This is a genomic window from Paenibacillus amylolyticus (assembly GCF_051136285.1).
Taxonomy (GTDB): Bacteria; Bacillota; Bacilli; order Paenibacillales; family Paenibacillaceae; genus Paenibacillus; species Paenibacillus amylolyticus_F.
In genome coordinates this window covers 5,533,640-5,764,325 of record NZ_CP194938.1, presented here as the reverse complement: position 1 = coordinate 5,764,325, position 230,686 = coordinate 5,533,640, and the positions used below count along the sequence as shown (strand labels likewise).

Genomic DNA, 230,686 nt, shown 5'->3' with positions numbered 1-230,686 from the left:
GATGTTGATTGTACTTATTCTTATCGTTTTATTTGTGTTTGGTTCCACAGATATCGATACGCTTAGCGGTACACCTACAAAAGTCTGAGATTGCCTTTCTTCTGACATTAAAAACGCCAGTCCATAAAGATGGGCTGGCGTTTGTGTGAACTACAGAAATAAAGGTGAGAAAGCAAACCAAGCCAAAATCAGTGTTAGTATAACACAGACATTTTCCACAACTGCCCCATGCTTGGTTCCGGTACTCATCAGGTTCGCCCGGATGCGCAGCTTTAACGGCGGCAAAGGCCGTATACCCCGATTGGTCAACGAATCAGCAATCAAATGCAGAGCATAAGCGGAACCTCCAGCTACCCAAATCTCTGGGCCTTGCTGCTGTGTTGTACTATACAACAAACCTGTCCAGATGGCCGTTCCATACAAGGTATGCGTCAGCCCCCTGTGTGTCAGTGTTGTACATAACATAAGCAAACTACCTGCAATCAGATTCCACGGAGCAAAAGCCTGACCATAAAAAACCAAGCCTAATCCAATGCCAAACATCAGCACTTTACGTAGCGAGCGTGACGGCAGGAACGACACAAGCCCGATCAGTATGGCGAGCAACAAATTCCAAGGTTTTGCCTGAACATAAAAATACACAAATACAGCCGCAGGCAAAAGAATCGTCTGCAACAGCCGAATGAGGCTGCTCGGCAGTGCTTTGGATACCAGCAATGAATTCGGCTCATCAATGTCTGGCAACAATGAGCCAATCAGGGCTACCGTTACTGCGGGAGCTGTAACCTGCAATCCCATCAGCTGTAATACTGAAAGCGAAACGCCTGTACCGATAATCAGGTGGGATCTTCCCATCATGATGCAAAAACGTCCTTTCGAGAAAATAGGGAATGTAGCCAAGCCCACTACGATCATACCTCGATCCAAAAACAAGAACAATAGTTCGTATTTCTCATTTCTAAAAATATTTTTAGTTTCGTGACGGTCATCACACTTATTTTCATATGAATGATCTATCGTAATTAGTGAAATAAATCACATTTTAGTCTGGAAACGCATGGTATACTTTTTAATATAAAATATAAGAATTTAAAAATTTCGGTATTATCGTGGTATTTATCCAAGGGAGGGCTACACATATGAACGGAAATAAAGAGAAATTAGTCGTGATCGGTAATGGTATGGCCGGAATTAGCACCGTGGAACAAATTCTAAAATTAACTTCACGTTTTGATATTACGGTTTTTGGTACAGAACCTTATCCTAACTACAATCGAATTATGTTGTCCTATGTACTGGAAGGTAGCAAAACGCTGGATGACATTGTCCTTAATGATCTCCACTGGTACAAGGACTATGGCATTACGCTACACACAGGCACAACGGTTGCCCGCATTGATGCCGAGACTCGTGAAGTAGTAACCGAAGATGGACACCGCTCTCCGTATGACAAAATTATCATTGCAACGGGTTCGAGTTCTTTCATCCTCCCTGTACCCGGACATGACAAGCAGGGTGTCGTTGGTTTCCGTGATATCGCCGACTGCAATATCATGCTGGAAGCTGCAAAAGAATACAAAAAGGCAGCTGTCATCGGGGGCGGACTGCTAGGTCTGGAAGCAGCCAAAGGACTGGTACAACTCGGTATGGACGTTACCGTTGTGCATCTCATGGATGATCTGATGGAACGACAGCTGGATCCTCAGGCTTCTGCCATGTTGAAAGCTGAACTGGAACGTCAGGGAATCAAGTTCAAAATGGGCGCCCAAACTTCCGAACTGCTGGGTGGTGACCGGGTTGAAGGCATACGTTTTGCCGACGAATCTGTGCTGAATGTTGATTTTGTGGTCATGGCGGTTGGTATTAAACCTAATACAGCTGTGGCCCGCGAGAGCGGTATCGAAGTCAACCGGGGCATCATCGTGGATGACTACATGCAGACTTCACTAAAAGACGTTTACTCTGTCGGAGAATGTAATGAACATCGCGGTGTATGTTACGGGCTTGTGGCGCCATTGTTTGAACAAGGGATGATTCTTGCAAAACATATCTGCGGGGTCGAAACTGCTCCGTATGAAGGCTCGGTTGTATCCACCAAATTGAAAATTTCGGGTGTAGACGTCTTCTCTACTGGTGAATTCATTGACAGCCCGGAACATATCGTGATTTCGCAAAAGGACGACTGGAAACGAACGTACAAAAAAATTCTGCTTCGTGACAACAAAATGGTAGGTGCCGTACTCTTCGGAGACATTACCGATTCTGCCGAACTGCAGAAACTAATCAAAAACCAAACGGAAATGACGGATGAATTGTACAGTTCCCTTATGGGTACAGGTTGCGGCGGTCACAAAAAAACAACTTCTGTTGAGACCATGCCTGAAGACGAAATCGTCTGTGGATGTAATGGCGTGACCAAAGGTGCCATCGTGGATGTTATTACCAATCAGGGTCTTACTACGATTGATGAGATTAAAGCCTGCACCGGTGCAACCCGCTCTTGCGGAGGATGTAAACCGGTGGTGGAACAGATTTTACAATATGTGCTTGGAGATAGCTTCACTGCCGGGGGCAAACAGGGAATCTGCAGCTGCACATCCCTCGGACGGGATGAGATTGTTGCTGAGATCCGGGAAAAAGGCTTGCAAACGAGCAAGGAAGTCATGAACGTGCTTGGCTGGAGCCAGCCTGAGGGCTGCTCGAAATGTCGTCCGGCCATCAACTACTATCTTGGCATGATCTATCCGGACACACATGAGGATGAGAAAGAATCCCGTTTTGTCAACGAACGTATGAACGCCAACATTCAAAAAGACGGAACATACACCGTCGTACCTCGGATGTATGGCGGGGTAACAACACCAGCGGATCTAAAACGAATCGCTGACGTTTCAGTCAAATATGATATTAAGGCCGTTAAAGTTACAGGCGGTCAGCGTCTGGATCTAATTGGTGTCAAAAAAGAAGATCTGACTAAAGTATGGGCTGAACTGGATATGCCTTCAGGTTACGCCTACGCCAAATCACTTCGTACCGTTAAAACGTGTGTCGGTTCCCAATTCTGCCGCTTCGGTACACAAGATTCCATGGCAATGGGTGAAAGAATCGAACGTAAATTCGAACGTCTGGATCTGCCAGCCAAATTCAAATATGCCGTAAACGGGTGTCCTCGGAACTGTGCAGAAGCATGCACGAAGGATATCGGGATCGTTGGTAATGACGGTGGATGGGAAATCTTTATCGGTGGTAATGGCGGGATCAAAGCAAGACTTGCTGACTCGCTATGCAAAGTGAAAACCGATGATGAACTGATTGAATTGTGCGGAGCCATCATGCAATATTACCGCGAGACAGGTAATTATCTGGAACGTACTTCCGAATGGGTAGAACGTATGGGTCTGGAGCATATCCGCTCGGTTGTTGTGGATAACGTTGAGGAACGTAAAGCACTGATGGAACGGATCGAGTTTGCCCTTGAACAGGTGGAAGAACCATGGCAAAAAGCGATTCGTGATGAAGAAGGCCAAAGCAAAATGTTCCATAGCATTGAAGTTACGGCTCGTCCATAAAGAAAATCAGATTATATTGGATTCAATTAGAGAAACAAATTGATACCAAAGGAGTGGTTTACGATGACAACCAAACAAACAGGCACGTATTTCCCGGCTGGAGCTATAGATGAATTTCTTCCACGCATTGGCAGAGTTGTCGAGATCGAAGATCTTCAGCTTGCGGTATTCCGTGCTTCGGATGGCACCATCTTTGCTGCTGACAACCATAACCCCCACCCTAAGGGTGGGCCGCTGGCGGAAGGCATAGTCTCTGGACACTATCTCTATGATCCACTGTATGATTGGAAAATTGATTTGACAACAGGTCAGGTGCAAGCACCAGACAACGGTCAAGTGCAGATGTATCCGGTCAAGGTGGAGAACGACCAGGTCTGGATTGCTGTATAACCTCTGCTCTACTGTAACATTGGGGATTAAGATTGATGTTGACTAATGGGGGAAACCAAGATGTATACACCAAGTGTTGAAGGAATTATTGAAGCAGCCGTTAAAAAAAGAGACCAGATGAATGCAAGTTTGCCACGTTACATGGTTGCTGCCCTAATGGCAGGTGCATATGTGGGTCTGGGCATTATCCTGATCTTTAGTATCGGAGCTCCGTTGCTGGCAGCACATTCACCGCTGCAAACGATGCTGATGGGCATGTCCTTCGGACTCGCCTTGACGCTGGTTATCTTTGCCGGGTCGGAACTGTTCACAGGCAACAACATGTTTTTTACGATGAGCACACTTGCAGGGCGAACCACAGTAAATGAAACGCTGAAAAACTGGGGACTTGTCTTTCTCGGCAACCTGATCGGTGCCGTCCTGCTCAGCCTGCTGATTGTTGGAAGCGGCCTCTTCAAAACAGCCACCCCGGAGCATCTGCTGTTCGTTGTGTCTGCCAAAAAGATGGCTGCCCCAGTGACTGAACTCTTCTTCCGCGGCATTCTCTGTAACTGGCTCGTATGTCTGGCCATCTGGATGTCTGCCCGCTCCAAAGAAGATATTGCCAAGCTGGTTCTCATCTGGTGGTGTCTGTACGCCTTTATCGCAAGCGGATATGAGCACAGTGTAGCCAATATGACACTCCTGTCCCTGGCTTGGCTGTTGCCTAACCACCCGGATACGATTTCTCTCGCTGGCTGGTTCCATAACATGATTCCAGTCACACTTGGTAACATTATCGGTGGCGCCCTGTTTGTTGGCATGGCTTACTGGTACACTTCACCGGTACGTAAAAAAGCGTAATATTCTGATCGTTCCTATGTTTCTATCGTTTCTACTAAACATAGATTTCTAAAATGAAGAAATTTCACTGGTAATCGATCTAATCTTTATCTCACAGCCACGGGGATGCTGAATCTGATTCAGCACTCCGTGGCTTTTTGATCTTCCCTTTACAAATTTACAAATGGTGTATACATCCTTAATCTCCGGTTAACATAACAGCAGTATAGTCGATGTATTGACTACTCAAACTAGCAAAGGATGATCACTTCTATGGGAATCCATACGTACTTTCGATCGCTGAACGATCTCGAACGCATCATTCGCACCCCTGGCAAATTCAAGTTTGAAGAGCACTGTGTTTCAGCCCATTCCTGGAAAGTCGTGCAGTATGCTAAAACACTCGCCGATATCGAGGAACAGCAAGGTGTAAGTATTGATTGGAAAAAGTTGTATGAGATAACCAGCAGCCATGATTATGGTGAAATTTTCATTGGTGATATCAAAACCCCGGTCAAACATTATTCACTGGAGCTTCGTTCCATGCTGCAGCAGGTGGAAGAAGGCATGGTATCCCATTTTATTAATGAGAATATCCCGCCAGAGTTCCAAGACATTTTCCGCAGACAACTTCGCGAAGGCAAAGATAACTCCGTTGAAGGTCTTATTCTTGAAGTGGCTGACAAGATGGATCAGGTCTATGAAGCATTTGCAGAACTACAGCGCGGCAATACGGAAAAAGAATTCATTGTCATGTACCGCTACGCATTAATCAAGATCAAAAATATCGACCTCCACTGTGTCCGTTATTTCCTGAATCACATCCTGCCAGACATCATCGAAGAAGGTATTCGCTCCCCGTTTGATATCCGCCAAATAACTGAAGAAGCGTTGTCGCAATAAAAAGCTCTGCCCACCGGATGGCCTAGATCCATGGACAAAGCTTTTTTTGTTGTTTTATTGCTTTGATATGCTGGCTTTACTCTATTCTGGCGATATGTGCATTAATGATGTCATATATGAACACAAAAATCCCTCGTCTGGGCCACATGTGCATCGTTCGATAACAGAACGGTTCACAAGGGGAGACAAGGGATTTTTGCCTACTGTTGCAAAGATAACCTTTTAATCATTTAACTCTTAATCATGTGCAAGTCCGCCCACATCGGGAGGTGATGTAATATCACTACTTTGCTCCAGTGACTTGATCATTTTCAGACGTGACGTCACGATCGCGATCAGAATGACGAATATACCTGCAATGATGAACAACAAAGCGATGCCTCTACCTGGCCCTGTTCCGATAATCTGACCTACGGATGATGCCAGTGCTCCGCCCTCCATCATAAGTGGATTAAACACATGGTCTGCCAAAAATCCAGCTAAACTGTAGGCGACAATGAATCCAAGTTGGGACAAGATACCGATAATCCCCCACACTCTGCCCTGCTTTTCATTCGCTATATTATTACGCACCAACACATCTGCGCTCATATTAACAAACGGCAATGAGGAGAGGAACAAAAATCCGGCAAAGATGATAAAGTAAATATTTGTTGAAACGCCCAGCAGTGAGAAGGCCAGACCACACATGACTAATCCTGCAACCAGCACACTTGCATATTTCTTGGTCATGGTGAAAATACCGATGCACAGGCTGCTGATCAGCATACCGATTGCACTAACGGACTGAAACGTTCCCAGGGTCTTGGCATCGGTAAACGACAGCAGCATAGGACCGATAAGTGTCTCCAGAAACCCGAGATAGAAGGTAACCAACGAAATGATAATAACGAGCAGCAGTACTCCTTTATTCGTTACAACCTCTCTCCAGCCTTCCTTAATATCAGTCAACCAGTTGTGATCTTCTTTGTCTTCCCGCTCCACCTTCATGCTCTTGCGAATAACCAGCACGGCCAGAATGGCAACAAGGAACGTCGCAATGTTAATGACCATAATAACTTCAATCGTTGTGACACTAAGCAGAATACCTGCGATAATGGGTGAAAATAAAAACTTGGAGGATTCCGCAAGCTGCACAAGCCCGCTGCCTTTGGCGAACTGATCCTTATCCAGCAGGTCCGTTGCTGAGGCTTTATATGCCGGACTTTGCAGCGCCGAGAATACAGAACTGAATGCCACACCTACGTAGATATGCCATAACTGAATATCCCCCGTGAGCATAATAGACAGTATAAACACCAGTCCGGCTGCTGAGCCAAGGTCACCAATAATCATCATCGTACGACGGTCAAATCGATCGGCCAACACACCGCCAATAGGACGAAGCAGAATGTTGGGCAAAAATGTGAATAAGGTAATTAGCGCAACGCTGGTTGCTGTGTTTGTTTTTTCGAAGGCATACACCCCCAGAGAGAACGCGGTAAGTCCGATACCAATCATCGAGATCAACTGACCAAACCAGACAATTAGAAATTTACCAAACGATTTGTGAGCAGTTTGTTCCATATTTACGACTCCTTTACTTGTTAAGCTTGATGTGGAAAATACAATTCAGTTACATAGGCGAAGCTTTCATTTTCGGCACCCAGCACCCGTTCCATGATCTGGCTGAATGCTCTCACCTTCTTCTGAAACTCTCCTTCATCCCAATGAAAAATCCCCTGATCCAGCAAAAACTGCGAGGAAACCAGTAAAAACTCAATGCTCTCTTGAGGATCCGGGGTACGAAATACCCCTTCCTGAATGCCCTGTTCCACCACTTCTGCCAGGATGGGGCTTAGACGAAGTACGGTTTCGACCAAACTTTTTTGATGCATCTCCACATTTTGCACACTGTGCAGTTGCTCGATTACTCCAAGCTTTCGATCGTCGGGCTGATTCTGGGCCATAATAATGCGGAAAATTTTATCATGTGCACTGAGTTTGGGATCTGCGACCACACGTCTCGCCGCAGCTTCGCCGCTCATAATAAAACGCATAACGATGGCATGCATGACCTCCTCTTTAGACTGGAAGTAATAATAAAATGTGCCTTTGGCAATGTCACAGGCTTGGAGGATATCCATAATCGTTGCTTTGGTGTACCCTTTGGTCACGAACAGAATTTCGGCCGCATTCAAAATTTCATTTCTGCGTTCCTCCGGATTTTTCATCAATCTCATATTCTGTCCTCCATTACCTCTCGACCGACTGTCGGTCTATTTTAGTCATGAAGCTCTAAGTTTAGAACCCCATTTCCGTTAACCATTGGGCCAATCGACTCTCTCTCGACTTCAGATCCTGTTTATCCTTGTCATACTTTCCGATGTTTTTATCCGCAACCAGATTGCCGTCCATCATAAACAGCACTCGTTCCGAGCGGGCGGCAACTTTAACATCGTGCGTTACGAGTAGAACCGTAGTTCCTGCTGCATTAATATCACCGAGAATATCCATAATCTCGTGTGTAGATTTGGAATTCAATGCTCCCGTCGGCTCATCTCCGAACAGAATGTCCGGATTATTGATCAGTGCCCGGCAGATCGCGATCCGTTGCAGTTGTCCACCCGAAGCTTGGGTAATGTTGTGCTGAGCCAGCTCGTCGATCCCCATTTTTTTCATTAATGACATTGCACGGTTGTTGATGGTGTCCCGGTTGCTGTTATTGGCCAAATAAGCGGAAAGAATAATATTGTCCAGCAGATTTAAATTTTTGAGCAGATGGATATTTTGAAAAATAAAACCCATTTTGGTCAAGCGCAGACTCGCCAGCTCTTTCTCTGGAAACGCTGATATTTGCTTGCCATTAAAGAAAACACTGCCTGTGCTGATCTGATCCATGCCGCTGATGTTATAGAGCAAGGTCGATTTGCCCGAACCGGACGGGCCCATGATGGAAACAAACTCTCCTTTTTTTAGCTGGAGATTGATATCTTTCAGAATACGCTGTTCTTCATTCTCGCCAATTGCTACCGATTTATTCACATCTTTTGCTTCAAGTATCGTTGTCATGGTTATGCCTCCCTATTCCACAATCATTTTCGAAATGCTAGTTTCCCGAATCGACTGAATGCTAATCCACGCTGTAATAATAATCGTTCCTGCCAGCAGCAATGGACAGAGCACATACGCCTGCATCGGATCAACCACAAACACGATATCCGAAGCGCCAAACGAGGACATTATAGCGCTAACCAGCTTCGGCCCAAGTGTGTTCGACAGGATTGTACCTGCTGCCACACCCACAATAAGGATGGCGAGTGACATCACAACATACTTCAGCTTGATCTTGGATAAAGCAAAACCGAGACTTCGTAATACAGCAATATCATTGTTATCTTTGGCAACCATCATCTGCAGGAACAGTGAAGTGATCAGAATTGATATGAATACACCAATTGTCAGTGCAAGTGTAGTCACCAGTTTCAATTGCTGAATCGTGCCACCAAGCGTTTGACTTAAGTATCCTTGGAGATCGGTTACGCGCGCTGGCGAGAAGTCTTTCTCATACGATGCAATTTTGGCAGCCATTACACCACGGTCTTTCAGATCCAAACTGACTACATACCACAGCACACTTTCTTTGTTGTAAGGTAACAGCGCCTTCGCTGTTTTTCCGCCATTCGTAACATCCTGATAGATGCCGCTGACGGTCATCCCCTGATCTTTACCACTCACCTGTAAGGTCAGCTGATCCCCTGTTTTCAGTTTGAGTTCACCACTGTTTGCATCCGAGAGAGCAATCTCGCGATCAGTCGCCGGGGCTTTTCCACTCAGATAAGATAAAGGAAAGATGCTGAAATCTCCGCTCTCTACGCTAAGATTATCGTAACTGCCTTCTGCATTACGGATCTTGAACTGGCTCGTTACGAGAGGTGAATACTTTTGAACTTCTGGATCGTTTTTAATCTGGGTAACCAGATTAGCATAACGCTGCTCTACATCATCGCTATGCCTAAGATCGATTCGAATATCACTTTGCCCTACACCCATATAAGATATGAAGCTTGGAGCCTGTAGTGTGTTTAAAAAGTTAAGTGGCACAATCATAATAAATGAGCTGACAATGAACACAAATAATAACAAACGGAACATTTTGACACGCTGCAACACTTCCTTGAGCCCGAGAAAAACAGGGACGGAAGACCATCGATTACGTGACAGACTTAACCGATTCCGAATGATCTGTGTATCGCCCAGACTGCCGGTACGAAGGGCTTCCACAGCAGAGATGGAACGAAAACGTCGCAGCACCGTCCGGCAAAACAGGACAACCATCGCGAAGATTAAGCCTGCTGCGAGCAAAGGAATGGCGAAATGCAGCAATGTTGCCGGGGCTTTTCCCATATAAAGCATAATGTTGGATACAAAAAGTTGGTTCACTCCGAGGGAAGCCACGTATCCAAGTATGGAGGCCACCCCTGCCATAAACACATATTTGGCAAGATAGAGCTGCTTGATATCTTTCTCCGCGATCCCGATAGCTTTCATTACACTAATCTCGCGGTAATCTTCCTCGATGGTCGCGAGCATGGTAAAACGAATACACAGCATCGCAATGAGAATCAGCACCAGGCTGACCAAAATAATGACAGCCGCGATAATTCCATCTGTCATCGCATTAAGCAATTGGAACAAACCATATGTCACCACCGGGCCAGCGTTAGGAAGCCCTGCATTTTGATAAGCTTGCGTAAATTCGCTGGTTTTGGAAGGATCATGCAGACGAAATTCGATCAGATACTCCATCTCGCCTACGCCCTGCTTTAATTGCTGCAAATCACTTGGACTTACGATAAATCGCTTGGAGTGAACTACGGACGGATTCATCTGCGCATCACGCACAAAATCAACAATGGTGTACGAACGCTCAAAAGCCCCATTATTGATCCGAACCTGATCACCGATATTTAATTTGTTTCGCTGCAAATAGTACACAGGCACAGCAATTTCACCATCACGAACCTGGATAATCTCACTGTTCAGATTAAGCAGATAGTCGAATTCCTGATTTTGTGTAACAAGGTCAATATCCATGACCGTGTTTTTTTCCGACTCCGCCCCGATGTAAAGGTTGGCTCCATTGATGTTAACCATCTCGACAATCTGATGCTGCTCAACCATTGCATTACCTTCGGCCCATGTGTTCACTTTGGCCTGATCTAGTTCTCCAGAGTGCATTTGCACAAAATGCGGTGTCTTTGATTCAGAGAACAGGTATTGAATGGAACTTGTCAGTTCCATGATCATTCGAGAACCGGAAGATACCAGCAATGCGGCAAGCATTACAAAGATAAACAGCGCAGCCGTAATTCCTTTTTTCCTCATTAAGTCGTTTCTCAGCATTCTCAGCAGCATAAACAAACATGGCTCCTCTCATCTACTCTACTATGTTTAGTCGTTCTAATTCTGGAGTCATAAAGCTTGTCAGGTAATGCGCCACCGTTGAAGGTAGATGCATGATAAACATGTGTGTACCTTCTCTAATGGTCTGAAGCTTCATCGGTACATTGAAATATCGTTCCCACTTTAACGCCGACTGCAGGGGAACGGCAGTGTCCCGTTCTCCCCACAGATACAGCACTGGCAGTGAAAGAGGCTGACATTCAAGTGTTGCTGCGGATTCAAGCATTCGAAAATCCGCCCGAATTACAGGCATGAAATACTGCAAAAGTTCTTTTTCGTGGATGAGATCTCTGGGTAGACCGTCATAGGAAAAGAGGTGATCGATCAGATGCTCATCAGACATCTGGTCGTAACGGTTCATTCCACATTCGGCAGGCGTGTTGCAGGCGGATAACACAAGCCGCAATGTCTTCGCTACATCTGGAAGTTCCTGTTGTAACCGCTGGGCAACATAATAAGCTGTAATTCCTCCCAGACTATGCCCAAACAACATTGCGCCAGGTTGGATGACAGGCAGCAGTTCGTTCGTGTAGAGGTCTACAAGCAGCCGCATATGTTGCAGAGGCTTTTCAGCGTTCATCCCGTGACCGGGAGGTGTGAATGCCCATATTTCCGTATCTGGAAAGTGAGATACTAAAGGATAAAAATTCTGGGCATACCCACCCAGATAAGGAAAACAGATCACCTGCCTGTTCCCCCTGCCCTTTTGCAGTCGTTCAAGATAAGTCTGTGCCATCACTCCATCACCACCGTTAATTGCTATTTCGTGTCCAGAACATATGCAGGAAAAGTCTGGAGCGTTGTGTCTACTTTTTTACGCTTAAAGATAATATGAATAATAATTGCCGATGTTACGAAGAAGAAAAACTGCATGATCTGTACTTGCGGATTAAAGTAATACAGATCGATTTGACTTCCAGTAGCCACAAGCCAAAATGCCAAAAGGTAAAATAACAGCGTGCCTTTGGTAGCATTGAAGATGTAACTCTGAAATACGATAAATGCCATAAGTTGCACCACGTAGTATATGTATGTGGTTGAGGTGCCGAAAGATGAAATCAGATAACCCGGAAGCACCCATAGTCCAAACAGGAGTCCTGTAATCAGACCACTTGTTACATTGTTTTTTAACTTGCCTTGCAGGAACGGAAGTAAAAATCCAATCCATCCAAACAACCCGCCGATGAGTCCGGTCTCTTTGAACAAGTTCAAAATGCCGAGCCAGATCATTTCCGGTACACTATATGTCAGATCAGGGACCGGTATGCCGAACAGCAGAGAACCAAAATGCATCGATGAAGCAAATACGACGGAAATCCCGATAATCACAGGGATCCAGAACAGATCCTTTTTGCGTGGAACCAGCTTCAGGAACATGCCTTTCAGCGCGTCTTTTCCTCCCATTAAATAACATGTAATTAATCCGGCAATGGAAGGAGAGTACAAAGCAACCATAGCTAGTGGATGCATCAGGTGCAGCTCACCTGTGATTGGCACAATGAAATCAGGAAAGAACATGAACAAGCTGGCAATACCGTAGCAAGTACCGAAGGACATCGCCAGGAACAGATACATATACTTATTGGAAGGACTGGCTGCCGGGCTCGCGATCGGACGCACCGATGGCTGATTTGCTGAAATCATCGTGCCACCTCCTTCGCAGCAAGCTTTCTCTCAATGAGATCATGCAACCGGTTAATCGTACTGAAATTAGCCAAGTCCAGATCGTCATTTCCGATCTCAATCTGGAATCTGCGCTCTACAAAATCCACCAAACGCATGGCAAAGAGTGAATTGACAAATCTCATTTCAAAATAGTTATCGTTGTCACTAATTTGAGCATCCTCATGTTCCATGGTGAGGTTGTTTCCAATAAACTCTCGAATTTCCTGACGATAATCCAATTTCCTTCCCCCTTGTTATTGATGTTGTCTTTCAGGCACACAAACTTCAATATAGTCTGGAAACTCCACAACCTGCTTCAAATCATGCGAAAAGACGATCTTTCCATCAGGTTCTGCAGACAGTTGTGTAAAACCAGCAAAACGATAGCTGATGTTCATCATCCGGTTTCTGCCGGTGTCTCTGAAATCAGCAAGCATCTTCTTGCCCTGTTGCTGTGCTTCACGCATGATATAAGTAAGCAGTACACTTCCTGCTCCTCTTGACATGACTCGGCACGACATCAGTAACATGTTCAGTCTCCATATATCCGGCTGCTTATGAATAAGCGCAAGCCCGATCTTTCCATATGTTCCGTACTTGTCTTCAAGTTCACACACCAATAGCAAGTGATCCTGCGAAGTCATCAACTGATGTAACTCCTCATAACTGTAGGTGATCCCTGTAGCATTCAACTGATTCGTTCGAACCGTTAGTTCTTCAGCTCGCTGAAGATCATCCTCTGTCGCTTCATAGATGGTAAACTTCATACCAAGTGAAGCCAGAAACTTCTCCGAAGGACCTTCATACTGCTCTTCAGCCTGCTTTCGAAGTGTATCTGCCTGATACATCTGCCTTCTGCGGGAAGAGTCTGCTGTAATAAATCGAGGCATCAGTCTCGGATCATCCAGCATCGTCTCATATTGATCTGCATGAAGAACATGGATGTCGGCATGTACACTCTTCACTTCCTCCAGTTCAAAAGGTTGGTCGTCTACAAACAAGATGGCATCCATTCCGATATTGATGTTTTGCTGAATACGCCCAACGGATATGGACTTCGCATCCCAATGGATCTCGGGGTATAAAAAATACTCGGCAATGCCCAATTCGGTAAGTTTGGCCCAGGCCAGTTCTGCATCATTTTTACTGGCGATGGAGTGCAGTATGCCACGGCGGTCTAATTGTTCAATCACCTCCTTCATGCGCGCCTTCAGCTGCACATCCCCCGATTCAAGCAAAACTCCATCCCAGATCGTGTGATCTAGATCCCATACGATACATTTGATATCTTTTATCTGCTCCACGGACATGCCTCCCTTTGGTTAATAGGCATAGAACCCTTGACCTGTCTTGCGTCCCCAGTGTCCAGCATCCACCATTTTCTGCAATAGCGGACAACAGCGGAATTTAGGATCCTGATAACTTTCGTACAATACTTTAAGCGAGTGCACGACGGTATCCAGGCCGATCAAATCTGCTGTTTCCAGCGGACCCATCTGATAACTAAACCCCTTCTTCATAATGGCATCGATCTGCTCAGCTGTAGCAATACCATCCTGGACAATAAAGGCCGCTTCATTCATTAACAAATGAGAGAGCCGGTTCGATACAAAGCCTGGCAGATCCTCGATGACAACCGGATTTTTGCCAAGAGACTCCAGAAAGGTTACCATTCCCTGCTCTGTCTCAGGTGTTGTATGATGTCCTTTGATCACCTCCACCATGGATTTAACCGGAACCGGATTCATCAGATGCACGCCAATTGCACGGCTCGGGTCAGGTAAAAAGGACGCCAGTTTAGTGACTGAAATACAGCTTGTGTTCAACGCATAAAGAGCATCAGGACGAGCCTTTTGACTTAAGCGCGCGTAGACTTCCTTTTTGGACTCTATATGTTCTGTCACATTTTCAATAATGATACTGGCCTCTTCCACACCTTCGTCCTGTATCTGGAAAGAGATTCGATCCATAATGAAATCAAGCGGAACCTCACCGTATCCTCTTTTCAAGAAGCAGGCCGAGCGGTATTCACGTCGTATGATATCTGGAGCCTGGGCAATGGCAGACTCCGAATGATCCTGCAAAATGACCTTATACCCGGCTCTGGCAACATCCAGTGCCGTAGCACATCCCATAACACCTGCGCCAATGATTGCGATGAGCTGATTATGCATACCTAACCTCTCTCCCTGTTGATCTGGCATTAAACAAGTTCATCGTAAATCTCTTTCATCTCTGCAATAGCCGCTGGTACATGCTCGCTGAACCAGGCCACATCCTTCATATCCAGCATAATGTTGGGATACATACGGGAGAGCGTAGATACGAGAATACCGTGCTCCGCAAGCTTGCTATTTAACAAAATATCAAAGGACATCAATTCAAACGTATAATCGGCTGTACTGCTAAGCTCTTCGGAGCAGCAATGATAGGACGCGCAACCCGCCGGGCCTTGAACAACAAGTGGCAGCCCCGCCTTCGCCGCTTCCCTTGTGAGGATGTCATGAATCATCTCGGCGTGGTGATTCATACGATTCATGGCTTCTCCCCCGTTGCGACCCAACATTTCGAGCGTTGCTTTCACTGCGGCTGTGCCCAACGGATAACCATTAAATGTCCCTGCATGAATCACTTTTTTGTCCACTAGCAGCTTCATGATATCGGCTCGGCCAACCAGAGCAGACACGGGCACACCTCCGCCCGCGATGGCTTTTCCGAGCGTGGTCAAGTCAGGCGTAACGCCAAACATCTGCTGAGCTCCGCCCAGTCCCATACGAAACCCTGTAATGATCTCATCAAAAATAAGGACAACCTGATGATGATCACATAGCTGTCTGACCTTTTGCAGATATCCTGGGGATGGCATGACCCCGCCTCCGTTCACACATACCGGCTCCATAATTACCGCTGCAATGTCATCACCATGTTCAACAAACAGTTCCTCTAAACGCACAGCATCGTTCCAAGGCAGTAGATAGGATTGGGATTCCATAATATCCCTTGCCCTTCCCTGCGTTCCCTTCATGTCGCCAGGATAGTCCGAAGGTACGGGCAAGCCTGTCCGAGGCATTTTACCTCCCATAATGTTGTCCGAATTGCCATGATAATGGCCTTCAAAACGAACAAAACGGTTCTTGCCAGTCCATGCGCGGGCAAGACGTAGTGCATTTTGCACAATTTCCGTACCGGACAATCCAAACCGGATCATCTCTGCTGAAGGCACATATTGATGAATTAATTCCAATGCCTCAGCATCTAGATCACAATGGCTTACTGAAAGAACACGGTCGATCGTATCCTTCAGACACTCGTTATACTCCTCGTTACCGTGGCCTACAATAAGCGCACCAAAGCGGGCGTAGAGATCCAAATATTCACGGCCATTCATGTCCGTTACCCTGCTTCGAGAAGCATGGGTGAAGTGCAGCGGCGTCTCTTCCCAAGGAAGATGGAAATTGTAATGCACACCGCCAGGAAGATGCTGTTTCACCCGCTGGTTATACTCCGTCATATTTGTAGTAATCATCGAGCTTCGCCTCCCCGGTATGTTAGAATCTGCGCCTTACAGATCTCCAGCAGTTTTGAATGATCCTGTGGATCGTCCAATGAATAGGCTGTGATTGAGGTGTCATACTCAGCAAGCATATTTCTTACACTTTGGCTTGGACCGACATCTATCCATGTTGTTGCACCCATACGCTGAACTTGTGCTAAAGCCTGAATCCAGTGAATCGGCTGCAGAAGCTGATCCGTCAGCAACCTTGAGATATCTTCCGTTTCACGAATGAACTTCCCGTTTACTGTAGAACATATCGAAAATTCAGGTGCAGAGAAGGAAAGTCTGGATACCATTGCTTCCATTTCAGGCTGAATAAACTGCATCAGTTCGCTATGATATGGCGCATCTGCTTTCATAGGCATCATGCGGAAGGGAATGAATTCCCCTCCGGCTTGATCCACAATGTCATCCAGCAAACGCAAACCTTGCACCTCTCCTGCAACAACAAATTGGTTAGGTGAGTTATACCCCGAGATAGTCACATAATGAGTCTCACGAATATTTGCAGCGATACTTTCGAGTTCCGCTTGACCCATATCAACCACAATGCCTGCTCTGCCCTTCTGCTCCTGTATCGCACGATGCATCAATGCCCCCCGTGCAGCTGTAAAGCGGACTGCATCTGCGAACTTTAATGCACCAGCAGCTACCAAGGCAGCAATTTCTCCCAAGCTATGACCAATCGCATAATCTGGCGTAATTCCTGTCCGGCGAACGAAGGAATCAAACCGTGCATAACTCGCAGTAAGCACAGCAGGCTGAGCATATTCAGACTGGGTCAGTTGCTCCAGTGAACCTGCCAGAATCAACGTTCTCAGATCAAATCCGACAGCTTCGCTCGCTTCAGCAAAAATTAACCTGGCTTCCGGTTCGTTATTTAAGAGATCACTGCACATTCCGATATATTGGCTTCCTTGACCTGGAAACAATGCGCAGATTGTCATAGCCCACCGCCACGCTTGTAATAGGTTTTCAACCCGTAGTGTGAGATCATCTCCTGTTGCATCTGGGAGGAGCCTTCAATAATCTCCAGGATCTTAGCCTCCTTGTACAGTCTGGACACCGGGTACTCACTGCTGATTCCATTGGCTCCATGAACCTGAAGTGCATCGTTTGCCACTTCTACAGCAATTTTGGATGTAAAATATTTGGCAATGGTTGTTTCCATAGTGGCCTGCGGATCCTTCGCTTCTCTAAGCTCGGCAGCTCGCAAGCATAATGCTCTGGCTGCATGAACTTTCGTTACGGCATCACCAATCATGCCGCGGATCAGTTGGAAATGACTGAGCTTCTGGTCAAACTGCTTTCGCTTCCGAGAATAGGTCACCATGGAATCAAGAGCTTCCTGTGCTATGGCCAATCCTGCCCAAGCGATGCTATATCTTCCCTGATCAAGTGCACCACTTACGATGTACTCAAAACCTTCATGCATACGTCCAATGAGATGGCTTTTAGGTAGACGAACCTCATGAAGATCAATTTCAGCAATTCCCGTCTCGCCGCCAACCATTACACCCTCGATAGCTTGCGTCTGAACACCTTCAAACTGCCGTTCAACCCAGAATGCTGTACTTCTTCCCTCTTGGGAGGCAACTATAATGAATACATCCGCTACGTCTCCAAAGGTAATCCACTTTTTCTTTCCGTTCAGTACATAACAGTCCGCTTCTTCCCGCCAAGTGGTCTTCACGTTCTTTGCATCCGATCCAACCTCAGGCTCAGTCAGGCCAAACGCTCCGATCCATTCCCCGCGGACTAACTTAGGCAGCCAGGACGCCTTTTGTTCGGGCGATCCGAAACGCACCAAAGTTTCACTCACCAGTGAAGTATGTACCGTCAACAAACTTCGAATCGCCGGAAGTGCTTTGCCAAACACTTCAGTTAACAGTCCATACGCTTTCGGGCCAAGGCCCATCCCCCCATACTCATGTGGAATTGAGGCAGCTAGATAACCTCTTTCAGCCATGGCATGAATCAGTGATTTGGGAATGAATTGCTGCTCCTGAATTTGACGGGCATAAGGACGAATCTCACGGGCAGCAAACAGCTCGGCTTCATGAAGAATCTCTTGCTCCTGTTTCAAATCCAGTTCAATCATTCGACTGCCTCCCCTTGAAGAAGGGATTCATGGAGATACGAAGCGAACTCTGCAATCGTTTTGTATTCAAACAACGCAACAGGACTGATATCCACCTGCAGATGTTTACGTGTACGATTAATAATCTTGAGCGCCTGAACGGAAGAAACACCTATTTTCAGAAAATTCGTCTCTTCATCAATCTCATCAGGATCCTGTTTCAGTGCCGCAGCAATTTCGCCTTTGATAAACCCTTCAATCTCTTCTCTTGTCATATCAAGACCTCCGTTCCCTGATTCACATCTACCCAATGGACATGTGGCTCGAAAGGATGCGCTGGCAGATGTACGATCTGACCAGATCCATCCGGGTGTAACTGTTCCCAATCCAATGAAGCACCTCGCACGTAGAGTTGCCCCAGCAATAGGGCTAATTGTTTTTCCACAACACGTGATGTCGCTGCAGGGAGATGGATATAACTCTCTTTGCCTGTGCTTCCCGCCGGTTTCATCACTTCACCTGTAGCCAGCGTTACAACAATGTCTGCATTTCCCATCGCGCAGCTCGTGTCCTGAATATCTCCGAATGTTATTTTTTTGCTCAGAAGGAATGCCTGCTTATCCGAAGTCGGGATAGAATCGGCCTGATCCTTCTGCTTAAACTGCGACAACATTGGTTCTCCGCCATCAATGCCACGAATCTCCTGGATGGAAGGTACAGCGCGCACGAGCGATTCAAGCAGATTCAACCAGTATTCCTGATCAGCCAGATCCCACTTGTTTCCTCCCATAATGATGTTGACACGGGCCGCTCGGCTTCTTGCTTTGAAGCCAAATTGCATCTTTTCCTGGCTCCAATCTCCGGTGCCACTTACGGTTACAGCAGCACGGTGACGATAATGCTTTCTATACCTGTTCCGCGTAAAGCACAGATCTGTCAGGCGCAGATCAGGATGCTCTTGCACGTAGTGTTTTGTGTTATGAATCAACTTCTGCAATGCCTGCTCTGACTTGGCAGAGAAGGTTAACAATTGATCACGCGCCGAGTCCTCTCCCCAAACTGCGGGTGCGTTCCATTCCTCCAACACAATATGGGCATTCGTGCCACCAAGACCAAAGGAACTAATGCCAGCTTTACGTGTTTTCCCCTCGGTTACCGTCCAGTCTTTGTGTTCATTGACGATATAAAAAGGAGACTTCTCCAGCCGAAGAGCTGGATTAGGATGATCCATATGTAGACTCGGAACAAGTTCCTTGTGCTGCATACTAAGCAGAACTTTTGCCATACTAGCTCCACTGGATGCTGCAAATAAATGTCCGATATTGGTTTTGACCGAGCCTAGACCAATAGAGGTATCTTCGCCGTATCCCTTCTCCTGAAACAATCGGAGTAAAGCATTCACTTCGATGGGATCTCCGATTCTTGTTCCTGACCCGTGCGCCTCAATATACGAAATTTCTTTTGGATTCAGATTGGCATCGTTATATGCAGCACGCAGCACTTCATATTGTCCCTGAGGATTAGGTGCCATAATGCCTAATGAATACCCATCGTTATTCACCGCTGTGCCACGGATCAAGCCATAGATATGTTTGTTCGCGCGAACTGCCTCTGTTAGCGGCTCAAGGTACACAACCACCGCACCCTCCCCAATAACCGAACCATCCGCACTCTGATCAAACACCTTCGTATGCTGTGTGGAAGAACATATCCCCGCATTACGCGACAGCTGGTGTACATGAGGTGTTGCCAGAATGCTCGCTCCACCTACGACTGCACCGGAGATACGCTTGTCCTGAATCGCTGCCACCGCTTGTGTCAAGGCCACGAGAAAGGAAGAGCAGGCTGTGTCGATGGCAAGCGCCGGGCCCGTGAAATTGTACAGGTGTGAGATGGATGCTGCTGCGATATTGGACATATTGCCAACCATCGCGTGCGAGTGCACCTCAAATTCCTTGCTACGATTCATGTAAGCTACAACGAGATCAAAGTACGAGCTGGGGTTAATTCCCACGTATACACCAACATCACGTTTCTCTTCCCGATCCACGATCATACCCGCATCCTCAAGTGCCTCATAAGCAACCTCCAGCAGTTTACGGTGTTGTGGATCCATAAATGCAGCTTGTGCCGATGGAATCTCAAAAAACTCATGGTCAAAGGTGTCCGGGTGTTTTAATTCACCAATCCAATCATCCCAATCCGGACGCTTGGAACGAGTAGCGCGTTCCAGACTCACCCGATCCACACTGTCCAAACCTTGAACGAGATTGCCCCAGAATTCCTCTTGCGTATCTGCATCAGGCAAACGAAGGGACAACCCGGTTATTGCAATCGCTCGATGTACATTCAGCTGATTATCCGAGCGGATTTCCTTTTCGAGTGGCCTCTTCTCTTCGGGAAGTTCCTGAAGATATTCCACCATCTCCTGTATCGTTCTGCCAAAAACGAGTACTTCCTGTCCAAGTTCACGCCCCATGTGTGCTGACAACTTATCAAGTAATTGGTAGGCAAGAATGGAGTTTCCCCCTAAAGCCAGAAACGGAGTATTGACTGCGGCCTTCTCCACAGGTATTTGTAGAACTTCAGCCCAGGCGGCCCGTACCACTTGCTCCAAAGATACCGGATGAACCGCCTCCGCAATGGACTTCGGTTTGTTTTGAAGAAGCATGTCTTCAATAGCCTCGATATCCTTGTTAAATGTGCCACCTTCATACTCGTTTCTCAGCATGAAGCGCTGAACTTTGCCGCTGGTCGTCTTGGGGATGACCTTGATCGGAAGAACATGAGTGATCTCAATTCCCAGACCGGCTCTCATCCGATCCATCAAGTCCTGCCTGATTTCCAGGAACTGCGGCGTGCTCGATTTATACTTCACAAATACAAGCAGTTCTTCCGTTTGAGAAACGCTATTGAAATGTCCCACGACCGTCAGATTTCCTCTTGGAATGCTGGAATTGTGATATAAAATCTCTTCGAGATCGTGCGCGTAATGATTTTGTCCACGGATAAATACGATATCCTTGATTCGTCCGCTTACTACCAGAGAGCCTTCCGCCATAAAACCAAGATCACCCGTCTTAAGCCATCCGTCCACGAACAACTCCTGATTCACTTCTGGCAGATTATAATATCCGGAAGTCACCGATTCCCCGCGAATCTGGATTTCACCCACTGTGCGCTCGTCTACCACTTCGCCCTGCTCATTGGCAATTCGAATCTGGATTCCCGTCATGGGATAACCTTCATGCACAAACTCAATCAGATCTGCCGGGTCATGAACAGCAGCATCAACCGGGACCGCCTTTCCCTGCTGCACAAGCACTTTACGGGATATTTGTTCGATGCGCGGCTCCTCTCCCAGCCTCCAGGTACACACACCCACCGTTGCCTCAGCCATACCGTAAGCAGGGAACATCATATTCGTGCGGTAACCGCTGGAACTGAACTTTTGACCGAATCGCTCAATGACTTTGGTTGATATCGGCTCGGCACCGTTTAAGGCCATACGAAGCGAAGACAGATCAAGCGTCGCCAGTTTGGAATCCGGAATCTTTTGAACCATCCATTCAAAGCCAAAATTTGTGCAGCAAAACCACTTTCCTTGATGTTCCGTAATTTTGCGCAGGAACAAGTACGGTGATCGTACAAAGGTATATGGAGACATGACCATCATATTAGCAGCGCTTAGTACAGTTGTTAGATGTTGCCCAAACATTCCCATATCGTGTGTATGAGGTAGCCAGGTAAATACGTTATCTCCTTCTTCAGCACCAAGGAACGTTTTGCATGCAATACTGTTCGCTATAATATTGCGATTTGTTAACTGTACTCCCTTAGGGATACCTGTACTTCCTGACGAAAACTGCAGAAATACAACCTCTTCAGGAGCAGTCAGACTTATTTCAGCAAGTGTATGACTTGACTGAAGCTTGCTGACGCTAATGCAGTTCAATCCCTCAAAAATTGGACTCTCAGCAAGCTGTTCGTATTTTGGCAAAAATGCTTCTTCTACCACTACAACAGGCTTTCCGAGGATTCCCCAGATTTTTGTAAATTTCTCCAGACCAACTGACCCCGGCTCCCATGAGGCAGGAGGACTGACCGGGGCGACAATAATGCCGCCCAGGATGCAAGCCCAAAATGTACGATAAAACTGCTGTGAATGATCAATTTCCAATATAACAACTTGTCCCTTAGCTAACCCACTCTCAAGCAAGCCTTGGAGATACAAACGTCCCTGCTTCAGCAGTTCAGGGTACGATTCAAAGTGTTCTTCTCCGGATGAACTGATATAAGTGATGCCCTTATCCGGATGTTTATCAGCGATATACATAAGAAGTTCAGCAACTGTTGCATAATGCTCCGGCACAATCAACTCCGGCCCTCGTTGTATGGATTTAATGGACATGCTGCACCTCCACTGCCTCATTATGAACTTTTACTTTTACATTCCCCTCACTGCCGATCTGCTGCTCAATCTGCTGCTTCAACCGCTCGATATCCAGTCCTGCATGACAAGCCAGATGCACGTAAACACAGTTTTCATCGTATCGAATGACCCATTCCATGAATGCGAGGCTCAGCTCAGAATCTGTGTTATCTGCCTGCTCCAGCTCTGGAATGGTCTCCTCACTGGAGATAAAACCCTGGAAGTTGAACAAAATCAGCTTTCTTGGCTCCTGACCCTTCTGTTTATAGGACGCAGCCAGTTGTTTTTGAACTTTTGAATACGGAGAAGACATCGCCGATTTATTCGTCAGTGCCATAAAATTAATGCTGTGTTGTTTGGCAAAGTCCAAGCGCTGCAGCAGATCCTCCTGGGCAAAGTCACCATGTACAAGAATCGGAATCAGGTCGAGGAATTCGCCTACATGATCGTAATACGATTCTTGACCATACTCTCGGCCATAATGCACCAGGGCAATGGGCAATTCACTTATGTCAAGATATGATGCAAGAATGCTGGCAAAAGATTTAAAATGGGTCCACCAAGCATCTTCAATCTCTTGACCTGTGATATCTGTCCGTGGTAGTTCAACAGTCAGCGCTGACGGCGATGAATGGTCTGCTGTAGTGAGCAATTGATCCATAACATTGCTATTAGCATGCTGCCAGGCCAGAATGGAATACTGCTCTTCCAGTTCATGCTCCGTAAGGCCGACAGGCCCCCGAGACAACATGTTTACATAATCCTCGTATTTCCGTATCTCCTTCAACGAACCAGCTGTATCGATCATCTTGGCTTGCTGGTTACCGGCAATTGCCGACTCAAGTTGCTGCTTGATGATCTCGGCGCTCATGCCATCAAAGGCAAGGTGATCAAAACTCCAGATCAGTTTGTGCTCTCTATCCCCTGTTCGCAGAATACACAGACGCCATGGCAATCCATCCAGTGTATACGACCTGTGTAAAAGAGACTGAATTAGTTTGGACTCCATTTGTTCCAGCGTAGCAGAGGCATAGTGACGCACATCGAGGTACGGAATGAGCTGTTGCAACATATCTGCTGCTTCAGACAAATCACACTGATGCCACTGTAACGTTTCTTCCTCATATATAATGCTATGCAGTAACTGATGATGGGCAATGACCCCGAGAATCAGTCGTTTCACAGTAAATTCATTCAAATGGCCCTCCAACATCGTTGTAAAACCACTTGCTCGTGCAGTTGTAGAAGCATGTGCTTGTTGAATTGGAGATAAGGGGAAACGACCGACAATAGCTGTTCCCGTCATAAAACTTGAAACCTGATTACAATTATTCAAGACATGTAATACCAGGCTGTCCAGTTGTTTCTCATGAAGTATAATGTCTTGGGGAATGACAATGGGGGACTGAATTTGCAGGCTTTCTTCCAGTAAAATCGTTGATGAGTTCATTCCTTTTAAGGAGCGTGCCAAGGCTCTAGCTGTATTATATTGGAATAATTCGCTCACGCTGATGGCAATTCCTTCTTTTGACAAAATTTGCGCAAATGCGATAGCTTTAAGCGAATGTCCTCCGTTCTGAAAGAAATGATCGGTTACGCCAAAGTCAGGGTTGTTCAGCACTTGTCTCATGGCAGCAAGGATGATTCGTTCTGTATCCGTCAGAGCAGAATCTGTCCCGACCTGCACTGACTTTACTTCTGTCATTTCGGACAAAGCCTTCCGATCCACCTTGCCGTTAGCGTTGATTGGCAGATGATCCATTCGCCAGATTTGTGCAGGTACCATGTATTCAGGCAGCGCTTTATGCAGCTCTGACCGAACATCCTCAACCGTTCGTTCAGTATAGGATTCACACGTATAAAATGCAGTAATATACAAACTTCCAGATGCATCCGTAGCTGTCATCACAAAAGCATCCCGAATTCCTGGAAGTTGCTCCAGGCAATTGTTGATCTCTGATAACTCAATTCGAAATCCCCTGATTTTCACTTGAAAATCCGAGCGTTCAATAAACATCAAACTGCCATCGAGTAAACGCTTGACAATATCACCCGTCCGGTACATCCGTTTCCCTTGGCGGAAAGGATCATCTACAAAATGTTTTAAAGTAAGTTCTTCACGGTTCAGATATCCGATACCTACGGCATCTCCGCTGATATACAATTCGCCCGGAACATTGGCAGGTACAGGATACATATCCTCATCCAGAACATATAAGGCCGTGTTGGACAGTGGATAACCTATAGGCAGCGAGTCGGTATACGGCTCCGTCTGCTCCAGCAAGTGATAGGAGGCAAAAAATGTAGCTTCAGTTGGTCCATAGCCATTTAACAGTTTACCTGGCCCTACACATGCAAGTGCTTTATTCGCGTGGCTTACAGATGCAGCTTCGCCCCCAAACATCACTCTGCGAACGTTTTTCAGACATTCAACATCCCAATCAACCAGCATATTAAACAACGAAGTTGTGATAAAAAATACGGATATCTGCTGCTGACGAATCACTGCCGCCAGACGAGCCATATCAAGAATGATCTCTTTGGGAATGAGTACCAGGGTAGCCCCATTTATTAATGAAGCAAAAATATCAAATATCGAACCGTCAAACGCGTAATTGGAAACCTGTAAAACCCGATCCTCCGGTACTACCGTCACAAAGTTGCTTGTCTTCATGACTTTAATAACGTTGCGGTGACTCATGACCGTACCTTTTGGCATTCCGGTTGATCCTGATGTATAGATGATATACGCCGGGTCCGTAGCAGCAGCTTTTACCTGCACTACCGGCTCTACAACCTCTCCTGAAACAACCGAGGCCAGTTCTTCGGACGGTATCATGACACAAGGAACAACAGAGTTCCATGTTGAGGCATAAGAGGCTTCGGTCAAGAGAACAGGCGTATTGCAGTCTTGTAAAATATATTCAATTCGTGCCGGCGGTGAAGCCGGATCAATCGGCACATAGTGACAACCTGCTGTTAGTGTAGCAAGGATACTGATCATCTGGATCGGTCCGCGGTCCAGGATCAAAGCAATACTTGAGCCTGATTGCACCTCTTGTTCGAGTATTCTGGATGCGAGCCTCTGAACAAGTACATGCACATCAGCATAACTCCATTCCTCGTCTCCCCATATCAATGCGATCTTCTGTCCATGTAATCGAACTTGTTCCTCAAACAACTGTGGAATCGTCGCCTCTCGTGGATAATGCAATTGGTTATCGTTGACGCCGAACAAAAGCCATTCATCCTCTTCCGGCACAGTAAGCTTGATCTGACGAAGCTGCTCAACCTCCCCTGTGACCATCTGAGTCAAGACATACCGGAACTTATTCATCATGAGTTCCATGGATTGGGCATTGAACAAATCAGAACGATATTCCAGCTCAAGTGTATACTGATGTTGATGTTCAACGATCGTCCAGGTCTGATCAAACTTGGCATCCACCTTGCCATCCATCCAGGATTCAACTTGTAATGTTCCCGCTTCAAGATCATCCGTACCCATGTTGATGTAATTCAGGACGATATCAAAAAGCGGATTACGACTCAAATCACCAAACAGATCAAGTTGTTCAACCAACGCTTCATATGGATATTGTTGATGTTCATAGCAGGCTAACAACTTGCTTCGAACCTCATTCAAATACAGTTCAATAGACTGATTCTTGTCTAACGTATTTCGAACGGCGAGCATGTTTACAAACATACCCATGACGTTATTCAGTTCTGGCTTCTCTCTTCCGGCTACAGCTGTACCCACAACCAGATCATGCTGTCCCGTATATTTCAAGATCAACACATTCAGAGCTGCCATGAACAACATGTATGGAGTGAGCCCTTGTCTTGTACAAAAATCGTTAATTTGCGTGCTTAACATCTCTCCAAGCTCACTGCTAATCCGATCTCCCTGGGTAGATAACACGCCACGTCTCGGGTAATCCGTAAGCAATTCAACCGGTGCAGGCACATCCTTGAACTCCTGTAGCCAGAATGCCTCATCTGCAGCAGAATGCCCGTTTGATGCGGATTGATCAAGCCATTCGGCATAATCCTTGTAATGAATCGTTAAAGGCTCCAAGGATTCTCCATTGTACAACCGAGCAAATTCTTGCAAAAGAATCGCAATGGAACTCTGATCCGAGATGATATGATGCATGTCTATGAACAGAATATGCTCCTCGTCTGAAAGGCGGGCAAGCTTTACACGAACCAACGGTGCACGGGTCAGATCAAATGGCTCCAGCCATGTCAACAACTGCTGCTCTGACTCTTCTTTTTCAAGCTCCAGCAACTCCACCACACTTGCAACCTGATCCTCAACGACTTGATACAGTTCACCATCCACCATCTCAAATCGAGTACGGAATGCCTCATGTCGGTGCACGAGAGCGTCCATCACCGCTATAAATTGTGCGGGTTCCAGCTCTCCCCGCAGCTTGTAAGAACTTGCGAGATTGTACGCTGTGCTTTCGCCCTTCATCCATTCATGCACTACAAACATTCTTCGCTGCGCAGAAGTGGTCTTGTATCGGTCTTTGAGTGTTGCTGGTACAATGTTGTTTTCTGCCCCCGAATGGTTCATGCCAACATTCTGTTGTTGATCAATCCACGCGACCATGCGGGCAAGTTCCGAATGATCAAAAACATCTTCCAATCCCATAGAGACACCGAATGTTTCCTTGATTCGGGATGCCAGAGTGATCGCCTTTAAGGAATGCCCGCCAAGCTGGAAGAAATCATCTTCCGGGGTCACCGCTTCACACCCAAGTAACTCCTGCCAGAGTTGTGCCGTTGCGTCATATATTTCATCTACATTTAACCGGGTTCCTGCCTTACCTTCTACCGCCTTTACAGATGAAGAGATCTCTGAAGCCTCGGCCTGTGGCATACCTGCAAGCAGGTATAACGGAACATCATGTTTATGAACAATTCGATCGAAAGAATAGGTTGGAAGAGATATCTTTTGCCCAGCCCCCTGTCCGTTGATCTGCTCCCAATTCAGTTCAATACCCCTGCACCAGCAATATCCCAACGTTTTCATGAAATAAATATCGGCTTCAAGCGGACTGGAACGATCTCCAGTAAGTGAAACAACATGTGCATCTTTCAAAATAATGTCGTCTGCAAACTCCGCGTTCTGCAGTGGAACTGCTGTAATGCAAAGTGTATTTTCCGCAGATTGTGAAAGACTTGTTGATGTGCCTAATGTGTTCAAGGCATCATACAAGGCACCTTCATTGGCTGGCCAATCATCGCGGCTATATAACAGGCGTACTGCTTGAGCTGGCTCAAGCGTATGACTAATCACTTGTCCAACTAACTCACCGACACCTTGTCCACATATCACATCCGGTTTGACACCTGACTCCATCACGGTTGTGAAAAGAGCATACTGGACTGCAAAACAGTACATACGTTCCAGACGTGAATCCCGACTCGGCCTGCCTATACTCTGACGAAGTGCATACTGTTCCTTGGATTCAAAAAGGTTCAGCACCTCTTCAAAGTGTTGCTTGAACCGTTCAGACACCTGACTACGATACCTGGAAGCATAAAGTTCCCGAATCGAGCGCAATTCCCAGCAAGCTCTCCCATGGATGTAAAACATCACTTTAGGCTTACCACTCTGTATCACATTCGCTTGTGCTTCATACTCTTCCACCTGATCCTGCGAAGGGATATAACCATCCACTACGACAAGAGCTTTGCGGTGAGTAAATCGGCTTCTGCCCTCCTGCAGAGTCCAGGCAGCGTTCGACATTTGTTCCGGCATATTCTCAAGTACTTGCAAAATCGAATGATACGTGTGATCTAAGGCGGATTCACTTTTGGCCGAGAATGGAAGCAAGTGTAAAGGCTGATATACGGATTGGCTCTCCTTTACAGGTGGCTGCTCCAAAATAACATGCGCATTCGTGCCACCAATTCCGAAGGAACTTACCGCTGCGCGTAGAACTTGCTCCTGACTTTTGAAGTACTGCGGCTCCTGGTTGATGTAAAAGGGACTGCGTTCCAGTTCCAACATAGGATTACTTCTTTCCATATAGATCTGCGGCGGAACCGTCCGGTGATGCAACGTCAGAACCGTTTTGATAAACCCGGCAACACCAGCTGCTGCGTCAAGATGACCGATATTGGCCTTGACCGAACCGAGGGCGCAAAAATTAAGTTTATCCGTTCCCCAGGACTGTCTAAGCGCTTCGATCTCGATGGGATCACCCAGTTTGGTGCCTGTCCCGTGTGCCTCCAAATAATTAATTTCTTGCGGAGACACTCCCGAACGCTCCAGTGCCGTTTGAATCACCTTCACCTGTCCGGTAACACTTGGTGCGGTATATCCGATTTTATCCAATCCATCATTGTTAATCGCCGAGCCTTTGATCACGGCAAAAACCTGATCCCCATCTCGCAACGCTTCCCGCAGTGGCTTCAGAACAACCATGCCGCACCCGTTACCAGAGACGGTACCTGACGCCTCTTCATCGAACGCTCTGCAATGCCCATCCTTGGAATAGATCATGCCTTCATGCCAGTGATACCCTTCTTTGAGCGGATAAGAGATGGACACTCCCCCTGCGAGAGCCACGTCGCATTCTCCCCGGATCAGAGATTCTGCCGCCTGATGAATAGCGACGAGCGAGGTGGAGCATGCCGTCTGCACGGCCATACTTGGCCCTCTCAGATTCAGCTTATGGGATATCCGTGTAGTAATATAATCCTTCTCATTCAGCGTCATCGCTTCAAAAGCTTGCAGCAGGTCACCTGAACGGCCGAGGAATTGAACCATCCAAGGCAAACTTAGTCCGCTTCCTGCAAATAAACCGATGGAACCTGAGTACCGATATGGATCACAGCCCGCATGTTCGAGGGCCTCCCAGGAGCACTGATGGAGCAGTCGAATCTGCGGATCCATCATATCGGACTCCTGATACGGGTATTCAAAAAATCCGGAGTCAAAAAATTCGGTATCTTGTAAAACGCCTTTTGCCCGAACATATTCAGGATGTTTATACTCTTCCGGTCGCACCCCTGCTGCAACTAAATCTTCTTCCGTCAGTCGGGTAATGCCGTCTTTACCTGCCATCAGATTTTCCCAGAATTCCTCGATATTCTTCGATCCCGGGAAACGTCCAGCCATACCTATAACCGCAATATCCGATGGGGAAGTACTTCTGTTCCTGCTGTTTACATCGGGATATGCTTTGATGTTCATTGTCTGTTCTTGCTGCTTACTCTGCTCCGCTATCGAATCATCATGACCGCTATCCATAATAACTCTTTCTTGCGTTATGGAAGGATCAGGCGCAACCCCAACGTTTGCGGCGACTTCCCTGGCTATATGCTTTGGCGTTGTCTGAACAGACACATCCACAGAAGTTAACATCTGTTCCGAGATCAGATGATCAACCAAAGAAGCAATGGAAGAATGTTCAAACAACTGCACAAGCGGAACATTTTTGCCCAGATAAGCATTTAACCGGTTATTAATCAAGATCAGGCCCAGCGAGTTTCCACCAATATCAAAAAAGTGCTCTTGTACTCCAACATGATCCCGGTTCAACATCTCTTTCCACGCTTCAATCAACATCTGTTCCAGCTCTTTGCGAGCTTGCTCTCTCCCCATTGAGGAAGAGGAACTCGAAGTCGCCAACGATTCTGACTTCTGGATCACTTCAAAATCAGTCCATTGAAGGGCGTTCCGATCCAGTTTTCCATTCGGCAGCACCGGCAGCTTGTCCCGACGAATGATGCGGGAAGGCATCATATAATGTGGCAGCCTTTGATTAAGCCAGGCACGAAGCAATGTGTCATGTTCAGCCATAACGGATAGACTTACGTCAGGCTTCAAGCTGTAGTAGAGAACCAGTTGCAACTGCTCAGGCTGATTTCCTTCTGCCTTCACAACGGCTTCTCTCACACCTTCATAGCTCAAGGCCGCTTGCTCAATTTCATTTAATTCAATCCGGTATCCTCTGACTTTCACTTGTTGATCCAAACGCCCTGCCAGCTCAACCTCTCCATTGGCCAACACACGGGCCAGGTCACCCGTCCGGTACAACCGTCCGCCCAAGACATGGGCATGATTAATGAATTTAGCACTAGTCTCGGCCATATTGTTGAGGTAACCACGAGACAATCCACGTCCTGCGATGCAGAGTTCCCCGTAATTTCCGGGAGGTAATAATTCACCCTGTTCATCCACAATATATAGCTCTGTATTAGCAATAGGTTTGCCAATCGTAATGAGCCCTGGTTCCTGTAACTCTTTGGTCGTTGACCAAATCGTCGTTTCGGTAGGGCCATACATATTAAAGACACGAGCGGACGAATATTTTTTAATATCCGTTAGAAGTCCTGCTGGAACACTTTCTCCTCCGGTAAGCACACACCGAAGATGAGGCAATGCCTTCGCAAATTCCGAATTCTCAACAAAGGCTTTAATACGAGATACCGTGCTGAGAATATGAGTAACGCCCTGTTGCTCTATTCTTCGTGCTGCAAGAACCGGATCAAGCTGCTCCAGCTCATCCGCCAGATATAAAGAGTACCCCGTACACAATGGAGCCCACACTTCGAATCCGAAAATATCAAAGGAAACCGTCGTTACACTGATCATTCGGTCTGTTTCTTGGGCAAAAATGTTTCGATGCCTGATGTCTTCCACAAAATTGACCATCGCTTCATGTGCAATCATCACCCCTTTGGGCCTTCCGGTTGATCCCGAGGTGAATATTACACAACACAAGTCGGAAGACAGGACGTCCACATTGGGATTGATAACAGAATGTTGGTCAGCAGACTCATCATGCTCATAAATCAAGCGATCTCCTTCAAAAGCTACAACATTCGCCTCATCAGAAGTGCACAGCAACAATTTCATACCGCTGTCTTGCATCATGTTCAGAATGCGCTGCGGCGGAAAAGCTGGATCTATAGGCAGATAGGCTGCACCTGCTTTGAGCACTGCGATTAACATAATAATTAATGCTTCATTCCGGCTGGATAATATGCCCACTGGCTCATCTTTGCGTATACCTCGATCCATCAGCTTCCAAGCCAGCGCATTCGCTCGCTCATTCAGTTCTCGATAAGTTAGTACCGTTCCCGAAGATACAATAAGTGCTGTCTTCTCTGGTGTACGTTCTGCCTGTAGCTCAAACAAACGATGCAAGCTCAGCTTGCGATCATAATGCAGAACTGGCCCTGCCAACTGGTGAAACTCCGTTTCGGAAGAATACCGTGCTCGTTCATACAGTTCCCCCAGAGATACATCCGGCTGCTGCACAACCTGCTCACATAGCTCAATGAACTCCTGAATCATACTCTCAACCGTTTCACCCCGGAACAAATCCAATGAATATTCAATGTAGCCTTCGATGACCTGCTGTTCCCTGTTCTCCTGACACGTCAATAACAAGTCATAGGTTGAGATTCCCGTCTCCACAGGGAAAGAACTGAACTGTAAGCCATGAAGCTCAAGATCATGCAGTTCCATATTCTGATAATCGAAACACACATCAAAAATGGCATTGCGGTTCAGTTCCCGCTTGATTCCAAGCTGCGTTACAAGCTCGTTGAATGGATAATCCTGATATGCAAAAGCATCGAGAGTATGCTGTTTGAGTTCACGCAAAAATGTAGTGTATCCCCGATCAGATGCCGGAAAATTCCGCATCGCAATCATATTGACAAACATGCCGACCGTTTCTTTCCACTCTTCCTGTAATCTGCCGGCTACAGGTGTTCCGACTACGATGTCCTGCTGACCCGTTCGACTCGCTAACAGAAGATTCCACACACTCAACATCACCATGTACATGGAAACTTCCGCTGACGAAGCCAGCTTATGCAGACGCTCTGTTAACGAGTGACTCAACGTGAATTGCACACGTTCACCTTGCATCGACCGCTGCAATGGACGATCATGATCAAGCGGAAGCTGCAGTACAGGTAGTGTTGGACCCAGACGTTCCAGCCAGTATGTCTGATGAGGCTGATACGCCTGTGAGGCAAGACGCTCCTGCTGCCAGAAGGCGTAATCTTTGTAATGTAAACGGACGGTTCGTTCCTCGCCAAAATACAATGCATTGAAGTCTCGCGTGATCAATTCCACCGAAGTACCGTCCGCAATAATATGATGGATATCAAAGAACAACAGATGTTTGCGCTCCCCTGTTTTAATCAGGTTCACTCGCATAAGTGGAGCTTGATGAAGCTCAAAAGGTTGAATCAGTGTCTGGATTAAAGAAGACATCTTGCGTTCATCAGCCAAGTGCTGCTCCGTAAAACTTAACTGTAAAGGTACCGATGGATGAATGACCTGTACCACTTGGTCTCCACGTATTTCAAACGTCGTTCGAAGTGCCTCATGGCACTGCACCAGCTTCTCCAGTGCAGTCTTCACTCTGGCATGATCCAAATCTCCCTCGATCAGGGTGGCCGACGGCAAATTATATGCTGTGCTGCTCGGATCAAGCATGGATTGGGTAAACATCCGCATCTGCGCGGACGAGATCGGGTAAGCATCCATAACCGGTGCAGCCTCAATCATGTTCTGTTGTTGTGCTTGCGGTTTAACCATCTCCAAGAGATGTTCCGCCAGTTGAGCCGGTGTAGCATGGTTGAACACATCCGCTACCTCTGCCTGAATGCCGATGGAAGACCGGATTGATGCAGACAAACTGACTGCTTTGAGCGAGTCTCCGCCAACGCCGAAGAAATTCACATGTTCTTCCAGATCGTTGATGCCAAAAATGGACTCATATGCCTCCAGAACAACCCGCTTCATGTCATCCAGGTTGCCCGCATAACCTCCCCCGCCGGATAGTGGCGTGTTGCTGTATTCCGCTCTCGACTGCTGCTGACGTTGACCAGCACTCGTCCCTTCCACTGCTGATCCACCGGTAAGCGATTGACCAATCGGATAATGTTGCTTGTCGAAGTGATATGTTGGCAGAGAGCATTTTCGGCGCACATTCTGTCCCTTGAACGCCTTCCACTCCGGCTCAATGCCCTCGCACCATAACTCAGCTATTCTACGGTTCGTATACAGGATGTCATGTTCGGTTTCTCTGACGTGACGCAGCATATTCAACACGGTATGTGTTTCCTTGGACTCCATGTGCTGTCTCACAAACGAACTTAATGTTCGTCCTGCACCAACCTCAATAAATACCGCTTGTTCCTCTTTTAACATCTCGTCCAGATTTGCTTCAAACAACACCGGCTCCAAAATATGCTTTGCCCAGTAGTTTGGACTCTTAATTTCATCTGGTAAAGCCCACGTTCCGCTTGTATTCGAAAGCAATGGAATTTGCGGGCTTTGAAGCGAATAAACAGACAGACTGCGTTCAAATTCCACCGCTGCGTCCTTCATCATTGGCGTATGGAACGCATGAGAGGTTTTCACACGAACACATTTCCAGCCGAGTCTTCCAGCCTTTTCTTCCATTCGATCAATCGCCTCTGCTGTCCCGCCAATGACGCTGGAACCTGTCGTATTGACCAGAGCCAGCCACATCTCTTCGTCCAATTGGGACTTCACCAGCTGTGAATCCTCCATAATGGCAAGCATGACACCCGGCTGCTGCTGCTGCATCAAACGCCCGCGCAGTCTTACAATCCGCACAGCGTCTCGCAGATCGAATACACCGGCGACCACAGCCGCGGTCAGCTCCCCAATACTATGTCCGATCATGCCATCTGGCTGGATACCCAGTTCCATCAAGGATTGAGCCACAGCATAGCTGGTCATGAATAGCGCAAATTGACTATACTCCGTCTGGTTAATTTGTTCTGGCTGCTGGTCCCCGTAGACAACAGACAGTATCTCTTCGCGTTCTACTTCAGGGAGCAGATCCAAAATCTGCTGTACATGTTTCTTGAACAGAGGTGCAATACCTGACTGCTCTGTTGATCTGTACAATGCTGCCCCCATGCCCTGATACTGACTGCCCTGCCCAGGGAACATAAAGTATACCGGGCGCCGCCCTTGCGGCGAATAAGAGATTTTAGCCTTTTCCAGCTGACGCGTGAATTGCTCGGGATCATCTTTCCAGCTCTTATCCAGAACCAGTGCTTTACGATATGCAAAACCTGTTCGGCCTGTCTGCAATGTCCACGCTGCGTCTGAAACTGATAGTTGCGGATGCTGCACCAAATGCTCCATGATTTGTTCAGCGGTGCGGTTTAGTGAGTACTCTGTTTTGGCTGAAAAAAGCAATACGTTGACATCATCATCCGGACTACATTGATCCATCTTTGGAGCCTCCTCCAATACCATGTGAGCATTCGTGCCTCCCACACCAAATGAATTAATACCTGCACGCAGAACACCAGCTTCACCTGGTTTCCAGTCAACTCCTTGCGGGTTAACCATGAAGGGGGTTTTTGCAAAATTAATCTTCGGATTCGGCTGTTCATAATTCGCGGTACCCGGGATATATCCTTGATCGAGGCTAAGTGCAACCTTAATCAAACCAACTACACCAGCCGCTGTATCCATATGTCCAACATTGCCCTTCACCGAGCCGAGATAACAAAACTGCTTCTTCTCGGAGGCAAAAGCACGTGTCAACGATTCGACTTCAATCGGATCACCCAGAAGCGTGCCTGTTCCATGGGCCTCAATGTAACTGACCGTTTCGGGATCAATTCCCGCTGCCTGATATGCATCCTGAATGACCTCCGCCTGACCGCTCACACTTGGGGCAAGGAAGCTGAGTTTCTCCTGTCCATCATTGTTAATGGCCGAACCTTTGATAACTCCATAAATATGATCTGTATCTCGCAAAGCATCCGTTAATCGCTTCAACACCACGATCCCCATCCCGTTGGAGAACACCGTGCCACTCGCTGCTGCATCAAATGGGCGGCAATGACCGTCCGAGGAGAACATCATGCCATCCTCGTACACGTAGCCGCCTTCGTTCGGCAATTCCACGGTAATTCCACCAGCCACAGCCACATCACATTCTCCAACCATTAAGGACTGGCATGCCAGATGCGGTGTTACCAATGAGGTTGAACATCCCGTAAGAGCTGTATAAGCAGGACCTCTGAGATTCAACTTATAAGCCATTCGTGTAGCTAAAAAATGATTCGTGCTGAGTGTAAATGCTTCATATTTACTGCTGTACCCTGCATCCCCAAACAACACTTGGCGATACCACTCAAAGTCATCCGATCCACCGAGGAACACACCCACTTTGCCTGCTTCATCAGGTCTGCACCCCGCGTCCTCGAGCGCTTCCCAAATCCCCTGATACATCAGTCTGAACTGGGGGGACATCATTTTGGCTTCGCCAGGTGTGTAATCAAAAAAGCCAGCATCGAACTCTTCAATCCCACCGACCCGTCCTTTGGCCTTCACATAACGAGGAGAACGCAGCAATGCTTCGTCTACACCAAGTGTCCTCAGTTCATCATCACTGTAAAAATGAATGCTCTCCTCCTGTGCCACCAAATTACGCCAGAATTCATGTATATCCTCTGCTCCGGGTACATTGACAGACATCCCTACAATGGCAATATCCTCACGCAAAATGCCCGCTTTCCGCCCAAAACGTTCCTCTCGCAAGTCCGGTATCCGAACGACTTCCCGTGTCTGACCTAGCGCTGCGAACTGTCGCAGTGTGGGGCACTCGAAAAAGCGGGGCACAGGGAAGTCAACATTCGTCCGGTGCTTCAATCGGTTATGAGCCTGAATAACGGAAAATGAATTGCCACCTAGTTCGAAGAAATGATCATCCCTTCCGACTCTTTCCACACCCAGCACTTCTGCCCATACGGCAGCTATCTCCCGCTCCAATTCCGTAGTAGGAGCAACATACACCGTACTTGAAGTGTGAACATGTGTTGTGTCTGCGATAAGGGCATTTCGATCAATTTTTCCGCTGCTATTGAGTGGAAACTCCGATTTATGTACAAAAACAGATGGAATCATATAGGCAGGTAAGGATTGTGATAGATGCTCCCTTAGATCAGCCACGGGCAATTCTTGTTCCGACAGGTAGTAGGCATACAATACACCGGATTGCCCCTCGGATGATTTCATGACAACAACGGTTTGAATGACTCCAGGATAGGATGAAAGGGTATTTTCTATCTCTCCTGTCTCCAACCTGGCCCCCTGAATTTTAACCTGAAAATCAATGCGCCCCAGGTATTCAATCGTTCCACTTGGCAGTGACCGAACCATATCTCCTGTACGGTACATCCATCTGAAATACTCAGGATCTTTATTTTCATCAAAGAAAGGATTAAGAACGAATTTCTCTCTTGTCATTTGTTCCAGATTCAAATATCCTCGTGCAAGCCCCACGCCACTAAGACATAGCTCGCCCGGAATACCCAAAGGCTGCAATTTATCCCCACTTCCAACGACATACCATCTGGACTCGTTTAGCGGGGAACCAATCGGTATATTTCCATGCCCCTCATATGTACTCAATGGATAATGGGAAACCCATATTGTACATTCCGTAGGACCGTAGACATTATCGAGGCTGGCCCGAATGTTCAGTTTGTTATATTTTTTAATAATATCGGGTGTAACAGCCTCTCCGCCTACACACACCCATTTCAGGGAGTCCAATCCCGAGAGATCAGAGCGAAGTTCCATTGTTTCCAGAAAAAGGCGGAATAAAGTCGGCACAAAGTTAATATGAGTTACCTGATGTTCAGCTACTGTAGTCAATATCTGATCAGGGTTCTTCTCCTCGCCTGGCGGCAGAATACTTAATGCTCCCTCACCCATAAACCAACCAAACAATTCTGTACAGGATACATCGAAGGTATACGCTGTTTTTAACATATACACATCACTCGCTTGTACTGGAAAACGACGTTCCAGATCCAGCAGTGTATTCACAACGCTATGATTTTCAATCATGACCCCTTTGGGTTTGCCCGTTGATCCTGACGTGTACATAATGTAGGCCAGACTTTGAGGATTCAAAGGCTCTTCGGGATTGGAGCTGTTCCCGGTATAAACCGTCCCGTCCTCCGTGTAAATATAGTGGGCAGTCAGAGAATTATCCTCTGCTTCCGGACGGATTGCGATGACTGTGGATATATTCGCATCGGATAAAATATAGGTTTTTCTGGATACCGGATAGGAAGGATCTAGGGGAACAAAAGTACATCCAGCCTTCAGAACAGCCAGCAAGGCGATGACCAGATCGGAAGAACGTGGCATTTGTACGCCGACTGCCTCATTTTCGATCTTTTTCCGTGCGATGATCTGTTTTGCCAATTGATTAGCCTTTGCATTAACTTGTGCGTAGGTTTGTTTTTCTTTTCCTTCCAGTAGAGCGACTCGTTCTGGGTGATTTGTTACTTTTGTATGAAAAACATCGATGATATGCTGCGGAGTGTAGGGAAAATATGAAGTTTGGTTAAATTGATGCAGCAATTGCTCCTGCTCTTCCTGCATCAGCAGGCTGTATTCACCAATGCTCTTCTCTGGTTCAGTTACCAGCTGTTGCATGAGGTATAAGAAGCGCTGACCCATTCGTTCAATGGAGTCTTCTCGAAACACATTCGGTTTATATTGCAGTTTCAGCTGTGTACCTTGAGGGGTGCCGTTCAATACAACCATCAGATCGCCTGGGAAAGTAACCTTATCCTGTTCCACAAGCTGGCTTCCTGACAGATCCTCCTCATATGAGTCATACACAAAGGATACATCGAATACCGAAGGCGAGCCTGGCTGTACCTGCAACATGCTGTCTCTGATAATCAGATTATTGGGATACCCAATGTGTTTATACGTATCAATCCAGGCGGCAGTAACTTGCTCAAGCAATGATCCAAATTTGGTTTCGAGGTCAATCTGGAACCGCATGGGCAACATATGTACAAAACAGCCAATCGTTTCTTCCAATTCGAAACCCGGACGATGGGAAAACGGGGAAGCAAAAGTGATATCCTCTTTACCCGCATATTTATTCAATAGAATGCTGAATGCACCCATGAAAAACATAAATACAGTAACCTCATGTTCCTTGGACATCTGTGTAATGTCCGCCATTAAAGCTTCGGGTATATCAAATCGCAATTCCTGTCCCACGCCGGTCTGCGAACCGCCAGTTGGATAGTCATGCTGCAGAGCCAGTGGTTCTGCGCCATTCATTTTGGATAACCAGAACTCGCGCTCCCGGTTATACTTGTCCTCTTGTAACTTCATATTCTCTGTTTCAATATAAGAGATAAAACCTTGATCCTGTTTTACCTCCAAAGACAGATCCTGCATTATGCAAGTGTATGAATGGAGAAGTTTATTTTTGAACAGTTCCAGTGACATACCGTCACAGATTAAATGATGGATACATAAAGTAAGAACATGCTTGTCCTCATCCATTTGTACAAGCTGGATTCGGAACAAGGGGCCTTGCTCTAACATGAAGGGGGCCTGAATACATTCTTCTATGAATGCCTCCAGCTGGTGTTCCTTCTCATCCTGATGTTCATGACTCAGATCCCGCAAAATCAGTGAGTATTCCATGTCATCGTGGATAGATAGGACAGGTCTATCCTGTTGTATCTCAATATGTGTGCGCAGCACGACTTGTTCATGCATAAGCAATTCAATGGAACGTCGAAAGGCTTCAAGTTGAAGCCTTTCTAATTGTATCGAAGCTGAGATGTTATAAGAAGAAGGATCATTCACTTGACAATCAAAATAGATTCCCTTTTGTGTCTCGGAGAGTTCCACGGTTTTACGTACCATCACGACCACACCTCATTCATTAATTGAAGTTCAAGCTGTGTTGTCATAAATCCAGTCCCTGTTTAGCTCATTACCCAGATACCGCCAGCCAATATGGAAAGAACCGTGATAAACGTTTGATAGACGACGTCCATAATCAGATTACCAATACTATCTCCATCTGCCTTGCGATTTTTAATCATGACATAAGTATGTGACCATAGACCACTTAAACCATATATGTACATCGTAACCAACACACCAACCCAAAAATTCCCTTGAAACCAGATTGCCATAATCCCCATAACACCAAGCCCGACTTGCGAAAATCCGTATTTCACCTGAAACGGTCCGCCTGGCCAACCCAACATCTTGGCTGTTTGATCTGCTCTGGCAATGTTAACCACGTAACCAATAACACCTACAAGTCCAAATGTAACCACAAACTGATGAAGCAATAACACTCTGCTAATCTCGCTCATTTCTCCAGGGAAACCGAGCATCCACAGATGAATTGCCCCTGAAATAAGCCCAAATAACCATAGAACCAAAAACCACATTGCTGTCTCACTCCTGCCCATTCGTTATTTTGGAATCATTTGTAACTAAATGAATTAATTTGTAGATATCCACATTATATAATCGCTTTTATATTTGTCAATTCGTACATATTTTTCTATTTTGTCGAAGCTTTTTACATTTTTCTTCTCTTATACGCAATTGTATAATTTAAGTAGTTCCAATTAACTTGAATAAAATGGTACTTATATACCATTTTTACACTTATTCATACAAAAAATGTTTCTTTTTTAACACTCCTTAAGAACCATCACTCATTTATTGGACAATTAAAAAAAACTAAATAACCAACGGTCGATTCGTTTTATACATATATTCGGATCATCTTAATCAACTTAATTGAAAACAGAAAATTGACAACATTTCTTTTTGTAACTATTATAGTTACAAGGATATGGATTTTCGTTACACATCCACCTAACGAGGCGAATGTTGCAAACTACATTATAGGAGGAAACAAAAATGAAATTGTTAGTTACAGGTGCTACAGGTAAACTCGGGTCACTGGTTGTTGAGGCGCTATTGAAGACGGATGCTGCAACAAACTTGGCTGTTAGTGTGCGTTCACCAGAAAAAGCAGAAGCATTGCGCTCCCAAGGCGTAGACGTTCGACAAGGGGATTTCGATCAGCCGGAAACGCTGGAGAAAGCCTTCGCTGGAGTAGATCGGTTACTACTGATCTCCACAGACGGGGATAATGAGACACGTATTCGTCAGCATCAGACTGCCGTTCAAGCCGCCAAAAAAGCTGGCGTTGGTTATATCGCTTATACAAGTGTTGTGAATGCGGAACATAATCCACTCTCCCTCGCTGAGGTACACCGCAAGACAGAACAAGCGATCCGTGATTCCGGCATCCCTTACACATTCCTACGTAATAACTGGTACCTTGAAAATGAGGCTGGCAGTGTACAAGCCGTTACACACGGTGCTCCTTGGGTACATGCTACGAATGACAGCCGGGTTGGCTGGGCTACCCGCCGTGATTATGCCGAAGCTGCTGCTACTGTACTTGCAGGCGAAGGACACGAGAACAAGGTTTATGAATTGTCCGGCAAACTGCGTACACAGGCTGAGCTTGCTGCCATTGCAGGTGAAGTACTCGGACAGGAAATCAACGTACAGAATGTCGACGATGCGGCTTACGCGGACATCATGAAAGGTGCAGGTTTACCTGAATTTGTTGTATTTATGCTGGTTGAAATGCAGAATTCAATCCGCCAAGGTGCACTGGCTGTTGAGAGCGACACACTGGAAACTTTGCTTGGTCGTCCGGCTCAACCGTTAAGTGAAGGTTTTAAAGCCATTTTGGGTAAATAATCAGTCATGCTGTAATTTTCGCTAGATAATAACAGGAATACAACAAAAGGGTTGTTCCATACGTCAACTGATGACGAGGAACAGCCCTTTTTTTTGCTTGTTTTTGATATGCTTCAAACGAAGCTTGCACACGCGTCCATCTAACTACCCACTGGATCTTCTTGATCAATATAACGTGCAGGAATAACATCAGCCAGCCATATATTTTCATTGCCGTGGTAAAAGAGAATGCCATCACGTTCGGCCTGCCCAGCCTGAACACGCAAAATGACAGGATGATCATCCCGTCTTAGACCAACCTGGCGTGCCGTGTTCCTATCAGCCGACAAATGTACATACTGCCGCTGCCGAGGCTGCAGACCGTGCTCCATAATAGAGGCAACGGCATGTCCGGGTGTACCGTGGTACAACCATTCCGGAGGCTGAGTAGCTATTTTAGATATTTTCTGCGGAGTGGAATGACCATAAAGGGCGCGAATTCGGCCAGCATTGATCTCGTGCCGCTTTTTCTCCGAACCCGCAATCATCTGTTCCAAATCCTCTTCTGTAACCTCACGCCACTTCGGGCTTTCGTGCAGAGCAATGAGCAATTGCGGAATATCTACCCATCCCTCTTCATCCAGCTCAAGCTCGTATTCCCAAGGGGCATGTCGCAATGCATAGGAAAGCTCTTTGCTCAATTTCATGTAGTCCATCATGCTCATCTCCTTTACCTAGCTTTGCTGCTGAACTGCCGCCAAAATTTCCTGTATAGTATGTGCCAGCGCCTCGTGATCCTCCTGCGCAAATTGAACATGTCCGTTAATACCGCGATGGATAATTGTATTCATCACCGGATGTGTCTCTTCATTGGAAGCAACGCGAATCAAATCATCGGCAAAATCAACCGCTTGCTGTTCGCTATAGTTAAACGGCTTCATCAACATCCGGATACTCAGCGCATGAGCCTGCGGCTCCGCCAAGCGATCACGGTGAGTAATACTATATACTGCGCCAAAACCAAAAGCCGCAAGCACCTGACGCTGCAGTTCTGTTGTCTCTTCAAGTGGTGTGCCAATCAATTCGCCGATCTGATTCACCATCTGCTCCAGTTCGTGGGCTGCAGCACTCAAAATGACATCATTTTTATCTTCAGTATTCATAAAATTATTCATATCCACATTCTCCGTTCTATACTTTATTCCAGTTCGGGGACAGCAGATGTTTGAAAGCTTCCTGATTTAGTAAAAAAACCAAATCTTCTCGATATAGAGTCGATTTGGTTTACATTTTAGACGAGTAGCGTTCCTCAGCTCACATTTTCACAAAAAACACACTCATGCCGTCTCATGCTGCTGCTTTGGCTCCGGCTCATAGACCTGAGTATGCTCGTTCTCTTCAAGCATCCACTCTACTGTACCTGGCTTGCGTACCTTCCACACCAAAGCTTGAACACGCAGCGATCTTCTCACCCAGGACAGTGAGGTGCAACGCTTCTCCGAACGAACCATAAGCCCCCATTGAATGACTCGTGCAAGCCATGGATTTACATATTCATTGTGTTTGCGAACCGATGGCAGTTCATCCTGAAACAGGCGCTGCTTCACATCCATAGGTGGCTGTCCACAGGTCCAATAATGAAGCAAGGCAGACAAACTATAGATATCCGACATCGGCCCCTGAACCGACTTCTCAGAGTAGAACTCAAGCGGTGAATACCCTTTAGAAGTAAAAATAGCTTGCTTGGTTCCAGTCTGCATCGGCCAGCGCATTGCTGAACCGAAGTCAATCAATTTGGGTGTGCCATCCTCCATCACCATCACATTGGAAGGTTTGACATCCCGGTGAAGAATACCTTGTTTATGAATATAATCGAGCGTATCCACCAGCGGCAGTAACGTACCGGTGATAAAATCGGCCTGCAGTGCGTGGTTACGCTCTTGTAAATAATCTGTCAGAATCAAGCCGGTACAATATTCCGTGACCAGATATCCGGTATCATTGGCCTCAAAGTGATCCACATACGAAATAATGTGAGGATGATTAAGGGAAGACAACAGCTCGCCCTCCTGTAGAAATGCAGACAGCAATTCGTGAAATTGTCCGCCATATCCTCGGGATGCACAGAATACACTGCGCTTGTTGGTCTGGCGTGCAGCAATTCGATGAGGGAAAAATTCCTTAATTGCCACTTTAGCCCCTGTATGCCGATTTCGTCCAACATATACAATAGCCAATTCACTGCTGGTCAGAACCTGTCTTACCTGATATGTATCGTTCAAAATGACATTACGTTGCAATGCCATATTCCAGTTATCTTTTCCCATACCAAACCTCTTTTCAACCTTGTCGATCGGAAGACTTGCCGCATGACGGTGTGATTGATCCTTAAGCTCATCCGAGATGAGTCCAACCAGATAGCAGTTCATCGTTAATCAACTATATAAACCAAACCACATCGTTTGAAACATCCTTTTCGCGGAAAGTGCTTTATTGGTTCAAGCTCCCGTTATCTATACATAGATGTGTACGCACTCTTCTATACATAGTATCGACAGAAGAGGCAGTTTCGTTAATCCATTTGTAAAAATACGAACTGCCCCAAATGTCCAACCATTTGTGAAGTTGTGTTGCCTTCATTCACTTTGCTTTCAAAATGCTATTGCTTTTAATAATGTTTACTTAAAAAGTGCTGAATCTCCTCATTCATCTTACTTAACACATCCTGAGAAGGAAAATGCCCTGTATCATATTTAATTGCCTCTACATTGGGAATAATCTTCTGAGCACGGTCAATACATTTATCCCCTGGGAAAAAGACGTCCTTCTCCCCCACCAAAAGTAATGTAGGCGATTTATAATTTTCAAGCTCTTCCCGCTCTGCAAGTTTGGGCAAATCCTGCTCCATACTGACATATTTGAATATTTTACCGATCAGGTTTTTATCTGTTTCCTTCATACAATGGCATGACAGGTTATCCGTGATCTTTTGCAAAGAAGCTGGTGAAGAAGTCATACGGTACTTGACGAGCGGAAGTGTAATGTCATGAGCGGTTTTCATTCTGGAATTGACAGCAAGACCTGCTGGAGCCACCAGTACCGAGCACGCTATGCGTTCCGGGATATAGGTAGCCAGTCTGAGAATGATACCCCCGCCAAAAGAAGGACCGATGAACGCACTTTGTTCAATTCCGTAGTGGTCGAGCAGATCGGATACCCACAAGGCCAAGCTGTCAAAACGTGCCGAAATGCTGGTTTCCTCGCTGTACCCCGGATGACCAATCGTATCCGGCGCAATGATCCGATAGGATTGAAATAACGAAGAGAACCAGGACAGTGTCATTGGATTCACACAATTGCCGCCCTGAAGAATAAATAACGGCTTGCCGTCTTCCGGCCCAGTTAACAACACATGTGTTTTCCCAAAACGTGTCTCTACATACTCTCTTGTGAATCCTTCACCTAGCTCACTCAAATAAATTTCGTACTCTTCCAGAATACTACTCTTTCCTTCTTCACTTCTATAAATGGAACTCATGTCTGCCTCCTGCAATGTATACTCATCTCACCTGATTCAGTGATCAAAACCCGGGTATTCCCGGCCCAAAAATATATAAGGAGGGCCTGTTGGATGCAGGCTCCTCCATATGTGCGACTTATCATATGCTGATGATTATAGAATGGAAAATGGAAATTGTAAATATCGATTCTAATAGACAAGCTCAAGACTTTAATTTTGGAGTTACAATAAATCACTTTCGGCCATAATCCGCCTTGATCTCGCCCCACTGTTTCGTTTGCCATTTCAGCACTTTATTGGTGTACGTATTCGTGCGAAGCCACTGCTCAGCCCGATCAATCATCAGCCAGATTTCTTCGGTGGAATGGTCACGCGGCAGGGTTGTAGCAACCTTTTTTTGCTTCAGCCACTTCATCGCATTCACCGAATCGGTATAGACCGTTTTGTTGCTGCCTTCTTTTTGGAGATAAGCCAGAGCATGTACGATGGCGAGAAATTCACCCAGATTGTTCGTGCCTTTTGAGATCGGCCCAACGGAAAAAATCACCTCGCCTGTGCGTGTGTCGACTCCTTTATACTCCACTGGCCCCGGATTGCCGCGTGTTCCCACATCTACAGAGATGCTGTCATAATCAATTTCCTCCGATGTTTCCATTCCGGCGCTTCTACTTGTTTTGGACTTGGGAGCTCCACCAGCACTTGATCCCCAGTTCCCTTTCCATCCAGCACGGTATGCTGCTTCGGCGGCTTCCTTGGATTCATACGATTTATATTTGGCTCCGGTATATTGATCTGTTTGTGCTTTGCACGCCGTCCAAGTGTTATATACGCCTGGTTGCTTTCCTTCCCATACCACGTAATATTTTTGTTTTGCCATGTGTAACCGCTCCTTTGTTCACTGCATCAATACCCTATTGTAAACGATGAGACGTTTAAAATGAAAGTTTGTTATTTCTTGATTATGAGAACACAGGGATAACCAGAACGGATGAATTTGGTATATTCCCCCCCCCATATCAGAACAGTCTAATAGCTAGAGTACATACCGGAACGGAAAGGATGTTAACTATGGACTGGATCTGGAAATCCGTCTTGCTTGTTCTTATTGGCATGATCCTGCTTAGAATTGCTGGCCGCAAGTCGATCTCACAGATGAGTGTTGCAACAACCGTAATTATGATCTCCATCGGAACCACCATTGTACAACCGATTGCCAACCATGAACTGGGGAAAGCGATTGGCTCTGCATCGGTGTTTATTGCAACATTGCTCGTTGTAGAGCAATTACAAATCAAATTCAACATGTTTGAACGTCTAATGAGTGGCCGCTCCAAAGTAGTTGTAGAGAATGGGAAAGTTATCATCCCGAATCTGAAACGAATGCGTTATACGATGGATCAGCTGGAGATGCATTTAAGGCAGGAGGGCATCCAAAGTATAGACGATTTGCAAACAGCCACGGTCGAACCCAACGGACAGCTTGGTTATATCCTGAAACGTCACGCCCGTCCCGTGACTATTGGCGATCTGGAAGAGATTTTGCGTAGCTACACCCTAACAAGCACACCTGCCGTTAATCAGCAACAAGAGTACAATAACAGCCAAACCTCAAGCGCCAGTGCGAATTCTACAGACATTTTTGAAGAAGTCAGCAAAGGTCAACATTCCCACGCCATTAATCCCAAACTTCAATAGGTGTAATCACAACCGTAAATAAAATGAATCATAGACCATTCCAGTGAGCCATTCTTTTGCTCGAAATAGGGAGGTCTTTTTCCATTCAAATCTTGACATTAGTTTGATATCAAATTATATTACAAGTATGAAAACAAGAGATGCAGTTTCACTTATATCCAAAATCAAAGAAAAAACCAGTCGTTTTATTTTGAACGAAATGGCAGCAGAGGGGATCAACGATCTCGCTACTTCTCATGGAGATATCATCTACGCGCTTTATAACCATCAGCGGTTGACCATGGCAGAGATTGCGAAGAACATTCGCAAAGATAAATCCACAGTAACTGCGCTTATAGACAAATTGGTGCGAACAGGATATGTGGTGAAAGAACGAGATGTAACCGACTCTCGTATCGTTCATGTGGCGTTGACTGCCAAAGGCGAAGCGTTAGAACCAGTGTTCGAGGATATTTCACAACGATTGCTGGATACTTTTTATGCGAATATTACTGATGATGAGAAAAAAGAACTACTTCGTATTTTGATCAAAATTTACGACAACTTTTAAATTTTTTTAGCACAATAGTTTGATATCAAACTAATTACAAAGGAGATTTATGATGACGGATTATACTCAATACTTACCTGAACATGAGATACAGAAGATTGGGAAACATGCACTGCACGTAGAAATTCACAGGGGAAATCAGGGATCTGGGGCAGCACAGGTAAGCACATGTCCTCCCCTTCTATTGGTTCACGGGGCATACACAGGCAGCTGGATGTGGAGCAAGTACATCCCTCATTTTGTGGAACACGGCTGGACATGTTATGCGATGAATCTGAGAAGTCATTACAAAAGCCGGGTGATGGACATGACTCAAATAACGGTTGACCATTATATCGAAGATATCCGCGAGGTACTGTCTCTAATCGCTGAACCTCCTGTATTAATTGGCTTCAGTATGGGCGGCATCCTCAGTCAAAAGATTGCAGAGACTGCCGAGTTGGCAGGTTTAATTGTGATTGACACAAGCATCAGCAAAGAAGTTCATGATGCTCTCCCCTATCCCGTAACGGATCAGATTAAACCAGGAATGATCATGCCAGCACCTGTACGTGAGGAAACGGAGACCATGGATGAAACCGCAGAGGATATCGCTTTTCAACGTCTGTATCTACAGATGGAGTCGGCCAAAGCCTTCCGTACTTTCTCCGTCCTCTGCGGGGCTGAAGGCATATCCATTGATGGAAGTTTGGTCACTTGTCCCAGCCTGGTAATTAAAGCTGTGTCGTCCGAGGATGAGGATCTGAGAGGCCAATTGACCGCAAAGCAACTAGGAGCCTGTTATGCCGGACTTGGGGATACTACACATACAGGTCTGCTTGTAGGTCAGCGGTATAAGGAAGCCGTAGACATCATCCTTGATTGGTTTAACTCAATTCATCTGGAATAAAGTGTTTGCTCTTTTCCTCTTTTCGTATCTCCAGCTTTCTTCCTTACTGCTTCACGTAAAAGGAGTGCTTTCGGTTACATCTTCGCTCTTTTTTTCACCATATAAATAACGGATAAGATCAGGAACCAGACCGGTGTAACAAACAACGCCACTCTTGTATCTTCTGCCAGCGCCAATACAATGACCACAAAGGCCAAGAATACCAAAATTAACACATTGGAAAAAGGATAGAGCGGCAATCTGAACCGACTTTGACGTGCTAAGTCAGGCTGGGTGCGCTTGTACTGCATATGGCAGATCACCATGATCGCCCATACGAATATAAAACATACTGTGGATACACTCGTAATGAGAGTAAATACACCTTCCGGCATAATGTAGTTCAGCACAATCGCAATAAAGATGACAATGGTAGAAAAAAATAGCGCATTAGCTGGAACTTTTCTATTGTTAACACGTGCAAACGATTCGGGTGCATTTTGGTCTTTGGCCATGGAATATACCATACGGCTTGTACTGAAAATAGCGCTATTACATGCCGATGCCGCAGACGTCAGCACTACAAAATTCACCACTCCGGCTGCCGCCGCAATCCCCACCGCTGCAAACACCTGCACAAACGGGCTTTCGGTTGGCACGATTGCACTCCACGGATAGATGCTCATAATAATCAGCAAAGCGCCCACATAGAACAGCAGAACCCGGATAGGGATCTGATTAATGGCTTTGGGAATGACCTTTTCCGGATTCTCCGTCTCCCCTGCGGTCAGCCCTACCAGTTCCATGCCAACAAAAGCAAACACAACCATCTGGAATGAGATGATAAATCCATGCAATCCATTAGGAAACCAGCCTCCGTGGCTCCACAGATTGGCGAAACTTGCAGCACCCTGGTTCGTTGTAAAACCTGTAAAAATCATATACAATCCAACCACGATCAGAGCCAATATAGCGATTACTTTAATGAGGGCAAACCAGAACTCCATCTCCCCAAACAACTTAACTGTAGCCAAATTCATCACCAGCAAAATAACCAGAGCAATCAATCCCGGCATCCATTGAGGAACGTTCGGGAACCAGAACTGCGTATATAACCCCACCGCCGTAATGTCAGCCATCGCAATGGAAATCCAGCAGAACCAGTAGGTCCAGCCCGTAATAAATGCCGTCATATTTCCCAGGTAATCACGAACGAAATCCACAAACGAATGATACTGCAAATTGCTCAGTAGCAACTCCCCAAGTGCCCGCATGATGAGGAATAATATGATGCCTGTAATGATGTACGCCAGCAGAATCGAAGGGCCTGTTAGTTGAATTGTTTTGCCCGCTCCGAGAAATAGTCCTGTTCCGATCGCTCCTCCAATCGCCATTAGCTGTACATGTCTGTTCTTTAATCCTCTTGTTAACGTTTCTTCCTGCATGGTACACCACCACTCTCTTTCTGCGTATGCTCTCTGTGATGCAAAAATAATATACCATTTAATATATAATATTCTGCAGTCGATACCTATACTTCTTTAGATATATTTATGGAATTAATCCTAAGACAATCCCAAAAAAACATACATAAATATGAATAATTTCTATTATAACTTTTTATTTACAATTAAAAAAACTAATCGAAATGGCAAACAATGTCGATATATTTAAGATGAATTTTTGATTTTGGAGGTCTATAATGAAAAAACGACATAATAAGAGAAATATAAGAAAAAAAACAACAGCTGCCATATCTTTAGCAATGATATTAACATCTCAAGTATCACCATTTGTTCAAATCATAAGAGCTTCCCCTCATCCGGAACCCAAGGAAAATTTGCATTCGATCTCTAACAATAAAGTAGAACTTAAGATGGATCACAGTAACAACTACATAGTTTCTCATAACAATAGTGATAACGATAACATAATTAAAGTTTCAACTGAATCCGGGAACTCTTTAAGTTTAGAACCTTTAAAAAAAGGAAGCCCATTCTTTAATTTAATCGTTTCTAATATAGATAATACTTTCGTTCAATCCTTTATAGTCAATAACTTAAATACCGGAAATGATGGGATTTTGGATATAGGGGATATTGTAAATTTCCTAAACCTCTCCCCATCTTCTGCTGTCGCAAGTGATGTTAAAAATATGTTAATGGGGATCAACTCTCGTGCTTTCTCCAATCCGAGTAACCCTGATTCAAACCTTGCGCCTCTGATTGTCAGCTCACCTGTGCTGACCTTTGATCCGAATGAAAATAGGTTCTATCCGAATGTTTGGAACATCGCAGACTTTTTCCAAGATCCCAACCAGGATTCGCTTTCGTATGCGATTGTCCAACAGCCGGATGATCTGAGCGGGCTCAGTCTCAGCTTGAACTGGGGACAGGAACTGGCTTTTGGCGGCGTGCCAACCCTACCGACCTCCTTTACTGTACGGGCAACCGATCCGGGGGGATTGTACGCGGATCTCACCAGCACACTCCAGTTTGTCCCTGAACCTGTCTCTCATACGGTGGTGGATGCGACGGGTACACGGACTCAGGTGGATCTTAATACCTTTTTCCGAGATCGGGACAATGATCCGTTAACGTTTGAACTGTCTGGCACCAGCTATGCGGCGAATGCGTTCATCGAGGGGGGCCTGCTGACGTATAGTGGCACCATCCTTGCACCGGTTCGCATGGGAGTCACTGCTACCGATCCTCAAGGATGGTCTGCCTATAATGTAATAGAAATCCAAGGAGAAAATCTGGCACCTCTGACCGTCAGTTCACCTGTGCTGACCTTTGATCCGAATGAAAATAGGTTCTATCCGAGTTTCTGGAACATCTCAAACTTTTTCCAAGATCCCAACCAGGATTCGCTTTCGTATGCGATTGTCCAACAGCCGGATGATCTGAGCGGGCTCAGTCTCAGCTTGAACTGGGGACAGGAACTGGCTTTTGGCGGCGTGCCAACCCTACCGACCTCCTTTACTGTACGGGCGACCGATCCGGGGGGATTGTACGCGGATCTGACCAGCACACTCCAGTTTGTCCCTGAACCTGTCTCTCATACGGTGGTGGATGCGACGGGTACACGGACTCAGGTGGATCTTAATGCCTTTTTCCGAGATCGGGACAATGATCCGTTAACGTTTGAACTGTCTGGCACCAGCTATGCGGCGAATGCGTTCATTGAGGGGGGCCTGCTGACGTATAGTGGCACCATCCTTGCACCGGTTCGCATGGGAGTCACTGCTACCGATCCTCAAGGGTGGTCTGCTTATAATGTAATAGACATCCAAGGAGAAAATCTGGCACCTCTGACCGTCAGCTCACCTGTGCTGACCTTTGATCCGAATGAAAATAGGTTCTATCCGAATGTTTGGAACATCGCAGACTTTTTCCAAGATCCCAACCAGGATTCGCTTTCGTATGCGATTGTCCAACAGCCGGATGATCTGAGCGGGCTCAGTCTCAGCTTGAACTGGGGACAGGAACTGGCTTTTGGCGGCGTGCCAACCCTACCGACCTCCTTTACTGTACGGGCGACCGATCCGGGGGGATTGTACGCGGATCTGACCAGCACACTCCAGTTTGTCCCTGAACCTGTCTCTCATACGGTGGTGGATGCGACGGGTACACGGACTCAGGTGGATCTTAATGCCTTTTTCCGAGATCGGGACAATGATCCGTTAACGTTTGTTATTGATAGTATTATCAGTAGTGGTTCAATTAGCGCCTGGGTAGATGGCAACCTCCTTTCTGTATCAGGCATCATTAATTCCTCAGTAAGATTAAATATTAGAGCTACTGACAGTCATCATTCTAAGGTTAACAACACTGTGCACATTGAACTGAAAAGCAATTAAAATAGACAAACTTTAGACGGAAGGAATAGTTATGGATCCCAGACACAATCACATATCAGACCTAATATTAAAACATTTACATCATTCAGCTGAACTAGCAGCTAAAAAACACGTTCAGGAATTCCCATTAGATGGTCAGGGCTGGCTTTTACTTGGAGAATCACTTATGAAACAAGGTAAAGGAAGAACAGCTCAACTCCTGTTTGATCGTGCCTTGTTTCTTGATCCTAAAAGTCAGTGGATGCCATTCATGCGGAAAGAGTTACAAAAAGTACCCTGCAATGAAATTGTGAGTGACGAAATTAAATTACTTTTAAGTACACCAAAAGTCTCTGTTTCAGCTGCTCTTATTGTAAAGGATGAAGAACGAAGCATAGAACGGTGCATTCAAAGCATTCTGAACGCGGTTGATGAGGTCATTGTTATAGATTCTGGTTCAACCGATCAAACCTTATCGATTCTGCAAAAATATCCGCAAGTCCAAGTGTATCATGTGCAATGGAACGACAGCTTTGCGGAATTACGTAATGAAGCATTAAACCATGTTCGTTCAGAATGGGTGCTCTGGCTGGATGCAGATGAGTGGCTACATGAGGAAGATCGTGAACTCATTCGACTGGCAGCAGGAATTTATAGTTCTATGAAAACCTATGTTCCAGCACTCCAGCCCGCCATTATGAATTATGTAGGAAATAAATGTTTATCAGAGTACTCCGTTCCACGCCTTTTTCAAACCAATAAAGGTATTCATTTTAGTGGCAGGATTCATGAGCAGATCGCTACAGAAAAGGAAGGAATTTTCACCTCCAACATTCTGCATAAACCTGTCGGAATTCGCCTACATCATGATGGCTATGAACCCGAGATTAAATCTAAAAAAAACAAAATAGCACGTAATATCGAGCTATTAAGAAAAATGACAAAGGAAGAGCCGAGCAACCCAGGTTGGTGGTACTTCCTTGGACGTGAAACAATGAACACGAATGATAAACAATCTTCATTATTTTATTTCACAAAGGCCATTGAATTAGGGCAATTGAATTCACATTTTGGAAGAATTGCAGAAATTCAAGTGTTAATGGGTAAAATCTATACTGCTCAAGACAATCTTGAAGCTGCTGAAAAATGTTATTCTCAAGCCCTTTCAATACACCCAGATTATCCTGATGCACATTTCTTATTAGCAAATATAGCTGTCTCCAAAGCTCAAAAATTGCTAGAAGGAGCCTACTCACATGTGAATAGGGCTAACAATGGCTTTCACTCTTATCGCGGAACCATTGCTCCTGATCAAGACATTTATTTGTGGAGATCCGAGTTACTCCGCTCCGATATCCTTGTTTTGAATGGACATTTTGGCGAAGCAGTGACTATATTACAAGCTTTAAAGGAGAAATTCCCCAATATAGAGGTTGTAGAAAGAAAATTAACATTCATTAATGAACAGGTTCAACTTTTATCAAACAAATCTTAAGGATGATCAAATTAAAGAAAGAGTGATGTTACTTTGTTTAAACGGATTGGAACTTTAACGCTCTTGCTCGCCTTATTGACTTTTATATTAAGCTCTTTGATTGTTTCGGCAGCAACGCGAGACATCGAAAGTGCGCTTATCACAACGGTTCAAGGAGAAGTAACGGTAACGCGAGCTGGAGGCCTAAAACAAATACCTGCTTTTTCAAATATGAAACTCTATCAAGGTGATCGATTAATCACTGGAAATACTGGCGCAGTAACGTTTAGGGTAAGCAATCCAGAGTCAGAAAGATCTTTAGGGAAAAACTCTAACGCTGTCATCTCTAAATTAAAACACAACACTTTAGGAAATGAGTTTTCCATTAAATTATGGACAGGTTCAATTTGGAGTTCCGTATCCCACTTGGCCGATTCCGATACGGATTACGTTGAAACCCCTGGTTCCAAATTCCGTGTACGCGGAACCAACTTTCACGTTATGGTTCAATCAGATGGTACATTAACGGTATTCGTTGCCTCTGGCCTTGTTGCTGGGTCTGCAAGTGATATCAATGCTTCCAATGCTTCCTTTCTGGTTGCACCCGCGCAGCAGATCAGCTTTAATTCTGTTGCTCCACCGAAAAATATGCAGGATGCTATAACTGTAGCTGACGTTGCAAAGCTAACCCAACAAGTGGATCCTTTCATTCTAAAAGCGATGCTATTCAGTACCCCTGCTATCATCACAGAGAATAAAAAGCTTGAGAAGCAGCTTAACGATGATATGAATAAAAATATCTCTCCCTTGATTCAACGAGATGGAATTCAATCTGACATAACAATCAATAACAAAAAAGATCTCTCTAATTACTTAGATAATATGAATAGACTAATATCAAATATCGCTTCTGAATCTGTTCAACTTAACAAGATGAATGATAATCAAATGAACGTAATTCTTAATACGGTCAACCAACAGATTATAGATATTGAAAGAAAAGTAAGCTTACAGAACGTCAAGCCTCTTCATGCAATGGGAGGGATCAATCCAGAAGATTTTCAAAATAAGGAGACAGAAAGATTACGATTAGAATCATTACAAAAAGAAATTAAAAAGCTGCAACAGGTCTTAAAAGAAGAAGCCAAGGCTAGATTAGATTCTTCTTTGGAAACCCTTTTAGATAACAAACAAAAGATGGATTCAGTAAATAAATCGGTCTTAGCTCAGCTTCAAGGACGTGCTGAAAAAATCTACACGGCTCAATTATCGCCAGAGGAACTTAAAACCTTTGAAAAAAACAAACAGCAATTAGGAGTAAATCATTCAGAATCTGATCCTGCACCCGTTGTAACAGTTCCTGATTCTCCTGGCAATCCAGCTGGGAGACCTAGTACACCCAAAGTCACTTTGGTGCAGACCAAAACAGCACAAGGATTCGAATTATCTATTCGTTTAAAGGATTTCACGGGTTCCAATGCTATCTTTGGCACCGAGTTTCACTTTATTAGCGATACTGGCGTAGATGTGACTAATCCAGCGAACCGTTTTTTGAATAATTCCTATTTCAACTCTTCAAATAGTGTAGACATTATCAAAACATATGTTGGAAATATAGATAACACCTTAATTCAAAAAAAAGAAACGATATACGCTGCAACCCAATTTGGCTCCACATCAAACATTGCGATTTCGGACGGGATCTTAGCTACTATTCCTTTCTCCGTAAGTGGGGATGGAACATTTAAGCTATTCTATGTTAAGCTCGTGGACCATACAGGCAGGACTATTTTAGAATTGAATGATCCAAATACTGATTTGCCTCCTGCTTTTCATTTTACTAAATAAGAGGCAGTTCTTGCTAAACCCAAAATGGAGCACAAGGAGTTTTTATGACACTACTACACAAAATATTTCTCTCGCTCAATGCTATAATCATTATCTTTAGCTCGAGTATCGGTTCAGCTGCCAATGCTGCCCCATTATATAATGATAAAGGGAATATGATTGCAACCGTCTCAAGAATTGCTGGTAACGGGATGTATGGAGAACAGGAAGGGCCCGCCTTACATTCTTCCTTCAGACAACCGACAGGATTAGCTATTGGGGAAAAAGATCTGCTTTTTGTTTCAGACACGGGGAACCACAAAATCTTTAAACTCAGCAATGGTAATATCAATACTTACGCAGGCCCTTCATCTTCTTTACTCGTTGATACGGGAGGCCAGCCTATTGGAACCCTTCGTAACGGGAATAAATTAAACGCCATGTTCCAATCTCCTGCAGCTCTAGCTTACAGCACAGACAAGAGCTTGTATGTTGCAGATACCGCAAACAATGCAATCCGGAAAATATCTTTTACGGGTGAGGTTACTACAGTTGCAGGTAATGGCCGAATTGGTGCTACAGACGGAAAGGGAAAAGATGCCTTATTTAATCACCCTCAGGGGATTGCAGTTACCAAAGGCGGCATACTCTATGTATCTGATACGTTGAACCATATTATCCGTAAAATCATGCCAGACGGCACCACTACTACCATAACTGCGGCATCAAACCGGGTTGTCGAAATCCACCCTGGATTTGTATCACCAGCCGGTGATTACAGAAATAGTTCAATACAACAAGCTTTATTTAACGAACCCACCGGCCTTGCTTTAGACGAGAAAGAAAATCTATATGTCAGTGACTCTGGTAACCAACTCATTCGTTACATAGATTTTTCGACTAATGAAGTCACAACTGTAGCCGGGACGTTATATCTAAAGAGTAATTCAATCTATGAAAAACAGAAGTTATACGCAGCTGGTGGTTATACGGATGGAGCAGCACAAACGGCCGCCTTTCATGCTCCCAGAGGAATTGCCTTAGACAAGACGGGAGGTCTTCTTGTTGCTGATTCTCTAAATAATGTAATACGATATATTAAAAATGGGAAAGTGACTACAGTAGCAGGCAGCCAAACAGGTGAATCGGGTAACCAAAATGGTCCTGATCGAGTAGCACGGTTTAATTCCCCACAAGATGTAGCCGTTACATCTGAAGGAATCATCTACGTCGCAGATACAGGAAATAATATCATTAAAAGGATTTCACCCTATACACTACCCATCAATATGAATAAAACCAACCCTGGGATTAAAATTATTTTAGAGGATAAGCAGATCAAGTTCGATACTTCCCCTGAGATAAAATCAGGAAGAATTATGGTTCCTCTTCGTCAAATTGCGGAGGCTCTGCGCTTTAATACAACGTTCTCTTCAGACGGTACATCTATTCATTTAGAGAAAGGCAACCGTTCCGTACAACTTTTTCTCAATTCGAAGAAAGTCGTAACGAGTGAGGCAAACAAGGCATTACAAAACAAAGAACTTGATGCAGCACCCTATATGAAGAATAGTAGAACATACGTTTCTCTTCGGTTTATAGCAGAAGAACTCGGAATAGATGTCCAGTGGGTTCCAACTGCTGGAACTGCTATACTTCGGAACAATATAACTAATTAACACTAAATGACATAAGACTCCAAAGAGATCAAAAGTAAGCTTTTCTTAATCCCTTAGGAGTCTGTTATTTTATCTCTATTTCAGTTTGTTTTTTTCATTACTTTTGCTTATAAAACTCATGATATAGTTTCATCAACGCCCGCTTCTCAATTCGTGAAACGTAACTGCGTGAAATGCCAAGCTCCTTGGCAATCTCGCGCTGCGTGCGCTCTTCTCCGCCAGCTTCCAGGCCAAAGCGGCCAATAACCACTTCTTTTTCCCGATCATCCAAAATGTCGAGATTGCGATAAATTTTGCTTTTTTCAATTTTAAGCTGCACACGGTCTACCACATCATCGGCTTCGGTGCCGAGGATATCAATAAGTGTTATTTCATTTCCTTCTTTATCCGTACCAATGGGGTCATGCAGGGATACGTCTTTGCGTGTTTTTTTCAGGGAACGCAGATGCATTAAGATTTCGTTTTCAATACATCTCGCGGCAAATGTAGCCAGCTTTGTGCCTTTGCCTTGCTGAAAGCTTTCAATGGCTTTGATCAAACCAATCGTCCCAATGGAAATCAGGTCCTCCTGATCTTCGCCGGTATTATCAAACTTCTTGACGATATGCGCCACAAGACGCAGATTGTGTTCAATAAGCAGATTGCGCGAGTGGGCGTTGCCTTCAGCCATGAGACGCAGATGTTTGGCTTCGTCATCCTCAGCGAGCGGCTGAGGAAACGCATTATTTTTGACATACGAAACGAGTAACGTTAATTCTTTAATGAACAGAGCTATTGCGGTAAACAATCCGGGCACAGATGACACCTCCTGCAGTTTTACAACGATCTGGCCTGAGCACGTAAGGGAACAGGGTCGATCTATTGTATGTAGGCAGAGGCCTATAAGTGCAAGTACATGTAAATCTGCATCAAAATAAACGCTTCACACACTCACCGTAACGATCGAACCAACTCGTTCCAATAACAAAAACTCTTTTTCCACACTTTCAATAAAATATGTTCTTTCCCCAAACAGAACCACATCATGCTGCTCCAGCGGAACCTCGCTCTTGAAATAGATGACGTTATCCGTTTCCCGAAATGCTCCTTTATAATAAAACACCGTAATCGGTTCCTCCTTTTTCACGAAACTACCTATGTACATTTCATCTAATACTATACTATTTACCCTTCAGATCCCAATCTGCTTCACCGAAAAATACATAAAGCCTCAGGCGCTGTATAATACAAGCCTGAGGCTGATGCTCATCCGAACGCTCCCCCTTAACGCTACACTCCTATTAAAGAATAGTGGGATGGAACTTTCAGATGATTACTTTTGGATGGAAGCTGATGTACTATTTAAAAATGCGTTGCGCGAACTGATAAAGGCCACTGTTCCAAACCTTTGGCTCATGTCCACCTACATCCTGATACCAAGTATGTGGAACATTCATACTGCTGAGGCCATTTTTAAAGTTCTGGCTCACCCACAGCAGGCCATCACTTCCTCCACAGGAAATCCAGAGCAACTTCAGTTTGCTGGCTGCCTGTCCAGGATTTGTGATCAATTGGTTGACAGGCTTCGTATTCGGAGCTGCCGAGAAGGCACCTACATAAGCAAACGTATCCAAATTCTTCAACCCAAAGTTGAGAGATTGTCCGCCGCCCATGGACAGACCAGCAAGTGCACGATTGTTCTTATCCTTATACACGGGATAGGTTCTCTCAATGTGAGGAATGAGATCCTTGAGCAAATCTTGTTCGAACCGTTCAAACGCAGCCACCTTATCCGGTGCATAAATATCACCTACCGGGCGGTCATCCTTCATCGCACGGCCATTCGGCATAACCACGATCATCTGGGACAGTTTGCCTTCGGAATACAGGTTGTCCAGAATGTTCTTCGGTTTCATCGCATTAGCCCACTCGTACTCATCCCCGCCAATACCATGCAGGAGGTACAGAACGCTATACTTTTTATTAGGTGAATATCCAGGCGGCGTGTACACCATCGCTTTCCGGGCATTGCCAACCGTCGTCGAATTATAAGTAATGAGGTTCATATTACCATGCGGAATGTTATTGCGATAGCCATCATACCCGGGTGGTGCTGGTACAACCGGTGTTGCATTTAGAGTATTATTCGCCCCATTATTGGAAGCATTGGTAGATTCATATGCAGTATTCTGAGCAGAAAGTTCGCTGGATTCCGTAGCCAATGCCATCGTTGGAGCGATCATAGCAACAACCATAGAAAGACTTAAAAGAATAGAAATACGTTTCTTCATTCACTTTTCTCCTCTCAATTGGGTTAATGCAAGCAACACCTCTGTCACGAAAGCCCTTACAAATAAATCCACCACCTCCCTTCCGTCATAAATCACTACCGTTTACAACACATTCAAAATTGTAAATCCAACTCTACTTCTTTTTGACGTATTACTTATATAGTATATTTAAACTTATTTATCCATTTTTTGCAACTATATTCGACACTTCGAATCTACGAAATCCATCTTTATCTAACAGCAAAGAATTCAAGCTTCTATTTTCCTAACAAAATCACATCGAAAAAATGTAAATTACTGTTGTTAAATTGAATATTTTACCTTATTATAATCTCAAACAAGGAGGTGTCTATACTAAATCACAACATTTTCTCGCTTTTTTTCTTCTAGGCATTCATTTCATCAGGTCAGGCGGCATGATTTATCGTATTTCAAACTATCTATTTCTTGGGAGGGAAATGATTGTGAACAAACTTCGCTCGTCTATTCAAAAGACCTGGGCCTCATTTTTGGTTTTCACGTTATTACTGCCTTTGCTTGTCGGTCTATGGCCTACCAATGCCTACTCTGCTTCTAACAACGAGGGAAAACTATATATAACTGCCGACAATGAATTTTCACTTTTTGTAAACGGTAAACAGGCAGGTAAAGGGGATGACTGGACCAAGGCTTATACATTCCCGGTTCCTATTCAACCAGGCACCAATGTCATCGCGGTTCATGCAAAAGATCTGGGTTCGTATGCCGGACTTCTGGCAGATCTCAGTTATGCAGATGAGAATCTGGTTACCGACTTCAACTGGAAAGTATCTGAACGATACGTTGAGGGCTGGGAACAGTTAAGGTTTGATGACACATCTTGGGCACGTGCTTCAGACTTTGGGCGATATGGAATTGATCCGTGGAAACAAATCGAAGGGATGCCGGAGGATACCAGTGCACGGTGGATCTGGGCAGGTAAAACAAACGTCAATGCTCCGATCACGGAAGCCTATTTCCGCATTACCTTTACGATTTCGGAAGACGGTCTGGGTGTCAGTAATCCCATTACATCCTCCGGCCAGTTTGAACAGGTGGATTATCAATTAAAGCCAACACAACCTATGCCTTCTTCCATAGGGAAGAAACTGCCTTTAGTGAATTCCGTCTTCGAGACAGTGGAAGATAAAGGATCTATTGAGCTGACTTCCCGGGAAGCTGCGCAGCTCGGCAGCCAGCTTTCACCTGGTCAGATTTTTCTGGATGAGTCCTCTGCCCGGGCAATCAAAGTCGCGAGCACCGGCAAAAGTAAAGATGGTATAGTGGTGGATTACACCACGCCTGGTGTGGATGAACTGTTCAATTATTATGATATCCCTGAGCAGGAAGTTTCTCTGGAAGAACGAAATATTGTCATGCCTGATCTGGACATGGTACTCGAAAGCAACGAACGCCCTGGAGCATCCTCTCTATCAGATGAGCAGACAAATCCGGATCAAGAGATCAAACATTTCAACATTGACAACACAATTCAGCAAGACGATGCACGCGCAAATTCAGATCTTCTTGCCGATGAAGCCTTCACAGCCATCGATCCTATCGGTCTGAGTGACGTAACATTCGATCAGAATGGCGAAACTACGATCAATCAGGTTGACGAAACTTCGATTCATCAAAGTGACGAGGCCTCCACAGGCTTGAATAAAGCGGATTCCGCAGATATCACTGAGGCAAAAGCCTTAGATATGAATGAGCTCATTCGCACCGCTGGAGCAGGTGATTTTGCCACTTGTAAAAAATCCGGTAACGAGTTTGTGTGTGATTTCAAAAAAGTACTTGTAAATCAACAAAATGCAAACGGTAACAAGGTTTTTGTTGAAGCAGGCGGTAAACTTACATTGATCGCACCCAAAGTAACGGGAAAATACGGTTTCTGGGGAAAATACGATCTGAAATTTACAGCAGGTGAGAAAGCAAACGTCTACATTAAAGGCGACGCCAAATTCAAAAAAGAAGTTAAAGTACCTATCGTGGGCTTTAACATCGGTGCAGGCAGTCTGGGTTCCGTATCCGTTGGTGTTTTCCTGGTCATCGGTATTGATGGCAATGTCACATTTGAATTCCAGGTGGATCAGGGGTATACCGTTACTCTGGGTGTCAAAGGTAAAACACGTGCCTATATTCCTGTAAAAATTCAGCCTTACAGCAGTGTGAATCGTTATCTTACCGTCACTCATAAAATTGAAGGGCAAATTACGGCTTGGGCAGGAGCCAAAGCCGAAGTAAGTTTGAAAATTGCAGGCAAAAAAATACTAGAGGTCAGTGTGTTTGCAGGCATTGAGGCCACAGGGAAATGGACAAGCAGCAACAGTGTGCCGAGTGCTATGTCCCTGACCATCGATGCTCTCGTGAAAGGAGAAGGAGCTGTATTTAATAAATCCTTCAAGCTCTTCGAGCTACGCTGGAATCTCGTAAGGCTCGTGAAAAACCCTACGAATCCGGGAACTGGACAGAACCTGGCGAGAAATGCCACCGTAACCGCATCCTCTACCTATCCAGGGTACTCAACAGCCCGAATCAATGACGGCGACCGAAACACGGCACTCGGGGACAGCTATAGCTGGGCAAATAATCGTAATTCCTCATTGCCGCAATATGTCGTCCTTGATCTGCCTGCATCCAGTTCCATCCAGCGGATCGATCTCTATACAACCAATGGTTATGTACTGGCCAACTACGACCTGCAATACTGGAATGGTTCAAACTGGGTAAACCTGGTTCAAGTCACAGGCAATCAGGAGACAACACGATCACATACCTTTACAGCGGTAAACACCTCCAAGGTACGTGTCGTTGCAAGTCGAGGACCTTCTCATCAGCCAACCTATGTTCGAATTAACGAGCTTGAAATCTACTAAAATGCAGAGCAAAAAAACCTCAGTTTCTTGTTTTTAACAAGAGGCTGAGATTTTTGCTTTTGCTAATTTACAAACCACTTACAATTTAGTGCACGGATACGGGATGGATGACATCAGGTGCACCTTCGGGCGAAGTCTTATCGTGCATGAACAAGCTGAGTAACAGTCCTAGCAACCCAAGCGCAGCAATCACTGCGGCATAGATCGGCACCGAGATCAATCCCGTATGCGTAATGGCAAATCCGCCAAGATATGCTCCGGCCGCATTCCCCAGATTAAACGCAGAGTGACTGGATGTCGTCGCCAGCAGAGGAGCTTCACGCGTCATATTCATAATACGTAGCTGAAGTCCCGGCATAATGCCAAAGGCTGCAACTCCCCAGAAGAATATCGTAATTACCGCCAAAACCGGATTGTGCAGCGTCAGTGTTAATGCAGCAATCAATACTGCAAGAACGCCAAAGTTCACAATAAGCGAAGGCATGAGCTTCCAGTCCGCCAGACGTCCGCCTAACATATTGCCGAGTGTAACACCGAAGCCAAACAGTACCAGAATCCAGGTTACACTTTTCTCTGCAAAACCACTAATATCCACCAACATGGGTGTAATGTAGGTAAAAACAGCGAATAGACTACCGCATCCCATCGCTCCGATGAGCAGCACCAGCAATACCTGTGGGCGGATCAAATTGCGGAACTGTTGTCCCAAGTTAGCTGGTGTGCCTTGCGGAATGACCGGGATAAAACGAATAATACCGAGCAGAGAAATAATACCCAAAATAGTAATCGCGCCAAAAGAGGAACGCCAACCGAGCTGCTGACCGATAAACGTACCAAACGGTACACCGATAATATTGGCAATAGTCAGTCCCGCCAGCACGACCGACACTGCGCCAGCCCTTCGATCTGGTGTGACAAGCTTGGTAGCCATGATTGAACCTACACCGAGGAACGTGCCATGAGCAAATGCCGTCAGAATACGTGCCGAGATGAGTAGCCCGTACGTAGGCGCAATGACAGACAACGCGTTACCCATGATGAAGATGCACATCAATAGTACCAAAAGTTTTTTCTGCGGAATCTTGTGCGTAAATACGGTTAGGATTGGTGCCCCTACGGCTACACCCAGCGCATATCCCGTAATTAATTGTCCCGCCTGTGGAATGCTCACATTCAAGTCCGTTGCCACATTAGGCAACAAACCCATAATAATGAATTCAGTCATGCCAATGGCAAATGCCCCAATCGTCAAACATAACAACGATATAGGAAATGGTTTTCTTTTCCCGGACGCCGAGGTCTGTGACATACTCCTCGATTGTGCAGATTCCCCCCGTTCATCTGTTGAACGGTCTAGTGAATGTTCTGTCTTACTCATGATGTTTTCTCTTCTCCTGTCCTTCATATGTCTGTTGTTTTACGCTAAGTCTCATCTCTAGCTTTAAGACTGAGAAAACTCCCTAGTTCTTCTGCGCAGTATTCCCCTCCGCTTTCACCCATAACGCCTCATTTAATCGGTCAAAAGTATCTCTCATCGCCAGCTTGTCCTGCCAATGGGAAGGAATACCACTTCGTCCGTAATACGCACCCGCAATCTGTCCATAGATCGCACCGGTTGTATCCGCATCATCTCCCAGATTAACCGCCAGCAGCGCCCCTTCCTGGAAACTGGATGATTTGGTGAATGCCCATAGCGCAGCTTCAATTGATCGAACTACATAACCACTGCCTTGAATCTCAGGCGGCTCTTTACGCTGATATGACCCCATAACCACTTCTTCGATCGCAGGTGAAAAAGGGATTCCTTTCTCCGTCCGCCAGCGCTTTAACGTATCTGGAGATAACATCGTAGCCTTGTCCGCTCCGTGGAATCCTGCCACAAGAACGGCTGCCAGCACTTCGCAAGCCTCTACACTTTCCGTCGCTGCATGTGTTGTCCGTGAACTAAGCCCTGCGTAACGAACGGCTGCCTCCGGTTGAGATGCATAAGCCATGGCAACTGGAGCGAGTCTCATAATGGAGCCATTGCCTGCTGTCATGGGGTCAGTTGATCCACTGTAGGCTTCACCGGTTCGCGCAAATCGTTCCAATGCACTTCGCGTAGCCCCCCCAATATCAAAACAGTTCCCCGTACTGCTCATGTAACCTACTCTGTACCAGTTCGTATACCTGCGCATCTGATCATCCGGATCAAAACTTGGCTGACGCACCAGACTCTCTGCCAGACAGAGCGCCATGGATGTATCGTCTGTCCATTCTCCTGCTTTTAATCCAAACACACCCCCGCCTACCATATCCGTAACAGGCTCAAAGGTGCCGGGACTGCTGAATTCAACCGTTGTTCCCAGCGCATCACCCACTGCAAGCCCCATCAAAGAACCCTCAAAACGATCTCTTTGCAGCATGTTCATTGAACCTCCTCCTCTACTCGTCATTCTCGCAGACTCATTCTTTCATTTTCCCACATGCACTAATCCGGCGTAAAGGGAATTCAATAAAATCAATCCATACACTCCCTCCATGATAAACATGTCAAAAGCTGTTGAATGGTCAAATCCGATTCATTTTCATAAACATATTTTATTTTTTTCATGCTGAAAAAACAGTTTATCCAGTACACCGCTTACATGCAAAGTGCTTAAGGGTTTGTAAGGTTCTTTTTTTCTGAAAACAAGTCAATTTTATGAAAATTTTCAATGTAAATAAACGTAACATACTTGACCCTATTCTTCGTCCTGTGGTACGGTTTTATTAGATTAACGCATATTTTTTCCCAATTTAATATTCATTCTACATCAATCGCGTTAGATAATATTCCGCGAGTTAATGAATATAACGGGATATTGATTTGCAGAAAATTTGCGAAAGAGATGTTTTTTTCACAAACCTAAAACAAATTCTGAAAAAACAGGAGGAACAACTGTATGATTAAAGCACTGATTTTTGATTTTGATGGAACAATTATTGATACGGAGACAGCATGGTATATTGCCTTTCGTGATGCGTACAAAAAACATGGTGTTGATCTGACACTTGAAATGTATTCCAAGTGCATTGGCACCAGTCTCAAAACCTTCAATCCGTACGAGTACCTCATCACAGATTTGAATCTTCCGATTGATCGGGATGTGTTCAGGGAATCGGTTCAATTGCAGCATGCGGCATTGATGAACAAAGAAAAGGTTCGCCCAGGAATACAGGAATACCTGGAACAAGCGAGGAAAGCTGATATAAAGCTTGCTGTAGCTTCCAGCTCCAAACGTGAATGGGTAGAACAGCACCTGGAGCAGCTTAAATTAAAAGACTACTTCGAAGTGATCCGCACAGCAGATGATGTTGCGAATGTGAAGCCCGATCCCGAACTATACACTCAAGCACTGGAAGCCCTTGGAGTAACTGCAGACGAAGCCGTAGCCATTGAGGATTCACCTAACGGCGCGCGTGCAGCTGCTGCTGCTGGTATGCATTGCGTTGTCATCTCGAATACCATCACGGGAACATTGGAATTCGATATGCCACACCAAAGGTTATCCTGTCTGACCGACCTCGAATTTAACGATTTGATCTCGAAGCCACTCGTCACTACCACCTAAGGTCTGAACGAATTTCGTCATCCAATCTTAAAGGGGGAGTTCACATATGAAAGCTGTACATTTTGGTGCGGGCAACATAGGTCGCGGGTTTATCGGTCATATGTTGTCCGCTTCCGACTATGACGTCTGCTTTGTCGCGCGTAACCCAAAGAAAATATTGATGCTTCAACAAAGACAAGAATATCCGATTACCCTCGCCAATAACGCAAAAGACACAACCATCGTAAACAACGTAACCGCAATTAACGTAAATGAGCAGCAGCGTGTCGCAGAAGAGATTGCATCCGCTGATCTCATCACAACGGCGGTAGGTGTATCTGCCCTTGGGGATATCGCCGAGCCGATTGCAAAAGGCATCTACCTGCGTATGAAAGCTAATAATCATACCCCTCTGCACATTATCGCTTGTGAAAATGCGATTGGCGGTAGTACCCGGCTGAAAAAGCGTATCTATCCTTTTCTCGATGAGTCCACCCGTGCCAAAGCTGAACGTTATGTTTCATTCCCCAATGCAGCTGTGGACCGGATTGTTCCGGCCCAAAACCACGAAGACCCGCTGCAGGTCACCGTTGAACCTTTTTATGAATGGGTCGTTCATCGTCCCGCCTTGCTGGATGGGTTTAAAGAAATCGAAGGCGTACACTACGTTGATTCACTAGAACCATATATCGAGCGCAAAATGTTTACGGTTAACACAGGTCACTGTGTCGCCGCATACTTCGGTTATCTCGCAGGCTTCAAGACGATTCGGCAGGTCATGAGCAACACGGCTCTTCGTGCCAAGGTTCGTCACGTTATGGAAGAGACGGGAGCCATGCTGATCCGTAAACACGGCTTTAATGCCGATAAACACCAGAAATACATTGGTACGATATTAGAACGGTTCGCCAACCCAAATCTGACAGATCAGGTTACCCGGGTTGCACGTTCCCCGCTTCGCAAGCTTTCGCCCCATGACCGGCTTGTTCGCCCAGCGATGCAGGCCAGTGAATTCGGAATTGCTATTCCTCATTTAACCTCTGCGATGGCGGCCGCGATGCTGTTTGATGACAAACGCGATGAGGAAGCCATGAAGCTGCAACATATGATTCGTGAAGATGGCCCCTCTGCTTTTATTCGCGAACGCATGGGCATTCCCGAAGACCATCCCGCTCATCAGCACGTGATTACCCGTTATCAAGAACTCCAAGGGCACAAGGTACCGAGCGTACTTACCTGAACTCGCCGTTCAGGCTGTGGATCAACTATCTTAATAGACCCATAATATCATGACCACGGCGAAGACGCCGGAAGGAACCTGTGTACGCCTTGTTCCTTCCGGCTCTTTTCTGTATTTCACCCTGCTCCCCCAAAACAAAACAGCGCATCCCCTCTTGTCAGGAAACACGCTGCTTACAGTGACTTCTCTATTCATTCATGATGGAGTTCACTGATGCATACACCATAGGTAGAAAACCTTCGGAAGGTTCACCAATCGGTGCATTAATGTGGAAAATAAATCCATTGCCGTCCAGTTCTTTGACGATAAAATATTGCGTTTTCTTGTCATTCTGAGACATCATGAACAACCTTGCATCTTTCATCGGCCCATTGCTGAGTTGCTCAGCCATTAATTCTTTGACCTCTCCGGTCTTCGACAACTCTTCCTTGGCGTCCATCTTCAAATAATCCAAATTAAAGTCCGAAGGCAGCTTCTCAATCTCTGCCTTATACGCAGGATCAATTTTCATCGTTAGCTCATGGTCTTCTGCATCAAACTCCATTGGCGCAAAGATATACAGGGAATATCCTTTCGCCTGTGCCAGATTTACTGGCCGCTTCTCGGTGATTCCTTCCACCGTCACTTCCAGCTCTGACGTTTTTGGACGGTCAGATGTAATGGTATCTCCCGCCCCAGAACCCGTTTTATCGTCATCCGCCGATGCGATTTTGGCAATCTCGGTAAGTATCCACTGTTTGGTCGATATATCAACCGTTTTTTCTACATATTTGAAACGAACCGAATCCTCGTCATCGATATCGTCCAGTGACTTCTGCATCTCCTCGCTCACCTGGAAGGACATCGCTTTGTCATTCACACGAATCTCTACGGTATGTGGGTCAGCCCAGCCCGTCAGAATCCCCTCTGCTTCAATGACATTACTTTCCTCCGGCTTCTGTTCCGGAGCGGGCGACGTTTCCTTTGTATTGTTCACAGATGGTTGAAGTACAGGTGCACTGCTCCCGCAAGCTACAAGTGAGAATCCCATAAGAAGAACCACTAATGTGGTACTGACCTTTGCCCTATTCCTTTTTCGCATATGAACACCTCCGTTAGCTTATACGCAATGCTGCTTCGCTTCCTATAATATTTATTTACACGGGACCCAAGCAGCTCAATCACGTAAAAACGGTATTCGTCACTCTGCGCTCCAACTTAGCCCTGCTGATCCAGTTTGACCAACTGCGCATGTGCAGCGTTGAATGCTTGCGTCTGCAGGTTGAATTGTTTCCGTACATCCGCAAGCTTTGCGTACTCTTCATTGCGTGTGCGGATGGCGCGTTTAATTTTCACAAGATTCGGCTTGGCACTTTCTCTCATGAGTCCGTAAAGTTCAGCCTCAGCGTCCAGACTATGCTCATAGGAGACAACAAACAGCTCAAATGTTTTGGCTCTTGCCTCATATTGATCCAGCACTTTCCCTGCGTGAATAAGAGTCTCTTCCTTCTCAATGGTAAGTTCTTTCAGGGAATGACGCAGCGCTTCGGTTTTCTCTCCTGCCTCTTGCATGACCTTACGCGTCTGCTCAAGCAACACTCGTCGTTCCTGAATATGAGCATCGGCTTGATCGAGCATTGCCTCGATATTGCTGTTCTTTTTCTTCCCTTTGCTCAAAATAGTCTTGTATAAGTCCATATCCTCTTCTTCATAACGTGTCAAGGACTTCAAACTTTTATCGATTTCCTGACCGCCCTGCACCAACCGATTAACCTGGTTGGCCGCAGGCTCCTGCGGCTCTCCACACCCGCTAAGTAGAAGCATCAGCAATATGCTGCATGCTGCAAGGGTCATTTTTTTACTCGTGATTAACATGTGTTCTCCCTCTCTTGCCATAACCCTCTACGGTTCTATCGTAATATTACAGACGGACATCTCCGCTGAAATTGACAACCCAATGTGCATTCGGATCATATACCTCGAACTCATAACCCCGTTCTTCCAGGAGTTTCATGATACGCGGTAGCGCCTGCACGGTCTGTTCCCGTTCATGCATCAAAATAACTTCCTTATCCTTGTGTACACTGTTACTCACTCGGGCTAGAATTTTATCCGGCTGACCTGGAAGATTCCAGTCCAGTGAATCCGTTGTCCAATCCCACATTTTGAAACCTGCCGCAGCAATATCACCTCTGAACGCTTCACCAATCTGCGGACTGCTTCCGTATGGGGCACGGATGAGATGCGGTGTGTATCCGATCAGTTTCTCGACCATTTTTTGCTCTTTTTTGAACTCGTTCACAAAATTGGCTGAGCTCCCGCTCTTGTACAGCTTCTTATAATTATGTGTCATGCTGTGCAGCCCAGGGTAACTGCCTTCTTTTACCAAACGTTTCACCGCATCCGGGTATTCATGCAACTGACGTCCAACCATGAAAAAGGTCGCCTTCGCCTCATGTTGTTTTAAAATATCCAGCAACTGATCCGTATATTTACTTGGTCCGTCGTCAAAAGTTATGTACGCCACTTTACGAACTTGACCCAGAAACCGCGCCGGTTCTTCCTTCGCCTCAGGTGTGACCTGAATCATACCCAGCTTGGCGGGCTGTTCAATCACGGCAATTGGCGGTGGGGCCACCGCCGTTTTAATCCAATGAGTCATGCCGATAAATACATATGTCAATCCCGCAACCAACAGGAGCATGAGCATAATAGCTACGCTTAACCTGCCGTAGCGAATTTTTCTTCTTCTATGGGTTTGTTTCCGACTTGCACTGCGAATGGCATTTCCATACTCTCGCGTTGTTTCTTGTTGTACTCTCACGACCTGGCCACTTCCTAACTCTCATTTTTTCCCGATGAATGGAATATTATATCGATTCATGTCTCTATATAAAAGATTAATAGAAAACCTCGCGCTGTGAATGACAGAATAGTTACAAGCCCGGTTACAATCTGCTTATCTCTTTTCCATGTTTCTCTAGCTCGTGACAAACAGCTAAACTTATTCGTTGTTAAAGGTAAATTGGACTGCGATATTTGTTGCCGTTTTTTAGGTGTATTCTTCTTTTATGCATGGCACAGCGTTAGCTGAAATGTTACCTATCTATTCCTCGAATCTATCTTCCCTCAGTGATTTTCTCCAGTATAACGTGGTGATTGTTAGCTTATTTTCAAGGAGGACCTACACACATGACAAACATGAACCGTGCTGACAGATCCACTTATTTGTTTTTTATTGTCGGCATAATCGCCATTTCATTCTCTTCTATTTTTGTACGCTGGTCTGACGCAGATGTTGCGGTCATTTCCATATATCGCCTGTTTGACCAATCTGCTCATGCTTCCATTCGTCTGGCGACATACCATAAGGATTATTCAGCTGAATGATTAGGGGGTGCCCTGTCAACCTAAACACTAAAAGATCGTGCCCACAACAAGTATCACACTGACTGGAGTAGCACACCAAATACCAACCAAAAATCATATCAGGGTTCATTAAATCCAAATAAGGGACTGGGCATTATCCATTCATTTGTTGCATATTTTCTGATCCAAACTCACATTCTAATAGATGGTTGAATGATTTTACTTAAATACAAAAACGGATATCTAGTGCTCATTAAAGGAGAATCTTTCATGAAGGCTGCAGTTGTCACAAAGGACAAAAGGGTTAGTGTAGAGGAAAAACAGCTACGTCCCCTGAAACATGGCGAAGCTCTCGTTCAAATTGAATATTGCGGGGTTTGCCACACAGATTTACATGTAAAAAATGCAGATTTCGGCGACGTTACAGGCAGGGTTCTCGGTCATGAAGGCATCGGAAAAGTCATTCAGCTAGCTGAAGGAGTAACCAGCCTTAGCATTGGAGATCGAGTCAGCATTGCCTGGATGTTCGAAAGCTGCGGACGTTGCGAGTATTGCTTGACTGGGCGAGAAACGCTGTGCCGTGAGGTCAAGAATGCAGGTTATACGGTAGATGGTGCAATGGCAGAGCAATGCATCATTACAGCCGACTATACGGTAAAGGTACCGGATAATCTCGATCCTGCGGCTGCAACCAGCGTAACTTGTGCCGGGGTTACTACCTATAAAGCGGTAAAAGTAAGCCATATCAAACCAGGGCAGTGGATCGGAATTTTCGGCATAGGCGGCCTGGGTAATCTGGCGGTGCAATATGCAAAACATGTGTTCAATGCCAAAGTCATCGCCTTTGACATCAGTGATGAGAAACTTGAACTGGCGCTAAAGGTTGGTGCCGATCATGTCGTTAACAGCTTGAAGGAAAATCCGGTCTCCAGAGCCAAAGCGTTAACGAACGGGTATGGACTGGATGCAACCGTAGTCACTGCTGTTGCAAAAACACCTTTTAATCAAGCTATTGATGTTGTAAAAGCAGGCGCGCGAGTCGTGGCGGTAGGACTACCAACGGACAAGATGGATCTTGATATTCCACGTCTGGTTCTCGACGGCATTCAAGTCATCGGCTCCCTGGTAGGCACGCGGGAAGACTTGAAGGAAGCTTTCCAGTTTGCCGCAGATGGCCAAGTCGTTCCTATTGTTGCCAAGCGTCCGCTAGAAGACATTAACCACATCTTTAAGGAAATGGAACAAGGTAAAATCCAAGGCCGCATGGTCATTGATTTTACGAACTAATCAATCCAGAATGTAAGACTTTACAGGGGATCATTTCCAGCAATCAGTCGGTTCAATTGTTTAAGTGCACATGACGTAGACACTCGTACAGCGCAAGGGGAGTCAACATTTCCCTCTCTGTACGAGTTTTTGTTTTAACTGCACATTGCATGATCATCCTTCCACTAATGCGCTAGTACATTAACGGGTGTCCGCAGTTAGTTATCTCAACATGTATTGCTGTTTTTCCTGTGATTGGATGACGGTTATCACGTACATGCGTTTCACTTGCTGATCTTCCCTGCATTGATCTTCTCCTGTATAATGAGGTGATTTAGGTTATCTAGTTACAAGAAGGAGCTACACCTATGACAAGCATGAACCGTGCCGGCAGATCCATCTATATGTTATTTGTCGTCGGCATTATTGCCATTTCTTTCTCTTCTATTTTTGTACGCTGGTCTGACGCAGATGTTGCGGTCATTGCCATGTATCGCCTGTTTTTAACCAATCTGCTCATGCTGCCTTTCGTTTGGCCGCACAGACATGAGATGTTACGATTGAATTTCCGTCAGTGGGTCTTGTTACTGGCTTCCGGTGTGATGCTTGCGCTGCACTTCCTGCTCTGGATGGGATCATTGAGGTTAACCAGTGTCGCCAGTTCCACCGTCATCCTTGCTCTGGAGCCGATTCTGATCCTGGCCGGTTCGGTATGGCTGTTCAAAGCCAAGATCAATCGCATGATGCTCATCGGTATGGGCATCGCTCTATTCGGGTCGATTATTATTGGTGCAGGAGATTTTCAGGTGGCGGGTACTGCGCTGCAGGGAGATATTCTATCGTTACTTGGCACGATGGCAGTGGCTGTGCATATGTTGCTGGGTCAATTTTTGCGAACAGGTCTCAGTGCATTCTCGTATAATTTCTGGGTGTTTCTTGTCGCTGCCTGTACGTTCGCAGTGTACAATCTATTCATGGGGCATCCGTTCGGCGGGTATGCGGCTTCAGAATGGGGAATCTTCCTGTTGCTGGCCATCGTACCAACGATCTTTGGACACTATCTCTTCAACTGGTTGCTGCAATATATGAATGCTACTACGGTATCCATGGGTGTTCTCGGAGAGCCTGTATTCTCATCTTTGCTAGCCTGGGTGTTGCTGGGTGAAGCACTGAGCACACTTCAAATGTCTGCAGGTGTTGTTATCCTGTTCGGGGTGTGGATCTTCATTCGGTATGGCAAAACCAAACCACAGCCTATCCCGGCTGATGCCCCCATCGCTGCTCCGGTTCCTGTTGAACCGAAGACGGTATAAAAAACTCATTACATATTAAAGGCGGTGTGTTGTTATGAAAAATGTGGTATCCATGCGCTGGCTGCTCGCCAGAATATACGAACCCGATGTCGCCATCGTAGATTGTCGCTTCCTGCTGGGACAACCCGATGCCGGGCGTGAAACCTATGAAGCCGGACATATTCCGGGGGCTGTCTACCTTGATCTTGAAAAGGATCTTTCCGCTCCGGTATCCGAGCATGGCGGACGCCATCCGCTCCCTGATCCGTCTGTTCTGGCAAACCGCCTCGCCAAAGCAGGCATCGGCTCCAATAGCCGCATCATTGCTTATGATGATCAAGGCGGCATGAACGCCTCTCGCCTGTGGTGGTTACTTCGCTACTTGGGACATGAGCAAGTCTATGTCATGGATGAGAGTTTCTCCGCTTGGCAGAACGCCAAGTTCCCTGTTACGACGGATATCCCGGTACAGATTCCGTCTTCGTTTGACGTGAACTTACAGCCGCAAATGCTGGCAAGTGTTACGGATGTGCAACACGCATCCGCCAGCGGCAGCGCCGTGCTGATTGACTCACGCGATGACCGCCGTTATGCGGGGCTGGAGGAACCGATCGATGCCAAGGCCGGACATATTCCGGGGGCGGTGAACTATTTTTGGAAAGAAGTATTGGATGCGGATGGTCGCTGGTCTGGTGTTGACGCGCTTGAGGAGCGGTTCGCGAAGCTAAGGAAAGATGGTGCGATTATCGTGTACTGCGGCTCCGGCGTATCCGCCTGCCCGAACGTGATTGCACTGGAGGAAGCGGGATTCTCGAATGTGAAGCTGTATTCAGGAAGCTGGAGCGACTGGATTAGTTATGAGGGGAACGCCGTGGCGACGGAGGAAGATAGAAAACCGAAAGATAAGTAACAGTCTATAGAGTTTGGATACATCACCATGCAGCTTTAATTCCTTGGTGATGTATTTTTTTGGCCTAAAAGTCAACATGAAGTCAACTAGAAATGAATAAAGGCAACTTAAATCAGATGATAGATTATGCTTTGAATATATCCAGAAATCTTTGCACTCATTCACGCAGATGTTCACTTGATTGCTTCCCTGTAGATGTGTTTGACAAATGTTAACTACCTGTAAAAGCAAGAAATAAAACCCCAAAAAAATACTTTTTTGTCGTATGATTATTCAATATAGCAAAGGAGGATTATTCTTTTTGTATTCCTTACCAGTAATACATCATCGCAGAGTCTATATTGGAGTAAGGAGGAGACAGAGTGCTCACTTTAAGAAAGCATGAACTTAAAGGACATGATGTTTTTGAATTTATGCAAGGGGAACTACTTGATGATCACTGGCTTGATAACTCGATTTACTTAACAGAGGAAGTCCTAAATGAAACTCAATTAATAGAAGAATTTAACAATTCTTCAGTAAACTTCAATTACTATGGTCCAACAGTAGTCAACAAAGAAACTTGGGAGTGCATCAAACAAGAGGTTCTCACTTCCAAATCAATTAAAACGCAAAAACTCCTTCTAGAAATTGATACATGGGCAAATATCTGCTTTAAAAATCATCATTGTTTTACAATCTGCGGAATATAATATAAAGGAGAATTCTTTCAAATAAAAAAAATTTTCAGTTCTATTCTGGCATTTCTCACACTACTTTCTATTAGCACATCTGCATTTGCAGATGTCGAAAGTTCAAAAACAACCGACCCTTATGCTCCAACAATTACATAGGTGAAGCACTTGTAAATAACTTGTATAACTATTTGTTAGCTGCTAGGACTTTGAGAGATGATATAATAAACAACCCTTCAAATTATACAAAAAAATGTAAATTCAGATTCTATTCCTGCACACAAATATAAACAAAAAACAAATGGAAGATACGCAATAATTACTGATTCTGGTAATGAAATTTTGAGTTTCGGTAGATAATTCCTTACTCACCTTTCAATTTATCAAGTGTTGATCAGAGGAATTTACAAACCAAAGCCCGTAATTATTCACGGGCTTTTTTGACGTTTTATTGGATAAGGGTAAACGTAATGTTTTCTAAGTTTTAATTTACTCGAAAACCAAATTGGAGTGAGCATGAGGATAAGAAAGTAATCTGCAGGTGGCCTGATAAGAAGCCGACTTCAAGGAAAGAATCAACAATTCACCGTGGATCAACAAAAATTCAACGACTAGACATTGTTCTTTTTAAATAGGAATTCTTCAAGAACACTATCTAGATGCGTATTTCGTTTTAGTCCCATTATATTCAATCAATCACTGCTTTTCCTTCCGTACGTTCTAGATCTAGAGAGATTCTCGAACGAATGATTTTCCTTTGTTGTTTAAGAAAGCTTGGTATCGTATGTCCCTACCTTTTTTGCTGATCATGGCCATATTCATGAGTGGTTGTAACCAAAACGAGGCAATAGAGCAGCAGAAACAGTAAACACCGCACCTAAGACAAGAACACTCTCAACAATGATGGGAGATATCACGGTACCCCTCACCCCGGAGCGAGTTGTCGTCGACTGGAATATAGGACATGTTCTGGCTGTCGGCGTAACACCTGTTGGTGTGCCGGGCAGCCTGCTAGATTATGGTATGTTCCTGCGCGACAAACTTGTGGATAGCGCGGATTTGGGTAATCATAGCGAGGTTTCACTTGAGAAAATGGTAGAGTTGGAACCGGATCTGATTATCACATGGGACCAGGAGAAATTTCAGACCTATTCCAAAATCGCTCCGACTGTTGTATTCGTACCCGAGCAGTACGATTCCATGGAAGCCGAGGTGACCGCCATGGGCGACATTCTAAATCGTGAAGCAGAAGCCATCGCGTGGAACAAATCGTTTAAACAACTTATTGCAGCGGCTAAGGCCAAAATCCAAGGTGTAATTCCGGACGATGCCACCTTCACCGTTGCCGATTTTAACTTTTTGAAGAACCCAGCCATTATCGGCAACAGTGCCAATCGTGGTGGAAGAGCAGCCTATGAATTGCTAGGACTGACGCTGGCATCCAAGGTTAAGTCCGATATTCTGGACCAAGGTAAAGAAAACATGGAAGCTAGCGCAGAGGTATTTGGAGAATACGTGGGTGATTATCTGCTGATGATGGTTACAGAAGGCACAAAGGATCATTCTCTGTTGCCTAATGTCTGGGACAACCTGCCTGCGGTGCAGAACAACCATATCTTCAAACTGGATATCCATAAATATTTCACCGCTGATCCCTACACCTCGCTGAAAGATAACTAGCCCGATGTAAATTTCAATCTATCTAACCGACGAATTGTGCTCCAGCAATCGGACCATTTCATCAAGTTGGCCATCGACTGCCAGCGGTGTATACATCCACCATTTGTCGTAGGATACCGTATGTAGGTTTTTATTTCGAACTGCCTTCAAACTGTTCCATATTTCGGAGCGGCAGAGACGCTGGAAAGCGGCTTCCGCATTCGGATTTTGCCCATTAACCATGATAAACAATCGATCTGCATCATAATAAGGAAGTTCTTCAAATGGAAGTTTGTTCGAAAAGACGTTATACCCATTGTAGTCGTTAATGAATTGCTGCACGAGCGGGTGAGGAGTCAACCGGAGAGATCGATGCAGCACATGTCCCATATTTCGATTGCCTGCTACGCGAAAACCTGTATCTTCTATCACTAGCGCTGCATACGTTTCCTGCAATCCAATCACGGAACGAAGACACTCCTTAGTGTGGTCAACTTTAATCCGATGTTGCTCCATCCATTCAATGCTTTTCATGCGCTTGTTAACAACGGCACCAACACTATCCAGCTGCTGGTATACGTCCTGAGATTGCCAAGGAATACGCACCACCTCGGCAATTGCGGAGAACTGTTCATATTCCCCCGTTGTCATATGCTCATATCCCAAAATAAGATCAGGCTTCATTGTACGAATCTGCTCGAGATCACATGGTCCCCATGCAAATGGCTCCATCTCAGGCAAATAGGGACGAATATACTCGTTGCGAAACACATGATAATCCGGTACGCCAATTGGCGTTATGCCAAGGGCCAGCAAATGGGAGGTAAACAGAAGACCGATCACACGAGGCTCACTTTTTTTCATATAAGCACTAGGAGACACCCCTTCTTGCTGTTTGAACCTGCGACTGAAATAAAACTCATCTTTGAATCCGACCTGTTTGGCAACAGACAGCATGTCCCCACTTGATGAGCGCAGCAAACGTTTGGCCTGATCCATTCGAACGCCATGCAAATAATCCATCGGACTTGTTCCTGTAATCTGTCTGAAAATGTGGCTATACTGCCTCAGGCTCACACTAGCCATGGCTGCCAAATCTCCTACTTTCCAATTACGCTGATAATTTGCCTCCATATGAGTGATCGTTCGGAGCACGGCCTCCTTGGTCGTTGCTGGCTGATTGGCACAAGCCTTCAGCGCAAATTGATAAATTGCTTCCTGCAACAGAATCTCCCGCTTAAAACGAGCCAACCCGATATTCGTCTTTTTTAGCTCAACCATCTGCTCGAGCAGTTCCATCAACTCCGCCACAGGCTGGACCGATACCAAGCGATTAGCAATCATAATCAATGGGTGCTCTGTAGCTTCTTCCTCCCAATTGGCCTCAAATTCAAGTTTGTATGCATGCACGATTTGTCTTGGCTGATGCACCCACTCGATGACTGTTCCAGGGAGAATCATGATGCTGCTGCCTGGAACAATGGGAAGTTGTTGTCCGTCCACAACGGCAACGCCTTCTCCCTCATTGATCATCCACAGTGTAACATGATTGGATGCAAACATCGCATGTTCTATATCCGAATGAAACGTGTATACCTCAAGCCCAATCCAACGCAAACGCACGTTATCCATAGATACATCAAAGGTCTGCCAATCCACCATAAGTCCCCCACTTCTAATTGAAAACAATTCTCATCTATAACTATTGTACGGGAATTCCAATACGCAGAAAAGCCCCCTTTTTTAGTGGAGGCTTTAATTTTTGATGCTTCATTTTTGAGAATTCATTTATGATGTTTTAGTTTTGATTATGTTTTTTGAACAATTCCACTGCTTCATCCAGCAGCGCGTCAGTAGAGAATAACGTGTAAGACCACCATTTATCATGCGGTACAATAAAAACATTTCCGTTTTGAACCGCAGGGAGGTTTTTCCACAAACTCGATTCTTTCATTTTCTCGAAAAATGCCAACGAACCTGGTTGAGTATCATTGACCTTAATGATCAAGTAATCTGCAGTTAAAACAGGCAATTTCTCCAGTGACTGAGGCTCGGTGTACACAACAAACCCACTGTTTTTATCAATCTCTTCCTCAACCCATTCCATACGCTTTAATCCAAGCAGATCATGCAGTACAAACCCCATGTTTCGGTTGCCCGCGACCTGGAATGTGTCTTTGAAAATTTCAACGGCTGCCACCGTCTGATCTGCTGTCACAATTTTGCTCATTTCGGCTTTATGTTCCACCGCCTTGGTTTCATGCTTTGTAATCCACTCTTCTGCTTCCGCTTTCTTGCCAACGATGTCGCCTATGTATCTCAGCTGATCGTATAGATTATCTTCCCATGGATAGACCACGGTAGGTGCGATTTTCTGCAATTGTTCTAACACATCCGCTTCGACAAAAGAGGAGGCAATAATCAGATCCGGTTGAAGTGCCGTTACTGCTTCCAGATTAGGCGGATAGTCTCCTGCGATTTGAACGTCTTTGGCTGCATCCTTCAAATAATAATCTTGATTGATCTCATATTGCAACCCACCAATCGGCGTAATGCCGAGAGCAAGCAACTGTGTTGTGGCACTGATCGAAAAAATGCGCTGCGGTTTGACAGGAATTTCTTGTGTTCCGTTTGCATCGGTGAAAGACTTTGTTTGTGAAGCACTGTCTGCTACTTCCTCTTCCTGACTCCCTGTTGCTGATTCCGTTGATGACGAAGCTGGAAGGCCGCCGATGGATGAACCACGTTCAGTCTCAGTGCCACATCCTGTCATCATCAAAATGAACAACAGTACCATTACTGCAAAGATGACGCTATTCTTAGGTGCTTGTTTCATCGAATGAATCTCCTCGCTATGTTGTATTCAATAATGAGAATCAATCTCACTTAAAATAGAATACCGGACAGTGCTTCCCTTTGCACATGGAGAATACGGTGATATTTTTTAGAAGATTAGGAGGAGACGGATCATATGATTTCAAGAAGGTTAGCGTGATCCTCCCAGATGACAGGATTATTAATCACCTGACTCTCCCCACGCATAATGGAATCGTAACTATCCTTTCCAGATGTATACCAGTCTACAATAATTAACTTGCCCTTCATATCTTGTATCAAAAATTCAGTAGACTCCGCATATTCACCTACATCCTTAGTAATACGTGCATTCAGTTTTAGATAGTAAAAACTTTGCTCCCCTTCAATATAATCCACTTTTTCAGCATCCATCTTGACCTCTTTCACTTGGTTATAGGTTAGGTTGTTCTTCCGAAACAGATTATATTGTGATTTGATCTTTTTTTCCGTATATTGTTTGAGATTCGGGTTGTCCATATACCTGCTAACATCAAATTTCAGACCGTTCCAGATAGCTTTGTAATATTCAGATAGAGCCTCTGCACAAAGTTCATAAGCCTTCTCAGAATCCAAAGTAGATAAACTTAGATTGTTGATCGTGCCCGTCCCTGTCTGAGTAGTAGAAACCCCATGTTCCTCTTTGTTCATACTACGATCAGACTGTTCACATGCACTAGTGAGCCACATCGTTACGAACAATAAAACAAGGTAGGTCTGCTTCATAGTATTCCTCCAAGGCTCAATTTTCGATTAATCAATATTTTGTTAGAATTTTATATAATTAACATAATTATTTACATTTTTACCTTCGAAGGATATACTCTAATATGAATGAATATCTTAATTATTCCTATATTAGGAGGGTATGTATGATGAAACGTTGGCTATCTTTATCTCTAAGTTTTTGCCTGGTTTTTCTGATGACAGCTCCACTTGCAGAAGGGAAAACGAATCAGGTTGGCTCTAGCGGGCTCTATGAAGTAAGTACAGGGGTTGCCTTGTATGCGGATATTCAAGGAGTGCAAACGTCTCTTCCCACCGTTGTTTTCATTAGCGGATATGGTGACGATTCATCCGTCTGGTCTGGTATCCAGTCCGAGATATCCAAAAAAACGTTAACTGTTTCTTATGATCGAGCTGGGCTCGGCCTTAGTGACGATACTACCAAAGATAAAACAACAAAACAACAGGTGAAAGAACTACATAAGCTGCTTCGGAAAGCTAATATTCCAGGTCCATATGTACTGGTAGGACACAGCATTGGCGGATTAAATGTGCGGGGATTTGCTGATCGTTATACCAATGAAGTTGCAGGAGTTGTGCTGATTGATGCCTCTCATGAAAAGCAAGAGGAAGCTGTTCTGGCAACCTTGCCTCCAGAATTTATTGAGATGTATCAGTCACAGTTTACTGCGGAGGGGGATTATGCAGAAGTAACCAAGAGCTTTAAATATATCGAAAAGTTGCGTGCCAAGGATGCAATGCGGAATATACCATTAACTGTAATCTCTGCGACAGAACACGGTATGGGGCCAGAAATGGAAATCAAATGGGCTGAAATGCAACAAGATTTAGCATCATTGTCTAATCAGGCTACTCATGTCACTGTGCAAGGCTCAGGACACTATGTATATCTTGAACAACCTGCACTAGTTCAGCAAGAAATTATCTCTATACTAGAATAATAGTATATGCATCAGGTCTACTATAGATAAATCAGTTTATCTTAAAGATAGCGTTGATTCATGTTTAAAGACCCCATTCCATCTTTCCTATAAAAACCTTGAAGCTCGCGATAAGCGGGCTTTTTGACTTCCCTCTAAACTATCTGCTTCGATCAGACGTGCCTGAGGAAGAATGATATTTCGTTTAGATAACAACAGAAAGAAATATTATTTTGCTATCGGACCGTAATCCTAATTCGGCATTTCATAGTTACACACCATGCTTACCTACTGTAGGACATACGTCTCTTTTTCTACGAAAACGATTAAAAAAACTTTATAATCCACTCCAAATGATCGATATACAACAAATGAACATCCGCTTATCCCATGATTGCAACCTGAAATCGATCTCAGGAATGCGGCACAGGAGAACAGAACCATACATATAACAGGTTGTTAAGAAAAAGAGAAAGAGAAAGTTCTGTCTGACCGAGAGGCAAGAGCTAACAAAGGAGAAGAAGATATGAAGGGACAAACAAGTCACAAACGAAACAAACGCAGCATCTGCGTGAACTTGCTGTTATCCATGCTATTGTTAATTAGCAGTGTGCCGCTATGGCCAAGCAAAACAGCAAACGCTGCAGTAGAAGGGTCATATCTCTTATCCCTGAACAGACCGGTGTATAGTTCCTCATCCCTTGGCGGGAATACAGCCGATCATGCCGTGGATGGTAACAAAAATACCCGATGGGAAAGTGTATGGCAGCAAGACCCTCAGTGGATCTACGTTGACCTCGGCGCAGTTGCTTCCATCTCGGATATCTCGATTGAATGGGAAAATGCCTATGCATCTGCCTTCGACCTTGAAGTGTCGGATGACGAGATGAACTGGAAACAAGTATACTCCACAACGAGGGGTCAAGGCGGTCTAACCGAAGTGGAAGTTTCCGCGAAGGCACGTTATGTGCGTTTATTCAGCCATGAACGGGTACAACAAGCCTACGGTGTATCTCTGTACGCGTTCAATGTGTATGGAACAGGCGGGGCAAATCCACCTCCAAAACCGGTTGCCACCAATCTAGCCCTTGGTAAATCGGTCATGGCGTCATCGGAAGAGATTGACGAACCTAGCCGCTCCGCCGAAGACAAGGCCAGAATGGAGAAGCGCAATTATGAAGCGCGCAATGTGACAGATGGTGACTCAGGTACACGCTGGTCTTCCATATACAAGGATCAGGAATGGATTGTTGTGGACCTTGGTCAACGTCATGAGATCGGACATGTTTCTCTGCAATGGGAAAATGCGTTTGGACGTGCTTACGACATTCAGGTATCCAATGATGCAAAGCAATGGACTACGTTGGTTCGGGAGTTACACAGCAACGGTGGACGGGATGACATACCTGTTTACGCAGAAGCCAGATATGTAAAGTTCGCAGGGCTTGGCCGAGGTACAACTAACGGATATTCGCTCTATGCCTTTGATGTGTACGAGTATATTACAGGTGATGAGAAACCGGTCTACACCATTCCGGATATCCCAGAGATGGGCTCAGTACAGGTTGGGGCTGGCAGTTATGCCATGAATGACATCACGATGCTGCAACCGAAAAACCCCAAAAATCGCACAGCCGACATCACCGCCCCGATTCCATCTAATGACTGGTGGCAATCGATTCTTGTTTCGGACTTAGGGGATGGAAACAGTCTGGTTACACTCCCGTTCAAAAATCGATATACCAAACAGGGGCTTCATATTTTGAATCCTGGTGCGGGATACCTCTCTGCAGACGGCAACTCGATGGATGCAGATGGTGAAGCAGACCTTATCCTGACAACAAGCAGTATGAACCCCGCCAAGGTGAATACCAAGGTAGCCGGATACGGGGATTACTCCGCAAACATCATTATGAGTGATGATGACACGGCGAAGGTCAATACAACCTTTGTCAAAGGCTCCCCTTTCCTGTACAACACGTTCGAGAACCCGGACACTATCCTGCTCCGTTCACCGAACATCACACGTCTCTTTGATGGTCAAAACCGTGAGATTGTACTGCAGGACGGCGAAGCATGGACAGGCGATCATATCGGTGTTGAAGTCACCAATCAGGACAGAGCACCTTCACCGCAAACCTTTACAAGAAACTACGGCCTTTATGCACCAGAAGGAACCACACTTATTAAGCTTGGCAATACACTTAAAATTAAGCTGGGATCGAGCGAAAATTATTTATCGCTGGCCACTCTGCCATCTGCATCAGAATTAGCAACCTATTACCAGCATGCCTACGCTTTTGTGACGGATACGAAGGTTGATTACAACTATAACGAGAGCACTTCTCAAGTTACAACGACCTTCAACTCCGTTACACAAACAAAGCGTACCAACTTTTCCACCAGCACATTAATGGCTTTGTTCCCTCACCAGTGGAAAATTGCAACAACTCCACTCACGGAGCTCACTTATCCTTCCATTCGTGGAATGATGAAAGTAAGCGAAGGCAACAGCTTTACGACACAGGATCGTTTCTATGGCATTATTCCGCAATTTGTAGAGCCGGACGATCCGACATACTCACGCGCACAATTAATCAGCTATCTGGATCAGCTTGATGCAGATACGTCAGGCAATTTAATGAGCGAAGATCCCTACTGGCAGGGGAAAAAGCTTCATCCGCTTGCGCTGGGTGTGCTCATTAGCGATCAGCTTGGGGATCACGAACGTCGGGACCACTACCTGTCCCTGTTAAGAAACATTTTGACGGACTGGTACACCTACTCACCGGATGAACGTCTGCACTCCTATTATTTTTATTACTCGGAGCAATGGGGAACGATCTTCCCTTACGGAAGCGGGTTCGGCGTCAATACCGGGCTGACGGATCATCATTTTACGTATGGCTATTACGTCTTTGCATCTGCGGTGCTGGCTACGTATGATCCAACGTTTATACAGGATTATGGTGATATGGTTGAACTGCTGATCCGGGATTATGCCAATCCTTCGCGCACAGACAATCAATTTCCATGGATGCGTAATTTCGATCCTTATTCAGGTCATTCCTGGGCGGGCGGTTATGCGGACAATCGCAGTGGAAACAATCAGGAAGCTGCAGGCGAAGCTCTGTTCAGTTGGGTCGGGCAATATATGTGGGGCGAAGTAACGGGGAATAAAGCTTATCGCGATACAGGGATCTGGGGCTTTGTCACCGAAGAAAAAGCGGCTGAGCAATATTGGTTTAACTACGATGGAGACAACTGGCTGGAAGGATACAAACACGCTACCATAGGGCATGTATACGGCAGCGCTTATCTGTATGGCACGTACTTCTCCAACGACGCAGAGCATATTTACGGCATTCACTGGCTGCCGCCGGCGGAGTGGATGACCTATTATGGCCGTGATCCGAAGAATACCGCGGCACTTTACAACGGTCTGATCAAGGATCTTGGTGGGCAGCAGGAACGCACATGGCAACACATCATCTGGCCTTTCCAATCCATCGGAGACCCGCAGGCTGCTCTTGCAAAGTGGAATACGAAAGACATGCAGCAAAATGAAGTCTTTAATGCATACTGGTTCATGCACAGTATGGCATCCACAGGAACACGGACAATGGATATTTGGGCTGATTCTCCCGCAGCAACCGTCTACGAAAAGGACGGCGTTTACACGGCGCAAATCTGGAATCCATCCGACACCACCAAAACGGTTCGCTTTTATAATGCGAGTGGAGTTTTGGGTTCAGCTACCGTCTATGCAAAGGCTCAAGTGAAGGTCAATCCATTGGAGCATACGGTAGTCAAACAGCCAGATGATTCACAAGGCGTCACCTATCTGGATCGCAGCAAATGGACGATTACCGCCTCCTCCAGTTCGGAAGCAGTGGAACGCTTGATTGACGGAGATTTAGCTACCCGTTGGTCATCTGGACAAACGCAACAGCCTGGAGATTGGCTTCATATTGATCTGGGCAATGAACAGATCATGGATACACTTTTCATGAACTCCGGCAACAACGGGGGAGATTATGCTCACGGGTATGAAGTTTACGTTTCGAAAGACGATGAAAACTGGAGCAAGCCGGTTGCACAAGGAACAGGGACATCACCGAGCCTGTCCGTCGATTTGGGAATGCAGACTGCACGTTATATCAAAATTGGTTTAACTGCTCCCGCAGATAGTTGGTGGTCCATCTCGGAACTCAAGCTTGCCCGATTTGGAAAATTGGCTCAAACACCTGAACATCCAAAACCAGCCCCGTTGCCCGATCGGTCAACCTGGATCGTGACGGCTTCATCCACACAAGGAACGGATGTCACAGCTCACATGCTGGATGGAAAACAAGAGACGTTATGGACGAACGGTCGAAAGCAAACGGACGGACAGTGGATCACGATTGATCTTGGACAATTGAGTGTTTTTGACGCGATAGAGTTAGACCCAGGGAACGCGAAGAATGACTATCCGCGGCAATATCGTATCTTCGTTTCCGATGACGGGCAAAACTGGGGAACATCTATTGCTGGCGGCGAAGGCGTATCAGGACGTCTCTCCATCACCTTCCCTGAGCAGCAGGCCCGTTATGTGAAGATCGTACAGACGGGTGAATCCGACCAATGGTGGTCGGTCTCTGAGTTGTTCGTTCATCACTATGGAACAGGAAAACAAAAACGTTTGCTTCCAGATGTATGGTCCGTCACAGCTTCTTCCGGTGAGAACGTTGCATCGGTACTGGACGGCTCGGACCAAACACGCTGGAGTTCTGGCCAGACTCAAACAGGCGGTGAGTGGCTTCAGCTGGATCTGGGCGATTTGCAGACGGTGAACCGGATTGTACTGGATAGTGCTCATAGCAGTGAGGATTATGCTCGTGGTTATGAAATCTACACCTCTCTGGATGGCATGGATTGGGGTAAAGCAGTGGTAACGGGTGAAGGGAAAAATGCCGTGCTCTCTATTGCTTTCGCTCCCCATGAGGCGCGCTATATCAAAATAGTTCAGACTGGAACGGATTCTCACTGGTGGTCTGTAGCTGAAATCGCGGTTTATACCGCCGATCAGACACCATGGAAACCCGGGGAACTGGATGAGCTGCTACCTACCGAACTGGATCGGACATCATGGACAGTTACAGCTTCCACGTCTGAAGACGTTAGCGCACTGCTGGATGATGATCTGAACTCACGCTGGACCACTGCATCTGGACAACAAACAGACCAGTGGATTCAGATCGATCTGGGAAGCATCCAGAATTTCAGCCGGTTAACTATGGACTCAGGCAGCAGTACCAATGACTATGCCCGCAGTTTTAAAATCGTCACTTCAACGGATGGCGAACAATGGAATTCAGTTTCAGATGCTGCGGGAACCGATCCTGTAATCTCCGTGATGTTCACGAACCAGCAGGCACGATATGTCAAAATTGCTTTGACTGCGGGTACTGCCGAGTGGTGGTGGTCTATTGCCGAATTGAAACTGTACCGTTGATTTATTTACTGGAAACCAGCTTGAATTCGTCGTGACAAGTCTAACAAACTAGACGTAAAACTCAGAATACTCTGTCTGTGAATTTAACCTTCTGATCGAATGACAATATGTCCGTTAATATACTTACACATAAGCAGGGACCTCAAGCCATAATCGGCAAGAGATCCCTGTTCCCATTTGTGGTATATGACAAACTGTCACATCTTTATTATAAATCCAACCATACTAAGTCCAGCTGTTTCACTGAAATAAGCCATAAGCGAAGTAATTGTTTTAGCAAACGATGACGAGAAAGCAAAGTTAAGCACGATTTCTAGGACATCTCAAAGATTAATTTATTCTATTATTTGCGGCTAATATTTATTTTTTTTACTGTGCCATCGTACCCCACCTTATACACGATTCCTTTAGAACTGGATTTGAATACAAACTCCTTCCCCACTTTACCCGAAAAGAAATCATAAAAAGGTAAATATAGTAGCTTATTTTTTTTACCTGTATATCCATCAAATACGTATATAACTTGTCCAGTATCACCCCAAGTTAAATAATACAACCGATTATTATCATATCCTAGAGGTTGAATACCATTAATAGTGTTAAATGTTTTTCTCTTCTGACTATTCAAATCTACTAATATACCTTTGGAATTATTTGGCCCATCCTCCTCAAAAAACAGCATGTTATTAAAAATCTCATAGCTATCTATCTTTTGCGAGGAAATAACCTTAGTCCCTGTACCGTCTAACTTCATACGATATAATTTTCCATTATTACGGTCAACATAATATACGTGTCCTTTATAAATCTTAAAAGGCGCTCCGACTACATTAAAAGTAGAATTAGGCCGAATAATCTTTTCATCTGTTCCATCCATTTTCATTGAGCCAAAGGACATAGGCGCATCAACATCCATACCTTTTTTCCTTTTCAAAAAATAAATCGTATCTCCTGCAATCTGAAAATGGAGATAATCTGCATCCTTACTTACATAAGTGAACGCTGAGCCATCCTTTTTGATTTTAACAATGTGAGCAAATGACTCGGAAGTCCCGTCCAATAGCAAAAAGTACACCCACTCCCCCACCAATTTCGAAGTTCGAATTTCCGTTGGAGAATTAAATATTACTTTGCTTTCGCTGCTTGTAGATGTTGTAAAAAAAATTTCACTCCCTGAGGTATTGGGAATATAACCCTCCCATACTAGAGATTGAGATTCTCCTGAATCTTCCGCACCGTATGCAGGCACAACGCCAAACAACATGGTTACACTTAACAACGCAATCAACCATTTCCTTCTCATTTTCGTCTCCCTAAAATATGTATTTTTCCTACATTTTCTATTGTAAATTGGATTCATAAATAGAACAATCATTTCACTCTACATCTGGCACACTCTCCGTTATCACTTGTCCTTCAAATCAACCTCCCGCACTCCTTCGGAAATCTCCGTCACAAAATAACTACAGACCCATATGTAAATGAAGTGAGCATAAGCATAAGTCACTTTAGATAAAAGAACCTCTCGCCAACATGGCAAGAGGTTCTTTTCTGTGTTTTGAAATTGATATATTATTAAATTCCACTAAGTGATGGTAAGACCACCACTTGCATATCCTGCAATGGTTGAAGCCACATCAATTCCAGCCGTCACTGATGCGGAGAAGACCATAAGCAGACGGTCACCAGCGGCTACTGGAATACTCAGACCTGTGGTCAACCCACTAGAGATTGTGCCTAATGACAAAACGCCAGTCAATGGAGGAGATAAGGTTACCACTGCACCCGGTACAGCTGTAAAGGTGTTATTAGGTGTAGCAGAACGAAATAATTGTGCGGTTATGGTTACTGTAGATCCGACCAAGCTAAGTCCAGCTGTCGTACTGAAATAAGCTGCCAGCGAAGTAATCGTCCCTGCACGAGATGCCGAGAAAGCAAAGTTAAGCAACGTGCCTGCAGCACCTGTGAGATCAATAATTCCTCCGTTAACCGTTACTCCTGTTGCACTGTTGCCAAAACCGACCAAGCTGGAGGTATTCAAAAGTCCACCTAAAACGGTAGTTAATGATGCTGGAAGGCCTGATGCATAAGGGACGATTGCTCCAGAACCTGTTGCCCCGGTTGTTCCCGCCACTCCGGTTGCTCCAGTCACGCCGGTTGCTCCGGCCACTCCGGTTGCTCCAGTCACGCCGGTTGTTCCCGCCACGCCCGTTGCTCCAGTCACGCCCGTTGTTCCCGCCACGCCCGTTGCTCCAGTCACGCCCGTTGTTCCCGCCACGCCGGTTGCTCCAGTCACGCCCGTTGTTCCCGCCACGCCCGTTGCTCCAGTCACGCCCGTTGCTCCAGTCACGCCCGTTGTTCCCGCCACGCCGGTTGCTCCAGTCACGCCCGTTGCTCCAGTCACGCCCGTTGTTCCCGCCACGCCCGTTGCTCCAGTCACGCCCGTTGTTCCAGTCACGCCCGTTGTTCCCGCCACGCCGGTTGCTCCAGTCGCACCCGTTGTTCCCGCCACGCCGGTTGCTCCAGTCACGCCCGTTGTTCCAGCTACTCCGGTTGCTCCAGTCGCACCCGTTGTTCCCGCCACGCCGGTTGCTCCGGTCACGCCCGTTGTTCCCGCCACGCCGGTTGCTCCAGTCGCACCCGTTGTTCCCGCCACGCCGGTTGCTCCGGTCACGCCCGTTGTTCCCGCCACGCCGGTTGCTCCAGTCGCACCCGTTGTTCCCGCCACGCCGGTTGCTCCGGCCACGCCCGTTGTTCCCGCCACGCCGGTTGCTCCAGTCGCACCCGTTGTTCCCGCCACGCCGGTTGCTCCGGTCGCACCCGTTGTTCCTGTTGTCCCACCTGTTGCTCCTGCAGGACCTGTTGCGCCTGTTGCGCCTGTAGCTCCAGTGATACTCGGGATCTCACCCAGCAATTCAGAAGAAACTAAACGATGTGCTGTTACCAGAGAGCCTGTGCTACTTTTCCCCCATACAGACACTTGAACAGGATCATTAATCGTCTCTGATGTAGTGAAAATAAACTCGAACGCATCCAAATTGGCAAAGTAGTTGTTAGTGATCACTTGATTGGGTGCAATGTCGAAAGATTCACTAACATACAGAACTCTCAACCCAGCACTCATGTAATAGCCTTGTATTTGTACAGTTGAGACGGTAACATCACTGCGATTATCAATTTTGACTGTTAAAGTTTGCGTCGGTCTTACACCACTAACTGCATTATTTTCAATCGGCCCTGTCGATAAAAAGCTCATCGCTATATTCCCTTCTTTCGAAAAAAGTCTTATTTGTTAGATGTTCTTAACTGTTTTTTCGTGCTCCACTACCCGGTGTGCATCTACCAATTGTCCTGACGCCTGTTTGCCCCACACTGAAATCCCGACTTCTCCCACACTTTCCTCACTTGTTTCAAAAACAAACTCAAAAGCATCCAAATTGGCAAAATAATTACGGGTCACTTCTTCATTAGGTGCGATACTAATCAGTTCACTCACATACAGCGTTCTTGTTGTACTTAGGACATATCCCTGAATAGATACCGTTACCGCATCCACAGAAGCTCGACTTACCAATCTAATCGTCACCTGTTGCGTTGCTCTAACACCGGAAACGGCATTATTCTCGATAGGCCCAGTTGATAATATAGCCATTTATCCCATCCCACCTTTTTGTGAACCTCTCACTCTAGCAATATTTGGTTTCCTGCATCACATAATAGTAATATTCGGCTACTCATCCAGAGGTGTGGACATAAGACAGGGGACAGTTCACCATTATCGATCAACAACTACCATCTGCGCTTAGAGTTTCAGCCAAAAAGCCTTGAAAATAGGTTTAACCTGAAGCAAAGACAAAATGACCGTTCCTCTATCAATGAAGAGGACACGGCCATCACTTGGAACATCTTATTTCTTATCAACTTGATCGTTCTTACCTCGGAATATACTTCTGTGTATCTATAACCTGACCAGACGTATTACCAAGCTGCGCGAAGATTTCCCCCTTTTTGTGCTGCATATGAAGTAATTAACGTGCCACCCAACCTTTTTTTACAATTTTTGATAGAAAGTGATTGTATTGTCGCTGAAATGTGATATGATATCGTCAAATATACAAACAATTTAAAACAAAAATGAAAAATAATTACATTGTAAAAAATCCCAATTATTCATCCCATTCTCTTCTAAAACCATTCTATTGAAAGCGATTACAAAGAACAACCGGGCAATTTATATTTGTTTTCTCGCCAAAGTATCTCCATACCCATCCTCGGGTGATGACTATCAACGTGCATCAGTAAACAGGTACACAATCTGCATGTTGTATGGTTTAAGCCATATATTCCTCATCATGAACAGACAATTATTTCTTCTCTGAAGGGAGGTGTCATAAAGAACTTTAAATTCTTCATTTTCATGCTTCATACTTCATTTCTCATCTCTGCTTTCTCATCCAAACTTCTCGGGTTCAACCATTCATGTTAATTCGATTACACACCAATCCAATGGAGGCGAACGTATGATTCGTAAACCAATAGCCCTGCTGATGTCACTAATTCTGGTTTTTTCCATTCTACCTGCCGAGTCCAGCCATGCAGCGAATAATGCTGTTGCCAAAACACCTGTGAATGCCAATCCGCTTGTTGATCACAAATTGGGCGCTGACCCTTACGTGCTTGTCCATAACAATCGGGTCTACGTCTACATGACAGGTGATACCTTCCTCTACAACAATGATGGCTCTGTCCGCGAAAATAACTACGGCACCATCGGAAGAATCAGCGTAATCTCCTCGGCTGACATGGTAAACTGGACTGACCACGGCTATATTCCGGTAGCCGGTGCAAACAATGCTAACAATGGACAAGGCATTGCCAGATGGGCAAGCCAGTCCTGGGCGCCAGCAATGGCCAAGAAAACAATTGCAGGCAAAGATAAGTTTTTCCTGTATTTCGCCAACTCCGGTGCAGGAATCGGTGTTCTGACAGCGGATTCCCCTATTGGCCCATGGTCTGATCCAATCGGACGGGCACTTGTTACCCATGGAACTCCTGGGATGTCGGGCGTGACTTGGCTCTTTGACCCGGCTGTGCTTGTCGATGACGATGGCTCCGCTTATCTGTATGCTGGTGGCGGTATTCCGAACGATACTAATGCAGCTTCCATTGCGAATCCAAAAACAGCACGTGTTATTCGTCTTGGCGCCGATATGACCAGTGTGGTTGGCAGCGCTACGACTATTGATGCACCTTATATGTTTGAAGATTCAGGTATCCATAAGTACAACGGCAAATATTACTACTCGTATTGCATCAACTTCGCAGGAAACCATCCGGCAGCCTACCCGAAAGGTGAAATCGGATATATGGTGAGTGACAGCCCAATGGGGCCTTTCACATACAAAGGACACTTCCTCAAAAATCCGGGTACATTCTTCGGTGTAGGTGGCAACAACCACCATGCCGTGTTCCAGTTCAATAACCAATGGTATGTCGCGTATCATGCACAAACAGTAAGCAAAGCCTTCCTCGGGGATGGCAAGGGATATCGTTCCACCCACATCAACAGGCTGACGCATAATGCAGACGGATCGATTCAGGAAGTACAGGGTAACATGACCGGTGTGTCTCAAACAGCTAACCTTAATCCGTATAACAGAGTGGAAGCCGAGACGATTGCTTGGCAAGCTGGTATTAATACACAACCGACTCAAGCAAGCGGTGGACCAACAGCCAACCAAAATGTGACAAATATCAATAATGGCGACTGGGTTGCTGTAAGCAATGTGGATTTCGGTTCAACGGGTGCTTCAAAATTCAAGGCAAACGTGGCTTCTACTGGAAATGGTAACATTGAACTCCGCCTTGGTAGTCCGACAGGTACGCTAATCGGCACACTTAACGTCACTTCAACGGGTGGCATGCAGAACTGGCGTGAGCTCGAAACCAATATCACCAATACAACGGGACGTCATCATCTGTATCTGGTGTTTACAGGCTCAGGTAACGGAAATCTGTTCAATCTGGATTATTGGCAGTTCACCTCCGGTTCTGGAGGTAATCCAAACCCAAATCCGAACCCGAATCCCAATCCAAACGTTACTCGAGTTGAAACGGAAAGCATGACCCTTGGCGGGCAATATGCCGGGCTGATCAGTTCTCCTTTTAACGGCGTGGCGCTCTATGCGAACAATGATTTTGCGGGTTACAATCAATTCTTTGCTAACCCCACACATCAGTTCTCTCTTCGGGGTGCTTCTAACAACAATAGTACTGCCCGTGTCGATCTGGTGATTGGTGGGGTAACTGCCGGTTCATTCTTTTTTACCGGAACCCAACCAACGGTGCAAACCTTGCCAAATATCACACACGCCACAGGTAATCAGGAAATCAAACTGGTTGTAACAACGGATAATGGTACCTGGGATGCTTACATCGATTATCTTGAAATTTCGTAATAATTTATAAAGATCTGTGATTTCTGATATTTCAGGAGGATAGTTATGTGGAAAAAAATCGGTTTGCTCCTGCTTACACTTCCTTTGCTGTTAACATCACTACCATCGGGTCATCAGACTGTCTCTGCGGCAACCTTTAACAACCCGGTCATTTATGCAGATGTGCCGGACAGTGATGTCATTCGAGTGGGCAATACCTTTTACATGACCAGTACAACCATGCATATGAACCCAGGCGTTCCTGTCATGAAGTCAACCGATCTGGTCAACTGGAGCATTGTGAACTATGTATATAACACACTTGGCAACGGTGATGTCCAGAATCTGAATAATGGCCAGAACGAATATGGTCGCGGTTCTTGGGCCAGCAGTCTCCGCTACAACAATGGCACCTATTATGTCGCCTTTGGCTCACTTTCAACGGGAAAAACATACATCTATCAGACCAACAACATCGAGAACGGGCCGTGGACGCCATATACCTTGAACAGCTATTATCATGATCCATCCCTTCTCTTCGACGGGAACCGCACATTTCTTGTACATGGTAGCGATAACATCAGCATCGTCGAGTTGACACCTGATGCCAAGGCTGTGAAGTCCGGCGGTTTGAATCAGGTGCTGATCTCCAATGCAAGCAATATTGCTGGCTCCAATATGATTGTAAAGGCAGAAGGGGCACACATTCAGAAAATCAATGGCATGTATTACGTATTTCTGATCGCCTGGCCCTCAGGGGATGGACGAATCCAGCTTGCCTATCGCGCAAATTCATTGACAGGGCAATACACTGGCAAAGTGGTATTAAGAGATTCCGGCATCGCACAAGGCGGTATCGTGGATACCGCTTCAGGTTCATGGTACGGCTTGCTGTTCCGTGATAACGGTGCTGTTGGACGTATCCCGTACCTTGTTCCAGTCACATGGTCCGATAACTGGCCTGTATTCGGGGTCAACGGCAAAGTGCCTCTGACAATGAATATGCCTGTTGAAGGACAGGCGCCTGCCAAAATCTTCGGCTCAGATGAGTTTAATGCAGCTTCGGGTACATTAAGTCTCTCGAAGTTCTGGCAATGGAATCATAATCCTGATCCGGCAAACTGGTCCTTGAACCAGCGTCCCGGCTTCATGCGGTTAACCACAGGCAAACTCAGCAAAAATCTGCTCGAAGCCCGTAATACACTGACACAACGTACGTTCGGGCCAAAAAGTACAGGCATTACCGCTTTGGAAACGGCAGGCATGAAGGATGGTGATTATGCCGGTCTGGCTGCTTTTCAGGCCAAATATGGCTTTGTTGGTGTCAAGATGACGGGCAATACCAAGTCTATTGTAATGACCAATGCCAGTTCCGGTACGATGACCGAAGTTGCAAATGTACCCCTGAATCAGAACAAAATTTATCTGCGGGTCATTTGTGACTTCACAAACCGAACGGATAAAGCTTATTTTGCCTATAGTCTAAATGGAACGAACTGGACAACGATTGGCAATACACTGCAAATGTCGTATACGTTGCCACACTTCATGGGTTATCGCTTTGCGTTGTTCAACTACGCAACCAAATCTGCCGGAGGATATACTGATTTTGATTTCTTCCGTGTGGAGTAAACGCGATTATAGTAATGGTGAGCTTACCAGTTAGCACTCCGTACTTCGAGTTAAACTATGGCCTGGAACTCCGCTATGTGCGGAGCCAGGTCATTTTCATTTTTTTGAAAAACATCTCACTTGAAAGCTTGGATATATTGAATATACGCTTTAGCACTTTGATCAATCTCTTCATCACTTGCCTGAAATGAGGCACCAAAAACAGCATAATGCGGCAATGCCGTAACGCCCACATGATTCACGCTCGCTTGGAATGGTGCGATCAGCTCTTCGACACTAAAACCTACAGGCCGTCCTTTTCCGTAATTCTCCTGCTTATCCCCGATTGTCATTGCCAGCCCCATCTGCTTTCCGTGCAATCGATTCCCCTCTGATCCGTAAGCCCATCCGTGAGTGAACACATCATCCAGCCATTTTTTGAGCAGCGGCGGGTAACTGTACCAATAGAACGGAAACTGCAAAATAATATGATCATGTGCCTCCAGCAACTCCTGCTCACGAATCACATCGATATTCCAGTCCGGATAGGCTTGGTATAATTCGTGAATATGTACATGCTCTGCGTGCTTCTCCAGCTCCATTTTCCAGCGGCGATTTACTCTTGAAGTTGTCATATTCGGATGTGCCAAAATAACGAGTGTTTTCATTCCATTCATTCCTCTCTCCAAAACAGATTGAAATTTCATTTCTTGATTACGGATCATTATCCGCCACGTCAGACCAAAAGAAAATACACACAATGAAGTAAGATTCTTACCTCAAGGTGTGTATGGACTTCGGCTTTACAGTTATGAGAAAATAAATAGTTATCCCTGTGAAAACGTAAATATAAACGGAGGTGACATATATGAAACAATACCGTTTGGGCATTGAAGCTACGCTCGAAATCATTGGCGGCAAGTGGAAAGCAATCATCATCTGTTTATTAATGTCGGGTGTCAAAAGAACCGGAGAATTGGAGCGCAGCATGCCCGGCATATCACAAAAAGTACTGATTCAACAATTACGTGAACTGGAACGTGACGGCTTGGTCACAAGACATGTTTATCAGCAAATGCCGCCCAAGGTCGAGTATAGTCTTACAGCATATGGCGTAACAGCCAATACAATCGTAGATGTGATGTGTACTTGGGGAAGAGATAACATTGCGCTCAGGCAGCAACGCGGCGAAGAAATTGTCCTGCTGTCCGATGACAATAATGATTAAGTATTCCACAGTTCCCTCTCACTCTTCCCTCTTCACATGAGCAAAGTGAGCCAGAAGTATGAAACATCCCTCATTCAACCTTCATCCTCTATATACTACCTGTATAGTAAAATATAATTATTATAATTAATAATCGGATGTAGATTGGATTAGTTATTTACGAAACTCATTTATCATAACTCATTTACCGAGATATCAAGACACTTGAGTTAATCCAATCTGTGTCGCGAGGAGGTTTTTTTGAATGAAGAACTATATTGTGTTTGGTGCCAGTAAAGGATTGGGCGACGCATTTGTCAGAGGTGTACCACAGGCAGGAGATAAAGTCTGGGTTGTATCCCGCAGCAAACCAGAGAGTCTGCAACTGGAAGATGATGTACAGCGAATATGGATTCAGGCGGATCTCTCTGAGCTTCAGAGCGCTAAACAGATTGCGGAACAGCTGCGTAACGAAACGTTGGATGTGCTTATATATAACGTAGGTATTTGGGAAAAGGAAGGATTTGAGGAACACTACACCTTTGATCAGGATAAGCCTTCCGATATTCAAGAGCTGATCCATGTGAATATAACGTCCACAATTGTATGCATTCAAGCTCTACTGCCTCAGCTTCGCAAGTCTGAAGCAGGAAAGATCATTCTCATCGGCTCCACGGCCGGGTTAAACAATGCGGGCAGCACTCAGGTTTCTTTTGTTGCCTCCAAGTTTGCGATCCGTGGAATTACAGAGGCGTTGAGAGAACATACTCGGCGGGATCGCATTGCGGTAACTTGTATTAATCCGGGAGAACTGGCAGCAGAGATCCCGTACGAAGAAGGAATAGAACGCGCGCTGTCAGAGTATGACGGAACCCGCATTCCTGTTCAAGATATGGTATCCATCGTCCGGTGTATCGTCAGCCTGTCCAAAGCGGCTTGTGTGAAAGAAATTAACGTTCCCGCTCTTACCGATATGAATACGTGATAGCGTAATAGAAAGCGCTGATTCTATCGAATCTGGTTGCTGTATCTTTACGTTAAATATCGGGATATATGCTCAATCGCCATCGACTGTACTCGTTGTTGTTCAGGAATATGTTCATAGATGACATGTGACTTCCCCTGTTGGATGAGCTGTTCCCGCATAGCTGCAATGCGCCCTTTATTAAAATCAATAAAACGAAAATCCACCTGTCTAAGCTGCTCAAGCTCTGCCATTTTAACAAAAGATGTTGCTTTGAGGGCCGTGTTGATCTCTTTCAGCTCCAAGACTTCCAGTGCGCTAGCCGTCCATAAACCCTCCATATCTTGAAGTGATTTCATATAAACCAGTTCAAGTTGTCTGAGCCGAGGCATCTGCGAAAAATCACAACATTGTTCCAGCTTGGGCAAGGAAACATGCAGATACTCAAGCCCCTGCATCTGCTCCAGTCCCTTGATACTCATCAGTTTTCGCACCGAGCTAAGCTTGAGCATCCGAATGGTTGTCTGGGCGAGTACATCCAGCTCGCCTTTTAACTCACACTGATCAAGGGACAGATACTGGAGGTTTGGTAGTTCTGTTAACAACTCAAGATCATCTACCAAACAGTTCAGGGTAAGGGTCTCCAGACTTTTACATTTTTCTATGGAGATCAAGTTTTTGAATTTTCCATGGAGTTCAAGATAGGTTAAATCTCTGTAGTATTCAATAAAACTCAGATCCGTTGCTTTTGCGGCTGAATTCACTCTAAGGAAGACGAGTTGCTTCAATGCTCCCAGAATCGTCAAATCCTGCACCTGCGAACAATCTAGCTGTAAGGCAAATACATGTTTCAACTGTGCTAATCGTCCGAGAAAAATGGATGTATATTTCGCTTTGAGATCGGCATTCGATATGTGAAGAATCAGATCAGGCCTGACTGTGAAAACATTCATATCCAATTCGGTCAAATCCTCATACGTATCCACGCCAACCCGAAAATGAACTGTTGCCCTGCGGCGCAAATGCTGCACCGCCTGGTTCATTTTTTCTTCATTCCAGGGCATCCCCTGTATGGAAGCATGCCAAAATTGAGTCATTACCCTTCCCCCTGTCCTGTTCCGTCCAGTTCACATCATGCATTTTCATTCAACCTAATGCCGACGATTAAGAATGTCATTAGATTACAAACATTTATAAACATATTATACCAAACCAATCTCTCATCTGTGACCTGGAGTTTTCTTAATTCTTTTTTAATTCGACAAAAATATACACAAATCTATATTATATGCCGACATATAACTCAGAAGTTTTGAACTTCGTATTAAAAACCTGGGGAGATGGAACATGTTAAACATTTTTAAAAAGCGGGGGAACAGAGGAGCACGCACTTCCAGTATGGCCAACACTTTGGCTGCTGTACTGCTCGTTATCATTGTTGTCGTATTCGCTGTACTGGGAACATTCATGTTCACAAGCACAAGAAACATTCTGGTTAAACAGCAGGAATCCATGCTCCAGACCAAAACACAAGCCATTGTCAGTGAGTTCGACGCACTATTTAAAGAAAAAGGCTCACTGGTTAAACAAATGTCCACTAACAAATTATTCAAGGAATACATAGAAACAACGAAATCAGCATCAGAAGCAGCCACTTCTACTTATGCTGCAGAAACAAGGGAAACACTGGCTAAGATTGTGGAAGCAGAACCTTCATTCAACGATGCCTGGATTGCCGGCATGGATGGTAAAGGCTTCTGGCTGCAAAATGACGGAGTTGTTTCTGCACCGGATTTCGATATTCAGGTACGTCCTTACTACCAGCCGGTAAAAGACGCTGACGGGCTTTATTTCTCCGATCCGTACATTGACATCTCGGCAGGCAAAGTACTCATGGGTATTTTTTATCCAATCAAGGATGATAACAACAACATGATTGGCTTTGCCGCAGCAGATATTCTGTTTAGTAATATCCCGAGTATTATGAAGAGCTACTCGCTGGGGGAGACAGGTTATTCCATTTTGTTATCCAAGAATGGGGATATTCTGTATCATCCAGATGAGAGTAAAGTGTTGAAGGAAAACATCCTGAAGACCACTGGTGACATGGGTGAGGTTGGTAAAAAAATGATGGCTGGTGAATCTGGCATCCAGCTTATAAACGACAATGGGGAACGTCGTTACATCGGGTATGCAACCAGCAAAGACACCGGATGGTCCGTAGGTCTGACGATTACAGAGAAGGAAGTTCTAGAAGAGCTCAGAACATTCACCTGGATTACACTTGGCGGGTTTGCTGCAGCTGCAATTCTTCTGGTCATTATCAGCTACATTACTCTGCGTCGTCTATTGCGCACCATACCGCAGCTATTGGGTAAAATCAAGCAGATTGAGCAAGGTGATCTGACAGTTAAACTGGATATCGAATCCAATAATGAAATTGGACAGATTGCCACTGGCCTGAATTCCATGGTGCAGAAAATTCAAGGCATGCTACAAATCGTTGGTAATTCAGCTCAAGTGCTGAATCATTCATCCAATGACCTGCAATCGATATCCTCAAGAACAGCTTTAACGATGAATGATACATCTACGGCGATCAATGAGATTGCAAATGCAACTAATTATCAGTCAATCGAAACGGAAAACATTTTACGTAAAACTGGCTCGTTATCAAACCAAATTGATGAGATTGCATCAGATGCACGAGCCATGGGATCTATGGTGCAGACATCTGTTGATCAAAGTGGTCAAGGACTCGCGGTTGTGGAGCAATTATCCAAATGGTCGTTGGAGAACCATAACTCTACCCAATCCATCTCCTCTATTATTCAAGAGATCGATCTGAGCCGGAATGAAATATCAAGTTTTGTGGATACGGTGAAACAAATTGCTTCTCAAACGAACCTGCTGGCTCTTAATGCTTCCATTGAAGCTGCGCGTGCCGGAGAACATGGCAGAGGATTCGCTGTCGTTGCAGAAGAAGTACGCAAGCTTGCGGAACAAACCGCTCTAGCTACAGAGGAAATCAACAAAAAAGTAAGTGTCATTGAAGAGAAAACTTCTTTGTCGGTTGAACACACCATGCGAGGTATGAAGATTGCGGAAGAGAATACCAAGTCTGTAGAAGACACCAAACAAGTATTTTACAGCATCAATAAAGACTTGGAAGAATTGAAACTGCGCATGGCGCAGATCACCAACAACACTGCTAATGTACATCAACACAAAGATGAAATATTCCAAGCGCTGGAGATTATCTCCTCTACCACGGAAGAGAACTCTGCCTCCACGGAAGAAGTGAGCGCGAGTACGCAGGAACAACTGGAAAATATTCAACAAGTGGCGGATCTGTCGAATCAGTTGAATCAACTTTCGACCAAACTGCAGGATGAACTAAGCCATTTCAAGGTGGAATAAGGACTACTGATCTACTGTTCTCCTGCTCTTCTCTTATGTCCGCGATGCATTTATTATTAAAGCATATGCGCACGAAGAGCACTGGAGGCTGATGGACTTATCATGAGATTTGCAAAACGAATGGATCACTTTAGTGAAGGCATCTTCACCAAATTGCTAGATATCAAGCGTCGCCGGCTGGAGAACGGACAGCCCGTCATCGATCTTAGCGTCGGAACACCAAACATCCCGCCGGCCCCGCACATTATGAAGGCACTCAGTGAAGCGACTGCTGATCCGGCCAACTACATCTATGCGGTTAACGATCAGAAGGAACTGCTTCAGGCGGCAAGTGACTGGTACAAGCAGCGGTATGAAGTCGAACTGGACCCACAAACAGAAATCTGCTCGCTGCTCGGTTCGCAGGAAGGACTTGCACACATCTCCCTCTCGATTGTAGATGAAGGTGATCTAGTTCTTGTGCCCGACCCCTGTTATCCAGTGTTTGCAGATGGGCCTCTTCTGGCCGGAGCTGAGCTATATTACATGCCGCAAAAAGAGGAACATAACTATATCCTCCAATTGCAAGACATCCCGGAATCCGTGGCCGAACGAGCTAAATTCATGATTGTATCGTATCCGAACAATCCAACAACAGCGATGGCCCCAGACTCCTTTTATGAGGATTTGATCACTTTTGCCAAAACATACGATATTATCGTGCTGCATGATAATGCCTATAGCGAGCTAGTGTTTGACCAAAAAACATGCGGTAGCTTTCTGGCTTATCCGGGTGCCATGGATGTGGGAATTGAATTCAACTCCCTGTCCAAAACGTACGGACTGGCTGGAGCACGAATCGGTTTTTGTATGGGAAACAAGGCGATTGTCTCGATGCTGAAAAAGCTGAAATCCAATATGGATTACGGCATGTTTATCCCCATCCAGAAGGCAGCAATTGCCGCCATTACAGGTGACCAAAGGGATGTGGAGCGGGTAAGATCCATCTATGAAGAACGACGGGATATGCTGTGTGAAGGTTTCGCCAAACTGGGATGGCCGATCAGTAAACCGGAAGCTACGATGTTCATCTGGACACGGATTCCCGCGCACTACAACACATCAGAGCAATTTGCCACGGATCTCGTTACCCAGGCAGGTGTCATTGTGACACCTGGCAGTGCCTTCGGGCCTTCAGGTGAAGGATACGTCCGATTTGCGCTGGTACAGGACCTAGAGCAACTGCAACAAGCCCTTCACTATGTTGAAGCGAGCGGTATGCTCGTTCCTGAAAAATAGTCTGACAGGATGTAGTACACTTGTAATACAAATGTAGACCAAATTAAAAAGCACCAAACCCGTCTCATCAGGGTTTGGTGCTTTTTGTTGCTTCCATTTTCACTTCATCGCTTTGCGCCAATTCGAACGGTACATCAGATACAGGAAGTACGGTGTACCGATGATTGCAATGAGAATACCTGACGGAATTTCGGTTGGAGCCATCACCGTTCTGCCAATCGTATCTGCGAGCACCAGCATAACGGCTCCGGCCAGCGCGGACAGAAACATGGACTGTCTCAGTTTGTGTCCCGTCAGCAGACGAACCATATGTGGTGCAATCAGACCGATAAATCCAACCGTCCCGACACAAGCAACAGCCCCGGCCGCCAGCAATACTCCCACAGCCATCGCCAGCAGGCGAGTGCGGCGGACATTCAGGCCCAGTCCGGAAGCACTGTTGTCGTCAAAGACAAGCAGTTCAAATCTGCGAGCAAGCCACCAGGCCACTGGCACCAGAATGAGCAGGAATAGACCGATAACCTTGACCTGATCCCAAGTGCGGGCATACGTGCTACCCGTCAGCCAGATATAACCACTGCTGCCATACACGGCTCCGCGTACAATCAGAATCTGAATACCAGCGCCAGCAATAGCTGACATCGCAATACCCAGCAATACAACCGCAGATGGATTCAAGCCTTTTTTCCAGGAGAGTGAAAATACAACCGCAGCGGCAATGGCGGCACCCGTGATGGCGGCGATAGGCAAGATGAACATCGGCAGTCCAGGCCATAGGATGAACACCATCATAGCACCAAGCCCCGCGCCGGAGGATACACCCACAATCGATGCATCAGCAAGCGGATTCCGCACAGCCATCTGGATAAGTACCCCGCTGATCGCGAGGGCCGCCCCTGCTCCAGCAGCCACCAAAGTACGCGGGATTCGAAGCTGAACAATTCCCGAGAACATTCCATCTGACTGGAACAAACTTGGCAACAACTCGGCTAACGGAATACGCATTCCACCGAACATCGTACTGAGCAGCACCAACCCCATTGTAATGACGGAAAAAAGAATAGCTACAGGCATAAAGGCAAATCGGCGCACACGTCCACCTGTGCTCATGGATGTTGTCATTCCGGCTCCATTCCCGGCTTTCATACGCGTCAGCACCAGCCATATCAGCCAAGGCGCACCAATAATCGCCATAACAGCACCCGTTGGCAGCTCCATACTGGAATTGCGTATCATTTTGGCAAGTACATCTGCTCCCACCAGCAACGCTGCTCCCCAGATGAATACACCGGGAATCAGGAGACGATTAGAGCGAACTCCGCTTAGGCGAACCAAATGCGGAGCGACCAGACCGACAAAGCCGATCGGTCCAATGACGCTAACGATCACTGCAGCCAAAATAACGGCAATGATCAGTCCGCCTGTTCGAGCAAGTCCAACTCTTTGCCCCAAAGAGGATGCGGTTGATTCATCCAATTCCAGCATATCCCACTGTTTGGACAGGAGTAGCGCCAGTAGCGTTATTCCCGTAACCCAAGGCCAGACATAACTCACACCTGTCCAGTCATTCTGGACGAGCGTGCCAGAACCCCACAGGAATAAACCTTGTGTTTCCATCGAGAAAAAAATATGCAAGGCGCTTGTAAACGATCCAAGCACCATCGACACAATCATACCGGATAACGCCAGTCGTACCGGCGTTGACGTACGCCCGCCGCCCATAAAATAAGCCGCGAATGCTGCAAGCAGGCCGCCCATCGCAGCAAAAAGAAACGGCGACTGGCTCAGTACACCTGGAAAAAGAATGGCGCCGAGCACCACGACAAAATATGCACCCGCATTAATCCCAAGCGTGTCCGAGGCTGCAAGCGGGTTCCGGGTAATAATCTGTAACAGCGCACCGGCAACAGCCAGTGCACCTCCTGCAAGAATACCGATCACGGTACGCGGCATACGCAAATCCCGTACCATATTATGTTCAAGGGTATTCTGTCTGTTCGTAAGCGCGCCCCAAACGTCATGCAACGAAATAGCTGCTTCCCCATAACATAAACTTACAAAAAAAAGCACGATAAGGGCGGTCAGACCGCCCCCATAGATGCTTATCATTCGCCAGTTCATGGCTGACTTTATTCCTTGTTGAGACAGACTCATTTGGTAATCGCCTCAACTACACCGTCAACCAGTACTTTGGAAGAAATCGGGCCGCCAAATGTCCATGTCGTACTTCCCAGTTGATACGTACGCTTTTCCTTCACAAAGTTCAGACCGTTCCACACCGAATTGTTTTTCATCGCTGTACCAAAGACGTCATCGTCTGGTTGCGTAATATAGATAAAATTGCTGTCCTGTACTGTGGATAAAGATTCAATACCTACCGTAGAGAAACCATAGTTTTCAAGTTTGTCCGGCTGCCAATCATTCACCATCCCAATTTTGTTCAAGGTACCCGCTACAACCGAATTGTCGCTGAACATACGCAGGGAAGCTGCATTTTGATAGGTGAATGCCTGTGTCAGTACAAAGTGGAAATTTTCTTTTCCAGCTGCAGTCAGCTTTTCTTTGGCTTCCACATAATGCTGATCCAGGTTGTTCAGCACTTCTTTTGCTTTATCTTCTTTACCCAGAGCTGTTGCAATTGTATTAAAAATGGTCGTCATTTTATCATAGTTATACCCGTCACCGTCGTATGGATCAAACTCCAGCGTTGGAGCAATAGCTTTCAACTGGTCATAAACGTTTGAATTGTTGTCTGCATTGGCAATGATTAGATCCGGCTTAAGTGCTGCAATAGCTTCCATATTTGGCTCACTGCGTGTTCCGATATCCGTAACGCTATCATCCAGAGCAGCTTCGCCCGTTACATACACTTTATAGTTGGCATTATCTGCATTACCGACAGGCTGAACGCCTAAAGCAACAACGTCCTCTGTGTAAGTCCACTCCAGTGTCACGACACGTTTAGCGGGCTTGTCCAATGTCAATTCCCCGCGTTTATGCTGCACGGTAACCGGGCCAGCAGACTCTTCAGCAGGAGCACCACCCGTAACCGTATTTTTACTTGGTTCTGTCGTTGTAGCGGCCTTACCGCATCCTGCCAGCACTAAAACAAATGCCATCATGATTAACAGTGCATGTAACCTTTTTTTCATATCCCTTATCTCCTCTATTTGTATGTATTTATATGATAATAATTATCATTATCACTCATTGAATTCTTTTTTGTCAACGTTGCCTCATAATTTTCACATTTTTTATTACCATCACAAAAAGGAAAGACATGACCCTGAGGCCATCCTTTCCTTGTCCATATCGCATCTTTTATTCATCTACCCGTATTCTTCATGATTGCTTGTACGGATCTTAGCTTAAATTAACTGCATTGTGGTAATACAGGTCTGATCCGTTGGGTATGTAGACAACTGTATCTCAGCTACCTTTCCACCTTGAACAATCCGGATTAGATATGTTCGGTCTCGTGGCACCCAGAAATCCATAAACCCGTTGGCACCGGACTTTAACACTTCATCCTTCATCAGAGTATTGCCTTCAGAATCATGAATCGTCACACTGAATTGTTCATTCGCCATCTCTCCTTGACAGCCCGTTAAACTGTGAATCTCACAAGGATGCGTCTGCTCTACATAAGGAGCAATAGAAAGGAAAAATTCATCTTCCGGCAAGTTGTAGGCTGTTTCCTGGTTTCTCGCATCTTTCACAGTTAACGTTGTAGCACTGATCGAAGCAGACTGCGGTTTTTCTCGGCCTGTGCTGATATCTTCAACCAGCTTTCGAATATCCGGTGCATCCGCTTGTTCGGTCTTATTTTGTCCTGACGTATTCGCAATCCAATATGTTCCAAGTACGATTACAAGTGCCACACTGCCGATCATCCATAACGATTTTTTCATCCGAAAACTCCCTTTCTAAGAAAAAGAGTTAGATCGGACGATTTCGATGGTGTATTTCACCATATATTCACATTTAATGAAATTACATATAAGTTATCATTGGAAAATAATTATACGCCTGTCTATCTGTTGGAAAGAGCTTTGTTTTTCTCAAAGAACCGGGCATTGTGAGAAGACACACCTGCCATATCGGATGCAGCAGGTTCCAGATACATCTTGGCACTGTTAACGGCAAGCACTGCATCGTTGAAGGCTCCTGCGATCAGTCGCACTTTGCTTCCATAAGTGATGAAGTCACCGGCTCCGAACACACCTGGAATGCTGGTACGCATGCGCGCATCAACGCTCACCCCATAATCTTCCCGTTCCAGTCCCCACTGTACGAGATTGCCGAAGTCACGATCATAACCATGACTCACGATTACTTCATCCATTTCGAGTTGCTTCAATTCCCCAGTCTCCATATGTTCGAGTTCAACACGGTTGATCTGGTCACCTGCACCATACAAGTGAGAGATCCTATAGGGTGTTAAAACCTGAGCCTGTGCTTTCATCTGCGCAACTGGTGTCTCATGTCCGGTGAACTCATGCCGCCGGTGTACTACGATGACTTCATTCGCAATTTTAGCTATTTCATTGGCCCAGTCGATGGCGGAATCACCACCTCCGGAGATCAAAACCCGTTTGCCATTAAAACGGGAAAGATCTGTAACCGTGTAATGCAGATTGGTCAGTTCATATCGGTTGGAACCCTCTATGTCCAGCTTTTGAACCTGTGTCATTCCCCGACCTGCACATAAAAGGATGGTTCGTGTGTAATGCTGCTCTCCCGTCTTGGTTGTCAACACAAATACACCATCTTCACGCCGATGCATCTGATCAATCTGTTGACCGAATACAATAGTAGGGTCGAATGTTCTCGCTTGTACCTCCAATGATTCAATCAGCTTCTCACAACGTACAGGCTCGATCCCCCCGACATCCCAGATCAACTTCTCCGGATAAGTACGCATAAATCCGCCCAGTTCCTGTTTGGCTTCAATGATTTTAGTACGCATGGCTCTCATTCCGCTGTAGAATGCAGAGTACATTCCCGCAGGCCCACCGCCTACGATCGTAATATCATAAATGTCCAGTTGCTTCTCTGTATTCATCAAGGCACCAACTTTCCAACAACATAGTCCATTAATTTAACCGAACCTATTGGACCCACACCGGATACAAATTCACTGGTTTTCAGCGGAAAAACACGATCATTCTTCACAGCATCCAGATTCGCCCACACCTGGCTCGCTTTCAGATCTTCCATGGATTTCTTCGTGTCATATCCAACGAGGGTTCTGTCTTCCAAGAAGATATAATCCGGATTCATCTCAGGCAGAAATTCCAGAGAGAACTGACTGAACCAATCTGTAGAATCTTTAATAGCCTTCGGACTATTCAGACCGAGGGTTTCATAGAAAAAGACACTGCTGCTTCCCCCTTTGGGACCCATGAAACGGTAACGATTGTGCTCCACACGCAGGACTATTACCGTCTTGTCTCCCAGAGCAGTTTCAATCTTATCTTTGGCCTGTGCAGCTTTCTCGTCAAATTCAGCCAGTACCTTAGCAGATTCCTCAGTCTTGTCGAAGATGGCCGCTAATTTCGGCATCGCCCGCTCCATTTCACTATTGGCATCCAGTGCCACAGTCGGAGCGATTTTGGACAATTCATCGTATACGCCCTGTTCCATCCCCTCACCGGCTGCAAGAATCATATCCGGTGATAACGCAAGCAACTGTTCATAATTGTATTGATATTGTTCTACTTCTATTGTCTGAACACCGTGTTCTTTAAAATAGGCTGGGCGATATTCCGCTTCAACTTCCGGTGTATACAATACAATCTGTGGGGTAACTCCCATCTCAATTAAATACTCGGCATAGATGGAATCAAACACAACCAGATTTTGAGGATGGGCAGGGATGGTCACCTCTCCAAATTGATCCTTTACCACTTTGGTCCCACTGGTTCTCGCTTCAGCTTTTGTTGTACTTGCTGCTTCCTCATTCTGAGTTCCTGATGCTCCCGCTGTTGCTTCTTCTTTGCTTCCGCTGGAACATGCCGCAAGCAAGATACTGATCACTACCAGCATGATTCCGAATCCTCTGAAACTTCGTAACATGATATGCTTCGCCCCTTATATGTATTGATAATGATAATTATTATCAAATAGTATCAAATAAGAAGGGTTTCATCCATAGCATATCGTGCGTATTCAGATAGATTATTGTGCTCACTCTGGAGCATCGTCTGTCAGATTGCTGATCATCTGATTCAGAATCAGATTTTGGCCCCTAATGCCATGACCATCCACCCACAGCTGAGTATCTATGTACAATACTCTATTATTTTTTACAGCTTGAAGTTCACTCCATTGCGGACTCTCCAACAATTTCCTCATATTCTCATCCGCGCTGAAATGCTGCATGATTCGTTTCTCGACAAACAGATAATCCGGATTAGCTTGTACCAGTAGTTCAAGCGAGCAAGGATTGAACCAGGATGTACCTTGATTAAGTGCTTGCGGAAGTGATAATCCAAGCTGATCATATAACAACTGTGATATCCCGTATGATTGCCCACCCAAGTAACGATAACCAAAGGCTTCTACCCTTAACAACATAACTGTTGAGGCTGCTTGAAGGATGGGTTGTAACTGTTGTTTTGCTTCGATGATCTGTTGTTTCAATTGTAACTGAAGTCCTTGAGCTTCCTCTTCCATATGAAACCAGACTGCTAATTGAAGGAGCAAAGGCTCTATGTTCTGATGAAGTCCTGTCAAAAGCGGTGCAATCGTGCGCAGTTCCCTTTTGATTTCTTCCGTCATACTGTTACCTATAATGATCTCTGGTTCGACTTGTCGAACAAGTTCCAAGTCCACATCATATTGCGTAACTTCAAGCAGCCTCACGCCATGATCTATAAATTGCTCACGTTGATGTGGAGCCAGCAGGATCGGAGTTACCACAACAGCATGTGGAATGACACCCAGATGAATCATCATCTCTGCGCAGATCGGAGAGAGTACCACCATTCTACGCTGCTTCAAGGTTTGTCTGAATTGTTTCGGTGATACCCCCGTCAGCTGTTTGAAGCGGCGGCTGAAATAATGAGCATCCTCAAACCCGGATTTTTTAGCAATATCCTGTGAAGTGGCTGAGGTTAATAACAGTTCTTCCTGAGCACGATAGATCCGATAATGAGCCAAATAATCCAGTGGCGGCTTACCATATTGTTCACTGAATTTGCGGGAATAGTGCCATGGGGTAATGCCGGCAATCTGCGCCAACTGTCCTCGTGTAATCACCTGATCATAATGCTCTCGCATATAATGGATGGAGCGAAGTATACCATTTTCCCGCCTCAGTTCGTTATCTGGCTTTTGCTGATAGAGATTATTTAACAGTTCATATAACAAATGCTGATTTCCAACCCACTCTGCACTCCGATCACCGTTGTTTTCTTTACTCATGTGCTGAATGATACTCGCCAGACTTCCTCCTCTCAGCGGCACCTTCTGATAGTTTTCTCCTGAGGGTACATGCCAACCGAACTTCTCTACTTCACTCTTATCATTCAATACAGCGTAGGTTTCGAACTGCACATGCCAACCGGCCAGATCCATATTTCCTCCGTCAATGACCTCCAGTACCGATCTCTCTTCAAGCGCAATCAGCTCTCCAAAAGAGACTTGAATGCTATGACCATTTACATTCCATATCGCTTTACCATCCATAATAAATATCAAGCTGTGACTGGCAAAGTAATGCCGCTCCCCGGCTGATACCCATGTATTGGTTAATGCCTTAGTTGACTTCCACTGAGCGATCCATTCCATGTTCTGAGGCATATCCTTATCCTTTCACGATCATACTCGCTGTTATTTGAACTCATCCTACCTGAATCATATCCTCTGTGCAATCCTGTGACGGAATTGTATCTCAACGTCAAAAAAAGCCGTGCAGGAAGCACGACTCTTTTATCCCATCTAATCATGTAGCTAGGTTTAATTAAGATAACGCCAGCATTGCGTTCATATCTTCTTCTGCTGTCGTGATCAGTTTCAAGCCAAACAGATCCACAAGTACATCCAGAACACCTTCCGAAATAAATTCAGGCGGTTTAGGTCCAATCCGGATATCCTGAATGCCGAGGCTGAACAAACCAAGTAGAATAGCTACCGCTTTTTGCTCAAACCACGACAATACGATGCTGACAGGAAGCTCATTCACCGTACAGCCAAAAGCATCGGCCAAAGCCATCGCAATTTTAACCGTTGAACCGGAATTGTTGCATTGTCCGAGGTCAATATACCGCGGAATACCTGTGTCCCCAACGGTACCGTAATCCACATCATTAAACCGGAATTTGCCGCAAGAGGTGGTGAGAATGACGGTATCATTCGGCAGGGATGTAGCAAGCTCGCGGTAGTAGTTGCCGCCTTTGCCCGGTGCATCGCAGCCTGCGATGACAAAGAAGCGGCGAATATGTCCGTCTTTGACCGCTTGGATGATCTCCGGTGCAAGTCCAATCACCGTCTCATGGTGATAACCTGTCGTTAACACTTGCTCCGATTGTACGTTCGCCGCAGGTAATGACAACGCGCGCTCAATAAGAGGGGAGAAATCCTCTCCTGTAATCTTAGCTACTCCCTCGAGACCAGCCACTTCGTAGGAGAAGAAACGATCTGCATACGTGCCTTTGATCGGCATAACGCAGTTGGTTGTTGCCAGAATGGCACCCGGGAATTCTTCGAACAGTCTACGCTGATCGTACCAGGCTTTACCGATATTTCCTTTGAGGTGAGCATACTTCTTCAATGCCGGATAACCGTGCGCTGGCAGCATTTCGGAGTGAGTGTAGATGTTGATCCCTTTACCTTCTGTCTGACGCAGCAATTCCTCCAGCGCATACAGATTGTGACCTGTTACAACGATACATTGACCTTCAATCTGGTTCTGACTCACTGTGATTGGCTGCGGGATACCAAAGCGATCCGTATGGGCACGATCCAGTACATCCATGATTCGAATCGCGGCATTTCCGACTTTCATCGCCATCTCCAGATGTTCCTGCTGATTAAAGTTCGAGTTGGTGAGCGTCATATATAAAGCTTCGTGTGTGATCCGATCCACCTCAGGATCGGTATAACCCAGCTGGCGCGCGTGTGTTGCGTAAGCTGCAATCCCTTTCAGGGCAAAGATCATCGTATCCTGCAAGCTGGCAATCGTTTCATTTTTACCACAAACCCCAATCACTTTACATCCACCGCTCGGCGTCTGTTCACATTGATAACAAAACATATAAATTCCCTCCAAACCAAATTAACTCCTTGTTATGAAATAGCCTAACAGAGCCGGAGGCACACAATTGTGATATTACACACAGTTTTGCAAACTAACACCCATATTCCCCCTTTTTGAACTTATCTAAGACTATCATCCAACCAATTACCAGCATCACGACATAACAAATGCTCCTTCTGTAAAATCAAAACTTTCATTCCAGAGATGCTACGCATAAGTATCACTGGAAATATGAATAATGACATAGACAGCTGATGTTGCCCAAGCCTATCGTCAAACTACATATAAAACGTTGAAAAACAACATCACTTGGCGATTCTAGTTTTTGTCTGTTCGGGTAATACACATATAAATCAAATGCCGAGGAGCTGGTCAATTGCAACATTACAGGCACAGTGTAGAGGAAGTATTGCAGGAGGTACAGAGTTCCGAAAATGGACTGTCCACATCCGAAGCAGCGAAGAGATTAGAATCTGTAGGATATAACGAGTTAAAAGGAAAAGACGCTACACCGATCTGGAAACTGTTCTTGGAAAATTTTAAAGACCCGATGGTCATCGTGCTGCTGATCGCAGCCGCTGTACAGGTTGTGCTTGGGCATCTGATCGAATCCCTGATCATCTTTCTCGTCATTCTGCTTAACGCAATCATTAGCGTTGTACAGACCAAAAAAGCGGAAAGCTCACTTGATGCTCTCAGGCAAATGTCTGCCCCAGAGGCCAAAGTCATTCGAGATGGACAAAAGCAGACACTCCCCGCACGGGAACTCGTTCCCGGAGATATCGTTCTGTTAGATGCTGGAGATTATGTACCGGCGGACGGGCGTATTCTAGAATCAGGCAGTCTGAAAATGAATGAAGGCATGCTGACCGGGGAATCCGAGGCAGCGGAGAAACATACCGATATCATTCATGAAGAAGCCGGGATTGGGGATCGGCGCAACATGGCGTTCAGCGGCTCTCTGGTTGTGTACGGTCGCGGCACAATCGTTATTACCGGTACGGCACTGAAAACCGAAATCGGTAAAATTGCGGAGTTGATTGAAAATGCGGAAGCCAAGGAAACACCACTGCAGCGCAAGCTGGAATCATTCAGCAAAAAACTGGGCTTTTTCATCCTTGGCCTGTCCATTCTTATTTTTGCCATTGAAGCTGGACGGGTGTGGCTGACGGAAGGCACCGAAAATATCGGCCCATCGCTTATCAACGCATTGATGTTTGCGGTAGCCGTTGCGGTAGCCGCTATCCCTGAAGCGCTCTCCTCCATCGTTACCATCGTACTGTCTCTTGGTACCAGCAAGATGGCCAAGCAACATGCGATTATCCGCAGATTACCCGCGGTGGAAGCTTTGGGGTCGGCAAGCATTATCTGTACGGATAAAACAGGAACACTTACTCAAAACAAAATGACCGTTGTTGATTATTACATCCCTCACGGCACCAAAGACGAATTTCCTGATGACCCTGCCGAATGGTCAGAAGAGGAACGGCGGTTGTTACACATTGCCGTACTCTGTAATGATTCGAATATTAACCAGGAGGGCAAGGAACTTGGTGATCCCACTGAGGTCGCTCTCATTGCCTTCAGCAACAGTGTGAACAAAGATTATAATGAAATTCGTGATCAGTTTCCGCGTGAAGCCGAACTCCCTTTTGACTCGGATCGCAAACTGATGAGCACGGTGCATACGTTCGAGGGGCAGACTGCTTTGCTGACCAAAGGCGGCCCGGATGTGTTGTTCAGCCGCTGTAGCCATGTATTTATCCACGGTGAAGTGCAGCCTATGACTCCTGAGATTCGCACCCGGTTTGAAGAGAAGAATGAAGCGTTCTCCAAACGTGCCTTCCGGGTTCTCGCTTATGCATACAAACGATTTGATGACAGAAAAGAGGTCACTCCCGAAGACGAATCCGATCTTATATTAGTCGGCCTGACCGCCATGATTGATCCGCCGCGTGAGGCGGTCTACGGCTCCATTGAAGAGTCGAAAAAAGCAGGCATTCGTACCATCATGATTACGGGTGACCACAAAACAACAGCTCAGGCCATCGGCATCGACATTGGGCTGGCTGACAAAGATGATCTTGCCATCACCGGTGCTGAGCTGGACAAAATGTCGGATGAAGAGCTGGATCAACAGCTTGAACATATCTCAGTCTACGCCAGGGTATCCCCTGAAAATAAAATCCGCATCGTGCGTGCGTGGCAGCGCAAAGGTAAAGTTGCAGCCATGACTGGAGACGGCGTCAACGACGCACCTGCACTGAAACAGGCCGACATCGGCGTAGCCATGGGAAGTGGAACCGATGTCGCCAAAGATGCGGCAGCCATGATTTTGACGGATGATAACTTTGTATCTATCGTAAATGCGGTCAGCGTTGGACGGATGGTGTTTGATAATATTAAAAAGGCCATCGCCTACCTGTTCGCCGGGAACCTCGGCGCCATTATCGCCATCCTCTTCGCACTGGTTGTCGGCTGGGTGAATCCGTTCACAGCACTGCAACTGCTGTTTATCAATCTGGTGAACGACTCGCTGCCGGCTATTGCGCTCGGCACGGAGAAGGCTGAACCGGATGTGATGCGGCGCAAGCCACGAGACATCAACGAGGGTATTTTTGCAGGTGGGACGCTACAGGCTGTTATTACACGCGGGGTGCTGATCGGCATTGCCGTGATTGTATCACAGTATATCGGACTTGGTATCTCCGAAGAGATTAGTGTCGCGATGGCGTTTACGACACTCATTCTGGCCCGTAGTCTACAAACCTTTGCGGCACGCTCCAATACCCAGACGATTTTTCAGGTCGGTTTCCTGACCAACAAGCTGGTGCTTGGTTCGATTGTGGTCTGTCTCTGCCTTTACGGCATTACACTGATTCCGGGTGTTCGCAGCATCTTTGCCATTCCTGACACCTTCGGCTGGGATGAATTCCTGATCGCAGGTGGGCTTGCGCTAGGTGCCGTCATCCTGATGGATGTCATCAAGTGGATTCGCAATCGCGGCAAGCTAACCACGGCGGCTTAATTGTTACAGGCTGTGATGATGCGCATCGTTATGTGTACTGTTGTGTGCAATATGGAATAGATAAACAACCAGCGCCCCTTATAGAGGGCGCTGGTTGTTTATCAGGGCTATTTTTAGATAGAGTAGATCATACCGTACGTGCTTCCTGCTCCTAATTCTTCTGCTTGATTCCAAAGGCAATCCATCGTCCATCAATATCCTCAATCACAAATTCTTTGTTATTATAATCGGAATGATGGAAGGAACGTACAATCGTTACACCTGCGTCGATAAATTCCTGCTCAAGCTCTTCCTGCTGTTTGGTAATAAAATAGGCATCATATCCGTAGCCGTATAACTCTCTGTTGGGGATAACCTTCTGTCCATTGCTTTGGGTTAAAATAATCTCGGTAGAATCGCGGTACAGGCAGACATGAGGCTCTAAGGCATCCAAATATTCAACCACTCGAAACTTTAATTTTTCTTCATAGAAAGCGGCAGTTCTCCTCATATCAAAGGTTGGGAACACACTGTGGGACTGCAATAAAACTGGATTCATGGAATGACGCTCCTTCATGTACAATTTTGCTGTATTTCTTATATCTTGGGCATTGCGCTGTGCTGCTGTTTGCTTCTGATCAGGTCTGCGTTGCTTGTTATGTAGTGGCTTTAAAAGAAATATGACACTATTGCCATATTAATATATGAGGAGTAAAATTAAATATTGTTTTGTCCTCAACATATATAATGCCAAGGCTTATTCATATCATACGATAATCTATACAAGACAGGAATGGTTACGTGAAAGAAAAAATTGTGATGCCACTCTGGACATGCTGCCTCTTCATCGTGGTAATGAATACGACCATGTTTAACGTTTCGCTGCCGGTCATTATCCGTGATCTTCAGATCACTTCTGATCTCGGCTCCTGGGTCATCTCCAGCTACTCCATCGGATATGCCCTGTCTACCGTGATCTACAGCCGCTTATCCGACCGAATTCCAGTGCGTAAGCTGGTCACGGTTGGGCTACTGATTCTCGGCTGCTCGTCCTTACTCGGTTTGTTCGCACATAATTTTGCCTTGTTGCTGACGACACGTATTCTGCAATCGGCAGGAGCAGGGGTTATGGCTGGCCTCGGTCTGGTCATTGCGAGTCGTTATATTCCGGTGGAACGACGCGGTGCAGCCCTGGCGCTCATCTCGTCAGGTAGCGCGATGGCCTTTGGTCTTGGCCCCATTGTCGGCGGACTGATCAGTGAGTACATGGGCTGGAACGGGTTGTTTGCAATTACGGTGCTGGTGCTGCTGGCCCTGCCGGTATTACTCTATTTTTTACCACGGGAAACCGTGAACAAAGAGCAGCCGTTTGACCTTACTGGTGCACTGCTCACCATCATTAATGCAACCACCCTGCTGGTAGCCATTACACAGCGGTCATGGATATGGCTTGTCATCGGCATCGCCTCTCTGGTTGCACATATTCTGTATATTCGCAGAGCAAGGTTGCCATTTGTTAACCCACAAGTGTTTCGAACACTGGGATTCACCCGTCTCATTATCATTGGCTTCTGCGTGTTGGTGGTTAATCTCGGGAACCTGTTCCTCATGCCGTTAGTGCTTGCGGATCTGTATCATCGTTCTCCCCTTGCCATTGGCTTGTTAATCGCTCCCGGAGCGATCATCTCGGCCTTCTGTACCCGCTATGTCGGACGATGGATTGATCAGTATGGCAATATGCGATTTATGCTGATTGGACAGTGTATGCTTGCAGCCGTTCTTGTGCTGTTCATGTTTGGACTCGACCAGTCGGCTCTGATTATCACAGGCGGTTATGTGTTCTTCTCGCCAGCATTGTCTGCATCCATGGCCTCCTTGAACAACGAAGCTTCGCGGGTGCTGCCTAGAAACCAGATCGGTTCAGGTATGGGGTTGTTACAGCTGATTCAATTCTTCGGTGGTTCGGTATCTGTAGCCGTCTGCGGTTTGCTTCTCCACGCCATACCTGGTGTATCGGTAAAAGAAGCCTATCATGTGGTATACGGCTGCCTGCTATTGGTATGTTTAGTCTCTCTCGGACTGACCTTATGGCACAGCAGAGCCGCTTCAATTGCTAATCGTGATCTAACCTCTGATAGCTAATGAATTGAAAGGGAAAGACCATAGTGAAATGGACACAACTCCATGAGAACTTTTTTTTGATATGCCTCAATCAGAGCAAAAGGGTTGGAAACATTCGATGAAGTTCGATTTAGTAACGGATCGGCATGTATTTACTGTAGAGTCTCAGTATTTACTTTCCCACTAATACAAACACATTTCCATCAGGGGCTTCCATTACAGCAATATGTCCAGACTCAGTGGCAAAAGGAGTTCTAATCCATTGGATTTCTTCGTTTTTGCTTAGTTCGTCATATGCTTGTCTCACATCATCAACAAGAATTTCAACTTCTGTAAAATTGATATCAGGGTGATTACTTAGCACAAGTTCAGAACTATCTTTTTGGGGAAATTTTAAACCTATCACTGTCCAGGTAGAACCGCTCTCCAAGATACGTTTTATTTTCCAATTTTCTGTTAAGCCCATAGAAATGTAAAACAAAAGTGATTTCTCAATATTTTTTGTATGAATACAAACGCATTCTAACTTTTTAAACACTTGATCCATCTCCTTCTACCATCCTATAAGAACAAACATTCCCAAAAAATATACTATTTTCCATGTTCAAAAGCAAGAATATATTAGGTGTGTCTTGAAACCTACTGAAGTGCATCGTTTACCGCCTTTTCGCCCCCTGCTGCGTCACTTTCCCTTGACGTCTCCCGGCATGCCTGCGGAAAACTTACTGGCTTGGAACGGAAATTCAGCAAATTCTGCTTCCTTCAGCGTTTTCAGACACACCCTAGAAAAGAGCAATCGAAAAAAGCTCACACCCGTTGCGAGCCTTTTTACTACCCATATTGCGTTAAATATGCGATGGCCGCATCTGGAGAAGCGAAGCAAATGAACGGAAATTGGCAGCGAGCTGCTTCACATTTTCCTCCATTAACTGCTGTGCTTCTTCATCCGTTTCTGCTTCGCTCTCGGCATCCTCTCGCACCATCGCCAGTTCATGCTCCATGACGAGCACGGAGGGCGTCTCTTCGTTCTCACGATAATCGAGTAAATAGTTGTTACCACTGCTTACACTCCACGCAATAGGAATAACTCGCCGCGGATCAGGGTTAACTTCGTCGACCAGCGCAGCATTATTCGCGATAAACTGGTCATCCAATACATGAAAGCGAATCTCCCAATCCTCAACCTCTGTACCTTGCATCAGTTCAAAAGAAGCATCGCCATGCAGCTGTATAAAGTCCAGGTATTCCTGTGGAAAAACAATACCATAATGAGCCTGAATATGATCTATGTTTCCATTCACCTTCATTGACTCCTCTTTATCCTGCACCCCTATTCCTCCTGACCAATTCCGTATACTTCTGCCCTCTTCTATCCAACATCAGCGATCACCCTGCACTTGATATCATTTCGCTTCCAGCGCCGTCTTCCAAGCTTCAGTGATGTGAACTGGCGTTTTACTGCTGCTCTTTCCGCCGCCTTCTTTCGTCCATAGTGGAGGATAATAAGCAAACACATGACCTGTTTCCAACTGTGCCATATCCTCCTGCCAGCCTTTCCAGCGAAACGTTTCGTAAAATAACTGCAGATCTCCCTCAGCCACCCAAGTCATGAACTCGGAATATGAAAGCTCTGTTGATTCCCACTCGAGCGCATCCGGTGCAAAATAATGAATCTGCCCTGTACCACCGAACTTGCCGGTATCCAGTGCAAAAAAACCTCCGGCCACATCGTACGCAACGACCATCATGCCCGGCAATGCTTGTACCGCGGGTTGAGCACTCAAGCCATTCCAGCTGGTCAAACTACCATGTACACTCTCCCCACCTGCACCTAACAGGGTGATCCATCCATGATCCACTACAATGCCCTGTGTCTCATATGCGACAGCCCCCAGATAGGAACGTGTACTCACTTGGATCTGGTAAAGTGTATCCTCGCCCATCTCGGGCTTCGCCGGAACATAGGTATATGTATTATCACCCTTATCCAGAAGCTCTTTAAGTTCTTTCCAGGCATGATTTTCCCGGTCCACTGATTCATTCGCAGACAGTTTGTTCATCTTTCAACGACCCTCCTCTCCAATTCAATGACTTTTCACAGCATACCATGGCTTATACTGCCATTCAAATCTGGTATAATCATATTTTACATTTGATACCCAGCTAACATAAGAATGACTCCGTAACAAAGAAACGGATCAAGCAAGGCGGATAATCCTCTGCCTGCTGATCCGTTTTTGTGCTCAGTAATTCGGAGTCTTCTGCCGTTATACGAGTCGCTCGAACGGCTGAACATATCTACAATTCATGCCAAACGGCTTCACCAGCGCTAGTGCTCGATCAAATGGGCGGCATGCGTCACCCGATTTCGTCCGGCTGTCTTAGACGCATAGAGTGAATCATCCGCCTTTTGAAATAAGGATAGATCCGCATCTACTGTCGAGATCGTTGCCGCGCCAATACTCACCGTAATTTGATATTCCCCCCAATCCGCCGAAGCTACTTGTGCACGATAACGTTCAGCAATGCTGATGGCTTGCTTCTCTCCGCAATTCGCCAAAATGATGACAAACTCCTCACCACCGTAACGTGCCACCACATCGATGTCCCGTGATATAGATTGCAGCAAGCCGGCCAGATTACCAAGTACCAGATCACCAATAGGATGTCCATAGGTGTCATTAATCCTTTTAAAGTGATCAATATCCATCACAAGCAGAGAGAATTCCCGTTTTTCCTTATGGTAGAGGGACAGATGGTCAGCCATTTTCTCCTGAAAAAATCGGCGGTTCTTCACGTCCGATCATGTCCAGAAATGTTTGATTTATCGACAGGATCACGCCCGAATCCGATATCGAGAAGTATCCACAGGGCGCCGTGTCTAATTGCTTGTCCATGAAAATAACAGCCTTTCTTCTGCATGTTATGCACTAGTCAGATATTCTTTGATCAATCGAATCGTCTCGTCCGGCTCACTGAAATGAGGGTAATGCCCTTTGGCATTCATCTGCTGTAACCTGCTATTCTTCAGGTGGGAGTGCAGGTAATCTCCTACTTCCAAAGGAGCGATGCTGTCATCCGAGCATTGCAGAATCAAGGTAGGCACAGACACCATATCCAGTTCGACTCGGCAATCGGATAGAAACGTCACTTCGGCAAATTGCCGGGCAATATGCGGATCACGGGAACAGAAGCTCTTCTCCAACTCCTCCGTCAGATCCTTTCGCTCCGTTCTGCATCACAATAGGGGACAAATAACTTACCCGACCGATAAAGTTCAATTGCATCATCTCTAACAGCTCATCAATATCCCGCCGTTCCAATACCTCGATAATCTCAAGCACATCCTGGGCATATCCATGGAGATTATTATATTTAAGAGCATCATAATAGTTAATTTTGGATTGTCCTGACCCTACATAATCAAAAAGAATAATACGATATTGTTCAAAAAAAAGCAGGCACGATATGTCGCCACATATCCTGATCACACCCAAAGCCATGTGCAAACCTGATCGTCTGGCTGCCCGTTCCCAAAACATTTACATTGTTGCGTACAAGGACGTCAACGGTCATCTGACTCACCTCTCAAAGAGATCATAATTATATTTTTCAGAATATTATATCGGAAAATGTTGGGATTAGGGTTAAAAATATTTATATTACCGTTTTTGCACATGGCAAATCAACTTTTTAATACTGATATTTTGGCACATTCCAAGAGGATGTAACCTTCTGCATCTTGATATAAAATAGGGATTATAACTAATCAGGAGGAAAGCAATATGATGCCATTACTGGGCGCAGCCTTAACTCGTTTTGTTGAACAGCAAGACTTATATAATGAAACCTACGGACTTTTTCAAAATCACGATCTCCGGCCTCGGGCATTTCCGGTTCAGCCTGAAGTGGATAAGCGTATTTCTCTTTCGCCAGAGCTTGAGTACCTCTACAGCCATTACGAGATGGTAGATGCTCAAGCCGAAGGCACTCTGAAAATGAAGAGTGCTGCTGTGGAAATTGGCGATGCCGCTCTGCTCTTTTTTGTTGCCCCCGAGCATCTGCATCGTCAGCAATTAGGCTTTCGCTGGGTTGGTTTGCAGGAACCTTACGAGGAATCTGCTTCGTGGTCACCCAATCATATGGTCATCGCCAATGTGAATGATGATCCCATTATTGTTGACACAGAAGCTCCAGATTCTCCTGTCTATGTAGCATTTGAGGGTGGAGAACCGAAACGTATTGCAGCTTCTCTCGCCAATTTTTTTAATGCTCTTTCCATCCTGATTGAAGCTGCGCGTTCGTTGGCAGGGGAAGTAAAGGACGAAGAGACCTATGAAACGAAACCGGAATACCTTTCGGAGGTGGAACCAAAATTAGAGAAATTGCTTGGACAGGAACATACGAAACACCTTTTCGAATATCTATCTTTATGACTAGTATGAGGTAATCGGGGAAGTTTGAATAAACAACAGGGGACTAAAAAGCTCCCCTCACAGTAACAGCATTTACATTCCAGCTGTGTACTACTTGGGGAGCATATCAGGCTTTACTGTGAAGAGTAATAAAATAACCATCTGGGTCAGCAAATGTGAAGGTGCGCCCGAAGGGGCCATCGATTGGCACGGATGTAATCTTTACACCTGCTGCGAGAAGCTTGTCGTGGATTTCTTGCGCATCAGGAGCATGCAACCACACAGCCACACCAAGTCCCGGCTGATTACCTGAACCAAGTTCTACCCCTGGCATAAGATCACGAAGAGCAAACGCGATGGGCTTTGTCTCAAAGACCACTGCATGAGGCGGTCCAGCTTGTGAGCGTACCAATCCGAGATTGTTCTGGTAAAATTCTGCCGAGCTTTCAAGATTGCTCACCTGAAGAGAAATGAAATCGGGTCCAATGACTGACATACGGATAAAGTCCTCCTTTATATTGGTTAATCCAAGATGACTAAAATCTTATAAATAACCTCGCTTTCTTAATGTGTATCTCGATTATAGAACCTCTCTCTTGCCAACAGTATGTCAGTAGCGTTTTTCATTTTTTTAGATTTTCTAGGGTGTGTCTGAAAACGCTGAAGGAAGCAGATTTTGCCGAATTTTCGTTCCAAGCCAGGAAGTTTACTGCAGGCGTGCCGGGGCACGTCAAGGGAAAGTGACGCAGCAGGGGGCGAAAAGGTGGTAAAAGATGCACTTCAGTCAGTTTCAAGACACGCCCTAGTCTTAGGAGGATGTATTGATGATCTATGTAGCTTTACTTCGGGGAATTAATGTAGGCGGCAATAACAAAATCGGCATGAAACAGCTCAGACAAACGTTTGAACAGGCGGGTATGCAAAAGGTAGTCACTTACATCAACTCCGGTAACATCATCTTCACCGATGATCAGGAACGAACCGATGCCCATGCCGAATTATCCAAAATTCTTGAACAGGCAATTTCCGCGGAATTCGGCTTGCAAATTAAAGTGCTGGTGCGGGATATGAAGGAGATAACCGCTGTCATGCAGGCTCTGCCTTCCGATTGGACGAATGATGATCAGGCTAAAAGTGATGTTCTCTTTTTGTGGGAAGAGATTAACGATGTCGATGTGCTGGAGAAGCTACCCCTCAAGCCAGGGATTGGAACACTCATCTATATGCCTGGAGCGCTCTTATATTCGGTAAGCAGAGAAGATGCATCCCGAAGTGGGATGAACAAGCTGGTTGGCTCCAAGGTCTATTCTTACATGACCGTTAGAAATGTGAATACAACACGTAAAATTTATGCTCTTATGCAAGCTGCTGCAGAGGAATAAAATCTATACAAAATAAACGAAGGACTTAACATCCGTTAAAGAATGTTAGGTCCTTTTCTTACGACCTCTATTATACTTTTCACCCGATAACTTTGATCACCATCAGTCAATCTGAATGCGTCTGTGTGTTTGCTCATCGCCTGGGCGTTTGGGAATGTCCAGCTTCAACAACCCATTTTCCAGCCGTGCCTTGATATTTTCCTCATCAATACGATCCACGTAGAAACGACGAACAAAATCCCCGGCACGACGTTCCTGCCGAATCATTCGGCCCTCGTCATCCTTCTGTTCGATCAGTTCATTACGTTTGGCGCGAATGACGAGTTCATTGCCTTGCACCTGAATATCAATATCTTCTTTGGCGATGCCCGGAAGCTCGGCCTCAACCAGATACTTGCCCTCTTCCTCCCGAATGTCGGTGCGAAATGGCTGCATACCGTTTCCAAACGAAGAGAAGAATGAGGTGTCAACCATGTCATGGAAGGATTTCAGCATCTGTCCGAACGGGTCTTCATTTCTTCTGCGAAATGGAATCAGATCAAACATGAACATCATCTCCTTAAATGTGGTTGGGTTTAGTTGTTGCTTACATCTATTATTGTATTCAGGATGGCCTAAAGGCTCAAAGCCGATTATAGGTGATATAAAGCGATGATCTGTCATCTTGGTTCAATATATAAAAATAGATCGTTTTCTCATTTAATTTGACCATTTTTGACTTTCTGACTTTATCTGACTAATATCCGCTGCTTCGCCCTACCTTACTGCGCATTGAGCTTCTGTCCAGAAGTAGCTTCCTCCCTCTTGCTTGCTCCCCTAAACTGAAACATGGCTAACAAAAATGCTATACCTACCGCAGCAAAGCCTGCCCAATTTAAATTCAGAACAGAGGCCTTGCTAATGACAAGCCCCCCTAACCCGGAGCCCATGGCAAAACCAAATTGAATAAAGGACGTATTCACACTTAAGGCCATGTCCGGGCTACGAGGTGCCAATGTAACCAGATATAATTGCTGAGCAGGAGAAATGCTCCACGTCGCTAACATAAATATCATCAGAACCAGGATCAGCAAGATCAGATGTGCTCCTGTCAGAGCAAATAAAAGAAGAGTTATGCCTTGCAGCACCAGTCCGAGCAAAATCGTGAATTTTGATCCCTTGGTATCGGCCAATTGTCCGCCCAGTTTGGAACCCATAAAGCTGCAAATGCCTGCCAAGAACAAGATGAGACTAATTTCGGTCATGGAAAGGGACGAGGTCGTTTGCAAAAATGGCGTAATATAGGTGAACAACGTAGCGTAGCCGCCCACATATAACAAGGTCACCATCAACGCGATTAGAACCGCTTTATTTTTCAGCATGGAGAGCTGCATGCCAATCGTCACTTTCTCTTCCTCTTTGATTCCTGGAACCCTTCGATAGATGATCACGAACGGAATAATACTCAGGATACCAATGACCATAAACAGGACTCTCCAGCCAAACATTTCACTAAAAAATGTACCGATCGGCACGCCGAGCACCAGCGAGCTGCTAAGCCCCATCAGAATGATCCCGATCGCATTGCCTCGCTTCTCATTCTCCACAAGCCTTGTCGCTGCAGCCATGGCAACAACAGTTGTCATGCCTCCACTTGCCCCCTGAATAATCCGTATCCAGAGCATCACTTCGTATGAAAGATCAAACATCATGAGGCCATTGCTGGCAATAAACACCCCAAAGGTCAGCAGCAGCAGTTGCCTGCGATCGGTATTGATTGTTATAGCAATCAGAATCGGAGCCAAAATGGCAGCAGCAAGGGCAAATACGGTCACTAACAAGCCCGCTTCTGCCGTAGATACGCCAAGATCCGTAGCCATCATCTCAATGATTCCGGTGATGATGTATTCAATGGTGCCGATCAGAAACACGGCCAGTGCCAGAATATAGATTGTTCCTTTATTTTTCAACTGTGCTCACTCCATCTTCTATATGTTCATTTTCCATTTATGCCTTCTAGTTACCTGTGGTAATCGGAATCTGGATCTCAATGTACTGTGCATCTTGTTCAGGGGATAAGGGCAAATAGTATTCTCTCCCCGGTTCGTTCTCTTTGATCTGGTAGTTGTTTTTCTCAATCCATTGCGCTAAATGTACACAGGCTGCCACATCAAAATTCGAATGCGAATGGAACGCCATGGAAGCAACCATCGGTTCCGGCGGCAGATTTCTCAGCTGAAACGGTTCGGGAACAGCCGCAGGCTCACCTGTTAAGAAGTAACCAACTTCAAACTCGAACTCGTCTTCTTTTCCATCCACTTCTCGCCACAAAACGACCTGTGGGCCTTGTATCCATTGATGCATGTCTTTGGTCAACAGCGAATCCAGATGATGAAGCAGCTCTGGAATGCGTCCGTCTCCCCCATTTGCCCTATAGAACAAGAATGTTTGGGCAACCTCGGCCTTGATTCTGATCTCCTGCCCCGTCTCCAACTGCCCTTCCCTCTCCATAAGCTGGATACGCTCCTCAATCCGGGCGAGTTTGGCTTGCTCTGCATCAATCATTTGCTGTATTTCACTTCTTTTCAGTCTGAACATGCCTTGAATGTGGTCAGATGAAATGTCTTCCTGAAGCAATTGTGCAATCTGCGGTAATGTAAAACCCAATTCCTTATAGATGAGAATTCGGTTAAGTTCGAGCAACTGATCTGCAGAATAATATCGGTAGCCCGTATCCTCGTCTACTTTACGCGGCTTGAGAATACCGATCTGGTCGTAATAGCGCAGCGTTTTCAGAGAAAGCTTGCTTAGCTTGGCAAACGTACTGATTTTGAACAAATTATCATCTCCAATCCATTAACTTAACGTGAGTATACAGTCTCCCGTGCAGGGGAAAGTCAAGGGTATATTATTCAGGACATTAGGGCGTTTCTTGAAATCCGCTGAAGGGCATCTTTTAACGCCTTTTCGCCTCAAAATCTATTCGCATAAAAGAAACAGAAAAAGGACAGGGGCAACAATCTCCTGTCCTTCATTCTCATTTTAAATTAATTCGTGAACGATTTCATCATTCCCAGAAGAAACGACCTGCAAACACTTTCTCCGTCAACAGTTTGTACGTCTCTTCAGGCAATTCTTTCTTCATCTTGGCCATCACCGCTTCTTTGCCCTGATTAAACTGAGAGGACATGCCGATCTCGGCGGTTGTGTTATTGGCATCCAGACGCATAATCGGTGCCTTGGCGTCTTTCGTCCATGGTGTCCATGCAGCAAGCACAGACGTTCCACCCGTGCCTGGATTGCCCGTGTATAGGAACTGCTTCAGGTAAGCTGCCATCGCAGCAGACAACTGCTCACGTCCCGGCTTGTTGACATCACTGAAGTAACCTTCAGGGAAGTAAGCTGCAATACCCGCTGCTTTTCCTGTGTAGAAGTCCATATCCGCACCATGCGGAGCGCCCAGTATCGTCTGCAGATATTCCGAGATGACGCCTGGCTGAGTCCCCCATGCAAAACGATAGGCATATACTGGCGGCTGACCAGCTGCACTGGTTAACTTTTCGGCTACACGTTCCGCATTAAAGCCCGCGTATGCTTCGCTGCCATACTTCAGCGCAGCCGCATATTGAGCCGCTTTTGTCTGGTCTGTGAGCAATGTTCCATCACCGATGGATGGAGCAAAGCTTGGATCACCAAAAGCAAAAGCGGAGAATTCCGTTTCCAGGCTGCCGAGCAGTACAGGGACTTTGGCATATTTGCCACGGTTGATCGCATCAAAACCTTCTTTTGGAATCACCGTACCATCACGGAACAGATGCGGGAATGGCTGCATACGGATGGCCGTTGCGCCAAATACAGTCACCAGTTTGTCCGCAGGCAATGCACGCAGATAGGTTTCGAGCTGTGCTGGCGTTTGCTTGCCGATCCAGGCTTTGGCTTCGTCTGCATTTGCCGCTTTGCCCTCTTGCACAAGCAGCTTCACGATGGCATCCTCGGATTTTTGTTGCCCTGCTTCAGGTGAGGCTGTCGTCAAACCACCACTGAACGCAATCGCTTTTTGATACAATCCCTTGCTAAGCGGAGAGATCAGTGTTGCCAGAACATCACGTGCCCCGGCGGATTGACCCGCGAGTGTCACATTTCCGGTGTCCCCACCAAAACCTGCAATGTTATCCTGAACCCACTCTAATGCACGGAATGCATCAAGCAAGCCATAGTTACCGGAATCATCAAGAGCATTACCTGTTTTCAGTGCAGTGTTCTGGAAGAAACCAAGTGCTCCCAAACGATAGTTCACCGAGATAATGATGCTATTCGTATTACGTGCAATCTGTTCCCCCTGAAAGTCCTTGCCTGATCCGGTCATATTACCGCCGCCGTGCAGGAAAACCATCACCGGCAGTTTTGTACTTGTTGTGTTCGGACGCCAGATGTTCAGATATAAGGAATCCTCACTACCTGCTGTCGTTTTACCGGAAATTTGCAGACTGTTGGCCGCGAATTCCTTCGCTTCTCTTGTGCCTGTCCAAGCCTTCGGCTCTTGCGGTGCTTTCCAGCGCAGTTCACCTACCGGAGGTGCTGCGTAGGGAACACCAAGCCAGCCAAGCGTTCCGTATTGGTCATAGGATTTACCATCGATGGCTCCATATTTTGTTTGCTGTAGCGTTTGTGGTTTAAACGCCCCCGCCTGTTTATGTTTTGACCAAAGTTGCTCCAACGTGCCTGTGCCATTTTTGAGCTGAGCCTGCAATGCCTGTGCCGTGGCTTCTGCCATCAGACGGTTGGTCAGCTGTGCCGTTCCTTTTCCTTGAAGGGCTTTGATGCCTTGGCTTGCTGCAAACGCGGAAGCTTCTCCTGACTTGTAATCCGTGCCTGCTTCATAACCAAGGACCTTGAGCAGCAGCGCCGCATATTCCTCTGCTGTCAGCGGTGCATTAGGCGCAAAACGTTCTGTTTCCGTGACTACGCCGGCCAGATAAGGATGCTGTTTTAAATATGCAACAACGGGTTGCAATACTTTACCTGCCTGAGCGGCATCCGTATAGGTTTCGGTTCCTTGATAGGCAAGTGCTTCCTTTTCCAGACCCGACAAACGCAAGTAAAGCACGGCGGCCTGAATGCGTGTCGCATGTTTACTCAGATAAGCTGCATTTACACCTTGACCATTCCCGCGAATAAGCTCTGCTTGAACGAGCTTGTCCATCGCCGGGGACAAAGATGAACCTGTATTACCTGCTGCATATGCGGGTAGACCCGATAAACACAAGCTGAGAATCGCTGCTACTGCAATAGAACGTTTCATTTTTTTCATAGTTAAATCTCCTCGCTGTCTAGTCGTGTATGATAGGAAAAATAGTCTGGAAATATCACATCTTTGAGTACAGTATTCCAAGGTTTGGATCATTCTATTTCTTGATCATGGAGTAACGAACAACTGTCCTCCTTTCTGCTGATATGAACTGCTGCGGCCCTTTGGTCATGACATTCAGGCGAATTTCTATATAAAAAAACCTGAATCAAGAGCAAACAGACTGTGCAATAGCATGGTCTGCCGCCCTCAATCCAGGTTTTGCCTGCGATACGTAACAACCCTGAGAATAATGAGGTATGGTATTGAATTATGGTCACTCTATATAAGTTTAACTAAAGATTTTACACAATCCACTCTGATGACAGAATAACCTTTCAATCGCTGTTATCCCCAGATTTTTTGGATTCCCTTTTCTAAAGGGGAAAATCCGGTGATAAAGGCGAACGCTTCGCTTTTCCAGGTTTTTTTTGCCCTCTTCGTTAACGTGTAAAAGAAATAGTTCAGCTTATACAGTAAAACGCAATCAATCGCCTGATTTTCCAAAATGAAGCGAATGAACTGGAACAGGTCTTGCCCTAAATGCGGTTACAATCCTGTTATTATCGTGATATTAGCACAAAATGAAAGCGCTAGCAATGTTTTATCAAAAAGATATCGAGAAATATTGCGCTAAACATCAGCCTTAACCTTCCCCTCAGAAAAAAAACATGAACGAATCAGCTTCGATTCATCCATGGTTTAACTTTGAGATCAAGCCGTTGTAGCTGATCATCCACCATACTACTCTTGCAGTTTCTTCACTTGCTCAATCAAACTGTCGAGACCCTTATCCGCCAGATATGGCCCATAGTTCCAGTAGTTCCGGGACACGTTAATAATTCGATTATTTTTGATCGCGGGAATGCTCTGATATACCGGTTCCTCAAAAAGTTTCATCATGTGATCCATCTCTTCATCATCCATCTGGGTGAAGAAGTAGTCCGCTGGCTTGTCTGCCAGCTTTTCCAAGGAAAGCACCGTCCCGCCATCCGAATAGGCTTTATACTGCTCAGGCATCGAAAATCCAAAATCCTCATAAATCAGCTTGCCCAACGTACCGCCTTCGCCCCCAAGCAATACCTCTTTATTGTAGATCACAAAGGACATGGCGGTTGTGCCCGGTTTGATATTAATCTTCAATTCACTGCGAATACTCTTCAGTTTCTCTTCAAACTTCGCAATCCATTGCTCCGCTTCATCCTTGCGATCCATAATATCCCCCATCGTTCTTAACGTATTGATGACATCCGGGTCACCACCCCAGGCAACTGTAATCGTTGGTGCGATCTTCGCGTACGTATCTACGATCTCCTTATTGGTGTAGTCAGGTACAATGATCACATCTGGTTCCAGGCCTGAGATCATCTCAACGTTGCCATTGCCTGATCCGATGTCCGGTACTCCTGCCAGTTCTTTCGGATATTGTTCCAGCGTTTCCGTGTTCGCCCCTGCGGGTTTCATCCCAAGTGGCAGCAGATATCCGCCATAGGTTATGATAACAGGTTTGGAAGGCTGCGTTGGAATCTCAACCTTTCTTCCTGTAGCATCTGTATACATTCGAGTGGATGGCTGTACCGGTTCTGCACTCGTTGCAGGCTGCTGCTCAGTTGCTGCCCCGCATGCTGCGAGCAACAGCGATAAACTAAATAATAAACTAACCGCAAATGTAGGCTTAAAACGAAGGTTCAAATCGTCCACGCTCCATGTGTTGTATTGATAATGATTATCGTTATTACCAATATAACCATGCTTGTCCCTGTCAGCAATGAACGATTCCGACCTCTTGTTCGTACGATTTGAACCTTTGATTCGATGACTATGCAGCTTATATTGCGCCGGGGTCTCTCCAGTCGTTCTTTTGAAAATGCGGCTAAAATAGTACATATCCTTATATCCAACGCTTTCAGCAACCTCGCGAATCTGTGCTTCCGTCTCGGTGAGCAACGTTTTCGCTCGCTTGATTCGGGTCTGGATCACATAATCCATCGGGCTACAGCCAAACTTACGTTTGAATACCCGGGCCAGATAATGCGTGCTGTAGTGGAAATGTGCAGCCATATTTTCCATGGAGATCGAAAAAGCATAGTGCTCCTGAATATAAGCTTCAATCTGCTCCGCAAGCTCCAGCGATTCAACGTGCTGCTCACGTGCCATCTTCCACTGGCGAAATTGCTCATGTACAAATTGATAGAACAGTCCGGTAACCTGCAGCCGATCCAGTTCCTCACGACTCGTCCATGAGTCGGCCATTTTTTCCACAATAGTAAGAAGTGTTGATGGGTAGGATGCTGCAAAATAGTATCTATTTTCCGGAGAGATATGTATTCCTCGTATACTTTGATCTTCCGGCAGATCAAAGCTAACCGCAGGCAATTGCGCTTTATATAGAAGCAAATAATAATCCAGCGATTGCTGCATACAGCGAATACGCAGTGATGTACCTTTTTCACCATGTAAAATGAGTGTCTGATCCGATGTGAACCTGTCCGTCCCGAACTGGATGTCTGCTTCACCCTTATTTATGATCAAAAAAGCCCGTGCCGGCAAAATAGTTGTCGAAAGCTCCTGCCCCGGATGCAATACATTATGGCGGATATCGATAAGTTTCACTTGTTTATCATTCCACCACCGAATGGCCTCTGACCATTCTTTCATTATGAACCACCTCAAAACGATCATTGGACTTTTGTTCCTGCATGTCCGATTTCATCCTTACCATACAAGAGTGCTCATCATTTTGTCCAGTTCGTCTATTATGTAAGCTTTAACTTATAATCGTAATTTTTACAATTAATTAACCTAACGCTGACGTTCCTTTAGCAATTGTTGTATACACTGGGTTCTGGATACTAAACTATACATATTTATTAGGAGGATGTTCATGTTAAATCGCTTCAATACCCGTGCAGCCAAAATAATGCTCGCGGTCACCACCATTGTTACGGCTACGCTGGGAGGCAGTAGTGCAGCTTGGGCTGTGGAAGACGGTACTTCAACAACTTCTGGTTCGCCCATCAAAAATGTAATCATTCTTATTCCTGACGGTATGGCTAATGATGCTACTGCACTGGCTCGATGGTACAAAGGCTCATCCCTGACCATTGATTCCATGGCAAGCGGTATGGTTCGTACACACTCTGCGGATGCGCCGATTGCGGACTCGGCTCCTGCAGGAACAGCCTTTGCCACAGGACATAAATCTCATACCGGTTTTGTCAGTGTATTGCCGGACAAGGCCACCATGCCTGGACAAAAAGCGATTGCAAAAGGCGACGAAAGAAAACCTGTTGCTTCCGTATTGGAAGCTTCCAAACTTGCGGGTAAAGCAACGGGGATTGTAGCTACATCCGAAATCATGCATGCCACACCGGCAGACTTCTCTGCCCACTATCCTGACCGTAAAAACTACGACGCACTCAGCAAACAACAAGTCTTCAATGGCATCGATGTTGTACTGGGCGGCGGTAGTAAATATCTGGAACCGGCTGGTCGCAAGGATGGTAACCATCTCGTTGCCTCCATCAAAGCACTTGGCTACGATTACGTGACTACACCTGCGGCGATGAAAGCATCTACTTCTAACAAACTGTGGGGCATGTTCTCTCCAGCAGGCATGTCTTACAACATGGATCGTGATCCTGCCAAGCAGCCAAGTCTGGCACAGATGACATCCAAAGCGATTGAGGTTCTCTCCAAAGACGAAGATGGTTTCTTCCTGATGGTCGAAGGCAGCAAGGTAGACTGGGCTGCTCATGCCAATGATCCGATTGGGATTATCAGTGATGTGCTTGCTTTTGATGATGCTGTAAAAGTAGCAATGGATTTCGCTAAAGCGGACGGACAAACCGCCGTTGTTGCCGTATCTGACCATCAGAACGGTGGACTTACGATCGGTAACGCAGCTACAACAAGCACGTATGACAAAGAACCTTTGTCCACGTTTATCGGGCCTCTGAAAAAAGCCAAGCTTACAGGCGAAGGCGTGGAAGCGAAACTCGATGCGAAACGTACCAACATCAAAGCAGTGATGAAACAATACTATGGTATTTCGGATCTGACTTCCGAAGAAATTGTTACAATTCAAGCTGCTGAGCCAGGTAGCCTGAACTATGTGGTAGGCCCAATGATCAGTAAGCGTGCTGGTATCGGTTGGACAACAGGTGGACACACGGGCGGAGACGTAGTCCTTTACACGTATGCCCCTAACAATGATCGTCCCTTCGGTGTTATTGATAACACGGACGTAGCCAAATATATGGCTCGTGTGCTCAATCTGGATCTGGACAGTGTAAGCAAGCAACTGTTCGTACCTGCCAAACAGGCGTTTACTGCCAAAGGTGCCACATACAAACTGGATCTAACCGATGTTAAAAATCCGAAGATTCTCGTAACGAAAGAAAACACCAAGCTTGAATTGCAAATCTACAAAAATATTGCACTTGTGAACGGCAAAAAGACAGCACTTGAAGGCGTAATTGTATATAACGGTATAGAGGCTTTTGTGCCGCAAGGTGCTGTGGATCTGATCCAATAAAGCTGTTTATCCCGAAGGCCCAAAGACCAAAACCCCCAAACACTCGCGAGATCATCTCGCGAAGTTTGGGGGTTGCTGTGTTAATTAATGAATGAATGACCACTCCTTGTAGCCTATAATTCTTAGCTATAGTCCATGGTCATTCACTGGTTTATTTTGAAAACGTCAGAATGCCATACTGGGAAGTGTTCTTCCAGCTATCATTGGTGCGATCATTCCATTTCGCTGTGCTCTTGTTGTTATTTCCTTGATTATCATTAATTTGAAGCTCAAATCCCATCACTTGACCTGCCTTCGGCACGAGGGATTGGAATCTGATCTTGGCCTCCACCTGGTACCCCTTGGCCGTTTTCTTCACAGCACTTTCAAGACGCGCCGGTGAGGCACTGCCTGCAAACGTAGCCACGTTATCTGCACTGATTCGGAACTGGGCATCATCATACTGAAAGAAAGGCGTGCGCTGATGATTTTCATCCAGGAAAATCTCAACCGAATCCTGATCCCACGGATCGGTGGCGTTGGTTATAATTTGCAGATCTGTGACATCAATGAACAGATATAGATCCTGTCCAGACCACATCGCACGAGCCTCAGCTGATGCTCCCCCGCTCTGATTCAGTGGTGTAATACGGAATGGAGTAACCTTATTCCATTTTGCATCTTTCTCACCATCTATCGTTACTGTTCCTTGCAGAGCTTTTGCAGACTTAGGCATACCTGCAAATTGAATAACGCCATATTTGCTTGTGTCTTGATCTTGGGATAATGTACGATCATTCCAATACAGAACCTGCTGCCCTTCTGAACTGTTATTTCCACCGTCCGTCACCCGTACATCGAGGCCAACTTCACGTGCAAGTGCCCCTTGTGCATTCGTTAATGGTATGGATATTTCAACCTGATAGCCACCGACCGCTTCACGAACGCGATAGTTCTTCGCTCCAGTTACTTTGCCTGCACGGGTTATCGTGATATGTCGATCATCTGCCTCATATACAGGGGTTTTGCCATTATTCAAATCAACGAACAGCTCCACCTTGTCCTTCGAGTGTTTCGTTGTATCCTTCACATCAACCAGGACATACAGATTATTGTTATCCCATAGCGTACGGAATGACGCTGTGCCTGGATTGCCTTTTAATGCTGTAGAAACAGCCTTGTTCCATAGAGGATCTTGGGTAGCTGCCTTCGTATTCGGTGTACCAGACAAGGTAACCGCACGTTGCGTCAAAACAGGTAGACTTGATTCGTCAGCTAACCCCCAATAGGCGGGTTTGGATTGTAAATTTGAGTCAAACAAAAATGCCTGATTGTTATAGGATTTCTCATCTTGAAGCCCCCATAAGGTCACCGATGAGATGACATCGCTATGCTTTTGATACAGGTCAAACAGCTCTTTATAACGGTAGGCCTGTTTCACCGCAACATCCTGAGGCAGATTCTCGCCATAAGGAATACCACTGTCCACATCCAGCTCGGTAATCTGGATATCCAGTCCTAGACCGGCAAACAGATTGATTGTTTTCTCAATCTCATCAATCGGCGGGGATTCGAGGTTATAGTGGGATTGCAGGCCCACACCATCAATCAGCCCTTTTTCCTTCAACCGTTTGACGAGTTGATACATATGCTCTCTTTTTTCAGGGATTTCGGTGAAATACTCGTTGTAATATAATTTCGCATCCGGGTCGGCTGCCCGGGCAAATTCAAACGTTTTCTCAACATAATCCGGGCCGATCAGCTCGTAGAACGGGCTTTTGCGCATTCCATTCGCATCCCCGTTACTGTCCGCAATTGCCTCGTTCACGACATCCCAAGCGTAGATTTTGCCTTTATATCGTTTCATGACCGTATCCACGTAGTTCTGAACCCGACTGAGCAGCAGGTCTCGGCTTGCCGGGTTGCCCTGGTCATCCTTGAACATCCACTCCGCTGCATCAATATGCCAGAGCAAGGCATGTCCGCGTAAACCCATCTGATGTTGCTGTGCAAAGTCCACATATTCGTCTGAAGCTTTGAAATCATATACTCCTTTGGAAGGGGACACAAACTTCGGTTTCATCTCATATGTTGCCGTCAAGCTGTTGAAATGTTTAGATAATAGTTGACCATAGGCTCCTTCAAGCTGCCAGCGATATACAGCGGCTCCAATAGGGAACTCGCTCTGGTAAAGATCCTGCAAGGAAGGTATATCCGTCTCAATAGCCAGTTGCCCAGCTTCCTCAATCGTTACATCATCCACATAAAATGACAAAGTATCTACCGTATCGTCTGAAACATAAGGTGTTTCAATAAAGAAATTCAACTCTTCAGGATTATCGCTGTATTGGTACGTGGCCGTAATTTTATGCCATTGCTGCCAGTCATCTTTGGGAATCGTAACCTTATCCAGCATATTCCAGCTCTCTGCCCCACTCTTCTTGTAGGCTGTTAGCTGAATCGTCTGATCTGCAACAGGTTTCTCGGTCAGCTTGACATAAAATGAGATGTTATACGTAGAATTAGGCTTTAACAGACTTTTCATTTTCAGCATCGGCCCATGGAAGGAGCGCTGACGGTTTGAGACAAGCATACTCCGAGTACCTTGATGCGCTGCCTGTTGTGAAACCGTCACACTCTCGCTGCCAACACGCGGAAGCCAGCCTTGAAGCGTTCCATCCTCAAAGTCAGTATTGAGCACCTTGAGGTTTGGTTGGGAAACTGCAGTAGCTCCAGGGCTTACTCCTTGCTCGATCTGCTGCTCTTGTGCAAAAGCGGCCTGCTGGAAAGGAACCATCGTCATCACCATCATCGTTGCCAGCAGAGTTGAACTCACTTTTTTAAACGTCTTCGTCTTCATTTCATTCCTCCTCTCAATTTAACTTGTATTATACACTTTGAAATAACGCTTACATATATATATTTGTAAATTTTTTCAATTAAAACAGATAAAGCGGCTTTCTTCTTGTATAATAAACATAAACCGACACCAAGCAAAACAGAAGGAGAGAACAAGTATGTTAATCAAACTAAATTGGATCACATTGCGCGTGCGTAATCTGGAAGCCTCGATTCATTTCTACCACCATGTGCTCGGGCTTACCGTGCAGCGCAGATTTGAAAGCCGCGGACGACAGATTGCCATGCTCGGTCTGGGGCTAACCAGCGAGACCTCATTAGAGTTAATCGAAGGTAGTGAGCAGGTACTACAGCCTGAAGCTGGTATCTCGATTGGTTACGAAGTCACATCACTGGAAGCAGCTATGGAGCGTCTGGCGGAGATGAACATTCCCATCCTGCGCGAACCCGTGCAGCCGAACCCACGTCTGCGGTTTATGTACATTGCAGACCCGGATGGTTTTGAAGTTCAGCTTGCTGAGCATCTGGAATAGAACTTTACATTACAGCTTCATTCGGCGCATAAGTGGCACGCCTATGCTGTTCAACAATCGGTCTAGTAATGCCCAGCACCACCGTCTGTACATTGAAAGATGCCGGTCGTACACCGCGGAATATTCGAAATCCGCTATCGCGCCACGATTACGTTTAAACTGGGCTGCACCAGCACTCTCATGCAACAACATGCCGTTGTGACGGGCTTGTCCAATCAGACAGGCGGACAACATGCGATACAGACCGACAGACTGGGGAACATCTGTATCATAACCGAACAACGGTGTGGTCATCACCCCATTGCGGCAGAAATAACCCATCACTGCATCCAAGCGCCCTTCCTTACGCAAGCCATGCAGACTTAATGTGCCGTTCGCTCTAGCTGTAGCAATAAAATGCTCACTGAATTGCGGATTGTCATAGGAGTACTTTTCCAGATACAACATCCGGTACAGTTCCACAATTCGCGGGATATCCGCTTCCGTAATATCTGCACCAGAAACCCGTTCATAGCCATGTTTGTTCAACAGTGCCAGATCCCGTTTCAGCAACCAGCGAGACTTGGCATTGCCGAAATTAGGATCATCCGCCTGATAGAGATAAATCTGCCTGCTCGGTATAGAGCGGCACCCCGCTTCATGAAGCCCTGTTATCAGGTTCGAGTGCAATGTGGAGCCCAGAGAACGAAAGATCACCGTATGCTGCGGATAGCGCTCCCTCACCGCTTTCAGGATATGTACTGCCTGCTCGCCAGTCATGGCAGGGTACAGATTGGTAGACAACAACCAGTTGTTCACATGTACAACTTTGTTGATCCGGGATTTTTTCATACCCCAGCCAATGAAAGTGAGCAACAGGGAGAGTCCTTTTTCCAGCACTGGCTTCTGCAACATGGTCAGTTCCTGCTTGGCATATCGCACATAGTGAGTATATGGCGAACAGACATAAGCATTATCATATTCCTCTTCATTCACGGTCACCGGCAGCACAAGGTTGTCCATCCGGGCAAGGAGCAACGTGGTGTTTACGTTAGTCATATATTCTGTTGTCCCCTGCATGATCATCGGCTCTAAATACACCTGTGCGTACCTTGCATCCTCGGTATCAGGCCAATCCATGTTATGAATCGAATTTCGATCATATAACTGAACACGTCCTCCGTTGTCCATGACACCTTTCTCTTTCATCTGATGCCCACTGCTACCCAAGCCGTATTCGCCAGCATTTTTCTTCAACCTCTGATTCCTCCATGGTGTGCATCATATCATAGTAGCTTTACTCACTAACGTTCTCTGATTTGGTTACAAATTCAGCAATCCGCTCACCCGGTTCCAAATTCGGCCAATCATAGTAATATACCATGCCGAAATGATACGTCATCTGCTTCGCAACGATATAAAATCGCTGTTGTTCGAATTCATTTTCCAGGCAAAAGACTGTGCCATTCCGTTCATAACCGTGCATAATGGAATTTAACTGTGTGTTCTCTTCTTCGGTGGCAAGTCGAAACAACTCCACATTAAATATCGTCCCGGGACACAGAATAAACTCTACCTCAGTAAAGGTAATCTCCACATTGTGATAATATGAAAAATCAAAACTTCCTGCCAGTACCAACTGCTGGCTCTGCTTTTGTCCAGGTTCAATCTTGTAAAAATGTTCGATATTGCCCGCCTTCAGTTCCTGCTGCAACTGCTCCAGCTTTTTGGTCTGCTCATAGAGGGACTTTTGTAGCACTCCGAATCAGCCCTTTCTAGTCAAAAATGCTGCGAGATGTCGATACTTAGGCCCATCTACTCTGCTGTTCACTTCTTCCAGATCCATCTCCAGCCAGTGATCTGCTTCCATCAATTCAACCATGTCCAGCCTTGTAATCTCGGCACATTTCGGATGTTCAGCTGCTGCAACCATAGGTTCGGGACTATCATCCCAATTAAAGCCATTCACCACTGCATGTACTAACACTTCTGAATCCAACATCCGAATTTGCTCACAGGCTGCCTCGGAAGACTCCTCGTAAATAATGTTATCAACAATCTGTTGTTCCTCAGTTGTCAATTTCAAACGTATGGAACCAGGTGTATCCAGCAGCATATCGGCAATGTTCGGGTTATGCTCTCTTGCCATGTTCCAGGCTGTTGCCAAGATACCCTTAGGGGAATCCAGTTTTGCACCATGTTCAAGTAACAGACTGATCGCCTGGGGCTGCTTGAACCTTACCGCTTTTTTCAAAGCAGTATCTCCCAGTTTATCTTCCGCTTCCAGATCCGGTCCGAATTTTAGCAAACAACGAATGCCTTCAAGCGGGGTACGATTGGTCAAAAAAATCATAAGCGGTGTGCGTCCGCGGTCATCTCGTTCATTAACATCCAATGAGGATGAAGCAATAACTTCACATAGGTGCTCTATTTCTTTGATTTTACTGATCTCTGTCCAATTCAAGATGATCTCTCCTTGACAATTTTTCTATTTCGGCCCACGGCCCCACACTCCAGAGGCGTTTAGCCGAGATCTTCTTCACCTCTACTCTATCTAAAAAAACGTGGAGCTACAAGGGACCTATGAACGTCCAAAAAGGCCCGTACAGCACATAATTATGCACGAACGGGCCTTTTTGGATCAACTTAATCTGACTAGGATTCGTTGTCTGGTCTCGAAGAACGATGATCCGATACAAGCTCACTCAGATTGATGATGAGCTTCTCCAGTTCAGTAAAGCTTGCCACCATATTTTGCGTCAGGTTACGCTGTTCTTCCATGCTTGCAAGAATCTCTTCGGTTGCGGCACTCGATTGCTCCGTCACGCTGGAAATCTCGGACACCTCATTGACCACCCGCATCGAGGACTCTTTCATCGTTGCCGAACTTGTTTCAATGTCTGTGGCCTGAGTCAGCACATTCTGTGAGTTTTGATTAATCGACTGGAATACTTTCTCTGTTGTCTGCACACTCTCTGCTCCGCGTTGTAACAGCAGACGAATGCCTTCGAACCTGCTTGTTAATGCTTGCGTCTGTGTTCTCAGCCCGGTGAGGATCGATGTAATCTCACTCGCTGATTGGCCTGAGCTTTCAGCCAGCTTGCGAACCTCTTCCGAAACGACAGCGAACCCGCGTCCATGCTCACCGGCACGTGCTGCTTCAATCGCTGCATTCAGCGCAAGCAGGTTAGTTTGAGTGGCGATATCCGAGATGCTGTTCAACATCAATGTCATCGATTCACTTTGATCATTGAATTTCTGCATATCATCAGCTGTTGTATTAATCGTGTCATACAATTCACGCATCTGCATGTTCAAATGATCCATCTGTGCACTGCCAGTCTGTGTGCTTGAAGCCATACTTGCAGATAGTTCTTTCATCTGCTCGGAATAGGATGCCACATCTTTAATATGCCGGTCAGAAAGGGATAAGGATTCGGAGATATCCGCAATGCTGGTCGCCTGGAATTCGACACCCCGGGCAACTTCGCTGAATCCAACCGTCACTTCATTGGTGATGGCACCAGTCTCATCGACTTTTTGTTTTAATTGCTCCGTATAACGGGACAATCCAGTAACAGCATCTTTTACCCGTTCCAGCATGACTTCCACTCGTGTACGGGACTCCACTACCTGTAACCCCCGTGCTTCGCTGTCCATGAACAAACGTTTGTTTACTCTGGATACCGTGATCATTATAATTCCGGTTACGATATACATACTGAAATTAATCAAGTCAGCAAAGAGCAACTGGATGCTCGCCGATGATACAAGAACGAGTTGAACGAAAAAAAAGGCAAGCATCACCGAAAAGGCAATATTATAGTGCTTGCTATTCGGGTACAACAGCAACGGTGAAACGATAAGAATGCCTTGTACTACATTCATCGCGTCACGGCTTACATAGATTCCACTCGCGATAACCGCTATGGTCACAAACCAGGGAATAACATGAATACCCTTTTTCAAAATATTGCATACCGTAACGACTAAAGTAACCACAACCGAGAGTAGCGTGGACAACCATAGATCAGGAACAATAATCGTGATCCCCGCACTGATGGCCGTTATGGCCCACATCATGTAACTTACTAGTTTGTTTCTCTGCCAAGTGATCTCATCGATACGATTCATGCTTACCCCGTCCTTTATGTAAGTTAAAAAATTTAACATATGTAGGCCACTATAAGTTTATTTTTAGTCCATAGCCCTGCTTATACGTAGTTCTGTAGACCCTGCGCCTTTAGCATAGTACTTATTAACTTCATAAACATGCAGTCAGCGCCACTTTATGTATATCGGCAATTTATGTCTAAATTTAATATATGTTAAGAAAATATATATTTCCACGACATAAGGAGCTTAAACAATGGATTCAATGCATTCTTTAGAACGTAAAAAAAGTCTGGCAACACGTCTTATTTACGCGTTGCCAGACTCCTCAGTAAGCTTATTTAATTGTTCTGAATTCCCCCTCAGCATCTTCAAGCCCTGCGACTGATTTACATTTAAGGAGCTTCGGATTCTAAAACTTTAAGCTACTGCCGTAATTGCTTTCCTTTTCGCATTCGCTTCCTGATCTGTCCCCATACTGGTTGCTTGATGATCGGACACCAATAAGCTCAAATCCACGATTAGCATCTCCAACTCCCCAAAGCTTTCCACCATATTCTGTGTCAGGTTGCGCTGTTCTTCCATGCTCGCTAAGATTTCTTCTGTGGCTGCACTGGACTGCTGTGTTACACTGGAAATTTCCGAAACCTCATTCACTACCCGAGTTGAGGAAGCCTTCATTGTTGTTGAGCTTGTCTCCATATCGGTTGCATGAGTAAGGACATCCTGTGAGCTATGATGAATGGACTGAAACACTTCCCCTGCTGTTTGCACGCTGTCTCTTCCACGCTGTAGAGATTGGCGAATCCCTTCAAATCTCATGGTTAATGCTTGGGTCTGCGTTCTCAGCCCCATAAGGATTGTTGTAATTTCATTAGCAGATTGTCCAGAACTTTCAGCAAGTTTGCGGACTTCTTCCGATACTACAGCAAATCCACGTCCATGCTCGCCTGCTCGGGCTGCTTCAATGGCTGCATTCAACGCAAGTAGATTGGTTTGTGTCGCAATATCGGAGATGCTATTCAGCATCAACGTCATCGATTCACTTTGTTCATTGAACTTCTGCATATCATCGGCGGTTGTATGAATGGCGGTATCCAATTCGCTCATCTGTATATTCAATTGATCCATCTGGGCACTGCCCGACTGGGTGCTTGAAGTCATGTCTACAGATAGGTCTTTCATCTGTTTGGAATAGGACGCTACATCTTGAATCTGAAGGTCAGACAGAGCAAGAGACTCTGAAATCTCGGCAATACTTGTTGCCTGGAACTCAACTCCTTTGGCAACTTCTCCAAAGCCAAGTGTCACTTCATTCGTTATGACCCCTGTATCATCCACCTTTTGTTTGAGTTGTTCAGTATAGTGGGAAAGTCCAACGACGGACTTTTTCACTCGTTCCAGCATTTCTTCAACACGCTTCCGTGAATGTTCTACCTCATTCCATCTATGCTCACTCTCTTGAAATAACTTTTGATTCAACACAGATACAAGAACTAAAATCACACCCGCTACTGTAAAAAGCACCACATTCGTTATATTTTCTATAAACTGCTCCTGGGTAGAAACCGGAACGATGAAAAGCTGAAAAATGTTGTTTACAAGTAAAACCGAGAAACCGGTAAGGAATACTCGCTTATCAGGATAAATCAATAATAGACTCGTTATAACAATCGCCATGAACGGATCCACAGTCCCCCAACTGGCAAAAATGCCACAAGCGCTAATGAGCGTTACATTAATCCATGGAATAACGTGAATACACTTCTTTTTGACATTGGCATAAGTAAGCCATATACCATACATAATCACTATAGCATTGGAGATGAACAACTTGGGATCTGTAAAGGCGATAACCATTCCAAAAATCACAACAATCCACAACATCATTGTAATCATTTTATTTCTTTTCCAGATAATTTCGTCCATACGATTCATGAGTACCCCGCCTTTGATGTAGGTTTAACCAGATGTAAGCTGCTTTGAAATGTATTATTAAGATCCTAATCATGCATACATATCAAAAATCCCTGCCGTAATATAGTGCATACAGCCTTCATAAACATGCACACAGCGCTACTTCAGTATATATCGGCTGTGAGTCATGCAAATGAAATACCATCTGCAAAATAATATCATTGCATATCATCATGCCCAAAATAAAGAGCCTGCTTATGCGTAGGTACGCATAAAGCAGACTCTGTTCTTCCTTCTTTTACAAAGGACTCTTATGTGTCAGTCTATTACTTGCCAAACACCAATGTTGTATTCGATGATCCGGCATATTTCGTAACAAACTCACGTGCATAGGCTGCACTTTCAACCTGATAGCTGTAATTATTGCTTGGTCTCCAGTTGGTTTTCGGGGAAGACGGACTGTTCAACGCAGGTGTGCTACCTGTATCTGTGAATTCTCCTTTGCCTTTGTCATCCAGAATGCCACCTTTTTCAGCGCCTGCGCCAAAGTAGTTGTTTTCAGAATAAATCCGTGCTTTCTCACCAATAGTAATCGCTTGGTTGAAGTTATTGGCGTAATTGTTTTTGATGTGGAAGAAACCATAACGCATAAGTCCAGGACCGCGTACATACAAGTTTTCGAAGTAGTTGTTGGACATGGTCACATGAGGCACACCGTTATAGCTGCTATTACCGTCATTCGGGTGTCCCAGAATAATGCCATATTTGTGATTCGCAAATTTGGAGTTACTGATCGTGATATAATCTGCGCGGTCACCGATATACAAGAGCTTATCCAGATCACTGCCGCCAGAACTATAGTTGTGACCCGAGAAGGTAATATGGTCAATCCAGTAGTTGGAGCCGGAAGTAATGTACATCTGAATATCATCGTTGGCATTGATGTTCGCAGAGTGATTAAATGTCAGATTCTGAAAGATCACATTGCTTGATCCCGAAGTGGATCTGAAGTGAATGTTCGTTAACGTATGTCTGTCAAAAGAACCTACCAATGTTTTGTTGGAACCAAATTCAACTTTTTGCAAGCTGGAGGATGAAATATTCTGTTCCACAACGACAATCTTGGCTGTAGAGCCTGCCATGTGTGTTCTCAGATCATTCAGATTACTGACATACACGACCTGACCGTTCCTGCCTCCCGTCGTTCCCGCCTTGGATACACCGTTCTCATTCTTTGCATTACCAGCAAAACCAGTTAAACCATTTGTGCCCGTGTTGGGAAAGCTAGCTGCACCATATGTAGCAGGGGCTGTTGAAACCGTTAACAACAATAAAGTGACTGCGAGTAAAAACAATGAAAACTTCTTCAAAATATCACCATCCTTTGTAATTTGTCCCTTCAAACAACTCGATTATAGCTTGTAACCTGTATTGTGACAATACCATTATTGCAAAAAGACAATAATTTTATCTTTTTTGCAACAGCAGGTCACGTATAGTGAAAAAACAGAAAGATGAGATTAGTTCACACTTAACCTGTGAACCCCTCCTATCTTTCTTCAAGCATCAAAAAAAGCTCCTCATCGACATAAGGAACTTCTGTTCATGCCCTATAAATCTATTCGCTCAAAGATTACCCGTAATCTCAATTCCGTCAGCTAACTCCAGCACATTGCGAACCCAGGCTGTGAACGAATCCAAAAACAACTGCATTTCCGCCTCAGCAGCTTCCCTCTGCTCCAACTCAGCCAAAATTCCAGCCCATGCCTCTTTCGGAATCGGATTGTCCCAGCATGGATCAAATGCCTGCAGTTCTTCTCCGCTTCGCAGATCCGTTAACGGGAAAACACGATTGATTGCTGGCCGAATATACTCGAAATCCTCATCATAGATAAACAGCATATCCTCATGCCGGATTTCATATATATCTTCGTTCTCGTATAAAGGTGACAGGGTAAACCCGATATTCCTCTCCGGGCCTTTATATCGGTACACGAGTACCGGAATTTTACTTTTTGATTTTCTCGTCGTCACAAATACCCCTTCCATTCTCGTACTATTCACTCATGTATTCACAATTCAAACCATTCGAACATGCCAGAATATTGATTCGTTACTCCCTCCAGCTGCTGCCTCCAGACTCGTCCTTCCTCCCCCCAGATATGAAACAGGCAGTAGATATATCGTTCACCATCCGCTATTTCATCCAGACCGTTCGCTTCCTCCAAGCCTACCTCCAAAGCTCTTGGCCAGGATGCATCGTCACGCAAAAGGTTAAAACCATCGGTGTGTTGCTCCAGACTGTACATCCTGCTGTACGTAAGTGAAGCTGCCAGTCGCTGCATAATTTCAGGCAACATGTTGTACTCCTTCGTTCTAATTCCGTACTCCCAACCCATCATGCGCCCCCTCACTCAAACGTTGCTTATTCCGCTCCGCCTCGCTGCACAGTGTATCCAGATTGCTGCAGTTCATCCAAGGCAGACGACACGTCACGCTTCGGATTTAATCTTCGAATCAGGTCAGCACTAATTGGCGTATCGTTATATATTTCAGTTACAGCCGTCAAAGACATATCCTGCATATCGTAGTATCCTTCCGCCCAATCGACGTATGATTCCGGTGTGTCCTCGATATAACCTAGCAGAAATGCTACTCCGCCCTCAGCATCCGATTCGTCTTCCTGAGCCATGGCAAGTTCAATCCAACTGCCTGCTTTCCACTCCAGACTGTGCCCTTCCTGCCACATACAGAAGGTCACATCCTCCATCTCCAGCACTTCCTCTTGTTGACTCAAAATACGCATGAGCTCCTCTGGCACCTCGTCATACATCCCTGGGTAAATCTCACCGTCCTCACGATTATGTGGGCTGAGCGGAGATTCATGATCAAACCCTTTGAGTAAGGTGCCCGTATTCGTAAACAATACATGCAGGTGATCCCCTGCACCGTTATGCACAGTTCCCCATGCTGTATCTGGCTGGAGGACATTATTTTGATAACGGTGTACGCGGAGCCAGGCCTCCTCAGACAGAATGATATCAAGTGTCGCAAGTGCTCTTATTCTTTGGCGCAAAGTAGGAGCATCCATGATGGGCGTACCCGTCCAATGTTGCATATACATCTCTCCTAATAATTATGTAAGTTTGTTCATCCGTATCGTCACACTATATCCGTATCAAATCGTGTAACATGTTCTTCCCCTGATCACCAGGCTGAATCGTAACCGATATCTGATTTGCCTTTTTAAATACGGTGCAAGCATAATTGCCAGAGTTTAGTTGTAAAAAAATCCCTTGAGATAATTCATCCGGCTCCAGTTCACCGCCACTGACATCATCGGCAGCACCCAAATACACTTTGCCCGAAGGGACTTGCAGATAATACGTCATACTTTGCTCCGCTCGTGCCTCTGCTTCGTCGTAAGCAGCTTCACTCACAATCCATTGCACGTCATACGTTCCATCCTCACCCAGATTCAGAAACAGACAATGGCCTGCATTGACCTCCTCCAGCTCATCCTCCGGAATCGACCACCAGTCAGGCGTGTCCTGAAGACGATGTTCCAGTGACGCCAGATCATAACAGCACAATGTGGCTGTATCTGTATCCATTTGAAATGTTCCTTTCATGCTCATCCATCCTTTCTTCCCCTCTCCTTCTTACATTATAACAAGCTCAATTCACACGTAAAATCGAACTCTCGAACCATCTCTGCTGCGGTACTCTTCATTTCTGGTTCATAAGTGACGATATAACGATAACGGAATTTTTTTGAACTTGATGGAGGAATCTATGCCAATTAATAATAGGAAAGAACCTTTTCGTTATACCCTGAAGGAACCTATGCACTTCGAAATATACATTTTGAGCATTAATGGCATGGATGGCCCTCCCAAGCCCATTCAAGCCGAATTGCGTGATATCAGCCGCTCCGGCTGTCAGCTTGCTTTCCCACTGTCCCTGCCTGTAGACAATAACGATATACGCATCGGCATCAACCTGAAGCTGTTTGAAGAATTGTTATATATTGAAGGCACACTTCGCTGGGGGATGGAACATAACACGGTATGGCGTTATGGCGTGCAACTGGAAGTTGAAAAAGAACATCAGGATCGCCTGTCCCGGGAAATGCGCATGCTCGCAGGACAAGGCAAAATTATCGTCAAATAACGCTAATTCTTATATTGCTCAGAATAGAAGATAATTTAATTTAAATTGTTACAGACCGGTAGAATGTAGATCAGGAATTAATGCATTTTCTTCAGTAAATACCAAAAAAGCAGCCGCTTTCCTTGAGACATTCCAGGAAAGCGGCTGCTTTTATTATATTGATTATGCTTTTGCCGTGAACAACAGTTCTTGTTCCTTAACCGTTGTGCGACCAGCAGACTCAATAGAAGCATATTGATGCATATTGGTTATGATTACCGGTGTAATCGTAGTATATCCGGCTTTTTCAATCTCTTCGCGGTCAAACTCCATCAAGACATCACCTACGGAAACTTTGGTTCCTGCCTGAACTTTAGGAGAGAAGAACTGACCTTTCAGCTTCACCGTATCAATCCCGATATGAATCAGCATTTCTGCCCCTGTATCACTTACGAGACCGATAGCATGTCCACTCTTCGAGAGGGAGAACACGGTACCGTTGATTGGAGATACTGCACGACCTTCAGTCGGCTGAATTGCAAAACCTTTACCCATAATTTCTTCAGAAAACGCAGGGTCAGGAACTTCACTAAGTGGTCTGACTTCACCCGCAATCGGGCTGAATACTTGCTCATCCTGTGATTTCGTTTCTTCCATTACAACTGGAGCTGTCGTTGTTGCTGGCTCTGCAGTTTCTGTAGAAGTTGAAGTTGCTGCCGCTTGTGAAGCATTATTTTCCTGGAATCCCAAGATGTACGTAATTATTGCTGCAGAGACGATCGCAATGACACCGCCCAGTATACCATAAATCAATGTACTGATGGACGGACTGATAAATGCTGCAAGTCCCGGCAAACCTACAAGGCCTGTTAGTACAAATGCTTTTACCTTGACAATACCCATGAAGCCACCACCAATTGCCCCACCGATGAGCGCAGCAATAAACGGTTTTTTGTACCTCATATTAACACCATACATCGCTGGTTCAGTAATCCCCATAAATGCTGTCAGACCTGTGGAATAAGCCAGTGATTTCGTTTGTCCATTTTTGGAACGAAGTCCTACACCAATGGCTCCACCCGCTTGAGCCCAGTTCGCTGCTAACATCAAAGGAATAATAAAGTCATAACCAAATTGTGTCATAGAACCTACAATGATTGGCAACAAGGCATAGTGCATACCTGTAATGATTAACAGTGACATCGTACCACCAATCAGAATACTTGCAAGGATGGACGCATTATCGAACAACCAAGCAATACCGCCAGACATACCATTACCGATAATGGAACCCAGTGGTCCAATCGCAATCAATGTAAGTGGAACCATGAACAGCAAGGTAACCGTTGGCACGACGATGAGTTTTACTGATGAATGGGTAATGCGGTCAACCGCTTTTTCCACGTAAGAAGCAATCCAGATCGCAATAACAATCGGAATAACCGTTGAAGAATAGGTTGCTGCGACGACTTTAATCCCCGCGAACGATGAGTTTCCTGCCGCCAGTAAAGCTGTAATGGTTGGGTGCATAATCCCAGCCGCAAGTGCTGCACCAATATACATATTGCTTCCCAATTTCTTCGCAGCGCTGATTGCGAGGATGATTGGCAAGAAGTAGAAGGCACCATCACCAATAGCAGATAAGATAATGTAAGTCGAACTCTTATCTGACAGCCAATTAAACGCCACAAGGATCGCCACGATCCCTTTGATCATACCTGCGCCGGTAATAGCCGGTAAGATTGGTGTGAATACGCCTGAGATGAAGTCAAACAGTGCACTTATTGGATTTTTCTTTTTCTTTTCTCCGCTAGCCACACCTGACGTTGCATCTGCATTCGGGGATTTGGACATGTTGCCTACCAGCGCGTTGTACACCTTCGGTACATCGTTACCAATGATGACCTGGAACTGTCCGCCATTCTCCATAACACCCATAACTCCAGGTGTATTCTTTAATGTTTCTTTGTCTGCCTTTTTATTGTCATTCAAGTTAAATCTGAGTCTTGTCATACAGTGGGTCACTTGATCAACGTTTTCTTCGCCACCGACAAGTTTCAGAATATCTTTGGACAATTGTTGTTTATCCATTGTGTTTTGCTCCTTTTATGTGTATTGAAGGTTTAAAAAAAACCTAAACACTGAACCATGACAAAGCATAATAGCTTATCATGTTTCAACGTTTAGGTTTTGCCTTTATTGCAGTAACAATCCCAAATTTATTCGATTGTTCGTTCATTTCGGACAATACGTTCGATATGAATCGTGAGATACAACACTTCTTCCTTCGATAAGACGCGATTATATATTTTACGTGTATAATCGTTAATCTTGACTGCACAAGCATGTGCTTCCGGATATTGTTTGCTCACCAGATCATGAAGCGGATTATCCTCTTCCTTGTCTTCAATCGCTGTACCTTGCAATACGCGTTGAGCAAAGAACTTTAAATGGGTCAGGAATCGATAATAACTCAGTGAATCTTCGTCGAGTTCAATTACGAAACTGCGCCGAACGATGTTCAGAATATCCTTCACGATATTCGTAATACTGATCGTCTCTCTCATCTCACCATTCATCTGAGCGTTAACCAGATGCATAGTGATGAATGCACATTCGTCCTCGGGAAGCAGAACACCAAGCGTCTCTTCAATAATCTGCAATGCCTTGAGACCGATCGCATATTCCTTGCGGTACATACGCTTGATTTCCCAAAACAACGCATTACGAATCTGTAATCCTTGACGATGCCGGTCAATCGCAAAATGGATATGATCAGTCAGTGAAATGTAGATGCTTTCATGAAGCTTCTCACTTAGTACCGTCTCGGCATAGCGAATAATTTCATCCGAGCACTCCATGTATTCAACCGGAATATCGGACAGAAGCGTCTTTAATTTCTGGGATACTTCCTTGCTTTCGAGCGAAAATATCTTTTCAACGAGACTCTCGTCTATTGATTCACCTGTATGCTTTTTGAAGGCAATTCCACGTCCCATAACAACCAGTTCGTTGCCTCCTGGGTCAATTACAGTGACTACATTGTTGTTGAGCACCTTCTCAATTCTCATTTCTTCACATCACCTTGCACCGTCAAAGTAGTAAAAGGCAAAACCAAAACAGGACGAAAAAATGCCTGCCTCTGGTTTTGCCTGATTGAACAGTAACAATCCAGTATTCATTAGCCTTGGGCCTATCTTACCATATTAAATGGCATGTGACAATGTTTTTCTGAAAGCGGTTAATGTGCGTCAATGCGATATAAAAAGCACTTATACAACAAGGTCTTTGGAATCAGGACTATGCGTTATTGTTTTTAAGACTTGCGCCATTCGTACTAATAACTTCTTTGTACCAGTGGAACGACTTTTTCTTGTAACGTTCCAGCGAGCCAGAACCGTCATTGTTGCGATCTACATAGATGAAACCGTAACGTTTCTTCATCTCTGCCGTAGATGCACTTACCAAGTCAATGCAGCCCCAAGACGTGTACCCCATCACTTCAACACCGTCTTTAAGCGCTTCTCCAACTTGCACCAAATGGTCATTCAAGTATTGAATACGGTAGTCATCTTGGACTGTTTTATTGCCGTCCTCATCCGTAATCAACTCATCGACGGCACCCAAACCATTTTCGACAATAAACAACGGTTTTTGATAACGGTCCCAGTATTTATTGAGGGTTACACGCAATCCCTGAGGATCGATCTGCCAGCCCCATTCACTCGCTTTCAAGTACGGGTTTTGCACGCCTGCAAACAGGTTTCCTTTGCCCTCTTTGCGCTTTTCCGGATCACCGGTCTCGCAGATACTTACATAATAGCTGAAGGAAATGAAATCTACGGTATGTTTGAGTATTTCCGCATCCCCATCTTCAAACTTAATGTTGATGTTATTCGCTTTGAAATAACGATTAATGTATTTTGGATAGTAACCCCGTGCGTGAATATCAGCAAAAATATCATTACGCTGCTCTGCGTGCATCGCTGCAACCACATCATCTGGATTCGGTGTGAGCGGATACGTTGGCATGCTCAGTACCATACAGCCAATCTTCGCTTCTGGCATAATCTCATGGCCCAGTTTAACGGCAAGCGCACTTGCTACCAATTCATGATGGATCGCCTGATACAGATCCTGCTTGGACAACTCGGATTTTGGCGTATAGATGCCACCGCTCATGAATGGTTCTTCCAGAATGGAGTTGATCTCATTAAACGTCAACCAGTACTTCACTTTGCCTTTGAAACGGTTAAACAGCACGGTAACATATCGTTCATAAAATTCGATCATTTTACGATTAACCCAGCCATCATACGTTTTGGACAAATGCAGCGGCGTCTCGTAGTGAGAGATCGTCACGAGTGGTTCAATACCGTATTTGTGGCACTCATCGAACAGATCATCATAAAATTGCAGACCTTTTTCATTCGGCTCCAGTTCGTCACCTTTAGGGAAAATACGGGACCAGGCAATCGATGTACGGAACACCTTAAATCCCATCTCGGCAAACAGTTTAACATCCTCTTTGTAGCGGTTGTAAAAATCAATGCCAATCAATTTCAGGTTATCTTCGGTAGGGCCTTCTGTTCTTGGTGTTGTAATGCCATGTGGCATAACATCTTGTACAGACAAACCTTTGCCATCGGCATTATATGCTCCCTCAAGCTGGTTGGCTGCTACTGCGCCGCCCCACAGGAAATCCTTCGGAAATGGTGTAGTCATTTGCGTTCATCCTCTCAACATTGAATATTTTAGAATTTATTTCCGATCCATTCAGAGCTTTATTTTGTGCCCACTTGCTCTAGTCGCTGCATGATTTGCTCAAGCTGTGAACCTGTCACGGTTTGCATCATATCAAACTTGCCTTTGCTCACACCTGTCATTACACTTGCACGGGCGCTATTCTGAATCGCTTCATATGCCCAGTGTTTACTGTTGACGTCTCCGAACTTAAGCTCTGGCGATTCAGTTGCAGGCTTCCAGTCTTTACGAGCCAGGATATGATCCACAATCATTGCCATCTGCGCACGTGTAACTTGGCTCTCTGGAGCAAACATTTGATTGCCAGTGCCTTTCATCAGTCCCGCCTTGGTCACCTTCGCAATGGCTTGAGCCGCCCAGTCAGGAGCGTTGTCCACATATGTGTAAACTTCCGTTCCTTCCGGAAGTTGAAGAGCATCAGCCAGGATCACTGCAATCTGCGCGCGTGTTACAGGTTCAGAGGGTTGTACACCATGCTCTGATGAACCTCCGTTGTGATCTCCATTTGTGCCTTTATGAAGTTTGAACAGACTTGCGATAACCTCTTTATTGTTGAAGGCAGGTACCCACGACCAGTGTTTCAAGCCCCCGTAAAATCTGTAGCTATCCATATATGCATCGTCATATAACGTCAGATGCACCTGCTTGGCTCCCATTTCAGTCAGCGCCTGGTAAGCGAGTGAGCTGGTACGACTGTCTGTCGTAGGATCATTTTGGGCATGCATAATCCACATTGGCACATCCACAATCCCTTTGAGTTCCTGCTTGAATGCATCAACTGAACCTGTATAATCGGCAACGGTATCTTTGGCTGCAACGATCATAGCTCCAGCAAACAGGTCAGGGTACTGCGTCAGGAAACGAAATGCACCACCGCCGCCACTGGATACACCCGACAGATATATCCGGTCAGGATCTACTTCACCTTCGGCAACCAGCTTTTGGATCAACTCATATTGAGCAACAAAATAGGCCTGCATAATGGGTAACTGCTCTGCGTTGTTGTATATTTTGAAGCTGTAATTCTCAGGATATTGCACCGCCAGTACAGAAGTATCATACCCCGATTCCGTCCAGACTACTGCACCGCGATTCGCGGTCAGATGATTACGTCCGTCTGTTCCAACTTCACCACCGCCGTGGAGCCATACCATAAGTGGCTTCGCTTCATTGGAAGGACTGCGTTTCAGGTTATAGGATAGCGTTACACCGTTGCTGGCTGTGAATTGTGCTTTTTCAAACTCATCCACGGTACGTGTCTTCAGCTGACTTACACTTTTTTTATCAAAAGAAAGCTCTGGATACGTTTTATTGGTTACCGCAAACTCAGATTTCAGACCTCCAGGATATTTGAAAGGTTTCACGGTCATGTGGATCGTATTATCCTTCATGGACAACGTGATGCCATCATCTTCGTAATTGTCTTGCACAATTTCTCCTGCAGCATTTAACGGATAACCGTCATAATTCCCTGTAATATCGAAGTCCGACGCCTTCAGATTTTTATATTTTTCTACATCTGCAACCGTAATGTCGAAAGATTCGACCATCTCACCCGGATCACCTACAAACGTATTCGCCTGAATCTGCGTCACTTGTGCACTTGCTGCACCTGTTGTCCCAGGCCAGATCACACTCAGACTCAGCGTTAGTGCTAACATACAGGAAACTAGTTTAATGCCTTTATTCCACTTGTTCAAAAGAACCCCTCCAGCTCATATGATGTTATGATTCCAAAGTAAAAAAGCGGACAAACGCCAACCAAAAGGGTTGTATGAAGCGAAAGCTCATATCACACTTTAAGTCAGGTTTTGCCCGCTCCTGTGCGGTAACAATCCTAAGAATGCTGAATTTCTAATCTTTATTTCAGGTGTTTATTTCTGGTGTACATCTCTAACACATGTACTCCATATGTTATGGTGCAGAATGAGAGAAGTTACAGTTGCTCACCATTGCTGGCAATAACATTTTTGTACCAATCAAACGAATCTTTCTTGGAGCGTGCAAGTGTTCCGTTTCCTTCGTCATCGAGATCAACGTAGATAAAGCCATAACGTTTGGACATCTCGGACGTTGACATGCTCACAAGGTCAATCGGGCCCCAGGCAGTAAAACCGATCAGTTCAACCCCATCTTTGATAGCCTCTTTCATCTGCTCGATGTGTTTCTTGAGATAATCTACGCGGTATGAGTCATGGATTGATCCATCCTCTTCCACTTTGTCATACGCACCCAGACCATTCTCTACGATAAAGAGTGGCTTCTGATAGCGATCCCAGAAGTTGTTCAACGTTACGCGCAGACCAATCGGGTCGATCTCCCAACCCCAGTCGGAAGCTTCCAGATAAGGGTTTTTCACGCCGCCTGTCAGGTTACCTGTTGTCTCAGCCGCATCCGCAGAAGCCGATTTGGTCACGGACATGTAATAACTGAAGGAGATGAAATCAACCGTATTGTTCAGCAAAATCTCGTCATCGCCTGCTTCTTTTTGAATAACAATGTTATTCTCATCAAAATAACGCGCCATGTAGTTCGGGTATTTACCGCGAGCGTGCATGTCTGTGAAGAAGAGGTTAAGCTGATTCTCATGCTGAGCCAGTTGAACATCTACCGGATTACAGGTCGCTGGATATGTTTCCATACGTGCAAGCATGCAGCCCACTTGGGAGCCAGGGATAATCTCATGCGCAAGTTTGGTTACCATGGCACTTGCTACAAATTGATGATGCAAGGCTTGATACGTTGTTTGCAACTTATTGTCCACTTTATCAATCAGAATACCGCCGCCAGTGTACGGACTGAACACCATCACATTAATCTCGTTGAACGTCAGCCAGTATTTCACTTTGTTTTTGTAACGATTAAATACCGTCTCTGCGTAACGTACGTAGTGACCAATCACTTCACGACTTGCCCAACCGTTATATTTTTGCGTCAAACCCAGCGGAGTCTCATAGTGAGACAGCGTAACGAGTGGTTCAATACCGTATTTATGCAATTCATCAAATACTTCATCATAGAATTTCAGACCCGCTTCATTCGGCTCTTGATCGTAACCGTTCGGGAAAATACGCGCCCAGTGGATCGACAGACGGAATACTTTGAAGCCCATCTCAGCGAACAGGGCAATATCTTCTCTAAAATGATGGTAGAAATCAATACCAAAACGTTTCGGGAAACGTTCTTCAATTTTGCCAGAAAGAATCTCTTCGATTCGGGAAGAGGAAATTTCCATGGCATGTCCACCCGTACGCTTTTCTTTTGGCACATGAGCGATCATGTCCGCTGTGGAAAGACCTTTGCCGTCCTTATCAAATGCGCCCTCCAGTTGGTTTGCAGCTGTAGCGCCGCCCCACAGGAAGTTTTCAGGGAATCCTTTTTTTGCCGTGGTCATTATAACAACCTCTTTTCGAAATAGTTTTTGGTTTTTCCATACCTAAGAGCAGCTTAGAACAGGGCAGAAAACAAGAAAAACCTAAACTCAGGGTAAAATGGCTCCAGAAAAAGGGGGCCTACATTTCACCATCAGTTTAGGTTTTGCCTGTCTGCACAGTTACAATCCATCAAAAGATGTTATAACATATTCTGTTGTTTTGCTCTTGTGATGTAAGCGTAACATATTCATTTTATAAAATCAAATTCATCAAAAGCATGCGGCCCAGAACTTCTTTGACCACACCTAACAACTGATCTCTAACGAATAACATCTTATTTTCTAATATCTTTCTAACGTGGCATTCGCAGGATTGCCGCTCTGAGTGCATTGGCTCCTTGTTCCGTTTCCAGATAAGTTGCAGGACTTTGGTCCCCCAGAGCCGGAACCTTCTTATCCATCCACTTTAAGGCGGAGTCTTGCATTTCACACAAAAGTACCCGGCTTATATCTTCTGGAATTCCTTTTAATCTTGCCTCTTCTTTCCATTCATTAGGCACTGTAGCGTACCATTCATCAAATAGTACAACGAAGGAATCCCAGTGCTCCTGTTTAAATGAAGACAAATACATATCTTGCATACTCATGTAATATTTTTCCTTCCCATTATGATATGTAACTCCCTGGTCCTATCTCAGAGAACTCATCCTTAAGCCGCTTGCAGCCTCTGTTGTAATAAGTAGACTTAATTTTAAATGATTTTCAGGGACAGAACAATCAGGGAGGAATTCAACATGACGCAAGAAGAAAATACATCCGGCTGGGATGCCATTGACCAAGCCATGCAGCAACTGTACGGTGAACAGGAACCTAAACATTATGGCACGGCCATTCCTTATATGCTTGGCGGCCCGGATCCGTTGGATGGCATCAGTGTCTACGCTGTGAATACGCCCATGCCTCACTGGCATTTTGTAACGTACGGTTTCTCGGAACTTTATGACAAAGAATCGGATGATGCCTCCAGAAGCGGATATGGTTTTGAACTTACGTTTCGTCTTACACGCTGTGAAACTGAAATAGAACCGCCAGCATGGGCGCTCAATCTGCTACAAAATATGGGGCGATATGTCTTTAACAGTGGCAATCTGTTTCAGCCTGGAGATTATCTGGATGCCAACGGCCCGATCTGCCTGAACTCCGATACACTGTTAACTGCACTTGCCTTTATAGAAGATCCAGATCTGTCAGAACTCCGTACACCGAATGGCTCCGTTCAATTTATTCAAATGGTCGGCATGACCTGCCGGGAGCTGGAGATGATCCAGAGCTGGAATACCCGCAGTTTCCTGTCTGCCTGTGAAAGCTATATGCCCAAGTATGTAACGGATCTGATGAGAAATTCCTACGCAGACATCCCTTCGGTGATCAGGACGACTGAGCGCGGCATTGAGGAAGACGGTTCAAGCACAGCCTTTTTATTTATCCAACAACTGAGCTGGGAGTCTCCACGCAAAAAGCTGTTACAGAAAAACATGCCTGCCAAGCTTCAGCTTGGGGCTAAACAGACAACACTCTTGAGCAGTATTCTGCGCAGTCGAATCGCCAAAAAGGTAACGTTGTCGTTGATCGGGCCAGACGTCAATATCGTCTTTGAAGCCGGAGATCAGCCATCTCTGTTAGAAACAGATCGGGAAGTTAGGCTGACTGTGAATCCACAAGCGGTAGAAGAAATTACATCGAAACTCCGCCCGCAAGCCGGTTCCTTTGAGATCACTTCACTGGATAAGCTTCAGATTGAGATTTTGCCGACACAGATTAAAGATCAAGAAGGCAACGTGATCAAAACGATCGGATAATAACACAATCCAGCACAGTAGCTGTTTCAATGTCCAGTCAATTGTCTTATTTATAGTAGACCCCTGTAGTTTCCTATAGGTGGAAATAGAGAACACAAGTGCCACAATGTTTACTGCACACAACAAAGAGAGAGAAACACACACACATCTCAGGAGGTTATTATGTCTATTACTAACAAAACAGCTGTATTCGCTATGCTCATTATGATGATGCTTGTAGTCGCTGCCTGCGGAGACAAAGCGGATAACAATGCAAAATCAAACGAGTCTGCAACCACTGAAACATCTACTGGTGCAGTTGCGGGCACAGCCAAAAACGATACCACCGACATAACGGAAACATCCGGCGAAGACAGTAAAACAAACGACAACTCATCCAAGGTAGAGCTGGGAACCACACAAAAAGGCTCTTACACCAATGACTATTTTGGTGTATCGCTGAAATTCCCGGAAACATGGGAGTATCAGGATGCCGTGGGCATGAACCAACTGACAAGTGCTTCCTCTGCAGCGATTGCCGGTGATGATGAAAAGAAGAAAAAGCAGATCGAACTCTCCCAAACCAAAACACTGAACCTGCTTATGGCATCTCAGTATCCGCTGGATGGCGGTCAAGTGGGCCCTTCTGCAATGGCAATTGCCGAGAAAGTCAGCTTGCTGCAAGGCATCCTCACTGGGGAAGATTATCTGAAAGCAACCAAGAAGTTCATGGAGGACAGCAATTTCCCTTATGAATATAAGGACTTTACAACGGAAACCATCGGTGGAAAACAGATGGATTTGATGCAGATCACGATGGATGCAGGGAACGGAAACACAATCACCCAAGAGTACTACAGCACCATTATAGAAGGTTATGCGTTCAACTTTATCTTCACTTATGTGGATGAACAAACCAAAGCCGAGATCGACAACATTAAAAAGTCGGTTCAATTCAAATAAAACCAAACCCCGGCAACGATCTGAACAGATCATGCCGGGGTTCTTTGTTCCTTTTTACATAAACTAATTAAAATAAAAAACCGTTTAACTCGATAAGGCAACCCAATGTCCTTCTTTCACCTCGACCCAGCGGGAATGTTCGAGATTATATCGGTCTCCCGTGTCTCCGGTCTCCTTCTCTTGATCCACCACAGCAATACGTGGCTTACTCCTCTCCACCGCCGGATCAGGAACCGGAATTGCCGATAGTAATGCCTTCGTATAAGGGTGCTGCGGATTGGCGTAAAGCTCTTCGCTCTCGGCCAGTTCCACAATTTTGCCGTTATACATGACAGCGACCCGATCACTGATATGTTTCACCATCGACAGATCATGCGCGATGAACAAATAGGTCAGACCCAGGCGTTGCTGCAACTCTTCAAGCAATTGTACAATCTGTGCCTGAATAGAAACATCAAGTGCTGACAACGGTTCGTCACAAACAATAAACTCCGGCTCTACCGCCAGCGCCCTTGCGATGCCGATCCGCTGACGTTGTCCACCCGAGAACTCATGAGGATAACGCTGTGCATGGGATGAATCAAGGCCCACCATCTCAAGCAGTTCCTCCACTCGCTTTTCTCGCTCGGCTGCATTGCCTGTAAGCTGATGAATATCAAGCGCCTCGCCAATGATGTCCATGATTCTCATTTTCGGATTCAGTGAGGCATACGGATCTTGGAAAATGATCTGCATATGTCGTCGCATCGTTTTCATCTCTCCAGGCGAGAGTCGCTGCAACGGAATACCCTTGAACAGCACATCGCCTCCCGTTGGCTCATGCAAACGTAAAATTGCTCGTCCAGTGGTAGATTTCCCGCTGCCCGACTCTCCTACAACGCCAAGTGTTTCCCCCTGACGGATATGAAAGCTGATATCATTCACGGCTTTTAACGTATTGCCCTTGCCGAGGTTAAAATACTGTTTGAGAGATTTGACCTCCAGCAGCGGCTGATCGTCTTCCAGATCTTTGGGTACTTGCGAGACTAGCTTCGGCTTCTTCTTCTCATCCAGGCGTGGCAGCGCGTTCAACAGACGGACGGTATACGGATGTTTTGGACTCTCAAAAATCTCCGCCGTGGTGCCCGTCTCCACAATCTCTCCTTCTTTCATTACAACCACCCGGTCACACATGCCAGCAACTACACCCAAGTCATGTGTAATGAGAATAATGGACGTTTCCAGTTGCTCCTGCATATCTTTCATCAAGTTCAAAATCTGTGCCTGAATCGTTACATCCAGAGCAGTAGTCGGCTCATCGGCGATCAATAGTTCCGGACGGCAGGCAAGGGCAATCCCAATCATCACCCGCTGACGCATGCCACCGGAAAATTCATGAGGATACTGATTGTAGCGGATGACGCTTTGTTTGATTCCTACTCGTTCCATCATGGCGATGGCTTGTTTTTTCGCTTCCCTTTTCGACAACTTCTGGTGTTTGATCAGACTTTCCGAGATTTGTTGACCCACTTTAATAGTCGGATTAAGCGAGCTCATGGGGTCTTGGAAGATCATGCCGATGTCACGGCCCCGAATATGCTCCATCTCTTTTTGTGATTTACCGGCGAGATCCACGCCTTTAAACAGAATCTCACCCGATTTCATCTGTGAAGGGGGAGAAGCAAGTAATCTCATAATGGAGCGTGCCGTGACGCTTTTACCACTGCCCGATTCCCCGACAATGCCCAGCGTCTCCCCTTTCCGCAGTTCAAAACTGACCTGTTTGACCGCCTGAAACTCACTCTCTCCCGTGTAAAAAGAGACGGACAAATCATTCACTTTCAACAATGGCTCCACGTATGCACCATTCCTTTCATGCCTGCTCCATCTTCTATATGTAACCATTTCTTAGCCTTGACAATTAAACACACTCTAAATAATATATACTATATTGATCGGAATAATGCAATTTAAACCTCACGAAAGGAGGTACTACCATTTGACTTCTAGAGTAGAACGTCGCAACACCTCTCGTCTGGTGAATCATCTACGTTTTATTTATGGAAAAATGCTGCTTCATCCCGTCTATCGATATGTATTGATCATTCTTGGTTTACCGATTAACCTGATCGTTTATATGGTCTGGCGTTCCAAACGTAAACAAGATGACTGGTCAGCTGTTAAACAACAGGTTGAACAGGAGATGAACCACTCTTCCTACCGGGACAGCAAACGATTGGAACTGGAAGAACAACTGAGACGCAAGCATCGTTTCTTCAAGCAAGAGGTCGGCGAGGCAGCATTCAGACAACAGGCTGAGAGCTGGCTTGAGGAAACATTTCAGAAGGAACTGTTCGAACGAACCTCTCGTAAGTTGGAAAAACAGGGACGTCATCGCCTCGGATTGCACGATACATTTGGTATGTTAATTGCAAAGCCCTGGTTTCTCGCCTTGTCCGTCATTCCCGGCTGTTTGATGTATCTCATCCTGTTCCTCTATGGTAATGCGTATCTTAAGTACATATTTGAAAGAGTGCTCATGACAATCTTTGTCATTCTGGGCGTAGCAACACTGGTATTTACGATTCTGTACTTGTCTCCGTTCAATCCGGCGGCCAACATTCTCGGGGTAACGGCGACACAAGAGCAGATTGCAGCCTTTAATCATGTGTATGGCCTGGATCAGCCTTATCTGACACAGCTTTGGAACAATATCAAGGGCGTTGCGATGTTTGATCTTGGCAAGTCCTTTGCAGGAAATGAGATCGTGACGGATACCATTGCCCGGAAGTTTCCCATTACGCTGACACTCGCCGTGATTTCCCTGCTGTTGGCTATTGTTATCGCTTTGCCGATTGGCACCATCTCGGCGATCAAGCCTAATTCCTGGTTTGATTACACCTTTATGTTCATCGCTCTGATTGGACTGTCTATCCCGAACTTCTGGCAGGGACTAATCTTCATTCTGAATTTCTCGATTAAAATGCAATGGCTTCCCGCCACCTTTAATCCACAGAACTGGCTGTCCATGATTATGCCAGTGATCGTACTGGGTACAGGGCTTACGGCTGCGGTTGCACGAATGACCCGTTCATCCACACTTGAGGTCATTCATGAGGATTATGTCATGACTGCCCGGGCCAAAGGTTTAAGTGAAAGGCAAGTGATACTGAAGCATGCGGTACGCAACGCACTGATTCCCATCATCACTGTCGTGGGGCTTCAATTCGGAGCTATGCTTGGCGGGGCAGCGGTAACAGAGAAGGTGTTTAACATCAGCGGACTGGGAAGTTATATTGTGGATAAACAATTCATCCCGGATATTCCGAGTATCATGGGCGGTGTAATCTACACAGCCATCACGATTTCCATTGTGAATGTTGTCGTTGATCTGTTCTACGCATTTATCGATCCCAGGGTTCGCTCCAGAATGAAACAATATTAAAGCAGGTGTACTATGACAAAATCAAGCTCCCTGACGCAGGAAATGCGTTTCCGGCTCAAGTCTTCCCAGGAATACAGTCAAGCCAGCTTCGCATGGATCACTTCGTTTCTGTTGACCCTGTTATTGCTGCTGAACAGTTATGACTGGAGCGGGCAGACGTTCAAACCGTTTATAGCCGGGGTGACCGGCATTTATCTGTTCTTTACACTCGTTCAAAGTCTGCTCGTCATTCGAATCAGACAGAACCTGATTCGGCTAGGCGCAATACGTGTTCTCACACGCAGATTAGCCTGGATTCAAATGCTGGCTGTTTTCACAGGTAATATCTTTGTCGTAACGGCCGCCTTTCATCTGATTCGGAAACGAAAAAGTATTGATTATACGTTTGCTGTATATGCACTGTTAACTCAGCTTTTTGTGATTGGTGTATCGGCTCTTAATGTGTTTAAACCTTATGTTGCTGATACCTTTCTGCCTTCCATGGTGGCGCTATTATGTATTCTGGTCATTGATTTGATTGTATTGATCATCGTGTCCAGGTATGATACGACCTCTCCTCTGCCTCGCTGGATGACGGTTGTAGGGGTAGTGATGATTGTTAACCTGATTACGGGCAATGTTTTTGCATTGCTGCTGGGTATCTCTATTCTTCGCCGGATTCGCAGACAAGGGAAGCAGGGAACAAATTTCTGGAATGATCTGTGGGAGCGTCTTGCTCCCAATATGACCGCGATGTCCGGACTTTTTTTCATCATCTTCCTGTTCTCGATCTCCATCTGCAGTTTCTTTACATTCGACTACAGCATGGCGGTAGAAAATAATTATGCAACTCTGCTTCAGCCCCCTTCCCTTGCTTATCCCTTGGGAACGGATGATTTTGGACGATGTCTGTTTTCCCGAATTGTGTTTGGTGCACGGATCTCCTTGATTGTCGGTTTGATGTCAACGGTGATTCCGGTTGTGATTGGTGGTGTACTGGGGGCCTTCTCGGGTTTCTACGGAAGACATACGGATAACATCATCATGCGTCTGCTGGATATCCTGTACGCCATTCCGGGTATCTTGCTCGCTATTGCGATCATTGCAGCTTTTGGTGCCAACACAGTGAATCTGATCATTGCATTAAGCCTTGGCTCCATTCCAACGTATGCCCGAACGATGCGGGCCAGTGTGCTTTATGTGTCGACCTTTGAGTTTGTCGAGGCGGCGCGTGCCTTGGGATACTCCAACCGTACGATCATTTTCAAACACATCATTCCCAACTCGCTCGCTCCGATGATTATCAAATCCACGCTGACGATTGGCGGAGCTGTCATTGCAACCAGCAGTTTGAGTTATCTTGGGCTGGGTGTAGAACCGCATATTCCGGAATGGGGCAACATTCTGAAGCTGGGTAGCACCTATCTCGAGACTCATTCGTATCTGGCGATCTATCCAGGACTGGCGATTATTTTGCTTGTTCTTTCGTTTAACTTTCTCGGTGATGGATTGCGGGATGCACTTGACCCCAAGCTTGAGAAGGCGTGACGATGGAGTTTAATTCACATGATTTTTAAAAGTTGAACTAAAAAATCTTTACACGAAGCACTCCAATGACAGAATAACCTTGCAATCGCTGTTATCCCCAGATTTTTATGATTCCCTTTCTCAAGGGAAAAATCCGGTGATAAGCGTATGCTTCCGAAGTAGCTTTCTTACAGAAAGCTTTTAGGCTAGCACTCCGTTTTTCCAGGTTTTTTCTGTCCTCTCCGTGTTTTGTGTAAATGAAATAGTTCAAAAAAAAAAAAATCATACATCACATCTATTAATATAATGGAGGTATTTTCATGAAAAAACGTACACTTGTTGCCTTGCTGCTGATTCTCGTGCTGGTGATCTCCGGCTGCAGTGTGAAAACCAAAACCGAATCCCAGGAGCAGAACAAACCTTCCGATACGACGGAGACAGCACCCAAAGCGGCAGACATTGAATTGCTCGCCATGAGTTCATCCGAAAATGATGTCAACATCATTCGTGACCAGCTAACCAAAAACGGCTTCAATGTGAAGCTGAACCTGCAGCCGGATTACGGCAGTTTTAAATCCCAGCAGGACGCAGGCAACTACGATATCGCGTTGTCCAGCTGGACAACGGTAACGGGTAATCCGGACTATGCGGTTCGCTCTCTTTTCAAAACGGGCGGAGATTACAGCATCCTCGCGGATCAAGAGATCGATAAACTGATCGATCAGGCCGCTACGCAGACACCTGATGAATACAAAGAAACGTATAAAAAGTTGGAAGACCGCTTGGTTACCGATCAAGCGTACATCGCTCCACTGTACATCTCACTGAAAAGTCAGGCTGTAAACAAAGACATTCTGAATGTGGATACCGTTCGTCTGTCCAAATCCCGTGCGCTGGCGTGGGAGCCAATTGAGTTCAAGGACAGCTCCAAAAACAGTAAAGATCCGTTGATTCTGACGCAAGCTGCATCCGTACTAACTTCCCTTGATCCGATCAAAGGAAACGACGGTTCCATCAACCAAATTAACACCAATATGTATGTTCGTCTGGTGAATTTAACGGATGACGATCAACTGACTGCTGATGGATCACTTTCACGTAATTTTACGATTGCAGATGGCAATTCCGAATATTATTTTGTACTTCGTGATGACATCAACTTTGCTAAAATCGAAAACAAAAAAGCTGTTGATACCGGTGAGCGTGTAGGCGCAGATGACGTCATCTTCTCCCTCGACCGTGCCAAAAATAAAGATTCCGTTCCGGATCACCGCACATACAGTCTGCATGAACATATCAAACAAGCGGAACTCGTGACAGACCTGAGTGCACTGGAATCTGCAAAACAATCCGGGGGTAGCGGAACCGTGCTGGAAGCTCTGAATCAAGGACTCGACAGTGATATCAAGGAACTGGTTAGTGATAAAAAACAAGCTAATAACGGTGCAGGCAAATACCAAGTGGTTAAAGTAACGACAACTGAACCGTTCCCGCAAGTGCTGAACTATCTGGCACACCAATCCGCTGGGATCGTATCCAAGAAACAAGTCGAAAGTATTAATACCTATGATGTCGCATCCTTTGATGTGAACAAAGATATTCCTTATGGCGATCAGAATACCGTGACCGAAGGTGCCAAGTACAAAAATACCCTTTACACAAGCGGCCCTTACATTCTTTCTTATAAAAATGACTACGAAGGCGTCTTCCTGAAAAACCCGGGATATCGCAAAGGTTCGGACTTCGCACCGAGGATTGATCAAGTAAACGTACGCTTCATCGCGGATGCCGACAGTGCCCTCTCAGCCCTTCGCAGTAGTGAAATCCACCTGTACTACGGGGTGCCTGAGACGAAATATGACATTATCAAGAATGATAGCAAATTGCAGCTGCAAAGCATTCCAAGCAATGCCGTATCCTATCTGCTGTTCAACACAGCCAATCGTGAAGTGGCCAAGAGCAGTGATCTGAGAAAGGCGGTACTGTATTCCATTAATCAGGATGAGATCCTGCAATTCTACAAAAACAACAAACTGAAAGCTTACTCGACTGTAAGCCCACTTGTACAAACTGGCAATGAACTCAAGGCCGATCCGGCCAAAGTGAAAGAATTCCTGAGCAAGTATAACGCGTCAAAATAAATGCCTGAACACAAAAGGCTGTCACCGATGGATCTTTTTCTGATCCTGGTGACAGCCTTTTTTCTTATGATTCGGGCACTTCGCAATCTGCCAAGATGTCGGGATAATGCCGCATGCTATCTGCTTCTGTAATGCTGCGGATCACTCTACACGGCACACCTGCGGCAAGCGAACGCGGTGGAATGTCACGTGTAACCACACTTCCCGCTCCAATCACACATCCGTCTCCAATTGTGACGCCTCCGCACACGGTAACGTTTGCGGACAACCATACATCACTACCGATGGTAACAGGTTTGGCATAACAGAGTGATTTCAATTCCCCATGTTGATTTACCAACTGCCTCCGCTCACTGGCGATCAAAGGGTGAACGGGTGTCACGATGGTGACATTGGGACCAAAGCTGGTATGGTCTCCAATCGTCACTTGTGCATCATCCTGTATGGTCAGATTGTAATTCGCAAAAAAGTGATGGCCGATCCGCGTATGCACGCCATAATGAAAAAAAATGGGACCCTGCATAAATCCGCCTTCCCCCATCTCCCCTAGTAACCGTTCTACAATCTGCTGCCTTTCCTCCGTCTGTTCTTCAAAGGTTTGACTATAACGCTGACTGAGATGATGAGCCTGCCTTTTCATTTCCTTCAGTTCTGGATCAGCCGGACTGAATAACATGCCCTTCATAATTCTCTCTTCTTCACCCATTGCGACTCCCCCTCATCTTATGTTTATTCCTGCAAATCCATTAGCGCCTGAATCGTTCGCAACACGCCATTTTCATCATTGGATCTCGTAATGAATTGTGCGGCATGTTTCGTATTCTCGCATGCATTACTCATGGCAAAACTGTATTTGGCAATAGCCATCAGTTCAACATCATTTTCTCCATCGCCAAAGGACATCGTTTCGCGCCAACTTACCCCTAGCAGCTCCTGCAATGTTTTGACCGTTTCACCTTTGTGCGTATGCAGCGCCGTAATATCCAGCCACCTCGGTTCAGAGTCAACAATATAGATTTGCCCTTCCATCGTCTGTTCCACATGTTTTCGCAGATCTGTGCAGCGTCCTTGTGGATCGAATACCGTAATTTTTATAAAAGAAGTGCGGATGCCTGCAAAAGAGTCCGTTTTGATGACCTGTTCATACGAGCTCTTCACCACTTGATACATCTCATCGGAAATGGAAGAATGCACATAAGCGGCATCACTTGCACAGACGATGATGGTCAACAGAGGATCAAATGACTCAATTTCCTGAACGGCTTGCAGTGCCAGTGAAGGCTCCATGCTAAACTCCCGAATTACCTGCCCGTCCTTCTTGATCCTGGCTGCACTGTCCCCAAGAATCCAAACGTCCTTGCCGTGCTCACCAAATAATTTTTCTACACGCTCGCACTGTTTCCCAGTACATGTTACAAAAGTAATTCCCCTACGTTTCATCTCCTCATGAACTTCGTTGAATAGCTTCATATCAAATGTTCCTTGACTGTTCAAAAAAGTTCCGTCCAAATCGGTTACAACCAGTTTAATCATGATGTTCTTCCTCCAATGATTCATTAGATATATGGCAACGGAGATATACGAAACATGGAACAAGTCTTGGAGAACCTCAGTTTCTTCAAAATATTCATAAACATACTTTACAAATATAGTTTATAAATATTGTTTACAAAGTGTGTAGCAACTGCCCTTTGCCATAACAGAATCGTATTCCGTGTAACTGGTTCCATGTCAACAAGAAGTTTTCGGACAAATTCGCAGATTTACTAGCAGATTCACTGCATCCAAAAAACACCGAACTTGTCCTGCCAATTATAAAGCTTCAGAACCAATCGAGGATTTCAATGCTTGAAGAACCACATCCCTTAACCCTGCGTCAAAATCATTCTGAAACGAGTTCTGATGTACAATCTCAGGCAACGTCGGCATAGCGTGCTGCTCTATGTACTGTTCCCATGCCGAGTTCAGCACTTCTCTCTCCACCCGCTCCTGATAGATCACAATCTGATGTGGGGCAAGAACAGCATTAACTGTGTGCAGAATCCGGCAAGCCTGTTCTGCGAAATCCTCTTTGCTCATTTCCCTATTCCAGTCTGGTGAGTAGGGAAGATACTTAATTTCACCGAACATCCCGTTTCTACCACGAATGATCTGTCCGTTCAACACCATACCCATGCCTGGCGGATAACGATTTGGAAAATAAATGCCTGCCACTACCTGCGCCTTCGTATCCATATGTTGTGTATAGTATCCGCTGATCGCTGCATTCACATCATTCTCTACGAGAACGTGGATTTGGAATTTAGTCTCGATCTCCCGAATGAGTCCTGATTGAATAAGTTCCTCATGACTGCTCACCGTAATGTCCCCATCTACTGCCTGCCCCGGAATCCCTATTCCGATCATGTGGATGGAAGGATACGACGCAATGAGACGTGCAATGAGTTGCAGCACATGCTGTTTATCAAAGACAAGCAAAATACTCTCTTCCTTCAGTACAACTTCATTCTCAAGATTGATAACCGTAGCCGAGATCAACTCCTGACCTTTCATTTCTTTGATGGACAATACTAGGGCAAGCCTATAATTAAAATTATATCGATAGGCCTGGGCAGGGCGCCCGCCATTCGAAGGGACTATTTGATCTGGAATCAGCTCTCCACCATCACATAAATTCTGAATCAATGCGTTAATAGTAACCACACTAAGCTTCGTGTGCGAAGCGAGCTGCGGTTTCGTTGCCGTTTTGATTTGTTGCATGACTTCACGCACAATATTCATATTCATGTGTTTCATCATTGTAGCGTTCGCTTTTTTCATAAGCCTCTCGTTTCTACTCTGGTTCAAGAAACCAAAGCAATCGTATTCATGTTATCGTACTCCATATCATAACATAATACATTGGTTCCACACATGGTGCTCACTCAGATGTTCATTCAAATAAGTCATCTATAGATCGTAAGGGTTGTACATCCATCGGCTGTTTGGACACAGCCATATTCACATAAACACCTCCCCAGATGATTAGAGCCATGATTACATAAGCCATCCCACTCACCTCCTTATTTTATGTGATCAATAAAACCATCTTAAACAACATACCTCCATTCTAAATGGGATTATTTCACTACTTAATAAATAAACTTTATAAAGTAAATATTGTAAGTATGCAGTCTTAATATTTTCTTGTCAATATGGAAAAGCACCCCAACCCCTCGGATAACGAAAAGCATTCCCTCAGTTCAAACGGTGTATCTTCGTTGTATGTCTGGGAGCAAAGTAACCATCTGAATGCTCAACGCCCAGTAGCGTTCAGGGTAAAGATTCAACTTCTTCGCTAACGTCCAATGAACCCGTCTCACAAGAGCAATGCAAATAACGATAGGACATATTCCAAGAACCATGAACAATATCATTCCTGGAATAAAAAAATCAGAAAAAGGGGATTTCTCCAGTAGAGTAACAGGCATATTCAACAACCTTCCTGACGGATCAATCATCAGCAGTAATCCTCCAGCGACTGCTCCAATTCCCAGCAAGCCATGCATCGCTGCCAGTAGATATGATTTGTCTGATTTGTCTGATTTGTCTGAACGCTCTGTCATCATAAATCGCTCCCCTTGTATCCTTATTAGCACAGGTCATTGAAACAAATAAAAAGGACTTACTGCACCATCTTCTCACAAACAGGGATTTAAACCTGTGCTTCTTTTCACTGGCAGAGTCAGCCTAATCAAAACTAATTGATTTAGATGGTAAAACTTGATAAAAGAACATATGTTCGGTATAATGATTTTATACACTATATGAGCGAGGCATAATACGATGGACGACAAATTTATTAAGGAATTACGTAAGATTAGCCGCGACGACAGACGCCGATCCGAGTTCATGATTCAAGGCATGAAGGAAACATTGCAGGAGCGTAAAGAGGAAAGTTTGTTGAAGCGATGGATGAGAAGGCGAAAAACGAAGAAAAACATCTCTGAGCGACTTGGCTCCCATTCGTCTTCGAGTCATAAATAGACTGAATTCAAACTAAAAATGGAGGCCTATTAAGCCTCCATTGATTCACTACATATATTTTATAATGTTAAACAGCCATACACTTGCGGTGTGGTCTATAGAAATTTAAGGCAAAATGGCAAACGAACGCACAGGAAATCCTGATGCCTTCTCCGCTTTTGGAACGATATTGAAGATAACAGCTCCCTTAGCTGGAACCTGATCGAGGTTCGTTAACAGTTCGACCTGGTAAGTATCCTGTGCAAGCACATAATACTCTGCTAATAGGGCACCATTCTTCTGATAATCTGCCGCTGCATCTGTATCAAACGTTTCGTGACCGATCGCTTTAATGTTCCGTTCTTCGAACAGGAATTTCAATGCAGCAACAGACCATCCAGGTGCGTGGCTGTTCCCATCGGCGTCTTTGTTATCAAAGTCTTCATGGTTCGGCCAGCGTTTGCTCCAATCGGTTCGCAAAGCTACGAAGCTGCCTGCTTCGATCTTGCCATACTCTCTCTCAAATTCAATAATATACTCTACTTCCAAGATGAAATCGGGATTATTCTCCACGGCAGCAGACTGATCAATGACGACAAGAGGTAACACAAGCTCTTTGAGTCCCAGTTCATCCAGGTAACGCGTATCTCGCACAAAATGAATCGGTGCATCCAGATGGGTTCCGTATTGACCAGGAAACTTGAAGCTCTGGGCGAAGAATCCTTGATCATGGTTAAACAGCGTATCAAACTCTGCAGCATCAAAAGCAGAAAAATGCGGAGATGCCGGACCAAAGGTATGCGTCAGATCTACCCATTTCTTTTCTTTCAACAGCTGAATGGCTTGAATAAGTTCGTTAGTCATCCGTTTCACCTCATATGCAGAATGGAAACAATTTCCCACTATTATATCTCAACGCTGCACATTGGTGAAGAAGCTGCTGTCAAACACACGAGTAAATTTCTTGCACTTTGCATAAAAAACAAACGACATAGGACTCTTCCCCATGCCGTTAAAGATTCATTTCCTAATCACAATCTCATCTACGTATTGTAACCACGAGTTTGGATACTGCATCTGGATATTATTTTCCGATATAGATTCTTTTTGAAAAAGTATACCCGAGATTGCCCCATAGAAAATATGAAATACAACCAATAACTATACTAAAAATGTAAAGGTTCGAGTAAATTCCTGTCAAAATGAATATTATGGATAACGAAACTGTTATGACGCTTAAACTCAGTAGAACTTTATTTGTAGGAGTTCGCTTATTTTTGGGGAATAACGGAAAGAACGCAGGATAAAAGCCAACCAAAAATCCAAGAACACAAAGTGGTAACATCGGATTCACTAGCCTTATAAAGATGCTTTTTGGAAACTCACTAGATAAATATATTTGATAACGAATAGAATAATGTAGTGCGAACAATAAGATCACTATATAAATTATAATCTTAAAAAGATTGAATACATATTTTGATATATTCATCACCCCCTTTACAGTAATACATTGAATTAATATACCATATTTTGTTATGGTTTAAAGGGATAAAAAGGAGATTAAGTTGGTTAGGTAGGAGAAATCACGCAGAAAAAAGCCGCTCTCCTTTATGGAGAACGGCATTTGATTTTCAGATTGAATTTTAGGGTAGGTCGACAAAAGTCATTCTTTAAATCGATTGATTAGTTCAATCAATCGGGCCAAAATCCTCAAACTCCCCGGTTACAATCACCAATTCCAGACTACTCCGCGGTAATCACCAGCTTGCCCCGCGTATGATGTGATTCACTTTTTTCATGAGCATCGCGCAAACCTTGCTCAGTGAGCGGATACGTTTCATCAATGATCGATTTCAGTTTTCCGGCTGCCGCAAGTTCGGCCAACTGTTCCAGTTGATCTCCCTTCGGCTCCATCATGAACACGTTACCTGTTACGCCAGCTTCCTTCGCCAGTTGCTCATCCGGCTGTTCTACAAGAGATACCAGACGTCCTCCAGACTTTAACACCTTGAAGCTATCTCGCTGGATGTTACCGCCCATCGTATCCAGCACGACATCGTAGTCTGAGAGAATTTGCGAGAAATCCTGTTCCTTATAGTTAATGAAATGATCCACGCCCAACGAGCGTAGCAGTTCTTCGTTCGCTGCACTCGCGGTGGAAGCAACCTCAGCGCCTAACGATTTGGCAATTTGAATGGCATAGGTGCCTACTCCACCCGCACCGGCATGAATGAGCACCTTCTGTCCTTTGCCCAATCGGCCGTGATCAACGAGCGCTTGCCAAGCTGTCATTGCGGCGAGTGGAATCGCAGCTGCCTCCTCAAAGCTGAGTTGCTCAGGAATGCGGGCAACGATATCTGCATCGACAGCAACATATTCGGCATAGGTTCCGAATTGACGTGGGCGAGCAAATACACGATCCCCTTCTCTGAAACGAGTCACGTTTGAACCCGCTTCAACCACAGTACCTGCTACGTCACCGCCCAGAATCATTGGCAGCTGATCTGCTGCTTCTTTTAGGTGACCTTGTCTTATTTTGAAGTCCACCGGATTGACAGAAGTTGCATATGTGCGGATCAATACCTGATTCACACCGCATTCCGGCTTCTGAACTTCCTTTTCTTTTAATTGTTCCGGTCCGCCAAATGCTTCAATTACAATAGCTCTCATATTAAATCCCTGCCTTTTCTTAGAAATGGAATGACTTGTGACGGGTTATTCTCATACTCTTCTCTATTTATGATTACCCCATTCATCTGTGGACTTGACCAAAGTCACAGCATTACCATTCCATTCACAAGTAACGCCATTGATGCTAATGAATTTTTCGCAAAAATCTTAGAACCGCTTCTTCCAGTTGCTTCAAGCCTGGTTGCTCTATAGGAAAATGGCCTGCTCCTTCTAAAATGACACACTCCTTCTCCACCGTTAATCGATCATAAAAAGGTTGACTGAACTGTAACGGAGTCATCGGGTCGATCTCAGGATGAACCAGCAAAACCGGGCACTGACTGAATCGTTCCGGACTCACCTCGGGTGTTTTATTCAGGAAAGTTCTTAATAATTCCAAAGGTACAGCTGTAGCTGCCGCTTGTGGATCATTCATAATGAGACGGGTTAGATCCTTGTTGTTCGTAATCAACTCCATTCGAGAGACCCGTTTGACCGAAATACGAACAGCATCTAACAGACCAGGGAAAAGATCCATCATACGTTTCCCTACACGACTGACGAATCGATTCGGAGCAATCTGATCACGCATATCTGGATTACTTGTGTCTACAAATGTCGTTGCAATTATTCCCTTCACCTGTTTATTTCTTACACTGACGTGATAAGCCAGCATACCACCAATACTGCTGCCCAATACAACGAAAGGTATGCCGTCTTTTTTGTACTCCCGCTCCATAAGGGCATCTAACAGTGTAATCCATAGTTCATAATTTATCCGCGTGCCATGCAATGCGTAGCTTAGACCGTACGGCGGCAGATCGGGTGATATGACCTCGTATCCATGTTGCTGCAGCATCCGTGCATAAGGAGCAAGTAACCTGCCATTCCCCCCAGCTCCATGAATAAACAGTATTTTGACAGGTGACTCCGGTACCGGAAATCGGTCGATATGAAGATGGATTCCACGGCTTTCCCACCACTCCTCCTCCGGGGAGTTGTTTACATCCAACCTGACTTCTTCGGGGAAAAATGACTGATACTGCTTCCAATATAAATGTGTTGTTCTATAAGAAGGCAAGCTTTCTCTCATATGTACGCTCCTTTTTCTATATCAAAAAAGCCGTACGATGTACGACTTTAAGACTCATGTATGATCCTACTTATTTTGATGCCACATTTCATTTAATCCGGGAACTGTACGTTACCCGGTACAATGTATGCACCGCCTGATCCATCGTTTGGCAGAGCCGGAATGGAATCATACACCACTTTACCACGAATATCGGTGATCCGAATACTTAATTCTTCCTTACCCAACCCCGTGCCAAGGAAATGGTTATAATCTTGCTTTTCGAGATTAAGCCACGAACCGTTCTTCTGCTTCACTTCAAACTTCAGCACCGGATATTTATGATGACGAACCTGAATGGCTGCCCACCACTGACTGCTGCCTTCCTTGATCCGATAAGATACGTTCCCTTCGATCGGAGCTTTAACTACCTTCCAACTAATGTTGATCTTCCCTGCCTGGGGATCACCAATCTGGTTGAACGCATTTGGTGAGAGATCCAGTGCTCCACTGGCTCCTTCCGGGTATAAATCCGTTACATAAACCACGGTTTTCCCTTTAGGCCCTTGCACTTCCAGATAAGCTCCAGCTAAAGCAGCTTTGACACCGTTATAATTAAGCTGGTATGGATTAAGTGCGGTAATCTTCATGTCTGCTGGAATCGGATCTAACAATACAGCACCACCCGAGTAACCCGAGCCCGTGTACGTAGCGTACCCTTGATATGTATCGTTCCAGGCAGCAGATGCAGGTAAAGCAAATAAGACAAGACCGAGCAGTATACCTGTGGCAGACCATCTGAGACGTTGGAATTTGCTCTTCATGCTCATTGTGTTATTCCTCCCTATCATTTCGGCTATGATTCTAAAACAAATTTCTTCATTGTCACAGACAACGTATAACATTATTTTACATAAATCATAAAATTTTTAAATACATTCTCGAAAAATCACATCTTAAGTCCTGCTTTATCATACATAAAAAAAGCGCCGCACTCGGGAGAAGGTTCGTTCTCCAGCATCGTGCGACGCGCTTCTAAGCCTTACATCAGATCCATAGTGTACATCATACTAGCAAATGTACATCTTGTATCTTGTATCTTGCATATTTCATATCACTTTTAACGGCTCATCCTGCTTCTTTTCGTTTCCCCCGATTCCGGAATCGTTCATACCTCGCATAAAGACGAGGAGATTCTTTCGTCAGAATAGGTCCAAGTACAGCCAGAATCAACACGTATAACACGGCGAAGGATTGAATCGAGGCCATCAGGCCCCCAGCCTTACCGATGTTCGCCATGATGATCGAGAACTCACCCCGAGATACCAGCGTAAAGCCCACATTCAACGAAGCTTTGGTCGACATACCAGCCATTTTCCCTGCAATCATGCCCGCGCCGTAGTTGCTCAGAATCGTTAGAACCACAGCAATTATCGTCATGCCTACAGCTCCCCCAAGAGAGGCTGGCTCAATGGTCAGGCCAAAGCTGAAGAAAAACAGGGCACCAAAGAAATCTTTGAACGGCATAATCTGCTGCTCAATTCGGCTGACATGCCTGGATTCCCCAAGCACCAGTCCAATCATTAACGCGCCAATCGCCTCAGCTACATGTAAGGTTTCCGAGAATCCGGCCACGAGGAAAAGCAATGTCATGATCGTAAGTAAAAATAACTCCGAGGACTTGATGTTCAATGCTTTATCGATATATTTAATACTCTTCCTGCCGATAATTAGGAACAGTACAATAAACAGCAAAGCTGAGAGAGATACCAGCAGCACACTTCCGAATGAAGTTGCTCCGCTAAGTACAAGTCCAGTCAGAATGGAAATATGAATGGCAATGAACAAGTCATCAAACATAATCATGCCCATAATAATTTCCGTCTCGGGATTCGCAGTACGCTTCAAATCCACGAGTACTTTGGCAACGATAGCCGTAGATGAACTGGTCATGATCCCGCATACGACCATCGTTTCCTGAAGCGGCAGATTCATGAACCACCCCAGCAACAGACCAGAGACAAAATTCAGACCCACATAGAATATGCCACCGGTAAGAATGGCTTTACCCGATTTCAGCAACCGGGAGACCGAGAACTCCAGCCCCAGATAAAACAATAAAAATAAAATACCCAGCCTGCCCATAAATTCAATAAAAGACGAGCTTTCGATAAATCGTAAATCCACAATACCAAACTGTGGTGCATGTGGTCCAACGGCCATACCAATCAGAATGTAAAAAGGAATAACCGAAAATCGTAGTCGTGCAGATATCAATCCCGTAAGTGTAATCAGCGCAATGGCAACCCCCACTTCAAATATGAGCATATCCATACGCTACATCCGCCCATCGGTCAACCAGTGTTTGAGCTGCTTAAGCTGGTCACGTTCACCAGCAACAACAATTGTTGCCCCACTGGTGAACACATACTCTGGCCCGGGGTTGAATTGTTTCTGTTTCTCTTTGTCCACCGCCGCCAGGATCGCCACACCGGTAACCTGACGGATGTTCATCTCTCCAATCGTCTTCCCGATGCAAGCCGCATGGGGTTCGATGCGAAGCCACTCAATCAGCAGCCCTTCCAACATAACTTCCCGTTCGTTCTGGAACTGAGGTTTATACGTCATGCCACCGACTATAGCAGCTACGGCTCTTGCCTCATCATCGTCAAGGGTCACCAGAGAGACCATATCTCCGAGATCTTCCGCTTGATCCCCAGATTCCATATGGAACAAATCACGCCGTTCATCATTATGAACCACGATGACAAGATGCTCCCCGCTGCGAGTATGCAGCCAGTATTTACGACCAATGCCTGGCAGATCCGTTTCTTTAAAGTGCATGATTCGCACCTCCCCGAGACAAATCTTGCAGGGTATTGGCATTCGGCTCATCCAACCGATCAGGTTCCTGCACCTGTTCTACGTTCAATTCAGAAGCCCATCCGATGCTCGCTATACGAATTCTCATGGAACCCGAAGGAGTTGATATCGCTCGTATTTCGCCTTTGTTACCCAGAAGCAACTGACGTCCCACAGGAGAAAGGAATGAAATCTGTCCTTCGTCTGGATCTGCTTCCTCTGGCATAACAATCGTTAACTTATCCAATGTATGAAAATCAACATATTCTAGTTCAATCTGACTGCCAATCAGCACAACGGAACTCAGAAGCTCATCCGGTCCAGCAAGCAATTGCTCGACTCGTTCTGTATAAGCCATCAACTGCTTATCCAGCTGCACACGCTCGGGACTGCGCACGTCAAAATAAGCGTCAAGAAAAGTCCTTTTCTCTTCGCCCAGGATCAACAGCTGACTCACCAGCATTTCTCTGCAGTTGTCAAGTGGAGTTCTACGGTTCATAGTAGATCTCACCTCCTATACACGCCTTGTTCTCCACGTTGATTCGCTTGTTGTTACCCATCATCATCCTGTTGTCCTCCTTCTTATAATAAAAGGGCCCGAATTACGAGCCCTTCTTACCATCTTACCAAAATGAAATTATTAATCCAATCTATTCTGCTAACTTGGAGTTTAATTCTATACTTTGGGGATATTATCCAAAATTACACGATATTCTTTACATATAGTGATAGATCCATAGAACATTTTAATTACCACATAAAAAAATTTTATGGATTTTCATCTCGTATTTTTATTTCCTTTCCTGTATATTTAACTACAAACTTTTATGCAATTTATACAAATAGGTATCCACAGACTTTAACACGATAAAGGAGTGCATTGAAAAAGTGTCCACGATTACAAAAGATAGTTCAACGTCATCTCAAGCTACTACTGCCGCAGCATATGTTCATTCCGTTTATGAGTCGGTTATCGCTAGAAACCCGAACGAGAGTGAATTTCATCAGGCTGTCAAGGAAATCCTGGATTCACTGATCCCCGTCATCGAAGCACATCCAAAATACAGAAACCACAGTCTGTTAGAGCAGCTTGTTGAGCCGGAACGGGTCATCACTTTCCGTGTTCCTTGGGTGAATGATCAAGGTAAAGTACAGGTAAATCGCGGATTCCGGGTACAATTCAACAGTGCAATTGGTCCCTACAAAGGCGGACTTCGTTTCCACCCATCGGTATACTCGGGCATTATCAAGTTTTTAGGCTTTGAGCAAATTTTCAAAAATGCACTGACTGGCCTGCCAATTGGCGGCGGTAAAGGCGGTTCTGACTTTGATCCCAAAGGAAAATCGGATCAGGAAATCATGCGTTTCACGCAAAGTTTCATGACGGAGCTGTACAAATACATTGGTCCAGATGCAGACGTACCTGCGGGTGATATTGGTGTAGGCGCACGGGAGATCGGTTACATGTTTGGACAATACAAACGTATTCGCGGCGGGCATGAAGCAGGCGTATTAACCGGCAAAGGTCTGCTGTACGGCGGAAGTCTCGCTCGTAAGGAAGCAACCGGTTATGGTTGTGTATACTTCGTTAACGAAATGCTTGCGTCCAAAGGCCTTAGCTTCAAGGACAGCACCGTTGTTGTCTCCGGTTCCGGCAATGTATCCATCTATGCCATTGAGAAGGCACAGGAGCTTGGTGCCCGCGTGGTAGCATGCAGCGACTCTGGTGGTTACATACATGATCCGCAAGGCATTAATCTCGATACGGTCAAACGTCTGAAAGAGGTTGAGCGTCTGCGGATCAGCGAGTACATCAAAGAACACCCGCATGCGACCTATACCGAGGGTTTTGAGGGTATCTGGTCTATCCCTTGTGATATCGCTCTGCCATGTGCAACGCAGAACGAAATCGACGAGCAAGCTGCGACTCTTTTGGTTCAAGGTGGCGTTAAGGCGATTGGTGAAGGTGCAAACATGCCGTCTACGCTGGCTGCCATTGATGTGTTCCTTGGTGCTAACGTGCTGTTTGGCCCTGCGAAAGCTGCAAACGCTGGCGGTGTAGCCGTGTCCGCTCTTGAAATGTCACAGAACAGCATGCGGTTGTCCTGGACATTTGAAGAAGTGGATGCCAAATTGCATGACATTATGAAAAACATTTATAAAAGCTGTGTAGAAGCTGCCGAAGAGTATGGCTGCGAAGGCAACTTGCTTGCTGGAGCGAACATTGCCGGTTTCCTTAAAGTAGCCGATTCCATGATTGCTCAAGGCGTCGTGTAATTCCTCTTTTACCGCATTTTTTAAATAGTTCACACAAAAGAAACCTTTCCTTCGTGCAATGGTCATTTCAAACTACCATGCCAAGGAGAGGCTTCTTTGTATTATGCTATATACTTAATTAGGCGAGAAGTTTCCAACACCTTGAGGGTTCCTGGACATGAACACGTCCACTTCATCTTCATGATCTATAGTAAATCCGAAACGTTCGTATAAACGCTTTGCCGGACTTCCTTGCAAGACATTTAACGTCACACGTCTACTCTTGACTGCTTCCTGTTCAAACAATATGTTAAGCACCTTCGTGCCTAGTTTCCTGCCTTGGTGGTCTGGATCAATGTAGAAGTGCTCTAGTAGAAACTCCCCGTCACCCGGCTTTAACGACACACATCCAATTAAAACATCTTCCAGTTCCAAAATTTGTGTATGTTCCGGCTGGAATGTATTTCGGAAACGCTCCCTCACCCGAATCTCGTCGTATCGCCCCAAACGTGTCAAATCATCATATAACACCACGGCCCGCAAATCCGCAAGCTGCTCCCGATCTTCCAGGGTAGCCTGACGCATCTTTAATTCATCCACTTTCTGCTACCTCCATCCACTATCCACCAGTACTACTGCTTGTTTATAATTCAATTCACATTTTAACATATGGCTCTTTTCATTGTCATTGGTCCCACAAAAGTATAGATACCATCCATTCAATGTGATTGAAGTGAATTCCATCCAATGATAAAGTGATACTGACATGATGTGATCCGTACATTTTAAAATGGAAATGTTCTTACCATGATAAGGAAGTGTGTATTTTGTCTAACCAATCATTAAACTACAGTGGGAATCCTCATCTTCAAGCAGACTGCGAGCAGTGTTATGGGTTATGTTGTGTGGCTTTGCCTTATGGAAAATCCTCGGATTTTGCTTTTGACAAGTCCAGCGGCACCCCTTGCCCCAATCTGCGGGAGGATTACCGATGTGGTATCCACACCCAGCTTCGGCAGAAAGGCTTCAAAGGTTGCACTGTCTATGACTGCTTTGGTGCAGGTCAGAAGCTGTCACAGGTGACGTATGCAGACAGAAGCTGGCGTACGCACCCCGAAACGGCCCGTGAAATGTATGACTGTCTACCTGTACTGCGTCAGATTTATGAGCTGATCAGTTACATGAGAGAGGTTATGATGCGGCCGGATACCTCTTCACTCCATGCCTCAATTGAAAAAGCTTATCCCGATGTGGCGCACCTGAGTGATCTGGAGCCAGCAGCTCTGCTGCAACTGGACATCACAAGCCATCGTACAAACGTGAACACCCTGCTAATCCAGGCTAGTGAGATGGTACGCAGCAGCGCTCCGGCGAAAACACAGGTTCAAGGTAAGGCCAAAGGGAAGAAACGCAGCGGCATGGATTTTCTGGGAGCTAATCTGCAAGGAGCAGATCTGAGAGGCGCAAGTTTCCGGGGCGCGCTCATGATTGCAGCGAATCTGCGTAATGCCGATGTACGAAATGCCGATTGGATTGGAGCAGACTTGCGGGATACGGAGCTTGGCGGAGCCGACCTGCGCGGCGGGATTTTTCTGACACAATCCCAGCTAAACGCTGCTATGGGAAACGAGGATACCTTGCTGCCTGACCATTTAAGCAAACCTTCTCATTGGCGTTAGAGGCGCACAATGCAAATAGCTCGTCCTTCCACCGAAGGACGAGCTACTTTTTTTCAAAGTATAGTACAGACTCAGATTACAGCAAGTCACGACGAAGATCTGCAGCCGATTTGGGAGACAGGTGACCCAGCGGGATATCAAATACCGTCTTCGCCCCTTTATGTCCTTCCTTGCTCAAACGCTGTGCTGCACGGGCATACGCCACAAGTACACTCGCGGTGAATTCCGGATTGCTGTCGAGCTTCAGACCGAATTCAATAATTTGTTTTTGCCCGTTACCTGTAATTCCGCTGCGAATGACGAAACCGCCATGTGGCATGCCTGCATGCTCGGATTTCAGTTCTTCTTCACTGATGAAGGTAACTGTCGTATCGTAGTCCGAGAAATAGTTCGGCATATTCACAATCGTTTCACGAATCTCATCCTGGTTCGCACCTTCTTCTGCCACAACATAACATTGACGGAGATGTTTCTCACGTGTGGACAATTCCGGGGTCTCTCCTGAACGAATGCTATTAATGACCTCTTCTACAGGTACTGTATACTGCACACCGGCTTTAACGCCTGATACACGTCGAATCGCATCCGAATGGCCCTGACTAACGCCTTTGCCCCAGAACGTGTACTCTTTTCCTTCGGGTAGAATAGATTGTGCAAGCAAACGATTCATGGAGAACAATCCTGGGTCCCAGCCTGTCGAGATCACGCTTACATGTCCACCTTGCTCAGCTGCCGCGTTCACCGTTTCGAAGAACTCAGGAATTTTGGCATGGGTATCGAAGCTATCTACAGTATTAAACAGCTTGGCGATCACAGGTGTCTGTTCCGGCAAATCGGTTGCAGAGCCCCCACACAAAATCATGACATCGATTTTGCCTATATACTGCTCAGCCGCAGAGATATGCTCAAAGCGAACTTCTGTACTTTCCGCTACCATTTGTTCTGGATTACGTCGTGTAAATACAGCAACCAGCTCCAGATCATCATTCTGGGTAATTGCTTTTTCTACACCTTTACCCAAGTTACCGTAACCTACGATACCAACTTTAATCATGTTTAATCCTCTCCCTGTCTGAATCTTTTGTCTATAAGTCTATCTAAGGATATAACATAACATGTAACTTGTCAGGTTTCCAGATGTAAATCAAAAATACCTTGCAGAGGAACAGCTTTAACGCTGTACAGCCACAAGGTATCAGTGAATAAACAATTTCATGTATAAAGATTCTGTTTTGATTGAATTTCCAAAACGAATGCTTCTCTATCCGTGATGTAACTTCTTAAGATTCTGACCAGGTTAACGTAAGTTCAACGACACCTTCCTGACTCGCCAATGCTCCACCGATCAGAGACCATTCCTGCTTCGTATCCGGGTCAGTCCCTTGAATAACGATATTTTTTTCATCAATCAACTGTCCGGAGTCTGCCAGTTTCTTGTCTGCAAAATAATCTTTGTACAGCTTCGATACCGTCTTCATGTCCTGTTCCGTGGTAAAGATCATCATTACTGACTTCTTCCCTTCATCCTCTCCGGAAGTCGCTGTAGTAATTTTGGCATCGTCCGGTAACGGGAAATCTTTAGGCAAGTATTCGGGCATGCCTTCCACCGCACTACTTTCACCTTTACTTGCGGATGATTCCGAAGTTGTCGGCGTGGATGCGGCTTCTGTATCTGTACCTGTCGCTGCTTCGCTTGTGTTTTCTGTGACAGCTGGCTCAGCGGTTCCAGATGTTGCTTCACTATTCACCTTTTCAGACTCGCCTTTGGGTTGATCAGCTGCACTGCTGCACGCACTTAATGCAACCATCATAGCCAGCGCAGCGCAGGCCAGTAGATAATTCTTCTTTTTTGCCATTAAAAATCACTCCTTCTGGTTGTTTTATGTTGTCATTCTCCAGATCACACGCTTACATCAGAAGTATGCTTCTGTATGCAGGTTGTACATCCCTCCTTCATTTAGTCGCATTCCAGTGTCTGCTCAATAACGGATGCTGCTTCTACGGTATGTTAATCCAGAGAACCGATAACGATAACACTGTCAAGGATAACAGGCAACTTACTGCAAGGATGGATAGGAATCGGGTGATGACTTTGAACTTTTTCATACAACCCTCCTCCTTCTGTATACAGGTTGCTTACGCTTGAACATCATATTTTTCGCATAGGACAATCCAATGCTTTTTCTCCGCTCTGTATCCATGAACCATTCATCTTATAATATATGTATGTTTCAATCGTACCCAAGAAATGCCCGGTGTGAAACAATCCAGAGTCTAGTCGTTTCCCCAACTAAAGTCCAGTACTCTCCCCCTACCTCTGTCATACCTTTTGACGTAAAAAACCGCCTGCATCCCCTTTAGGAACCAGACGGTTATCCGTTTATGCTTGTTATACTTACAGTTCCAGCTTGACTCCTACAGGGCAATGGTCACTGCCCAGCACATGACAGTCGATATAAGCGTCGACCATACTTGGAGCCAGCTGATTCGACACGAGAAAATAATCGATACGCCAGCCCACGTTCCGCTCTCTGACCTTAGGCATGTACGACCACCAGCTGTACACATCGGTCTGATCCGGATGCAGGTGACGGAAGCTGTCCACATATCCTGAACCAAGCAGGTCGGTCATCTTGCCGCGCTCTTCATCCGTAAATCCGGAATTGCCCATATTGGGCTTCGGATTTTTCAAATCAATCTCCTGATGAGCCACATTCAAGTCTCCACAGATGATCACGGGTTTGCTCTGCTCTAACTGCAGGACATATGACCGGAAGCGGTCTTCCCACTCCAGACGATAGGGCAGACGGGTCAGATCACGTTTGGCATTGGGTGTATATACATTAATCAGATAAAAGGAATCATACTCCAGCGTAATCATTCGGCCTTCCGGCTCGCTATCCTCTTCCATACCATAGCGAACAGACAATGGTTTGATGCGGCTGAATACCGCCGTGCCGGAATATCCTTTTTTTATCGCATAATTCCAGTACTGATAGACGTTTTCTCCCAGATCCATCTCGATCTGTCCAGCATGTAGTTTGGTCTCCTGAAGACAGAAAATATCGGCCTCACTTTGATGATAATAATCCATAAATCCTTTATTCACACACGCTCGAAGTCCATTCACATTCCAGGACACCAGCTTCATATTCTCATCTCCTCACATCTTTCCAATATAACATGAGTCTAATTAACTGGACAAGATATCACGATTAGGGCTGGAGGAGTGCGATTGAGAAGGGGATGAACATGGAAATGGAAGAAATCTGTTAGTTGTCGCTTTGCAGCTTCGAGAAAACGGCGAAATCCACGTATCTGCCTTTCTCAAACTCATGCTGCCGCAGCAGACCTTCCTGCTGGAAACCCAGCTTATGCAGTAAACGAATGGACGCCTCATTCCCCGGGTCTACCTTCGCTTCAACTTTGTTCAATTGCATCTGGTTGAATCCAAAATCCAGCACAGCACGAGCAACCTCTGTCATCACACCTTTGCCCCAGCACGATGAAAGCAGATCATAACCGATCTCTGCGCGATGATGTTGCTCTTCGTAACCCAGATATCCACATGTTCCAATCACTTGATGAGATTCCTTATCTTCAATCATCCAGCGCAGACCGGTATGTTCCTTAAAAATCTTCCTATACCAGCTCATCTCATCCAGCGCATCCCGTTCGGATTCGAAGGGATCGAGAGGCATATATTCAACAACGGTCTCATCTGAGTACAGTGCCAGTAGATCTCCACTGTCACGATCTGTTGCTGCACGGAGCACAAATCGCTCTGTTTCTATTTGCGGAAACGTGTCAAATTCAAATAATATATTCATACGTATTCTCCTTTAAATGCGAAGTATCTTCCAATTATGTATGTTATAGTCCCTGTGCTATTTTACTACGTTAAACTTCAAGTAACCAAGTCATATCATAAAATGATTACAATCCGTCAAGACAAGTGAAAAAAGGCCATCCCCTAACTACTTGCCGGGAATGGCCGCGATTGGTTTGTATCTTATTTAAGATTATTTCGATCCATTAAATGATATGTGTTCATTCAAGATAAATGCCATCTATTCATTTTATCGCATCGTTTTCACAAGTGATGCTATATCTTGCTCGCCATAACCAGCTTCTACAGCTTTACGAAACATGTTTTGCAAGAACAGCGGAAACTCGTTATTCATATTCTTCTCACTTGCCTGTTCCATGAGCAGACCAACCGTTACCATGGACATCTGAAGAGAACTTTGTGGATTTTCGTATTTGGAATGTTGAATGACCTCACCTTCGTATTGAAGAATGGAGCCAATCATAGGCGAGACTCCAGCAATCATAGAACCAAAATCATCAATACGCAAACCATCGGACTCCAGAATTCGTGATGCGTGGAAGAATCCAAGATATGAACCAAACAGATAAGACAGGAATGCCAGGTCGATTGAAGCAGCCGCACTAACCTGTTCTCCATAATAAGGTACATGACCTGCTAGTGCACTGAGAAGCGGCTTTACTTGATCAAAAGCTTCCATCGATCCAGAAGTAAAGATGGTTGCATGAGATCCTCCGATCTGGGTAGGGGCAGCCGCTATTGCTCCATCTATATATGTAGCACCATGGGTGTTTGCCCAGATTTCGTGCTTTTGGGCCTGTTCAGGGCTTCCTGTAGTGAGTTGGATGAGCACTCGCCCCGACAAGGCCGCATGTACATCTTCTGCATCCAGTACTTCATATGAGGTCTTGTAATCAGACACACAGATAATGGATATTTGACTGGCACGAATCGCTTCAGCTGCCGTAGACGTGAGTACTGCTCCTTTTTCAACGATGGAATCTGCCCTTGTCGATGTACGATTCCATACGGTCACATGATATCCCTTTTCCAGTAATGTTTGCGCAATAGCTCCCCCCATCGCTCCTAAACCAATAACCGTTACTTCATTCATTATTATTCCTCCCAAAGGTTCTATATCACGAATCGAAGGCAACTCGTCTTGACTTCGAAATTAAGCATAATAGATAATAGTGACAAGTAATGGCATGATTATAAAATTAATATGAGGGAGTACATATGCATAAAGCACAAAGGCTTGTTCAGTTAATCATGTTAGTGAATGAACGCAGAACGTTTACCGTACAAGAGCTGGCAGATGAGTGTGGAGTTTCACGTCGAACCATGATTCGAGATTTGGCGGAATTAAGCGAACTGGGCATCCCCCTTTATTCCGAGGTTGGTCCTCATGGAGGTTATCGTGTTTTGCGAGAAAAGGTGTTACCACCAATCAGTTTTACGGAGTATGAAGCGATGGCTTTATTTTTTGCCTGCCAATCGCTGCAGAATTATCGATCTCTCCCTTTTAACAATGAAGCGCAGAGCGCTTTACGCAAGTTTTTTCATTACTTATCCAGTGACCTCAAACGTAAAATTGAACACATGCAACAAAGACTCACATTCTGGATACCACCGCGTGAGCTAGACGTTCCCTACTTGAAGGAGATACTGGAGGCAGCCTTGGAACAGAGAATCATACAAATCCATTATCAAGCGAACAAAACACAGGAACGACTAATTCAACCCCTTGGTCTGTATACAATGAATGGTTTATGGTATTGTCAGGCCTACTGTTTCCACGCAGTAGATTATCGTGTATTTCGTGTTGACCGAATTAGTGGACTGCAATGTGAGGTGGATCAGAGCCAAAAAGTAGATCTGACCAAAGAGAGCATTCAAGGATGGATCATGAGAAGTGAGGAGGAAACTCCACTCGAACTTAAAGTGTTACTGTCACCAGAAGGTGTCCGAAGATGTCAGTCTGATGTGTGGTTATCACAATATATGAAGGTGAACGAGGATGGCTCAGGAACAATCCACGCTCAGATGGGCACCAGTTATACGCCATGGGTGGTCAGTTTCTTTCTTGGTCTGGGAACAGATGCCCACGTGACACATCCCCCTCAGGTTTGTGACCAGATTCGCACCAAGTTACAAGCCATGGCCGCACAATATGGAGATTAGGGTTACATTGGGGGCGGGAATTCCTTTTGTTTCAATCCCGAAATCGCTAATCCAGTATATCCTCTAAAATGAAAAATGAAAAACAGCCTGCTATAAGCAAGCTGCTCTTCGTTCTTCATGCTATGACAAGAAGATTACATTCTAGTTCACCTTAACTAATCTCCACTGCTGATTCGCTCCTCCGTTATCTTCCCACTGAATGGTGGACGCTCCTGCGTTCATCGATCCTTGATTAATATCAACGGTAAGGCCGCTATTACGATTCGCCAGTACAACATAACCACCTACATCAATAGGCAGCCACTGCTGGTTATACCCTCCGTTGGCCTGCCACTGAATCAGTGCTGCACCGCCCTGTGTAGAGCCTGAGTTTACATCGAGCATTAGCCCGCTGCCCAGGTTACGAATGTTGTAATATCCGTTGCTTGCAGGCTCCAGCTTCCATTGCTGATTGGCTGCTCCATTATCACTCCACTGAATGATAGTCGCTCCTCCGGCTGACGAAGCACCATTCACATCCAGTACAAGACCACTGTTACGGTTAACAAGCTTGTAGATTGCCCCTGCTTCATACCCTGTGCTGCCACTGTAGGCTGCGCCAGAGATCACATAAGTGGTTACCGAATTCGCTTTAGCCGTCGTTGTGAACTTTTTGTTCTGAACCGGTATGTTGGTGAGTTGTTGTAATTTCTCCGTTGCAGAAGTGCGATACACCTGCACGGACGAGCCTACACCTGAGAAACGGCTCAAATCATAGGTCACCGATGTATCCGTAGATTCCGAGTTTGTCGTAACCAGTACAACTTTACCAGATGTGGCATCATAGGCCGCAAGAGTATTCGCATCACTCATGCCGATGATCTTGTAGCCCGGGCGGATAAATTTACTGTAATTCCCCATCACATAATATTTCTGATTAACGGTATAACTGGTCGTTTTTGTATTGTTCAGCACGTTTTTGAAAAATCCCCAGCCTTCCGCACTATCCACGGCCTGCCAGTACACCCAAGCCGTAGCCCCCATGTTGCGCATATCCTTTAATATTATACGTGACATCGTAAGACCACTTGCATCTCCATCTCCGTATTCGGATGTCCATAAATGTTTGCCTGACGATGCTGCTGTATTCCGCATAGCTGCCCGGTTGCTACCATTATACGTATGTGTGTTAATCTGGCTGATCGCTGATTGAACGGCATTGCTGTAACTTTTAAAAGAGATGTTGTTATCATCCAGATTATTTTCTTCCGGTGCACTCAGCTTGGTAGTGAGCCCTTTGGCAACCAGAGAGGACTGAACCTGAGCTAGAATCGTATTCTGCTCTGCCCGGCCGAAGTGCATGCCCTCCTGATCATTGCCCAGCTTCCACCAGTTCGAGATCGGTTCATTCAGTGGGGTCACCGTATCAAAGGTAATGCCCCAATGATCCCGGAAATGCTTCACAACCTCCGTCAAATAATCGGCAAAATCATCATAGTAATCCGGCTTGAGATTATTCCCGCCATTCGCTGCACCCGATACACTGCCACTAATTGTCATCCAGTAAGGTGCGGAGTTAGCAAAAGCTTCAATGATGTTGACCCCTTGTGCCTTGGCAGCTTGCAGCATATAACGCTGATTTGCGTCAGCAGTCCAGTCGTACACACCGGGAGAAGGTTGAAAACCAGGAACGGCTTTGCGGTATTCAAGAATGTTGGACGATGGATCATCCCCGCCTCCGATGTTATATCTCAGAATGTTCATGCCAATACCTGTCGCCGGGTTAAACATTTTCTCTACATACTCATCTCGATTCGAATACTCACCGACCACCTTGCCCCACCAAGCCAGCGATGTGCCCCAACCTTCAATGGTCTGATACTGTTTCGATGGATCAGCAGTCGCCGTGTAAGCTCCCGCAGCCGATACTTCTGCCCCTGAACCGAAGCTGCCAGCCAGTAACGTTCCACTCAATAGCAATGCACTCATTCGTTTCAACCACTTCATATCCTTCACTCCTTAGATATTTTAGATCAACCCATTTGGTGAACATATGTTGGTCCAATCAGATACCAACTAAACTGAAACCGTCTGCTGAGTCTTGACACTTGTCATGGAGCTATGGAGTGGCCTCCCTGAAAGTGGCATCCGATTTATCGAGAGCCGTAACGACTGAGCCCAACCGCAACACTTGGTCGTGATGCCTTAGATACAGACTTGGATTGTTAAATAAGGTGTACGAAGTCCAGCTTGTATTCGCCAGCCCGTTTACGCGTTTAAACGTTGTATCATTTCGGAATGCAGCACTGCCGTCATTTTTCACCAGTACGATATTGCCATTATTATTGCGCAGGAAATAACCGGGATAATTCATCGCTTCAAATGAGATGCCCATCGCATTTGCCAGACCAGGAACGATACGAAACTGAGCATCCTCTGCCGGACTCACATTGGAATCAATACGAGCTTGATAGTTATAGTGGCGAATGAAACTGCCTGGTACGTTAAACGATTCGAGCTTGCGGATATCACCAGGCTGACCGGATTCCTTCAGTACTGTCATATGGCGAACCATACCGGACAACCCCGTAATCTCCTTTTTAGCACTCCAACTCTGAAAGTTGTCTGCCGAGTCGCTGTAATAATATTTGTGATCCGCATACCCGTCAAAATAAATTCGCCAGGAACCGTTATCCAGTTGGATTAGCGCCGGTCCTTCTACCCACGAACCCCAGCCGGCCCAATTCCCTGTGCCTTTAAAGGTATATGGTCCTTTTAAGGAGTTGGAAGTGGCATGTTCAATGTATTTGGTCGTTTCGTTCTTAGTAAAAGCATGATACGTTGAACCTGTCTTAACAACAAAGGTGTCAATGTAATTGGGAGCAAGACCTGTAAGCGCCGCAGGTGCAGACCACGATGTGGATGCCAGATTACTGCCCGATGCGGTAATGACATGTGGCTTGAAGTTCTCATAATTTCCAGGGGAGAGCGAAACGATGATGTTCACACTGCCGCTCGTGTCTTTGAACCATTCCGGTGCCCAGGTATGTGCGATCGGGGCTGTAGTAGACAGTGTGATATTGCGGATAAATGTCCAGTTCATCTTGTCCGAGCTGGACGCGATGCCGATCGTATTGCCTGACCAGTTTGTGGTGTACACCACATAATACAAGCCATCGGTGTGTTTCATGATGCTGGGATCGCGAATCAAGTCCGCCGCAGGTGGGGTATACGCTGGACCTTTCAGCAAACCGTAATGTTTCGCGTTATATGACTCATAGATATACATGTTGGACTCGCTTGTGTTCGTAAAGGCCGTCATCGTATACACACTGGTTGTTGCTTTGACTGTATTCGGGAATGCGACAGTGAATATCATCAACAATGCTAACGTGAGTATAAGTGCAGTTTTATGTCTGCTCCATTTCTTTGGTGTGCCTTTCCCTTTCATTAACATGAATCCAACTCCTTATCTTGCATAAGATCATATTGGACTACCTTCTGACTGAACGAAGCGTGTGTTTAAACATGCTTCCTTTTGCCAAGAAGCCTATACGGTATCTGCTCCCGTCCCATTTACATGAAACATCACCCCCTTCACCAAAAATACGCTTATTGTGTATGCGCTTACAAAAAAGTTTTCATCTGCTCTACATGATCATTGAGAACAGTCATAGCTACCTCTACCTTTCTTTCAAAATAAACATAAATCCCCTCATTCTCATATAAAAACCTAAAACCATTTAATACAAGATTCGCTATCTATACCAAGCTCTCCTGTGATTCAGGTGTATATAGGAATGAGGGAATTTACTGTGACGTATAGCTACTACTGATCCACTATAACCCACGGATATCGTGACATCTCATCGAGTAGCAATCGTACCCGTTCGGGTGTTCTGCCCTCCTCATCAAAAATGAGTAATTCATTCTCTTCCTTCAGCCACGCCACCGGAATTTTGTAGTCCTCCTGCGGTCCAATCTGCCAGTATCGGCCCAGATGATGACCGTTCACATGGATCGTTCCCTTGCTCATGCCAGTCAGGCGAAGCATCAGGTTTACTTTGTGGTGTGCGCCTGTGACGGGCTTGGCAAAACGCCAACGATACCATACTGGCTGACCGTAAGAAGTTTCCGGTGAGGTCAATCCTGGTGTGCGATTGGTACGATCAACCGTGATCGGACTTGATGCAGCAGGCATTTTGCCAACATGCGACTCTTCCAATTGTGCTGCACCCAAGCTGGAACACTGGATCGTATCAAGCGATTCCCACGACGTAGGAAGCAAGGCGTCTGTACCAGCCATTCGCCAATCCTGAAGCTCACGCTCATGAAGGTAAGTGATCAGCTCAAGTCGATTGAGGGGTGAACGGCTATATGGCATCTCCAGCGTATTTACAACTCCAGGCTTCACGTAGCTGGAGAGATCCAGCACCTGGAACGCAAACCAGTCTTGATAAGCAGGCATCGGAATTTCGATGCCGTTAATACGTAAGCCTTTGCTCAAGGCACCGACAAGTACCGCTCGATCCATACCATCCAGTGTAAAGTTTCGACGGAGTACCGTTCCTCCTTGAATGGAGTTCACTTCATCCAGATGAATAGTGCCTGTCTCTGTTTCTTTCTCTGACTCCATCTGCCAATCCCGACGAATATCCTGTACTTGACCACCAAGGTACACCGCTCCGGCCACACCTTTACGTTCCCCCAGATACGGAGAAAAGTTCAGTCTGCCCATGTGCTGTACCAGCACCTGTAGTGTATTTTGCCCATGAATCACCTGAACCGGAACAGCCGCCGCTCCAACCTTACGCACAAGCGCTTGCTCGGCACCGTTCACGATAATTCTCGCAGTGTCCTGAATATCCGGCAGAATGAGATTTGTCGCATCCTGCACTGTACTATCAAATTGACATTCATACAACAGATAACCAAAATCCTGACCATACTCGGAAAAACCCATAGGCTGCCCGCTCGAAGAACGTTGCTTCGCTGTTAATGTGATACGAGAGAAGTCAGGAGAACTGGACAGCACTGGCGCCATCGGAGCAGCAGGACTCTCACAGACAAGTTGCTCTTTATCTGCACCAGATGCCGACGATTCAGACTTCGTTTCCGCATCTTGGGTGAAGAAGAACTCATGCCCTGTCCGTGTCTGTTCGCCATTTTGCCAATCACCTAGCAACATCACTGTACGCTCCGGATCAGAGATCATTCCCTTCACTTGCCCGGACGCCATGACATCCACATCGTCAAAACCGATGGCATAACGCAAGCTTTCGTGATTGGTCGATTCCACTCGCCATGTGCGATTCATCGTGTCACGATCCAGAATAATGAAACGAATAGCGGTTCCATTGGCTTCCACACGCATTATTCCCGGCTCCTGAAAGTGAAACAGGTCAAAACGATATGCATTTCTCTTCGCATCCTGTTCAACCAGAACTTGCACCGTACTGTCTTTCAAAATCAAATCCACAGCGTCCGATGCCTGTTTCGCTCCCAGTTCCAGTTCAATTACCGAGCGTTGTCCTCTGTCAGCTGTGATGAACAACGTCAGTTCTCCATTGACGATTTCATTACCAGTAATCATTGTACCTGCAGTCAGGTATACCTGATCAGCAATTTGCACACGATCCAGCAATGGGACAATCTGTCCCGGATGAATCGATATTGGCAACGTACGGCCTGCCTCAAGCGTAATGTTCACCGTCTCACGTTCATCCTTGTGACTTTCTACAAACCAGATTTTCTCCTGATTTGCCTGTCTTCCGCGCACGGAAATACCACCCGGATGCCGAACCTGAATCTGTTCAGCCACAATTTCTTCGGATTCCATCAGCAGGGATCCGAATGCACGCACGAAGTAAGACAGGTTTTTCGTCACTGCGTATTTCGGCGTCGCACGTCCATATTCACTCAGCGGAGCATCGTAATCATATGATGTGATCATGAAAATATCGCTGTCACCCAGCGTTCTTCCACCATATCCGCCGAAATTAGTCCCCCCATAAAACATGTAATAACTGATCCCGGTATACCCGGCTCTCAGGATTTCCATGATTCTTCTGTCCAGCAGGGATGCGGTTTTCTGGATTGCCGAGGGCCCACCCCAATTTTCAAACCAGCCGGTCCAGAATTCAGTAACAATCTTCGGTGTGTCCGGCTGTTTTGTCCGCAGGTTGGCATAATGTCCATCGGCGCCAGACCAGAAGTTCGCTCCCTCAATCGTACCTTCTGCTCCGCCAACACAAGTAATAAGCGGGACGTCTATCCCTCGTTCCAGTATCCCGTCCCTCAGCGTTGTCATATGTGCGCTTGCCGCCTCGTCATCCATCAGATACCCGTACTCATTTTCGACCTGTACGAGGATCACCGTGCCTCCAGCAGACAACTGACGCTTGCGGATCATGGGGATGAGCTGGTCAAAGTACAGATGTACATAATGAAGGTACGTTTCATTATTTTCACGAAATTTCACGCCGTCTTTTGTACCCAGCCAGTACGGAAACCCGCCGAAATCCCACTCCGCGCAAATAAACGGTCCTGGTCGTGCAATAACCCACATGCCCAGCTCTGCACACAGATCAAGAAATGCACCGCAGTCGTTATCCCCTTCGAAAGACCACTGTCCTTCCTCCGGTTCGTGTACGTTCCATGCAAAATAAGTATCGATGCAGTTCATGCCTGCCAGCTTGGCCTTCATTAAGACATCACGCCACTCCTCCTTCGGCATGCGGAAATAATGAATAGTCGCACTGTTCAAAAAGATGCGTTCACCGTTCAGATAAAAGCTGCGCGCATCATACGTCAGCTCAGAATGAATCTCATTTTTGCTACTGAGTTTGTTATTCTCTTGTTGCTGAAACATTAGGGACGTTTGTTCTGTCAACGTAATCCCCTCCTTCTCATTTTTATAGATAAAGAACGATCTCATTGAACTGCAAATTCAAACGGATCACTCCGATGCCAGAATAACTTACAGATCCCTGTTATCCTGCGTTATTTACTCCACAGATGGCATGACACCTTCCAGCACTACGGTAGTGATAGAGTTATCTGCGGTAGGTACTTCAATGCCATTGGCATATACCGGGATATCCTCCAGCTTTTCCATATTGCGATCCGGTGATGTCTGGTACACCTGGGCAGAAGTTGTTTTTGCATATTGCCAGCCGGTCAGGTCAAACGCTTTGTTTTCCGCAGACAACTCATTGCGAATCACCAGCACAAGTCTCTGGGCCTTGGCATCATAAGCGGCAAGTGTTCTACCTTTATCTGTCGGAATAATAACCGCGCCAGGACGAATGAATTTGGTAAACTGAGCCATGCCATAATATTGCTTGGTCATCTCGTATTGTTCATCCCCGTTAAAATTCGCATGGATGAAGCCCCAGTTGTTACTCGCTCCTTCATCCTCAACGGCCTGCCAGTATACCCAGGCGGATGGCTGCATGATTTTCAGATCATACATAATCCGGTCTGCCAGCTCCTGTACCGAAGTCATATCCTCATGGTTGTGCGGCTCGCTGCCACCCGTTCCGTATTCAGACATCCATAGCTTTTTGCCGAATTTATCAGCCATAACACGCAGTTCTTCCATTTTGCTGCCGTTATACGAATGGGTATTCATCTGCTGAACCGCATCAATCGTGTCCTGGTCATACAGGCTGAAATTAAATAGGGTCTCATCTATACTGTTATCATCCGCGGCACTGATTACGGTGCCATCCAGCCCTTTACTTTGGAGGGAAGCAGCTGTTTTCTTAATAATCTCGGCTTGTTTCTCCGTGCTAAAATGATTTCCCTCCTGCTGATTCCCCTTTTTCCACCAGTTCGCAGAAGGTTCATTGAGCGGATCGAGGGTACGAAATGTAATGCCCCACGTATCCCGGTAATGCTTCACCACTTCGGTCAAATAGTCGGCAAACGCATCATACTGGTCCTCACGCAGATTGTTACCGCCATCCTCAGCGCCAGTAACCGAGCCGCTAATCGTCATCCAGTACGGAGGGGAGTTGGAAAATGCCTCGGTGATGTTGACCCCGCGTTTGATCGCACCCTGTAGTACGGAACGCTGACCCGCATCCGCTTCCCAGTCCCACTTGCCCGGTTCAGGCTGAAAACCTGGAACGTCACCCCCGGGACGAAGCTCCTTCATCTCGGGGTTTTCTTCCCCCCCAATATTGTAACGAACGATGTTAAGCCCTAAACCTTTGACCGGGTCAAATATCAAATCCATAACCTCATCAACCTTGTTCTGATCCTTCCAGCCGCCGAGATCATTCGCCCACCAAGCCAGCGACGTACCCCAGCCTTCAAAATGATTGTACGACTGTTCCAGCTTGAGATGTACCGGATCTTCCTGAAAAACAAGTGTCTCGGGTGATTTATTCATATAATGATTGACAACCATTCCTCCTACGGCCACCAAGGCCAGCAGGGCTGTGCCTGCAAGTATCAAACCTTGTCTGCCTCTGAAGCGTCGCTCATGATCCGCCATCGTAGTTTCCTTCCTTCATAATGCATTTGATATTCTAAGTTGATGTTGGTAATTTAAATATGTTATTAATTTTGTTCACTTTTTGAAACCCATTTCATGAAATCGGTTTCATTTAATCCAAATATAAAACCCGTTCCACATGATGAAAAGGGTCTCATTGACGCCCTCATTATATTTCACGCTTCGAGGAAATGTCAACGCTTTCTTTTTTTGAAATACAGGCCCCTTACCGGGCGACAGGTCCTGTACTCTGACGGATAATCAGCTTAGGTTCCAATACGTTCTGTTTCTTTGGTTTGCCTTGGTTAATCAATTCATGCAGCACATCTACAGCCTGTTTGCCCAGTTGATACGTATTCTGGGATATCGTTGTCAGCTCAGGGATCACGGCACTCGCAAGTGGTGTATCATCAAAACCGATGATTGATATGTCATTCGGGATCGACAGTCCATGCTCAAGCGTTGATTTGATCGCTCCAATCGCCGTGTTGTCGTTCACACAAATTACTGCTGTAGGCGGATTGTCCTGATTCAGCAATTTGGCCATCTCCCTTTTGCCGTCATCGATGGAGAAACTGCCCAGTAACTGGCGTTCTTTCGGGATCTCTAGTCCATGTTCACGAAGTTTTTTCTGCACTGCCTTAACCTTGACCATTGTGGTGGACAACTCTTTCAATCCTCCGACAAAAGCAATCTCCCGATGCCCAAGCTCCAGCAGATGTTCGGCTGCCATGGCCGCTCCGGCCCCTTCGTCTGTATAGACGCGGTGAAATCCACCTTTGGCAATGTTACCATTGACCAGCACAATCGGCATCCGTTTGCTCATATCAATTAATTCCTGTGCCATATTGTCTGGACAGACCTGCATGTTAATTCGGCCGCCGAGAAAGATAATACCGTCGACCCGTTTCTCCCGCAAAATGGAGAGATATTCAGACTCGCGGTTATAGTCTCCTGCGGTATTACACAAGAAAAACGTATACCCGAGTCCGCGCGCTTCATTCTCTGCCCCCCAGAACACCTCGGGGAAAAAAGGGTTGGTGATATCCGGCAGGATGATTGCGATGGTGCCCGTTTCTTTCTTGATCAGGCTACGCGCCTGTGCGTTGGGCTGAAACTGATGTTTCTCAATTATTGACATAATCTTCTCTCGCGTGCTGGCTCGAACAGGAGCCGTATCATTCAACACCCGGGAGACGGTCGATACAGATACGTTTGCTTCCTTCGCAATATCATATATGGTGATCGCTGTCATAGGGGCGAACCTTCCTTTTCTCTCTATTTTCCTGCTTATCATACCAGATAAGATATCACGAATGAAATGCATTTCATTCACACATGCTGCTTAGCGGGTGAAAATAAACAACTTGCTATCGGCATTCACCACTTGTGTGCCGTTGCTCAGTTGAACCAAGGGCGTATCCCAATGGGTATGCCCGCTGAACACAAGCGTCTCCGGCCCGGCCTCCAAGGCCTGCCGGATGAGCGGTTCCCCCATAAGCCCAAGCTCGGCGATGCCCGGGCTTTGGTGCAAAAGCAGGCAATCCGGCTGCTGCTTCAGCAGCTTGCGTACGGATTGCAGATACGGCTCTGCCGGCAGCCGGTTCGGCTTGTCCGGCCTGCCGATGATGCCGCCAAGGCCCGCGATGCGTAGCTGCACGAGCCTTGCGGCATTGGGCGCAAGGCCACCCGGCGGGCGGCCAGCGCCAATGATCGCAGCTGGGCCATCCATGCAATGGATGCCCTCGCTGCGGTGTAACCGATGAGCGTCTGCGTCATCGGTGAGATCGTGGTTGCCATGTACGCCGGCAACCCAGCCGAAGGCTGCCCTGAAGGCAAGCCAGACGGGAACCGGATTGCCGCTTGCTCCCCTTTTCCCGAGCAGGGCATACATATCTCCACATAACAGCACACCCGTCTTCTGCGGATCAAGCTCAGGCCATTCCACCTCCATCAATAGACGAATATAGTCAGGCAACATCTCACCCAAAAGCTTATCCGCAGATTCCGTGTCAGATGCGGCACCAGACTCCTTCTCCGTTACAGGTACAATTCCCTGCAAATCTGACGTGACAATCAGTGCATCGATGCCTTCTGGCAAACCAGCTAGTGTACCATGATAAATTGGAAGCTGAGCTTGAATGACCTCACCGCCAGGAAGCACATTCAAATATGGATATTGTTCAATGGGTTCATCGTTCAGTAACCGTATTTCCAAATCGCATCTCTCCTTTCCTTATATATTATCTTACCTTCTAATCGGCAATTATGGTCCATATATTAAATTGTAAGCGAATTCATTGGGAAGCGAAGGAGTGTGACGACGCCATGATCATTCAAGTGAGTCCGCAGGCAGAAGCCAGACTGGTTGAACAACTGGATGACCGGCCTGGCTTTTTCAAATTATTTTATGATACGGATGGTTGCGGCTGTGACGGAATTACGGTACTTCTGATCTTAAATGAACGAGACAGTGATGACGTGCCTATTGAAGCGGGTTCCCTTCCGTTTGTGATTAATAAAGAGCAACAGATTTACTTTGAACCCTGTTTACGTCTGCAATCCGAAAATAACTTCCCTTCCTTTCGTCTGAGCAGTGAATCGATGATCTATGGAAGCAACGTAAAGGTGCATGACCTGCGGGATGTGACCAATGTAACGTCTGACTCTGCGGAACGTTCTGTGAAATAGTCACTTTGCTCCATTAATTAGGTAGTCATCAGTATGAAATAATACCCCATTCTAAAATCCAGGAATGGGGTATTTTTATACATATATGAATTATAATATATACACGTATTTACTTATATTGGAATATAAATGTATTATTTAACACATGAAACTTTCATTCCTTTTACGAAACAAAGTTTTGAGTAGCTGGCCAGCTTTCAAATATATTAAAATTTGAAGGGAAGATTACGATGAAAAAAGCATTTGCAACTTTATTAGTTACAGCATCCTTATTTTTAGGTAGTGTCTCATCTTTTGCAGATTCACTAGACTATCCAAATACAATTCCTACGAAAATGAATCCAGGATCTATAGTAGAATATGATGAGTCCAACCAAATGATTATTATCGACCAAGGTCAGCTAGTAACGCTTCCTTCTATTTATCAAAGCACTATAACACAATTCAGTTCCTCAAAGATAGATGCAGAACAACTAAAATCAGAAGAAGAATTTGTTAAAAATATCAAAGAAGAAGCTAAAAATCTACCTATATATACAATAGAAAATCCTCTTCCACAACCAGGATTGAGAGTTTTATACGACGGTGAGGGTTACATAAAAGAATTTATATACCCTCAGGAAACCACCTTTGCTTTGGCAGCATATAAAGCCCTCCCAAGAGGTACTAGAAAAGCAGCAGGTACTTATACCTACGGTAGTAACAATAATAAAATTACAATAACATCCAGTACTGTTCTTGGAGAAGGGCGTTTTACTAATTTTACAGATACAACTGGTGAAAATAGCAATACTCTTAAAAAAGGCGATGCCGCAACGAGAGGAGATATAGACAACCCTAAATATAAACAAGTGCTGGATGCACGAAACTTGGATAATAACGTGTTCGCAAATGTCACCAAAAGAGATAACGGAGCACTCCCTGATGCCACATTAGATATCTGGAAAACAGGTGTAGAACTGTTTGATTTAAAATGGTCTTCTTCTCTTTCATTCAAAGGTAGATACTTCTACTCATTCTAAATTTTACGTACTAAAATAAGGAGGCGAAATTCTTCGCCTCCTTATCGAATTTCTAAAAAGGGTGATAATTTATGCAAAAATCATTCGTCAAAAATAACTTTTTTCTAATCTTGTTTGTTTTACTCATTATAAATTCAGGATGCATTAATGATAAAACAAATGTCAAAGAACCCTCAGTCGACATAAAAAAAACGGTTGCCAAGAACCGTGAGTACCTTTCCATTACTAACACCGAATACGTCAATGGGACAGATTCCAATGATGGAATGAAAATGAATGTCTACACGTACGACTTACAGTCCAAAACGCTTAACAAAATGGCTGACTTGCCATATAACTCTCAATATCCCTTGACCGTAGTTTCGTTGGCGGAGGACGCTACCTATTACTCAGGTGAAGGCAAAAATAAAGGGGACGAGTTATTCGCTTATGACATGAAAACACGGAAGGCGAAGCAGCTAAGTTCTAATTTATTTGCGATTAATGCCATTATCCCGGATGTCTCTGAGAATACACTAATGATGGCTGCTGTGAAAAAAGGAGAACGCCCTGTAAAAGTCATGTTTCTGGACAAAGCAACACAAAAAATCTCGATATTAAATGAGCAAGATTCAGACACGACCACATGGGATATCGCCTATGATCCCGAAACACAAAAAGCATATGCCATCCAATACTCTGAGGAAGAACAGTACAAGCAGATGGAAAAATCAAATCAGACGCAGAAACCAATGGTTCCACCGAGCCATACCATTATTGAAATCGATCCCGCAACGAATCAAACTCGTGCAATCATCAAACTCAAAGATGAACAGATTCTCACTTTATCCGCCAGAGGAAACCAGCTTCTCATCGCAACTGCCAAACATATTAATAAAATGCCCATCGGATATAGTCTGGTGGATCTGAAGACAGGACAACGAAAGGAACTTCATCTGCCGATCAAGGCCAGTAGTGAATTATTTTTGGACAAAAACGGTAACGGGTTTTATTTTCTTGGGGAAAAAGGAAATGGCAATACCGAGAGAGGTATTTACTATTATGATATGAAAACGGACGAGATGGAGACTGTTTTCCTGCAAAAAGAAGGATTCATCAATAACTTCGTCTTGGTATCTGAGCGTAATGAAAAATGAGATTATGTGTTTTAGCATCGATTACTATTCTTGTCATGTGGGAATAAAAACATAAAAACCTCCCAATCCACTATTTTGGATAGGAGGTTTTATGAATTTTATGATTTTTATGAGATCATTGAACTTTTAAAGTCAGGTTCCCTTCATCAAGTGCTTCCTAATTCGTTTTAAATCGTGCCGATTCCTCAGCGAGCTGTCTGGTCAAAGCATCGATGGTCTTCACGAGTTCCGCCAAATGCTCGGTCATTCCTGACTGCTCCTCCATGGTGGCAGTGACTTCTTCAATGGATGCGGACACTTCCTCACCTGAAGCGGACAAGTTCTGTGCAGCACCCAGGACTTCGTCTTTGTCCCGTTCAATAGACTCAATCTCGGAGGCGATGGCCTGCACTTGATTCATCATATCTTGCATGTTCCGGGTTGCAAAGTTAAAGGTTTCTTTGGTTTGCATTACGCTGCTCTTGTGCTGCTCCGCAATGGCCTCAATAGCTTGCACACTCTGATTATTTTGCTCCACATGTTCAATCGTCTGCATGACGATACGGTTAATGTCTTCGGACTGTGCCGTTGTCTGTTCAGCGAGCTTGCGTATTTCGGAGGCCACGACGGCGAATCCACGGCCTTGCTCCCCTGCCCGTGCCGCTTCAATAGACGCATTCAGCGCAAGCAATTTGGTCTGATTCGCAATTTCGGCAATGGTACTTGTAATCTGTTGAATACCGGACGAACTCTCTGCGAGTTGAACGGTGATTTTGGAGATGTTATGAACCTCTGCTTCATTCCGATCATTAACGGCAATAAGGGCATCGATCACTTCATGATTGTTTTGGAATGCATCCGTGATTTCATCAGCCTGAGCCATGACGGACTGAGACATCTCGTTGACATTCACAATTTTGCTACCCACGCTCATAAATTGATCCACGATTGCCTCGGTATCATTCGCCTGCGATTCCATCGCCCGTGATATTTCTAGTGCAGTGGCTGTCGTATCTGTTATCGACGCAGATGTCTGCTGCGCAGACCGATCCAGTTCCGCAGTACTTTTATTCAGGACGCCGATGGAAGTGTTCATGCTGGCAATCAGTTGTCTGTTTCCTTCAGCCATGGTGTTGAAGCTATCCGCCAGTTCACTGAATTCTCCGCTATATCTCTCCTTCGCTTGTACCGTCAAGTCGCCCCCCGCCAGTTGTTTAAACAACGTAGTAATGGACGTGACTGGTCTGGTCATCACTCGTGAGAGTAGAATGCCTACAATAATTGAAAAGGCAATGGAACTGAATAGAACGATATACATTTTATTCGCCATGCTTGTTAGGGGCTGATTGACGTCTACGTAGGAATCCTCAACAATAATCGTCCAGTCCGATTGTGGGATTTTGGAATAAAACACAACTTTCTCGTCCGTGCTTAACTCGCCCTGTTGCAATTCATTACTTGGAGCCAAATCCACAAGAGACTTGTACTCTCCTGATTCCAGCGGTTTCCCTGCCAGTTTAGCATCTGCCGAGTGATACATCACTTTACCCACCCGATCCAGAACGATCACTTTACCTTCATCATTAATCTTGACATTCTGCAATTGGTTCACAAAAAATGACGTAGATATCGTGGCAATAAGCACCCCGTTTACTTGCTTATTCTCATCATACATCGGGGAGGCAAATACAGTGCCAAGTGTACCCAGCGTTTTGGAAATGATGCCTTCACTGATTACCTGGCGGTCTTGAATCGCTTCCTTAAAATAAGCCCGATCCGCCCGATCTCCGCCCACGGCCTTCGGGTCGTTCGCTGCGACTACCGTGCCATTCTTATCAATCAGCATGAGCACAACGGCGCCCTCGATGCCTTCTAAACTTTGAGCTAATATATCATTGGATTCATTTACCAGAGTTTGGTTTTCCTCAAAAAAGGCATTTGCATCCTGCCCTTCATTCGTACTCCGAATCGCCAGCAATTGCTCGAACGACTTATGTTTTGTCATCAGAAATGCAGCCTGTTCGGACAACTGAAGGGAGGTGAACAACCCCGCTCCAATTCGATCTGAATTGGCATGAATCTCATCTTTACTTTTATCCTGTGTAATACCTTCGGCTATCTTATAACACAGCACAGCCGTTACGGTCAGTACGATACACACGAGAAGACTGATCATTAATGGTAATTTGATTCGAAAAGACATATTCCTTAGGCGCTGTCCAGCTTTTGCAAAAAACATGAATACCTCCACCATCCATCCCGATTTTGTATGAACCCATATAATGTTTGATATTTTAATATCGGCATGAATCCAATAATCTGACAGTGAATGGAGCATTTGCACAAAAAAAATTTTAATGATCTAAATTTATTACAAATTGGAATGAATGGTAGTGAACTTAAAGAACAGCGGTCTCTCTGATTCAAAAAGAAAACAAGCTCCTGCCAGCAGAATGGCAAGAGCTTGTTCGGGGATTGTTATGACTTCGTAATACGCTGATTAATACGCGGAAACAGGCTAAACGCGTTCTCATAAAATACCTTTTCGTGATGTTGCTCTGGCACAAGCCTGCGAACAAATTCGGCATAAAGATCGATCGGCGCAAGCGGCCAGTCGGTTCCAAATAACATTTTCTCATAATGATCCGAGTAAACCAAGGCCCGGCGGAAATGATCCATAAACAGCGGTTCGTTCATAAACCGTTCGAAGTGAGGTCGATCCCCGACCACAAGCCCAGATAAATCCGCGTATACGTTAGGATTCTTCGCCACCACCTCGGCTGCATCCATCACCCAGGGATCACCGAGATGGCAGATCATGAAGTTTACCCCACGCTGTTGCAAGGCAAGCTCATCCACCGTGAGCGGATGCGAATATTTGAGCAGCCCGTTCATCGAGTAGGTGTCTCCCGTATGGATGACCACAGGCAGATTATATTTTGCCGCCAGCTCATAGACCGGGGTATAGATTTTGTCATACACATAGTGGTGATAATATCCGGCGTACAGCTTGATTCCAGCAACCTCGGGAGACTGCAATCTGGCTTCAATCCGGTCCAGTTCGTCTTGAGCTTGTTTACCACCCAGTCGATTTGGATTAATCCCTACACACTCCATCAGAAACGATGGGACTTGCTCTTCCAGATCCAGTCCCATCGGGTTAGGGGAACCGGAATCCGGGAAAGCTCCTTTCGTCTGCTCGCTTACGCCCATGCCGATGCCAAGAATGACATCATTGCGATCAAATTCCGCCTTCAGGCCAGCCATGCTGTAGTCTACTTTGGACAGGTCAATCGCAGTACGGTGAAAGCTGTCGATATCGGATAGATGGATGTGAATATCAATGATGGGCATCGTTAGCCTCCTCTTCGCCTGTGGTGGTTACAAAATTCAACTTCAACAGATCATGTACATCCGCCGCACGGAGCGGGATCGGCCCCAGCACAAGATAGGTTGGCTCCGTCCAGACGGTTTCTCCGTCTTTAATCGTGAGTTCATGTGTTACATGATGTCCTGTTACCAGATTGTTGGCAAACGCCCAGGCATTCTGGTTCGGGTAACGATTCACCGCATGCAGCATGTTTTGACGAGAACGCGACCCTATTCGGAAAATGTGCTTCAAAGGCAAGCCAATGTCTACTTTGCCGAGCGGAAAACGATCTTGACCCGGTTGCTCGATCCAGCCTTCTGTATATACTTCCGAAGGCTTGAAGAAACGACCTTCTGTAAGAGCATAATGGGTCCGTGTCAGACCACTCTTGTTGGTCACAGCAAGTAAGGTGCACAGTACGGGAACGCCAGGCAGCATCAGATAATGCTGTTGAACCGTTATTCCGCGGTTCGCTTCATGTTCCTCGATGCGGGTGGTCACCTTCAAGCCTTTCCACACATTGCCGAATTGATCCTTTTGCTCCGACCACGATAACCCCGTATGCTCCATTTGACGGCTAAATCCGTTCATGCCTGGAATATCGACAGCCATCCCGCCATACCATGGATTCCACCACGAACGAGCGGCAGGTTCAGGATATGAGCTGTCCAGCCACTCTTCTCCCTGAACTTTCAGAGAGTGTATAACACCAGCAAATGCTGGATCAGCTGTGATCGATAACACACCATTGTTTACGGTATATAACGTCCCTGACCCGTCTGCTCCCTCTCCCATCCCCAGCTGCACCTCGGATCGTGACTGCGGGAACCAAAGTCCGGTTCGCTCTTGAATCCGATCTTCTCCTTGATACACACCGCGGACTTTCCAGCCTCTCTCCGCCTTGGCTAACTCGTCTGCTGTTCCCATTCCGGTGTCCTCAGGCGAAAACTCCAGCTTAACGGCGTCCAGATGCTCCGTCGCATCAATTACCATCGTATCTGCCTTAGTCTCCGATTCATAACCCTGCTGTACGTACAACTCAAGCGTACCTGCAAGCGGAACAAGCTTACGCTCGACAAGTTCAGCCTGAAGTACATCTGCTGCAAATGGATTGCCATCATTCAGTGTCACATCCAGATGACTGTCCAGCATCGGAATAACCCCATTAGGTTGTTTACGGGCGAATGCACGGAAATCCGTCCACTTGGCAAACGTGTTCAGCGCAAATACCGTTTCCTTCGTGGTTACCGAAGCTCCGGCTTCCAAACGTCCCAGTTCATGCTGTAATGCCAGCATATATTCGGGTTTAATCAGTTTCAGTGAAGGGTCCCAGTAGATGCCGCACGCACCATACTCCTCCTTGCAAAACAGCCAGTTCTCCGTAATTTGTCCCGTATCCCAATGGTTCGGATCACCGGCATAATCATCCCCCATATCCACAAAACGACCTTGATACGGCAGAATGAGCCGATTGCCGTAGAAACCGAAGTGATCCATCAGGAATAACTCTTCTTCCCATGCCGTATCACGTGTATTCACAATCTCATGAGAGAAAGTCGCAATTCCGTTAGCAGACAGTTTGGCAACTGTCTTCAGCAGCAATCCCGGGAAATTTTCCAATTCATAGATCGCTTTCATAACCTGCTGATTCCCCTCAGCCACAATCTGTACTTCTTTGGCTTCTTTCAGGGACAACTCCTCCGAGTATGGCTTCCCGAGCTTCGGATAGTTCCACCAGAAAGAGTGACGTGACCCGGGATATTCGATCCACATGACGTTATCATGTTTGTTCATATGGAGGGAGTACGCGCCATTCACCGCAATCCACTGTCCATTCGCCTCTCCGCCATACCTGCCTTCAATGCCCTTCATCAGCACAGAGAGTTTTCTTGTAAAAGAAATCTCCGATTCTCCCGCCGGAACAGCGGTGATCACCACATCTTGGGCATATATACCATATGAATGCAGCGTAAATGGGACGGACACGGCACGTTTGCCTCTCGCTGGTAACGTAAAGCGCAGTGTTCGCTCTGTCCAGTCTAGAAAAGCGTCTGCAGGCAGTTCCATAACAAATTCTGTTACCGCATCCACATTGTTTTCCACGTTCAGGATTAGCTCTGCCGGAATACCCGGATATAGTTCCTTCACGGGGAGAACGGGCGTAATCTTTGCAGGGAATTTAGGATGAAGGCCAAGACGGAACTGAGCTTTCTTGCCGCCAATAAGCCAAGTACTGCAGATAACCGGATGTGTTTTGTTCTTGTTCTGTTCTTCGGTCACCGGATCGAGGTAAAACTCTCCCTCTACCGTGATGGTTTCGCCTGGCTTCAAGGTTTGCAAGACATCCATAGCAAAACGGATATTTTTGTCGTCCTGTCCTTTGATCTCGAACTCAAGATTGAAGTTGGATTTATTTTCAATATGATAACGCACGGGATAACTCGAACCAAACACCAGATCATGATGATCTACTTCGGTGTGGATGTGGTAATCCGGCGTTTCGAGAGCAGCCAAGCCGCGGCCTGTTTTTTCAAAAGATGCCCGCAGGGAGAGGTCTCCCTTTTGCCACGTATAATCCAGGAAATCGAAGCCCCGCTCCTGCCGTCCATCCGGCTCGATCACCAGTTCACGGGTGCTGTCAGCATACCAATCTAATGTTTCAAAGTACGGTACCAGCGCCTCGGTCTGCAATACGGTCGGGATAAAGTTCATCAGATGTACGCTGTCGTCTTTTTTCTCCCAAAAGAATCCACATTTCTTGTACATCGGCACCGCCTTCGTATTGCCCGACCATGTGAACAGATCCAGGCGCGGCCATCCCGCCTGCACCGTTTTCTCCACAGCCTTCAGTATCAGATTGCGTCCAACTTTGTATCCGTGGTAGTCGGGGCGTACGTTAAGCAGCGGTACATATAGTGCATTCTCGTCAAAACGATAATGGGCAAAGCTGCAAAAACCGACGACCTCTTCCTCATGAACAGCCAGAAATACATGCAGATTGGAGGAGTTCTCCATCTCCTGGCGTATACTTTCCTCTGTTCTCTGCCTCGTGCCGCCTCCCCAGCTCTCATTACTTCGGTTCCACATGTCTGCCAAGCTCGCGGCGTAAGAGGCGTTGTATTCAACAATATGAATTTGATCGATGATGGTTTGTGATTGTACGCTCATGTTCTGCTCTCCTTCTCTATATGTATAGGATGGTCTTCGTGAACAAACTAGCCTTCGTCTGATCGCTACTGAACTAATCCAGGCTGTATGTAGCTAATCTATATAAGTTGAGTTACGATTTTACACAGTTCACTCCGATGACAGAATAACCTTCCGATCGCTGTTATCCCCAGATTTATCATATTACTTTTATAAAGGTGTAAATCCGGTGATAAAGGCGACCGCTCTGCTTCTCCAGGTTTTTTCTGTCTTCTCCGTTAGCGTGTAAATGAATTGTTCAACTTATCTAGCGATAGTCTTATCATACTATATTTGGAAACATTTTCAGAGTGTCTTCGTCTCATAGATTCATATTGGCTCCAGAACGATTATAAGTAAATAAGAAACCTTAGACCGTGGTCGTCCGTATCAATCTAGGGGCTCTCTCAGGCTTATGTATAGGCTAACATATCCGGTGGTGAAAGGAAAAATTGCCTTGCCTGTGAGTTTTGACAAGCGCTATTCGCCCTTGGTACTCTGAAGAGAGTAATGTCTACTTATATCAAAAATAGATAGATTCGTGGAGGGAAAGCATGACGGAGTGGATTACGCAATTCATACTTTTTTTTAAAGATTTGTCATACGCAGGACTGGTTATTGCCTTGTCCTTTGAATTTGTCCCTGCTGAACTTGTTCTGCCCATGGCGGGATATTGGGTATATCTCGGGGATATGAAGCTGTGGTTGGCTATTTTGGCAGGAACCGTTGGCGGCACATTTGGCCCATTGACCTTATACGCACTCGGACGCTATGGCGGCAGACCGATGGTTGAGAAATACGGCAAATACTTCCTCATTCGCCCCCATCATGTTGAGGCTTCCGATAAGTTTTTCGAAAAATACGGCAGCGGAGTCGCTTTCTATGGACGCTTCGTGCCTGGCATTCGCACCGTCATCTCCATCCCATGTGGTATGGCGAAGATGAACGTGTTCAAATTCAGTATCTTTACTTTTCTCGCCATGCTTCCGATCACATCGTTGTATGTTTATCTCGGCTACAAATTGGGCGCACAATGGGAAGAAGTCGGCGAGGTCGTTAAACCGTATGTCATTCCGGCAGGTATGATTTTCCTGATTGCATTTGGCTTGTACATGCTGTTGAAACGTTGGAAAAAAAGACCGGCTTAGACAAGTGGGACGCTTGTTGAAGTAAGGGGAGTAAGATGGGTGATTGGAGCAAAGATTGCTACAAAGCTAGGAACACCCTTTCAGACACTGCCTCAACATATACTACTACTCTTTCCAAATATGGAGACAAGTCTAATTTCAGAATCTTATAATTGGTACTTATTGAGTATAAAAACCAACAACATTTTCTTGTGTTATTTATTCTTGGATTTCTATTCATCGCTCGAAGTACGGATTGGGGTATGGACAAAGCGATGTTGGTATTGGCAAAATATCAGAATGTAAAATCAGACACTACTGATATTTTGGGGGATTTGATCAAATCAGAAATTTGGTCTTATAAAATTGAAGGAATTCTATTCATTTTACTTGGAATGTTCGTGCTGAATTTAGCAAATAAGGAAAAAGTATTTCTATACTTTTTCCTTATTTGCTGTCATAACACTTTCTTAGTTGGAGGTTTATATGAGCCATATTCGAGGAATTGTTTTAGAGGGTTATTCACATGCAGGAAAGACATCTGTTCTAAAAGCATTGAAACAGCTTCATGCACACAATGAATCATCAGAGCGAAGTATCATTGTGCTCAGTGAACATTATTCCCAAATATTAAACAATGTCCATGGAGAATACAAAAGCTTGAATCGCGATGAACACCTTGATTTGTTGAAAGAACGAATTAGCATGTTAAAAAAGCTAAATGATTGGGCAGCATATTTAGGTCCAGATGCATCTAATGCGTCTAGAGGAATATTCTTTGTATTGGAAAGGTTTCATTTGAATCATAGAGTGGCTTTCTCCACATACCCCGTACACGAGATCGAAAACCTTGAAAATGAATTACTTCAGCTTGGGGCTCAATGCGTATTACTAACCGTTTCATCTGAGAACATCGAACAACGAATGCAGAGTCGAACGCCTCACGAATGGAAAAACAAGACACAAGATGAAATCCGAAAATCGGCCAAAGATTTTTTACATACTCAATCAGAACTTCGTAAACAGTCTGCTTTGTCTCTCCTGCCAACAATCGAAATCAATACAGATGACCAAGATTGGACGGCATATGCAAACGAAATATTGAAACGACTAAGCTAATTTAGATTTAGTTTTGAAGAATTAAAAACTCCTCCCCCCCAAAAAGATAGGAGAAAGAGTTCCAATTGAATTTTCCAATGATGGAGTAACTAAATCAATTCCCGCCTTCTTTTCAAATACACATATAATACCACGCCAGATGCCGCACAGATTACCGCACACAAGCCGATAAATCCATACCCCGCCTGAAGTCCGCGCAGCAAGCCAAGCTGCGTGGTTGCACCGTACATGTTCTTCACACCTTCAATGACCCAGCCAATCACATAGTTACCGATGACACTGCCGACTCCCATGAGCGTAACCGTGAACGTAATTGCCGTATCACTCCCGTTCGGATATCTGCGGGCGATAAAGGCCATCACCGTTGGATAGATCATCGCAATACCTGCGCCCGATATCGCAAAGAAGATCGCCAGACTCTCCCCACCTGCAAGTGCGACAAACGTACATACCGCCGAGAAAGCTGAGAACAAGATCAACGATAGCACAAACCCGATTCGATCCGTCAACGGTCCAAGCAACAAACGCCCCAGCGAGAATGTGAGGAAAAATGCAGACAATAACCCCGAAGCTTTAACCGTGTCCCACGTGTAGGCTTTCTCCAGGAAGTTAACAAGCCACCCCCCAACTGCCAGTTCGGATACCACGCCAAAAGAAAGAATAAGCACCATCAGCCACAGGGCCGGATCACGTGTCAATGTCTTGAGTGAGGTTCGATCCTCATGCGCAAGATCATCTCCGGGAAATGTACTGCGCAGTGCCGCGATGATCGGCAGCAGACAAAGGGACAGCATAACCAGATACATGCCGCGCCAGTCCAGTAGGTAGCCAAATACCGTGAGTGACATGACGCCTGTCGCCAGCAACGGCGCCACCGTTGAACTCAGCCCATAGAAGAAATGGGACAGGTTCATCATCGTGCCTGTATTTTTCACAAAAATCCGCGCTCCGAGAATCGCCAGCGCAATCTCCAACATCCCGTTACCGATATACATGAAGAAGTAGGATGACGCAAAAAGCGGATACGTATGCGATACATAAATGAACACACCCGATAGGATCATCGATGCAAATGAAATGATGCTGACCGCCTTGATGCCCCATTTGCGAACCAGTATTGCGGTAAACCCGCAGGCGATCAGGTATCCCAGAGCGTTCAGGGACAATAACGTCCCGAGCTGTTTCTCATCCAGATTGAAGTCAAATTGAATGCGCGGAATCGCAGGGCCTTTAATATTTTCCGAGATGCCAAATACGATAAATCCTAAAAAGATCGTCGCCAGCTGCATGGCGTACAGCTTGTTGAACTTTCGTTTGTTGCCTTGTGTACCTGCTTGCTGATTCAAAGTTAGTTCCCCCATTGTGTCCAGAAAAATGGTTACACGCTGTACCTCCGATTGCAGTGCCATCTTACGCCCGCTATTATCCCTGTATTTTTTTGAATTTCTTTCTAACGGTGAAAATACAGTGATAAAGGCGTTCTCCAGATTGGCTCTGCCCTCTCCGCTCTCGTGTAAAAAATTTTGCTTAACTTCACTTCATAAATAAGTAGTCCCTACCACTGCTTCTCAACCACCTGAATGCGGTAGGTTAAGCTTTCCAGCGATACGGCTACCAGTCCGGTAACATACTCACGTCGGGTGTCGCGGCGAATCATCAGCTCAGGCATATGCTCTTGTGGAATGTGGTGATTCAAACAACCTTGTAACAGGCCGTCCCGCATTGCGGGGTCCATCCTGTCGCCCGTCACCACAATCGCAGCCGGGTTGATGATTGCAATAATGGATACCAGCGTCTGTACGACGAGTTCCTGCAATCCTTCTTTCGTTTTCAACATGCGCAGCTGCTCTTCCCGTGACACGCCAAAGGGTAAAAAGGACACCTCGCCCCCAAATTGCGTATTCCCGGTGAGCGGCCGACCATCGATAATAAAACCTGCACCCGGAAAATGGTTTTCAGGGAACGTAACTACCGCAAAGTTTTTCTCTTCTTCAAATTGCTGCTCATTGTACAGTCCGTACACCGTCAGATTCATATCGTTGCCAATGACCACTTCGATGTCTTCATATTGCTCTTTGAGCCTTAAACCGAGCGGCTGGTTAGCCAGTTCCGGTACGTCACAGATACCAATTACCCCATTGTGCGCAACCCCTGGTATCCCGATTCCGATAGCCTGCACATTGTGATGCTGCTCAATCAGTTCAGCAATCAGTTCCTCTACCACCGTGACATTAATCTCTTCCAAAACAAGCGTCTGTTCGTCCGCCATCTCTCCATTCAGGTTGGCATATGTATGTGTGATCGAATGAATGCCGCCTTCGGTACGAATAATCAGACACAGCACACTCGCGTAGTCCGCATTAAACTGATACCGACTCGCCGGTCTGCCCCCGCTCGACTCATCCGGGCCCAGATCAATGATCTCCCCTGTCTGGAGTAGTTCATTTAGTATCGTTCCGCAGGTCGCCACGCTGAGTTTGGTCAGGTTTGCGATGGAAGCCTTCGTGCCTATACCCATGGACCGTAGTGTATTTTTTACAATTTCAACGTTAATGCGTTTGACCTGTTGGGTGTTGTGAGATGTGGGTAACATCGTTTGTTGTGCGCCTCCTTTCGTTTGTATGTGTGGGGGTTATCGCGTATTCGAGAAAGTATTGGAGGGTAGTTTTTAAAAGTATTTTAATAATTGAAGTTTAGGGGGATTGATGTGGAAAGTCAATGCTTATTACGAACAAGATTGAACTAGTAAGAAAGAAGAATTAGCTAGTGCGTTGTATTATATTTCACATAATTGTTACTAAATGATAAAATTAAACATAAGTGTCAAGGAGGTGGATTTATATGAGTTGGTTCTATTGGCCGGAATTTATCATTTTAACTATATGTCTTATCTTGGTATTATTCGGAATTTACTATGTATTTCGTAAGGTGTCGGGGCTCTCAAAAAGAGTTTCTAACTTGGAAAATAAAATGAATACAATAAAGAAAAATGATTAGTTAATACTCAGGTTTGCGATGGAAGTCTCCATGCCTACGTCCATTGAAATGCTTATATGGGGGAATAATTTGGGAGCGCTTATAAAGATTAAAAGGACAGTCAAGATCATTCCTAGAATGATCCTGTACTGTCTTTTTCGTTCATACAGTTATGTAGACTGGCTCATGTGATGGGCCAAGATGCTTTTCTCCAGCCTGACTTCAAATAACTTGCGGTTCAGATCCTGTTCCATCGCGTGAAGGTGATACGCCGCCTGTTTTACCGTGTCCATATGCAACACCCCTGCCCGCTTCGCGATAATGTCCATGGCATCCAGGATGAGTTTGTTACACGTGACCAGTTGATCGACGTAATCGTCTTCCTGCTTTACGAGTTGTGCGTACTGCGAAGCGAATTCTTCGCCGTGGGTACTTGTCATGTCACCACTCCTTTGTTAAGGAGAGATTAACATATAAGTTAATGGAATGCGGTACGTTAAGACGTATCAGGTAACATCAAATTAATCCTCGAAAAGTTTCATTTGAAAATCTCTTTCAGTTTCAATAATCTCTATAGCGTAATCATGAGGAGGAAGAATTTCATTTATTTTACTTTTATCTAAATGCTTTGTAATAAAATAAAAATCAGAGTCTACAACTGATAATCTTTTATCAAAGTATGTGAACACTTTAGGGAATATCTCTTTGTCTATCTGTAGTTCGTCAAAATGGTTTAGTACAGTAGTCAAAGCACCATGATTAATACTATCCCCAAGTGGATGATGATTTTTCAAATTCTCGTATAAGTATTGAAATGAAAATCCATTTCTTATTATATCTTGCTCAGAATTTAGTATTATTTTTGTAATATAGTAGTACAGCTGTAACTTTCTTTTTCTTCCTCCACTCGCAATATCCTTTATTTTATTAAAATATGTTAAAGTCATTTTTTCCCAATATTCGGTAGTTACATTTTTCGCTTCTTCTACACTACTGATAATTATATGATTTTGTTGAGGTTTTTTTACATCATTTTTTTGACATAAATTAAATAACAATCCTTGGAAAACAGAAATTATACTGTTTGAAGAACTGATAAGATAGTCGATTACTTCCTCATTGAAATTTATATTTAATGCTTTTGATCCCTTATTTACAACTTCTTTAAGTTCAGATTCATTCCATTCAGTAGCATCAATATAATCTATCCTATGTGATAATTCTCCATTAAATTTTTCAAAATATCCTGATGTTATTTTAGTACCTAGTACGACAAACCGAATACCATTTTGATAAAACATTTTTAGATCAAATGCTAATTGATATTGTTCTATTAAAGGTAAATAATGAAAATCATCAAGAATAACTGTGTTTATACCCTTTTTCTCAAGCTCATTTGAGACAAGAACACTAACTGTATTTGGAATATAAGGTTTAATTAGTTCATTATGTTTTGACGTGTCTACTGTTTCACCAGTAATCTTAGACTTTATAAACTCAAGAAAATTAGCACTTACCTCTCCTTTTAGTTTATTTGTTTCTTCCATTGATTTAGTAATATTCTCAATAGAATCTACTCCTGATTTGTATAAGATTTGCATATATATATCACTCAAATTAATCCCTTTAGTACAGTCAATTACTACAACCTCATCAGTTACAGGAATATATTTTTTTCTAAGAAAAGTTTTACCAACTTTAGTTTCGCCAAAAATTACAATATGATGATCTGTTAAATCAAGTTTATCTTTTAACTCATAATCGATGGCTCTCTCTACATAACTTTTAAGAATGTTCTTAGACACACCGAAAACATGCCCTAAATTGATATTATTATTCATATTTCAACCCCTCAATATTCGTCCTGTAGATTAAACTAAGATAACATACGTTTGTTCAAGAGTAAATTAATCCCATCACTATAATATATTAAAATTTAAACTTATTATTGAAAGAATGGATCCCCCCCCATTTGACACTCCCTCCAAAAAGGTCTATCCTAATAACGAATTACTCATTCACTTTTAAGGAGTCGTTCCCGATGGTGCAGGCCAAGAAAGACGAAGTCAGGAAAGAGATTGAATATGCGGCGCTCAAGGTCTTTTTTGAGAAAGGCTTTGTGGATGCCAAGATGAATGATATTGCGAATGAGATCAATATATCGGTCGGCAATATCTATACCTATTTCAAGAACAAGAAGGAGCTGTTCTACGCCGTTGTTCCGCCGGATTTGGTGGACTATCTGAAAAAGGTACTGGTGGAGACGATTCATTTTGATAACCAGACCGCGTTTGAGGAAACGAACATTGAGCAGCGTTCCGTCCTCATGCAGGAACAGATAGATGTGCTGCGGAAATATCGGAATCAGATCATCATTATTTTTGAAAAGAACAAAGGCACCATCTACACCAACGCCAAGAACGAGCTGGTTGAGCTGATGATCGACACGAAGAAGGCCTATCTCAAAAATCAATACAAACACTATGAGATCGGCACCGAGGAGAACCTGATTCTGCTGAACATCTTGGCACATAACGTCATTGACATGAATCTGGATTTATTGAAACGAGACATGAGCGAGGACAGCCGCAAGCAGATCTTTGAAGCGTTGTATGTATACCGACTATACGGCATGAAGAGCTTGAACGAATAAGGATTACTGCTGGATCACTACAAAGCAAAAAACCACCTTTACCATAGATCACTACGCGTCGCACGGCGTGCAGATCAGTTCCACTCACATGATTTGCACGCAAAAAATAAGCATAGGCAAGTCGATCTATTTTTTTAACCCAAAAATGAATTATTAATTCACTTTTAGACCACAAGAATACTTTGCACAGAGAAACCAAATAGCACAGAACCGTATCACTCAACTGATTCAACATGTAACATCATGTAACACCACCCACACCCAAGGAGGAACACACCATGAACACCGCTTACGCTTTGAAAAACGTCTATCTGATCCACGGCGACTCCAGCCGAAATTTGCAGCCAAACATGACGATTCTCGTCAACGAACAAGGACTTATCGAGAATATCGCGCCAGATCAGGAACTGCATATCCCCAGTCACTACACAACAATTGATCTCACCGGAAAATACGTGATGCCAGGACTGATTAACGCACATGTGCATCTATTCGCCGATGGTAAACCACTCACCCTCTCTGTCAGTGAAGGTTTGCTGGATTTTGCTTATCATCGGATTCTGAATACCCGATTCGGGCGAAAGGTTTTGAAGAGACGCATGAAACGCAACGCGCTTACCGCACTCCATGCGGGTGTGACAACCATGCGCAGTGTGGGCGAATTCTTTTATACCGATGTGCAGCTGCGAGATGAGATTAACCGAGGAGAATGGGTGGGTCCGAATCTGCTTGTTTCGGGATTTTTCCTGAGTGTGACAGGTGGACATGGTGCTCCTTACTTGGCGCTGGAGGGTGACTCACCTTGGGAAATGCGCAAAAATACACGGATTAATGTGAAGAACGGTGTGGACTGGATCAAAATCTGTGTGACGGGCGGTGTAACGGATGCCAAGATGGTTGGCGAAGCTGGACGTCTGCAGATGACGGTGGACGAGGTCGCGGCGGTCTGCGAGGAAGCGCACAAGATCGGGATGAAGGTTGCCGCTCATGTGGAGAGCACGGAAGGTGTGCGTGTTGCGCTTCAAGGGGGCGTGGATACAATTGAGCATGGGGCTGAGATGGATGACGAGATTATTCATTTGTATAAAAATAACCCCAAGGCCCTTCATGGTTACACCGCATTGATCCCTACCCTGCAAGCCGCTTATCCATCCGCTTCGCTCGATCCAAGTGTGACCAAGTTAAGTACGACGGTCAAAGAAAACGCCAGACTCGTCTACGACTCCATGCTCAAAGGGGTGGAACAGGCCATTGACAACGGCATTACTATTGGAATCGGAAACGATGCGGCCATGTCCTACGTGACCCACTACGATATGTGGAGAGAGATGGATCATTATATGAGACAAACGAATCTGACCAGTAAAGATGTCATCGACATGGTCACCTATACGAATGCCAAAATTCTAGGGATTGATAATATAACGGGTACGTTAGATATCGGCAAACAGGCCGATTTGATTGTCCTGGATCAAAATCCGCTAAAGCAGATTGAAGCCTTATCCAGCATGTCGATGGTTATGGTCAAAGGTAATCTGATTCAGAATCCATCCGTCACACATATCCAGGAAGTCGATCATGTTCTTAATGCTGTGTGGTGAGATAGAGTTATGACAAAGTCAGAGTAAAATGTCGAAGTTTACCTTTTAACCCTCCTCCTAATATTATTTATAGATATATTAATGACTAAAACAAATGCTCATCATTGTCTGTGTACAGCGATGAGCTCAGTCTTCAAGATCAATCTTCAGTTAATTTTATAATTTTTAAAATTATGGAAATATAACATTTTATAACCATATTAAATGTTTATATAATTGTACATAATCACCTTTGTAACCAATACATATTTTAGGAGGTAATTATTTTGTTGTTGAAAAGAGTTTAAAGGTTTTAAGCTTAGTTAAAGTGCTATTCTTATCTTTAGCTATTCCTGTTCTTGCATCCGATTCAGAAACTACTGTTAACAATCGGGCACCAATTGAAGAGTATAAAGATGGAAAAATTTCCATTGATGGAGTACAATTACTTACTGAGAAAGATCTGAAAGATAATTTCAGAAAAAATTTAAAGCCAGTTACTATTCCTAACTCAGGTGGCATTGGAACAATGGGAAGAAATTCCTGGACCAAAGTAGCTGAAGCAAACTTCTACACTAGCTACGACAGAGATTGCTACAACAATGTTGCAGCGGGCGCTGTTAAGAGGACGCTTTCAACAAAATCCGAATTCACAATTTCAGTAAGTGGTGAGACGAGCTTTGGTTTTAAAGATGTCGTTGGATTTAAATTAGCAGGAGCAATTGGACAAAAATTCGAAAAATCATTGGTCGAAGAATATACAATTCCAGCTGGCTGGGTGTATGAACAAAAAAGTGCTATTAAAGTTACACAAGAGGATTATCGTTACACAGACATCGGAATTTTCTGGGATACACAATATAATGCATCAACATTCGACTATAGAGGTTTTGAAACCTGGCTCTGGTCCAACCCGATCAAATAAAACATATAATTAGGGCGGTTCTGCCGCCCTTCCTTAAATCGGAGGAATAATGCGAAAAATTTTAATTAGTTGTTCCATGTTAATTTTATTATCAGGATGCATTCAAGATACTTCTCCTGCAACTCTGGAAACATCCACTAAAAACTCTGGGGAATTACCTAAAGAGTACAATAAAAAAATAGCACTCCTTGAAAAAACTGTTCCTAAAGAAGAAAGTTATTTTTTTCAAACTAAAGAGTTCAAAATATACTTGCCTTATGCTGTAGATTTTATTGACATTTCTAAGATAGAACTATTCTCTGGCAGAAACCTTGTAGCTGAGATTCCTAATAAAGAGAGCATTCAACTTCAAGATAAACATATTCTTGTTTTGCAGGCAAATAAACAAATTAATCATTTTGATACTGTAACATTGACTGATGCACACAATAACCATATCGAAATCCCTGTAGGGGACTACTATTACGAAGGAAAAACTTCGGATGACACCATTCCCAATGACAAGGAAGCCTTCATTCGCAGTAAGCATTATAAACAAGCTAAGGGTTCTTTAGTCTACACCATTGAGTTTACAAAAGTTGAAGGAGCAGACATTCAATTTTCAGTACCTGCATCCATTCAAAAAATCGCTTCATTGGAAGAAAAAAAAACAATATCAGAAACAGCAGACACCATAACTTACGAATTCCGCATCGACATTCCGAAAGAATATTTTATAGATCAGGACATTACAAATCTAAACCTCGAATTAAAAGCAGAACAAATCAATCATTCTCTGAGGAAAACGATATTCAAAGCATTTATTCCGGTCAATATCGACGAATATAATACAAAGGCACCTTAATTAAACAGGTGCCTTTGTGCCTTATATATTTGTTCGCCCTAAAAAACCTCAGGCTTTTTTTGTAGTTCCAGATCGTTTTCAGTACCTTCCTTTATCTGTTGAAAATGACTTTTCAGTACTCGGGAGCATAGACGCACTTACTTACGCATCAGTCATTCAATCCTTTTCCCTCCATAATAGGCTGCATACATTTTTCAATGCGAGCTGTCTTGGTCTTGGATTGTTTTGGCTGTGAAAAGTGATACAGATACGCCCGCTGACGACCAGGGGTTAGTGCTTCGAATGCCTCCTTGAAGGCAGGATTGGCATCGAATTGGTGCTGGAGTTCGTCCGGAACCACGTATTGCTCTGTTTTCTTTTTCTCTACTTGCAAGCCAGCTTGCTCAACTTCAATTGCCTCCTGAATATACAATTTCAGCATTTCTTCCTGCTCTACAATCTGCTGCAAATCAGTAAAACGAATCTGACGACCCGCTTGCACATTTTCTGTTTGCTGAACCAAGAGGCCATGGGTGTCCTTGAGCAGAGCTCCTTTAATAAAGAGGATCGCACAGTACTCCTTAAAGCCATGAATCAGCACCACATTCTTCCCGTTCAACGTGTAGCATGGATGCATCCATTTGTAATCTTCGGTCAGGTCAAATTCTTGAATGATCTCCCTTAACTTCAAGGATTCTTCTTTCCACGTTTTGATTTTGCTTAAATATTCATCTACTTTGGGATTGGTATTCTGGACTACCACAGGTATCTTCCTCTCGTCTGCTTAATCACGACTAATTAGTCCTCGTACACTTAAATCAACAAGCACATACCATAAAAATGTAACAAGAAGCTCACTTTCCTCTGAAGCATACTCATGGCAATGATCAATAATTACAATCCACTTAGCCCCAGCAGTCCGTAAATCAAACTCATTATCATAAGATAACATGTTTATTAATGAACCCACGGTGAATAGGGGAAATACATCTTGCTCTGCTACTCTTCTTCCTCCATTATAAATAACAGTCCAACTGTCATAATGTTCCTCGATCTCTTCTACAACATACATTTCATCATTGTAAGGAGTAATAATAAAAAAAAGGTCTCCTACCCTTATGCTATATTTAACAGACCGTAACACACTTCTTACCTCATGAGACTCATAGTCAAAAACATCCTGAGCCGTTAATATATCCCGATCATACTGCATAAATTGACAACTCCTTTGAAGTATACTACTTCATTCGACAACGCTTAACTATCCCCTTCTTTAGATATCACATCCTGCCATTGAGCTCTTTATTGCGTTTTGGATTCAATCCAGCTTGATCTATAGCGCACAAAAAGAGCTCATAAAACAATTTATGAGCCGTTTCTTTTCATACTGTTTTAAAAAAATGCAAATGTATAAAGCCTTCTCCGTTAAAGTGCACATAGATGGTTAGACTTATATAATTGACTATTCGATTTACATTACCAGATTCATTTTCAAGCGATCCAGTTGTAAAAAATGATGCTTATAATGCATATCGATCAAGTGGAACCACTCCTGAGCATTTAACGCTCCAAGACGAGGGTGAGGCACTTTGGAACCTGTGACCACTTCTTCTAGAACAAGTACAGTTGCTGTACTTCGCATCCGATCCAGAACCTGCTGCAGTCCCTGGGCCAGTTGTTCCTTACTTTCGGGTTGCACTGGTGTGTATTGCGGCGAAGCTGGTACTTTAACCCGAACAGGAGGGAATTGTTCTGCCTCGAATACCTGATTGCCCAGCTCTGTTTTTTCCGCATCAACATCTACTGTGTGCTCATTCCTGGCCAAAGCATGCTCGATATTACGCAACTGCATGAACAGGGCCGATTGTATCAAATGCATGTACATCTGCCCGATCGACCATTCCTCTTCATTCTCTTTTTGTATTAACTCATCCATATTCATAAGATTTAATTCTGCTACATACCTCTCTACTGAAGTCTCGAAAGATTGTAATATTTCATTTGTGCTTTTCATCCTGCAAACAACTCCTCTTCATCTTGATTAATTCCAGTATAAAAAAACACTACTGACAAGGGTATGTCAGTAGTGTTTTAAGATATTTGTCGCGATCTCCCGCATACGAACACGCAGAGACTCCGGCTCCATCACTTCGATATCTCCACCCAAACCAAGCAGATGATGCAGAATTTCCTCAGGATAGCGGACACGAAAGTCAAAATGAATGCCGTCCTCGTGCTCCTCCACGAGATCAATATAAAAATGAAGGGCCTCCCTCATTTTGTCAGCAACTTCAATTGTCGCTCGGACAAGCACACGTTCGTTGCGATCATCTGGTGGCTGATACCGATTCAGATCAAAATCTGGCGGTAGACCAAATTTTTCTTCCAGAACAGAAAGCTCCGACATGCGGGACAAACGAAAATGACGAACGTCTTGCCGCAGATCACATCTGCCGATCAACACCCAATTTTCCCGCACCAGGGTGAGTCCGTATGGAGACACGACACGCTGATTCGAGCGTTTCCCGTCCGCTCCCGGCATTTTTTTCAGATACATCAAGCTGATTTTACGTTGCTCCAGAATTGCATTCCGTATATCGTTAAGGTAGCTTCTCACCATCACTGTTGTATCACTTCCCATCGGATGAAGCACACGCATCGTTTCCTGTACACGCGAGGACTGCTTACGAATAGCATCTGGTAAAATGGCTTCAATCTTACGCTGTGCAGACTTGGCCTGAATACCATAGGCGGTATCCCATCTCTGTTCAATAAACTTCGCTCCCATAAGTAGCGATACGGCTTCCTCCGCACTAAAACTAACAGGAGGAAGAAAGTACCCTTCCATCAGAGAGTAGCCATGACCTGGCGTACCTGCAATGGGCACTCCAGCCTCGCTTAGTGCTTGGATGTCTCGATATATTGTACGAACACTTGTCTCGAATTGAGCGGCCAGATCCTCCGCCCTTATCAGTTTTGTTCGTTGTAATTCCAGCGTAATGGCGAGCTGTCGCTCCGTTTTGTTCATGTTTATACAGTCCCCTATTGTTTCATCATCCTAGATTATTTATTCTATCATAATCATCTGTGGTTAAGTCTACGATGTGAGAAGAGTCTGAGAATGGGGTCATTTCGAAAGATTGAAATTCCACTTATACTTCACCATAATGGAGGTCTGCAAAATGAAGAAAAAACGCTGGATTACGAGTGCAATTCTTCTGCTTTTCATCAGCATACTACTCCTAAGTGAACTCGTAATGTTGTCCTCCCAAAAGGTTGGCTTGATCAATACAACCTACCGATTCATTTCAGGTGCACCTCATATTAGCACGCAGGGGAAGACCTTGTCTTATCAAGGAAACATGCACGGGGGAGACATTCTGGACAGCATAGAGCCATATTCGACAAGTGATGACGGAACAACGTTATACAAAGCGTTCGGCACCCCCGTTCCACCTCCATGGATTTATGTTAAACATGAGAATAATACCGTTTTTCGTTACAAGTACCCTCGTCTCCCATGGAAAATGTGAATCCCAAAAAGCCCTTCGGATTACATCTGAAAGGCTTTCGTCTGGTACACAGGCTCACTGGAGATGCGCCATACTACATAAATTCTACTGTATAAGCCTAGGTATGCGCCTCCCCGTCCAACTCACCTTTACTCACGTCATTCTAAATCCTATTTTATAACTCACCCAGACTTAACCCTTTTTATCACAGCAACGCGTTCTTTATTTTTGTGAATTAAAACGTAGTCATACTATACGTATTGCATTTCTACCCAAAATCGGCCTGTACTTCCACATAAATTTTTCTCGGCCTAATATATTGATTAAAGTGGAAACTATGAAGAAGGGTGTGGCAATAGTGGCTTTTATTGAAAGGTACGTCATTAATGATACCGGATCCGTCACGTTCACAGGCAACACGTTAGGACTAAGTCGATCCAATACCGTTGGCGTTCCGGGCACGGTGGACAGCATTGGCGCTTATATTATCACGGATACGAGTGTGCAGTTTGGCACTTATCCCCCTGGAACCACCAACATGTTTCAGAACAACAGCTCGGCTGCCATTCTGAATCTGCCTGCGGGAAGTACGGTTCTCTACGCGGAGTTAATCTGGGGCGGAACCTACATTGATAACCAGGAGAACAATTCGGCGTTTATTAACAAAGATGTTATTCTGACGACACCTGTCGGTGTAACAACCGTCTCTCCTGATCCAGCCACAGCTAGAGAAGTCTTGCTTTCAACGGCCTCTGGATTTCCAAGAACCTTCGCTTATGTAAGATCATCCGACGTAACCGATCTGATCCGAGCAGGGGGTGCGGGTACATATGTTACAGGCGGAGTTGTAGGAACATTATCTATTCCGGACCCTAATTCCAATCATGCGGGTTGGACACTAGGTGTCATTTATCGCAATCCAGCTCTTCCCCTGCGTAATCTCTCGATTCGAGTAGGAGCCGAGGTTATTCTTGCCACATCAGGTCCCGTTACTACACCGATTGAGGGCTTCGCAACCCCCTTTTCTGGTCCCTTGGCAGGCAGAGCCTTACTCGGAGCACAAGAGGGCGATGCAAGAATAACAGGAGACCAAGCCCTGTTTGGTCCTACAGTCTCAAATCTCACGGCGTTATCCGGCCCTAACAATTTTGCAACCAATTTCTTCGCTTCCCAGATCAACGGAGATACCGGGGCACTGGACACCACGGGTACTTTCGGCAATCGGAACCAGATTAACGGTACGCCTGGAACCGATATTGTTGGTGGACGGCAAGGCTGGGATATTACGAATGTAGATGTGAGCAGCACATTAAGAAACACCCAGACTTCAGCTTTATTGCGTCTGACCACATCGGGTGATGGTTATTTGGTCGATTCCTTTGCGCTGCAGATCGATATTAATACACCTGTGATCACGGCTACGAAAACGGCAAGTGAAGAGGACGCCATTGTTGGAGACATTATTACGTATTCCGTTCTTGTAGAGAACACCTCCGCTTCGAACGCTACGGATGTAGTTGTTTTCGACAATATTCCAGGAGGCAGCTCGTTTATCCCCGATAGTGTGACAATTAATGGTGTCTCCCAGCCAGGAACGGAACCTATAACCGGCATTTTTGTCGGTAATCTTCCGGCAGGCACCTCGGTCGTTGTTACATTCCAATTCCAGATAACCTCGCTGCCTACGCCACCTCGTCTATTCGACCAAGCGAAAGTAGGCTACACAGCACCTACGGTTCTCGATGGCCCCATCATCTCCAATGAGGCTCCATCTAACGCAGTAACGATACCTGTCTTTCAGCCGGACATCACGATTGAGAAAAGCGCAGATACAGCCAATGCACTAGTTGGCAGTACGGTGACATATACACTGGTTGTAACCAATGTCGGAAATATTGATGCAGTCAGCACCGTGACCGACCCGATACCGGAAGGCTCCAGCTTTGTACCAGGGAGTGTCACGGTTAACGGGACGTTGCAGCCTGCGGCTGATCCCGTTTCTGGGATAGACATTGGAAATGTCGCCATTGGTGAAACGGTAACCATCACATTCCAGGTACTGGTGAATGGACTGCTGCGCGGGTTTGACTTAACGAATCAGGGTACTGCCAACTATACGTCTCAACTGCCTGATGGGCGTGTAATCACAGACGCATCTGTGTCCAACAACGTAACCGTGACTGTATCCACTCCGCTGGTAAGTGTCACCAAAACGGCCAATGCCATTGATGCTGTTGTAGGAGATACACTAACGTACACCGTTGTTATCACAAATTCAGACACCGATCCGATTGACAACGTTGTATTTGCAGATGTCATTCCACCCGGATCGACATTTATTCCGGGCAGTGTAATCGTTGATGGAATTGTTCAGCCCGCAGCAGATCCGGTAACAGGGGTTAATCTTGGAACGATTGGGCCCGGTGTGTCTGTCACCGTCACGTTCAGCACTAGCGTTACTTTTTTACCCGATCCGCCCGATCTGGAAGATCAGGCACAGGTTACTTTTACGAGTGGACCGTTCGAGCAAGCATCCTTCTCTGATCCTTTGGTAATACCCGTATATCAGCCCGTCATTACAACAACCAAAAGCTCAGATCCCACCTTTTCAACTGTCGGTCAGACCGTGACGTACCAATTCAATGTCACGAATTCTGGCAATATTGCCGCAGACTCAACATTGACGGATGTGATTCCTCCAGATGCCGCCTTTGTACCAGGGACCGTGATATCCAATGGCATTCCATTGCCTGCGGCTGATCCTAATGTCGGCATTCCGTTAGGAACGCTGGCTCCGGGGGAATCCCTGTTCGTTACGTTTCAGATCATCGTGAATACACTGCCTGCCAATCAAGAGTTAACCAATCAGGCAGTAACAGACTATACATTTAGTCCACCGGATGGCCGGGTCATTCCAGGGAGCTCACCGTCCAATGAGATCATCATACCGATATCTGCCCCGGACCCGATTGTAACCAAAAGTGCTGATGTGATTGATGCTGTGGACGGAGATGTGATCACTTACACCGTTATTATCGATAATATTGAAAGTTTCACGGTCAATAACGTCATTTTTACGGACTCAATCTCAGCCGGCTCCGTGCTTGTTCCAGACAGCGTAACCCTGAACGGGACGGTCATTCCGGGAGCTGATCCTTCCGCCGGTATTAATATCGGCAGCATTCCCGGCAATAGCCAGGTTGTCGTTACCTTTCAGGTCAGTGTTACCGATCTGCCCGTACCTCTGCCCAATCCTTTTAACTTGACAGACCAGGCAAGCATCAATTTTATTGTCGGAACAACTACTATCGAGAACTTGTCCAATATCGTCACCATTCCCGTATATAGTCCAATTATTACGATCGAGAAATCCGCTTCCGAATCCAATGCGGTTGTGGGAGATACCATTACTTACTCTTTACTCATTACCAACACGGGGAATCTGAATGCAGATGTCATATTGTTAGACCCGCTTCCGCCGGGAGAGACGTTTGTGCAAAACAGTGTATTCATTAACGGGAATCGTTGGAGCGGGACCAGTCCGGTGACAGGAATTATTCTAGGCACGATATCTCGTGAATTTCCTGTCAATGTTACATTTCAGGCTGCAGTCACTTCGCTTCCTGATCCGCCTGTGCTGAACAATCGAACCAGAGCTGACTATATTGCCCTTGTGCCAGACGGTCGCATTCTCAGTGACAGTGTATTATCCAATATCGTCTCGATCCCGGTTACCGCTGATGATATTATATCCGTAGTGAAATCAACACCTGCCCAGCGTGTTCAGATTGGTGAAACCATCACTTATACGATTTTGATCCAAAATAATGTATCAACACCGATTACCGATGTTGTGCTTACGGACTCAATTCCGGCCGGTACCACATTGGTTCCAGGAAGTGTTACTGTAGGTGGCACGGTTATACCCGATGCCAATCCGGCTGCAGGCATAACGATTGGTTCAATCATACAAAATGGCACAGCCACCGTCACTCTCCAAGTTATCGTTAATGAAAGTGTTCTTAACGAGCCTGTACCTGTCCTTGTAACCAATCAGGCCCAGGTTCGATTCACTACAGGAGATTTCACAGATAACGTAGTATCCAATGCAGTGACAACACCTGTGGATATTCCGGTCATCACAATTGTCAAAGCGGCAAGCACTCAGAATGTACAGATTGGAGATACGGTTCAGTATCTGTTTACTGTCAGTAATTCAGGTCAGGTTCCAGCCCAGGTAACTTTGTTTGATATCTTGTCATCCAATACGACCTTTGTACAGGGTAGTGTCGTATCCCATGGCAGCAGTTTGCCCACAGCAACGCCGGGTACTGGCATTCCCTTGGGAACGATTGCTCCGGGGCAGCAGATTGAAGTATCCTTCTCGGTAACCCTTATCTCCATACCTCCAAGTCTGGAGATTGTAAATCAGGCGACTGCAAGCTTTACTTTCCTTACCGCAGACGGAAGAACACTAACGAACAACTCACCATCCAATGCAGTGGTCCTCTATATAAGTAATCCCAATGTAACGATCAACAAAACAACGAACAGGCCTGATGCCTTACCTGGGGATGTTATTACCTATACCATACTAATACGCAATAATAATCAATCGCCTATAAGTTCCGTTGTATTAACTGACCCAGCTCCCCCAGGAACATCATTTGTAACGGGCAGTGTTGTCGTTAACGGAGTATCAGCACCGTCGGCAAGCACTGCGAATGGAATCACTCTTGGTATAATTCCGCCAGGAGGTAATGCGGCCATGTCCTTTCAAGTCAGCGTGAACGCCAACACGACGCTTTCACCCATTATCAATCAGGCGAACCTTCGTTATACGTTGGGACAGACGGTTTTCACCATTCAATCCAATCCGGTCAACGTACTGGTGACTTCCCATTCAACAACACAGGTTACCCTTCATAAAACAGCGGACAAAACTTCGGTTATTGTGGGCGACACCATCACATATCAGGCCGTCGTTACCAATACGGGAAATACAATCGTTCAGGTTACGATCACCGATCACATACCGACTGGAACCCGTTTTGTTGAGGGAAGTGTACGATTGGACGGACAGCCGCTCACTGGAGCCAATCCGGCAGCAGGCATCTTCATCACATCTCTTCTGCCCGGGGGGATAGCCAATGTGACGTTCCAGGTCATCGTGATCAATCAGCCTGTGAGCGGCAATATCATTAATCAATTTAAAGCTATATTTCAGGCCCAGGGCCAGACCGCAGCAGGGTCACTTCAATCCAATACCGTGGTGATATCCAGCCGATTGCCTCAGCTTACGATTGTGAAAAGTGCGAACAAACCAGAAGTCGAAGTCAACACTCACCTTCGTTACAAGATTCTCATTCAGAACGAAAGTTCATTATCTGCAACGGAGATAACGTTAAGGGATACCATTCAAGCAGAGTCTGTTTTTATTGCGGGGAGTGTGGTGGTAAACGGTCAGCTCAAGCCAGATGCGGATATTACCAAAGGGCTGTCACTGGAAACCATTCCGCCAAAAGGAACCGTTGACGTTCAATTTAATGTGTTGGTTCACAGGGTTCCCAAGAACTACAGGCTGGCGAATCAGGCTTCCCTTCATTTCTATATCGCTCTGCCTGACGGCAGCCTGTTACCTTCGTTTCTGTCCTCCAACAAAACCGATGTCGAGATTACGGAACAGGAGGAATAACTCGGTACCGACCGAATTCTGCCTCAGTTTCTGCACCAAAACTGAACAAGGGCCACTCCTTTTGGGAAATGGCCCTTTAACGCTCAGACATGGTGTGAAAGACCTGCACCCTTATCCTACAATGATTTCACCTTACCCAAATCGGCCGCTGATATAATCCTGTGTGCGCGCATCGACGGGTTCGGAGAACATGCTCTTCGTAGGCGAATACTCTACAACTTCACCGTTCAGGAAAAACACGGTCTGCTGGGAGACACGCACAGCTTGCTGCATGTTGTGGGTAACCATGACGATGGTGTAACGCTCCTTCAACTCATGTGTCAGTTCCTCAATCTTGAAGGTGGAGACCGGATCAAGAGAGGCCGTGGCTTCATCCATCAGCAGGATATCCGGTTCGACCGCTAGAGCACGAGCGATGCATAAACGTTGCTGTTGTCCACCTGACAAACTAAGCGCCGAGCGCTTCAGGTTGTCTTTCACTTCGTCCCAGAGAGCAGCGGAACGTAGGCTGCGTTCCACGATCTCATCAAGCTTTTTTTTGCCATGAATCCCGTGTTGTCTTGGTCCAAATGCAATGTTGTCATAGATCGATTTCGGAAAAGGATTCGGCGACTGGAAGACCATACCGATCTTCTTGCGCAGTGTCTCCACATGCACATCACCACTGTAGATATCTGTTCCACCAACAGCTACGGTTCCCTCGATACGTGTGCCGGGAATGCGGTCATTCATACGGTTCAGAGTGCGCAGCAACGTGGATTTGCCACAGCCGGATGGACCGATAAACGCCGTAATGGCGCGTTCCGGAATTTCAATGGATACTTCTTTCAGCGCCTGAAAGGTACCGTAAAATAAGTTCAGCTTATTCGTTTCAATAATCGATTGCACCATGTGCCCTCCTGGCGTTGAATTGGAATATACTATTTTTTCAGCAGACATAACAGGTTCGCCCCACAGACTTTAGCTCTACGTTACACTTGATTTTTACGAGAGTTGAACCACAGCGGCACGCGGAACAAAATATTGATAAGCAGCACGACAAAGATCAGCACCGCCGTTGATTTCTGGGCAATCTGCTCCGCATCCGGCACGATGGCCTCGGACTGGATATACCACAGATGCACAGCCAGCGTTCCGCCTGGCGATAACAGATTGAAATCCCACATCTCTCCGGACGTGGATACACCCGCAGTCAGAATAATAACGGCACTTTCGCCAAAAGCACGGCCTGCGGTCAGACAGATCCCTGTCATGATTCCGTTCAGCGCAACCGGAAGCACGACCTGCCGAATCGTCTGCAGATGCGTTGCACCCAGTGCAAACGAACCATTGCGAAGCTCGTTTGGTACAGCACGAACCGCTTCCTCTGTCACCCGCGTTAATACAGGCAAGTTCAGGAAGGCAAGGCTAACGGCGGCTCCAAGAATGGTCAGACCAATCTCGAAATACTCGACGAATAGTGCAATCCCAAACAAACCAAATATAATCGATGGCACGGACGACAGTCCCTCCACGCAAATACGTACAACCTCAATCAATTTGTTGTTTGGTGCAAATTCAGCCAGGTAAATGCCTGCTGCAAGCCCAATCGGAATCGAAATCAGAAGAGATAGAATCAGTACGTAGAAAGAGTTAAACAGCGCGGGGCCAATGCCCCCGCCTTCTTCGATCTCACTCGGTACGCCGTACAAGAAATCCCAGCTGAGCATCGGCAAGCCTTTTTGCAGCAACAAAAACAATAATCCAACAATAAATAAAATGACGATGATACCAATACCCCACACCGTACCCGTAAACATCCGATCCATCCATGCCGAGGACGCTCGCCGTTTGCCAAAGGAATACGCAGAAGCCGGGTTAATCTCTCTTTTCACGTTCACAAATGACGTCCCCCTTTCTTCTGCAGCATTCTCACGGCAACGATCATCAGGATAGAGATCGCCAGCAAAATAAAGCCCATCATGTACAAGCCATGATTCCAGATCGAATCAAACTCCACGCTGGAAATCTGCATCACAATGTTACTGGTCAGAACTGCGGTTGGCGTAAACAGACTGGTCGGCAGCTGCGCCGTATTGCCAATAACCATGACGACCGCCATGGTCTCACCAATGGCACGTGTCATGCCCAGAATCACGGCATACATAATACCGCCTCTTGCCGCAGGAAGCACAACACGGGTAATCGTTTGAAACCGATTCGTACCGAGTGCATACGCCGCATCCCGGTATTTGTTCGGCACGGCGGAGATGGCATCATCACTAATCCGGCTAATCGTCGGCAGTACCATGATTGTTAGCACGATAGACGCTGCAAGCAGACCATCTGCCAGATCACGCCCGCTCAAGTCCCTGAGCCATGGAATCAGAACCGTCAAACCGAGGTATCCATATACCACGGAAGGGATACCCACCAGCAGATCCAGCACCGGACGCAGCAGGCGACGAAGCCATTTTGGTGTCATTTCCGCCAGGAATACAGCAATGATAATCGATAGTGGAATCGCCATCAGCATCGTAAGTCCAGTGAGAGCAAAGGTACCCAAAATAAAGGTCAGTGCGCCATAATGTTCATTTTCCGGGTCCCAGTTCGTGGAGAAAAAGAACTCCTTCAGGGAGACGTCTGCAAAAGTCAGGACACCTGTGCGAAGCATAAGCACCAGAATACAGAGCAGAACGAGGCAGACAAAGGCCGCACTGCCGATGCAGAGGATACGAAACATGCGGTTAGACCACCGGAGGCGTGCTTTGCGGTCAAAACGCCTTCTCTTCTCGGGCGCTTTACCCAAGCTTGTAGCAAGCTCATTCGGAGCCGGGCTGTTCGCCGGTGGATTCATTTCCATCATAGAGGACTCTTCCTTTCACATAGAGAAGCCAGCTTGGCGACCACGCGCGGAAGCTGGCTATCCCTTTCGTATGAATTGCAGGATGTTGAGTTGAAATCTGATCTGAACCAGACTGGACGTTTATTTAACGGCTGCAAGCGGAATGAATTTCAGCTTTTTCAGGGAACCGTTCTGGAACTTGCTGCTTTGAATGTATTCGATAAATGATTTTGTTGCACCCGTTGGTTGACCCTTGGTCATGTAGTACCCGATACCCCATACTTTGTAGGTTTTGTTCAGGACGTTTTTCTCTGTTGGAGCCACGCCATTGATGGATACAGCTTTCATTTTGCTTGTTACATAGGGAAGGTCGATATAACCAATCGCGTTAGGTGTCGTTTCGATCGTTGTTTTCATGTCACCGCTTGAACCTACCTCTTTGTAGTTGTCCCCTTTGTTCATGAAATCTTTGCCGTCGAGTGCTTTTTGTTGGAAGTTAACACGTGTACCTGATCCGAACTTACGGTTAACGACCACGATTTTACCATCTGCACCGCCAACTTCTTTCCAGTTGGTTACTTTGCCGGAGAAGATGTCTTGCAATTGTTTCGTTGTCAGACTGCTTACACCTACGTTCGTGTTCACAACCGCTGTGAATACCGTTACGGCTACCGGATGAGCAACCTGTCCATCGAATTTTTTGAAGCCAGGCACGTCCTTGGATGCATCCCAGTCTACCGCGCCGATGTCTGCAATGCCTTTACGAACAGATTGTGGGCCCGTCACGGAACCGGCAGCCGATGCCGAGATTTTAACTTTTGGATTGTCTTTCTTGAATTCACTTGCAGCTTGAAGTGTCAATGGAAGGAGTGCAGAAGATCCATTGATGACAATTTTGCCTTTCTCTGTGCTCTTGGCAGCCGATGCTGTCATTGCACCACCAAGTCCACCAACCAGGGATACAGCCATCAGCATGGCTGTGAAAGGTTTAATCCATTTTTTCATTGTAAAAAGCTCCTCTCGAATTTAACGTTCATTTTAGTTTTCAGTACATTTCATATAGGGTTATCATTTTCCTGTTCAACTTCATTCATTTAGGAGCATCTGTTTCTACTACAGTTTTTTACTTCGTTACAGCTTTCCAGCTGCCATCTGCTTGCACCAGCACTCGTCCGTTCTCAACAACAGCAATCTGTGAACCCTTCACAACGATAGAAGATACATCAGAGGACACGGTATACAGCTTGGATTGTTGTCCGGTTACCGTATCGATGGACAGAATCACACTATTCTTGTCATCCTGCGCAGCAAGTACGTATAAGGTACCACCTGACAGAACTGCTTGTTCTACATCATGCTCGTTATACACGGTGACTGGCTTCTGGGATGCATCTACAGACATCAGTGAAGCATTACCATCCTCAGACGGTACGCTTACGTAATAAGCTTTCTGTCCATCTGCCGAATAGATAAATACTTTATCATCGGTTGAAGTAGTCAACTTCACAGCAACCGATTTTCCAGAACCGTTGTTATATGAAAATAATTGCTGTTGATTGGCTGAGAAATCAATGTCTACATTGTCTTCATCTACATTGGTCGAATCCGCTGTTACTTTACCCAGTGTGGTTACGGTGTAGACGAATCGTTTGCCGCTTGCCGATACATTCAGGTTTTCCTTGTAATCGACTTTATCTTCCACCAGTTTCTTGATGGAGCCGTCTGCCAGATTCAGGTTGGCAATCACCGATCCTTTATCCCCTTGCAGGAAATAGATCGAACTCTCATCCGCAGACCAGACCAGTTCCGGTTTGATGCTTGTATCATTCGTAATGAGCTTGGAAGCCTTCGTTTTCAGGTCGATAACGTACACGGCTCCTTCTGCATTCGTATAGGCTGCTTGATTGCCGCTTGGGGACACAACGAGGTCTGAACCACCTTCAGTCGTTAACAACAGCTCATATTTTCCAGTAGCCGTATTGATGAGATAATCACTTCTGCCCTCATCGTCATTTTTGGAGACAATTAGCTCATGTGCTCCGGCAAAGCGTGGGTTCTCTGTACCTTCAATTAGAGCAATCGTGCTGACTTCAAGCTGACCGTTTTTCAAACCAACGGTTCCACCTACCCCGGATACCAACGGACGAAGTGCAACATAACTCACTCCTCCAATGATCGTAACCGGCTGGTTCAAATTTACCTTTGTACCATCTACGACGAGTTGTTTGGACTTGTTTTGTAAGCTGACTGTGTGACCATTCAATTGAATCACCGTTGCTCCGCTGGCAACTTCAGCCTGTGCACCAATCGCTTTGATGACGTCGCGAACAGCGACTAACGTTTCTCCATTTTTCACAATGGAACGTACCATGACACTGTTACCGTTTATGGTAAACGTGGAGTTTTTCACCTGTGCTGCACTCGTACTAGCCGCAGGTTTTGCTGCAGGAGCAGCCGATACTGCACCGACCACAGAAGTTGTTAATACTGTGGCTACCATGGACACTACAAAGACCTTTTTCATTGACATTGGCTTTTGTCACCCTTCTTTTCTCCATATAATCTTGCCTGATGTTGCTGTGCCCTGCTAGGTATATTTGCATGTATCGTCAATATGAGAGCTTGTCCGCTCATCCCCCCAAACCATCCACGTTCGTAGTAAAAATGACCTATCACGTTTGTAATTATAGAAGTGATTTGTAAACGGGAAATCTTGGAATTGTTAACGTATTGTCAATGTTTTCATAAAACAAAAAAACGTGCCGGTGAAATGGTTTCATCCGGACACGTCCTATTCAATCATTGGATCGTCTTATTGAATTCGTCTGATCGTATATCATGCTGTATTAGCAAGGTTTCCCCTCACAACTTAGACTTTAATTTGCTCATATAAACGTTTGGTCACCGCAGAAGGGCCAATGTGCAATTCGTTCAGCCTCGCTTCCAGATCTCGATAAATTCGCAGCACCTGATCATGCTTTCCCAAGGATAAATAAGCTTTCATAGCGCACCGATAGGCTTCTTCCTCATAAGGCGAATGCCCCATAGCCCGCTCGGCTGCCTCTGTTGCTTTCTTCCCATTCCCCAGCGCCAATTGCTTCTCCGATAGGGTCAGTAGCAGTTCCAGGACATTTCGCTCCAGCCTCTGACTAAGCTCGTACACCCATGGATAATCTTCCTGCGCGAGAAGTTCATCCTGATACATGTGCAAGGTCCGATCCATCTGCTCCAGCGGCACATTTCCCTCACGTTGTATGCGTTCCAGCACATCCAGCACATCATAGATATCAGCACGAATTCTCTTTTTATCTATAGCATACTGCTCATTCCTATAACTGATCATCTGTTCCATACCCAGCTTCTTGAGGTTTTTGCGTAGCAGGCTGACACAGGTATGCAAATAAATTTTAGCCTTTTCATAACGCTCATCTGGCCACAAATCTTCAATAATCTGATCCCGGTGAACTTCATTGGCGTCAGGGTCTTGCAGCAGCAGATAAGCAAACAGTTCCTTCTCCTTCGCTGTACGCCACATGACTGAATCACCACTCGTCGGCGTCACCCGCATTTTTCCAAACATCTGCACAAATAAGTAATGTTCTTCCCCATGGTTGTCTGCATCTTGCCGGTTCGCAGTAAGTTTCGGTGAATCAATCAAGGTTTTAGTCTGCTTCTGCTTCTCGTGCTCTTTCTTAGTCTCTCTTAAAATTCGATCAATCGTGCGGGATAAACGTCCCATCTCGATCGGTTTAAGCAGATAATCCAGTGCTTCATGTTCAAAAGCAGCAACAGCGTATTGATCATACGCCGTGACAAACACAATCACCGCATCCGGATCTACCTCATGAATGTTAGCTGCGAGCTCCAATCCACTCATGCCTGGCATCTCGATATCCACGAACCAGATGTCGGGACGTGCATTGCCCAGAGCGTTCAGCGCCTCGAAACCATTCATCCAGCGGCCAGCAACATGAACCTCTCCTGTTCTGTCCAAGAACATCTCCAGCATGTTGAGCGCATGCGGCTCATCGTCCACCAAATAGGCTTGTAGCACAATCCTCCCCCTGTTCTATTATTGATAAGGAAATTCAATCCTAATTTTGGTACCCTGACCAAGCTCGCTCTGAATCACAGGCCCTTGCCCGTTCAAGTGCTTCAGGCGCCTCTGCACATTTTGCAGGCCTATTCCTTGATCCGATTGGTTTCTGTTTAGAACAAGTGTAACCTGCTCTTGCGACATGCCTATGCCGTCATCCTCAACTACAACCTGAACTTGCTCCTGATGTCTGTGAATAGAGAGGGTCACTTTACCGCCATCAATTTTTTTGGATACGCCATGTCGAATGGCATTCTCCACCAGAGGCTCAATCAGAAGTGGCATCACTTTGCAGAGATACAGCGTGCTGTCCACATTCAATTCAACCTGAAGACGTGAGCCAAAACGCTCCTGTTCAATCTCAACGTA

General features: G+C 45.5%; 172 protein-coding genes and 1 pseudogene (1 of these 173 only partly in view). 56 read left to right on the top strand and 117 right to left on the bottom strand.

Annotated elements, in window-relative coordinates; genetic code table 11:
* Nucleotides 1-150: 150 nt before the first annotated feature.
* Nucleotides 151-858 carry a metal-dependent hydrolase gene (locus tag ACR8BL_RS24955; RefSeq protein WP_434750035.1) on the bottom strand — a complete coding sequence of 236 codons (708 nt, stop codon included), beginning with the start codon at nt 856-858 and terminating at the stop codon, nt 151-153.
* Between the two features lie 281 nt (nt 859-1,139).
* Between ACR8BL_RS24955 and nirB the strand changes: the two genes are divergently transcribed.
* The 4 genes from nirB to ACR8BL_RS24935 all read left to right on the top strand — a co-directional run bounded on the left by nirB (nt 1,140) and on the right by ACR8BL_RS24935 (nt 5,684).
* On the top strand, nt 1,140-3,569 hold the full coding sequence (gene nirB / locus ACR8BL_RS24950) for a nitrite reductase large subunit NirB (RefSeq protein ID WP_434750034.1): 2,430 nt from the start codon (nt 1,140-1,142) through the stop codon (nt 3,567-3,569).
* A gap of 63 nt (nt 3,570-3,632) precedes the next feature.
* Nucleotides 3,633-3,959, top strand: a complete 327-nt coding sequence (gene nirD / locus ACR8BL_RS24945) for a nitrite reductase small subunit NirD (protein ID WP_154887965.1) — start codon at nt 3,633-3,635, stop codon at nt 3,957-3,959.
* A 60-nt stretch (nt 3,960-4,019) separates the two neighbouring features.
* Nucleotides 4,020-4,802, top strand: coding sequence for a formate/nitrite transporter family protein (locus ACR8BL_RS24940; RefSeq protein WP_434750033.1), 783 nt, complete (start codon nt 4,020-4,022; stop codon nt 4,800-4,802).
* Between the two features lie 252 nt (nt 4,803-5,054).
* Nucleotides 5,055-5,684: a YfbR-like 5'-deoxynucleotidase gene (locus tag ACR8BL_RS24935; protein WP_434750032.1), complete on the top strand. Its 630-nt coding sequence runs from the start codon at nt 5,055-5,057 to the stop codon at nt 5,682-5,684.
* Nucleotides 5,685-5,921: 237 nt separating this feature from the next.
* On the opposite strand, the gene ACR8BL_RS24930 is transcribed toward ACR8BL_RS24935, so the two are convergent.
* From ACR8BL_RS24930 to ACR8BL_RS24855, 16 genes are all read right to left on the bottom strand, one after another.
* On the bottom strand, nt 5,922-7,250 hold the full coding sequence (locus ACR8BL_RS24930; protein ID WP_434750031.1) for an MFS transporter: 1,329 nt from the start codon (nt 7,248-7,250) through the stop codon (nt 5,922-5,924).
* A gap of 20 nt (nt 7,251-7,270) precedes the next feature.
* Nucleotides 7,271-7,906 carry a TetR/AcrR family transcriptional regulator gene (locus tag ACR8BL_RS24925; protein WP_434750030.1) on the bottom strand — a complete coding sequence of 212 codons (636 nt, stop codon included), beginning with the start codon at nt 7,904-7,906 and terminating at the stop codon, nt 7,271-7,273.
* Nucleotides 7,907-7,967: 61 nt separating this feature from the next.
* Nucleotides 7,968-8,735: an ABC transporter ATP-binding protein gene (locus ACR8BL_RS24920; RefSeq protein ID WP_434750029.1), complete on the bottom strand. Its 768-nt coding sequence runs from the start codon at nt 8,733-8,735 to the stop codon at nt 7,968-7,970.
* Nucleotides 8,736-8,747: 12 nt separating this feature from the next.
* Complete coding sequence (locus ACR8BL_RS24915; RefSeq protein ID WP_434750028.1) at nt 8,748-11,069, bottom strand: ABC transporter permease; 2,322 nt, start codon at nt 11,067-11,069, stop codon at nt 8,748-8,750.
* Nucleotides 11,070-11,103: 34 nt separating this feature from the next.
* Nucleotides 11,104-11,865, bottom strand: a complete 762-nt coding sequence (locus tag ACR8BL_RS24910) for a thioesterase II family protein (RefSeq protein WP_434750027.1) — start codon at nt 11,863-11,865, stop codon at nt 11,104-11,106.
* Nucleotides 11,866-11,888: 23 nt separating this feature from the next.
* Nucleotides 11,889-12,773, bottom strand: coding sequence for a hypothetical protein (locus tag ACR8BL_RS24905; protein WP_434750026.1), 885 nt, complete (start codon nt 12,771-12,773; stop codon nt 11,889-11,891).
* Nucleotides 12,770-13,033, bottom strand: a complete 264-nt coding sequence (locus ACR8BL_RS24900) for an acyl carrier protein (protein WP_090914983.1) — start codon at nt 13,031-13,033, stop codon at nt 12,770-12,772. Before ACR8BL_RS24900 ends, ACR8BL_RS24905 begins: the two co-directional genes overlap by 4 nt.
* Before the next feature lie 15 nt (nt 13,034-13,048).
* Nucleotides 13,049-14,104: an HAD-IIIC family phosphatase gene (locus ACR8BL_RS24895; RefSeq protein ID WP_434750025.1), complete on the bottom strand. Its 1,056-nt coding sequence runs from the start codon at nt 14,102-14,104 to the stop codon at nt 13,049-13,051.
* 12 nt (nt 14,105-14,116) lie between these two features.
* A complete protein-coding gene (locus tag ACR8BL_RS24890) occupies nt 14,117-14,968 on the bottom strand; it encodes a 3-hydroxyacyl-CoA dehydrogenase family protein (RefSeq protein ID WP_434750024.1) in 852 nt (283 codons plus the stop codon).
* 29 nt (nt 14,969-14,997) lie between these two features.
* On the bottom strand, nt 14,998-16,320 hold the full coding sequence (locus ACR8BL_RS24885; RefSeq protein WP_434750023.1) for an aspartate aminotransferase family protein: 1,323 nt from the start codon (nt 16,318-16,320) through the stop codon (nt 14,998-15,000).
* Nucleotides 16,317-17,297, bottom strand: coding sequence for an ACP S-malonyltransferase (locus ACR8BL_RS24880; RefSeq protein ID WP_434750022.1), 981 nt, complete (start codon nt 17,295-17,297; stop codon nt 16,317-16,319). Before ACR8BL_RS24880 ends, ACR8BL_RS24885 begins: the two co-directional genes overlap by 4 nt.
* Entirely contained in the window at nt 17,294-18,451 is a 1,158-nt protein-coding gene (locus ACR8BL_RS24875; RefSeq protein ID WP_434750021.1) for an acyl-CoA dehydrogenase family protein, read from the bottom strand. Before ACR8BL_RS24875 ends, ACR8BL_RS24880 begins: the two co-directional genes overlap by 4 nt.
* Nucleotides 18,448-18,705, bottom strand: coding sequence for an acyl carrier protein (locus ACR8BL_RS24870; protein ID WP_434750020.1), 258 nt, complete (start codon nt 18,703-18,705; stop codon nt 18,448-18,450). Before ACR8BL_RS24870 ends, ACR8BL_RS24875 begins: the two co-directional genes overlap by 4 nt.
* A complete protein-coding gene (locus tag ACR8BL_RS24865; protein ID WP_434750019.1) occupies nt 18,702-22,841 on the bottom strand; it encodes a beta-ketoacyl synthase N-terminal-like domain-containing protein in 4,140 nt (1,379 codons plus the stop codon). The genes ACR8BL_RS24870 and ACR8BL_RS24865 overlap by 4 nt, the downstream gene beginning before the upstream one ends.
* Nucleotides 22,831-39,597, bottom strand: a complete 16,767-nt coding sequence (locus ACR8BL_RS24860; protein ID WP_434758361.1) for an amino acid adenylation domain-containing protein — start codon at nt 39,595-39,597, stop codon at nt 22,831-22,833. Before ACR8BL_RS24860 ends, ACR8BL_RS24865 begins: the two co-directional genes overlap by 11 nt.
* A gap of 62 nt (nt 39,598-39,659) precedes the next feature.
* Nucleotides 39,660-40,136, bottom strand: a complete 477-nt coding sequence (locus ACR8BL_RS24855; RefSeq protein WP_434750017.1) for a DUF6790 family protein — start codon at nt 40,134-40,136, stop codon at nt 39,660-39,662.
* Between the two features lie 481 nt (nt 40,137-40,617).
* On the opposite strand from ACR8BL_RS24855, the gene ACR8BL_RS24850 reads away from it, so the two are divergent.
* A complete protein-coding gene (locus tag ACR8BL_RS24850; protein WP_434750016.1) occupies nt 40,618-41,475 on the top strand; it encodes an SDR family oxidoreductase in 858 nt (285 codons plus the stop codon).
* A 140-nt stretch (nt 41,476-41,615) separates the two neighbouring features.
* Here ACR8BL_RS24850 and ACR8BL_RS24845 read toward each other — a convergent pair whose 3' ends face one another.
* The 5 genes from ACR8BL_RS24845 to rnhA all read right to left on the bottom strand — a co-directional run bounded on the left by ACR8BL_RS24845 (nt 41,616) and on the right by rnhA (nt 45,851).
* Nucleotides 41,616-42,170: an RNA 2'-phosphotransferase gene (locus ACR8BL_RS24845; protein ID WP_434753241.1), complete on the bottom strand. Its 555-nt coding sequence runs from the start codon at nt 42,168-42,170 to the stop codon at nt 41,616-41,618.
* Between the two features lie 18 nt (nt 42,171-42,188).
* A complete protein-coding gene (gene imm48 / locus ACR8BL_RS24840; RefSeq protein WP_434750015.1) occupies nt 42,189-42,629 on the bottom strand; it encodes an Imm48 family immunity protein in 441 nt (146 codons plus the stop codon).
* Between the two features lie 162 nt (nt 42,630-42,791).
* Nucleotides 42,792-43,883, bottom strand: coding sequence for a serine/threonine protein kinase (locus ACR8BL_RS24835; RefSeq protein ID WP_434750014.1), 1,092 nt, complete (start codon nt 43,881-43,883; stop codon nt 42,792-42,794).
* A 239-nt stretch (nt 43,884-44,122) separates the two neighbouring features.
* Nucleotides 44,123-44,992, bottom strand: coding sequence for an alpha/beta fold hydrolase (locus ACR8BL_RS24830; RefSeq protein WP_434750013.1), 870 nt, complete (start codon nt 44,990-44,992; stop codon nt 44,123-44,125).
* Between the two features lie 214 nt (nt 44,993-45,206).
* The gene (gene rnhA, locus ACR8BL_RS24825; protein ID WP_434750012.1) at nt 45,207-45,851 is read right to left on the bottom strand and encodes a ribonuclease H; all 645 of its coding nucleotides are present in this window, start codon (nt 45,849-45,851) and stop codon (nt 45,207-45,209) included.
* Between the two features lie 191 nt (nt 45,852-46,042).
* Here rnhA and ACR8BL_RS24820 point away from each other — a divergent pair, with 191 nt between their 5' ends.
* From ACR8BL_RS24820 to ACR8BL_RS24810, 3 genes are all read left to right on the top strand, one after another.
* Nucleotides 46,043-46,669, top strand: coding sequence for a DUF421 domain-containing protein (locus ACR8BL_RS24820; RefSeq protein WP_434750011.1), 627 nt, complete (start codon nt 46,043-46,045; stop codon nt 46,667-46,669).
* Between the two features lie 127 nt (nt 46,670-46,796).
* Nucleotides 46,797-47,219, top strand: coding sequence for a MarR family winged helix-turn-helix transcriptional regulator (locus ACR8BL_RS24815; protein ID WP_434750010.1), 423 nt, complete (start codon nt 46,797-46,799; stop codon nt 47,217-47,219).
* Nucleotides 47,220-47,268: 49 nt separating this feature from the next.
* Nucleotides 47,269-48,108, top strand: a complete 840-nt coding sequence (locus ACR8BL_RS24810; protein WP_434750009.1) for an alpha/beta hydrolase — start codon at nt 47,269-47,271, stop codon at nt 48,106-48,108.
* Nucleotides 48,109-48,182: 74 nt separating this feature from the next.
* Here the strand turns inward: ACR8BL_RS24810 and ACR8BL_RS24805 are convergent, their stop codons facing one another.
* Nucleotides 48,183-49,532 (bottom strand): amino acid permease, encoded by a 1,350-nt coding sequence (locus ACR8BL_RS24805; RefSeq protein WP_434750008.1) that lies wholly within the window; start codon nt 49,530-49,532, stop codon nt 48,183-48,185.
* A gap of 710 nt (nt 49,533-50,242) precedes the next feature.
* On the opposite strand from ACR8BL_RS24805, the gene ACR8BL_RS24800 reads away from it, so the two are divergent.
* From ACR8BL_RS24800 to ACR8BL_RS24785, 4 genes are read left to right on the top strand one after another with little or no spacing between them, the layout of a single operon-like run.
* Nucleotides 50,243-51,949 (top strand): hypothetical protein, encoded by a 1,707-nt coding sequence (locus ACR8BL_RS24800; RefSeq protein ID WP_434756467.1) that lies wholly within the window; start codon nt 50,243-50,245, stop codon nt 51,947-51,949.
* A 31-nt stretch (nt 51,950-51,980) separates the two neighbouring features.
* Nucleotides 51,981-53,423, top strand: a complete 1,443-nt coding sequence (locus tag ACR8BL_RS24795; RefSeq protein ID WP_434750006.1) for a glycosyltransferase — start codon at nt 51,981-51,983, stop codon at nt 53,421-53,423.
* Between the two features lie 33 nt (nt 53,424-53,456).
* Complete coding sequence (locus ACR8BL_RS24790) at nt 53,457-55,250, top strand: FecR domain-containing protein (protein ID WP_434750005.1); 1,794 nt, start codon at nt 53,457-53,459, stop codon at nt 55,248-55,250.
* Nucleotides 55,251-55,294: 44 nt separating this feature from the next.
* Nucleotides 55,295-56,908 carry a stalk domain-containing protein gene (locus ACR8BL_RS24785; protein WP_434750004.1) on the top strand — a complete coding sequence of 538 codons (1,614 nt, stop codon included), beginning with the start codon at nt 55,295-55,297 and terminating at the stop codon, nt 56,906-56,908.
* A gap of 97 nt (nt 56,909-57,005) precedes the next feature.
* Here the strand turns inward: ACR8BL_RS24785 and sigK are convergent, their stop codons facing one another.
* From sigK to ACR8BL_RS24770, 3 genes are all read right to left on the bottom strand, one after another.
* Nucleotides 57,006-57,704 carry an RNA polymerase sporulation sigma factor SigK gene (gene sigK, locus ACR8BL_RS24780; RefSeq protein WP_090915017.1) on the bottom strand — a complete coding sequence of 233 codons (699 nt, stop codon included), beginning with the start codon at nt 57,702-57,704 and terminating at the stop codon, nt 57,006-57,008.
* Between the two features lie 126 nt (nt 57,705-57,830).
* Nucleotides 57,831-58,010 (bottom strand): hypothetical protein, encoded by a 180-nt coding sequence (locus ACR8BL_RS24775; protein ID WP_434750003.1) that lies wholly within the window; start codon nt 58,008-58,010, stop codon nt 57,831-57,833.
* Nucleotides 58,011-58,245: 235 nt separating this feature from the next.
* The gene (locus ACR8BL_RS24770) at nt 58,246-58,953 is read right to left on the bottom strand and encodes an alpha/beta hydrolase (RefSeq protein WP_434753240.1); all 708 of its coding nucleotides are present in this window, start codon (nt 58,951-58,953) and stop codon (nt 58,246-58,248) included.
* Nucleotides 58,954-59,642: 689 nt separating this feature from the next.
* Here ACR8BL_RS24770 and ACR8BL_RS24765 point away from each other — a divergent pair.
* Entirely contained in the window at nt 59,643-62,075 is a 2,433-nt protein-coding gene (locus ACR8BL_RS24765) for a galactose-binding domain-containing protein (protein WP_434750002.1), read from the top strand.
* 85 nt (nt 62,076-62,160) lie between these two features.
* Here ACR8BL_RS24765 and ACR8BL_RS24760 read toward each other — a convergent pair whose 3' ends face one another.
* Together ACR8BL_RS24760 and ACR8BL_RS24755 are read right to left on the bottom strand one after the other, a co-directional pair.
* The gene (locus tag ACR8BL_RS24760; protein WP_434753239.1) at nt 62,161-63,384 is read right to left on the bottom strand and encodes an MFS transporter; all 1,224 of its coding nucleotides are present in this window, start codon (nt 63,382-63,384) and stop codon (nt 62,161-62,163) included.
* A gap of 151 nt (nt 63,385-63,535) precedes the next feature.
* Nucleotides 63,536-64,480 carry an ADP-ribosylglycohydrolase family protein gene (locus ACR8BL_RS24755; protein ID WP_434753238.1) on the bottom strand — a complete coding sequence of 315 codons (945 nt, stop codon included), beginning with the start codon at nt 64,478-64,480 and terminating at the stop codon, nt 63,536-63,538.
* A gap of 519 nt (nt 64,481-64,999) precedes the next feature.
* On the opposite strand from ACR8BL_RS24755, the gene ACR8BL_RS24750 reads away from it, so the two are divergent.
* Together ACR8BL_RS24750 and ACR8BL_RS24745 are read left to right on the top strand one after the other, a co-directional pair.
* On the top strand, nt 65,000-65,668 hold the full coding sequence (locus ACR8BL_RS24750) for an HAD family hydrolase (protein ID WP_434750001.1): 669 nt from the start codon (nt 65,000-65,002) through the stop codon (nt 65,666-65,668).
* 46 nt (nt 65,669-65,714) lie between these two features.
* Nucleotides 65,715-66,887: a mannitol-1-phosphate 5-dehydrogenase gene (locus tag ACR8BL_RS24745; protein WP_434750000.1), complete on the top strand. Its 1,173-nt coding sequence runs from the start codon at nt 65,715-65,717 to the stop codon at nt 66,885-66,887.
* A 187-nt stretch (nt 66,888-67,074) separates the two neighbouring features.
* On the opposite strand, the gene ACR8BL_RS24740 is transcribed toward ACR8BL_RS24745, so the two are convergent.
* The 3 genes from ACR8BL_RS24740 to ACR8BL_RS24730 all read right to left on the bottom strand — a co-directional run bounded on the left by ACR8BL_RS24740 (nt 67,075) and on the right by ACR8BL_RS24730 (nt 69,690).
* On the bottom strand, nt 67,075-67,968 hold the full coding sequence (locus ACR8BL_RS24740; protein ID WP_434749999.1) for a hypothetical protein: 894 nt from the start codon (nt 67,966-67,968) through the stop codon (nt 67,075-67,077).
* 116 nt (nt 67,969-68,084) lie between these two features.
* The gene (locus tag ACR8BL_RS24735) at nt 68,085-68,741 is read right to left on the bottom strand and encodes a YkyA family protein (RefSeq protein WP_434749998.1); all 657 of its coding nucleotides are present in this window, start codon (nt 68,739-68,741) and stop codon (nt 68,085-68,087) included.
* Between the two features lie 46 nt (nt 68,742-68,787).
* On the bottom strand, nt 68,788-69,690 hold the full coding sequence (locus ACR8BL_RS24730) for a polysaccharide deacetylase family protein (RefSeq protein ID WP_434749997.1): 903 nt from the start codon (nt 69,688-69,690) through the stop codon (nt 68,788-68,790).
* A 368-nt stretch (nt 69,691-70,058) separates the two neighbouring features.
* Here ACR8BL_RS24730 and ACR8BL_RS24725 point away from each other — a divergent pair, with 368 nt between their 5' ends.
* The 6 genes from ACR8BL_RS24725 (at nt 70,059) to ACR8BL_RS24700 (ending at nt 76,057) form a co-directional block, all read left to right on the top strand.
* Entirely contained in the window at nt 70,059-70,256 is a 198-nt protein-coding gene (locus tag ACR8BL_RS24725; protein WP_434749996.1) for a hypothetical protein, read from the top strand.
* Nucleotides 70,257-70,505: 249 nt separating this feature from the next.
* Nucleotides 70,506-71,522: an alcohol dehydrogenase AdhP gene (gene adhP / locus ACR8BL_RS24720; RefSeq protein ID WP_434749995.1), complete on the top strand. Its 1,017-nt coding sequence runs from the start codon at nt 70,506-70,508 to the stop codon at nt 71,520-71,522.
* Between the two features lie 347 nt (nt 71,523-71,869).
* Nucleotides 71,870-72,814, top strand: a complete 945-nt coding sequence (locus tag ACR8BL_RS24715) for a DMT family transporter (protein ID WP_434749994.1) — start codon at nt 71,870-71,872, stop codon at nt 72,812-72,814.
* A 34-nt stretch (nt 72,815-72,848) separates the two neighbouring features.
* Nucleotides 72,849-73,703, top strand: coding sequence for a sulfurtransferase (locus ACR8BL_RS24710; RefSeq protein ID WP_434749993.1), 855 nt, complete (start codon nt 72,849-72,851; stop codon nt 73,701-73,703).
* A 362-nt stretch (nt 73,704-74,065) separates the two neighbouring features.
* Entirely contained in the window at nt 74,066-74,395 is a 330-nt protein-coding gene (locus ACR8BL_RS24705; protein ID WP_434749992.1) for a hypothetical protein, read from the top strand.
* Nucleotides 74,396-75,277: 882 nt separating this feature from the next.
* Nucleotides 75,278-76,057, top strand: coding sequence for an ABC transporter substrate-binding protein (locus tag ACR8BL_RS24700; protein WP_434749991.1), 780 nt, complete (start codon nt 75,278-75,280; stop codon nt 76,055-76,057).
* Between the two features lie 18 nt (nt 76,058-76,075).
* On the opposite strand, the gene ACR8BL_RS24695 is transcribed toward ACR8BL_RS24700, so the two are convergent.
* The 3 genes from ACR8BL_RS24695 to ACR8BL_RS24685 form a co-directional block, all read right to left on the bottom strand.
* On the bottom strand, nt 76,076-77,668 hold the full coding sequence (locus ACR8BL_RS24695) for an AraC family transcriptional regulator (RefSeq protein WP_434749990.1): 1,593 nt from the start codon (nt 77,666-77,668) through the stop codon (nt 76,076-76,078).
* A 166-nt stretch (nt 77,669-77,834) separates the two neighbouring features.
* The gene (locus ACR8BL_RS24690) at nt 77,835-78,872 is read right to left on the bottom strand and encodes an ABC transporter substrate-binding protein (RefSeq protein WP_434749989.1); all 1,038 of its coding nucleotides are present in this window, start codon (nt 78,870-78,872) and stop codon (nt 77,835-77,837) included.
* A gap of 131 nt (nt 78,873-79,003) precedes the next feature.
* Nucleotides 79,004-79,615 carry a hypothetical protein gene (locus ACR8BL_RS24685; protein WP_434749988.1) on the bottom strand — a complete coding sequence of 204 codons (612 nt, stop codon included), beginning with the start codon at nt 79,613-79,615 and terminating at the stop codon, nt 79,004-79,006.
* A 146-nt stretch (nt 79,616-79,761) separates the two neighbouring features.
* Here ACR8BL_RS24685 and ACR8BL_RS24680 point away from each other — a divergent pair, with 146 nt between their 5' ends.
* A complete protein-coding gene (locus ACR8BL_RS24680; protein WP_434749987.1) occupies nt 79,762-80,577 on the top strand; it encodes an alpha/beta fold hydrolase in 816 nt (271 codons plus the stop codon).
* 505 nt (nt 80,578-81,082) lie between these two features.
* Entirely contained in the window at nt 81,083-86,053 is a 4,971-nt protein-coding gene (locus ACR8BL_RS24675) for a discoidin domain-containing protein (protein ID WP_434749986.1), read from the top strand.
* A gap of 343 nt (nt 86,054-86,396) precedes the next feature.
* Here the strand turns inward: ACR8BL_RS24675 and ACR8BL_RS24670 are convergent, their stop codons facing one another.
* From ACR8BL_RS24670 to ACR8BL_RS24660, 3 genes are all read right to left on the bottom strand, one after another.
* The gene (locus ACR8BL_RS24670; protein WP_434749985.1) at nt 86,397-87,356 is read right to left on the bottom strand and encodes a DUF5050 domain-containing protein; all 960 of its coding nucleotides are present in this window, start codon (nt 87,354-87,356) and stop codon (nt 86,397-86,399) included.
* A gap of 282 nt (nt 87,357-87,638) precedes the next feature.
* Nucleotides 87,639-89,309, bottom strand: a complete 1,671-nt coding sequence (locus ACR8BL_RS24665; RefSeq protein WP_434749984.1) for an exosporium glycoprotein BclB-related protein — start codon at nt 89,307-89,309, stop codon at nt 87,639-87,641.
* Nucleotides 89,310-89,345: 36 nt separating this feature from the next.
* Nucleotides 89,346-89,705: a hypothetical protein gene (locus ACR8BL_RS24660; protein ID WP_434749983.1), complete on the bottom strand. Its 360-nt coding sequence runs from the start codon at nt 89,703-89,705 to the stop codon at nt 89,346-89,348.
* Nucleotides 89,706-90,573: 868 nt separating this feature from the next.
* Here ACR8BL_RS24660 and ACR8BL_RS24655 point away from each other — a divergent pair.
* Both ACR8BL_RS24655 and ACR8BL_RS24650 read left to right on the top strand, forming a co-directional pair.
* The gene (locus tag ACR8BL_RS24655; protein WP_434749982.1) at nt 90,574-92,511 is read left to right on the top strand and encodes a carbohydrate-binding protein; all 1,938 of its coding nucleotides are present in this window, start codon (nt 90,574-90,576) and stop codon (nt 92,509-92,511) included.
* Nucleotides 92,512-92,556: 45 nt separating this feature from the next.
* Nucleotides 92,557-94,122 (top strand): glycoside hydrolase family 43 protein, encoded by a 1,566-nt coding sequence (locus tag ACR8BL_RS24650; protein ID WP_434749981.1) that lies wholly within the window; start codon nt 92,557-92,559, stop codon nt 94,120-94,122.
* 116 nt (nt 94,123-94,238) lie between these two features.
* On the opposite strand, the gene ACR8BL_RS24645 is transcribed toward ACR8BL_RS24650, so the two are convergent.
* The gene (locus tag ACR8BL_RS24645) at nt 94,239-94,769 is read right to left on the bottom strand and encodes an NAD(P)H-dependent oxidoreductase (protein ID WP_434753237.1); all 531 of its coding nucleotides are present in this window, start codon (nt 94,767-94,769) and stop codon (nt 94,239-94,241) included.
* A 200-nt stretch (nt 94,770-94,969) separates the two neighbouring features.
* Between ACR8BL_RS24645 and ACR8BL_RS24640 the strand changes: the two genes are divergently transcribed.
* Nucleotides 94,970-95,329 carry a winged helix-turn-helix transcriptional regulator gene (locus ACR8BL_RS24640; protein ID WP_434749980.1) on the top strand — a complete coding sequence of 120 codons (360 nt, stop codon included), beginning with the start codon at nt 94,970-94,972 and terminating at the stop codon, nt 95,327-95,329.
* A 244-nt stretch (nt 95,330-95,573) separates the two neighbouring features.
* Entirely contained in the window at nt 95,574-96,293 is a 720-nt protein-coding gene (locus ACR8BL_RS24635) for an SDR family NAD(P)-dependent oxidoreductase (protein WP_434749979.1), read from the top strand.
* A gap of 47 nt (nt 96,294-96,340) precedes the next feature.
* Here ACR8BL_RS24635 and ACR8BL_RS24630 read toward each other — a convergent pair whose 3' ends face one another.
* Nucleotides 96,341-97,369 carry a hypothetical protein gene (locus tag ACR8BL_RS24630; protein ID WP_434749978.1) on the bottom strand — a complete coding sequence of 343 codons (1,029 nt, stop codon included), beginning with the start codon at nt 97,367-97,369 and terminating at the stop codon, nt 96,341-96,343.
* Nucleotides 97,370-97,619: 250 nt separating this feature from the next.
* On the opposite strand from ACR8BL_RS24630, the gene ACR8BL_RS24625 reads away from it, so the two are divergent.
* Both ACR8BL_RS24625 and ACR8BL_RS24620 read left to right on the top strand, forming a co-directional pair.
* The gene (locus ACR8BL_RS24625; protein WP_434749977.1) at nt 97,620-99,692 is read left to right on the top strand and encodes a methyl-accepting chemotaxis protein; all 2,073 of its coding nucleotides are present in this window, start codon (nt 97,620-97,622) and stop codon (nt 99,690-99,692) included.
* Between the two features lie 102 nt (nt 99,693-99,794).
* Entirely contained in the window at nt 99,795-100,970 is a 1,176-nt protein-coding gene (locus ACR8BL_RS24620; RefSeq protein WP_434749976.1) for an aminotransferase class I/II-fold pyridoxal phosphate-dependent enzyme, read from the top strand.
* 99 nt (nt 100,971-101,069) lie between these two features.
* Here the strand turns inward: ACR8BL_RS24620 and ACR8BL_RS24615 are convergent, their stop codons facing one another.
* The 7 genes from ACR8BL_RS24615 to hcp form a co-directional block, all read right to left on the bottom strand.
* Nucleotides 101,070-103,091 (bottom strand): iron ABC transporter permease, encoded by a 2,022-nt coding sequence (locus ACR8BL_RS24615; protein WP_434749975.1) that lies wholly within the window; start codon nt 103,089-103,091, stop codon nt 101,070-101,072.
* Nucleotides 103,092-103,120: 29 nt separating this feature from the next.
* Entirely contained in the window at nt 103,121-104,122 is a 1,002-nt protein-coding gene (locus ACR8BL_RS24610; protein WP_434749974.1) for an ABC transporter substrate-binding protein, read from the bottom strand.
* Between the two features lie 216 nt (nt 104,123-104,338).
* Nucleotides 104,339-104,881: a CueP family metal-binding protein gene (locus tag ACR8BL_RS24605; RefSeq protein WP_434749973.1), complete on the bottom strand. Its 543-nt coding sequence runs from the start codon at nt 104,879-104,881 to the stop codon at nt 104,339-104,341.
* Nucleotides 104,882-105,003: 122 nt separating this feature from the next.
* A complete protein-coding gene (locus ACR8BL_RS24600; RefSeq protein WP_434749972.1) occupies nt 105,004-106,035 on the bottom strand; it encodes an NAD(P)/FAD-dependent oxidoreductase in 1,032 nt (343 codons plus the stop codon).
* Nucleotides 106,035-107,048, bottom strand: a complete 1,014-nt coding sequence (locus tag ACR8BL_RS24595; protein ID WP_434749971.1) for an ABC transporter substrate-binding protein — start codon at nt 107,046-107,048, stop codon at nt 106,035-106,037. Before ACR8BL_RS24595 ends, ACR8BL_RS24600 begins: the two co-directional genes overlap by 1 nt.
* Nucleotides 107,049-107,159: 111 nt before the next feature.
* Complete coding sequence (locus tag ACR8BL_RS24590; protein WP_434756464.1) at nt 107,160-108,776, bottom strand: helix-turn-helix domain-containing protein; 1,617 nt, start codon at nt 108,774-108,776, stop codon at nt 107,160-107,162.
* A 160-nt stretch (nt 108,777-108,936) separates the two neighbouring features.
* Nucleotides 108,937-110,229, bottom strand: a complete 1,293-nt coding sequence (gene hcp / locus ACR8BL_RS24585) for a hydroxylamine reductase (protein ID WP_434749969.1) — start codon at nt 110,227-110,229, stop codon at nt 108,937-108,939.
* 379 nt (nt 110,230-110,608) lie between these two features.
* On the opposite strand from hcp, the gene ACR8BL_RS24580 reads away from it, so the two are divergent.
* Nucleotides 110,609-113,260 (top strand): cation-translocating P-type ATPase, encoded by a 2,652-nt coding sequence (locus ACR8BL_RS24580; protein ID WP_434749968.1) that lies wholly within the window; start codon nt 110,609-110,611, stop codon nt 113,258-113,260.
* Between the two features lie 151 nt (nt 113,261-113,411).
* On the opposite strand, the gene ACR8BL_RS24575 is transcribed toward ACR8BL_RS24580, so the two are convergent.
* Nucleotides 113,412-113,798, bottom strand: a complete 387-nt coding sequence (locus tag ACR8BL_RS24575; protein ID WP_434749967.1) for a VOC family protein — start codon at nt 113,796-113,798, stop codon at nt 113,412-113,414.
* A 242-nt stretch (nt 113,799-114,040) separates the two neighbouring features.
* Here ACR8BL_RS24575 and ACR8BL_RS24570 point away from each other — a divergent pair, with 242 nt between their 5' ends.
* Nucleotides 114,041-115,381 carry an MFS transporter gene (locus tag ACR8BL_RS24570; protein WP_434749966.1) on the top strand — a complete coding sequence of 447 codons (1,341 nt, stop codon included), beginning with the start codon at nt 114,041-114,043 and terminating at the stop codon, nt 115,379-115,381.
* A 151-nt stretch (nt 115,382-115,532) separates the two neighbouring features.
* Here ACR8BL_RS24570 and ACR8BL_RS24565 read toward each other — a convergent pair whose 3' ends face one another.
* The 5 genes and pseudogenes from ACR8BL_RS24565 to ACR8BL_RS24545 form a co-directional block, all read right to left on the bottom strand.
* Nucleotides 115,533-115,898, bottom strand: a complete 366-nt coding sequence (locus ACR8BL_RS24565) for a VOC family protein (protein WP_434753236.1) — start codon at nt 115,896-115,898, stop codon at nt 115,533-115,535.
* A gap of 307 nt (nt 115,899-116,205) precedes the next feature.
* Nucleotides 116,206-116,688: an SMI1/KNR4 family protein gene (locus ACR8BL_RS24560; protein WP_434749965.1), complete on the bottom strand. Its 483-nt coding sequence runs from the start codon at nt 116,686-116,688 to the stop codon at nt 116,206-116,208.
* A 75-nt stretch (nt 116,689-116,763) separates the two neighbouring features.
* Nucleotides 116,764-117,420 carry a DUF2625 family protein gene (locus ACR8BL_RS24555; protein ID WP_434749964.1) on the bottom strand — a complete coding sequence of 219 codons (657 nt, stop codon included), beginning with the start codon at nt 117,418-117,420 and terminating at the stop codon, nt 116,764-116,766.
* 269 nt (nt 117,421-117,689) lie between these two features.
* Nucleotides 117,690-118,157 (bottom strand): GGDEF domain-containing protein, encoded by a 468-nt coding sequence (locus tag ACR8BL_RS24550; protein WP_434749963.1) that lies wholly within the window; start codon nt 118,155-118,157, stop codon nt 117,690-117,692.
* Nucleotides 118,158-118,283: 126 nt separating this feature from the next.
* Nucleotides 118,284-118,936: pseudogene (locus ACR8BL_RS24545) on the bottom strand (alpha/beta fold hydrolase).
* Nucleotides 118,937-119,145: 209 nt separating this feature from the next.
* Between ACR8BL_RS24545 and ACR8BL_RS24540 the strand changes: the two are divergent.
* Nucleotides 119,146-119,796: a hypothetical protein gene (locus ACR8BL_RS24540; RefSeq protein WP_434749962.1), complete on the top strand. Its 651-nt coding sequence runs from the start codon at nt 119,146-119,148 to the stop codon at nt 119,794-119,796.
* Between the two features lie 106 nt (nt 119,797-119,902).
* On the opposite strand, the gene ACR8BL_RS24535 is transcribed toward ACR8BL_RS24540, so the two are convergent.
* Nucleotides 119,903-120,271 carry a VOC family protein gene (locus ACR8BL_RS24535; protein ID WP_434749961.1) on the bottom strand — a complete coding sequence of 123 codons (369 nt, stop codon included), beginning with the start codon at nt 120,269-120,271 and terminating at the stop codon, nt 119,903-119,905.
* A 328-nt stretch (nt 120,272-120,599) separates the two neighbouring features.
* Between ACR8BL_RS24535 and ACR8BL_RS24530 the strand changes: the two genes are divergently transcribed.
* Nucleotides 120,600-121,157 (top strand): DUF1697 domain-containing protein, encoded by a 558-nt coding sequence (locus ACR8BL_RS24530; RefSeq protein ID WP_434749960.1) that lies wholly within the window; start codon nt 120,600-120,602, stop codon nt 121,155-121,157.
* Between the two features lie 102 nt (nt 121,158-121,259).
* On the opposite strand, the gene ACR8BL_RS24525 is transcribed toward ACR8BL_RS24530, so the two are convergent.
* From ACR8BL_RS24525 to ACR8BL_RS24505, 5 genes are all read right to left on the bottom strand, one after another.
* Entirely contained in the window at nt 121,260-121,703 is a 444-nt protein-coding gene (locus tag ACR8BL_RS24525; protein WP_434749959.1) for an Hsp20/alpha crystallin family protein, read from the bottom strand.
* A 215-nt stretch (nt 121,704-121,918) separates the two neighbouring features.
* Nucleotides 121,919-123,106: an MFS transporter gene (locus ACR8BL_RS24520; RefSeq protein ID WP_434749958.1), complete on the bottom strand. Its 1,188-nt coding sequence runs from the start codon at nt 123,104-123,106 to the stop codon at nt 121,919-121,921.
* Between the two features lie 46 nt (nt 123,107-123,152).
* Entirely contained in the window at nt 123,153-123,974 is an 822-nt protein-coding gene (locus ACR8BL_RS24515) for a MerR family transcriptional regulator (RefSeq protein WP_434749957.1), read from the bottom strand.
* 229 nt (nt 123,975-124,203) lie between these two features.
* Nucleotides 124,204-126,447, bottom strand: a complete 2,244-nt coding sequence (locus ACR8BL_RS24510; RefSeq protein WP_434749956.1) for a carboxylesterase/lipase family protein — start codon at nt 126,445-126,447, stop codon at nt 124,204-124,206.
* A gap of 780 nt (nt 126,448-127,227) precedes the next feature.
* The gene (locus ACR8BL_RS24505) at nt 127,228-129,141 is read right to left on the bottom strand and encodes an AraC family transcriptional regulator (RefSeq protein ID WP_434749955.1); all 1,914 of its coding nucleotides are present in this window, start codon (nt 129,139-129,141) and stop codon (nt 127,228-127,230) included.
* Nucleotides 129,142-129,403: 262 nt separating this feature from the next.
* Between ACR8BL_RS24505 and ACR8BL_RS24500 the strand changes: the two genes are divergently transcribed.
* Nucleotides 129,404-131,020, top strand: coding sequence for an alkaline phosphatase (locus ACR8BL_RS24500; RefSeq protein ID WP_434753235.1), 1,617 nt, complete (start codon nt 129,404-129,406; stop codon nt 131,018-131,020).
* Nucleotides 131,021-131,171: 151 nt separating this feature from the next.
* Here the strand turns inward: ACR8BL_RS24500 and ACR8BL_RS24495 are convergent, their stop codons facing one another.
* Nucleotides 131,172-133,859, bottom strand: coding sequence for an endo-1,4-beta-xylanase (locus ACR8BL_RS24495; RefSeq protein ID WP_434749954.1), 2,688 nt, complete (start codon nt 133,857-133,859; stop codon nt 131,172-131,174).
* Between the two features lie 157 nt (nt 133,860-134,016).
* Between ACR8BL_RS24495 and ACR8BL_RS24490 the strand changes: the two genes are divergently transcribed.
* Nucleotides 134,017-134,391 (top strand): VOC family protein, encoded by a 375-nt coding sequence (locus ACR8BL_RS24490; RefSeq protein ID WP_434749953.1) that lies wholly within the window; start codon nt 134,017-134,019, stop codon nt 134,389-134,391.
* Between the two features lie 9 nt (nt 134,392-134,400).
* On the opposite strand, the gene ACR8BL_RS24485 is transcribed toward ACR8BL_RS24490, so the two are convergent.
* The 10 genes from ACR8BL_RS24485 to ACR8BL_RS24440 all read right to left on the bottom strand — a co-directional run bounded on the left by ACR8BL_RS24485 (nt 134,401) and on the right by ACR8BL_RS24440 (nt 144,032).
* On the bottom strand, nt 134,401-135,627 hold the full coding sequence (locus ACR8BL_RS24485; RefSeq protein ID WP_434749952.1) for a GNAT family N-acetyltransferase: 1,227 nt from the start codon (nt 135,625-135,627) through the stop codon (nt 134,401-134,403).
* Nucleotides 135,628-135,667: 40 nt separating this feature from the next.
* Nucleotides 135,668-136,129: a hypothetical protein gene (locus ACR8BL_RS24480; protein ID WP_434749951.1), complete on the bottom strand. Its 462-nt coding sequence runs from the start codon at nt 136,127-136,129 to the stop codon at nt 135,668-135,670.
* A 6-nt stretch (nt 136,130-136,135) separates the two neighbouring features.
* On the bottom strand, nt 136,136-136,834 hold the full coding sequence (locus tag ACR8BL_RS24475) for a DUF4274 domain-containing protein (RefSeq protein WP_434749950.1): 699 nt from the start codon (nt 136,832-136,834) through the stop codon (nt 136,136-136,138).
* A 191-nt stretch (nt 136,835-137,025) separates the two neighbouring features.
* A complete protein-coding gene (locus ACR8BL_RS24470) occupies nt 137,026-138,504 on the bottom strand; it encodes a methyl-accepting chemotaxis protein (RefSeq protein ID WP_434749949.1) in 1,479 nt (492 codons plus the stop codon).
* Nucleotides 138,505-138,903: 399 nt separating this feature from the next.
* Entirely contained in the window at nt 138,904-140,421 is a 1,518-nt protein-coding gene (locus ACR8BL_RS24465; protein ID WP_434749948.1) for a methyl-accepting chemotaxis protein, read from the bottom strand.
* Nucleotides 140,422-140,726: 305 nt separating this feature from the next.
* Nucleotides 140,727-141,770 carry a pectate lyase family protein gene (locus ACR8BL_RS24460; RefSeq protein ID WP_434749947.1) on the bottom strand — a complete coding sequence of 348 codons (1,044 nt, stop codon included), beginning with the start codon at nt 141,768-141,770 and terminating at the stop codon, nt 140,727-140,729.
* Between the two features lie 256 nt (nt 141,771-142,026).
* Nucleotides 142,027-142,434: a hypothetical protein gene (locus tag ACR8BL_RS24455; protein ID WP_434749946.1), complete on the bottom strand. Its 408-nt coding sequence runs from the start codon at nt 142,432-142,434 to the stop codon at nt 142,027-142,029.
* A gap of 38 nt (nt 142,435-142,472) precedes the next feature.
* Nucleotides 142,473-142,814: a hypothetical protein gene (locus ACR8BL_RS24450; protein WP_434749945.1), complete on the bottom strand. Its 342-nt coding sequence runs from the start codon at nt 142,812-142,814 to the stop codon at nt 142,473-142,475.
* Between the two features lie 11 nt (nt 142,815-142,825).
* A complete protein-coding gene (locus ACR8BL_RS24445) occupies nt 142,826-143,518 on the bottom strand; it encodes a hypothetical protein (RefSeq protein WP_434749944.1) in 693 nt (230 codons plus the stop codon).
* Nucleotides 143,519-143,567: 49 nt separating this feature from the next.
* Nucleotides 143,568-144,032 (bottom strand): DUF6386 family protein, encoded by a 465-nt coding sequence (locus tag ACR8BL_RS24440; protein WP_434749943.1) that lies wholly within the window; start codon nt 144,030-144,032, stop codon nt 143,568-143,570.
* A 163-nt stretch (nt 144,033-144,195) separates the two neighbouring features.
* On the opposite strand from ACR8BL_RS24440, the gene ACR8BL_RS24435 reads away from it, so the two are divergent.
* Nucleotides 144,196-144,573 carry a PilZ domain-containing protein gene (locus tag ACR8BL_RS24435; protein ID WP_434749942.1) on the top strand — a complete coding sequence of 126 codons (378 nt, stop codon included), beginning with the start codon at nt 144,196-144,198 and terminating at the stop codon, nt 144,571-144,573.
* A 162-nt stretch (nt 144,574-144,735) separates the two neighbouring features.
* On the opposite strand, the gene ACR8BL_RS24430 is transcribed toward ACR8BL_RS24435, so the two are convergent.
* The 6 genes from ACR8BL_RS24430 to ACR8BL_RS24405 form a co-directional block, all read right to left on the bottom strand.
* On the bottom strand, nt 144,736-146,643 hold the full coding sequence (locus tag ACR8BL_RS24430) for a beta-glucoside-specific PTS transporter subunit IIABC (RefSeq protein WP_434749941.1): 1,908 nt from the start codon (nt 146,641-146,643) through the stop codon (nt 144,736-144,738).
* A 128-nt stretch (nt 146,644-146,771) separates the two neighbouring features.
* Nucleotides 146,772-147,623, bottom strand: coding sequence for a BglG family transcription antiterminator LicT (gene licT / locus ACR8BL_RS24425; protein WP_434749940.1), 852 nt, complete (start codon nt 147,621-147,623; stop codon nt 146,772-146,774).
* Nucleotides 147,624-147,852: 229 nt separating this feature from the next.
* Nucleotides 147,853-149,277, bottom strand: coding sequence for a glycoside hydrolase family 1 protein (locus ACR8BL_RS24420; protein WP_434749939.1), 1,425 nt, complete (start codon nt 149,275-149,277; stop codon nt 147,853-147,855).
* A gap of 59 nt (nt 149,278-149,336) precedes the next feature.
* Complete coding sequence (locus tag ACR8BL_RS24415; RefSeq protein WP_434749938.1) at nt 149,337-151,016, bottom strand: S-layer homology domain-containing protein; 1,680 nt, start codon at nt 151,014-151,016, stop codon at nt 149,337-149,339.
* Between the two features lie 236 nt (nt 151,017-151,252).
* Nucleotides 151,253-152,710, bottom strand: coding sequence for a glycoside hydrolase family 1 protein (locus ACR8BL_RS24410; protein ID WP_434749937.1), 1,458 nt, complete (start codon nt 152,708-152,710; stop codon nt 151,253-151,255).
* Between the two features lie 332 nt (nt 152,711-153,042).
* Nucleotides 153,043-153,336, bottom strand: a complete 294-nt coding sequence (locus ACR8BL_RS24405; RefSeq protein ID WP_434749936.1) for an antitoxin Xre/MbcA/ParS toxin-binding domain-containing protein — start codon at nt 153,334-153,336, stop codon at nt 153,043-153,045.
* Between the two features lie 147 nt (nt 153,337-153,483).
* On the opposite strand from ACR8BL_RS24405, the gene ACR8BL_RS24400 reads away from it, so the two are divergent.
* Together ACR8BL_RS24400 and ACR8BL_RS24395 are read left to right on the top strand one after the other, a co-directional pair.
* Nucleotides 153,484-154,548, top strand: a complete 1,065-nt coding sequence (locus tag ACR8BL_RS24400) for a suppressor of fused domain protein (RefSeq protein WP_434749935.1) — start codon at nt 153,484-153,486, stop codon at nt 154,546-154,548.
* Nucleotides 154,549-154,710: 162 nt separating this feature from the next.
* Nucleotides 154,711-155,490, top strand: coding sequence for a hypothetical protein (locus ACR8BL_RS24395; protein ID WP_434756462.1), 780 nt, complete (start codon nt 154,711-154,713; stop codon nt 155,488-155,490).
* A gap of 84 nt (nt 155,491-155,574) precedes the next feature.
* Here the strand turns inward: ACR8BL_RS24395 and ACR8BL_RS24390 are convergent, their stop codons facing one another.
* Entirely contained in the window at nt 155,575-157,326 is a 1,752-nt protein-coding gene (locus ACR8BL_RS24390) for an ABC transporter ATP-binding protein (RefSeq protein WP_434749932.1), read from the bottom strand.
* A gap of 211 nt (nt 157,327-157,537) precedes the next feature.
* Here ACR8BL_RS24390 and ACR8BL_RS24385 point away from each other — a divergent pair, with 211 nt between their 5' ends.
* From ACR8BL_RS24385 to ACR8BL_RS24375, 3 genes are all read left to right on the top strand, one after another.
* The gene (locus ACR8BL_RS24385; RefSeq protein WP_434753234.1) at nt 157,538-158,914 is read left to right on the top strand and encodes an ABC transporter permease; all 1,377 of its coding nucleotides are present in this window, start codon (nt 157,538-157,540) and stop codon (nt 158,912-158,914) included.
* 12 nt (nt 158,915-158,926) lie between these two features.
* Nucleotides 158,927-160,441 carry an ABC transporter permease gene (locus ACR8BL_RS24380; protein WP_434749931.1) on the top strand — a complete coding sequence of 505 codons (1,515 nt, stop codon included), beginning with the start codon at nt 158,927-158,929 and terminating at the stop codon, nt 160,439-160,441.
* Nucleotides 160,442-160,740: 299 nt separating this feature from the next.
* Nucleotides 160,741-162,561 carry an ABC transporter substrate-binding protein gene (locus ACR8BL_RS24375; RefSeq protein WP_434749930.1) on the top strand — a complete coding sequence of 607 codons (1,821 nt, stop codon included), beginning with the start codon at nt 160,741-160,743 and terminating at the stop codon, nt 162,559-162,561.
* Nucleotides 162,562-162,625: 64 nt separating this feature from the next.
* Here ACR8BL_RS24375 and ACR8BL_RS24370 read toward each other — a convergent pair whose 3' ends face one another.
* The 4 genes from ACR8BL_RS24370 to ACR8BL_RS24355 all read right to left on the bottom strand — a co-directional run bounded on the left by ACR8BL_RS24370 (nt 162,626) and on the right by ACR8BL_RS24355 (nt 166,169).
* Nucleotides 162,626-163,267 (bottom strand): sugar O-acetyltransferase, encoded by a 642-nt coding sequence (locus tag ACR8BL_RS24370; RefSeq protein WP_434749929.1) that lies wholly within the window; start codon nt 163,265-163,267, stop codon nt 162,626-162,628.
* A gap of 23 nt (nt 163,268-163,290) precedes the next feature.
* Entirely contained in the window at nt 163,291-164,094 is an 804-nt protein-coding gene (locus tag ACR8BL_RS24365; protein WP_434749928.1) for a Cof-type HAD-IIB family hydrolase, read from the bottom strand.
* Nucleotides 164,095-164,373: 279 nt separating this feature from the next.
* Nucleotides 164,374-165,360, bottom strand: coding sequence for an ROK family protein (locus tag ACR8BL_RS24360; protein ID WP_434749927.1), 987 nt, complete (start codon nt 165,358-165,360; stop codon nt 164,374-164,376).
* A 443-nt stretch (nt 165,361-165,803) separates the two neighbouring features.
* A complete protein-coding gene (locus ACR8BL_RS24355; protein ID WP_434749926.1) occupies nt 165,804-166,169 on the bottom strand; it encodes a hypothetical protein in 366 nt (121 codons plus the stop codon).
* Nucleotides 166,170-166,386: 217 nt separating this feature from the next.
* Here ACR8BL_RS24355 and ACR8BL_RS24350 point away from each other — a divergent pair, with 217 nt between their 5' ends.
* A complete protein-coding gene (locus ACR8BL_RS24350; RefSeq protein WP_434749925.1) occupies nt 166,387-166,587 on the top strand; it encodes a hypothetical protein in 201 nt (66 codons plus the stop codon).
* Between the two features lie 105 nt (nt 166,588-166,692).
* Here ACR8BL_RS24350 and ACR8BL_RS24345 read toward each other — a convergent pair whose 3' ends face one another.
* From ACR8BL_RS24345 to ACR8BL_RS24315, 7 genes are all read right to left on the bottom strand, one after another.
* On the bottom strand, nt 166,693-167,430 hold the full coding sequence (locus tag ACR8BL_RS24345; protein WP_434749924.1) for a cyclase family protein: 738 nt from the start codon (nt 167,428-167,430) through the stop codon (nt 166,693-166,695).
* 882 nt (nt 167,431-168,312) lie between these two features.
* Nucleotides 168,313-169,239, bottom strand: coding sequence for an NADP-dependent oxidoreductase (locus ACR8BL_RS24340; RefSeq protein WP_434749923.1), 927 nt, complete (start codon nt 169,237-169,239; stop codon nt 168,313-168,315).
* Nucleotides 169,240-169,384: 145 nt separating this feature from the next.
* Complete coding sequence (locus tag ACR8BL_RS24335) at nt 169,385-170,332, bottom strand: alpha/beta hydrolase (protein WP_434756461.1); 948 nt, start codon at nt 170,330-170,332, stop codon at nt 169,385-169,387.
* A gap of 92 nt (nt 170,333-170,424) precedes the next feature.
* The gene (locus ACR8BL_RS24330; RefSeq protein ID WP_434749921.1) at nt 170,425-171,141 is read right to left on the bottom strand and encodes an expansin EXLX1 family cellulose-binding protein; all 717 of its coding nucleotides are present in this window, start codon (nt 171,139-171,141) and stop codon (nt 170,425-170,427) included.
* Between the two features lie 298 nt (nt 171,142-171,439).
* Complete coding sequence (locus ACR8BL_RS24325; RefSeq protein WP_434749920.1) at nt 171,440-172,645, bottom strand: cation:proton antiporter; 1,206 nt, start codon at nt 172,643-172,645, stop codon at nt 171,440-171,442.
* Nucleotides 172,646-172,648: 3 nt separating this feature from the next.
* Nucleotides 172,649-173,155 carry a cation:proton antiporter regulatory subunit gene (locus tag ACR8BL_RS24320; protein ID WP_434749919.1) on the bottom strand — a complete coding sequence of 169 codons (507 nt, stop codon included), beginning with the start codon at nt 173,153-173,155 and terminating at the stop codon, nt 172,649-172,651.
* Entirely contained in the window at nt 173,145-173,672 is a 528-nt protein-coding gene (locus ACR8BL_RS24315) for a GreA/GreB family elongation factor (RefSeq protein WP_434749918.1), read from the bottom strand. Before ACR8BL_RS24315 ends, ACR8BL_RS24320 begins: the two co-directional genes overlap by 11 nt.
* A 389-nt stretch (nt 173,673-174,061) precedes the next feature.
* On the opposite strand from ACR8BL_RS24315, the gene gdhA reads away from it, so the two are divergent.
* A complete protein-coding gene (gdhA, locus tag ACR8BL_RS24310) occupies nt 174,062-175,450 on the top strand; it encodes an NADP-specific glutamate dehydrogenase (protein ID WP_434749917.1) in 1,389 nt (462 codons plus the stop codon).
* Between the two features lie 114 nt (nt 175,451-175,564).
* Here gdhA and ACR8BL_RS24305 read toward each other — a convergent pair whose 3' ends face one another.
* Nucleotides 175,565-176,029 (bottom strand): GNAT family N-acetyltransferase, encoded by a 465-nt coding sequence (locus tag ACR8BL_RS24305; RefSeq protein WP_434749916.1) that lies wholly within the window; start codon nt 176,027-176,029, stop codon nt 175,565-175,567.
* A 218-nt stretch (nt 176,030-176,247) separates the two neighbouring features.
* On the opposite strand from ACR8BL_RS24305, the gene ACR8BL_RS24300 reads away from it, so the two are divergent.
* Nucleotides 176,248-177,108 (top strand): pentapeptide repeat-containing protein, encoded by an 861-nt coding sequence (locus tag ACR8BL_RS24300; protein WP_434749915.1) that lies wholly within the window; start codon nt 176,248-176,250, stop codon nt 177,106-177,108.
* 76 nt (nt 177,109-177,184) lie between these two features.
* Here ACR8BL_RS24300 and ACR8BL_RS24295 read toward each other — a convergent pair whose 3' ends face one another.
* The 5 genes from ACR8BL_RS24295 to ACR8BL_RS24275 all read right to left on the bottom strand — a co-directional run bounded on the left by ACR8BL_RS24295 (nt 177,185) and on the right by ACR8BL_RS24275 (nt 182,051).
* Entirely contained in the window at nt 177,185-178,162 is a 978-nt protein-coding gene (locus ACR8BL_RS24295; protein ID WP_434749914.1) for a diaminopimelate dehydrogenase, read from the bottom strand.
* A gap of 226 nt (nt 178,163-178,388) precedes the next feature.
* On the bottom strand, nt 178,389-178,964 hold the full coding sequence (locus tag ACR8BL_RS24290; protein WP_434749913.1) for a hypothetical protein: 576 nt from the start codon (nt 178,962-178,964) through the stop codon (nt 178,389-178,391).
* A 539-nt stretch (nt 178,965-179,503) separates the two neighbouring features.
* Entirely contained in the window at nt 179,504-180,259 is a 756-nt protein-coding gene (locus ACR8BL_RS24285) for an exodeoxyribonuclease III (protein ID WP_434749912.1), read from the bottom strand.
* 121 nt (nt 180,260-180,380) lie between these two features.
* Nucleotides 180,381-180,938, bottom strand: coding sequence for a GNAT family N-acetyltransferase (locus ACR8BL_RS24280; protein ID WP_434749911.1), 558 nt, complete (start codon nt 180,936-180,938; stop codon nt 180,381-180,383).
* A gap of 249 nt (nt 180,939-181,187) precedes the next feature.
* Nucleotides 181,188-182,051 carry an NAD(P)-dependent oxidoreductase gene (locus ACR8BL_RS24275; RefSeq protein ID WP_434749910.1) on the bottom strand — a complete coding sequence of 288 codons (864 nt, stop codon included), beginning with the start codon at nt 182,049-182,051 and terminating at the stop codon, nt 181,188-181,190.
* A gap of 125 nt (nt 182,052-182,176) precedes the next feature.
* On the opposite strand from ACR8BL_RS24275, the gene ACR8BL_RS24270 reads away from it, so the two are divergent.
* Entirely contained in the window at nt 182,177-183,121 is a 945-nt protein-coding gene (locus ACR8BL_RS24270) for a helix-turn-helix transcriptional regulator (RefSeq protein WP_434749909.1), read from the top strand.
* Nucleotides 183,122-183,262: 141 nt separating this feature from the next.
* Here ACR8BL_RS24270 and ACR8BL_RS24265 read toward each other — a convergent pair whose 3' ends face one another.
* From ACR8BL_RS24265 to ACR8BL_RS24240, 6 genes are all read right to left on the bottom strand, one after another.
* Nucleotides 183,263-185,107 carry an RICIN domain-containing protein gene (locus tag ACR8BL_RS24265; protein WP_434749908.1) on the bottom strand — a complete coding sequence of 615 codons (1,845 nt, stop codon included), beginning with the start codon at nt 185,105-185,107 and terminating at the stop codon, nt 183,263-183,265.
* Between the two features lie 112 nt (nt 185,108-185,219).
* Complete coding sequence (locus ACR8BL_RS24260; RefSeq protein ID WP_434749907.1) at nt 185,220-186,557, bottom strand: AbfB domain-containing protein; 1,338 nt, start codon at nt 186,555-186,557, stop codon at nt 185,220-185,222.
* 372 nt (nt 186,558-186,929) lie between these two features.
* The gene (locus ACR8BL_RS24255; protein WP_434749906.1) at nt 186,930-189,992 is read right to left on the bottom strand and encodes a beta-galactosidase; all 3,063 of its coding nucleotides are present in this window, start codon (nt 189,990-189,992) and stop codon (nt 186,930-186,932) included.
* Nucleotides 189,993-190,106: 114 nt separating this feature from the next.
* Nucleotides 190,107-191,603: a glycoside hydrolase family 30 protein gene (locus ACR8BL_RS24250; RefSeq protein ID WP_434758277.1), complete on the bottom strand. Its 1,497-nt coding sequence runs from the start codon at nt 191,601-191,603 to the stop codon at nt 190,107-190,109.
* Nucleotides 191,604-191,829: 226 nt separating this feature from the next.
* Nucleotides 191,830-192,858 carry a LacI family DNA-binding transcriptional regulator gene (locus ACR8BL_RS24245; protein WP_434749903.1) on the bottom strand — a complete coding sequence of 343 codons (1,029 nt, stop codon included), beginning with the start codon at nt 192,856-192,858 and terminating at the stop codon, nt 191,830-191,832.
* Between the two features lie 90 nt (nt 192,859-192,948).
* Nucleotides 192,949-193,821, bottom strand: coding sequence for a metallophosphoesterase family protein (locus tag ACR8BL_RS24240; protein ID WP_434749902.1), 873 nt, complete (start codon nt 193,819-193,821; stop codon nt 192,949-192,951).
* Nucleotides 193,822-193,931: 110 nt separating this feature from the next.
* Here ACR8BL_RS24240 and ACR8BL_RS24235 point away from each other — a divergent pair, with 110 nt between their 5' ends.
* From ACR8BL_RS24235 to ACR8BL_RS24225, 3 genes are all read left to right on the top strand, one after another.
* The gene (locus ACR8BL_RS24235) at nt 193,932-194,294 is read left to right on the top strand and encodes an iron-sulfur cluster biosynthesis family protein (RefSeq protein ID WP_434749901.1); all 363 of its coding nucleotides are present in this window, start codon (nt 193,932-193,934) and stop codon (nt 194,292-194,294) included.
* A gap of 230 nt (nt 194,295-194,524) precedes the next feature.
* Entirely contained in the window at nt 194,525-195,316 is a 792-nt protein-coding gene (locus tag ACR8BL_RS24230; protein WP_434749900.1) for a hypothetical protein, read from the top strand.
* Nucleotides 195,317-195,588: 272 nt separating this feature from the next.
* Nucleotides 195,589-196,452: a hypothetical protein gene (locus ACR8BL_RS24225; RefSeq protein ID WP_434756460.1), complete on the top strand. Its 864-nt coding sequence runs from the start codon at nt 195,589-195,591 to the stop codon at nt 196,450-196,452.
* A gap of 157 nt (nt 196,453-196,609) precedes the next feature.
* Here ACR8BL_RS24225 and ACR8BL_RS24220 read toward each other — a convergent pair whose 3' ends face one another.
* The 3 genes from ACR8BL_RS24220 to ACR8BL_RS24210 form a co-directional block, all read right to left on the bottom strand.
* Nucleotides 196,610-198,670 carry a methyl-accepting chemotaxis protein gene (locus ACR8BL_RS24220; RefSeq protein WP_434749898.1) on the bottom strand — a complete coding sequence of 687 codons (2,061 nt, stop codon included), beginning with the start codon at nt 198,668-198,670 and terminating at the stop codon, nt 196,610-196,612.
* 239 nt (nt 198,671-198,909) lie between these two features.
* A complete protein-coding gene (locus tag ACR8BL_RS24215) occupies nt 198,910-199,785 on the bottom strand; it encodes an amidohydrolase family protein (RefSeq protein WP_434749897.1) in 876 nt (291 codons plus the stop codon).
* Nucleotides 199,772-202,969, bottom strand: a complete 3,198-nt coding sequence (locus ACR8BL_RS24210) for a GNAT family N-acetyltransferase (RefSeq protein WP_434749896.1) — start codon at nt 202,967-202,969, stop codon at nt 199,772-199,774. The genes ACR8BL_RS24215 and ACR8BL_RS24210 overlap by 14 nt, the downstream gene beginning before the upstream one ends.
* Nucleotides 202,970-203,541: 572 nt before the next feature.
* On the opposite strand from ACR8BL_RS24210, the gene ACR8BL_RS24205 reads away from it, so the two are divergent.
* On the top strand, nt 203,542-204,135 hold the full coding sequence (locus ACR8BL_RS24205) for a DedA family protein (RefSeq protein WP_434749895.1): 594 nt from the start codon (nt 203,542-203,544) through the stop codon (nt 204,133-204,135).
* 465 nt (nt 204,136-204,600) lie between these two features.
* Nucleotides 204,601-205,233 carry a hypothetical protein gene (locus ACR8BL_RS24200; protein ID WP_434749894.1) on the top strand — a complete coding sequence of 211 codons (633 nt, stop codon included), beginning with the start codon at nt 204,601-204,603 and terminating at the stop codon, nt 205,231-205,233.
* 89 nt (nt 205,234-205,322) lie between these two features.
* On the opposite strand, the gene ACR8BL_RS24195 is transcribed toward ACR8BL_RS24200, so the two are convergent.
* The 4 genes from ACR8BL_RS24195 to ACR8BL_RS24180 form a co-directional block, all read right to left on the bottom strand.
* Nucleotides 205,323-206,522: an MFS transporter gene (locus ACR8BL_RS24195; protein ID WP_434753233.1), complete on the bottom strand. Its 1,200-nt coding sequence runs from the start codon at nt 206,520-206,522 to the stop codon at nt 205,323-205,325.
* 266 nt (nt 206,523-206,788) lie between these two features.
* Nucleotides 206,789-207,826: an ROK family protein gene (locus ACR8BL_RS24190; protein WP_434749893.1), complete on the bottom strand. Its 1,038-nt coding sequence runs from the start codon at nt 207,824-207,826 to the stop codon at nt 206,789-206,791.
* A gap of 553 nt (nt 207,827-208,379) precedes the next feature.
* Nucleotides 208,380-208,649: a hypothetical protein gene (locus ACR8BL_RS24185; RefSeq protein WP_434749892.1), complete on the bottom strand. Its 270-nt coding sequence runs from the start codon at nt 208,647-208,649 to the stop codon at nt 208,380-208,382.
* A gap of 81 nt (nt 208,650-208,730) precedes the next feature.
* On the bottom strand, nt 208,731-210,050 hold the full coding sequence (locus ACR8BL_RS24180; RefSeq protein WP_434749891.1) for an ATP-binding protein: 1,320 nt from the start codon (nt 210,048-210,050) through the stop codon (nt 208,731-208,733).
* Nucleotides 210,051-210,250: 200 nt separating this feature from the next.
* On the opposite strand from ACR8BL_RS24180, the gene ACR8BL_RS24175 reads away from it, so the two are divergent.
* From ACR8BL_RS24175 to ACR8BL_RS24160, 4 genes are all read left to right on the top strand, one after another.
* Entirely contained in the window at nt 210,251-210,862 is a 612-nt protein-coding gene (locus tag ACR8BL_RS24175; RefSeq protein WP_434749890.1) for a TetR/AcrR family transcriptional regulator, read from the top strand.
* A gap of 278 nt (nt 210,863-211,140) precedes the next feature.
* Nucleotides 211,141-212,463, top strand: a complete 1,323-nt coding sequence (locus ACR8BL_RS24170) for an amidohydrolase family protein (RefSeq protein WP_434749889.1) — start codon at nt 211,141-211,143, stop codon at nt 212,461-212,463.
* Nucleotides 212,464-212,770: 307 nt separating this feature from the next.
* Complete coding sequence (locus ACR8BL_RS24165; protein WP_434758276.1) at nt 212,771-213,367, top strand: hypothetical protein; 597 nt, start codon at nt 212,771-212,773, stop codon at nt 213,365-213,367.
* Between the two features lie 76 nt (nt 213,368-213,443).
* Complete coding sequence (locus tag ACR8BL_RS24160; RefSeq protein ID WP_434749887.1) at nt 213,444-214,211, top strand: hypothetical protein; 768 nt, start codon at nt 213,444-213,446, stop codon at nt 214,209-214,211.
* Between the two features lie 148 nt (nt 214,212-214,359).
* On the opposite strand, the gene ACR8BL_RS24155 is transcribed toward ACR8BL_RS24160, so the two are convergent.
* From ACR8BL_RS24155 to ACR8BL_RS24140, 4 genes are all read right to left on the bottom strand, one after another.
* On the bottom strand, nt 214,360-214,953 hold the full coding sequence (locus ACR8BL_RS24155) for a YdeI/OmpD-associated family protein (protein WP_434749886.1): 594 nt from the start codon (nt 214,951-214,953) through the stop codon (nt 214,360-214,362).
* Nucleotides 214,954-214,974: 21 nt separating this feature from the next.
* Complete coding sequence (locus ACR8BL_RS24150) at nt 214,975-215,403, bottom strand: hypothetical protein (protein ID WP_434749885.1); 429 nt, start codon at nt 215,401-215,403, stop codon at nt 214,975-214,977.
* A gap of 258 nt (nt 215,404-215,661) precedes the next feature.
* Nucleotides 215,662-216,204 carry a DinB family protein gene (locus tag ACR8BL_RS24145; protein WP_434749884.1) on the bottom strand — a complete coding sequence of 181 codons (543 nt, stop codon included), beginning with the start codon at nt 216,202-216,204 and terminating at the stop codon, nt 215,662-215,664.
* Nucleotides 216,205-216,270: 66 nt separating this feature from the next.
* On the bottom strand, nt 216,271-217,218 hold the full coding sequence (locus tag ACR8BL_RS24140) for a helix-turn-helix transcriptional regulator (RefSeq protein WP_434749883.1): 948 nt from the start codon (nt 217,216-217,218) through the stop codon (nt 216,271-216,273).
* A 154-nt stretch (nt 217,219-217,372) separates the two neighbouring features.
* Between ACR8BL_RS24140 and ACR8BL_RS24135 the strand changes: the two genes are divergently transcribed.
* Together ACR8BL_RS24135 and ACR8BL_RS24130 are read left to right on the top strand one after the other, a co-directional pair.
* Entirely contained in the window at nt 217,373-217,723 is a 351-nt protein-coding gene (locus tag ACR8BL_RS24135) for a hypothetical protein (RefSeq protein ID WP_434749882.1), read from the top strand.
* A gap of 337 nt (nt 217,724-218,060) precedes the next feature.
* On the top strand, nt 218,061-223,397 hold the full coding sequence (locus ACR8BL_RS24130) for a DUF7507 domain-containing protein (protein WP_434749881.1): 5,337 nt from the start codon (nt 218,061-218,063) through the stop codon (nt 223,395-223,397).
* 132 nt (nt 223,398-223,529) lie between these two features.
* Here ACR8BL_RS24130 and pstB read toward each other — a convergent pair whose 3' ends face one another.
* The 7 genes from pstB to ACR8BL_RS24095 all read right to left on the bottom strand — a co-directional run.
* Nucleotides 223,530-224,288 (bottom strand): phosphate ABC transporter ATP-binding protein PstB, encoded by a 759-nt coding sequence (gene pstB / locus ACR8BL_RS24125; RefSeq protein WP_434749880.1) that lies wholly within the window; start codon nt 224,286-224,288, stop codon nt 223,530-223,532.
* Between the two features lie 80 nt (nt 224,289-224,368).
* Nucleotides 224,369-225,205 carry a phosphate ABC transporter permease PstA gene (gene pstA / locus ACR8BL_RS24120; protein WP_434753232.1) on the bottom strand — a complete coding sequence of 279 codons (837 nt, stop codon included), beginning with the start codon at nt 225,203-225,205 and terminating at the stop codon, nt 224,369-224,371.
* Between the two features lie 68 nt (nt 225,206-225,273).
* On the bottom strand, nt 225,274-226,242 hold the full coding sequence (gene pstC, locus ACR8BL_RS24115; protein ID WP_434749879.1) for a phosphate ABC transporter permease subunit PstC: 969 nt from the start codon (nt 226,240-226,242) through the stop codon (nt 225,274-225,276).
* Between the two features lie 120 nt (nt 226,243-226,362).
* Complete coding sequence (locus tag ACR8BL_RS24110) at nt 226,363-227,226, bottom strand: phosphate ABC transporter substrate-binding protein (RefSeq protein WP_434749878.1); 864 nt, start codon at nt 227,224-227,226, stop codon at nt 226,363-226,365.
* A gap of 118 nt (nt 227,227-227,344) precedes the next feature.
* On the bottom strand, nt 227,345-228,751 hold the full coding sequence (locus ACR8BL_RS24105; RefSeq protein WP_434749877.1) for a stalk domain-containing protein: 1,407 nt from the start codon (nt 228,749-228,751) through the stop codon (nt 227,345-227,347).
* Between the two features lie 339 nt (nt 228,752-229,090).
* Complete coding sequence (locus ACR8BL_RS24100; protein ID WP_434749876.1) at nt 229,091-230,275, bottom strand: response regulator; 1,185 nt, start codon at nt 230,273-230,275, stop codon at nt 229,091-229,093.
* Between the two features lie 18 nt (nt 230,276-230,293).
* On the bottom strand, nt 230,294-230,686 hold the 3' end of the coding sequence (locus tag ACR8BL_RS24095; protein WP_434749875.1) for a hybrid sensor histidine kinase/response regulator. 2,640 nt of this gene lie beyond the right edge of the window; 393 of the gene's 3,033 nt are visible here — the last part of the coding sequence; its start codon lies beyond the right edge, outside the window; its stop codon occupies nt 230,294-230,296.

Excerpts from the sequence above, each read along its gene's own strand:
- ACR8BL_RS24875 (WP_434750021.1), bottom strand. The coding sequence starts at position 18,451 with ATGATTGAACTGGATTTGAAACAGGAGCAAGAGATTCTTCATGAAGCC.
- ACR8BL_RS24365 (WP_434749928.1), bottom strand. The coding sequence starts at position 164,094 with ATGATTAAACTGGTTGTAACCGATTTGGACGGAACTTTTTTGAACAGT.
- ACR8BL_RS24135 (WP_434749882.1), top strand. The coding sequence starts at position 217,373 with ATGAAGAAAAAACGCTGGATTACGAGTGCAATTCTTCTGCTTTTCATC.
- ACR8BL_RS24600 (WP_434749972.1), bottom strand. The coding sequence starts at position 106,035 with ATGAATACAGAGAAGCAACTGGACATTTATGATATTACGATCGTAGGC.
- ACR8BL_RS24895 (WP_434750025.1), bottom strand. The coding sequence starts at position 14,104 with ATGTCCGTGGAGCAGATAAAAGATATCAAATGTATCGTATGGGATCTA.
- ACR8BL_RS24540 (WP_434749962.1), top strand. The coding sequence starts at position 119,146 with ATGATGCCATTACTGGGCGCAGCCTTAACTCGTTTTGTTGAACAGCAA.
- ACR8BL_RS24395 (WP_434756462.1), top strand. The coding sequence starts at position 154,711 with ATGTCTATTACTAACAAAACAGCTGTATTCGCTATGCTCATTATGATG.
- ACR8BL_RS24190 (WP_434749893.1), bottom strand. The coding sequence starts at position 207,826 with ATGTTACCCACATCTCACAACACCCAACAGGTCAAACGCATTAACGTT.
- ACR8BL_RS24905 (WP_434750026.1), bottom strand. The coding sequence starts at position 12,773 with ATGATTTCAGCAAATCAGCCATCGGTGCGTCCGATCGCGAGCCCGGCA.
- ACR8BL_RS24865 (WP_434750019.1), bottom strand. The coding sequence starts at position 22,841 with ATGTCCATTAAATCCATACAACGAGGGCCGGAGTTGATTGTGCCGGAG.
- ACR8BL_RS24510 (WP_434749956.1), bottom strand. The coding sequence starts at position 126,447 with ATGAAAAAAATGAAACGTTCTATTGCAGTAGCAGCGATTCTCAGCTTG.
- ACR8BL_RS24110 (WP_434749878.1), bottom strand. The coding sequence starts at position 227,226 with ATGAAAAAATGGATTAAACCTTTCACAGCCATGCTGATGGCTGTATCC.
- ACR8BL_RS24140 (WP_434749883.1), bottom strand. The coding sequence starts at position 217,218 with ATGAACAAAACGGAGCGACAGCTCGCCATTACGCTGGAATTACAACGA.
- pstB (WP_434749880.1), bottom strand. The coding sequence starts at position 224,288 with ATGGTGCAATCGATTATTGAAACGAATAAGCTGAACTTATTTTACGGT.
- ACR8BL_RS24625 (WP_434749977.1), top strand. The coding sequence starts at position 97,620 with ATGTTAAACATTTTTAAAAAGCGGGGGAACAGAGGAGCACGCACTTCC.
- ACR8BL_RS24285 (WP_434749912.1), bottom strand. The coding sequence starts at position 180,259 with ATGAAGCTGGTGTCCTGGAATGTGAATGGACTTCGAGCGTGTGTGAAT.
- ACR8BL_RS24930 (WP_434750031.1), bottom strand. The coding sequence starts at position 7,250 with ATGGAACAAACTGCTCACAAATCGTTTGGTAAATTTCTAATTGTCTGG.
- ACR8BL_RS24605 (WP_434749973.1), bottom strand. The coding sequence starts at position 104,881 with ATGAAAAAATCGTTATGGATGATCGGCAGTGTGGCACTTGTAATCGTA.
- ACR8BL_RS24230 (WP_434749900.1), top strand. The coding sequence starts at position 194,525 with ATGAAAAAAGCATTTGCAACTTTATTAGTTACAGCATCCTTATTTTTA.
- ACR8BL_RS24750 (WP_434750001.1), top strand. The coding sequence starts at position 65,000 with ATGATTAAAGCACTGATTTTTGATTTTGATGGAACAATTATTGATACG.
- ACR8BL_RS24320 (WP_434749919.1), bottom strand. The coding sequence starts at position 173,155 with ATGCACTTTAAAGAAACGGATCTGCCAGGCATTGGTCGTAAATACTGG.
- ACR8BL_RS24710 (WP_434749993.1), top strand. The coding sequence starts at position 72,849 with ATGAAAAATGTGGTATCCATGCGCTGGCTGCTCGCCAGAATATACGAA.
- ACR8BL_RS24250 (WP_434758277.1), bottom strand. The coding sequence starts at position 191,603 with ATGGCGGATCATGAGCGACGCTTCAGAGGCAGACAAGGTTTGATACTT.
- ACR8BL_RS24640 (WP_434749980.1), top strand. The coding sequence starts at position 94,970 with ATGAAACAATACCGTTTGGGCATTGAAGCTACGCTCGAAATCATTGGC.
- ACR8BL_RS24150 (WP_434749885.1), bottom strand. The coding sequence starts at position 215,403 with ATGCAGTATGATCGGGATATATTAACGGCTCAGGATGTTTTTGACTAT.
- ACR8BL_RS24650 (WP_434749981.1), top strand. The coding sequence starts at position 92,557 with ATGTGGAAAAAAATCGGTTTGCTCCTGCTTACACTTCCTTTGCTGTTA.
- ACR8BL_RS24335 (WP_434756461.1), bottom strand. The coding sequence starts at position 170,332 with ATGAGAGAAAGCTTGCCTTCTTATAGAACAACACATTTATATTGGAAG.
- ACR8BL_RS24290 (WP_434749913.1), bottom strand. The coding sequence starts at position 178,964 with ATGGCAAAAAAGAAGAATTATCTACTGGCCTGCGCTGCGCTGGCTATG.
- ACR8BL_RS24175 (WP_434749890.1), top strand. The coding sequence starts at position 210,251 with ATGGTGCAGGCCAAGAAAGACGAAGTCAGGAAAGAGATTGAATATGCG.
- ACR8BL_RS24225 (WP_434756460.1), top strand. The coding sequence starts at position 195,589 with ATGAATGTCTACACGTACGACTTACAGTCCAAAACGCTTAACAAAATG.
- pstC (WP_434749879.1), bottom strand. The coding sequence starts at position 226,242 with ATGATGGAAATGAATCCACCGGCGAACAGCCCGGCTCCGAATGAGCTT.
- ACR8BL_RS24260 (WP_434749907.1), bottom strand. The coding sequence starts at position 186,557 with ATGTTAATGAAAGGGAAAGGCACACCAAAGAAATGGAGCAGACATAAA.
- ACR8BL_RS24160 (WP_434749887.1), top strand. The coding sequence starts at position 213,444 with ATGTTAATTTTATTATCAGGATGCATTCAAGATACTTCTCCTGCAACT.
- ACR8BL_RS24385 (WP_434753234.1), top strand. The coding sequence starts at position 157,538 with ATGCTGCTTCATCCCGTCTATCGATATGTATTGATCATTCTTGGTTTA.
- ACR8BL_RS24815 (WP_434750010.1), top strand. The coding sequence starts at position 46,797 with ATGAAAACAAGAGATGCAGTTTCACTTATATCCAAAATCAAAGAAAAA.
- ACR8BL_RS24430 (WP_434749941.1), bottom strand. The coding sequence starts at position 146,643 with ATGGATAAACAACAATTGTCCAAAGATATTCTGAAACTTGTCGGTGGC.
- ACR8BL_RS24800 (WP_434756467.1), top strand. The coding sequence starts at position 50,243 with ATGTTAATGGGGATCAACTCTCGTGCTTTCTCCAATCCGAGTAACCCT.
- imm48 (WP_434750015.1), bottom strand. The coding sequence starts at position 42,629 with ATGAATAATTTTATGAATACTGAAGATAAAAATGATGTCATTTTGAGT.
- ACR8BL_RS24495 (WP_434749954.1), bottom strand. The coding sequence starts at position 133,859 with ATGAAGACGAAGACGTTTAAAAAAGTGAGTTCAACTCTGCTGGCAACG.
- adhP (WP_434749995.1), top strand. The coding sequence starts at position 70,506 with ATGAAGGCTGCAGTTGTCACAAAGGACAAAAGGGTTAGTGTAGAGGAA.
- ACR8BL_RS24910 (WP_434750027.1), bottom strand. The coding sequence starts at position 11,865 with ATGGCACAGACTTATCTTGAACGACTGCAAAAGGGCAGGGGGAACAGG.
- ACR8BL_RS24855 (WP_434750017.1), bottom strand. The coding sequence starts at position 40,136 with ATGTGGTTTTTGGTTCTATGGTTATTTGGGCTTATTTCAGGGGCAATT.
- ACR8BL_RS24270 (WP_434749909.1), top strand. The coding sequence starts at position 182,177 with ATGCATAAAGCACAAAGGCTTGTTCAGTTAATCATGTTAGTGAATGAA.
- ACR8BL_RS24630 (WP_434749978.1), bottom strand. The coding sequence starts at position 97,369 with ATGACTCAATTTTGGCATGCTTCCATACAGGGGATGCCCTGGAATGAA.
- ACR8BL_RS24755 (WP_434753238.1), bottom strand. The coding sequence starts at position 64,480 with ATGCTGCAAAGAGATCGTTTTGAGGGTTCTTTGATGGGGCTTGCAGTG.
- rnhA (WP_434750012.1), bottom strand. The coding sequence starts at position 45,851 with ATGGCAAAACAAAAATATTACGTGGTATGGGAAGGAAAGCAACCAGGC.
- ACR8BL_RS24810 (WP_434750009.1), top strand. The coding sequence starts at position 47,269 with ATGATGACGGATTATACTCAATACTTACCTGAACATGAGATACAGAAG.
- ACR8BL_RS24340 (WP_434749923.1), bottom strand. The coding sequence starts at position 169,239 with ATGAGAGCTATTGTAATTGAAGCATTTGGCGGACCGGAACAATTAAAA.
- ACR8BL_RS24610 (WP_434749974.1), bottom strand. The coding sequence starts at position 104,122 with ATGAAAAAAAGGTTACATGCACTGTTAATCATGATGGCATTTGTTTTA.
- ACR8BL_RS24940 (WP_434750033.1), top strand. The coding sequence starts at position 4,020 with ATGTATACACCAAGTGTTGAAGGAATTATTGAAGCAGCCGTTAAAAAA.
- ACR8BL_RS24860 (WP_434758361.1), bottom strand. The coding sequence starts at position 39,597 with ATGGTACGTAAAACCGTGGAACTCTCCGAGACACAAAAGGGAATCTAT.
- ACR8BL_RS24215 (WP_434749897.1), bottom strand. The coding sequence starts at position 199,785 with ATGCCCATCATTGATATTCACATCCATCTATCCGATATCGACAGCTTT.
- ACR8BL_RS24740 (WP_434749999.1), bottom strand. The coding sequence starts at position 67,968 with ATGCGAAAAAGGAATAGGGCAAAGGTCAGTACCACATTAGTGGTTCTT.
- ACR8BL_RS24525 (WP_434749959.1), bottom strand. The coding sequence starts at position 121,703 with ATGTTTGATCTGATTCCATTTCGCAGAAGAAATGAAGACCCGTTCGGA.
- ACR8BL_RS24880 (WP_434750022.1), bottom strand. The coding sequence starts at position 17,297 with ATGACAATCTGCGCATTGTTTCCAGGTCAAGGAAGCCAATATATCGGA.
- ACR8BL_RS24870 (WP_434750020.1), bottom strand. The coding sequence starts at position 18,705 with ATGACAAGAGAAGAGATTGAAGGGTTTATCAAAGGCGAAATTGCTGCG.
- ACR8BL_RS24330 (WP_434749921.1), bottom strand. The coding sequence starts at position 171,141 with ATGAGCATGAAGAGCAAATTCCAACGTCTCAGATGGTCTGCCACAGGT.
- ACR8BL_RS24660 (WP_434749983.1), bottom strand. The coding sequence starts at position 89,705 with ATGGCTATATTATCAACTGGGCCTATCGAGAATAATGCCGTTTCCGGT.
- ACR8BL_RS24355 (WP_434749926.1), bottom strand. The coding sequence starts at position 166,169 with ATGATGACAGAGCGTTCAGACAAATCAGACAAATCAGACAAATCATAT.
- hcp (WP_434749969.1), bottom strand. The coding sequence starts at position 110,229 with ATGTTTTGTTATCAATGTGAACAGACGCCGAGCGGTGGATGTAAAGTG.
- ACR8BL_RS24645 (WP_434753237.1), bottom strand. The coding sequence starts at position 94,769 with ATGAAAACACTCGTTATTTTGGCACATCCGAATATGACAACTTCAAGA.
- ACR8BL_RS24885 (WP_434750023.1), bottom strand. The coding sequence starts at position 16,320 with ATGATTACTACAAATATGACGGAGTATAACCAGCGGGTGAAACAGCAT.
- nirB (WP_434750034.1), top strand. The coding sequence starts at position 1,140 with ATGAACGGAAATAAAGAGAAATTAGTCGTGATCGGTAATGGTATGGCC.
- ACR8BL_RS24375 (WP_434749930.1), top strand. The coding sequence starts at position 160,741 with ATGAAAAAACGTACACTTGTTGCCTTGCTGCTGATTCTCGTGCTGGTG.
- ACR8BL_RS24555 (WP_434749964.1), bottom strand. The coding sequence starts at position 117,420 with ATGAACAAACTGTCTGCGAATGAATCAGTGGACCGGGAAAATCATGCC.
- ACR8BL_RS24745 (WP_434750000.1), top strand. The coding sequence starts at position 65,715 with ATGAAAGCTGTACATTTTGGTGCGGGCAACATAGGTCGCGGGTTTATC.
- ACR8BL_RS24180 (WP_434749891.1), bottom strand. The coding sequence starts at position 210,050 with ATGAATAATAATATCAATTTAGGGCATGTTTTCGGTGTGTCTAAGAAC.
- ACR8BL_RS24345 (WP_434749924.1), bottom strand. The coding sequence starts at position 167,430 with ATGACTAACGAACTTATTCAAGCCATTCAGCTGTTGAAAGAAAAGAAA.
- ACR8BL_RS24835 (WP_434750014.1), bottom strand. The coding sequence starts at position 43,883 with ATGAACTGCTATCTGGTTGGACTCATCTCGGATGAGCTTAAGGATCAA.
- ACR8BL_RS24235 (WP_434749901.1), top strand. The coding sequence starts at position 193,932 with ATGATCATTCAAGTGAGTCCGCAGGCAGAAGCCAGACTGGTTGAACAA.
- ACR8BL_RS24200 (WP_434749894.1), top strand. The coding sequence starts at position 204,601 with ATGAGCCATATTCGAGGAATTGTTTTAGAGGGTTATTCACATGCAGGA.
- ACR8BL_RS24170 (WP_434749889.1), top strand. The coding sequence starts at position 211,141 with ATGAACACCGCTTACGCTTTGAAAAACGTCTATCTGATCCACGGCGAC.
- pstA (WP_434753232.1), bottom strand. The coding sequence starts at position 225,205 with ATGGATCGGATGTTTACGGGTACGGTGTGGGGTATTGGTATCATCGTC.
- nirD (WP_154887965.1), top strand. The coding sequence starts at position 3,633 with ATGACAACCAAACAAACAGGCACGTATTTCCCGGCTGGAGCTATAGAT.
- ACR8BL_RS24850 (WP_434750016.1), top strand. The coding sequence starts at position 40,618 with ATGAAATTGTTAGTTACAGGTGCTACAGGTAAACTCGGGTCACTGGTT.
- ACR8BL_RS24725 (WP_434749996.1), top strand. The coding sequence starts at position 70,059 with ATGACAAACATGAACCGTGCTGACAGATCCACTTATTTGTTTTTTATT.
- ACR8BL_RS24440 (WP_434749943.1), bottom strand. The coding sequence starts at position 144,032 with ATGAAAGGAACATTTCAAATGGATACAGATACAGCCACATTGTGCTGT.
- ACR8BL_RS24420 (WP_434749939.1), bottom strand. The coding sequence starts at position 149,277 with ATGACTACACCATTTCCGAAGGATTTCCTGTGGGGCGGCGCAGTAGCA.
- ACR8BL_RS24280 (WP_434749911.1), bottom strand. The coding sequence starts at position 180,938 with ATGAATATATTATTTGAATTTGACACGTTTCCGCAAATAGAAACAGAG.
- ACR8BL_RS24635 (WP_434749979.1), top strand. The coding sequence starts at position 95,574 with ATGAAGAACTATATTGTGTTTGGTGCCAGTAAAGGATTGGGCGACGCA.
- ACR8BL_RS24935 (WP_434750032.1), top strand. The coding sequence starts at position 5,055 with ATGGGAATCCATACGTACTTTCGATCGCTGAACGATCTCGAACGCATC.
- ACR8BL_RS24735 (WP_434749998.1), bottom strand. The coding sequence starts at position 68,741 with ATGTTAATCACGAGTAAAAAAATGACCCTTGCAGCATGCAGCATATTG.
- ACR8BL_RS24795 (WP_434750006.1), top strand. The coding sequence starts at position 51,981 with ATGGATCCCAGACACAATCACATATCAGACCTAATATTAAAACATTTA.
- ACR8BL_RS24265 (WP_434749908.1), bottom strand. The coding sequence starts at position 185,107 with ATGAAGTGGTTGAAACGAATGAGTGCATTGCTATTGAGTGGAACGTTA.
- ACR8BL_RS24410 (WP_434749937.1), bottom strand. The coding sequence starts at position 152,710 with ATGACCACGGCAAAAAAAGGATTCCCTGAAAACTTCCTGTGGGGCGGC.
- ACR8BL_RS24530 (WP_434749960.1), top strand. The coding sequence starts at position 120,600 with ATGATCTATGTAGCTTTACTTCGGGGAATTAATGTAGGCGGCAATAAC.
- ACR8BL_RS24955 (WP_434750035.1), bottom strand. The coding sequence starts at position 858 with ATGATGGGAAGATCCCACCTGATTATCGGTACAGGCGTTTCGCTTTCA.
- ACR8BL_RS24370 (WP_434749929.1), bottom strand. The coding sequence starts at position 163,267 with ATGGGTGAAGAAGAGAGAATTATGAAGGGCATGTTATTCAGTCCGGCT.
- ACR8BL_RS24685 (WP_434749988.1), bottom strand. The coding sequence starts at position 79,615 with ATGAAGCAGACCTACCTTGTTTTATTGTTCGTAACGATGTGGCTCACT.
- ACR8BL_RS24275 (WP_434749910.1), bottom strand. The coding sequence starts at position 182,051 with ATGAATGAAGTAACGGTTATTGGTTTAGGAGCGATGGGGGGAGCTATT.
- ACR8BL_RS24535 (WP_434749961.1), bottom strand. The coding sequence starts at position 120,271 with ATGTCAGTCATTGGACCCGATTTCATTTCTCTTCAGGTGAGCAATCTT.
- ACR8BL_RS24670 (WP_434749985.1), bottom strand. The coding sequence starts at position 87,356 with ATGAGAAGGAAATGGTTGATTGCGTTGTTAAGTGTAACCATGTTGTTT.
- ACR8BL_RS24760 (WP_434753239.1), bottom strand. The coding sequence starts at position 63,384 with ATGTCACAGACCTCGGCGTCCGGGAAAAGAAAACCATTTCCTATATCG.
- ACR8BL_RS24695 (WP_434749990.1), bottom strand. The coding sequence starts at position 77,668 with ATGGATAACGTGCGTTTGCGTTGGATTGGGCTTGAGGTATACACGTTT.
- ACR8BL_RS24590 (WP_434756464.1), bottom strand. The coding sequence starts at position 108,776 with ATGCCTCAGAACATGGAATGGATCGCTCAGTGGAAGTCAACTAAGGCA.
- ACR8BL_RS24830 (WP_434750013.1), bottom strand. The coding sequence starts at position 44,992 with ATGAGTTCCATTTATAGAAGTGAAGAAGGAAAGAGTAGTATTCTGGAA.
- ACR8BL_RS24615 (WP_434749975.1), bottom strand. The coding sequence starts at position 103,091 with ATGAACTGGCGAATGATAAGCATCTATGGGGGCGGTCTGACCGCCCTT.
- licT (WP_434749940.1), bottom strand. The coding sequence starts at position 147,623 with ATGAGAATTGAGAAGGTGCTCAACAACAATGTAGTCACTGTAATTGAC.
- ACR8BL_RS24655 (WP_434749982.1), top strand. The coding sequence starts at position 90,574 with ATGATTCGTAAACCAATAGCCCTGCTGATGTCACTAATTCTGGTTTTT.
- ACR8BL_RS24915 (WP_434750028.1), bottom strand. The coding sequence starts at position 11,069 with ATGCTGAGAAACGACTTAATGAGGAAAAAAGGAATTACGGCTGCGCTG.
- ACR8BL_RS24770 (WP_434753240.1), bottom strand. The coding sequence starts at position 58,953 with ATGAACCTCATTACTTATAATTCGACGACGGTTGGCAATGCCCGGAAA.
- ACR8BL_RS24575 (WP_434749967.1), bottom strand. The coding sequence starts at position 113,798 with ATGAATCCAGTTTTATTGCAGTCCCACAGTGTGTTCCCAACCTTTGAT.
- ACR8BL_RS24620 (WP_434749976.1), top strand. The coding sequence starts at position 99,795 with ATGAGATTTGCAAAACGAATGGATCACTTTAGTGAAGGCATCTTCACC.
- ACR8BL_RS24890 (WP_434750024.1), bottom strand. The coding sequence starts at position 14,968 with ATGCATAATCAGCTCATCGCAATCATTGGCGCAGGTGTTATGGGATGT.
- ACR8BL_RS24505 (WP_434749955.1), bottom strand. The coding sequence starts at position 129,141 with ATGAAAGAATGGTCAGAGGCCATTCGGTGGTGGAATGATAAACAAGTG.
- ACR8BL_RS24105 (WP_434749877.1), bottom strand. The coding sequence starts at position 228,751 with ATGTCAATGAAAAAGGTCTTTGTAGTGTCCATGGTAGCCACAGTATTA.
- ACR8BL_RS24500 (WP_434753235.1), top strand. The coding sequence starts at position 129,404 with ATGCTCGCGGTCACCACCATTGTTACGGCTACGCTGGGAGGCAGTAGT.
- ACR8BL_RS24195 (WP_434753233.1), bottom strand. The coding sequence starts at position 206,522 with ATGCAGCTGGCGACGATCTTTTTAGGATTTATCGTATTTGGCATCTCG.
- ACR8BL_RS24220 (WP_434749898.1), bottom strand. The coding sequence starts at position 198,670 with ATGTTTTTTGCAAAAGCTGGACAGCGCCTAAGGAATATGTCTTTTCGA.
- ACR8BL_RS24295 (WP_434749914.1), bottom strand. The coding sequence starts at position 178,162 with ATGATTAAAGTTGGTATCGTAGGTTACGGTAACTTGGGTAAAGGTGTA.
- ACR8BL_RS24360 (WP_434749927.1), bottom strand. The coding sequence starts at position 165,360 with ATGATGAAACACATGAATATGAATATTGTGCGTGAAGTCATGCAACAA.
- ACR8BL_RS24400 (WP_434749935.1), top strand. The coding sequence starts at position 153,484 with ATGACGCAAGAAGAAAATACATCCGGCTGGGATGCCATTGACCAAGCC.
- ACR8BL_RS24715 (WP_434749994.1), top strand. The coding sequence starts at position 71,870 with ATGACAAGCATGAACCGTGCCGGCAGATCCATCTATATGTTATTTGTC.
- ACR8BL_RS24680 (WP_434749987.1), top strand. The coding sequence starts at position 79,762 with ATGATGAAACGTTGGCTATCTTTATCTCTAAGTTTTTGCCTGGTTTTT.
- ACR8BL_RS24925 (WP_434750030.1), bottom strand. The coding sequence starts at position 7,906 with ATGAGATTGATGAAAAATCCGGAGGAACGCAGAAATGAAATTTTGAAT.
- ACR8BL_RS24845 (WP_434753241.1), bottom strand. The coding sequence starts at position 42,170 with ATGGACTACATGAAATTGAGCAAAGAGCTTTCCTATGCATTGCGACAT.
- ACR8BL_RS24445 (WP_434749944.1), bottom strand. The coding sequence starts at position 143,518 with ATGCAACATTGGACGGGTACGCCCATCATGGATGCTCCTACTTTGCGC.
- ACR8BL_RS24470 (WP_434749949.1), bottom strand. The coding sequence starts at position 138,504 with ATGAATCGTATCGATGAGATCACTTGGCAGAGAAACAAACTAGTAAGT.
- ACR8BL_RS24465 (WP_434749948.1), bottom strand. The coding sequence starts at position 140,421 with ATGAATCGTATGGACGAAATTATCTGGAAAAGAAATAAAATGATTACA.
- ACR8BL_RS24145 (WP_434749884.1), bottom strand. The coding sequence starts at position 216,204 with ATGAAAAGCACAAATGAAATATTACAATCTTTCGAGACTTCAGTAGAG.
- ACR8BL_RS24700 (WP_434749991.1), top strand. The coding sequence starts at position 75,278 with ATGATGGGAGATATCACGGTACCCCTCACCCCGGAGCGAGTTGTCGTC.
- ACR8BL_RS24690 (WP_434749989.1), bottom strand. The coding sequence starts at position 78,872 with ATGAAACAAGCACCTAAGAATAGCGTCATCTTTGCAGTAATGGTACTG.
- ACR8BL_RS24185 (WP_434749892.1), bottom strand. The coding sequence starts at position 208,649 with ATGACAAGTACCCACGGCGAAGAATTCGCTTCGCAGTACGCACAACTC.
- ACR8BL_RS24210 (WP_434749896.1), bottom strand. The coding sequence starts at position 202,969 with ATGAGCGTACAATCACAAACCATCATCGATCAAATTCATATTGTTGAA.
- ACR8BL_RS24350 (WP_434749925.1), top strand. The coding sequence starts at position 166,387 with ATGGACGACAAATTTATTAAGGAATTACGTAAGATTAGCCGCGACGAC.
- ACR8BL_RS24380 (WP_434749931.1), top strand. The coding sequence starts at position 158,927 with ATGACAAAATCAAGCTCCCTGACGCAGGAAATGCGTTTCCGGCTCAAG.
- ACR8BL_RS24325 (WP_434749920.1), bottom strand. The coding sequence starts at position 172,645 with ATGGATATGCTCATATTTGAAGTGGGGGTTGCCATTGCGCTGATTACA.
- ACR8BL_RS24405 (WP_434749936.1), bottom strand. The coding sequence starts at position 153,336 with ATGAGTATGCAAGATATGTATTTGTCTTCATTTAAACAGGAGCACTGG.
- ACR8BL_RS24490 (WP_434749953.1), top strand. The coding sequence starts at position 134,017 with ATGTTAATCAAACTAAATTGGATCACATTGCGCGTGCGTAATCTGGAA.
- ACR8BL_RS24820 (WP_434750011.1), top strand. The coding sequence starts at position 46,043 with ATGGACTGGATCTGGAAATCCGTCTTGCTTGTTCTTATTGGCATGATC.
- ACR8BL_RS24805 (WP_434750008.1), bottom strand. The coding sequence starts at position 49,532 with ATGCAGGAAGAAACGTTAACAAGAGGATTAAAGAACAGACATGTACAG.
- ACR8BL_RS24435 (WP_434749942.1), top strand. The coding sequence starts at position 144,196 with ATGCCAATTAATAATAGGAAAGAACCTTTTCGTTATACCCTGAAGGAA.
- ACR8BL_RS24595 (WP_434749971.1), bottom strand. The coding sequence starts at position 107,048 with ATGTTACGAAGTTTCAGAGGATTCGGAATCATGCTGGTAGTGATCAGT.
- ACR8BL_RS24675 (WP_434749986.1), top strand. The coding sequence starts at position 81,083 with ATGAAGGGACAAACAAGTCACAAACGAAACAAACGCAGCATCTGCGTG.
- ACR8BL_RS24920 (WP_434750029.1), bottom strand. The coding sequence starts at position 8,735 with ATGACAACGATACTTGAAGCAAAAGATGTGAATAAATCGGTAGCAATT.
- ACR8BL_RS24205 (WP_434749895.1), top strand. The coding sequence starts at position 203,542 with ATGACGGAGTGGATTACGCAATTCATACTTTTTTTTAAAGATTTGTCA.
- ACR8BL_RS24665 (WP_434749984.1), bottom strand. The coding sequence starts at position 89,309 with ATGAGCTTTTTATCGACAGGGCCGATTGAAAATAATGCAGTTAGTGGT.
- ACR8BL_RS24245 (WP_434749903.1), bottom strand. The coding sequence starts at position 192,858 with ATGACAGCGATCACCATATATGATATTGCGAAGGAAGCAAACGTATCT.
- ACR8BL_RS24785 (WP_434750004.1), top strand. The coding sequence starts at position 55,295 with ATGACACTACTACACAAAATATTTCTCTCGCTCAATGCTATAATCATT.
- ACR8BL_RS24315 (WP_434749918.1), bottom strand. The coding sequence starts at position 173,672 with ATGAACCGTAGAACTCCACTTGACAACTGCAGAGAAATGCTGGTGAGT.